Source organism: Shewanella sp. FJAT-52076 (genome assembly GCF_019457455.1).
Lineage (GTDB): Bacteria > Pseudomonadota > Gammaproteobacteria > Enterobacterales > Shewanellaceae > Shewanella > Shewanella zhangzhouensis.
The window spans coordinates 1,854,286-2,084,971 of record NZ_CP080415.1 but is presented as its reverse complement, the minus strand read 5'-3'; the positions used below and the strand labels follow the sequence as shown (position 1 = coordinate 2,084,971).

Annotated in this window: 179 protein-coding genes and 9 tRNA genes (1 of these 188 cut by a window edge); 90 read left to right on the top strand and 98 right to left on the bottom strand. The window is 53.0% G+C overall.

The window, feature by feature from the left end; all coding sequences use genetic code 11:
• Nucleotides 1–2,612: the 5' portion of a DNA topoisomerase (ATP-hydrolyzing) subunit A gene (gene gyrA, locus K0H79_RS08925; RefSeq protein ID WP_220078000.1), read on the bottom strand. Its footprint begins 94 nt before the window's first position; the window shows 2,612 of its 2,706 coding nt (coding positions 1–2,612); its start codon is at nucleotides 2,610–2,612; its stop codon lies beyond the left edge, outside the window.
• Nucleotides 2,613–3,067: 455 nt separating this feature from the next.
• On the opposite strand from gyrA, the gene ubiG reads away from it, so the two are divergent.
• The 5 genes from ubiG (at nucleotide 3,068) to yfaE (ending at nucleotide 8,665) form a co-directional block, all read left to right on the top strand.
• Nucleotides 3,068–3,781, top strand: coding sequence for a bifunctional 2-polyprenyl-6-hydroxyphenol methylase/3-demethylubiquinol 3-O-methyltransferase UbiG (gene ubiG, locus K0H79_RS08920; RefSeq protein ID WP_220067690.1), 714 nt, complete (start codon nucleotides 3,068–3,070; stop codon nucleotides 3,779–3,781).
• Nucleotides 3,782–3,803: 22 nt separating this feature from the next.
• Nucleotides 3,804–4,433: an HAD family hydrolase gene (locus K0H79_RS08915; protein ID WP_408733377.1), complete on the top strand. Its 630-nt coding sequence runs from the start codon at nucleotides 3,804–3,806 to the stop codon at nucleotides 4,431–4,433.
• A 415-nt stretch (nucleotides 4,434–4,848) separates the two neighbouring features.
• Nucleotides 4,849–7,137 carry a class 1a ribonucleoside-diphosphate reductase subunit alpha gene (nrdA, locus tag K0H79_RS08910; RefSeq protein WP_220077999.1) on the top strand — a complete coding sequence of 763 codons (2,289 nt, stop codon included), beginning with the start codon at nucleotides 4,849–4,851 and terminating at the stop codon, nucleotides 7,135–7,137.
• Between the two features lie 69 nt (nucleotides 7,138–7,206).
• Nucleotides 7,207–8,337 carry a class Ia ribonucleoside-diphosphate reductase subunit beta gene (gene nrdB, locus K0H79_RS08905; protein ID WP_220067688.1) on the top strand — a complete coding sequence of 377 codons (1,131 nt, stop codon included), beginning with the start codon at nucleotides 7,207–7,209 and terminating at the stop codon, nucleotides 8,335–8,337.
• On the top strand, nucleotides 8,306–8,665 hold the full coding sequence (gene yfaE, locus K0H79_RS08900; RefSeq protein WP_408733376.1) for a class I ribonucleotide reductase maintenance protein YfaE: 360 nt from the start codon (nucleotides 8,306–8,308) through the stop codon (nucleotides 8,663–8,665). Before nrdB ends, yfaE begins: the two co-directional genes overlap by 32 nt.
• Before the next feature lies 1 nt (nucleotide 8,666).
• On the opposite strand, the gene K0H79_RS08895 is transcribed toward yfaE, so the two are convergent.
• Nucleotides 8,667–9,155 carry a YciI family protein gene (locus K0H79_RS08895; RefSeq protein ID WP_220077997.1) on the bottom strand — a complete coding sequence of 163 codons (489 nt, stop codon included), beginning with the start codon at nucleotides 9,153–9,155 and terminating at the stop codon, nucleotides 8,667–8,669.
• 268 nt (nucleotides 9,156–9,423) lie between these two features.
• Nucleotides 9,424–11,439, bottom strand: coding sequence for an NADPH-dependent 2,4-dienoyl-CoA reductase (locus K0H79_RS08890; RefSeq protein ID WP_220077996.1), 2,016 nt, complete (start codon nucleotides 11,437–11,439; stop codon nucleotides 9,424–9,426).
• A gap of 162 nt (nucleotides 11,440–11,601) precedes the next feature.
• Between K0H79_RS08890 and sppA the strand changes: the two genes are divergently transcribed.
• Complete coding sequence (sppA, locus tag K0H79_RS08885) at nucleotides 11,602–13,455, top strand: signal peptide peptidase SppA (RefSeq protein WP_220077995.1); 1,854 nt, start codon at nucleotides 11,602–11,604, stop codon at nucleotides 13,453–13,455.
• Between the two features lie 167 nt (nucleotides 13,456–13,622).
• Nucleotides 13,623–14,636: an asparaginase gene (ansA, locus tag K0H79_RS08880; protein ID WP_220077994.1), complete on the top strand. Its 1,014-nt coding sequence runs from the start codon at nucleotides 13,623–13,625 to the stop codon at nucleotides 14,634–14,636.
• Nucleotides 14,637–14,694: 58 nt separating this feature from the next.
• Here the strand turns inward: ansA and K0H79_RS08875 are convergent, their stop codons facing one another.
• The 5 genes from K0H79_RS08875 to K0H79_RS08855 form a co-directional block, all read right to left on the bottom strand.
• Complete coding sequence (locus tag K0H79_RS08875) at nucleotides 14,695–14,988, bottom strand: YeaC family protein (RefSeq protein WP_011759834.1); 294 nt, start codon at nucleotides 14,986–14,988, stop codon at nucleotides 14,695–14,697.
• Complete coding sequence (locus K0H79_RS08870; protein WP_220077993.1) at nucleotides 14,985–15,302, bottom strand: zinc ribbon domain-containing protein; 318 nt, start codon at nucleotides 15,300–15,302, stop codon at nucleotides 14,985–14,987. The genes K0H79_RS08875 and K0H79_RS08870 overlap by 4 nt, the downstream gene beginning before the upstream one ends.
• Nucleotides 15,303–15,307: 5 nt before the next feature.
• Complete coding sequence (locus K0H79_RS08865) at nucleotides 15,308–16,435, bottom strand: M14-type cytosolic carboxypeptidase (RefSeq protein WP_220077992.1); 1,128 nt, start codon at nucleotides 16,433–16,435, stop codon at nucleotides 15,308–15,310.
• 112 nt (nucleotides 16,436–16,547) lie between these two features.
• On the bottom strand, nucleotides 16,548–17,222 hold the full coding sequence (locus K0H79_RS08860) for a response regulator transcription factor (protein WP_220067680.1): 675 nt from the start codon (nucleotides 17,220–17,222) through the stop codon (nucleotides 16,548–16,550).
• 179 nt (nucleotides 17,223–17,401) lie between these two features.
• On the bottom strand, nucleotides 17,402–19,201 hold the full coding sequence (locus K0H79_RS08855; RefSeq protein ID WP_220077991.1) for a DUF885 domain-containing protein: 1,800 nt from the start codon (nucleotides 19,199–19,201) through the stop codon (nucleotides 17,402–17,404).
• Nucleotides 19,202–19,550: 349 nt separating this feature from the next.
• Between K0H79_RS08855 and K0H79_RS08850 the strand changes: the two genes are divergently transcribed.
• Together K0H79_RS08850 and K0H79_RS08845 are read left to right on the top strand one after the other, a co-directional pair.
• Nucleotides 19,551–20,153, top strand: a complete 603-nt coding sequence (locus K0H79_RS08850) for a hypothetical protein (protein WP_220077990.1) — start codon at nucleotides 19,551–19,553, stop codon at nucleotides 20,151–20,153.
• A 2-nt stretch (nucleotides 20,154–20,155) separates the two neighbouring features.
• Complete coding sequence (locus K0H79_RS08845; protein ID WP_220077989.1) at nucleotides 20,156–22,609, top strand: hypothetical protein; 2,454 nt, start codon at nucleotides 20,156–20,158, stop codon at nucleotides 22,607–22,609.
• A gap of 369 nt (nucleotides 22,610–22,978) precedes the next feature.
• Here the strand turns inward: K0H79_RS08845 and K0H79_RS08840 are convergent.
• The 7 genes from K0H79_RS08840 to astE all read right to left on the bottom strand — a co-directional run bounded on the left by K0H79_RS08840 (nucleotide 22,979) and on the right by astE (nucleotide 31,777).
• Nucleotides 22,979–23,066 (bottom strand) — tRNA-Ser (locus tag K0H79_RS08840).
• 364 nt (nucleotides 23,067–23,430) lie between these two features.
• The gene (locus K0H79_RS08835; protein WP_220077988.1) at nucleotides 23,431–25,431 is read right to left on the bottom strand and encodes a methyl-accepting chemotaxis protein; all 2,001 of its coding nucleotides are present in this window, start codon (nucleotides 25,429–25,431) and stop codon (nucleotides 23,431–23,433) included.
• Between the two features lie 167 nt (nucleotides 25,432–25,598).
• On the bottom strand, nucleotides 25,599–26,666 hold the full coding sequence (gene nadA, locus K0H79_RS08830) for a quinolinate synthase NadA (protein ID WP_220077987.1): 1,068 nt from the start codon (nucleotides 26,664–26,666) through the stop codon (nucleotides 25,599–25,601).
• 153 nt (nucleotides 26,667–26,819) lie between these two features.
• Entirely contained in the window at nucleotides 26,820–28,409 is a 1,590-nt protein-coding gene (locus K0H79_RS08825; protein ID WP_220077986.1) for a dihydrolipoyllysine-residue acetyltransferase, read from the bottom strand.
• 9 nt (nucleotides 28,410–28,418) lie between these two features.
• Entirely contained in the window at nucleotides 28,419–29,396 is a 978-nt protein-coding gene (locus tag K0H79_RS08820; protein ID WP_220077985.1) for an alpha-ketoacid dehydrogenase subunit beta, read from the bottom strand.
• 3 nt (nucleotides 29,397–29,399) lie between these two features.
• Nucleotides 29,400–30,578: a thiamine pyrophosphate-dependent dehydrogenase E1 component subunit alpha gene (locus K0H79_RS08815; protein ID WP_220067674.1), complete on the bottom strand. Its 1,179-nt coding sequence runs from the start codon at nucleotides 30,576–30,578 to the stop codon at nucleotides 29,400–29,402.
• A 152-nt stretch (nucleotides 30,579–30,730) separates the two neighbouring features.
• Nucleotides 30,731–31,777, bottom strand: a complete 1,047-nt coding sequence (gene astE / locus K0H79_RS08810) for a succinylglutamate desuccinylase (RefSeq protein ID WP_220077984.1) — start codon at nucleotides 31,775–31,777, stop codon at nucleotides 30,731–30,733.
• Nucleotides 31,778–32,031: 254 nt separating this feature from the next.
• Here astE and msrA point away from each other — a divergent pair, with 254 nt between their 5' ends.
• Nucleotides 32,032–32,526, top strand: coding sequence for a peptide-methionine (S)-S-oxide reductase MsrA (msrA, locus tag K0H79_RS08805; RefSeq protein WP_220077983.1), 495 nt, complete (start codon nucleotides 32,032–32,034; stop codon nucleotides 32,524–32,526).
• Between the two features lie 79 nt (nucleotides 32,527–32,605).
• Here the strand turns inward: msrA and pgm are convergent, their stop codons facing one another.
• Complete coding sequence (pgm, locus tag K0H79_RS08800) at nucleotides 32,606–34,267, bottom strand: phosphoglucomutase (alpha-D-glucose-1,6-bisphosphate-dependent) (protein WP_220077982.1); 1,662 nt, start codon at nucleotides 34,265–34,267, stop codon at nucleotides 32,606–32,608.
• Nucleotides 34,268–34,305: 38 nt separating this feature from the next.
• Nucleotides 34,306–34,869 carry a replication initiation negative regulator SeqA gene (gene seqA / locus K0H79_RS08795; RefSeq protein ID WP_220067867.1) on the bottom strand — a complete coding sequence of 188 codons (564 nt, stop codon included), beginning with the start codon at nucleotides 34,867–34,869 and terminating at the stop codon, nucleotides 34,306–34,308.
• A gap of 266 nt (nucleotides 34,870–35,135) precedes the next feature.
• Between seqA and K0H79_RS08790 the strand changes: the two genes are divergently transcribed.
• From K0H79_RS08790 to efp, 6 genes are all read left to right on the top strand, one after another.
• A complete protein-coding gene (locus K0H79_RS08790; protein WP_220077981.1) occupies nucleotides 35,136–35,924 on the top strand; it encodes an alpha/beta fold hydrolase in 789 nt (262 codons plus the stop codon).
• A 96-nt stretch (nucleotides 35,925–36,020) separates the two neighbouring features.
• Nucleotides 36,021–36,242: a DUF2788 domain-containing protein gene (locus tag K0H79_RS08785; protein ID WP_011759817.1), complete on the top strand. Its 222-nt coding sequence runs from the start codon at nucleotides 36,021–36,023 to the stop codon at nucleotides 36,240–36,242.
• Nucleotides 36,243–36,249: 7 nt separating this feature from the next.
• Nucleotides 36,250–36,522, top strand: coding sequence for a LexA regulated protein (gene ybfE, locus K0H79_RS08780; protein WP_011759816.1), 273 nt, complete (start codon nucleotides 36,250–36,252; stop codon nucleotides 36,520–36,522).
• 53 nt (nucleotides 36,523–36,575) lie between these two features.
• Complete coding sequence (gene fldA / locus K0H79_RS08775; RefSeq protein ID WP_203326954.1) at nucleotides 36,576–37,103, top strand: flavodoxin FldA; 528 nt, start codon at nucleotides 36,576–36,578, stop codon at nucleotides 37,101–37,103.
• Nucleotides 37,104–37,181: 78 nt separating this feature from the next.
• Nucleotides 37,182–38,348, top strand: coding sequence for an elongation factor P maturation arginine rhamnosyltransferase EarP (earP, locus tag K0H79_RS08770; protein ID WP_220077980.1), 1,167 nt, complete (start codon nucleotides 37,182–37,184; stop codon nucleotides 38,346–38,348).
• A 40-nt stretch (nucleotides 38,349–38,388) separates the two neighbouring features.
• A complete protein-coding gene (gene efp / locus K0H79_RS08765) occupies nucleotides 38,389–38,955 on the top strand; it encodes an elongation factor P (protein ID WP_203326952.1) in 567 nt (188 codons plus the stop codon).
• A 380-nt stretch (nucleotides 38,956–39,335) separates the two neighbouring features.
• Here efp and K0H79_RS08760 read toward each other — a convergent pair whose 3' ends face one another.
• Nucleotides 39,336–40,718, bottom strand: a complete 1,383-nt coding sequence (locus tag K0H79_RS08760) for a Na+/H+ antiporter NhaC family protein (RefSeq protein ID WP_220067668.1) — start codon at nucleotides 40,716–40,718, stop codon at nucleotides 39,336–39,338.
• A gap of 644 nt (nucleotides 40,719–41,362) precedes the next feature.
• Here K0H79_RS08760 and K0H79_RS08755 point away from each other — a divergent pair.
• The 3 genes from K0H79_RS08755 (at nucleotide 41,363) to K0H79_RS08745 (ending at nucleotide 44,682) form a co-directional block, all read left to right on the top strand.
• Nucleotides 41,363–42,577: a pyridoxal phosphate-dependent aminotransferase gene (locus K0H79_RS08755; RefSeq protein ID WP_220077979.1), complete on the top strand. Its 1,215-nt coding sequence runs from the start codon at nucleotides 41,363–41,365 to the stop codon at nucleotides 42,575–42,577.
• A gap of 176 nt (nucleotides 42,578–42,753) precedes the next feature.
• Nucleotides 42,754–43,341 (top strand): 5'-deoxynucleotidase, encoded by a 588-nt coding sequence (yfbR, locus tag K0H79_RS08750; RefSeq protein WP_220067666.1) that lies wholly within the window; start codon nucleotides 42,754–42,756, stop codon nucleotides 43,339–43,341.
• A 9-nt stretch (nucleotides 43,342–43,350) separates the two neighbouring features.
• Nucleotides 43,351–44,682 carry an anti-phage deoxyguanosine triphosphatase gene (locus tag K0H79_RS08745; protein WP_220077978.1) on the top strand — a complete coding sequence of 444 codons (1,332 nt, stop codon included), beginning with the start codon at nucleotides 43,351–43,353 and terminating at the stop codon, nucleotides 44,680–44,682.
• A 111-nt stretch (nucleotides 44,683–44,793) separates the two neighbouring features.
• Here the strand turns inward: K0H79_RS08745 and K0H79_RS08740 are convergent, their stop codons facing one another.
• A complete protein-coding gene (locus K0H79_RS08740) occupies nucleotides 44,794–45,426 on the bottom strand; it encodes a YchE family NAAT transporter (RefSeq protein WP_011759808.1) in 633 nt (210 codons plus the stop codon).
• 335 nt (nucleotides 45,427–45,761) lie between these two features.
• Here K0H79_RS08740 and adhE point away from each other — a divergent pair, with 335 nt between their 5' ends.
• On the top strand, nucleotides 45,762–48,365 hold the full coding sequence (gene adhE / locus K0H79_RS08735) for a bifunctional acetaldehyde-CoA/alcohol dehydrogenase (protein WP_220077977.1): 2,604 nt from the start codon (nucleotides 45,762–45,764) through the stop codon (nucleotides 48,363–48,365).
• Nucleotides 48,366–48,448: 83 nt separating this feature from the next.
• On the opposite strand, the gene mdoH is transcribed toward adhE, so the two are convergent.
• The 5 genes from mdoH to K0H79_RS08710 form a co-directional block, all read right to left on the bottom strand.
• Nucleotides 48,449–50,626, bottom strand: a complete 2,178-nt coding sequence (gene mdoH / locus K0H79_RS08730; protein WP_220077976.1) for a glucans biosynthesis glucosyltransferase MdoH — start codon at nucleotides 50,624–50,626, stop codon at nucleotides 48,449–48,451.
• Between the two features lie 7 nt (nucleotides 50,627–50,633).
• The gene (locus K0H79_RS08725) at nucleotides 50,634–52,256 is read right to left on the bottom strand and encodes a glucan biosynthesis protein G (RefSeq protein WP_220067662.1); all 1,623 of its coding nucleotides are present in this window, start codon (nucleotides 52,254–52,256) and stop codon (nucleotides 50,634–50,636) included.
• Between the two features lie 266 nt (nucleotides 52,257–52,522).
• The gene (locus K0H79_RS08720; protein WP_258405507.1) at nucleotides 52,523–53,176 is read right to left on the bottom strand and encodes a hypothetical protein; all 654 of its coding nucleotides are present in this window, start codon (nucleotides 53,174–53,176) and stop codon (nucleotides 52,523–52,525) included.
• Between the two features lie 117 nt (nucleotides 53,177–53,293).
• Nucleotides 53,294–55,348 carry a S9 family peptidase gene (locus K0H79_RS08715; RefSeq protein ID WP_220077974.1) on the bottom strand — a complete coding sequence of 685 codons (2,055 nt, stop codon included), beginning with the start codon at nucleotides 55,346–55,348 and terminating at the stop codon, nucleotides 53,294–53,296.
• A 152-nt stretch (nucleotides 55,349–55,500) separates the two neighbouring features.
• Entirely contained in the window at nucleotides 55,501–57,036 is a 1,536-nt protein-coding gene (locus K0H79_RS08710; protein ID WP_220077973.1) for a fumarate hydratase, read from the bottom strand.
• 161 nt (nucleotides 57,037–57,197) lie between these two features.
• Here K0H79_RS08710 and pabB point away from each other — a divergent pair, with 161 nt between their 5' ends.
• Nucleotides 57,198–58,613, top strand: a complete 1,416-nt coding sequence (pabB, locus tag K0H79_RS08705) for an aminodeoxychorismate synthase component I (RefSeq protein WP_220077972.1) — start codon at nucleotides 57,198–57,200, stop codon at nucleotides 58,611–58,613.
• A gap of 30 nt (nucleotides 58,614–58,643) precedes the next feature.
• Nucleotides 58,644–59,228, top strand: coding sequence for a CoA pyrophosphatase (locus K0H79_RS08700; RefSeq protein WP_220078131.1), 585 nt, complete (start codon nucleotides 58,644–58,646; stop codon nucleotides 59,226–59,228).
• An 88-nt stretch (nucleotides 59,229–59,316) separates the two neighbouring features.
• Here K0H79_RS08700 and K0H79_RS08695 read toward each other — a convergent pair whose 3' ends face one another.
• Nucleotides 59,317–59,652 carry a hypothetical protein gene (locus K0H79_RS08695; protein ID WP_011759799.1) on the bottom strand — a complete coding sequence of 112 codons (336 nt, stop codon included), beginning with the start codon at nucleotides 59,650–59,652 and terminating at the stop codon, nucleotides 59,317–59,319.
• 150 nt (nucleotides 59,653–59,802) lie between these two features.
• On the opposite strand from K0H79_RS08695, the gene asnS reads away from it, so the two are divergent.
• On the top strand, nucleotides 59,803–61,203 hold the full coding sequence (gene asnS, locus K0H79_RS08690; RefSeq protein ID WP_220077971.1) for an asparagine--tRNA ligase: 1,401 nt from the start codon (nucleotides 59,803–59,805) through the stop codon (nucleotides 61,201–61,203).
• 120 nt (nucleotides 61,204–61,323) lie between these two features.
• Here asnS and K0H79_RS08685 read toward each other — a convergent pair whose 3' ends face one another.
• The 4 genes from K0H79_RS08685 to K0H79_RS08670 are packed head-to-tail and all read right to left on the bottom strand — an operon-like array spanning nucleotide 61,324 to nucleotide 64,404.
• Entirely contained in the window at nucleotides 61,324–62,235 is a 912-nt protein-coding gene (locus K0H79_RS08685) for an FAD:protein FMN transferase (protein WP_258405506.1), read from the bottom strand.
• A 5-nt stretch (nucleotides 62,236–62,240) separates the two neighbouring features.
• Entirely contained in the window at nucleotides 62,241–63,662 is a 1,422-nt protein-coding gene (locus K0H79_RS08680) for a DUF3570 domain-containing protein (protein ID WP_220077970.1), read from the bottom strand.
• The gene (locus tag K0H79_RS08675; protein ID WP_220078129.1) at nucleotides 63,653–63,841 is read right to left on the bottom strand and encodes a DUF4266 domain-containing protein; all 189 of its coding nucleotides are present in this window, start codon (nucleotides 63,839–63,841) and stop codon (nucleotides 63,653–63,655) included. Before K0H79_RS08675 ends, K0H79_RS08680 begins: the two co-directional genes overlap by 10 nt.
• A 41-nt stretch (nucleotides 63,842–63,882) precedes the next feature.
• Entirely contained in the window at nucleotides 63,883–64,404 is a 522-nt protein-coding gene (locus K0H79_RS08670; protein WP_220077969.1) for a TlpA disulfide reductase family protein, read from the bottom strand.
• Between the two features lie 331 nt (nucleotides 64,405–64,735).
• Between K0H79_RS08670 and hyaA the strand changes: the two genes are divergently transcribed.
• The 12 genes from hyaA (at nucleotide 64,736) to K0H79_RS08610 (ending at nucleotide 78,131) form a co-directional block, all read left to right on the top strand.
• Nucleotides 64,736–65,872, top strand: a complete 1,137-nt coding sequence (hyaA, locus tag K0H79_RS08665) for a nickel-dependent hydrogenase small subunit (protein WP_220077968.1) — start codon at nucleotides 64,736–64,738, stop codon at nucleotides 65,870–65,872.
• 3 nt (nucleotides 65,873–65,875) lie between these two features.
• Nucleotides 65,876–67,579, top strand: coding sequence for a nickel-dependent hydrogenase large subunit (gene hyaB / locus K0H79_RS08660; protein WP_220067652.1), 1,704 nt, complete (start codon nucleotides 65,876–65,878; stop codon nucleotides 67,577–67,579).
• A 9-nt stretch (nucleotides 67,580–67,588) separates the two neighbouring features.
• Nucleotides 67,589–68,305 (top strand): Ni/Fe-hydrogenase, b-type cytochrome subunit, encoded by a 717-nt coding sequence (gene cybH, locus K0H79_RS08655; protein WP_258405505.1) that lies wholly within the window; start codon nucleotides 67,589–67,591, stop codon nucleotides 68,303–68,305.
• 152 nt (nucleotides 68,306–68,457) lie between these two features.
• Nucleotides 68,458–69,015 (top strand): HyaD/HybD family hydrogenase maturation endopeptidase, encoded by a 558-nt coding sequence (locus tag K0H79_RS08650; protein ID WP_220077967.1) that lies wholly within the window; start codon nucleotides 68,458–68,460, stop codon nucleotides 69,013–69,015.
• Nucleotides 69,002–70,825 carry a NiFe hydrogenase gene (locus K0H79_RS08645; RefSeq protein WP_220077966.1) on the top strand — a complete coding sequence of 608 codons (1,824 nt, stop codon included), beginning with the start codon at nucleotides 69,002–69,004 and terminating at the stop codon, nucleotides 70,823–70,825. Before K0H79_RS08650 ends, K0H79_RS08645 begins: the two co-directional genes overlap by 14 nt.
• Nucleotides 70,826–70,854: 29 nt before the next feature.
• On the top strand, nucleotides 70,855–73,170 hold the full coding sequence (gene hypF / locus K0H79_RS08640) for a carbamoyltransferase HypF (RefSeq protein ID WP_220077965.1): 2,316 nt from the start codon (nucleotides 70,855–70,857) through the stop codon (nucleotides 73,168–73,170).
• A 103-nt stretch (nucleotides 73,171–73,273) separates the two neighbouring features.
• Nucleotides 73,274–74,050 carry a hydrogenase nickel incorporation protein HypB gene (gene hypB, locus K0H79_RS08635; protein ID WP_220077964.1) on the top strand — a complete coding sequence of 259 codons (777 nt, stop codon included), beginning with the start codon at nucleotides 73,274–73,276 and terminating at the stop codon, nucleotides 74,048–74,050.
• A gap of 3 nt (nucleotides 74,051–74,053) precedes the next feature.
• Nucleotides 74,054–74,314 carry a HypC/HybG/HupF family hydrogenase formation chaperone gene (locus K0H79_RS08630; RefSeq protein ID WP_220067647.1) on the top strand — a complete coding sequence of 87 codons (261 nt, stop codon included), beginning with the start codon at nucleotides 74,054–74,056 and terminating at the stop codon, nucleotides 74,312–74,314.
• Nucleotides 74,292–75,452 (top strand): hydrogenase formation protein HypD, encoded by a 1,161-nt coding sequence (gene hypD, locus K0H79_RS08625; protein ID WP_220077963.1) that lies wholly within the window; start codon nucleotides 74,292–74,294, stop codon nucleotides 75,450–75,452. Before K0H79_RS08630 ends, hypD begins: the two co-directional genes overlap by 23 nt.
• Nucleotides 75,442–76,446, top strand: a complete 1,005-nt coding sequence (gene hypE / locus K0H79_RS08620; RefSeq protein WP_258405504.1) for a hydrogenase expression/formation protein HypE — start codon at nucleotides 75,442–75,444, stop codon at nucleotides 76,444–76,446. The genes hypD and hypE overlap by 11 nt, the downstream gene beginning before the upstream one ends.
• Entirely contained in the window at nucleotides 76,446–76,841 is a 396-nt protein-coding gene (locus K0H79_RS08615) for a hydrogenase maturation nickel metallochaperone HypA (protein WP_220077962.1), read from the top strand. Before hypE ends, K0H79_RS08615 begins: the two co-directional genes overlap by 1 nt.
• Nucleotides 76,842–77,060: 219 nt before the next feature.
• Nucleotides 77,061–78,131, top strand: a complete 1,071-nt coding sequence (locus K0H79_RS08610; RefSeq protein ID WP_220077961.1) for a GGDEF domain-containing protein — start codon at nucleotides 77,061–77,063, stop codon at nucleotides 78,129–78,131.
• Nucleotides 78,132–78,179: 48 nt separating this feature from the next.
• On the opposite strand, the gene K0H79_RS08605 is transcribed toward K0H79_RS08610, so the two are convergent.
• Together K0H79_RS08605 and K0H79_RS08600 are read right to left on the bottom strand one after the other, a co-directional pair.
• On the bottom strand, nucleotides 78,180–79,967 hold the full coding sequence (locus K0H79_RS08605) for a VRR-NUC domain-containing protein (RefSeq protein WP_220077960.1): 1,788 nt from the start codon (nucleotides 79,965–79,967) through the stop codon (nucleotides 78,180–78,182).
• A 2-nt stretch (nucleotides 79,968–79,969) separates the two neighbouring features.
• A complete protein-coding gene (locus K0H79_RS08600; protein WP_011759780.1) occupies nucleotides 79,970–80,248 on the bottom strand; it encodes a peptidylprolyl isomerase in 279 nt (92 codons plus the stop codon).
• Nucleotides 80,249–80,364: 116 nt separating this feature from the next.
• On the opposite strand from K0H79_RS08600, the gene K0H79_RS08595 reads away from it, so the two are divergent.
• Nucleotides 80,365–80,784, top strand: coding sequence for a secondary thiamine-phosphate synthase enzyme YjbQ (locus tag K0H79_RS08595; RefSeq protein WP_220077959.1), 420 nt, complete (start codon nucleotides 80,365–80,367; stop codon nucleotides 80,782–80,784).
• Between the two features lie 41 nt (nucleotides 80,785–80,825).
• Here K0H79_RS08595 and K0H79_RS08590 read toward each other — a convergent pair whose 3' ends face one another.
• The 5 genes from K0H79_RS08590 to K0H79_RS08570 all read right to left on the bottom strand — a co-directional run bounded on the left by K0H79_RS08590 (nucleotide 80,826) and on the right by K0H79_RS08570 (nucleotide 88,106).
• Nucleotides 80,826–83,003, bottom strand: a complete 2,178-nt coding sequence (locus K0H79_RS08590) for an EAL domain-containing protein (protein ID WP_220077958.1) — start codon at nucleotides 83,001–83,003, stop codon at nucleotides 80,826–80,828.
• A gap of 106 nt (nucleotides 83,004–83,109) precedes the next feature.
• Nucleotides 83,110–84,324, bottom strand: a complete 1,215-nt coding sequence (locus tag K0H79_RS08585) for an RsmB/NOP family class I SAM-dependent RNA methyltransferase (protein ID WP_220067862.1) — start codon at nucleotides 84,322–84,324, stop codon at nucleotides 83,110–83,112.
• Between the two features lie 341 nt (nucleotides 84,325–84,665).
• Complete coding sequence (locus K0H79_RS08580; RefSeq protein ID WP_220077957.1) at nucleotides 84,666–85,913, bottom strand: sugar MFS transporter; 1,248 nt, start codon at nucleotides 85,911–85,913, stop codon at nucleotides 84,666–84,668.
• 277 nt (nucleotides 85,914–86,190) lie between these two features.
• Nucleotides 86,191–87,825, bottom strand: coding sequence for an alpha-glucosidase family protein (locus tag K0H79_RS08575; RefSeq protein WP_220077956.1), 1,635 nt, complete (start codon nucleotides 87,823–87,825; stop codon nucleotides 86,191–86,193).
• Nucleotides 87,826–87,848: 23 nt separating this feature from the next.
• A complete protein-coding gene (locus K0H79_RS08570; RefSeq protein ID WP_220077955.1) occupies nucleotides 87,849–88,106 on the bottom strand; it encodes a hypothetical protein in 258 nt (85 codons plus the stop codon).
• A 224-nt stretch (nucleotides 88,107–88,330) separates the two neighbouring features.
• On the opposite strand from K0H79_RS08570, the gene K0H79_RS08565 reads away from it, so the two are divergent.
• The 3 genes from K0H79_RS08565 (at nucleotide 88,331) to K0H79_RS08555 (ending at nucleotide 95,222) form a co-directional block, all read left to right on the top strand.
• Entirely contained in the window at nucleotides 88,331–91,153 is a 2,823-nt protein-coding gene (locus tag K0H79_RS08565) for a TonB-dependent receptor (protein WP_220077954.1), read from the top strand.
• An 83-nt stretch (nucleotides 91,154–91,236) separates the two neighbouring features.
• Nucleotides 91,237–93,330, top strand: a complete 2,094-nt coding sequence (locus tag K0H79_RS08560; RefSeq protein ID WP_220077953.1) for a glycoside hydrolase family 13 protein — start codon at nucleotides 91,237–91,239, stop codon at nucleotides 93,328–93,330.
• Nucleotides 93,331–93,335: 5 nt separating this feature from the next.
• A complete protein-coding gene (locus K0H79_RS08555) occupies nucleotides 93,336–95,222 on the top strand; it encodes an alpha-amylase family protein (RefSeq protein WP_220077952.1) in 1,887 nt (628 codons plus the stop codon).
• 137 nt (nucleotides 95,223–95,359) lie between these two features.
• On the opposite strand, the gene K0H79_RS08550 is transcribed toward K0H79_RS08555, so the two are convergent.
• The gene (locus K0H79_RS08550) at nucleotides 95,360–96,004 is read right to left on the bottom strand and encodes an FMN-binding negative transcriptional regulator (RefSeq protein ID WP_220077951.1); all 645 of its coding nucleotides are present in this window, start codon (nucleotides 96,002–96,004) and stop codon (nucleotides 95,360–95,362) included.
• Nucleotides 96,005–96,415: 411 nt separating this feature from the next.
• Here K0H79_RS08550 and K0H79_RS08545 point away from each other — a divergent pair, with 411 nt between their 5' ends.
• The gene (locus tag K0H79_RS08545; protein ID WP_220077950.1) at nucleotides 96,416–97,972 is read left to right on the top strand and encodes an MFS transporter; all 1,557 of its coding nucleotides are present in this window, start codon (nucleotides 96,416–96,418) and stop codon (nucleotides 97,970–97,972) included.
• A complete protein-coding gene (locus K0H79_RS08540; protein WP_220077949.1) occupies nucleotides 97,953–100,445 on the top strand; it encodes a glycoside hydrolase family 15 protein in 2,493 nt (830 codons plus the stop codon). Before K0H79_RS08545 ends, K0H79_RS08540 begins: the two co-directional genes overlap by 20 nt.
• A 169-nt stretch (nucleotides 100,446–100,614) precedes the next feature.
• On the opposite strand, the gene K0H79_RS08535 is transcribed toward K0H79_RS08540, so the two are convergent.
• Together K0H79_RS08535 and K0H79_RS08530 are read right to left on the bottom strand one after the other, a co-directional pair.
• The gene (locus K0H79_RS08535; RefSeq protein ID WP_220067632.1) at nucleotides 100,615–101,649 is read right to left on the bottom strand and encodes a LacI family DNA-binding transcriptional regulator; all 1,035 of its coding nucleotides are present in this window, start codon (nucleotides 101,647–101,649) and stop codon (nucleotides 100,615–100,617) included.
• 103 nt (nucleotides 101,650–101,752) lie between these two features.
• On the bottom strand, nucleotides 101,753–102,439 hold the full coding sequence (locus K0H79_RS08530; RefSeq protein ID WP_220067631.1) for a DUF3334 family protein: 687 nt from the start codon (nucleotides 102,437–102,439) through the stop codon (nucleotides 101,753–101,755).
• A 302-nt stretch (nucleotides 102,440–102,741) separates the two neighbouring features.
• Here K0H79_RS08530 and K0H79_RS08525 point away from each other — a divergent pair, with 302 nt between their 5' ends.
• The 16 genes from K0H79_RS08525 to K0H79_RS08450 all read left to right on the top strand — a co-directional run bounded on the left by K0H79_RS08525 (nucleotide 102,742) and on the right by K0H79_RS08450 (nucleotide 116,643).
• Nucleotides 102,742–104,358 (top strand): methyl-accepting chemotaxis protein, encoded by a 1,617-nt coding sequence (locus K0H79_RS08525; RefSeq protein ID WP_220077948.1) that lies wholly within the window; start codon nucleotides 102,742–102,744, stop codon nucleotides 104,356–104,358.
• 144 nt (nucleotides 104,359–104,502) lie between these two features.
• The gene (locus tag K0H79_RS08520) at nucleotides 104,503–104,901 is read left to right on the top strand and encodes an ACT domain-containing protein (protein WP_220077947.1); all 399 of its coding nucleotides are present in this window, start codon (nucleotides 104,503–104,505) and stop codon (nucleotides 104,899–104,901) included.
• A gap of 64 nt (nucleotides 104,902–104,965) precedes the next feature.
• Complete coding sequence (locus tag K0H79_RS08515) at nucleotides 104,966–105,223, top strand: HPr family phosphocarrier protein (RefSeq protein ID WP_011759765.1); 258 nt, start codon at nucleotides 104,966–104,968, stop codon at nucleotides 105,221–105,223.
• A gap of 14 nt (nucleotides 105,224–105,237) precedes the next feature.
• Nucleotides 105,238–106,941 carry a phosphoenolpyruvate--protein phosphotransferase gene (gene ptsP / locus K0H79_RS08510; protein WP_220077946.1) on the top strand — a complete coding sequence of 568 codons (1,704 nt, stop codon included), beginning with the start codon at nucleotides 105,238–105,240 and terminating at the stop codon, nucleotides 106,939–106,941.
• A 71-nt stretch (nucleotides 106,942–107,012) separates the two neighbouring features.
• Entirely contained in the window at nucleotides 107,013–107,522 is a 510-nt protein-coding gene (gene crr / locus K0H79_RS08505; RefSeq protein ID WP_220067627.1) for a PTS glucose transporter subunit IIA, read from the top strand.
• Nucleotides 107,523–107,611: 89 nt separating this feature from the next.
• Nucleotides 107,612–107,956, top strand: coding sequence for an ArsC family reductase (locus K0H79_RS08500; RefSeq protein ID WP_220067626.1), 345 nt, complete (start codon nucleotides 107,612–107,614; stop codon nucleotides 107,954–107,956).
• Nucleotides 107,953–109,101: a succinyl-diaminopimelate desuccinylase gene (dapE, locus tag K0H79_RS08495; RefSeq protein ID WP_220077945.1), complete on the top strand. Its 1,149-nt coding sequence runs from the start codon at nucleotides 107,953–107,955 to the stop codon at nucleotides 109,099–109,101. The genes K0H79_RS08500 and dapE overlap by 4 nt, the downstream gene beginning before the upstream one ends.
• A complete protein-coding gene (locus K0H79_RS08490) occupies nucleotides 109,092–109,793 on the top strand; it encodes a M15 family metallopeptidase (protein ID WP_258405502.1) in 702 nt (233 codons plus the stop codon). Before dapE ends, K0H79_RS08490 begins: the two co-directional genes overlap by 10 nt.
• The gene (locus tag K0H79_RS08485) at nucleotides 109,786–110,613 is read left to right on the top strand and encodes an alpha/beta fold hydrolase (protein ID WP_220077944.1); all 828 of its coding nucleotides are present in this window, start codon (nucleotides 109,786–109,788) and stop codon (nucleotides 110,611–110,613) included. The genes K0H79_RS08490 and K0H79_RS08485 overlap by 8 nt, the downstream gene beginning before the upstream one ends.
• 137 nt (nucleotides 110,614–110,750) lie before the next feature.
• Complete coding sequence (locus K0H79_RS08480) at nucleotides 110,751–111,932, top strand: porin (protein ID WP_220077943.1); 1,182 nt, start codon at nucleotides 110,751–110,753, stop codon at nucleotides 111,930–111,932.
• 12 nt (nucleotides 111,933–111,944) lie between these two features.
• Nucleotides 111,945–112,358 (top strand): phosphate ABC transporter substrate-binding protein, encoded by a 414-nt coding sequence (locus K0H79_RS08475; protein ID WP_220067622.1) that lies wholly within the window; start codon nucleotides 111,945–111,947, stop codon nucleotides 112,356–112,358.
• A gap of 159 nt (nucleotides 112,359–112,517) precedes the next feature.
• Nucleotides 112,518–113,135, top strand: a complete 618-nt coding sequence (gene can, locus K0H79_RS08470) for a carbonate dehydratase (RefSeq protein ID WP_220067621.1) — start codon at nucleotides 112,518–112,520, stop codon at nucleotides 113,133–113,135.
• Nucleotides 113,136–113,279: 144 nt separating this feature from the next.
• Nucleotides 113,280–114,467, top strand: coding sequence for an 8-amino-3,8-dideoxy-alpha-D-manno-octulosonate transaminase KdnA (gene kdnA, locus K0H79_RS08465; RefSeq protein WP_220077942.1), 1,188 nt, complete (start codon nucleotides 113,280–113,282; stop codon nucleotides 114,465–114,467).
• 19 nt (nucleotides 114,468–114,486) lie between these two features.
• Nucleotides 114,487–115,557, top strand: a complete 1,071-nt coding sequence (kdnB, locus tag K0H79_RS08460) for a 3-deoxy-alpha-D-manno-octulosonate 8-oxidase KdnB (RefSeq protein ID WP_011759754.1) — start codon at nucleotides 114,487–114,489, stop codon at nucleotides 115,555–115,557.
• Between the two features lie 55 nt (nucleotides 115,558–115,612).
• Nucleotides 115,613–116,350, top strand: a complete 738-nt coding sequence (kdsB, locus tag K0H79_RS08455; RefSeq protein ID WP_220067619.1) for an 8-amino-3,8-dideoxy-manno-octulosonate cytidylyltransferase KdsB — start codon at nucleotides 115,613–115,615, stop codon at nucleotides 116,348–116,350.
• Between the two features lie 14 nt (nucleotides 116,351–116,364).
• Nucleotides 116,365–116,643 (top strand): DUF2897 family protein, encoded by a 279-nt coding sequence (locus tag K0H79_RS08450; protein ID WP_220078126.1) that lies wholly within the window; start codon nucleotides 116,365–116,367, stop codon nucleotides 116,641–116,643.
• Nucleotides 116,644–117,076: 433 nt separating this feature from the next.
• Here K0H79_RS08450 and K0H79_RS08445 read toward each other — a convergent pair whose 3' ends face one another.
• The 5 genes from K0H79_RS08445 to hutH all read right to left on the bottom strand — a co-directional run bounded on the left by K0H79_RS08445 (nucleotide 117,077) and on the right by hutH (nucleotide 122,572).
• Nucleotides 117,077–117,424 carry a 4-oxalocrotonate tautomerase family protein gene (locus tag K0H79_RS08445; RefSeq protein ID WP_220077941.1) on the bottom strand — a complete coding sequence of 116 codons (348 nt, stop codon included), beginning with the start codon at nucleotides 117,422–117,424 and terminating at the stop codon, nucleotides 117,077–117,079.
• A 164-nt stretch (nucleotides 117,425–117,588) separates the two neighbouring features.
• Complete coding sequence (locus K0H79_RS08440) at nucleotides 117,589–118,434, bottom strand: trypsin-like serine protease (protein ID WP_220077940.1); 846 nt, start codon at nucleotides 118,432–118,434, stop codon at nucleotides 117,589–117,591.
• A 56-nt stretch (nucleotides 118,435–118,490) separates the two neighbouring features.
• On the bottom strand, nucleotides 118,491–118,661 hold the full coding sequence (locus K0H79_RS08435) for a hypothetical protein (RefSeq protein WP_220077939.1): 171 nt from the start codon (nucleotides 118,659–118,661) through the stop codon (nucleotides 118,491–118,493).
• Nucleotides 118,662–119,050: 389 nt separating this feature from the next.
• A complete protein-coding gene (locus K0H79_RS08430) occupies nucleotides 119,051–121,063 on the bottom strand; it encodes a urocanate hydratase (protein WP_220077938.1) in 2,013 nt (670 codons plus the stop codon).
• Between the two features lie 15 nt (nucleotides 121,064–121,078).
• Nucleotides 121,079–122,572 carry a histidine ammonia-lyase gene (gene hutH, locus K0H79_RS08425; protein ID WP_220077937.1) on the bottom strand — a complete coding sequence of 498 codons (1,494 nt, stop codon included), beginning with the start codon at nucleotides 122,570–122,572 and terminating at the stop codon, nucleotides 121,079–121,081.
• Nucleotides 122,573–122,782: 210 nt separating this feature from the next.
• Between hutH and K0H79_RS08420 the strand changes: the two genes are divergently transcribed.
• Nucleotides 122,783–123,673, top strand: a complete 891-nt coding sequence (locus tag K0H79_RS08420) for a LysR family transcriptional regulator (protein WP_203326890.1) — start codon at nucleotides 122,783–122,785, stop codon at nucleotides 123,671–123,673.
• A 76-nt stretch (nucleotides 123,674–123,749) separates the two neighbouring features.
• On the opposite strand, the gene K0H79_RS08415 is transcribed toward K0H79_RS08420, so the two are convergent.
• Complete coding sequence (locus K0H79_RS08415) at nucleotides 123,750–124,178, bottom strand: Lrp/AsnC family transcriptional regulator (protein WP_203326889.1); 429 nt, start codon at nucleotides 124,176–124,178, stop codon at nucleotides 123,750–123,752.
• A 153-nt stretch (nucleotides 124,179–124,331) separates the two neighbouring features.
• On the opposite strand from K0H79_RS08415, the gene K0H79_RS08410 reads away from it, so the two are divergent.
• The 4 genes from K0H79_RS08410 (at nucleotide 124,332) to K0H79_RS08395 (ending at nucleotide 128,990) form a co-directional block, all read left to right on the top strand.
• Nucleotides 124,332–125,549, top strand: coding sequence for an aspartate aminotransferase family protein (locus K0H79_RS08410; RefSeq protein WP_220077936.1), 1,218 nt, complete (start codon nucleotides 124,332–124,334; stop codon nucleotides 125,547–125,549).
• Nucleotides 125,550–125,626: 77 nt separating this feature from the next.
• The gene (gene astA, locus K0H79_RS08405; protein WP_203326887.1) at nucleotides 125,627–126,673 is read left to right on the top strand and encodes an arginine N-succinyltransferase; all 1,047 of its coding nucleotides are present in this window, start codon (nucleotides 125,627–125,629) and stop codon (nucleotides 126,671–126,673) included.
• Between the two features lie 8 nt (nucleotides 126,674–126,681).
• A complete protein-coding gene (gene astD, locus K0H79_RS08400; RefSeq protein WP_258405501.1) occupies nucleotides 126,682–128,157 on the top strand; it encodes a succinylglutamate-semialdehyde dehydrogenase in 1,476 nt (491 codons plus the stop codon).
• Nucleotides 128,158–128,186: 29 nt separating this feature from the next.
• A complete protein-coding gene (locus tag K0H79_RS08395; RefSeq protein ID WP_203326886.1) occupies nucleotides 128,187–128,990 on the top strand; it encodes a DUF1338 domain-containing protein in 804 nt (267 codons plus the stop codon).
• Nucleotides 128,991–129,119: 129 nt separating this feature from the next.
• Here K0H79_RS08395 and K0H79_RS08390 read toward each other — a convergent pair whose 3' ends face one another.
• From K0H79_RS08390 to K0H79_RS08355, 8 genes are all read right to left on the bottom strand, one after another.
• Nucleotides 129,120–129,707, bottom strand: a complete 588-nt coding sequence (locus K0H79_RS08390; RefSeq protein ID WP_220077935.1) for a cytochrome c3 family protein — start codon at nucleotides 129,705–129,707, stop codon at nucleotides 129,120–129,122.
• An 8-nt stretch (nucleotides 129,708–129,715) separates the two neighbouring features.
• The gene (locus tag K0H79_RS08385) at nucleotides 129,716–130,189 is read right to left on the bottom strand and encodes a nitrate reductase cytochrome c-type subunit (protein ID WP_220067595.1); all 474 of its coding nucleotides are present in this window, start codon (nucleotides 130,187–130,189) and stop codon (nucleotides 129,716–129,718) included.
• An 11-nt stretch (nucleotides 130,190–130,200) separates the two neighbouring features.
• A complete protein-coding gene (gene napA / locus K0H79_RS08380; protein ID WP_220078124.1) occupies nucleotides 130,201–132,690 on the bottom strand; it encodes a nitrate reductase catalytic subunit NapA in 2,490 nt (829 codons plus the stop codon).
• A gap of 2 nt (nucleotides 132,691–132,692) precedes the next feature.
• Nucleotides 132,693–132,950 carry a chaperone NapD gene (locus K0H79_RS08375; protein ID WP_220067594.1) on the bottom strand — a complete coding sequence of 86 codons (258 nt, stop codon included), beginning with the start codon at nucleotides 132,948–132,950 and terminating at the stop codon, nucleotides 132,693–132,695.
• 43 nt (nucleotides 132,951–132,993) lie between these two features.
• On the bottom strand, nucleotides 132,994–133,155 hold the full coding sequence (locus K0H79_RS08370) for a periplasmic nitrate reductase, NapE protein (protein ID WP_220067593.1): 162 nt from the start codon (nucleotides 133,153–133,155) through the stop codon (nucleotides 132,994–132,996).
• Nucleotides 133,156–133,608: 453 nt separating this feature from the next.
• Entirely contained in the window at nucleotides 133,609–137,478 is a 3,870-nt protein-coding gene (gene hrpA, locus K0H79_RS08365) for an ATP-dependent RNA helicase HrpA (protein WP_220077934.1), read from the bottom strand.
• A 113-nt stretch (nucleotides 137,479–137,591) separates the two neighbouring features.
• Complete coding sequence (locus tag K0H79_RS08360; protein ID WP_220067591.1) at nucleotides 137,592–138,008, bottom strand: CBS domain-containing protein; 417 nt, start codon at nucleotides 138,006–138,008, stop codon at nucleotides 137,592–137,594.
• An 86-nt stretch (nucleotides 138,009–138,094) separates the two neighbouring features.
• Entirely contained in the window at nucleotides 138,095–139,078 is a 984-nt protein-coding gene (locus K0H79_RS08355; protein ID WP_258405500.1) for an isoaspartyl peptidase/L-asparaginase family protein, read from the bottom strand.
• A gap of 157 nt (nucleotides 139,079–139,235) precedes the next feature.
• Between K0H79_RS08355 and K0H79_RS08350 the strand changes: the two genes are divergently transcribed.
• Both K0H79_RS08350 and K0H79_RS08345 read left to right on the top strand, forming a co-directional pair.
• The gene (locus K0H79_RS08350; RefSeq protein ID WP_408733375.1) at nucleotides 139,236–141,110 is read left to right on the top strand and encodes an autotransporter assembly complex protein TamA; all 1,875 of its coding nucleotides are present in this window, start codon (nucleotides 139,236–139,238) and stop codon (nucleotides 141,108–141,110) included.
• Nucleotides 141,107–145,000: a translocation/assembly module TamB domain-containing protein gene (locus K0H79_RS08345; protein ID WP_220077932.1), complete on the top strand. Its 3,894-nt coding sequence runs from the start codon at nucleotides 141,107–141,109 to the stop codon at nucleotides 144,998–145,000. The genes K0H79_RS08350 and K0H79_RS08345 overlap by 4 nt, the downstream gene beginning before the upstream one ends.
• Before the next feature lie 196 nt (nucleotides 145,001–145,196).
• Here the strand turns inward: K0H79_RS08345 and rplY are convergent, their stop codons facing one another.
• The 3 genes from rplY to K0H79_RS08330 all read right to left on the bottom strand — a co-directional run bounded on the left by rplY (nucleotide 145,197) and on the right by K0H79_RS08330 (nucleotide 148,243).
• Nucleotides 145,197–145,484, bottom strand: a complete 288-nt coding sequence (rplY, locus tag K0H79_RS08340) for a 50S ribosomal protein L25 (protein WP_011759729.1) — start codon at nucleotides 145,482–145,484, stop codon at nucleotides 145,197–145,199.
• 646 nt (nucleotides 145,485–146,130) lie between these two features.
• Nucleotides 146,131–146,679: a DUF882 domain-containing protein gene (locus K0H79_RS08335; protein WP_220067587.1), complete on the bottom strand. Its 549-nt coding sequence runs from the start codon at nucleotides 146,677–146,679 to the stop codon at nucleotides 146,131–146,133.
• Between the two features lie 145 nt (nucleotides 146,680–146,824).
• Nucleotides 146,825–148,243, bottom strand: coding sequence for a murein L,D-transpeptidase (locus K0H79_RS08330; RefSeq protein WP_220077931.1), 1,419 nt, complete (start codon nucleotides 148,241–148,243; stop codon nucleotides 146,825–146,827).
• 204 nt (nucleotides 148,244–148,447) lie between these two features.
• Here K0H79_RS08330 and K0H79_RS08325 point away from each other — a divergent pair, with 204 nt between their 5' ends.
• Nucleotides 148,448–148,723 carry an HU family DNA-binding protein gene (locus K0H79_RS08325; RefSeq protein WP_220077930.1) on the top strand — a complete coding sequence of 92 codons (276 nt, stop codon included), beginning with the start codon at nucleotides 148,448–148,450 and terminating at the stop codon, nucleotides 148,721–148,723.
• Here K0H79_RS08325 and K0H79_RS08320 read toward each other — a convergent pair.
• The 3 genes from K0H79_RS08320 to K0H79_RS08310 form a co-directional block, all read right to left on the bottom strand.
• Complete coding sequence (locus K0H79_RS08320; RefSeq protein WP_220077929.1) at nucleotides 148,709–149,875, bottom strand: nuclease-related domain-containing protein; 1,167 nt, start codon at nucleotides 149,873–149,875, stop codon at nucleotides 148,709–148,711. The two genes, K0H79_RS08325 and K0H79_RS08320, sit on opposite strands and share 15 nt — an antisense overlap.
• Nucleotides 149,876–150,470: 595 nt before the next feature.
• Nucleotides 150,471–153,293, bottom strand: a complete 2,823-nt coding sequence (locus tag K0H79_RS08315) for a serine/threonine-protein kinase (protein ID WP_220077928.1) — start codon at nucleotides 153,291–153,293, stop codon at nucleotides 150,471–150,473.
• 16 nt (nucleotides 153,294–153,309) lie between these two features.
• Nucleotides 153,310–153,900 (bottom strand): sigma-70 family RNA polymerase sigma factor, encoded by a 591-nt coding sequence (locus tag K0H79_RS08310; protein ID WP_258405499.1) that lies wholly within the window; start codon nucleotides 153,898–153,900, stop codon nucleotides 153,310–153,312.
• Between the two features lie 413 nt (nucleotides 153,901–154,313).
• Here K0H79_RS08310 and K0H79_RS08305 point away from each other — a divergent pair, with 413 nt between their 5' ends.
• From K0H79_RS08305 to K0H79_RS08295, 3 genes are all read left to right on the top strand, one after another.
• The gene (locus K0H79_RS08305) at nucleotides 154,314–155,168 is read left to right on the top strand and encodes a hypothetical protein (protein ID WP_220077927.1); all 855 of its coding nucleotides are present in this window, start codon (nucleotides 154,314–154,316) and stop codon (nucleotides 155,166–155,168) included.
• A 357-nt stretch (nucleotides 155,169–155,525) separates the two neighbouring features.
• On the top strand, nucleotides 155,526–157,385 hold the full coding sequence (locus K0H79_RS08300) for a hypothetical protein (RefSeq protein ID WP_220077926.1): 1,860 nt from the start codon (nucleotides 155,526–155,528) through the stop codon (nucleotides 157,383–157,385).
• Nucleotides 157,386–157,409: 24 nt separating this feature from the next.
• Nucleotides 157,410–159,401: a S8 family serine peptidase gene (locus tag K0H79_RS08295; RefSeq protein ID WP_220077925.1), complete on the top strand. Its 1,992-nt coding sequence runs from the start codon at nucleotides 157,410–157,412 to the stop codon at nucleotides 159,399–159,401.
• 563 nt (nucleotides 159,402–159,964) lie between these two features.
• Here the strand turns inward: K0H79_RS08295 and K0H79_RS08290 are convergent.
• The 8 genes from K0H79_RS08290 to K0H79_RS08255 form a co-directional block, all read right to left on the bottom strand.
• A tRNA-Leu gene (locus tag K0H79_RS08290) sits at nucleotides 159,965–160,051 on the bottom strand.
• A gap of 38 nt (nucleotides 160,052–160,089) precedes the next feature.
• Nucleotides 160,090–160,163, bottom strand: a tRNA-Cys gene (locus K0H79_RS08285).
• Nucleotides 160,164–160,193: 30 nt separating this feature from the next.
• Nucleotides 160,194–160,269, bottom strand: a tRNA-Gly gene (locus tag K0H79_RS08280).
• A 187-nt stretch (nucleotides 160,270–160,456) separates the two neighbouring features.
• Nucleotides 160,457–161,005 carry a CDP-diacylglycerol--glycerol-3-phosphate 3-phosphatidyltransferase gene (pgsA, locus tag K0H79_RS08275; protein ID WP_220067583.1) on the bottom strand — a complete coding sequence of 183 codons (549 nt, stop codon included), beginning with the start codon at nucleotides 161,003–161,005 and terminating at the stop codon, nucleotides 160,457–160,459.
• A gap of 48 nt (nucleotides 161,006–161,053) precedes the next feature.
• Nucleotides 161,054–162,817: an excinuclease ABC subunit UvrC gene (uvrC, locus tag K0H79_RS08270; protein ID WP_258405531.1), complete on the bottom strand. Its 1,764-nt coding sequence runs from the start codon at nucleotides 162,815–162,817 to the stop codon at nucleotides 161,054–161,056.
• Nucleotides 162,818–162,876: 59 nt separating this feature from the next.
• Nucleotides 162,877–163,521 (bottom strand): UvrY/SirA/GacA family response regulator transcription factor, encoded by a 645-nt coding sequence (uvrY, locus tag K0H79_RS08265; RefSeq protein ID WP_011759722.1) that lies wholly within the window; start codon nucleotides 163,519–163,521, stop codon nucleotides 162,877–162,879.
• Between the two features lie 301 nt (nucleotides 163,522–163,822).
• Nucleotides 163,823–163,913, bottom strand: a tRNA-Ser gene (locus tag K0H79_RS08260).
• Between the two features lie 443 nt (nucleotides 163,914–164,356).
• Nucleotides 164,357–164,447 (bottom strand) — tRNA-Ser (locus tag K0H79_RS08255).
• A 203-nt stretch (nucleotides 164,448–164,650) separates the two neighbouring features.
• On the opposite strand from K0H79_RS08255, the gene K0H79_RS08250 reads away from it, so the two are divergent.
• Nucleotides 164,651–166,381, top strand: coding sequence for a S16 family serine protease (locus tag K0H79_RS08250; RefSeq protein ID WP_220078121.1), 1,731 nt, complete (start codon nucleotides 164,651–164,653; stop codon nucleotides 166,379–166,381).
• A 78-nt stretch (nucleotides 166,382–166,459) separates the two neighbouring features.
• On the top strand, nucleotides 166,460–166,975 hold the full coding sequence (gene fabA / locus K0H79_RS08245; protein ID WP_203326869.1) for a bifunctional 3-hydroxydecanoyl-ACP dehydratase/trans-2-decenoyl-ACP isomerase: 516 nt from the start codon (nucleotides 166,460–166,462) through the stop codon (nucleotides 166,973–166,975).
• 191 nt (nucleotides 166,976–167,166) lie between these two features.
• Here the strand turns inward: fabA and rmf are convergent, their stop codons facing one another.
• From rmf to rlmKL, 5 genes are all read right to left on the bottom strand, one after another.
• A complete protein-coding gene (gene rmf, locus K0H79_RS08240) occupies nucleotides 167,167–167,343 on the bottom strand; it encodes a ribosome modulation factor (protein ID WP_011759719.1) in 177 nt (58 codons plus the stop codon).
• 175 nt (nucleotides 167,344–167,518) lie between these two features.
• Nucleotides 167,519–169,396: a DUF3466 family protein gene (locus K0H79_RS08235; protein ID WP_220077923.1), complete on the bottom strand. Its 1,878-nt coding sequence runs from the start codon at nucleotides 169,394–169,396 to the stop codon at nucleotides 167,519–167,521.
• Nucleotides 169,397–169,423: 27 nt separating this feature from the next.
• Nucleotides 169,424–171,340, bottom strand: a complete 1,917-nt coding sequence (locus K0H79_RS08230; protein WP_220077922.1) for an ABC transporter ATP-binding protein — start codon at nucleotides 171,338–171,340, stop codon at nucleotides 169,424–169,426.
• A gap of 1 nt (nucleotide 171,341) precedes the next feature.
• On the bottom strand, nucleotides 171,342–171,569 hold the full coding sequence (locus K0H79_RS08225) for a glutaredoxin family protein (RefSeq protein WP_220067577.1): 228 nt from the start codon (nucleotides 171,567–171,569) through the stop codon (nucleotides 171,342–171,344).
• Nucleotides 171,562–173,688, bottom strand: a complete 2,127-nt coding sequence (gene rlmKL, locus K0H79_RS08220; protein WP_220067576.1) for a bifunctional 23S rRNA (guanine(2069)-N(7))-methyltransferase RlmK/23S rRNA (guanine(2445)-N(2))-methyltransferase RlmL — start codon at nucleotides 173,686–173,688, stop codon at nucleotides 171,562–171,564. Before rlmKL ends, K0H79_RS08225 begins: the two co-directional genes overlap by 8 nt.
• A 281-nt stretch (nucleotides 173,689–173,969) precedes the next feature.
• On the opposite strand from rlmKL, the gene K0H79_RS08215 reads away from it, so the two are divergent.
• The 3 genes from K0H79_RS08215 to K0H79_RS08205 all read left to right on the top strand — a co-directional run bounded on the left by K0H79_RS08215 (nucleotide 173,970) and on the right by K0H79_RS08205 (nucleotide 174,289).
• A tRNA-Met gene (locus K0H79_RS08215) sits at nucleotides 173,970–174,046 on the top strand.
• Nucleotides 174,047–174,094: 48 nt separating this feature from the next.
• Nucleotides 174,095–174,171: transfer RNA gene (locus K0H79_RS08210), tRNA-Met, on the top strand.
• Nucleotides 174,172–174,212: 41 nt separating this feature from the next.
• Nucleotides 174,213–174,289 (top strand) — tRNA-Met (locus K0H79_RS08205).
• 772 nt (nucleotides 174,290–175,061) lie between these two features.
• On the opposite strand, the gene K0H79_RS08200 is transcribed toward K0H79_RS08205, so the two are convergent.
• From K0H79_RS08200 to K0H79_RS08115, 18 genes are all read right to left on the bottom strand, one after another.
• The gene (locus K0H79_RS08200) at nucleotides 175,062–175,634 is read right to left on the bottom strand and encodes a DsrE family protein (RefSeq protein ID WP_220077921.1); all 573 of its coding nucleotides are present in this window, start codon (nucleotides 175,632–175,634) and stop codon (nucleotides 175,062–175,064) included.
• A 107-nt stretch (nucleotides 175,635–175,741) separates the two neighbouring features.
• A complete protein-coding gene (locus tag K0H79_RS08195; RefSeq protein ID WP_220077920.1) occupies nucleotides 175,742–176,431 on the bottom strand; it encodes an SDR family oxidoreductase in 690 nt (229 codons plus the stop codon).
• The gene (locus tag K0H79_RS08190; RefSeq protein WP_220077919.1) at nucleotides 176,428–179,556 is read right to left on the bottom strand and encodes a DUF3857 domain-containing transglutaminase family protein; all 3,129 of its coding nucleotides are present in this window, start codon (nucleotides 179,554–179,556) and stop codon (nucleotides 176,428–176,430) included. Before K0H79_RS08190 ends, K0H79_RS08195 begins: the two co-directional genes overlap by 4 nt.
• 151 nt (nucleotides 179,557–179,707) lie before the next feature.
• Nucleotides 179,708–180,589: a CLCA_X family protein gene (locus tag K0H79_RS08185; RefSeq protein WP_408733388.1), complete on the bottom strand. Its 882-nt coding sequence runs from the start codon at nucleotides 180,587–180,589 to the stop codon at nucleotides 179,708–179,710.
• A 42-nt stretch (nucleotides 180,590–180,631) separates the two neighbouring features.
• Nucleotides 180,632–180,871, bottom strand: coding sequence for a hypothetical protein (locus tag K0H79_RS08180; RefSeq protein ID WP_220067572.1), 240 nt, complete (start codon nucleotides 180,869–180,871; stop codon nucleotides 180,632–180,634).
• Nucleotides 180,872–181,047: 176 nt separating this feature from the next.
• Nucleotides 181,048–181,581 carry a cell division protein ZapC gene (locus tag K0H79_RS08175; RefSeq protein ID WP_220067571.1) on the bottom strand — a complete coding sequence of 178 codons (534 nt, stop codon included), beginning with the start codon at nucleotides 181,579–181,581 and terminating at the stop codon, nucleotides 181,048–181,050.
• 180 nt (nucleotides 181,582–181,761) lie between these two features.
• The gene (gene pyrD / locus K0H79_RS08170) at nucleotides 181,762–182,781 is read right to left on the bottom strand and encodes a quinone-dependent dihydroorotate dehydrogenase (protein WP_220067570.1); all 1,020 of its coding nucleotides are present in this window, start codon (nucleotides 182,779–182,781) and stop codon (nucleotides 181,762–181,764) included.
• 139 nt (nucleotides 182,782–182,920) lie between these two features.
• Nucleotides 182,921–187,762, bottom strand: coding sequence for an NAD-glutamate dehydrogenase (locus K0H79_RS08165; RefSeq protein WP_220077917.1), 4,842 nt, complete (start codon nucleotides 187,760–187,762; stop codon nucleotides 182,921–182,923).
• Nucleotides 187,763–188,038: 276 nt separating this feature from the next.
• Nucleotides 188,039–190,345 (bottom strand): RND family transporter, encoded by a 2,307-nt coding sequence (locus tag K0H79_RS08160; RefSeq protein WP_220077916.1) that lies wholly within the window; start codon nucleotides 190,343–190,345, stop codon nucleotides 188,039–188,041.
• Between the two features lie 37 nt (nucleotides 190,346–190,382).
• Nucleotides 190,383–191,393 carry a YCF48-related protein gene (locus K0H79_RS08155; RefSeq protein WP_220077915.1) on the bottom strand — a complete coding sequence of 337 codons (1,011 nt, stop codon included), beginning with the start codon at nucleotides 191,391–191,393 and terminating at the stop codon, nucleotides 190,383–190,385.
• Nucleotides 191,394–191,457: 64 nt separating this feature from the next.
• Complete coding sequence (locus tag K0H79_RS08150) at nucleotides 191,458–192,822, bottom strand: DUF1329 domain-containing protein (protein ID WP_220067566.1); 1,365 nt, start codon at nucleotides 192,820–192,822, stop codon at nucleotides 191,458–191,460.
• Nucleotides 192,823–192,834: 12 nt separating this feature from the next.
• Complete coding sequence (locus tag K0H79_RS08145) at nucleotides 192,835–194,910, bottom strand: DUF1302 domain-containing protein (RefSeq protein ID WP_220067565.1); 2,076 nt, start codon at nucleotides 194,908–194,910, stop codon at nucleotides 192,835–192,837.
• A gap of 310 nt (nucleotides 194,911–195,220) precedes the next feature.
• The gene (locus tag K0H79_RS08140) at nucleotides 195,221–195,439 is read right to left on the bottom strand and encodes a DUF2835 domain-containing protein (RefSeq protein WP_041409737.1); all 219 of its coding nucleotides are present in this window, start codon (nucleotides 195,437–195,439) and stop codon (nucleotides 195,221–195,223) included.
• A 138-nt stretch (nucleotides 195,440–195,577) separates the two neighbouring features.
• Nucleotides 195,578–198,136 (bottom strand): aminopeptidase N, encoded by a 2,559-nt coding sequence (pepN, locus tag K0H79_RS08135; protein WP_220077914.1) that lies wholly within the window; start codon nucleotides 198,134–198,136, stop codon nucleotides 195,578–195,580.
• Between the two features lie 105 nt (nucleotides 198,137–198,241).
• The gene (gene prc / locus K0H79_RS08130; RefSeq protein ID WP_220077913.1) at nucleotides 198,242–200,287 is read right to left on the bottom strand and encodes a carboxy terminal-processing peptidase; all 2,046 of its coding nucleotides are present in this window, start codon (nucleotides 200,285–200,287) and stop codon (nucleotides 198,242–198,244) included.
• 29 nt (nucleotides 200,288–200,316) lie between these two features.
• Entirely contained in the window at nucleotides 200,317–200,976 is a 660-nt protein-coding gene (proQ, locus tag K0H79_RS08125; protein WP_220077912.1) for an RNA chaperone ProQ, read from the bottom strand.
• A 253-nt stretch (nucleotides 200,977–201,229) separates the two neighbouring features.
• Nucleotides 201,230–201,691: a GAF domain-containing protein gene (locus K0H79_RS08120; protein WP_220077911.1), complete on the bottom strand. Its 462-nt coding sequence runs from the start codon at nucleotides 201,689–201,691 to the stop codon at nucleotides 201,230–201,232.
• Between the two features lie 18 nt (nucleotides 201,692–201,709).
• Nucleotides 201,710–201,997: a YebG family protein gene (locus tag K0H79_RS08115; RefSeq protein ID WP_220067559.1), complete on the bottom strand. Its 288-nt coding sequence runs from the start codon at nucleotides 201,995–201,997 to the stop codon at nucleotides 201,710–201,712.
• A 157-nt stretch (nucleotides 201,998–202,154) separates the two neighbouring features.
• Between K0H79_RS08115 and K0H79_RS08110 the strand changes: the two genes are divergently transcribed.
• The 3 genes from K0H79_RS08110 to K0H79_RS08100 are packed head-to-tail and all read left to right on the top strand — an operon-like array spanning nucleotide 202,155 to nucleotide 206,026.
• A complete protein-coding gene (locus K0H79_RS08110; protein ID WP_408733374.1) occupies nucleotides 202,155–202,802 on the top strand; it encodes a paraquat-inducible protein A in 648 nt (215 codons plus the stop codon).
• The gene (locus K0H79_RS08105) at nucleotides 202,795–203,424 is read left to right on the top strand and encodes a paraquat-inducible protein A (protein WP_220067558.1); all 630 of its coding nucleotides are present in this window, start codon (nucleotides 202,795–202,797) and stop codon (nucleotides 203,422–203,424) included. Before K0H79_RS08110 ends, K0H79_RS08105 begins: the two co-directional genes overlap by 8 nt.
• Nucleotides 203,411–206,026, top strand: coding sequence for a PqiB family protein (locus tag K0H79_RS08100; protein ID WP_220077910.1), 2,616 nt, complete (start codon nucleotides 203,411–203,413; stop codon nucleotides 206,024–206,026). Before K0H79_RS08105 ends, K0H79_RS08100 begins: the two co-directional genes overlap by 14 nt.
• A 157-nt stretch (nucleotides 206,027–206,183) precedes the next feature.
• On the opposite strand, the gene K0H79_RS08095 is transcribed toward K0H79_RS08100, so the two are convergent.
• The gene (locus K0H79_RS08095) at nucleotides 206,184–207,788 is read right to left on the bottom strand and encodes a mechanosensitive ion channel family protein (RefSeq protein WP_220077909.1); all 1,605 of its coding nucleotides are present in this window, start codon (nucleotides 207,786–207,788) and stop codon (nucleotides 206,184–206,186) included.
• Nucleotides 207,789–208,160: 372 nt separating this feature from the next.
• On the opposite strand from K0H79_RS08095, the gene K0H79_RS08090 reads away from it, so the two are divergent.
• The gene (locus tag K0H79_RS08090; protein ID WP_086015245.1) at nucleotides 208,161–208,334 is read left to right on the top strand and encodes a hypothetical protein; all 174 of its coding nucleotides are present in this window, start codon (nucleotides 208,161–208,163) and stop codon (nucleotides 208,332–208,334) included.
• 109 nt (nucleotides 208,335–208,443) lie between these two features.
• On the opposite strand, the gene K0H79_RS08085 is transcribed toward K0H79_RS08090, so the two are convergent.
• On the bottom strand, nucleotides 208,444–209,355 hold the full coding sequence (locus tag K0H79_RS08085) for a pyridoxal-phosphate dependent enzyme (protein ID WP_220077908.1): 912 nt from the start codon (nucleotides 209,353–209,355) through the stop codon (nucleotides 208,444–208,446).
• A 233-nt stretch (nucleotides 209,356–209,588) separates the two neighbouring features.
• Here K0H79_RS08085 and K0H79_RS08080 point away from each other — a divergent pair, with 233 nt between their 5' ends.
• Nucleotides 209,589–209,996 (top strand): YccF domain-containing protein, encoded by a 408-nt coding sequence (locus tag K0H79_RS08080; protein WP_220067554.1) that lies wholly within the window; start codon nucleotides 209,589–209,591, stop codon nucleotides 209,994–209,996.
• An 8-nt stretch (nucleotides 209,997–210,004) separates the two neighbouring features.
• On the opposite strand, the gene K0H79_RS08075 is transcribed toward K0H79_RS08080, so the two are convergent.
• Nucleotides 210,005–210,784 carry an ABC transporter substrate-binding protein gene (locus tag K0H79_RS08075; protein WP_220077907.1) on the bottom strand — a complete coding sequence of 260 codons (780 nt, stop codon included), beginning with the start codon at nucleotides 210,782–210,784 and terminating at the stop codon, nucleotides 210,005–210,007.
• 199 nt (nucleotides 210,785–210,983) lie between these two features.
• On the opposite strand from K0H79_RS08075, the gene K0H79_RS08070 reads away from it, so the two are divergent.
• Together K0H79_RS08070 and K0H79_RS08065 are read left to right on the top strand one after the other, a co-directional pair.
• Nucleotides 210,984–211,454, top strand: coding sequence for an EVE domain-containing protein (locus K0H79_RS08070; protein WP_220067552.1), 471 nt, complete (start codon nucleotides 210,984–210,986; stop codon nucleotides 211,452–211,454).
• Nucleotides 211,455–211,486: 32 nt separating this feature from the next.
• Nucleotides 211,487–211,846: a hypothetical protein gene (locus K0H79_RS08065; protein WP_126166733.1), complete on the top strand. Its 360-nt coding sequence runs from the start codon at nucleotides 211,487–211,489 to the stop codon at nucleotides 211,844–211,846.
• A gap of 76 nt (nucleotides 211,847–211,922) precedes the next feature.
• Here K0H79_RS08065 and K0H79_RS08060 read toward each other — a convergent pair whose 3' ends face one another.
• Both K0H79_RS08060 and K0H79_RS08055 read right to left on the bottom strand, forming a co-directional pair.
• The gene (locus K0H79_RS08060; RefSeq protein WP_126166732.1) at nucleotides 211,923–212,717 is read right to left on the bottom strand and encodes a TIGR00266 family protein; all 795 of its coding nucleotides are present in this window, start codon (nucleotides 212,715–212,717) and stop codon (nucleotides 211,923–211,925) included.
• 106 nt (nucleotides 212,718–212,823) lie between these two features.
• Nucleotides 212,824–213,738, bottom strand: coding sequence for a LysR family transcriptional regulator (locus tag K0H79_RS08055; RefSeq protein WP_011759685.1), 915 nt, complete (start codon nucleotides 213,736–213,738; stop codon nucleotides 212,824–212,826).
• Between the two features lie 190 nt (nucleotides 213,739–213,928).
• Between K0H79_RS08055 and K0H79_RS08050 the strand changes: the two genes are divergently transcribed.
• From K0H79_RS08050 to ggt, 5 genes are all read left to right on the top strand, one after another.
• On the top strand, nucleotides 213,929–215,089 hold the full coding sequence (locus tag K0H79_RS08050) for a homogentisate 1,2-dioxygenase (protein ID WP_126166730.1): 1,161 nt from the start codon (nucleotides 213,929–213,931) through the stop codon (nucleotides 215,087–215,089).
• Between the two features lie 44 nt (nucleotides 215,090–215,133).
• Nucleotides 215,134–216,171: a 4-hydroxyphenylpyruvate dioxygenase gene (hppD, locus tag K0H79_RS08045; RefSeq protein ID WP_220067549.1), complete on the top strand. Its 1,038-nt coding sequence runs from the start codon at nucleotides 215,134–215,136 to the stop codon at nucleotides 216,169–216,171.
• A gap of 246 nt (nucleotides 216,172–216,417) precedes the next feature.
• Nucleotides 216,418–217,290 (top strand): DUF4010 domain-containing protein, encoded by an 873-nt coding sequence (locus tag K0H79_RS08040; protein WP_220077906.1) that lies wholly within the window; start codon nucleotides 216,418–216,420, stop codon nucleotides 217,288–217,290.
• Nucleotides 217,291–217,475: 185 nt separating this feature from the next.
• Complete coding sequence (locus tag K0H79_RS08035; protein ID WP_220067547.1) at nucleotides 217,476–218,096, top strand: LysE family translocator; 621 nt, start codon at nucleotides 217,476–217,478, stop codon at nucleotides 218,094–218,096.
• A 125-nt stretch (nucleotides 218,097–218,221) separates the two neighbouring features.
• The gene (ggt, locus tag K0H79_RS08030; RefSeq protein ID WP_220077905.1) at nucleotides 218,222–219,994 is read left to right on the top strand and encodes a gamma-glutamyltransferase; all 1,773 of its coding nucleotides are present in this window, start codon (nucleotides 218,222–218,224) and stop codon (nucleotides 219,992–219,994) included.
• Between the two features lie 94 nt (nucleotides 219,995–220,088).
• Here the strand turns inward: ggt and K0H79_RS08025 are convergent, their stop codons facing one another.
• Nucleotides 220,089–221,651 (bottom strand): dipeptidase, encoded by a 1,563-nt coding sequence (locus K0H79_RS08025; RefSeq protein ID WP_258405498.1) that lies wholly within the window; start codon nucleotides 221,649–221,651, stop codon nucleotides 220,089–220,091.
• Nucleotides 221,652–221,975: 324 nt separating this feature from the next.
• Between K0H79_RS08025 and K0H79_RS08020 the strand changes: the two genes are divergently transcribed.
• The 5 genes from K0H79_RS08020 (at nucleotide 221,976) to K0H79_RS08000 (ending at nucleotide 228,592) form a co-directional block, all read left to right on the top strand.
• Complete coding sequence (locus K0H79_RS08020; protein ID WP_220077903.1) at nucleotides 221,976–224,171, top strand: M3 family metallopeptidase; 2,196 nt, start codon at nucleotides 221,976–221,978, stop codon at nucleotides 224,169–224,171.
• A 268-nt stretch (nucleotides 224,172–224,439) separates the two neighbouring features.
• Nucleotides 224,440–226,494, top strand: coding sequence for a bifunctional 2',3'-cyclic-nucleotide 2'-phosphodiesterase/3'-nucleotidase (locus K0H79_RS08015; protein WP_220077902.1), 2,055 nt, complete (start codon nucleotides 224,440–224,442; stop codon nucleotides 226,492–226,494).
• Nucleotides 226,495–226,975: 481 nt separating this feature from the next.
• Nucleotides 226,976–227,521, top strand: coding sequence for a GNAT family N-acetyltransferase (locus tag K0H79_RS08010; RefSeq protein WP_220077901.1), 546 nt, complete (start codon nucleotides 226,976–226,978; stop codon nucleotides 227,519–227,521).
• 49 nt (nucleotides 227,522–227,570) lie between these two features.
• The gene (locus K0H79_RS08005; RefSeq protein ID WP_220077900.1) at nucleotides 227,571–227,975 is read left to right on the top strand and encodes a GFA family protein; all 405 of its coding nucleotides are present in this window, start codon (nucleotides 227,571–227,573) and stop codon (nucleotides 227,973–227,975) included.
• A 215-nt stretch (nucleotides 227,976–228,190) separates the two neighbouring features.
• Entirely contained in the window at nucleotides 228,191–228,592 is a 402-nt protein-coding gene (locus K0H79_RS08000) for a GNAT family N-acetyltransferase (RefSeq protein WP_258405497.1), read from the top strand.
• 89 nt (nucleotides 228,593–228,681) lie between these two features.
• Here K0H79_RS08000 and K0H79_RS07995 read toward each other — a convergent pair whose 3' ends face one another.
• Nucleotides 228,682–229,479, bottom strand: a complete 798-nt coding sequence (locus K0H79_RS07995; protein WP_408733387.1) for a M23 family metallopeptidase — start codon at nucleotides 229,477–229,479, stop codon at nucleotides 228,682–228,684.
• 81 nt (nucleotides 229,480–229,560) lie between these two features.
• On the bottom strand, nucleotides 229,561–230,445 hold the full coding sequence (locus tag K0H79_RS07990) for a 6-carboxytetrahydropterin synthase (RefSeq protein ID WP_220067538.1): 885 nt from the start codon (nucleotides 230,443–230,445) through the stop codon (nucleotides 229,561–229,563).
• Between the last annotated feature and the right edge of the window lie 241 nt (nucleotides 230,446–230,686).

Sequence of the window (230,686 nt, the reverse complement as noted above, 5' to 3'; positions counted from 1 at the left end):
CTGCCGTCATCCTGTATTTCATCGATACGCTGCAGACCAACAACCTGCTCGTCATCCGCGGTACGGATGATGGTCACGCCCTGGGTGTTACGGCCGATGATAGACACGCCGTTGGCAGGGGTACGCACCAGGGTACCCTTGTCACTGATGAGCATGATTTCATCGTTTTCGCCCACCTGCACGGCGCCAACCACAGGGCCGTTACGCTCGGTGACCTTGATGGATACCACACCCTTGGTGGCGCGGCTCTTGGCTGGGTATTCAGCAAGCTCGGTACGCTTACCAAAGCCGTTGGCTGTCACAGTCAGAATGGCACTGTCGTCTTTCGGTACAATCAGCGACACCACACGTTGACCATCTTCCAGGGCAATACCACGCACACCTGTGGCACCACGGCCCATGGGGCGCACGCCCTTGAAGTTGATTTGCGGCTTGCCTTCTTCATCCAGCAAAGGGTTGCCGTTTTCATCAACTACTGCAACTTCTTCGCCTTCTTTGAAGCGCACAACTTTACCGGCGTCAGAGAACAGCATGATTTCGCTGCTGCCGTCAGTAATATCCACGCCAATCAGCTGATCGCCGTCTTTGAGGTTCACAGCAATAATACCGTTGGAACGTGGACGGCTGTACTCGGTCAGGGCAGTCTTCTTCACGGTACCGTGAGAAGTGGCCATCAGGATGTACTTGCCTTCTTCGTATTCACGCACCGGCAGAATCGCGGTAATGCGCTCACCTTCCTGCAATGGCAGCAGGTTAACGATTGGGCGACCACGGGCCTGACGGCTTGCCAGAGGCAACTGGTATACCTTAAGCCAGTAGAGCTTACCGAAGTCAGAGAAGCACAAAATGGTATCGTGGGTGTTGGCAACGAGCAGTTTTTCAACGAAATCTTCGTCTTTCACCTTGGTCGCGGCCTTACCCTTACCACCACGGCGCTGGGCCTGGTAGTCGGTCAGCGGCTGATACTTGGCGTAGCCGAGGTGCGACAGGGTCACTACCACGTCTTCTTCGTTAATCAGATCTTCAAGGCTGATGTCCACGGCAGAGGCGTTGATTTCAGTGCGGCGGTTATCGCCAAACTGCTCAAGAATAAGCTCAAGCTCTTCTTTGATGACTTCCATCAGACGCTCTGGGCTTCTGAGGATGTGGAGCAAACCGGCAATGATTTCCAGCAGCTCTTCGTATTCCTGCAGGATCTTCTCGTGCTCAAGACCAGTCAGCTTGTGCAGACGCAGGTCCAGAATCGCCTGGGCCTGTGGCTCGGTCATAAAGTAGAGACCGTCGCGAATACCAAACTCTGGCTCCAGCCACTCTGGACGGGCGGCGTCGTCACCGGCCTTCTCCAGCATGGCTTTTACTGTGCCGAGCTCCCAACCCTTGGCAATCAGGCCTGCCTTGGCGTCGGATGGACTGGCAGAGGCCTTGATAAGGGCAATGATGGGGTCGATATTGGCAAGGGCAACCGCCAGCGCTTCCAGAATGTGGGCGCGGTCGCGGGCCTTACGCAGTTCATACACGGTGCGGCGGGTAACCACTTCACGGCGGTGCAGAATAAAGGCTTCCAGCATCTCCTTGAGGTTAAACAGCTTTGGCTGACCATTGGCCAGTGCCACCATGTTGATGCCGAAGGAAGACTGCATCTGGGTTTGGGCGTAGAGGTTATTCAGAACCACTTCGCCTACTTCACCGCGTTTGATTTCAATCACGATACGCATGCCGTCCTTGTCGGACTCGTCACGCAGACCACTGATGCCTTCAATCTTCTTGTCTTTTACCAGCTCGGCGATTTTTTCAATCAGACGGGCCTTGTTCACCTGATACGGGATCTCGGTGACAATAATACGCTCGCGGCCGTTGTCTTCGGTTTCGACTTCGGCGCGGGCACGCATGATGGCCTTGCCGCGACCGGTACGATAGGCTTCTTCTATGCCTTTTTTGCCATTGATAATGGCGGCAGTCGGGAAGTCTGGGCCCGGGATGTACTCCATCAACTGCTCGATGGATAGTTCAGGCTCTTCAATCAGCGCGAGACAACCTTTAACCACTTCGGTCAGGTTGTGGGGCGGAATATTGGTGGCCATACCCACGGCGATACCGGATGAACCGTTCACCAGAAGGTTAGGAATCTTGGTAGGCAATACCGCAGGGATTTGTTCTGTGCCGTCGTAGTTGGGCACAAAATCTACCGTTTCTTTATCCAGATCAGCCAGCAGCTCATGGGCCAGCTTTTCCATGCGGATTTCGGTGTAACGCATTGCTGCTGCGGCGTCGCCGTCGATAGAACCGAAGTTACCCTGACCGTCTACCAGGGTGTAACGCAACGAGAACGGCTGGGCCATACGAACTATGGTGTCGTACACAGCGCTATCACCATGAGGGTGGTATTTACCGATAACGTCACCGACCACACGTGCCGACTTCTTATAAGGCTTGTTCCAGTCGTTTTTAAGTTCGTTCATCGCGAACAGCACACGGCGATGCACAGGCTTAAGGCCGTCACGCACATCCGGCAGTGCCCGTCCTACGATCACGCTCATGGCGTAATCCAGGTACGAATTCTTGAGTTCGTCTTCGATGTTAATTGGCGAAATAGATGAAGCCAAATCAGTCATAAACTGCTCGATCCCCTGAAAATTAGCTGACAAGTCGTTTTCCGTGTCATTGTCGAGCCTTCAAACGTGATTTGGCATTCTAACACAGTAATTTAATGTCGAAACCCCCTCGTCCAAATCTCCTTAAGACTGTGATCAATGCAGTTCTGCCGCCGAGACATTTCATCCGTATATTTCGCTATTTTTCATTGAGATAGAGGGTTTATACCTTCAAACTGATTGGTCAGTAGTTAGACAAGATCAGCACAAGGCCTTTGGCCCTATTCCATGATTGGCTAATTTTTGGACCAAATGCAGCAACAAGGGTGCGAAAACTCAAAAATTTGCACGAAAACCCTGCTCGATTTTGCTTGCTACTTCGTTTACTGCCCGGAATAGATATAATGGCGCTACCTAATTGATTTATTCCGCCCAAACGCCTTTTGGTGGGTTGAGCTAAGGTTACCGGGGACGCTATGTCAGAAGCCTTAAACGTCGATATTCAGGAAATCGCCAAATTTGAAAAGATGGCCGCCAGTTGGTGGGATCCCGATGGCGAATTTAAACCCCTTCATCAACTTAACCCGCTGCGACTGAATTACATCGATCAAACTTCAGGCGGACTCTTCGGCAAAAAAGTGCTGGATGTAGGCTGCGGCGGAGGCATTCTCTCTGAAAGCATGGCCCGCCTCGGTGCAACGGTTACCGGCATCGATATGGGCAATGAACCGCTGGAAGTGGCGAGATTACATGCCCTCGAGACTGGTGTATCCCTCAATTATGAGCGCTGCACTGCAGAAGAGCACAGAGAGTCCAATAAAGAAGCCTATGATGTGGTCACTTGTATGGAAATGCTCGAGCACGTTCCGGATCCCCTGTCGGTGATAGCCGCCTGCTGTGACATGGTCAAACCGGGTGGGTATGTGTTCTTCTCCACCATTAACCGCAACTTGCGCTCTTATGTGGAAACCATTCTCGGTGCCGAATACCTGCTGAAAATGCTACCTGTGGGAACACACGATCACGGCAAATTCATTCGCCCTTCTGAGCTTATCGCCATGGTCGACCAAACCGAACTTCTCTGTAAAGACGCCACCGGTGTGACCTACAACCCGATCACCGGCACTTTCCGCTATACCAACAGTGTTGAAGTCAATTACATGATTGCAACGGTAAAACCCCTTGAGTGAGCGTCTATCAGTGGGGGGAGTGTTGTTTGACCTTGATGGCACTCTGGTAGATACAGCGCCGGATTTGGTGGCAGCACTCAACCTTGCTCTGGATGACTTTGGTTTTTCCAAAGCGGAGCAGGACCGAATGCGCCACATAGCATCCCACGGCAGCCTTGCCTTGGTAAAAGCCGCGCAGCCTGGCCTTGAAGATGCTGTAGCCACACAGGTACAGCAGGCGCTTTTAGCGCACTACGCTAAGGTGAACGGCACTGAAGCCAAGCTGTTTCCCGGAATGACGCTGTTGCTTGACCATTTAAACAGTCGGCAAATTCCCTGGGGCATTGTCACCAATAAAGCTGCCCGCTACGCAAGACCGTTGTTGGACAGACTCGGTCTTGCTCAGCAATGCACCACGCTTATCAGTGGCGATACTGTCACCCGGGGGAAACCCGATGCAGCCCCCATGTTACTTGGCGCATCATATCTGGGACGAAAAGCCGGACACCTCTTATATCTTGGGGATGCAAAACGCGACATGGAAGCGGCGCGCAAGGCCGGCATGGTTTCAGTACTGGCTTCCTGGGGTTATCTGTCATCACTCGATGAAGCCGATGATTGGCCAATCGATATACATTTGAAGCAACCTCAGGATTTGATTGCTCACCTTTAAGGCGGGTTTGAAGCTCGTTACGCCGGCAGTGTGACTGTCAAGGGATCATGAATCGATCGCTTGCAAGATAAGCGATCGATTCGTTTCACTGACAGGGTCAAAAAAGTGTCATATTAACGACATGGCACACGGAAATTGAGCTGGGAAGTTAGTCGACACTAACGTTGGTTTTTTTCCTCAAGATATCCACAAGTTCTTCATCGAATTCTTACTTGCAAATGCCCTCTTACCTCACTATCTTGTATCTTAACTTTTAATAAGCACCATATCTTGTGTATTGGTAGCAATCAGACACACTAGAAGTGTCCACCCCGAAACGCTTGTTGTGCCAGTATAAAGCGCTGGTTCGGGGCGCATGGCACGATTGTTTACATGGATATGTAGGGCAATACCAATCTATAAAGGCCTATCTTCAATGAATAGCAACATGACAGTCACAAAACGCAGTGGCGAACGCGAGCAGATCGATCTCGACAAAATCCACCGCGTGGTTACCTGGGCAGCCAAGGGCTTAAAAAATGTTTCCGTTTCTGAAGTAGAACTGCGTTCACACCTGCAGTTTTTTGAAGGCATCCCTACCGAAGCCATCCACGAAACAATTATTAAAGCTGCTGCGGATCTGATCTCTCCCGAGTCTCCGGACTATCAGTTTCTGGCCGCCCGCTTGGCTGTATTCCATCTTCGCAAAAAAGCGTTCGGCCAGTTCGAGCCGCCAAAGCTGTATGACCATGTGGTCAAACTGGTTGAGATGGGCAAGTACGACCGCCACATCCTCGAAGACTACACCAAAGAAGAACTGGACGTTTTAGACAGCTACATCGACCACTGGCGTGATATGAACTTCTCATACGCCGCCGTGAAGCAGCTGGAAGGCAAATACCTGGTTCAAAACCGCGTCACCCACGAAGTGTACGAGAGCGCCCAGTTCCTCTACATCCTGGTTGCGGCCTGCCTGTTTGCCGGTTATCCAAAAGAGACCCGCCTGAAGTACGTAAAAGACTTCTATGATGCGGTATCTACTTTCAAGATTTCCCTGCCTACACCCATCATGTCCGGTGTACGTACCCCTACCCGTCAGTTCAGCTCTTGCGTACTGATTGAGTGCGGTGACAGTCTGGATTCTATCAACGCCACCGCGTCCTCCATCGTGAAGTACGTGAGCCAGCGCGCCGGTATCGGCGTGAATGCAGGCCGTATCCGTGCCCTGGGTAGCCCAATCCGTGGCGGTGAGGCCTTCCACACCGGCTGCCTGCCCTTCTACAAATATTTCCAGACTGCGGTGAAGTCCTGCTCCCAGGGCGGTGTACGCGGCGGCGCGGCAACGCTGTTCTACCCAATCTGGCACCTGGAAGTGGAGTCGCTGCTGGTACTGAAGAATAACCGCGGCGTGGAAGACAACCGTATCCGTCATCTGGACTATGGTGTGCAGCTCAACAAACTCATGTATCAGCGCCTGATCAAGGGTGAGAACATCACGCTGTTCAGTCCATCAGACGTGCCTGGTATGTACGATGCCTTCTTTGAAGATCAGGACGAATTCGAGCGCCTGTACACCAAGTACGAGCAAGACCCGAGCATCCGTAAGAAGTCGCTCAAGGCCGTTGAACTGTTTTCACTGATGATGCAGGAGCGTGCTTCTACCGGTCGTATCTATGTGCAGAACGTGGATCACTGCAACACCCACAGCCCATTTGACTCAAGCGTTGCGCCTATCCGCCAGTCAAACCTGTGTCTGGAAATTGCGCTGCCAACCAAACCACTGGACAGCGTCGATGATACCAATGGTGAAATTGCCCTGTGTACCCTGTCGGCACTGAACCTGGGCGCCATCGAGAACCTTGAAGAGCTGGAAGGTTTGTCAGACTTGGCGGTACGTGCCCTCGATAGCCTGCTGGACTATCAGGACTACCCTATCAAGGCAGCCAAGCTCGGCTCCATGAATCGTCGTACTCTGGGTATCGGTGTGATTAACTTTGCCAACTACCTGGCCAAGAACGGCAAAAAATACTCAGATGGCAGTGCCAACAACCTGACCCACAAGACCTTTGAAGCCATTCAGTTTAACCTGCTGAAAGCCTCTATGAATCTGGCCAAGGAAAAAGGTGCCTGCCCGGCGTTCCATGAGACCACTTATTCTCAGGGTATTCTGCCAATCGACACCTATAAGCGCGATCTGGACAAGATTTGCAATGAGCCGCTGCATCTGGATTGGGAAGGACTGCGCGCCGATATCAAGCACTACGGCCTGCGTAACTCTACCCTGTCAGCGCTGATGCCATCAGAGACCTCTTCGCAGATCTCCAACGCCACCAATGGTATCGAGCCACCCCGTGGTCTGATTTCGGTGAAAGCCAGTAAAGATGGTCAGCTTAAGCAGGTCGTGCCTGACTTTGATGAACTGCGCAACGAATACGAGCTGCTGTGGCAAATGCCGTCCAACGACGGTTATCTGCAACTGGTTGGCATTATGCAGAAGTTTGTGGATCAGGCCATTTCTGCCAACACCAACTATGACCCCGCCAAGTTTGAGGGGCGTAAGGTGCCTATGCAGCTGCTGCTGAAAGATCTGCTCACCGCCTACAAACTGGGCCTCAAGACCCTTTACTACCATAACACCCGTGATGGTGCGACCGATCAGCATGACGATATTGCTGTGGTTGAAAAAGAGGACGACGGCTGCGCCGGTGGTGCCTGTAAGATTTAACACAGGCAAATACAAGGAAATTAGGTGTTAACAGGGGGCTTTGCCCCCTTTTACCGGAATAAAGAAATCATGGCTTACACTACTTTTTGTCAAACTCCCAACGATGCAACCCGCGAACCTATGTTTTTCGGCCAGTCCGTTAACGTTGCCCGTTACGATCAACAGCGCTATGAAGTATTTGAAAAGCTGATTGAAAAACAGCTGTCATTCTTCTGGCGACCGGAGGAAGTAGACGTAAGCCGTGACAAAATTGATTTTGGAAAGCTGCCGGATCACGAAAGGCACATCTTTATTTCCAACCTAAAGTACCAGACCTTGCTGGACTCTATTCAGGGCCGCAGTCCAAACGTTGCCTTCCTGCCTTTGGTGTCGCTGCCAGAGCTGGAAACCTGGATTGAAACCTGGTCTTTCTCTGAAACCATCCACTCACGCTCATACACCCACATCATTCGCAACATTGTGAACGACCCTTCTGCGGTGTTTGACGACATTGTGGTAAATGAAGAGATCCTCAAGCGCGCAGGCGATATTTCGGCCTACTACGATGAGCTCATAAAGCTGACTCAGATTTACCATCTGCACGGTGAAGGCACCCACACTGTGGATGGCCATATAGTCGATGTGACTGTACGCACACTGAAAAAGGCTCTGTATCTGTGCATGATGTCGGTGAACGCCCTGGAAGCCATTCGCTTCTACGTCAGCTTTGCCTGTTCGTTCGCCTTCGCTGAGCGTAAGCTCATGGAGGGCAACGCCAAAATCATCCGCCTTATCGCCCGTGATGAAGCGCTGCACCTTAACTCGACCCAGCATATCCTCAATATCATGCAGGGTGGCAAGGACGATCCGGAAATGGCAGAAATCGCCATCGAGTGTCAGCAGGAAGCCTACGATCTCTTCCTGCGGGCTGCCGAGCAGGAAAAAGAATGGGCCAAATACCTCTTTAAAGATGGCTCCATGATTGGCCTGAACGAGCAGATTCTGTGTCAGTACGTTGAATACATCACCAATCAGCGCATGAAGTCAGTCAACCTGGCTCTGCCCTACCCAGAGTCTACCAACCCGCTGCCGTGGATGAAAAACTGGCTGGAGAGCGATGCCGTTCAGGTTGCACCTCAGGAAGTGGAAGTCTCCTCTTATCTGGTCGGTCAGATTGATGCCTCGGTCGATGAAAATGAGTTCTCCGACTTTGATCTTTAAAAAGGCGCCTATCGTCAGCCTTCAGGGACAACCCGTGCTGCTGTTCAATGGACAGCAGCAGTCTCTGCTGGAGGCTCTCGAAATCAAAAAAGTCCGTGTCTTCTCTGAATGTCGAAGCGGATTTTGTGGTGCCTGTAAGACCAAGGTTCTCAGCGGATCTGTAACCTATTTTACCGAGCCACTGGCAGCGCTTTCTGCAGACGAATGCCTGCCCTGCTGCTGCGTACCTGAGTCTGATTTAAATTTGGCGCTCAGTCCCAAGGGCGCCGACACAGTTGTGCATACCCAGGCACTCAATGCCAGAGCCAAGGCGGTTTTGGTAGACTGAATCAGATTGTTTTTTTGGCAAACTTCTCATGTAATTCAGGCAGCTGAGTAATGGCGGCCGAACCATACCAAGGCACCAGCTCCATCACCAGGCTACCCGCTTTTATGGCCGGGTCGCTTTCTGTAAGCGCCCTGGCCTCTTCCACAGTCTTCACATCAAAAAGATAGATACCGCGCAGCTCACCATCGTTTAAAAATGGGCCGGCCAGAACCAGCTTTCCTTCTTTGGCCAAGCGGCCGATATTATCCAGATGTGCCCGTTGCAGCCTTGCCCGCTCTTCGTCGGTACCGCTGCGGTTCGGACCTTTCTTTAAAAACGCCATCACATAAGATTTCATGCCGTATTCATCGGCGCCCACTTTAGCGGCGAGTGCTTCATCGTATTCCGCCTGCGAAGCCAGCGGTGTCGCCAGATTCAGCGCACTTGCTACTGCCGCAGCAGATAAAAGGTATACGCTCGATTTTACAAGGCGTGTCTTTTGCAATCCCATGGGAAACTTCCTGTTTTGGTTGGATGATATGTACGTATCTTGGTAAAGCTAGCACCGACCGAAAAAGGCGCCACATTTTGCAGCGTATCAGATCACATAGCTCACCTTGTTCGCCTAGTTCATTTAATTCGCCTCGTTCATAAAAGGAAAGCCCGCGTAATGCGGGCTTTCATGACTTAAACATCAAGTGCAGGCATATTGATGATCGGAGATTAAAAATTAACCCACCTTAATAAGGCGTTCAGACCAATTCTCAATGCCGATGAGTTTACATTCGCATCGCAAGCTCTGCGCCCTGGCGTATGGCCCGTTTGGCATCGAGCTCTGCCGCAACATCCACGCCACCAATCAAATGCACAGGCTTACCTGTGGCTTCCATTTCGGCCACCAGACACCGATTGGACTCCTGACCGGCGCAGAGTACGACTGTATCCACATCGAGCACCTTGGCCTCGTCATTCACACGGATATGCAAGCCCTGCTCATCGAAGGACTCATAGCTTACGCCGTTCATCTGAATAACCCCATGCATCTTGGCCACGGTGCGGTGGATCCAGCCCGTGGTTTTTCCAAGCCCCTTGCCCATGGGCGTAGTCTTGCGCTGGAGCAAGTAAATGGTACGCTCGGCGTGCTCTTTGACCGGCGCCTTAAGGCCACCGCGGGCTGTGTAGGCATCATCTATGCCCCATTGATCACGCCAACGTTTGGGATCGAGCGTACTGGAGTCCTTCTCACCAAGGTAATGGGCCATATCAAAGCCAATACCGCCGGCGCCAATCAAGGCCACCTTTTGTCCCACGCTTACTTCACCATTCAGCACCTGCTGATAGTTGACCACCCGGGGGGAATCAAACCCAGGCAGTTTCACTGCGCGGGGAACAACCCCTGATGCAATCACCACTTCATCGAAGTGTTCATCATTGAGCACTGAGGCATCGAGGCGGGTGTTAAGCCTGAGTTCAACACCGGTTTGCTGCATCTGGTTATTAAAATAGCGGATGGTTTCGTCGAACTCTTCCTTACCGGGAATTTTGCGGGCAAGGTTGAATTGACCACCCACTTCCCCTTTGGCTTCAAACAACACCACATTATGTCCGCGACTGGCTGCATAAATGGAAAATGCCATTCCCGCAGGCCCGGCACCCATCACGGCTATCTTTTTGGGCTGCGACGATTTGGGGAAATTAATCTCGGTTTCGTAACAGGCCCTTGGGTTAACCAAACAGGTTGCACGCTTCATCTTGAAAGTATGATCGAGACAGGCCTGATTACAGCCGATGCAGGTATTAATTAGCTCACTATGCCCTGCAGCCGCTTTATTGACAAAGTCAGGGTCCGCCAGGAAAGGCCTTGCCATAGACACCATATCTGCCTGGCCGGATGCCAGAATGTGCTCGGCAATTTCCGGGGTGTTAATCCTGTTGGTCGCAATAAGCGGAATTCGCACTTCTTGCTTCAAACGCTCAGTCACCCAGGCAAAGGCGCCTCTGGGGACACTGGTTGCAATGGTTGGGATCCGGGCTTCATGCCAGCCGATGCCGGTATTGATAATGGAGACTCCCGCTTCTTCCAGCCCTTTGGCAAGCGCCACCACTTCATCCCAGCTGGAGCCTTCTTCCACCAAATCCAACATCGACAGTCTGAAAATAATAATAAAATCATTTCCTACTGCAGCGCGAATGGCACGCACTATCTCCAACGGGAAACGGCTGCGGTTTTCAAAACTGCCACCCCATTCGTCCTGACGCTTGTTGGTACGTGAGCAAATAAACTGATTGATGAGGTACCCTTCAGAGCCCATGACTTCCACACCATCGTAGCCGGCCTTACGTGCCAGTTTGGCACTGGTGGCGTAATCCTTGATGGTGCCGCGAACTTGCCGGGCCGACATGGCGCTCGGCTTAAAAGGCGTAATGGGGGCTTTGAGGGCACTGGGTGCCAGGGAAAACGGATGATAACCGTAGCGGCCCGCGTGCAAAATTTGCATACAGATTTTGCCACCCGCGCCATGTACGGCGTCTGTAACGATACGGTGGCGTTTCACCTGCCAGGGAAAACTGAGCGAAGAGGCATGGGGCGCTAATCTGCCACGTAAATTCGGGGAAATTCCCCCGGTCACTATCAGACCTACGCCACCGGCAGCACGCTCCCGATAAAATGCAGCCAGTTTTTCAAAGCCGCCCTTTTCTTCTTCGAGCCCCGTGTGCATAGAGCCCATGAGTACGCGGTTTTTAAGCTGGGTAAAGCCTAAATCCAATGGCTTCAACAAATGCGGAAACGACATTCAAACACCCTTTTAAAACATGTGATCTAAGTCAGCATATCCTGTGTCGAGTATAAGCTCAACCTTCCAGCTACCTGAATGTTAAAAACCTTTACAATTGCATTTCGCCGCAATGAGTTATTTGCGGTAGCATATGTCCAGCGTCAACTATAGGAGTGCTGAATGGCCAAAAAACCCCTGACAACAAAAAACACCCTGCTTCTTATCTGGAATACGATAAATTTCATCCGTAAACTAATAATTAATATCGTATTTTTTCCAATACTCATTCTGGTGTTGATTGTTGGTATCGTCGCTTTAAGCACGGAAGATGAGCTGCGTATTGAATCCGGCAGCGCCCTGGTGTTGGACTTATCCGGCAATCTGGTCGATCAGGCTAGACGTGTAGATCCCTTTACCCAACTTATGCGTCAGGGCAATCAAAACAGTGAAGATACTGAAGTCCTGCTTTCAGACGTGCTTTATGTTATCGAAAACGCGACCCACGACGAGCGCATCGGCGCTATCGTGCTCGACCTTGGCAACATGCGCGCAGGAATAAGTAAGCTCACCGCCGTCGGCGAGGCCCTGAAAGGTTTTCGTGAGTCCGGTAAAAAGGTGGTGGCTATCGGCGATTGGTACGGCCGCAGTCAGTATTTCCTCGCAAGTTATGCCGATGAGATTTACCTCAATCCCCGTGGTGAAGTCTTTATCGACGGTTACGCCGCCTATAACCTCTATTTCAAGTCGGCTTTGGAAAAACTCAAGGTTAACACCCACGTTTTCCGTGTAGGTACCTACAAGTCGGCGGTTGAACCTTATATTCGCGACGATATGTCACCGGCGGCCAGAGAAGCCACCCAACTCTTGATTGACGATCTCTGGGGTAGCTATGCCGATACGGTTGCGAAAAACCGCGGTATCGAAACCAGTGAGCTGGTATTGGATGCAGACACTTATCTTGCGCGACTGGATGCCAACGACGGTGACAGTGCCGCACTTGCGGTAAAGCAGCGTTGGGTAGATGCCCTGATGAGTGACGAGGCGTTTCGCTCCGCCATGGTTGAACTTGTAGGGGAAGACAAAGAAGAGCACAGCTTCCGTCAGGTGGGTTTCCACGAATATCACAAGCTGGTGAAACCTCAGCCACAGTTTATGCCGGTAGACAGCGTGGGCGTTATCGTTGCTAAAGGCACCATACTCAACGGTTTCCAGGCGCCCGGCGATATCGGCGGCAAGAGTACGTCCCAGTTAATTCGTGATGCCCGTTTTGATGATTCCATCAAGGCCCTGGTTTTGCGTGTAGACAGCCCAGGCGGCAGTGCTTTTGCCTCAGAAGAAATACGCCAGGAGCTTCTGGCACTCAAGGCTGCGGGTAAACCTGTGGTCGTGAGCATGGGCAGTATGGCGGCCTCCGGAGGTTACTGGATTTCAGCCAGTGCCGATTACATTTACGCGACGCCCACGACACTTACAGGCTCCATTGGCATCTTTGGCCTGATGACCACTTTTGAAGACTCATTGGCAGCCATTGGTGTGCATGCCGACGGCGTCGCCACCAGTGAATGGGCCGCACACTCACCCTTCCGCCCCTTGTCACCCAAGCTCGAATCCGCCATTCAGCGCAATATCGAGCGTGGTTACAAGGAATTTATCACTCTGGTCGCCAATGAACGCGACATGACCCTGGAGCAGGTCGATGCCATCGCTCAGGGTCGCGTATGGAGCGGAAAGAAGGCACTGGATCTGGGCCTGGTAGACGAAATTGGTGATATGCCACAGGCACTGGCCAAAGCCGCCGAACTTGCCGGCATGGCGACCTTTGATATTCAGTTGATTGAGCAGCAGATGTCCCCTGAAGAGCTGTTTATACAGGAGATGTTTGCCTCTGCCTCGGCCTGGCTGCCACAGCAGACACAACAGAGTGATGTGGTGCAATCCCTGCTGCGTGTTTGGACCAGGACCTTGCAGGAAATCGCCCGCTTTGACGACCCCAAAGGGGTCTACCTCTACTGCGAATATTGCCAACTGCAATAAGTCAGCGCTGAACAGTAAAAACCCGGCTCATGCCGGGTTTTTCTTTGGTCGTCTTGTGTTACCACTGAATTTGTAACTGAATCTCTCACTGAATGTGCCCGCGAGGTTTCGTTTAGGCGCCGGGATCCTTATAATTCGGTCAAAATCAAACAGCAGTCACCTCACCCATGAAAAAGCCCTCCATCTATGTCGCCTATACCGGCGGTACCATCGGCATGCAGAAAACCGCCAATGGCTTTGCGCCAGTAGCCGGCTTTCTCACCCAGTGTGTTCAATCCATGCCGGAGTTTTATCACGAAGAAATGCCGGAGTTCGTGATCCACGAGTATGACCCGCTGATTGATTCATCCAACATGTCGCCGGCCCACTGGCAGATGATTGCCGATGATATCCGCGATAACTATGACAAGTACGATGGCTTTGTCATCCTCCATGGCACAGACACCATGGCCTACACGGCGTCGGCGCTGTCCTTTATGCTGCAGGGACTGAGTAAGCCAGTGATAGTGACAGGCTCGCAAATCCCCCTCGCCCAGCTTCGCTCCGACGGGCAAACCAATCTGCTGAATGCCCTGTATATTGCCGCCCGTTACCCGGTGGCCGAAGTATGTTTATTTTTCAATAACAAGCTGTTTCGCGGCAATCGCACCACCAAGGCACACGCCGATGGTTTTGATGCCTTTGCCTCGCCAAACTTCCCCTTGCTGCTTGAAGCCGGAATAACCATTAACCTGAAGGCTGGTAAAATCACCCGTGAAACCACAGGACAATTGGAAGTAGCCTGTATTTCTCCGCAGCCTGTGGGTGTGGTTACTCTGTACCCCGGCATCTCCACCGATATTTTCATCAACGTACTGCGGCAGCCGGTAAAGGCGCTGATTTTACTGACCTTTGGCGTAGGCAACGCGCCTCAGGATCCGGCACTGCTTAATACACTCAAAGAAGCGGACGAACGGGGTGTGGTACTGGTGAACCTGACACAGTGTTTCCAGGGCAAAGTGAATATGGGCGGCTATGCAACCGGTAACGCCCTCGCCCGCGCCGGTGTTATCAGTGGCGCCGACATGACCATCGAGGCCTGCCTCGCCAAATTGCATTTCCTGCTGTCTAAAAATCTGCCTCCGGCAGACATAAAAGCGGCCATGCAAACCAATCTTGTGGGTGAACTCACCAGCGATTGAACAAAATAAAAAGCCGGTCTGAGACCGGCTTTCTTATCTTTACCGCATACTGAGCAGATCAGATTTCATCGTTACTGAAGGTGGCGATGGTCTCACCACCGAAGTCCGAGGCCATACGACGTTTCAGCTCGCTTTTGGACAGCTCATTGATGCTGCCACCGCGGGCAATGGTGAAATGTTCGTCCTGGTCCAGCATGCGGGCCTGATACAGCATCACGACCTGCATAGCATTTTCGCGCTGGGCTTCGGTCAGCACGCTGCCGTCTTCCCACTTGCCAAGCTCTACGGCCGAACGCATGCGCTCGTACACTTCCAATGGCATCTCATCAATCAGCTGATTCAAGTCTTTCATACGCTTTTCCGCTTATTTATTACCATCTGGACCCGGGTAAACAGATACCCCACAAACCCCAGGGTCAGGAGCACTGCACCGGCAGTCAGCCGCACACCTTCAGGCTCTTCGCCGCCCCAAAACAGCACCACAACACCACCGATAAACAGGGTCATGGTGATGAAACTCTGATTCATGAGGCGCTGTGACTTTTTAATCTGCGCAATTCTCAGCGCCGAATCATTATCGCCTGCTGATGAGGTGTTGCAGTGTGGACACTGGGGCGCCTTACTGGAAATCCGCTTGTTGCAGATGGGACATTGCACTAACGCCATAGTGATTATCTCAGCTTGTCTACAACGGACAACATGGCAATGAGTGACGCCTCACCCAATTGCTGGCTGCGCTCTGGCGACCAACCCACAAAGGGGTCTTGCAGATTGGCGTTATCTTTAAACGGCATTTCCAGGGTGTTGGACAGACAATTAAATGTCTGGGCGACCCAGTTGGACGCCACCGTCAGGTTGGCTTTGCCCGGCTCGTCTTTGGCATAACCAAATTCAGTTTGGAAATCGGCACTGGCAAGGCACAGCACATCAGTGAATTCCTTTTGCAAATCGGCGAGGCGGGCATCCCAGCAAGGTACGCCTTCGGCGCCAGCCACAAAGACATAGGGCAGCCCTTCATCACCGTGGACGTCATAGAAAAGATCAACACCGGTTTCTTTCATGCGATTAACGACATAAAAGACTTCAGGGCTGCGCTCAAGGGATGGGGTCTGCCATTCACGGTTGAGGTTGACCCCTTTGGCATTGGTACGCAGATGGCCACGTACGCTGCCGTCCGGGTTCATGTTGGGCACAATGTAGAAATTGGCTTTGTCCAGCAGCGCCTTGGCGGTGGCATTTTCACGGTCGAGCAAGCGGTTGAGCAAGCCTTCTACCAACCACTCCGCCATGGTTTCGCCGGGGTGCTGACGGGCTGTTATCCAGATATTGCGCTTGTTGCTATCGCCGTCACCCACTTTGACCAGGGTCATGTCCCGGCCATCCAGGGTGAGCCCCAGATGTTCAAGGTCGACCAAAGGATGCATTTGCACCGCGGCGAGCAAATCTAAATGACGCTCGTAGCTGTATGGGGCGAAATAGGCTATTTGGATACTGCTGCAATCCAGGGTGACATCGATGGAGAGCTTGCCGTCCTGAAACTGGGTGGGTAAACGAAACCAATTCTGGCGATCGTAGCTGCCCACTGCCTGATACTCGTCCCAACCTTTCGGGTAGGACGCCGCAGCGGCGTTAATGATATTCAGGCGAAAATGGTTTCCAACTTCCCCTTCCATACGAAAGTTAAACCACTGAAAGAACTCGCCACCTTCGTCTGGTCGAATCGCCAGTTGAATGTCGTTGTGATCGTCAAGGCTGACAACCTGAATGTTGCCGCCGTCAAAATTGGCGCTGATCCGCATCTGCTGTTCCTGCTCTGTGTGTAGGATACATGCCCGGCGATACCGGGCCTGAAAAGATGCCCTAGAATACCCTAAAAGCAGTCGTTCTTGAATGCGTTGCGGCCAATTCTTATTAACAACAGGCGAAGCTGTAACCCTGACCGCGAACCGTATTTATCATGCTCCGTGGCAGCTTGGTTTGCGCAAGCTTACGGCGGGTATTGCTGATATGCATATCGAGGTTACGGTCAAAACGGCCAAACTCTTTTTGCAACACACTGCGTTGCAGCTCGGCCTTGGTCACGACCTGGCCCTTTCGCTCAAACAAATAACGAAACAATTTGAACTCGGTTTGGGTAAGCATAACTTGCCTGTCGCCAATACCAATTGTGTAGCGTGTTTCATCAAAATGAATTTGTGTGTCTGCTTCATCGTGTGCCGGTACATCTTGGCGTTTGAGCCTTCTGGCCAGCGCCTGGATACGTACCAGCAGCTCTTTTACGCTGAATGGTTTGGTCAGAAAATCATCGGCGCCCAGCTGATAGCCACGAATACGCTCCTCTTCACTGTCGAGTGCGGAAATCACAATCACGGGTAACTGGTTTTTACGTTGCATCAACATGGAAAAACCGTCCATTCCCGGCATCATCAGGTCCAGGAGGATAAGTTCCGGCACATCCTTTTCCATCAGAGTGAGGGCTTCAAAGCCATCGGTGGCAGCAGATACACACAAACCTTCCCGCTCGAGAGCCTCGGTAAGCAGCTCTCGAAATCCATTATCGTCTTCGACCAAGAGTATTTTCTTCACGACTCATATCTAAATGCGAACGGTTGTTATTTACATTAACATGATATGAAGGGCCAGCCAAGTAGATTTGGTTCTGTTATGTGACATTGGTTCGTTAAGTTAATAGTTTGTTATCTATTGATTTTTCTTTAAAACAAAAAGGACCGCAATGCGGCCCTTCACCATGAAACCTATGCTGGTTAGTTCACCATTAGCTCTCGAATATATTTGACCGGAGCACTGCCAAAGCTCAGGAACCGCTCATGGAATGCCTTCAAATCAAAGCTCTCGGGGGCTTTGGCTTTGAGCTCTTCACGGAAATCGTAGATTTCCCGATAGCCAGCATAATAGCTGGTCAGCTGCACCTGGCTTAATGTCGCGCGGCGCCATTTGCCGGCCGCTTCTGCCTCTTGCTGGAAAGCCTCTTCCGTCATCAACTGCATGGCCTCTTCCTGTGTCATACCCTTGACCTGAATGCTGTAATCCAAAATGGTGTTGGCAATCACCCGCAGGTTCCATTTGTAGTACATCAGCCACATTTCCGGCTCAAAGTTGCCATAGCCTTCTTCCAGCATCATCCGCTCGGTGTAAACCGCCCAGCCTTCTACCATGGCGCCATTGCCAAACAGGCTCTTAATCAGACTTGGTGACTCGTTCGAATACACCAATTGGGTGTAGTGGCCAGGAATGGCCTCGTGGATATTCAGTACCTGCAAAATCCAGTGGTTATATTCACGCAGATAAGATTCGGCCGATTCATCGGACATGCCGTCCAGCGGGGTTACGTTGTAATAAGTGTTGCCGCCTTTATCGTAAGGGCCAGGGGCACTGATGGAGGCGCCTGCATAGCCGCGCATGTATTCCGGGGTCTCGCGCACTACAAGGGGTTTATTGGGATCGAGCGTAATAAGCTGTTTATCATTAACGAATTTAACCAGCTCTGGGATCTGCGCCCTCACCTCATCCACAAAGTCTTCACGCTTAACGTGCTTGGCCGACAGCTTATCAATCAGCATTCGCGTCGCGACCTTGGAGTCGTCAGGCATGGCCTCGGTGAAATACTTACCCCAAATCTCTTTGGTGATCCGGGCCATTTCTGCATGAACCCGTATCATGTCGGCGCTGGCTTTATCGTAAAGCGCCTTGGCAGTCATACCCGACTGTATATCCAGTGCAAATTTTTCTTCGTAGAGCGCTTCGCCAATACGAAAATCACGGGCACCATTGGCTTTAAGGTTATTGCTCAGTGTTTCGAGCCAAGTGATATGCTCATTAATTGCGGCAATTGCGGCATCAAAACGCTGTTTGAACAGAGTTTTTTCGGCATCCGTCAGGCCGGAACCCTCCACCTTGGCGACAAGCTCATCGTTAAAGACAGAGAACGCCCCCTGATTCTGCAGCAATGCAAGCTCGGTGTGTTCCAGCGTTGGATTGTCGATATTTTTTCTCGCCGCTTCATAGTAGGCAGGGACATTCTCAAGGCGAGACACCACAGACCGCAAACGTTCATCCAGCGGCGCAAACTCTTCATTAATGATTTGTGCAAAACCGCCGGCCACATTGTAACCGGAAGGATCCCACTGCCAGGCACGAAAGCGGGTTTGTTCCCACTCGACGCTATTGAGAAGATTTTCAATCAGCCGGTAGTCAATCAACTCACTGGTAGAGAGTTTTGTTGTATCGAAGGCCTGTAGCATCTCACGCTGGGTATTTACAAACGCGAGGGTTTTGGCACGCTGTGCCTCGTCGGCCACGTCTAAAATACCGTCGTATTTGTGATAACCGCTGTAGAGTGCCCAGGTGGGCGCCACTTGCCACAGGTTTTCAATAAACTGGCCGCTGAAGGTGGCAAAATCCTGCGCTTGGGCGGTCTGCGTGCCGGAGGCTTCAACCTGAGGCTTGGCATTGGCACTGGCGGATGATGAATTGGTGGCATCGTTGCAGCCACCCAGAACGAGCCCGGCAAGGGACAAGGCGATGGCTAGAGTAGACTTCTTCATGGTTCTTCCTGTAACGCGTTTTGACGTCGTAAGCCGACGCTTTGTTGTTTGAATTGCCCAAGTAAACCATTAATGGCGAAGTTTTTTAAGTGGCAACACCTTTTGTTACCAATTATCAATCAGCTAAGGCGATATAACAGGCCTGCTAGGCTGGTCCGATTAGTTTTTAAGCAAGTCAGCGACGTCTCTTTTGTATTAGCAAAGTACAAAATGCTACGACTTTTCTCGTGCCAAACCCCACCCGCATGTGGTGTTTTAAAACGCATCTGTTAATGCAATGTTATGCCCTTTGTAGCGCGTTAACAGCTAAACGGAATAAAACTCTTACAACAACTTTGGAGGATTTGGAATGAGACATGGTCACATGCTCAGGACAATGGTGCTGTCAGCTGCCATCGCAGGCTCCCTGGCGCTTGCCCCGCAAGCCCTGGCGCAAAAACACCTTAAACAAAATCTGCAGGACATGGTCAGCGCATCAGCCAACATCATCGCCGGCCAGGTGCTGTCGGTAACCGATGGCTTCGATAACAAAAACCGCCCTTACACCGAAATCACCATCAAGGTGGGTCAGGATGTGAAAGGCAAGTATGCCGAAGGTGCCAACTACAGCTTCCGTCAGTTCGGTCTGCTCAAGCCCAAGTCTATGGGTAACGGCAAGGTCTATCTGGGCGTATCACCTGAAGGCTTTGCCAAGTGGCAGGTGGGTGAGCAGGTTATCGCCTTTATGAATCCTTCTCTTGGCGGCGGTTTAAACTCTACCGTGGGCCTGGAGCAGGGCAAGTTTGTGGTAAGCAACGGCAAGGTACAAAACCAGCTGGGTAACCTTGGTCTGTTTGAAGACATGACCGCGCAGGGTCTGAGCCCTGAAGAAGCGAATTTGCTGACCACCAATGGCGCCGTTGACTCGGCCACATTTATGGGCCTTGTGGGCAAACTGGCCGGAGGACAATAACAATGAAATCGACCAAAATCGCCACCGCCGTGTCTTTGGCCATGCTGGCTAGCAGCGCCTTCGCCGGCGGCCCGCTGTACATCCATGATAAGACCATGCAGCCCTACAAGTGGGATACCACCAAGGGTGCTATCCCGGTGTATACCGATGGTGGCCCGGTTGTGCCCACCAAAGACGGTGGCACTGCCCAGGCCTTCACCATCGACTATGATGGCACTGCCTTTTTGACTATTGAGCAGGCCAACAAGGTCACAGCCGACGCGGTGGCCGAGTGGACCAACGTGGCCACTTCTACCTTCGCCATGACAGTTCAGGGCACCATTGCCGAGAAAACCGGCATTGCCGACGTAAACGAAACCAACGTCGACCAAATCTACAACGCCGAAAACGGTTACGGCTTTTGGGTGAACTACGACACCGATGGTCAAATTCTCGAGCAATATTTCGGGATCCCCCGCAATCAGGTACTGGGTATCGCCTTTCCTGAGTGGGCCAATGAAGAAACGGGAGAAATCACCGAAGCGACCGCGCTGATGAACGGCTGGTTTGTGGATGTTAGCGATACCGAAGGCAAGCAAGTGGGCGGCGTATTCACCCACGAGTTTGGCCACGCCATCAACATGTCGCACTCACAGGCCAACGGCCAACTGACTTATATGTCAGCCGCCTACAGCCCACAGTACGACGGCGTGCCAGGTTGTGCCGGTGTGAACACCTATACCAGCGCCAGCCAAATTGCCCCGGACACGATTGAAACTATGTTCCCCTTCATTAACGTGCGCGGCGCTCAGGGTGCCAACCAGCACACGGTGAACATCAAAGACGATATCGTGAATATCTCGGATCTGTACCCTACCCCTGATTACAAAACGTCCTACGGCAGCATCAGCGGTACCCTGTACACCAAGGAAGGCATTGAGTATTCAGGCGTGAACATGGTTGCCCGTAACCTGGACAACCCACTGTATGACGTGATCACCCAGCAGTCAGGTAACCTGACTCAGGGCAAAGTGGGCCCCGATGGCAAATTTGTTATCAACGGTCTGACCCCGGGCGGCCGCTACGTGCTGTATACCGAATCCATCAAGGCTGGTGGTTACCCCACCAGACAAACCGCCATCGTTTCAGAAGCCGAATATTGGAACGAAGGTGAAAGCGCCAATCCTGCACTGGATGACGCCTGCGCAGTGACCCCAATCGTGGTTGCAGGCGGCGAAACCAAGGAAGTGAGCCTGTATTTCAACGGTTATACCGATGGTATTCAGTACACCCCGCTGGTGCAGGCCTTTGTGATGGATCACGCCAAAAACGGTAAGCAGGCCATGGGGATCACAGGCTCAGTGCCTTTCCTGTACGACAGTACCAAGAAAGCCGTGTTCCAGCTGCATCCGGCAGGCCCTGCGGTTAAGGCCGGTACTGCTGCCATGAACAAGAACGCCACCAAGGCCACTGTCATGGCCGATTTCACGGGTAACGGCATTGGCGAAGCGGCCATTTGGGATCTCAGCAGTAACAAGCTGACCCCGATTGGCGATCTTAACGGCAATACCTGCGGCGGCGGTGGTACTTCAGGCACCAACGCCTCCTACCCATGGGATATGGACGATACCGGTAACACAGTCGTTGGTACCGCATACCGCGACATGGATGGCAACGGCAACTGCCAAACTTCAGGCAAGCACGAAGTCGTACCATTCAAGTGGACCAAAAAGCAAGGTATGGTCCAGCTGCCTTACGATCTGCCAGGCACAGTGCAGTGGGTACGTGCTGACCGAGTTTCTGGTAACGGCGAAACCATTACCGGCACCAACTCAGGCTACAAGCAGGTGGCATGGGTGAACGGCCAGTTTGTTGACACCTACAGTCGCTTCGGCGCCCGCGACATCTCTGTTATGTCAGCAGATGGCAAGCGCATCGGCTTTGGCAGCGCCCAGGGCCTGAAGATTTGGGACACAACCACCGACACAGTGACCGAACTTGGCACACTGCGCTGGTGTGAGCAGGTGCCATTCAACCACTTCTTCCTCGGTAACCTCTGCGCCCAGGGCTATACCCACGAGACATTGGTGCCGCTGGTCGGCTTGCCACCTATGGTTGCACTCGATGCCACTGAAGATCTGTCGATGATCTCTGTGCGTGCCGGCGGCCTCTTCAGCGGTATCGTTGGCGGCCTCTACATCGATGGCATGGGTTGGATTAACCTTAAGCAATTCTTCGGCAAACAAGGCGTTGTAGAAGCCTCACAAAGCACCATGGATAACCCCTTTGGTCTCAGTGCCAACGGCTCCGAAATGATGGGCGGCCTTGCCGGTGCCACCATCAGCTTTGCGGTGGATCAGAACAAAGCCTTCGTATGCGATAACGGCACAGATCGCGAACTGTCGTTCCCCAAACAAGTGGTTCAGGCCGTTCAGGCCGGCGCCGAGTTTGGCCGCTGTGCCCACATCAATGACTAGCGGCTAACGCTGTCACAGATACACGCCCACTTGAACGACATACACTGCAGCTTGGGTAATCAACCCAACGCCCAAGCGGCTTGTAGAAGTGAACAATGCAGTGAGTAAACCCAAGCAAAAAGCCCGGCTAACCCCGGGCTTTTTTATTTGAGCATTCTTATGGTTTTTTGATTTTGGACTTTTTAAGGTCGACTTTTAGAGACCTAAGGATAAAGTAAAATAGAGGAAGGCTGATAAGATTTCGGCCATGCTGGGCTTTGAGGCGGACAGAAGCGGACAGAAGCGGACTGGGAAACGCGAATTTTGCCACACATTTGCCACAAAGCAAAAACGGGAACCAGTAAGTTACTGATTCCCGTTCTTTAAATGTGGCGGTGAGGGAGGGAGTCGAACCCTCGATACGTTTCCGTATACACACTTTCCAGGCGTGCTCCTTCGGCCACTCGGACACCTCACCAAATTGTTATCGGCAGTCAGCGTTTCGCTTTCCCCTGTCGACGGAGCGGTACTTTACGCAAATGCCCTTAAAGGGTCAAGCAAAAAGCCAATAAATTTTATCGTTTGCATACTTGCTGAGCAAAGCGGTGAGATAACGATCATTTTGGTTATTTATCAAAGTATCAAAGGCTTTTTACGGGCGATAAAATCTGTTTGGGTCTGTGTGCCATATCCCCTTTCTTTGGTCCATTTCGGGGGAGCGGCTTATCATCAAATACACTCGCACCAGCAGGCGTAAACTCAAGACAACAAAAAAGCGGGCTTAAGTCCGCTTTTTACCAATAGAAACAACGGCATTTTTTTACGTCTTGCGAATGAATCAATCAGCCGCGACTTAAAGAAAATTTGCTGACTTCCTTACCCATGGCATCCACGGCACTCAGCAAATCATCATTGATGCGGCCAAGTTCGTCGGCGACCTGGTGGGTATTCTGATAAATTTCACTAATCCTGAGCGCATTCCGATTCACTTCTTCAGCGACCGCGCTTTGCTCGTGGGTCGCCGCTGCGATCTGCTCATTCATGCTGTCAATCACACTCACATAATCCACGATGCGTCTTAGCTCTTCACCGGCATGATTGACTTCCTGGACACTCGCCTGCGCCTGGGTCTGGCCGCGTGACATAGCGTCCACCGCAACCCTGGCACCTTCTTTTAGCCGCTCTGTCATGGTGCGAATATCCGTGGTGGAAGATTGAGCTCGCTGTGCAAGCGATCGTACTTCATCGGCTACCACAGCGAAACCGCGGCCCATTTCCCCTGCCCTTGCCGCTTCAATAGCAGCGTTAAGTGCCAGCAGATTGGTTTGCTCGGCGATCCCGCTTATCACCTCGAGCACACTCACAATACCCTGAATATCGGTATCAAGCTTCGTAATGGCGACCGCCGCGGCATCAATTTCCGATGCGAGTGCACTGATGGTTTTACCGGTGTTACCAACTTCTTTATTGCCGGTACGGGCTTCCTGACTGGCTTGGCCGGACGCGGATGCGGCTTCCACTGCGTTGGATGCAATCTGGCTCACAGTTGCGCTCATTTCGGTCATGGCCGATGCAACCTGCTCTGCTTCGGAATGTCCCTGAGCCACATCATGGCGCATCTGATTGGAGTGGGTTTCCATGCGTTTGACGGCATCGGTTACTTTCAGGCTGTTGGTTTTAACCTGATGTATAACAGCCTCAAAATCGGTCATCATGCCGTTAAATGCATCGCCAAGGCGGCCTAATTCATCGGCGCTGTCTACCTTGATGCGGGTTGCCAAATCAAATTCTTCACGGGCACGGCGCATCTGACTTTCAATATGTACCACCGCGCGATTGAGATATCCCATTACTGACAGTCCGGTCAGGGCGACCAAAGCGAGCACAGCTACCAACGAGATCATCATCAGCGTCATTTGCCAATTGGCGGCTTGTAAACGGGCATCTGTCAGGTCATCCAGACTCTTTGCCAGGACGTTTTCAAAACTGTAAAGCAAGTTAATCCGCGCGGTGGATGCCTTAAACCAGTCCTCGGGAGACGTTTTGGCGATGGCCTGATTATCCTGGCTTAAGGCCAGCTCCCGGTAACGGCTTACTTCTGCAATTTCAGGGCTTTGTAACGTGCGCTGCCAATCGCGGCGCCAATCGTCGGTTGCGAGCGCATCGAAACGCTCCGCATAGGTATCCTGCTCCGACATCAACCTTACTGCCCGGGTATATACACCGGGCTTAAAACCGTCATTGCCGAACGTGGAGGAAAGCACGGCTCTCTCTATACCAGCGCGCTCCTTCATTTGCAGATAAGCACTGAAGGCAGCAGAAGCCACGGCGATTCTCTTATCACCGCCTTCATGCACTATGTCATCGACTATGCCAAGCAGGCGTTTGTTAAGGCCCGTGTAATAAGCGACCTCGTCTGCAACTGAAATGCTCAGGCCTTCCACCTGACCACGTATGCTTGCCAGTCTGCCAAGTTCAGCCGCGGCCCCCTGCACTTCTTCCTGCACATGGCTGGCAAACTGCTTTCCCTTCACGTATTGGGTGAATGTACGCAGTTTCTCATCGGTCAAACTGCGTTGTGAAGGCAATTGAGCCTTGAAATTCTGCCCCCTGGAGCCCAAAAAACCTGCGCTCATGCCGCGCTCTTTTTGCAGCTCATGCACCAGGGCACTGTTGATGACAGCAAGTTCTGTTAATTGCTGTACTTTTTGGAGAGAGTTGGACTCGTCAATTTTATCGTTGAGAAGAATGCCACCAAAAATGACAAAGCCCAACAAAGGTGGCATGAACACCAACATAAGTTTGAGTTTCATACTGAGATTGGCAATCCATGGCATGTTCATATAGGTTCCCTTTAAACTAATAAAGACGCACCTGAAATAGGGGCATTATGGATTCTAGAAGGCTAAGTGTAGTCGGCATATACCCAATTGGTCTTGGTATGCTTATAAAAAAACCGCCGAAGCGGTTTTTGTGGAGTAGATCATATTTCAGGCTGACGCTGCGAGTATCAGGCGTTGCCCTTCACCTGCATATTGAGGGTTTTGGCAAAGTCCAGCATACGATCAAGCGGCAGTTTCGCCCTTTCGCGCAGTGCATCATCAACAAAAATCTCGTGGGCACTGGCATCCTTGGCGCTGAGCGCTGCCTCAATGGCTTTAAGACCATTCATCGCCATCCAGGGACAGTGGGCACAGCTCTTACAGGTGGCGCCATTGCCGCCGGTTGGGGCTTCAATCAATGTCTTACCGGGCGCGGCCTGCTGCATCTTGTAGAAGATGCCCTTGTCGGTGGCCACGATAAAGGTGTCGTTTGGCAAGGTTTGCGCCGCTTTAATCAGCTGGCTGGTTGAGCCCACCGCATCGGCCATCTCCACCACACTGGCGGGTGACTCAGGGTGCACCAGTACGGCAGCATCTGGGTACTGGATTTTAAGCTCTCGCAGCGCCTTGGCTTTGAACTCATCGTGAACAATACACTCGCCCTGCCACAGGAGCATCTCGGCGCCGGTTTGTTTGGCGATGTAGCTGCCAAGGTGTCTGTCCGGGCCCCAGATGATTTTCTTGCCTTCGCTGTCCAGGTGCTCAACGATTTCGAGGGCAATGCTTGAGGTTACTACCCAGTCTGCACGGGCTTTTACCGCCGCCGAGGTGTTGGCGTACACCACCACAGTGTGGTCGGGGTGCGCATCACAGAACGCACTGAAGGTCTCGATGGGGCAACCCACATCCAACGAACAGGTGGCTTCCAGCGTCGGCATCAGCACGGTTTTTTCCGGGCTTAAGATTTTGGCGGTTTCACCCATGAACTTCACACCGGCGACGATAAGCGTCTTGGCGGGGTGATCGCGGCCAAAGCGTGCCATTTCCAGAGAATCAGATACACAGCCGCCGGTTTCTTCTGCGAGAGCCTGGATTTCGGGATCTGTGTAATAGTGCGCTACCAGCACGGCATCCCGAGCTTTCAAAAGCGCCTTGATTTTTTCTTTGTATTCCAGCTTTTGCACATCCGAAAGCGGAATCGGCTTGGCAGGAAATGGATACTGAATGGGTTCCAGAATAGGGGCTTGCTGACTCATGGTAATTCCAACATCACACAACTTGGGCGCATTATACGAAAACCCGACCAAAAGATTAAGGTGTTTTCTCCGGGGGAGTTGAGTACGGGCCCATCAACCATACGAAAAAACAAAGGACGCCTGCGGCGTCCTTTGATGAAGCGTACGCAATTATCAGCGCATGGCCAACAGCATATCTTCCGGTTGCTCCAGATACTGCTTCCACAGGTTGCAGAAACGGGCAATGGTGCCACCATCGATAACGCGGTGATCGCCGCTCCAGCTCACCTGCATTATCTTGCGTGCCTGCACGCTGCCATCGGCGGCAAAGCGCGGCAGTGTCTGCAACTTACCGAGCGCCACAATGGCCACCTCAGGCTTATTGATGATAGGCGTCGCCACAGTGCCACCCAGGGCGCCAATGTTGGAGATAGAGATGGTACCGCCTTTGAGGTCCGCCGGACTCACACGACCACTGCGGGCAGCGTCAGTGAGACGGGTTATTTCGCGTGCCACATCCAGTATCGACTTGCTCTGCACATCCTTCACGTTAGGCACCAGCAGGCCCACTTTGGAGTCCACCGCCATGCCTATGTTGTGGCTTGCCTTGAAGGTCAGCTCAGTGCAATCGGCATTCACCTGACTGTTCACCACCGGAAACTCGGTGAGTGCCAGTGACAACGACTTCATGAAGAAAGGCATCATGGTCAGCTTCACATCGTCACTGCTGTACTTGGCCTTCATGCGCTCGCGCAGAGCAACGAGATCTGTAAGGTCAATTTCTTCACAGTAGGTAAAGTGCGGGATGCTGGACACAGAGTCCATCATCTGACGCGCCATCGCGGCTTTTACGCCGCGAATGGGTTCAACCCTGTCACCTGCCGCAGGTTGTACAGGGGCCGCCACTGCGGCTGCCTGAGGAGCAGCTGCTTGAACTGCCGGCGCTGCGCCGCCCTTCAGATACTGCTCAATATCTTCTTTATAGACTCGGCCATGCTTACCACTGCCGGGCACCTGCGACAAATCCACATCCAGGCTGCGGGCCATGCGGCGCACCGCAGGGCTTGCCAGAGCCTTGCCATTGCCGTTAACAGCAGCGGTGGCCGGAGCAACATGCTCGAGGTGGCTGGTTACTGCAGCGGCAGCTGACACGGCAGTCGCTTCGGCAGCTGTGGCTACCGGATGCTCAGCGTCCACCTCGATGGCGTAAAGCGGCGCATGCACCTTGGCAAGTTGGCCCTTGCGATAATGCAGGGTGACAATTTTACCGGCCTTGAGGGCGGGAATTTGCACCAGCGCCTTATCGGTCATCACGTCAGCAATGGGCTGATCTTCTTCTACCATATCGCCTTCGTTTACCAGCCACTCGACCAGCTCACATTCCACAATGCCTTCACCAATATCGGGCAGCAGGAAATCTTCCACCTGCTTACCGGCACTCGCTGCAACGGCCGTGGCAACGGGCGCAGCCGGTGTGGCTTCAGCAATGGTTTCAACCGGAGCCGCTGGCGCATCGGCGCCTTCGCCTTCGATTTCCACCGCATACAAGGGTGCATGCACCTTGGCGATTTCACCCTTGGCGTAATAAAGCTTGCTGACAACACCAGCAAACGGCGCCGGAATTTGCACCAGGGCCTTGTCGGTCATCACGTCGCAAATGGGCTGATCTTCGGCAATGTGGTCGCCTTCTTTCACCAGCCATTCAACCAGCTCACACTCGACCACACCTTCACCGATGTCCGGCAAAATAAAATCTCTAATCATACCGGGCTCCTAGAAGTTGACGCAGGCCTTGATGGCTTCAAAGGTCTTGAGCGCATCCGGCATGTATTCTTTTTCGTGGATAAGCGGATACGGGGTATCCAAACCACACACCCGGGCGATGGGCGACTCCAGATACAGGAAGCACTCTTCCTGAATGGTCGCGGCGATTTCGCCGGCAAAGCCACCAGTAAGCGGCGCTTCGTGGTTAATGAGCAAACGGCCGGTCTTTTTTACCGACTCGGCCACTGTGTCCACATCCCAGGGTGACAGGGTGCGAAGGTCGATGATTTCACAGGAAATGCCTTCTTTTTCCGCCATTTCGGCGGCTTTTTCGACGATTTCCATCTGCGCGCCCCAGGCGAGGAGCGTAATGTCTTTACCTTCTTTCACCACTTCTGCCTTGCCCAGTGGCAGCTCATAATCACCTTCAGGCACTTCGCCAACGCTGGCACGGTACAGGCGCTTGGGCTCGAAGAACACCACAGGGTTTTTGTCGCGGATAGACGCCAGCAGCAAACCCTTGGCCTGATGGGCGTTACGGGGCACAACCACCTTCAGACCCGGGGTCTGGGTGAAATAGGCCTCAGGCGACTGAGAGTGATAATGACCACCGGCAATACCGCCGCCGTAGGGAGTGCGATACACCAGGCCGCCCACATTGAACTCATTGCCTGAGCGATAACGGAACTTGGCGCTCTCGTTCACAATCTGATCGAATGCCGGGAAGATGTAATCGGCGAACTGGATTTCAGCCACGGCAGTGGTGCCATTTGAAGCCAGACCATTGGCAAAACCGGCAATACCCTGCTCGGTCAGCGGCGTGTTAAAGCAACGGCCTCTGCCAAAGGTATCCTGCAGCCCTGAGGTCGCGCGAAACACGCCGCCAAAGTGGCCCACGTCTTCCCCGAATACCAACATGGTCGGGTCTTTTTCCATCGCAATGCGCAGGGCACTGTTGATGGCTTGCAACATATTCATTTCAGCCACGGCTTAGAGTCTCCCTGCAGTTTTTGGATAAGCTTGCGGATACTTCTTCACGTGAGCCTTCAGTGACTCCAGCTGCTTTTTCAGCAGTGGCGTGGGCTCATCGTAAACATCCTCAATGATCTCATCGATGCGGGGCGCCGGGATCTTCTCGGCCACTTTCACTGCAGCCAGCACTTCTTCGCGGTAACGCTCGTACATGGCTTCATCATCGGCTTCTGCGAGCCAACCTTTGTTAATCATCCACAGCTTGAAGCGTTTAACCGGATCGTGCTCACGCCACTTGGCTTCTTCTTCCTTGGAGCGATAACCGGAAGGGTCATCCGAAGTTGAGTGAGCGCCAAGACGGTAAGTCATGGCTTCAATCAGCACAGGGGCATTGTGCTCGAGCGCATAAGCTCTCGCCTGCTGGGTGGCGGCAAGCACCGCCAGCATGTCGTTGCCGTCTACGCGGATGGTATGCATGCCGTAGCCCACACCGCGGCTGGCAATACCGTTACCGGCAAATTGCTCTTCGGTGGGGGTGGAAATGGCATAGCCATTGTTGCGGCAGAAGAAAATCACCGGAGACTTGAGCACGGCAGCCATGTTCATGCCTGCGTGGAAATCGCCTTCAGACGCTGCGCCTTCACCAAAGTAGCAAATAGCCACATTGCGCTCGCCTTTCATCTTAAGGCTGTAACCCACACCGGTCGCCTGTGGGATTTGGGTACCCAGTGGCGATGAAATGGTTTGATAATGCAGCGCGGCCGTGCCGTAGTGGATGGGCATCTGGCGGCCTTTACCGAGGTCTTTTTCGTTGCTGAACATCTGGTTCATAAACTGCTCGGTGGTAAAACCGCGATAACGCAGGGCGGCGTGCTCACGGTATTGGGCCAGGATAACGTCTTTGTCATCCAGGGCCGCGGCGCTGCCGAGAATGGCCGCTTCTTCACCGGTACAGGTCATGTAAAAACTGATACGGCCCTGGCGCTGCGCACCCAGCATGCGCTCATCCAGCACACGGGTAAACACGCAGGCGTCGTAAATGCGCTTGGCGAGGGCTTCATCGATTTGCGGCAGAACGGCTTCCTCGTAGGGAGTACCGTCCGCCTGAAGGATCTTGAGAATGGGGATGTGCAGCGACTCCCTGTCGAGGAAGGAGACTTTGTGCACTGTCTCTTGGTTTGTTGATGCGTTGCTCATATTCTGCTCTTGTTATCATTGAGGCCCACCCACGGCAGACCTGTATGTAAAACGCGGGATGAACATTACGTTAACGTAAACTACCTGACAATCATTACACTATGACGGGGGACAAGTTTCCCCCGTTTGCATGTATTAATTGCTTTACAGCCTTATTCCACGTGAGGGTTTACCGCGGGAACCAGCATGATCACGGTGCGCTGACCAACGGGCACCTGGGCGTTGGGGAACACCACCGCCTCGGATTCCTGCTCGACAAAAATATCCTTGCCACCCTGACGTGCAATTACGTGCCCGCGTGGGAAGGAAGTAAAGTTCTCCACATCGGTGCTGAAGGTAAATTCAAAGTCATCGGCTTCCTTATTAATGACCCGGCAGACCTGATAGAGGTTCACCTGAGCTTCATCAAAAGGTGCAAGCTCCAGTGGCTGTGCACAAATCAGGCGCTTAAACATTTCCCGGGTATTGGCGAACTTGCTCATGTCGTTCTGCCCCATGGGATATACCTTGCCCAGTTCAATGGTAAAGGCATCGGCGCGGAACAACTCGGATGAGAAATAACTGAAGGTGGTGGTCGGTTCGTGGTGGAAGAGCACGGTATCCACGCCACTCGCCGCCAGGAACATGATTTGCTCACCGCTGAAGGCCCGGCCAGGGCGGTAGGGGTAGATGGCAAACTTTTCATGCCTGGAGCCACGAATGGCGGTGTGCAAATCGTAATGAATACGCTGCCTGCCCTCACCCTTTGCTGCACCTTCTTTAAAGAAACGGGTGACATAGGCCTCAAGCTTTTTAGCACGTATCCGCTCGGGGTTACTGAGTCCAGGCCCACGGCTGTGTTCACCGCTAAAAAGCCGGTTCATGTTTTCATCTACGATACGGGTGCCATTGTTGATGGCAGCGGGGTTACCAATGAGGAACAATACCCGCTCTTTTACCTGCAGCCGCCCTTCCAGCAGGTCCTGAATAAGGCTGCTGCAAAGCTCTATGGGCGCCGTTTCGTTGCCGTGCACCCCACTTGAAAGCACTATGTCTTTTTGACTGTTGCCATCGGCAGGCTCAAACACCAGCGCACCTGTATCCCAGAGACTGACCTGGGTATGTCCATACATAAGCTGTGGGGGAATGGGGTCTAAGTGTTCAGGATTGGACAGGGTAAGATGCAAAAAGTCTTTGCAGCCTTGCAGTAGGTTAAGCACTTGGGTCTCCTTTCTCTGAGGCTTTCTTGCGTTGGGCTATTGCGATGAACTGCCTGTGGGCCTGAGCCACGCCTTTGGCAGGCATTCCTTTAGCCTCGCAGCGTTTTGTACCAATACTATCACAGCTGTTTGCGCTCATTCTCAACCATTTACTCATGGAGTTGCCGATGGAGCAGACAAAGGTGTAAGACCCTATTGCTTTTCTGAACCAATTTCATCAAAATTTAGCCGTCCAGACATCCATTGAGGTTTCCATGTCACAATTCAATTCATCATTTGCCACCTTTGGCGCCGGCTGTTTTTGGGGTGTAGAGTATTTTTTCCGGCAGATCCCGGGCGTGATCAACGCCACCTGCGGTTACATGGGCGGTAACGACAAATATTCCCGCTATGAAGAGGTAAAAAAAGGCATCACAGGCCATGCCGAAGTCGTGCAGGTGGAATTTGACCCAAGTCAGGTAAGCTTTGACGATTTGCTGCAGGTGTTTTGGAAAAACCATAACCCTACCAGTCTTAACCAACAGGGTGGCGACATAGGGACCCAGTACCGCAGTACCATCTTTTTCCACGACAAGGTGCAAAAAGAACAGGCCGAAGCCTCCAAACTCGCCCTCGCCCGCTCAGGTCGCTGGGGTACCCGCCATATAGTGACCGAGATAGTACCGCTGCAAACCTTCCATGTGGCGGAAGAGTATCACCAGAATTATCTGGATAAAAACAACCTGCCAAGCTGCCATATCGAGTATTGATACCGCAAACGACAGAATACTTATCCAACAAAAAACGCGCCCAAAGGCGCGTTTTTTAATATGGCTTAGCGGTGGTCTTTTACAGCTTGATGGCCTTGAGTGCCGTTCCCAGCAAATTCTGGGCGTCACTAATCAGCTCGCCAAGATGCGCGTCGCTGACAAAGCTTTCGGCATAGAGCTTAAACAAGGGCTCAGTACCGGACGGACGCGCGGCGAACCAGCCTTTATCTGTGCACACCTTGATGCCACCAATAGCGGCCCCATTGCCGGGTGCCTTGGTGAGCACGGCGGTAATTGTATCGCCTGCGACAGAGCTCGCGCCCAGGGTTTCAGCATTCAGAGCCCCAAACTTGGCTTTCATTTTGGGGTTAAGCGGGCTGTCGATACGCTTATAGAAGCTGCGGCCATGTTCGGCGACCAGCTCTTCATAGCGCTCAGCCGGCGTTTTACCGGTAACAGCCAGGATCTCAGCCGCCAGCAACGCCAAAATAAAGCCGTCTTTGTCGGTACACCAGGTGCTGCCATCCAGTTTAAGGAAAGCCGCCCCGGCACTTTCTTCACCGCCAAAACACACACTGCCATCGGCAAGGCCATCAACAAACCACTTAAAGCCCACGGGCACTTCCATCAGAGGCACCCCATGAGCCGTGCAGACCTTGTCTATCAAGGCGCTGGAGACCAGGGTTTTACCCACCGACAGGGTCTTGGCCCACTGTGGCCTGTGGCCCAGCAGATAATCGATAGCCACCGCCAGATAATGGTTCGGATCCATCAGGCCAGAGCCCGGGCAGACAATACCGTGGCGGTCATAATCCGGGTCGTTACCCACGCAGATATCAAACTTATCCTTGTGCACCAGAAGCCCTGCCATGGCATAGGGTGATGAGCAGTCCATGCGGATTTTGCCGTCTTTATCCAGTGGCATAAAACCGAAGGTTGGATCTATTGCTTCATTTACCACTGTGATATCAAGGCCATAGTGCTCTGCGATGGGGCGCCAGTAATGGATGCCGCTGCCGCCCAGAGGGTCAACACCTATACGTACACCGGCTTTGGCAATTGCGGCCATGTCAATCACCTCAGCAAGGCTTTCAACATAGGGCGCAATCAGGTCGACGTGGCTGAGCAGCGAAAGACCCGAAGCGATACCGTAATTGACCCGGCGAACACCATCCAGGCCGTGGGCCAGATAGTGGTTGGCACGGGTTTCAATCCAGGAAGTGATATCCCCTTCCGCCGGTCCACCGTGGGGTGGATTGTACTTGATGCCGCCGTCCTGGGGTGGGTTGTGTGACGGTGTGATAATGATGCCGTCACTGAGCACTGCGCCTTCACCCGTTTGATGGCGATTAGCGGCCACAATGGCCTGACTGACCACAGGGGTTGGCGTGTATGCATCATCACGCTGCGCCAACACCTGAACCTTGTTGGCAATCAGCACTTCAATAACAGACAAATAAGCCGCCTGAGACAACGCATGGGTGTCGATGCCGAGATACAGGGGGCCGGTGATGTCAGCCTGGGCACGCCAGTCGACCACCGCCTGGGCAATGGCAAGAATATGCTGCTCGTTAAAACTTCGATGAAAAGCACAGCCGCGATGGCCGGAAGTACCGAAACTCACCTTCTGAGCGGGATCGCTCGCATCCGGCAAGAGTCGATAATAGTGGCTCATGAGTTTGGGAATATTAACCAAATCCCCTTGCTGTGCTTGCTTGCCTGCGCGGTCATGGATGGCCAAGGCTGAATTCCTTATCGTGGATGGCTAATGGTGTCGTTTCAGGCGAGCGCCAGCTCACCCAGGGATTTGGCACGAACCGGATCGCAACCCAACTGCACCAGGGCTTCTTCAAGTATGGTGCGTTTTTTAGCGGTATTGTTGTTTGTGGTTACCCAAAAACCGCTTGTACCGATTTCTTTGGGGTTGGCCGATTGGCTTGCCTTGAGCAGGGCTTCTTTGGATGTGGCAAAGTAGAGACGATCGCGTCCCTGAATTTGCAACACCTGTTCAAAACGCGAAGGTGCGGCCTGGTGCAAACATTCCAGCGCATAAAGAAAACGGCCTACGGCGCCTTTTTGCGCTGACAGACCCGCTTCACTGAGCAAGTCTGAAAAATCAATCTCGGTCTGGGCGGCAACGTCCGGCTCAGGCTCGACCTCAGGCACATGCACGGGCTCTTGTTCCATGCCAGGCTCACTGATATCGACAGGTGCCACTTCTGAGACTTCGGCGACAGAGAGTCCCAGCAAACGCCGTAAAATATCCGACGCACTCTCACCGATACGTTCAGTCTTGCCGGCTATGTAACGATAGAGCTCTTCGTCCACTTCGATATATTTCATCACCAATGCTTTCCTTTTGTCTTATCAGGCATGCAAGGCATGCCGCTTCGCCGAAGAAAGCCCAGTGTAAGCCAGTCCAAGAGATTGATAAAGCGCTCTAAAATGAAAACCGTGGCCGAGATGATGATTACCAAGCCAGGGAGCGAACAAGCGGGCATTTTTTAATCGCACATCAATGGTTCAAGCCACTTTTCTTGCCTGCGCCCGTGCTTGAGGGCAAAATTGCCGCCTTTAAGTGTTAATCCCAATCAACAGGCAGGATTTACATGTCAGTGCAGCTTAACTATCAGACTCAAGGCTCCGGGGAAGATGTCATTCTGGTTCATGGCCTTTTCGGTGATCTGGATAACCTCAAGACACTGGCGCAGACCCTGGAAACCGACTATCGCGTTACTCGCATCGATGTGCCCAATCACGGCCAAAGCCCCCACTGGGATATGATGGACTACCACAGTCTGGCCCAGAGTCTGGTGTCATTACTGGATGAACTGGGCGCAACCAAAGCACATCTGATTGGTCATTCCATGGGCGGTAAAATCGTGTTGGCAACGGCGCTTCTATATCCTGAACGAGTCGCTTCCGTGGTTGCAGCCGATATCGCCCCCGTGCCTTATGCCCCCCGCCATCAACGAGTGTTTGCGGCGCTTACCTCTCTGCCCCTGGATGGCAGCGTCGACAGGAAAGAGGCCTTGAATCACCTGCTGGCGAGGGGTGTGGATGACGCGACAGCACAGTTTTTGCTGAAAAGCTTTCGCCGGGCGGAGTCTGGTTTCAGTTGGCGGATGAATCTCGACGGGCTGATAGCCTCCTATGACGGCATTATCGGTTGGCCGTTCAGTAATGACTCTTACCATGGTCCGACACTCTTTATTCGCGGTGATGAGTCAGACTATGTTACCGCTGAACATAAAGATGCCATCCTCACCCAGTTTCCCAAGGTGCAGCTCAAGTCCATTGGGGGTGCCGGTCACTGGTTACACGCACAGAAGCCCAGCATCTTTAACCGACTGGTGAAAAATTTTCTGGACAGCCAACGCCCTGAGTTACACGGGTAAAGGCTATAGCAGACGCTAATATGATGTGATATATTCGCGCCTCTTTTTCAAGGCCGGGTTTTACCCCTACGCCAAGCAACGCCGGAGTCAGCGCTGATGTTAGCCGAGTATATGCAGCAAATAGAAACCCTGGGATTAAACCTGTTTTTCGCTGCCATATTCTTCTTCATTGGCATGGCAATCCATGACGTGCTGAAACAGGGCAATGTGCCCAAGTTTGGCCGTTATATTGTGTGGTTGGTGCTGTTTTTAGGGTGTGCAGGCTTTATCGCCAAGGGCATTATTCAAATGACTTGGGAAGGCGCCGGTATAGGCTAATGACAAAATGGCAAAAGAAGCAGCAGACAGAACAACAATCGATCTCTTTGCCGATGAAAAACGCCGTGGACGTCCCAGAAGCAATCCCCTTCCCCGGGAAACGCAACTGAGGGTTAACAAGCGTAACCAGATCCAACGGGATAAGGCAAAGGGCCTCAAGCGGATAGAGTTAAAGGTGTCACAAGATTTGTACGACGCCTTGAACGAAAAGGCGCTGGCCAGTAACATCAGCCGCAGCCAATTAATCGAATGCATACTTAAGCAATCGTTTGACGACTGAGTCAAACTTTTGTGGATGCCGCGTAAACGCAACTGATATTTAAAGGAAAGACAATGGCTACTGTAGGTCTTTTTTTCGGCAGTGACACAGGCAACACCGAAGCTGTCGCCAAGATGATCCAGAAAAAACTGGGTAAGCAGATGGTGGATGTCAAAGACATCGCCAAGAGCACCAAGGAGCAGATCGCCGAATTTGACCTGCTGCTGTTCGGGATCCCAACCTGGTACTACGGTGAAGCGCAGTGCGATTGGGACGACTTTTTCCCTGAGCTTGAGCAAATCGACTTTACCGACAAGCTGGTAGCCATTTTCGGTTGCGGCGATCAGGAAGATTATGCCGAATACTTCCTCGATGCCATGGGCATGGTACGCGATATCGTCGAAACCCGTGGTGGCATTATCGTCGGTCACTGGCCTACTGCCGGTTATAACTTCGAAGCCTCCAAGGCGCTGGTGGATGACGATCACTTCGTGGGTCTGGGTATCGATGAAGACCGTCAGCCAGAACTCACCGAAGAGCGCGTTGATCAGTGGGTAAAACAGATTTACGAAGAAATGTGCCTGGCCGAGTTGGCCGACTGATTTCTTTAACTTTGCAAAAGGCGGCGTTTACGCCGCTTTTTCATTTCAGCGCCAATTGAATTCGGGTCTCTCGCTTCTATGACCAGCCCTCATTCCAACCACTGGGACATCTTTTGTGCCGTCGTCGATAACTACGGCGATATCGGCGTTACCTGGCGTCTGTCAAAACAACTGGCATTGGAATATCAGCTTCCCATTGTGCTTTGGGTGGATGACCTCAAAAGCTTTGCCCATATATTGCCAACGCTTGACCCAAAGCTCAGCTCGCAGACTCTGGAAGGCGTCACTATTAATCAGTGGAATACGCCGCTGAATATCGATTACACGCCCGGCACCGTGCTGATTGAAGCCTTTGCCTGTGAATTGCCTGAACCGGTCAAGACCACAGCTAAATCTGCGCCTACACCCCCGCTTTGGCTCAATCTTGAATACCTGAGCGCAGAAGACTGGGTTGACGGTTGCCATGGATTGCCCTCCTTTCAGGGCGGCGGCATCAACAAGTACTTTTATATGCCCGGGTTTTCTGCCGCCAGTGGTGGCCTTATCTGCGAACGGACACTCTTTGATGAAAGGGATGCCTGGCAGGCCGACTGTGCCAACAAGCTCAATCTTTTTAAAAGCCTGGGGCTGAGTGGCATCGAACAGGATGATAAGGTCGTCAGTCTCTTCAGCTATGAAACCCTGGCACTTGAGGGCCTCTGTGCCCTTTGGTCGGCTTCATCCAGTCCTGTGCACCTGATGGTGCCTAAGGGACGCAGCCTCAGCAGTTTGGCGTCTTATCTGCCCAAGTCCCCGGCCGATGTCACACCAGGCGAGCGGTTTTGTCACGGCGCTCTAAGCATCCATATACTGCCAATGACCGATCAGGCCGGCTACGATCGCCTGCTTTGGAGCGCCGATTTTAATATCGTACGGGGCGAAGACTCCTTTTTACGGGCACAATGGGCAGGCCGACCTTTTATTTGGCACATTTACCAGCAGGAAGAAGACTACCACCTGGTAAAATTAGAAGCTTTTATGCGCCTTTACTGCGATAATCTGGCTCCTGAGATTGCAGATTGCTGGAAAAACTTGAACCTTGCGTTCAATCAGCAGCAGGCGGATGCCGTGCAGCAGCACTGGCAAAATATCGAATCTTTCGCTTCGCCTTTGTTGGCACACGCCAAACAATGGCCAATCGATGCACTTAAGACGACAGATCTGGCAACCAGGCTAGTGCAATTCGTCAAAAAATCGTTAAGATAGCGCCTTAAAGTTAAACGTCCAAGATATAGGAAATTTAGTAATGAAAACTGCTCATGAAATCCGTCCCGGTAACGTGATCATGTTTAACGACAGCCCATGGGTTGTTCAGAAGACTGAAACCACCCGTTCAGGCCGTAACGCTGCCATCGTTAAGATGAAGCTGAAAAACCTGCTAATCGACTCTTCTACCGAGACCACCTTCAAGGGTGAAGACAAGATGGACGTTATCGTTCTGGAGCGTCTGGATTGCACCTACTCTTACTTCGCTGACCCAATGTACGTATTCATGGATGCCGAGTACAACCAGTACGACGTTGAAGCCGAGAACGTAGGCGACGCTGCAAAGTACATCGTTGATGGCATGGAAGAAACCTGTCAGGTAACCTTCTACGAAGGCAAGGCCATTTCTGTTGAAATGCCAACCACCATCATCCGTGAAGTTGGCTACACCGAGCCAGCTGCCCGTGGTGACACCTCCGGTAAAGTAATGAAGCCTGCCAAACTGGTTGGCAGCGATATCGAGCTGATGGTTGCTGACTTCGTTAAAGAAGGCGACAAAATCGAAATCGACACCCGTACCGGTGAATTCAAGAAGCGCGTAAACTAATCGCCCTTCTATGAGTTAAAAGCCAGCCCAGTGCTGGCTTTTTTGTTGCCTGATATCCAGGTTATTGGACATTCTCGATGAACCCAGGGTCTTCACCTGACCCCCTATGCATCAACGCGCCTGCACAGCAGTCGCCGAGGTGAAGCGGATACCTCTCCCATTTACTCATGTGTACTCCCCTTAAGCGAGCTTATCCTGCAAAGCTGACTGGTAAGCCGCTGAACAGGTTAATAGCGCCTACTGCAGTGCTTCAAGACACTCGACTGACAACGCATCCAATGTATGGTGGCAGCAGTCCGCAAGCCGGATATCAAGTCAGATAGTCAGGCATAAAAAAACACCCGGCAAGCCGGGTGTTTTTATGTGGATAGCAGCTGCAATCAGGCCAGCAGGATAAAGCCCACAAAGGCCAAGGCAGCTGCAATCAGCGCATAGGGAAGCTGAGTAACCGCGTGGCTGACCAGATTACAGCCTGAGCCCTGAGCGGCCAGCACGGTGGAATCTGAGTAGAAGCACGCCTGGCTACCGAATGAAGACGCTGACAGGAGCGCACCAATCACCAGCGCGGTATCGGCACCAACGGCATTGGCCAGTGGCATCACAATCGGAATGGTCACCGCAAAGATACCCCAGCTCGAGCCGGTTGCAAACGCCAGCACCGCCATTGCCAGGAACACAATCGCCGGCAGCATCTTGGCTGTCATATAAGGACTCAAGGTATCAATCACGTACTGAGGCAGCAGCAATTGATCGCACACATCCTTAAAGATAAAGGCGGCAACCACTGTACCAATGGCAGGCAACATGCTCTTAAAGCCGTCAATCATCTGATCCATCATCTCAGACATTGGCATCAGCTTTTGTACGGCATAGTAAGGCAGAGTCACGGCCAGAGTGGCAAGCAAGCCCTTCCAGACATCGATATCGAAATACACGGTAAAGGCAACCAGAAGACCCAGCGGCACCAAAAAGTTATGCAGCTTACCGTGCTGGTCGGCGTGTTCAAACTCGTCTTCGATAGCTTTTACGGCGTATTCGTCGGAGGTGTGCACTTCTTCCCAGTCTACCTGCGCTTTGGCAGGCTCACCCTGAGCAGCAGCCAGCTCGGCCTTTTTCATTGGGCCGATGGCAGGCACCACACCTACCACAACCAAAAGCACCATGATGACCGCAAGCCAGGCATACAGCATATAGGGAATGGCCGACATATAGACGCTGATGGCTTCACCGTCAGCAGCCACACCGTTGTCTACCAGAAGGCCTCCGAAGAACACTGCCCAGGTCGACAGCGGCACCAGCACACACACAGGGGCGGCGGTGGAATCAACAACGTAGGCCAGCATCTCGCGGGATACTTTAAATTTGTCGGTCACACGCTTCATGGTTTCACCCACGGTAAGCGCATTCAGGTAATCGTCGATAAAGATCACCAGACCCAGCACAAAGGTCATAAACAGTGAAGACTTGCGGCCTTTTGCCATCAAAATTGCTTTACGACCAAATGCGAGAGCACCGCCGGTGCGAACCAGAAGCGCAATCAGGGCGCCGAAGCTGCCACACACCAGAATAAGCCAGCCAATGGTTTCATCCTGCATCACCTTCAAAGATGCATCGGCAAAGTTACCGAGCACGGAAGAAGGGTCCAGCAGGAGCAAACCGGCAACGGCGCCGATGATCAGGGCAAGGATTGGACGACGCAGCCAAATGGCCAACGCCAGCACCACAAAGGGTGGGATCAGACTTATCGCTGTCGGCTCAGACATGCAAACAGGTCCTCTATCAGGGCCCAACGAGGGCAAAAGTTTCTGGGTGCCGGCACCCTGAGGACCTCATTCTCTCCAGGGCACCGATTTTTCTGCTTTATTATGGGCATACCGCCAGTCGGTCAGGTTACAGCTGCCGCTATTGTTCGTGCCTGGGTAAAAACATCGGGCAGAAAATAATGTGCATCGTCCGACCAGTCAACCAGAAATTCCATTCAAAGCGGTTCTTTTTTGACCACACACTTTTTATTGGATTTTATTAATTAATTATCAGTAAGTTAAATTGGATCAGATCCACGCATTTTCGCCCTGAATTATCGAATAGACATGCGTATTTTTTGCAGGCTTTTTTGATTTCTGCGTAAGACTTTATCAATCAGCCGCCGAGTCCTGCCAAATGGCCACACGCTGGCAGTGTCTGCGCTGCGATACCTATACTCAGGTATGCAACACTTACAAACACGATCGGCGCAGCATGTTATTCTTTTCACGCTAATTTAAAGATGGCTTTTTCAGTGTTTATTACTGAATTTATTTTATATTTTTGATGTTTGTTCTCTTTTATGTTGTCTTGAACTTGGTTATTGTGAGCTTCTGGCGAGCACGCCATATTTTTCCAACAGACCAGGGTCCAGAGGTACAGGATGCGTCCCATCATTAAGTCCAATAAATTAGACACCGTTTGCTACGACATTCGTGGTCCGGTGCACAAGGAGGCCCGTCGTCTGGAAGACGAAGGCCACAGGATCCTCAAACTGAATATTGGCAACCCGGCCCCCTTTGGTTTTGAAGCACCGGAAGAAATCGTCCGTGATGTCATTTTGAATCTCCCCAGCGCCCAGGGCTATTGTGAATCCAAGGGGCTGTTTTCTGCCCGAAAAGCCATAGTGCAGCATTATCAATCCCAAGGCATTTTTGGTGTTGATATTGAAGACGTTTATATAGGGAACGGGGTTTCAGAGTTGATTGTGATGGCGCTGCAGGGGTTGCTGAACAGTGACGATGAAGTACTTATCCCCTCCCCCGATTACCCACTTTGGACAGCGGCAGCCAATCTGGCCGGTGGCAAGGCCGTACATTATCGCTGTGATGAAGAATCAGACTGGTTTCCGGACCTTGAAGATATCAAAGCAAAAGTCAGCCCCCGAACCCGTGCGATTGTGATAATCAATCCCAACAATCCAACCGGCGCCGTATACAGCCGTGAGCTGCTACTGGAGATCATTGAGCTTTGTCGCCAGCATTCCCTTATTCTGTTTGCTGATGAGATTTACGATAAAATCCTCTATGACGACGCTGTGCACATACCGGCCGCCGGTTTGTCCGATGACATTCTTACCGTGACCTTTAACGGCCTGTCCAAAGCCTATCGCGCAGCTGGATTCCGAGTCGGTTGGATGATGCTTTCTGGCAATCTCAAGGCCGCGAAGAGTTACATCGAAGGCCTGGATATGCTTGCCTCTATGCGTCTGTGTGCCAACGTACCCAATCAGCATGCGGTGCAAACTGCGCTCGGTGGCTACCAGAGTATTAATGAGCTTATTCTGCCCACCGGCCGGTTAAGCGTGCAGCGCGACACCTGCTATGAGTACCTGAATGCCATCCCCGGGGTGAGCTGTAAAAAGCCCAAGGGTGCCCTGTATGCCTTCCCCAAATTAGATCCCAAGCGATTTAATCTGCGTGACGACGAGCGATTGGTGCTGGATTTGTTAAAGGAAAAGAAAATTCTGCTGGTCCAGGGCAGTGCCTTTAACTGGCCGGAACCTGATCATCTGCGGGTGGTATTTTTGCCCCATAAGGAAGATCTGGAAAAGGCGCTCAGCGCCTTTGGAGAGTTTTTGGAAAACTATCGACAGTAACCAAGACAATCTATATTCCCCGGACAGAAAACAGACGCCGACAGCAATGTCGGCGTCTGTGTTTATGCAGTTCGCTAGTTCATGTGACATTCTTCATTAAGTTGCTGTAAAGTGAGCTTATCCCAGTTCATTTCGCGCATCCTCCGCGCCACCGTTTGCACAGCAGGGAAACTATTATGAGTCATCTTTTTGCCCATCTTGCTCGCCTCAAGCTTATTCAGCGCTGGCCACTCATGTTTAATGTTCGCTCCGAAAATGTGCAAGAGCACTCGTTGCAGGTGGCCATGGTGGCCCATGGCCTGGCTGTCATTGCCAATCGCCAGTTTGGTATGCAGGTGGATGCTTACAAGGCCGCTACGCTGGCTATATTTCACGATGCCTCAGAAGTGTTGACGGGCGATTTGCCCACACCGGTCAAGTACTTCAATAAAGACATCGAGTTTGAGTACAAAAAAATCGAGGCCATTGCCGAGGAAAGGCTGCTCGAGATGGTTCCGGAAGAGTTTAAAGACGACTATCGCCCTCTGCTGATAGCCGATGATGCGGATGATGAGATAAAACAGCTGGTGAAATCCGCCGACACCCTGTGTGCTTATCTTAAGTGTCTGGAGGAGCTCAAAGCCGGTAACCGTGAGTTCAACACAGCCCGCAGCCGATTGGAAGCCATGCTCCAGGCCAATCCCAATCCGGCGGTGAAGTATTTTATCGATTGTTATGTGCCCAGCTTCAAACTGGATCTGGACGAGATAAACCGTATGCTCTGAGGAGCCAAGATGTACAATCCATGGCATGAACGCCGCCACGGCGAAGAAAAACACAGACGCAACGACCACAGAAGTCCATTTCAGCGTGACCGCGCCCGCGTGCTGCACAGCGCCGCCTTCAGGCGCTTGCAGGCCAAAACCCAGGTACTTGGCGTGGGAATGAACGACTTTTACCGCACCCGCCTCACCCACTCGTTGGAAGTGTCGCAAATCGGCACCGGCATTGCAGCCCAGCTAAAGCGAAAACATCCTGATAAGGAGTCCCTGATTGACTCCATGAGCCTGATTGAATCCCTGTGCCTCGCCCACGATATCGGCCATCCACCCTTCGGCCACGGCGGTGAGGTCGCGCTCAATTATATGATGCGTGACCATGGGGGCTTTGAAGGCAATGGTCAGACTTTTCGCATCCTCACCAAGCTTGAGCCCTACACCCCCGGCTTTGGCATGAACCTGTGCCGCCGCACTCTGCTTGGCATTTTAAAGTATCCACAGCTTGCAGCCGAACTTAAATCCAGCGCGCCCCATGTGGAAGTCGCCCATTATCGCCAGCTGCGCCCCGCCGACTGGCCGCCGGTAAAAGCAGTATTTGGCGAAGACGCTGATATGCTCAATTGGGTGCTTTCGCCCCTGTCGCAATCAGACAGTGCGCTGTTCTGCCAGTTTACTCCGCCAGAAGGACGTCGACACGGTCGCACACTTTTCAAATCACTGGACGCCACCATTATGGAGCTCGCAGACGATATCGCCTATGCGGTACACGATCTGGAAGATGCCATAGTAATGGGCATCGTCAGCCGGGAGCAGTGGCTCGATGGCGTTGCGCCGCTGCTTAAAGAGAGCGGTGACAGCTGGATAAAGAGTGAACTCGGCGCCATCGATGAGCACCTTTTCTCCCCTGAGCACCATCTTCGTAAAGATGCCATTGGCACCCTGGTTAATGGCTTCGTCACCGCCATCACCATAGTGGAAGATGCGCGTTTTGATGAGCCGCTGCTTCGACATAACGCGGTGCTGGAAGAGGAGTTCGCCCTGGCCCTCAACGCACTTAAGCGGTTTGTCTGGCGTTATGTGGTAAGAAAACCCGAAGTACAAATGCTGGAATACAAGGGGCAGCAAATGGTGATGCAACTGTTTGAAGCCTTTGCGTCGGATCCAGAGCGGCTGCTGCCACTCAATACTCAGGGGCGCTGGCGCGAAACGGCCGACAAGGGTGAAAATGCCATGCGGGTGATTGCCGACTATATCTCAGGGATGACAGACGAATTCGCCATTCGCATGCACCATCAACTTTTCAGCCCCCGCCTTGGCGGCCTGAGCGATCTGGGTCAGGATTTCTAATCATCCAGATATCGCCAGGTTAAACCCAAAGCACAAAAAAGCCCCGCACGTGATGCGGGGCTTTTCACTACCGAATTTTCAGCATTTTAATTTTGGTGATCGGGTTATTTATTAACCTAATAAGTTGGGAAACAATCCCTTGAAGCCTGCCGCCATCACCTCGATACCGATAGAAAGCATCAAAAGCCCCATTAGACGGGTGATAACGTTAATGCCGGTTTTACCCAATACCCGGTAGATGGCAGATGCCATGCGAAACAGGCCAAAGCTGAGCGCGCCAAAAATCAACACTGTGACAAACATACCAGCCAAATCAATCAGGCTATTGTGCTCAGCGGCAAACACTATCACCGAGCTGATAGCGCCCGGGCCTGCCATCAAGGGCAATGCCAGTGGTACCACGGCTACCGATTCCATCGCGGATGACTCTCTGTCTTCCTCCTGGTTACGCTTCACCTCACCCAGCTTACCCTGGAGCATCGACAAGGCGATGATGGCAATCAGGGTGCCACCGGCAATGCGAAACGCTGACAGCGAGATAGAAAACATATTGAGGATGTGCTGCCCCGCGACTATGGTCACCAGCAGAATAATCACAACCGCCAGGTTGGCGATTTTACCCGTGTGGTTACGCTCGGCCTCGGTCTGATGGCTTGTGAGGCTCACAAACACAGGCAGCAGACCTATGGGGTTGATGATGGCCACCAATCCCAGAAAAAATTTTATATAAACCGTTACGTCCACCCAGGGTTCTCCGCGGCCGGTGAGGCCATTTGCTGATAATTAACGCCATATTGAAGCAGTTGATTACTCTACCCTAACCCGCAAATACCGAAAAATGAGATTTTCTGCGTATTGTCACAAGTTCGCATAAAAATGGTTTATGAATATCCCTTAATTTCAATTCGTGCAATTTGTCATCAAAGTGTAGCCATTTCTGTTGTTTTATTTCAGATTAGCCCGGCTTTGTGTAACAGATCACGGTGGCTATACCTATATAGGTGTAATTTTCAGTCACAGGCAAGAGTCTTTAGCTAAATTCAGTTTTTGCTAAACATTCTTTTTACGGGAACTTCATCATGACAGTCACCAACACCCAGGAACTCAACGCGCTGGTAGAGCGCGTCGCCAAGGCCCAGGCACAGTTTGCCTGTTACAGTCAGGAGCAAGTGGACAAGATTTTCCGCGCCGCCGCTCTCGCGGCCGCCGATGCGCGCATTCGTCTTGCCAAAATGGCCGCAGAAGAAACCCGCATGGGGGTTATTGAAGATAAGGTCATTAAAAACCATTTCGCCTCCGAGTACATTTACAACAAATACAAAGACGAAAAGACCTGCGGCATTCTCGCCGAAGACGCCACTTTCGGCACCATCACCATTGCCGAGCCCGTTGGTATCATCTGCGGCATTGTGCCCACCACCAACCCAACCTCCACTGCCATCTTTAAAGCGCTGATAAGCTTAAAAACACGCAACGGCATTATCTTCTCGCCTCACCCAAGGGCTAAGGTGTCCACGACCACCGCCGCCCGCATCGTCTTGGATGCAGCAATAGCCGCAGGGGCCCCCAAAGACATTATCGGCTGGATTGACCAGCCGTCGGTGGCGCTGTCCAACCAGCTGATGACCCACGAGAAGGTAAACCTTATTCTTGCCACCGGCGGCCCCGGCATGGTGAAAGCCGCCTACTCCTCCGGTAAACCAGCCATTGGCGTTGGCGCAGGCAACACCCCCATCGTGATTGATGAAACCGCCGACATCAAACGCGCAGTCAGCTCGATTTTAATGTCCAAGACCTTCGATAACGGTGTGGTATGTGCCTCAGAGCAAGCGGTTGTTGTGGTAGACGCGGTATATGATGCAGTGAAGGAGCGCTTCGCCAGCCACGGCGGCTACCTGCTTAGCAAAAAAGAAAACGCCGCGCTGCAGAAAGTTATTCTCAAAGACGGTGGCCTTAATGCCGACATCGTCGGCCAAAACGCCGCCACCATTGCGGCCATGGCCAATATCAAGGTGCCTGCCCACACCAAGGTGCTGATTGGTGAAGTCAGTGACATCGATGAGAAAGAGGCTTTTGCCCACGAGAAACTGTCGCCGCTGCTTGGCATGTACCGCGCCGCCAACTTTGAAGAGGCGCTGGACAAGGCCGAAGCTTTGGTTGCCCTCGGCGGCATTGGCCATACATCCGGGCTCTATACCGATCAGGACACCCAGGATGAGCGGGTGAAAACCTTCGGTTACCGGATGAAGACTGCCCGTATTTTGATTAACACCCCAGCCTCTCAGGGCGGCATTGGTGACTTGTATAACTTCAAGCTCGCGCCTTCGTTAACCCTGGGCTGCGGCTCCTGGGGCGGTAACTCCATTTCCGAAAACGTGGGTCCAAGCCATCTTATTAACAAGAAAACCGTCGCCAAGAGGGCCGAGAACATGCTGTGGCACAAGCTTCCATCGTCCATCTATTTCCGCCGTGGCAGCCTGCCGATTGCCCTGGAAGAACTGAGCGGCAAGAAGCGTGCGCTGATAGTGACCGACAAGTTTCTGTTCAATAACGGTTATTGCGACGAAACCATCCGCATTCTCAAGTCTCAGGGGCTGGAAACCGAAGTCTTTTACGAAGTCGAAGCCGACCCAACCCTGGCCGTGGTGCGCGCCGGTGCCAAAGTGGCGACCAGCTTCCAACCCGATGTGATAGTGGCTCTGGGCGGTGGTTCTCCTATGGATGCGGCCAAAATCATTTGGGTGATGTACGAGCATCCCGACGTGGACTTTGCCGATCTCGCGCTGCGCTTTATGGATATCCGTAAGCGTATCTACAAGTTCCCCAAACTCGGCGCCAAGACGATGATGGTGGCGATTCCAACCACCTCAGGTACCGGCTCCGAAGTCACACCTTTTGCGGTGGTGACCGACGAGCAAACCGGCGCAAAATACCCTATTGCCGACTATGAGCTGACCCCCAACATGGCCATTGTCGATCCCAATCTGGTGATGGACATGCCCAAGTCGCTCACCGCTTTCGGCGGTATTGATGCCATTACCCACGCGCTGGAAGCCTATGTCAGCGTGATGGCCAACGAATACAGTGACGGCCAGGCACTGCAGGCGCTGGACTTGCTCTTCAAGTACCTGCCGGACAGCTACGCCAGGGGCGCTCAGGCTCCACTGGCGCGTGAGAAAGTGCATAATGGCGCCACCATTGCCGGTATCGCCTTTGCCAACGCCTTTCTGGGGATTTGTCACTCCATGGCCCACAAACTGGGCGCCGAGTTCCACCTGCCCCATGGCCTTGCCAATGCGCTGCTTATCAGCAACGTTATTCGCTTCAATGCCACTGACTTGCCTACCAAGCAGGCGGCATTCAGCCAGTACGACAGACCCAAAGCCCTGTGCCGTTATGCCGCCATAGCAAGCCACTTGGGTCTTGCCGGCAAAAATGATGAAGCCAAGGTTGAGGCGCTTATCGCCAAGATTGAGGAGCTTAAAGCCACTATCGGCATTCCGGCGTCCATCAAGGATGCCGGGGTAAATGAAGCCGACTTCATGGCCAAACTCGATGAACTGGCCGAAGATGCCTTTGACGATCAGTGCACCGGCGCCAATCCGCGCTACCCACTGATTAGCGAGCTGAAACAGTTACTTATTGACAGCTTCCACGGGCGTGCCTATCAGGACCGCATCTGATTGGTAGGGATTAAAACCTCCCCGTTATCAGCAACAAAAAAGCCCGGCAATCCGCCGGGCTTTTTCATTTGGCCATTCACTTCTCAGCAGATAGTCACCAGATCGTCATCGGCATAGGCTTCAGGCAACTGCTGCATGTGCTTCATCAGCAAGGGATTACCAAGCACATAACCCAGCTCCTGGCGGCTTAAGAGCGCCAGGAGACTCGTTTGACACTGGGCTTCGTGTACCTTAACCCGGGCAATAGCCTCTAGAGGCTCGATGGGGCTACCGGGCACATGGGTCGGCAACTTATCCATAATGCTCATGTGCAGCGCCATCATGTCGGCATTAGCCAGCAGCATGGGCACGTTCCAGCTCTCACCCAGGGCCTCGGCATAGTATTCACGCCTTGCCGATGCCGCCGCCACTATGGCCGGTTCATTCACCTCTTCCGGCGTGGCCAAAATTTTTCTGTCCTTAAACCATTGCCCGATGGGGCCGGACGCCGTGATGGCAGATAAGGGTACGGCAAGCCAGAGTCCAACCAGGGCCGGTGACATCCATGCCAGCAGGGTCAGGGAATCCAGAATGGCTGCATAACCCAGGAGCAAACCTGCAATCATGTGCCAGCGGTGGCGGTAGATCAGATCTTTCCACGGCAGACTGCCATCGTCACGACGCTGTGGCGACCATCCACTGTCGCGGCCAAAGAGGATAGAGAGCACGGCGCCACAATGAATAAACATCATAATGGGCGCGATCATGGCCGAGAGTATCACTTCGGTGATGGTGCTCAGCGCTATTCTCAGTCTGCCGCCCAATGCCTTACAGGTTTTGTTGTCAAACACCAACAGCAACAACCCAAAGATCTTGGGACCAAACAGTACCCCCATGGTGATGTAGAAAAGGCGCAATGCCCTGTCGGAGTCCATCACGGGCCAGGTGGGATAAAGTGAGAACTGATCCGAGAAGTACTCAGGGCGTATGTAGTGCGCCTGCAGGGCCAGCAGCAAACCCGAGAGGATGAGCATCAGCCAGAAAGGCGATGACAGATAAGACATGATCCCCGTGACGAGATGCATACGGCTAACCCAGTGCAGGCCTTTGGCGGGCAGAACACGGGTATGTTGCAGGTTACCCTGACACCAGCGACGATCGCGTACCGCCATGTCGATAATCGATGGCGGGCATTCCTCGTACGAACCATAGAGATCGGCAGCAATTTTCACGCTCCAACCGGCGCGGCGGATAAGCGCCGCTTCCACAAAATCATGGCTGAGGATGTGACCGCCAAAGGGAGGTTTACCGGACAAATGGGGCAAACCTGCCGCCTTCATAAAGGCTTCGGTGCGGATAATGGCATTGTGACCCCAGAAGTTACCTTCTTTTTGCACCCACCACGCCAGACCCGTACCAATCACAGGGCCATAGAAACGTGCCGCAAACTGCTGCACCCGCGCCATCAGGGTCGTGCCCTTGATAAGGGCGGGAATGGTCTGGATCAGGCCTGCGTCAGGATCGGCCTGCATCCGTCTTGCCAGCGACACTATGGTGGAGGTTTCCATCACACTGTCGGCATCCAGCACCAACAGATGGTCGTAACTGCTGCCCCAGCGTCGACAAAAATCTGCCACGTTACCGGCCTTACGGGCAACGTTTTTACGGCGGCGACGATAATACACCCGTGCCTTGCCTGCGGTGGCTTCACGAAGCAGCCAAAAGGCGTGTTCTTCGGCGAGAGCCACTTCAGGATCTGTGGTATCACTCAAGATAAACCAATCAAAGGCATGACCATCCGGCGTATCGGCAAGAGCCAGCGCCATGGTTTCCACCGCGGCGAACACCCTGTCTGGGGATTCGTTGTAGGTGGGCATCAGGATGGCGGTGCGGGTAGTGAGCTCCACCTCATCCACCGCGGATTTTTTACCGCGAATGATAGAAATCATTCCGGCAATGCCCGCACAAAAAGCCAGGGCAATCCAACAGAAGTTGATGGCAAAGAGTACCAGCACCAGGTATTCCAACGGCGTCAGGCCACCAAGCAAAAACACCCCGCGCATTTCATAAATGGCAAATGCAGACAACAGGAGTGAAGAGCCCACCACTGACCAACGTCTCAGCGCACTGGACTTAACACCGGCGGGTGATACAGGTGTTCGGGGAAAGCCTTCGCTCAGGGACTTAAGCGACTGGGTGGGCATGTCCGCCGGACGCTCCGGCGGCATGGCTGTGTCTCCGGCCAGCGCCGGAGACGGAGTTTCAAGCAACTTGTGTGTCATACCTGTCTCAGAGCGTCCAACGGTACAGCCAGGTTTCTACGCTGCGGGGTTCGTCAAACTTAAGCTCGGCACGGAACTCGGCCAGTCTGGTTTCACCCGGGTCAAACTCAAAGGACAAACGATAGCCATTGGATTTGGGGTTTTCGCGGATAACGACATTACTGACAACACCCGCAGAGGTTTCCACCTTGGGCGTGGGCAACTTGCCGGGCTTTTCGCCTTTCACCTCGTAGTCCACCACGAACAAACGTTTTGGCGTTGGCTTGGCGATGTCGGCACGGCCACTGGCACTGCGGCTTACGATAATGCTGTTATCCACCGGCACAGGGTTGGCACCCCATGACAGGTGATAGGAAAAGCGGTATTCGCTGCCGGCAGCGAGTGGCTGACGAGGTTTCCAGAAGGCCACAATGTTGTCGTGAATTTCAGACTGAGTTGGGATTTCAGTCAGTACCACGGCACCTGCGCCCCAGTTACCCACGGGTTCAACCCAGAGGCTTGGACGACGCTCATAGTTGGCTTCCAAATCCTGATAGTTCACGTAGTTGCGCTCGCGCTGCAGCAAACCAAAGCCCTGTGGGGAGTTGTCCATAAAGGCACTCACCTGCAGATCTTTTGGATTTGCCAGCGGACGCCACAGGCGCTCACCACGGCCATTGATCATCAAAAGACCGTCGGAGTCATGCACTGCAGGACGAAAATCGTCTGTCAGATGGCGACCATTGGGAGAATGCATGTACATGCTGGTGCTGGGCGCAAGACCCACCTTGGCAAGCTCTACCCGTGGGAAGAGCACGGCTTCCACATCCATACGGGTGTTGTCACCGGGACGGATGGAGAAACGGTAAGCACCGGCCACGCTGGGGCTGTCCAGCAGTGCATGGACCACAATGAGGTTGGTCTCGTTATTGGGCTTTTCTATCCAGAACGCGCGAAAAACCGGGAATTCTTCACCGGCCGGATCCGCAGTTTTTATGGCAAGGCCCCGGGCAGACAGGCCATAGGCGTTGCCTTTACCGAGGGCGCGGAAGTAACTGGCGCCCTGGAACACAAAGAGCTCGTCAAAATATTCACTGCTGTTCAACGGATAATGTACCCGCAAACCGCTGTAACCAATGTCTTCGTTGGGCAGCTTTTCACGAATAACTTCACCGGCACTGAACAGTGAGGGGTCATAAGACAGGTGAGTCGACTTTTTGCCTTCAACAATGGCAATTTCAATCAAATCCTGGAAATAAAAGCCGCGGTGGAACAGTTGCATCTGATACGGCAACCCGTCCTGCTTCCAGATGGCCTGTTCTGGCTTGAAGCGAATATCGCGATATTCATCGTAGCTGATGTTAGCCAGACCCGGCGGGAGCGGATCGCTCAAAGCGACATAGGGTTTGGCTGCAAGCTGTCTTGCGATGCGCACAACGGTGTCCGCATCAAAATTACCGGTTTTGGCAAAACGCACCTGAGTTGGCTTGGTTGGCTTTGGCGGCATTTCCGCTTTAACGGCAGGTTTTACCGTTTGCAGCTGCTCTGGCTCAGCGCCAAAGAGATGCAAGGGGGAAAGAGCAGACATGCCAAGCAGCAAGGCTGCCACGGCCTTGGGTTTGATACTGGCGGTGCGAGGAGAACGAACCATAGGGAGAATGACCCGAAAAGTGTTGAAAACAAGAGTGTTTATAGCTTAGGCGACGATGTGTTTTATGCCAAAATTAATGGCAAAAATATCGTGGCCCGCTAAGCGCGAAAGATATCAGAACGGCAAAAAAAAGCACAAACAATGTTGAGCTTACCCTATTACCGCGAAGACTTTGTAATTATATGTTTATAACTTTTTGAAATAAACGATTCGACGCAGGATTTCATGGCTAATCCTGCGCCCCTGTTCGGCTAAAGCCTTGTCAGCTAAGCGCAGTTCCACTCTGAGGGACAACTGCTGTTAAAGCGGGAAATCTCGGGCTCGCCTTCCCCTTTGAGCAGATAATAGTTGTCGCTATAAATTCGCCAGCGGCACAAATCAATGGGTGTTACTTCACTGGCATTTACGCTAACGGAAAGCCCCGCCTCTTCGAATGCCGCAGCTACCAGTTCTGAGCAAAAGAAACGACTGTAGTCACGCTCGTTGTAGCCAGGCCCCTTAATGCTGTCAAACATGTCGAAAGCCGACATCAGTGCCTGCGACAAATCGAACTGCTTGCGGGCCTTCGCCTGATTAAACAGAAAGTCATAAAAGCGGGTTTGATTGAACCGGGATGCCCTTAGCTCGGGACACAATGGCAGCCACCAAATATCTCCTTCGTAACTCAAACGGTCGCTGAACCGGTTGATTTGCACCCCGGTAAATCCGTTCAATTCGGTGGATTCGATGATTTGATTGAAGAAACGCCCGGAATCATCCTCTACCACCCGGGTTTGCAAAATAACCCCAACGTGGGACACGCTGGAGCGGGTTACAAACTTGGTCAAAATAGAAAAAGGCGCCCGGCCGCCAAAAGCAATGACGTCTCCGGGTTGCATCAGGGCTCTGGCGTCCTGATAGTTGATTGTCTTCATGGCCATAATGGCGCTCCTGGCTAAATCCATTTAAAAGAAGAGAAGCGACACTATACTGAAGTTTTCTCAAAATAAAAGCCGGGCGATTGCCCGGCTTCTTCTTTGTATTACAAGGAGTTTGGATTACTTAGCGGTCCAACGGTCCATCCAGCCCAGCACCTTGGCATACCACTGCTGAAGGTTGTCAGGGTTCAGGATCCAGTGATTCTCCTCAGGGAAAATCAGCAGCTCCGATGGAATATCGTTGCGCTGCATGTAACTGAACGCTGCCAGGCCCTGATCGTAGGGTACGCGGAAGTCTTTTTCACCGTGGATAACCAGCATGGGGGTTTTCCAGTTTTCAACATAGTTGACCGGGTTGAACTTCTCGTACAGCTCACGGTTCTTCTGGTAAGTGCCACCAAATTCGTACTCTGGGAACCACAGCTCTTCGGTCACATGGTACATGGAGCGCATGTCGAACAAACCTGCGTGGTTCACCAGACACTTGAAGCCGTCGTTCCAGTTACCCTGGATCCAGTTCATCATGTAGCCACCATAGGAGCCGCCAAGGGCACAGGCGTTGTTTACATCCAGCCACTTCTGCTGACTGCCAACGGCTGCGAGACCTTTTTGCAGATCTTCCAGCGGCTTGCCACCCCAATCCTGGGAAATGGAATCGGTAAAGGCCTGGCCATAACCGGTAGAGCCATGGAAGTCCACCATCACCACACCGTAACCGGCGCCGGCCCACAGCTGGGCATTCCAACGGTGGCTGAAGCTGTTACCAAAGGAGCCCTGAGGACCGCCGTGCACCAGATAGGCCACAGGGTACTTTTTGCCTTCTTTGTAGTTAGCAGGCTTAATCCAGTAACCATGAACGGTTTCGTTGTTCCAGCCCTTGAAGGAGAACTGCTGGAACTCACCGAATTTGATTTTGGCCAGCTTGTCTTTATTTACTTCGGTCAGACGGGTCAGACGATCGCCATCTTTGCCGATAGTGTAGAGATCGCCGGGCTCAACCAAACTGCGGTGAATAAGCACCAGTTTGTCACCGGTAATACCAACGAGGCTGTTGCTGCCATCGTTATAGATGGAACGCACATCGCCAAACTGGGTGTTCACTTCGAAAACCGACACCTGACCCACGTCCTGCGCGGTTACATACAGGGTGCGATTATCATCGGCAAACTGAATGGAAGATGGGCTTCTGTCCCACAGAGGGGCCACTTCTTTTTCCTGACCGGTTTTCAGATCACGCAGCATGATGGCGTAGCGATCGGCTTCAAAACCGGGACGCTTCATGGCGAGATAAGCCATGTAGGCACCGTCACTGCTGAACACAGGCTGGGCATCCCAGGCGATGTTGCTCTCGGTCAGGTTTTCAGGCTTGCCACCCTTCACGCTCACTTTCCACAAGTCGTAGTTGGTGGTCCAGGCCTGATCTTTGGAAGGCGCCTTGGCGCTGTATACCAGATGCTGGCTGTCAGCGGTGAAGGCGACTTCTTCCATGCCGGAAAATGGCTTGGGCGGCACTTCTGTATCCAGGCCCTGGGTCACATTCACCGGCGTACCCAGTGTATTGCCATTGATATCGGCCACGAACAGGTGATTGCGGGCATGGTCATGCCAGGTATCCCAGTGACGCACCATCAGCTGGCTGTACTCGCGGCCATTACTCTTGCGCTTGGCTTCGGCGTCAAACTTGTCTTTTGAACACTCCAGGGTGTCACACTCAGGGAACACCCTTAAGGTCATGGCCAGCTTATTGCCGTCTGGCGACAGCTTGATGCCATTAATATCCAGTGGCAAATCAGATACTTTTACCGCTTCGCCGCCGTTTAACGGCAGACGGTAAAGCTGACTGGTGCCATCGCGGCTTGCCAGAAACAGGATTGACTTGCCATCGGCGGCAAATACCACGTCATGCTCAGTGCCCTTGGCGCTGGTCAGCTGCAGTGGTGCCGCTTTGGGGTTGGTCAAATCCAGCAGGAACAGGTTGGACTCGCTGCTGCCATCTTCATTGATTTCTTTGAGGCCATACACCAGTTTGCTGCCATCGGGTGACAGGGTTTCTGAATGCATTTTATTGAGTTTCACCAGATGCTGAACCGAAAACGGCTCGGCGCCCGAGGCGAACGCGGCACCGGATACACCGGCCAGTGCCAGCGACAGGGCGATAGCGCTTAATTTCTTCATGGATGTTGTCCGCAATACTGTTTGTTATTGTTAGTGGCCATGGGCCAGATATGCCATCCCGGCAAAAAACACACCTTAATCCAAAGACAAGGGCCCGGACAAGTGTGTCTGGGCCCTTTTCAATTATGGATTTGTATCAAAATCCAACGCTATTACGCCTTGGCGTTCTGGATGTTCACTTTCCAGATGGCCGGGCCTGTCTCGTGGGCGTTTACACCCTGAGTGTCCACCGCCACGGTCACAGGCATATCCTGCACATCGAACTCATAGATGGCTTCCATACCCAGATCTTCAAAGGCAACCACACGTGCGTGTTTGATGGCTTTGGATACCAGATACGCGGCGCCGCCAACGGCCATCAGGTAAACCGCCTTGTGCTGCTTGATAGACTCGACGGTGGCAGGACCACGCTCGGCCTTACCAATCATGCCCATCAGGCCGGTCTTATCCAGCATCAGATCGGTAAACTTATCCATGCGGGTGGCTGTGGTTGGGCCGGCAGGACCCACGACTTCGTCACCAACCGGATCAACCGGGCCCACGTAGTAGATAAACTTGCCGGTGAAATCCACGCCTTCCGGCAGACCTTCACCCGACTCAATCAGGGTTTGGATGCGCTTGTGGGCCGCGTCACGGCCGGTGAGCATCTTACCGGACAGCAGCAGGGTGTCGCCGCTCTTCCAGGTTTCGATGTCGGCCTGAGTTACTGTGTCCAAATTCACGCGGCGCACGCTCTCGCCCACTTCCCAGGTGATTTCAGGCCAGTCACTGAGGCTTGGCGGCGCCAGATCGGCAGGACCTGTGCCATCCAGGTGGAAGTGCACGTGACGGGTCGCGGCGCAGTTGGGGATCATCACCACAGGCTTGGAGGCAGCGTGGGTTGGCGCAGATTTGATTTTTACATCCAGCACTGTGGTCAAACCGCCGAGGCCCTGGGCACCAATACCCAGACCGTTGGCGCGCTCGAAAATATCCAGACGCAGTTTTTCTTCTGCGGTTTCGGCGCCTTTGGCCATCAGCTCATGGATATCGATGCTTTCCATCAGGGCTTCTTTGGCCATCACAGCGGCTTTCTCGGCGGTGCCGCCGATACCTATGCCCAGCATGCCGGGAGGACACCAGCCAGCGCCCATGGTTGGCAGGGTCTTTTCAACCCAGGCGGCGATATCGTCGGATGGGTTAAGCATCACCATCTTTGATTTGTTCTCGCTGCCGCCGCCCTTGGCGGCAATGGCCACTTCCACATGGTTACCTGGCACCATGTCGATATGCACCACCGAAGGCGTGTTGTCTTTGGTATTTTTACGGCCACCGGCAGGGTCGGCCACGATGGATGCGCGCAGTGGGTTATCCGGGTTGGTGTAAGCGCGGCGAACGCCTTCATCCACCATCTGCTGCACTGTCATGTCGGTTTTATCCCACTGTACACCCATGCCCACTTTCACAAAGCAGGTCACGATGCCGGTGTCCTGGCACAGAGGACGCTTGCCCTCAGCCGACATGCGGGAGTTAATCAGAATTTGAGCGATGGCGTCTTTGGCGGCGGCGCTCTGTTCGCGCTCGTAGGCCTCAGCCATGGCATCGATAAAATCTTTAGGGTGGTAGTAGGAGATGTATTGCAGTGCATCCGCAACACTTTCAATAAAATCGGCCTGCTTGATCACGACCGGCGAGTGATTCTCTGACACGTTATGCTCCGACTCTCTCAGCTTTGTTGACAGCTCTATTTATAGGGAAGACCACAGACCCTGTGGGACCAGGCCTTTTGTTTTGGTTAATCCTTTTTCGGCCAATATGATACTCTGTTGCAAATCTTTGGGCTACATCACAAGTTGAATAAGGTTAATCGATGTTTCCACCCCTGCCCACTCGTATAAATCATGCACAGCTCGCCATTAAAACCCTCGATTGGACCGCATCCAGCAACGACGTTTTTGCCCCATTGTCCAATCTACCCTGGTCCATGCTGCTTGACTCGGCCGATGCGCCGCACATGGACGCCCACTGTGATATTTTGGTGGCAGCCCCTGTTGCTACGTTGAAAGTGTACGAGAGCCACTCCGAACTCACCTATGGGGGCAATACACAGAGACTCGACACCTCTGAGTGCCCTTTTTCGCAGCTGCAGGCGGTGCAGCATGCGCTTTTCAGCGTTCAAAAAAATGCATCGCTACCTTTTGTCGGTGGTGCATTAGGCAGTTTTAGCTACGATTTAGGCAGGCGTATTGAGCGGCTACCTAACACGGCTCAGGACGACATCAAACTGCCATTGGCCTGTGTTGGCTTTTATGACTGGGCGCTTATTCGAAGCTATCAATCCAATTCATGGCAACTGGTGCATTATCTGGGGGAGGACGCATTAAACGACACACTGGCATGGCTTGAACAGCGGCTTCTCTCTGCCCAAACCGTGGTAGAGTCCAACGCCAGTTTCTCGCTGCTAACCAAGTTTACCCCCCAAATCACCCGTGACCAATATCAGCAGAAATTCAATCGGGTGCAGTCGTATTTAACGAGTGGTGACTGCTACCAGATAAACCTGACCCAAAGGTTCAGCGCCGATTATCAGGGCAGCGAGTGGCAGGCCTACCTTAAGTTGCGCTCGTCCAATGGGGCGCCCTTCTCTGCCTTTATACGGCTTGAAGAAGGTGCCATTTTGTCCATTTCGCCGGAGCGGTTTATCAAACTCGACGGCAGACAGGTGGAAACCAAGCCTATCAAGGGCACCTTGCCACGACTGGCCGACCCAGATGCTGATAAAGCCAATGCCATCGCGCTGAAAGCCTCGCCCAAAGACAGGGCCGAAAACCTGATGATTGTGGATTTGCTGCGAAACGATATCGGCCGGGTAGCAAGCCCGGGCAGCGTGCGGGTGCCCAAGCTCTTTGATGTGGAAAGTTTCCCGGCGGTGCACCACCTGGTCAGCACAGTGACCGCTGAGCTTGCCACAAACAAAGATGCCTTTGATTTATTGAGAGCAGCCTTCCCCGGCGGCTCTATTACAGGCGCCCCCAAAATCCGCGCCATGGAAATTATTGAAGAGCTTGAGCCATCCCGGCGCAGCATTTACTGTGGCTCCATCGGTTATATCAGCCAGCACGGTAATATGGACACCAGCATTACCATTCGCACCCTGGCGGCTGTCGATGGCAAACTTCACTGCTGGGCCGGTGGCGGCGTGGTGGCCGACTCGAATGTCGACAGTGAGTATCAGGAAACCTTCGACAAGGTCAGTCGTATTTTGCCGATACTGGAACAGGAATAATTGTTTATGCGTTTTACAGGTGCGGACACCATGACTGTTGACGAACTGAGGTTGCACTTTTCGTTGCAGCCACTTCGTCATGCCATAGTGTCGGCCCCCCTGAAAAACAGAGTAAGGGAAGCGGCCGTGCTGATGGCGCTTGAGGAGTTGAACGGTGAGCTTCAGCTCATACTCACCACCCGCCCCACCCACCTTAAGGCCCACCCCGGCCAGGTGAGTTTTCCCGGTGGCAAGGTCGAGTCGAGCGATCTTAGCCCAACCCACACCGCGTTCAGGGAAGCCGAAGAAGAAATCGGCCTGCGAAGTGAGAATTTAGAGCTCCTGGGCCAGTTTCCCACCCACAGAACCTTCACCGGCTTTGAAATCACCCCTGTGCTGGCACTGGTGAAAAATCCATTTGAGACAAGAATCGACCCCGGTGAGGTGGCTGAGTGTTTTCGGGTGCCTCTGCACTTTTTTATGCAGGACAAACACAGGCATATCCGGCAATTCCAACGCCAGGGACATAGTTATCATGTGGTATTTATTCCATGGGAAGGACGCCTAATCTGGGGCGCCACTGCAGCCATGATAGATTTGCTGTGCCGCCACCTTAAGGATGGCGGCGCTATCTAGCATCGTTATCGTGTAATTAGGTGGAAGACGGAGATTGGCGTAAATCAGCTTGATAGCGTAATTAATCAGTGCCGGGCATGAAAAAGCCCTACACCCAAAAGCTCATATAGAGGCCGGCGGCCAGCGAAGAGAGCAATAACAAGGGAATGTTAAACCAGTACCCCATACGGCTGTGCTGCGCCACATAGACGTTAAACAACAGACTCACCAGACTCACACCGCACACTATCCAGATGACCTGCTCCAATCGCAGGGTGAGTGAAGGCTCCCAGAATAACCTTACGGTTGCACCTTTTGACAGGAAATAACCCACCGCTCGATCGGGCCTCGCTTCGTGAAACAGCATCAAAGCCCATATCGCCAGCGCCCATCCCAAAATGGACAAACCTGCCAGCAGTAACTGGAAAATACGCAGTTTACTCATGGCTCACCTCCATTTGTGCAACCCGGCTCCACAAGATTGTGAATATATTCCGCAGCATACCTTTTTCAGCTTGAGAAAAGCCACCGGAAAGGTAATATAAACCTCCTTTTTGATTTTATATTACATGTTTCGTTGGAGATAAGCGCAGCAATGAGCATTGCATCTATCGCATCCGTATTTAAGGGTGATTTCGCCCCCGGTACCGAGATCACGGTACGCGGTTGGGTTCGTACCCGTCGGGATTCCAAGGCAGGGATCTCCTTCCTCGCCGTCTATGACGGCTCCTGTTTCGATGCCATTCAGGGCGTAGTGCCCAATGCTCTGTCTAATTACAATGACGAAGTGCTGAAGCTGACCGCTGGCTGCTCTGTGGAAATGACCGGTAATCTGGTGGAATCTCCTGGCACAGGTCAGGCGTTCGAACTGCAGGCGACTGCAGTGAAAGTTACCGGCTGGGTAGACGATCCGGACACTTACCCTATGGCTGCCAAGCGCCACTCTATCGAGCACCTGCGCGAAGTGGCTCACCTGCGTCCCCGTACCAACATCATTGGTGCCGTGGCCCGTGTACGTAACTGTCTGTCTCAGGCTATCCACCGTTTCTACCACGAGAACGGCTTTATTTGGGTTTCTACCCCCATCATCACCGCCTCTGACTGTGAAGGCGCCGGTGAAATGTTCCGCGTCTCCACTCTGGATATGGAAAACCTGCCACGTACCGACGCTGGCAAGGTAGATTACGACCAGGACTTTTTCGGCAAAGAAGCCTTCCTGACCGTATCGGGTCAGCTGAACGGCGAAACCTACGCCTGTGCCCTGTCTAAAATCTACACCTTCGGCCCCACATTCCGCGCCGAAAACTCCAACACCAGCCGTCACCTGGCGGAATTCTGGATGGTTGAGCCGGAAGTGGCCTTTGCCGATCTGAACGATATCGCCGGTCTGGCGGAATCCATGCTCAAGTACTGCTTCAACGCCGTACTCGAAGAGCGTATGGATGACATGAAGTTCTTCGCCGAGCGTGTAGACAGCAGTGTTATCGATCGTCTGCAAAACTTTGTGAGCAGCGACTTTGCCCAGGTCGATTACACCGACGCCGTTGAGATTCTGCAAAACTGTGGCAAGACCTTCGAATACCCTGTTGAGTGGGGTATCGATCTGCAGTCTGAACACGAGCGTTATCTGGCCGAAGAGCACTTCAAAGCCCCTGTGGTAGTGAAGAACTATCCGAAAGATATCAAAGCCTTCTACATGCGCCTCAACGAAGACGGCAAGACTGTAGCGGCCATGGACGTACTGGCGCCCGGCATCGGTGAAATCATCGGTGGCTCCCAGCGTGAAGAGCGTCTGGACGTACTGGATGCCCGTCTCGAAGAAATGAACCTGTCAAAAGAAGACTACTGGTGGTACCGCGACCTGCGCCGTTATGGCACAGTGCCACACGCCGGTTTCGGTTTGGGCTTCGAGCGTCTGGTCTCTTACGTGACCGGTGTGGGCAACATCCGCGATGTGATCCCATTCCCACGTGCACCACGCAGCGCGAACTTCTAATTGAGAGAAGCGCCAAGGTCTAATCGTGTAAAAGCTATCACGCGATAACGAAAAAGCCGCCTTATGGGCGGCTTTTCTATTTTTGATTACTTTTAGATTTCAGTGCGATTTACGCAATGCTCAGCGCTGCACCAAATGCACCAAACCTTCACCGCGAAGAAAGGCCTCTGCGCCCTCGCCCTTTAGCATGGCCATGGTCGACAGCATTCCCGCTGCAGAGGCGCTGGGGGCAAGAACTGTGACTGAGCGCGGCGCATCCGGCACCGGATAACCGGTTTTGGGTGACAGGATATGCCCAACGCGCTTACCGTCCTCCAGCACAAAGCGTTTGGTATCACCGCTGGTTGCAAGACCGCCGCCGGGAAATTCAACAAGACCCGATGCTTCCGCCTGCAACATCTCAAAGTCACTTTCAGCATGGACACCTTCAACCCCAATCCGCCAGGGATAGCGACTCGCGGCTATGTCACCGCCAAGGTTTACCAGCACAGCAACGTCAAGCCCAAGGGCCCTGACTTGCCGCTCTATCAAAACGAGCGCCCGGTCGGCGGCATATTCTTTGGCTATGCCACCAAAATCGAGACTCATACCTGCGGGTAAAAAGAGTCGCCAACTGCCTTGGTCTTTGTAAAAGCGCAGCCTGTCAAAGCCGATGTGTTCAAGGGTAGCTTGAACGTCGGCATTTGTGGGGAGCCACTTTTCATTCAGGCCAAAGCCCCACAGGCGTTGTAGTGGCGCCACAGTAATGTCAAAAAGCCCACCTGATAGCCGGTAACAGTCGGCAGCAAACTGAAGCAGCCCCGCGGTTTCGGCATCGATACTGAGGTCAACGCCAGCACTGGCATTGATGCGGCTAAGCTCACTCTCTGGCAAAAAGCGGCTGAACTTGGCTTCAATACGCCTCACTTCGGCGATGGCGAGCTTCGCAAGAGTGTTAGCCTGTGGGTCACTTGCACCGATAAACAGCAGTTCACAGTCACTCGCCATGGCGCTGAAGCGTATCCGCCCTGCACTCAGCTTGGTGCCTGTCATCGGACTTAATTCCACGAGTAGTTGACCTGCAACATGGCGGCATTAAGCTCTGGGTAGAGCTCCAGCCCCTTAAGGCCGTCGAGACTGGAGGCCTCCCCCCGGGGTTGCTGACAGTAATACTCTAGCCGCAGCGCAATCTCATCGCCATCTTTAAGGCGCCAGCCGGTTTTAAGGCCTATCGTCAAAGTGTCCATATCACCGATGCGGTAATCGGCGCTGATATGCTCAGCGACGGGCTCGCCACTGAGCAAATAGGGGGTGAAAAAATCCACGCCGTACTGCCGATACGCCCGCAGATGGAACTGGAGATAGGGCCCAGTCCTGGTGCTGAAATAATGGCGATAGCGGCCTTCCAGGGTATGGGAGCCAAGGCCCCAATCATCAATGGTAAAGCGGTAGGAGTACTCAGCCACACCACGCTTGAATGCCGTCTTTCCGAGCACAAATGCGCTTTGCTTTAATCGGCTGTCAGGCCGGGATTCATAGAGGTAATGGCTGGCAGTGCCGCTGGTATCCAACACAGACACCAGCTTATAGGGGTCATTCAAATAGCCGCTGGAATAGCCAAGGCCGTAGTTGAGCTGTACCAGGGTGGATTTGCTGAGGATTTGGGTCACGCCCAACATCAGCTCGCCTATACGTTTATCACCGACACCGCGCTCACGGCTTGAATCAAATGCCTGCCAGAAAGCCTCTTCGTTGGCAAAGTCTTTACGGATGGCCATGGTGCTTAAGGGTACGGGTCTGCCACCCACGGCATCAATCAAATCGTAACCCAGGGCGCCGGATAAACTTAAGGTAGTGTTGTCTTTAAAAAAGCCCCACTCTATGCCGCCATTCACCCCGAGAGAGAGATAATCAAACTCTTTTGAACCATAAACACCGGCGTTGACCCTGGTGTCGGTATCCAGCGTTTTCTGCCAGCCACCGGTCAGCGACAGCCGGGTATCCTGAAAGGTGTCATCCAGCGGGGTTTCGCCTGCTGCAACCTGATATTCGCCCTTGCCTGAAGGGCGGGTAAAGGTCTGAGCGCGCTCCTGCGCTGCAGCACCTGAGGCCGATGCACCGGACAGGCTGTCGAGTACAATTTTAGTGTTAATGGATTCGCTGTCGGATAAGGCTTTTACGCCAGACAGCACACCTTCGATGGCCTGCACCCGTGAATCTTCACGGTACCACAAGAGCGCTGCATCGATTTCCCAGCCGTCGATTAACCGGGTAAGCAGGCTGTCATTTTCGCTTTGCGGCAGCTGTTTTACCGTATCAGCCGCGTCAACCGCCGGTGTTTCGGTCGCTGCCGCATCAAAGCCTATCATGGCAAGGCTTGAGAGGCAGACGGCGGCCGCAATGCCGGGTTGACGAAGGCGCGTCTGTCCCGTTGGCTCAGTCACTGAGCCATCAACTGGCGACGCCGACATTAATTGCATCCGCAGCCGCCTCCGCCAAAGCTTCTGCCACCACTGGCACCTTCTTTACTGAAATACACATGGTCATCCAAAGACAAATCCAGTGCCTCGGCGCCCAGCTGCATATCCTCGCGGGCAAATTCGCCCTTCTCCCAGGGCTGCAGTGTGGTGCAGCCGCCAAGTACCATTAAAGGAAGCATCAAAGGCAGCGCAGCCGCGAAAGAGATTCTTGTTTTGAACTTCATTTTGGCTGCTCCAGTAAGGTCACGAGTTCGGCTTCATATTCAACCGACTTCTCGGTGAAAAAGCCCACGTGGGTCGAGACGAGTTTACCCGACCGGTCAAAGACAAAACTTGAAGGCATCCCCAGTAAGTCAAACTGTCTGGCGACCTCGCCTTGGCTGTCATAGCCGATGATGAACTGAGGCTTAAGGTCATCCAGAAATGGGTTGGCATCCCCACTGTCGGTGTCCAGATTGATGGCTATCACGGCGAGCCCCTTATCCTGGTAGCGACTGTGCATCTCATTCATCCAGGGGAAAGACTTGCGGCATGGCCCGCACCAGGACGCCCAAAAATCCACGTACACGACCTTGCCGCGATAATCACTCAGGCTAAATGCCTTGCCACTCCCATCCACAATGCTGTGATCAAGAGTTGGCGTGGCATAGCTGCTAAACGGCAGGCCAAGAAACAAAACAGCGGCGCAGAGAAATGGACTCAGCTTGGTTGGCAATCGGATTGAAAACTTTACAAAGTTCATAAACGGCTCGGATGTAGACGGCTGTGGGTAGGTAATTGTGTTTTCATTAGCTTAAGGATTTCGTGAGCATCCGGGAAGTCCCAGATGCTCACGAAATCCCGAGACATGGCGCGGCAAAATTCGGCCAAAGTGGGACATTTTGTCTCACCGAAAAATCAAAAGCATGACACACCTCATGTTACCAAGATGTCAAAGCCATGTGTAAGCACACGTTACGTAAAAGCTTGACGTGTATCAATATGATGACCAAGCCCCCTTCCTACACTTTTCCTGAAATGTCGTGCATGCCAAAAGCATGTTTACAACTTAAAAACAAAAAAAGGTCGTCACCATGGATACACATGCAGCCCTCTACGAGCAAGGAAAGCAGCGACTTGAAACGCTGCGCTCCCTGCCAAGGCGCCATGACGAGACCATCTTTGACAAGATGGCTCAACATGGCATTACCCGTCGTGATTTTATGAAGTGGAGCGCCTCGGTTACCGCCATGCTGGCGCTGCCGTTGCCCTTCTCTAAATTGGTGGCAGAAGCGGCCGAACTGGCTGACCGCGTGCCACTGATTTGGTTGCACATGGCCGAATGTACCGGCTGCTCAGAGTCGCTGGTACGGGCCGACACGCCAAATCTCGACTCCCTTATCTTCGACCATATCAGCCTCGAATACCACGAGACTCTGATGGCCGCTGCCGGTTGGCAAGCGGAGGAAAACCTCGAACACGCCCTGGAAACTTATAAAGGCAACTACCTGCTTGCAGTGGAAGGTGCCGTACCCACCGCCAATAACGGTGCGTTCCTGACCGTGGGTTGTAAAGGTCACACTGGCCTTGAAATCATCAAGCATGCGGCCGAAGGCGCGGCAGCCATTGTATCTGTGGGCACCTGCGCCTCCTTCGGTGGTGTTCAGGCCGCTTACCCCAACCCCACCGGGGCCAAAGGGGTACACGAAGTGGTCAGCAAGCCTGTGATTAACCTGGGCGGCTGCCCACCGAGTGAGAAAAATATCGTTGGCACCCTGATGTATTTCATCATGTTTGGCAAACTGCCTGCGCTGGATATGTTCAATCGTCCCAAATGGGCCTATGGCGCCCGGGTACACGATAACTGTGAACGTCGCGGCCGCTTCGATGCCGGTGAGTTTGTTGAAGAGTTTGGCGATCATGGCGCCAAAGAAGGCTACTGCCTCTACAAAGTCGGCTGTAAAGGCCCTTACACCTACAACAACTGCCCCACAGAACGCTTCAATCATCATACCAGCTGGCCGGTGCTCGCGGGCCACGGCTGTATGGGCTGCTCTGAGCCAAACTTCTGGGACGACATGGCCGACTTTGAGAAGCCACTTGGCCGGCAACTGCTGCATGGGCTTGATGCCACGGCCGACACCATAGGCGCCGTTATTCTCGGTGCCACCGTTGTCGGTATCGGCGCCCATGCCGTTGCCAGTGTATTTGCGCAAGCCAAAGAGGACTAAATCATGAGCCAACGTGTTGTTATCGATCCCATCACCCGCATCGAGGGCCATTTGCGCGTCGAGGTCGAGGTAGATGAGAACAATGTGATTCAGAACGCCTGGTCCTCTTCCACCCTGTGGCGCGGCATTGAGGTTATCCTCAAGGGCCGTACGCCCATGGACGTGGGCCTGATTGTGCAGCGTATTTGCGGTGTGTGTACCTATTCCCACTACCGCTGTGGTACTGAAGCGGTGGAAAACGCCCTCGGGGTAAAAATTCCACTTAACGCCAAGTACCTGCGTTCACTGATGCAAACTTCGCTCTATATGCACGACCATATAGTGCACTTCTATCACCTCCATGGTCTCGATTGGGTGGATGTCGTGTCTGCACTCAGTGCCGACCCAGCCAAGGCCGCTCAGGTGGCGCTCAAGTATACCGACAAGCCTATCGCGGCCGGAGAAGGTGAACTTCGCGCTGTTCAAGAGCGGGTAAAAGGCTTTGTGGAAAAAGGTCAGCTCGGCCCCTTTGCCAATGCCTACTGGGGCAATGGCACTTATAAGTTTACCCCCGAGCAAAACCTGATTGCCCTGTCCCATTACCTCAAAGCGCTGGAAGTGCAGCGTGTGGCTGCCGAAATGCTGGCCATCTTTGGTGGTAAGCAACCTCACCCTCAATCTCTGGTGGTGGGCGGTGTGACCTCGGTACGTGACATGTTAAGCCCAGCCCGTCTGCAGGAATGGAAACAGAAACACGCCTATGTAACCGACTTTATCAAACGTGCCTATCAGGCCGATATTGTTATGGCTGCTGAAGCCTTCGGTACTGAGCCTTCAGTGCTTGGCGGCGTGAACGTGAAAAACTTCCTGGCCACAGACGACTTTGTACTGGCCGATGGCGAGTACATGTTCAACGGCGGCGTGATCATGAACGGCGATCTGGCCGGTGTCAGCGACATCAATCCAGATTTGATTGCCGAAGACGTGACCCATGCCTGGTACAGTGCCGACAACGCCCAGCACCCCTATGATGGCACCACAGTGCCTAACTATACGGGCTTTGTTGAGCGCGACACTGTGTACGGCAAACTGCCTACCCTCGATGGTGACGGCAAGTACTCCTGGGTGAAATCGCCACGCTATAACGGTGAGCCTGTGGAAGTGGGCCCGCTCTCCAGCCTGCTGGTCAGTTACGCCCGTGGCAATAAGGTAGTCGTGGATGCCGTTAATGCTCTGCTCGCCCGCACCGGTCTGCCGGTGGAGGCGCTCTTTACCACCCTGGGCCGCACCGCTGCACGTATGTTGCAAACCGTGATAGTGGCCGACGAAGGTCTGCGTACCTTCGATGCCCTGTTGACCAACATTCAGTCAGATGAAGCCACCTATGTGAAGCCTGAAATCGATGCCAACAAAGAGTACGTTGGTCACGCCATGATTGAAGCGCCTCGCGGTATGCTGAGTCACTGGATCCGTATCAAGGGCGGTAAAGTCGAAAACTATCAGGCTGTGGTGCCCACCACCTGGAACGCGGGTCCGAAGGATGCCAACGGCAAGATTGGTCCTTACGAGGCTTCTCTGATTGGGTTAAAGCTTGAGGATCCTACCAAACCGCTGGAGGTCATCCGTATCATCCACTCCTTCGACCCCTGCATGGCTTGCTCGGTACACGTAATGGACTTCAAGGGCGCGAGCCTGTCTGAGTTCAAGGTGTCACCAAACGGGCTCTAAGGAGGCAGTATGAACACCCAAGTTAATACGCCGCCTGCGGGCGGCAAGCATGACGCAAAGCACGAGGTGCATACCGGAGAGTACCAGCGGGAGTTTATCTTCACTGCCGCTATCCGACTCTTCCACTGGCTGAGGGCACTGGCGATTCTGGTCCTGGTTATTACAGGTTTCTATCTCGCCTGGCCATTTTTGGTCGCGCCCGACTCCAGCGATGTGTTGGTTCAGGGCTGGGTGCGGTTCGGTCATCTGGTGTTCGGCTTTATGCTGTGCGCCGTGACGCTCGCCCGTGCGTATCTGTTCTTTTTCAGTAAGCACGATATCGAGCGGCGATCCATCCGCGACGTCCTCAGCATCAACAGCTGGATTACCCAACTTAAGTCCTACCTCTGGATGGGTAAGCTGAACAAAGCAGGTGTGTATGGGCCACTGCAATTTGTGACCTACTTTGCGATTTCGGTGATTGCCGGCGCAATCTGTGTCACAGGGCTGATACTGTATGCCAATGTTTATCATGAAGGCATGGGTGGCATGCTCTGGGGCATGGTGAGCACCCTGACCGCCTGGATGGGTGGCCTTGCCGAAGTGCGGCTGTGGCATCATTACTTTACCTGGGTATTTATTGTATTCGTGGTAATCCACGTTTACATGGCTGTGTGGACTGGCATTCGCTTTAAGCACAACTCGGTAGACTCCATCGTCTCCGGATATGACTACCACAAGCATTAATCCGCGTAATGATGACAGTGCGCCATACCACAAGGGAAACCGGTGGTATGGCGCTACTTACACCCCGCAGGCATTGCTATCCCGACTATTACCCGGCGCCTTGGTAACGATTTCGGCGCTGCCCTCGTTGCGAGGCAATTGGAGGACAAAGGATGAAAGTCCTGCTACTCGGCATTGGCAATATACTCTTCGCCGACGAAGGCGTAGGCGTACACTTTGTCAATTATATATCTGAAAATTATCGTTTTACCCATCCGCTACACTCCCTTGATATTCTCGATGGTGGCACTCTGGCCCAGGGCCTGACTCCCATCATTGCCAAATACGACCATCTGATTGTGTGTGATACGGTCAACGCCCCCGGGGTACTGCCCGGCGAAGTGTATTTCTTTGATTTTGATGCAGCGCCCGCTGAAATTGACTGGCAAGGCAGCGCCCACGAAGTCGAAATGCTGCAAACCCTCACCATGATGGAGATGCTGGGTGACAGGCCAAAAACCTTTGTGCTGGGTGTCACCCCTACCGTGCTGGAGCCCATGCACCTGGGGCTTACTGAGGCACTTGGCAGCGCCATTCCTGTGATGGAGCAGGCGCTGTTAAACCACCTGAAGCAATTGGGGTTTCAGTCTGACCGTATTGCCGATAAACCCATTACCAGTTTTTACCAGGACGGGATCACCCGCGAGGTACCAGTGGATGAAAACCATTAGTTTTGAATTTGTCACATCCCGGGCCGTGCCCTTCTATCATCAAACTCTGGTTGCTCTGGTAAACCAGGGGGCGCCCCATGTTGAGCTTCGCGCACAGATCAGGGAGCCAGAGTCAACGCCCGGCCAAGGTGAGGCTGACCACTGGTGTTATCAGTTGTTGGCAAGCGGCCAGCAGTCCCACCTCGAAGCCTTTGCCGATGAACTTGCCGCCAAGTTTCCCCTGTCATGCTTTTTGCTGGACGCAAAGGTGAAGGCCTTAACACAAGAAGACATTGACTCGCTGTCTGAGTCCGATTCAGTGGGGAATGAAGCGCGATGTGACGACGCTGACTACGAATACAGTCTGCCATTTTGTGGCCACTGTTTTCCAAGACTCGGCGACAACCAAAGCCCGGAGTTTGGCTTGGTTACATTAAGCTGTCCCCATTGCCACGGAGAGCAGCAACTGCCAGCGGGCGCACCAACACTGGATGAACTCAAACAGCTTGCCGCCAGCCTGATAGCCGATGGCAGCCTGGCCCTTGATGGCAAAACCTATCAGCTGTCGGGCTATACCGCCGCCAGCAGTTTGTTATTCACCAATCCCAATACCCTGAGCAGCCATTTGGCGGTTTCCGATGCCGACGTTCTGGCACTGTCCAGCATCGAAAAGCCCCGATTACGGCTACTGCCCACCAGTGAGCATCCACGCCTTAAAGCCCCAAGTTACAGAGTCAGGTTTGCACAGAGTCGAGTGGAACTGCTGCTGTGTGAGCTTTTGCGGGTTAAAGGCATAGAGTGGCTCTATGTGAATAAAGACAATGCCACGGATATCTGCGCCGTGGATGGGCGCTGGCAGGTTATCAGCGAGTCTGGGGCTCGAACCCTGCGACTGTCCAACCCGCCGCTGCACCATCCGCCGTTGCACAATCAGGCCAGCGCTGCCGGTTATCAGGCCCATACCCATAAGGGCACAATTCGCCTGACTCCCACGGGTTTTGCCAGTGTGAAGTCACCTGCTCTACTCGCCTTGCGAGGTCAGCTGCAAGCCACTGACAAGCGCCTCGCCCATCACGCCAGTTTGTATCTGGGGGGGAAAGGCGCACTGGAAATTGCCACTGTTGACGGTAACGGAAAAGAGGAAATCTTCTTTACCCAAACGCCGCTGCCGGAAAATGGCTACGAGATTTACCGCCTGCTCATGGAAAGCCCACAGCGCCAGGTGCTGGAAAAATTCAAGAGCCTCTTTCCCCAGGAATGCCTGTGCATGCTTGACCTTATCCTGTCCCCCACCGCCGAGCGCGGTAACTTGCAGGGGATCTGGGCATTGGGCGCCTGCATACTGGGTCTGGGGCTCAATAAAGAAAAGCCCTCGGTGGAATACCTTGCCGATGCCCTGGTGGCCGAAGCACAAAAGTTTCGTGGTCAAAGCGCGCCCCGCATCGATTATCCGCTGATCCGGGGTGAGGCCGTTCGCTCCTTCAATTGGTGCAAAACCCTTGGAACCCTGATGAGCTTCCGCCTCGCAGGTGATACCGATGCGCCCAAGCTGGCGTTTGCCATGATGGACTCCCTTGCCGACTATCTGGCCAATTGGATTGAACATCTGGACTTGAATGTGGGGGTAAAGCAGGTTTATCTCAGTGGCAGTGAGCTTGCCAATCCTGTGCTTGCCAAACGTATCTGGTTAAGGCTTGGGAAAAACTTCCCCTTGCTTACTGCACCGGAGCTGGATTTGGATGGCAGTATTTTTGCCCTTGGCAGCCTCTATACTGAAACCCCAAGGCGCTTTGGCGCCCTTGGCCGGGAAGCGCATTCGGTTAAAGACTGACATAGAAAAACAAGGCAATACAGTAACCCATGAGTGTAAAGATAAGCCTTCACATCACAGGTATAGTTCAGGGGGTTGGTTTTCGGCCCCACGTGTTTCGCCTGGCCCATGAGCTCGGGCTTGGCGGCAGTATCCGCAACGATGCTGAAGGCGTCTTTATCCGATTGACTGGCCCGCAGTACAAGGTCGATGACTTTATTGAAACGCTGCGAAGTGACCCGCCGCCACTGGCGCGGATAGACGGTTTCACCCTGATAGCCGATGACGGCCCTGACCTTGACGAAACCCGCTTTGTCATTGAAGAAAGCCAGGCAGGCGGTGAAGCTCAGGTCGTTGTATCCCCGGATAAAAGCATGTGTCCGGACTGCCTGGCGGATATCCGCAACCCCAACGACAGGCACTATCGCTATCCCTTTACCAACTGCACCAACTGCGGCCCCCGCTACACCCTGATAAAAGCCTTGCCCTACGACAGAAAGCATACCTCCATGGCGCACTTTGCCATGTGCCCGGAGTGCGAGGCCGAATATAAAAACCCGCTGGACAGGCGCTACCACGCCCAGCCGGTCAGTTGCCCAAATTGCGGGCCACAACTCAGCCTCACCGGGCCGGACGGCAGCCTTATCAGCAGCAATGCTGAATTCTGTCTGGATGAGTGCGCGCGATTGTTAAAACAGGGCGCCATCTTCGCCATCAAGGGTCTTGGCGGCTTTCATCTGGTGTGTGATGCCACCAACGAGGAGGCCGTGAGCAGCCTGCGGGCACGTAAGGTGCGTCCGGCAAAGCCCCTCGCCGTGATGGTCAAAGACCTTGCCGCGGCCAAACACCTTGCCGATGGCGCAGAAGAAGAATGGCAATTGCTGTGCTCCCGGGAACGCCCCATCGTCATCTTAAAAAAAACCTCAGCCCGGCCCGGCAGCTCCCAAGCTCCTGTTCCGTGCAGTGAGCTTGCCGCTTCCGTGGCGCCCGGCATCGACCGCATAGGGCTTTTTTTACCCTACACGCCGCTGCATGCCTTGCTGCTGGACAGCGTTGACCGCCCGCTGGTTGCCACCAGCGCCAACCGCAGTGGTGAGCCCATCATCATAGATGCTGCGGATATTCACCAAAAACTCGCAGGCGTAGTGGACTATATTCTCAACCACGATCGCCCCATAGTATCCGGCTGTGACGACAGCGTGGTCCAATGGTGTGCCGGACAGCTGCAGGTTATCCGTCTCGCCAGGGGATATGCGCCGCTGGCAATGCTCAGCCCCAAACCCAGCCAATCCCATCTGATGGCCGTTGGGCCTCAGCAAAAAAACACCCTGGGCTTTGGCCTTGGCCATAACCTCTTTTTAAGCCCCCATATAGGCGATCTCTTCAGTATTGAGGCCGAAGATTACTTTATTCGAACTCTGGAGAGTTTTAAGCGCCTCTATCAGGTAGATCCCGGCTGCGTGGTAGCTGATCATCACCCGGATTATGCCCCAAGTCGTTTTGCCCGACGTTATGCACAAAACAGTGAACGCAGCATTGAACTCCTCACAGTTCAGCACCACTTTGCCCACATATTGTCGGTCATGGCGGCCAACTCCCGCAGCGAGCCTGTGCTGGGATTCAGCTTTGATGGCACCGGCCTCGGTGATGATATGAGCCTGTGGGGCGGCGAAGTGCTGCTGTGCAGCGCAACCCATTTCGAGCGCCTCGGTGGACTCAGGCCCTTTGCCCTGCCCGGCGGCGACAAAGCCAGCAGCGAACCCTGGCGGGTGCTCTTGAGTCTGCTCTTAGGTCGTCTGCCTGTGTCACAGCTTCAGGGACTGCCTTGCTTTGCCCATTTGAGTCAGCCCATGCTGAACAATCACCTCAAAGTCATCAATCGTCCCGGCACCTTGCAGAGCTCATCCATGGGACGCCTCTTTGATGCGGCGGCAGCCTTGCTGGGTATTTGTCAACGAGTCGAGTTTGAAGGCCAGGCTGGCATGTTACTGGAAGCCTTTGCAGCCCGGGCAACCGGCCCCATCCCCACCCTGGTGCTGGAAGAAAAAGGCGGCCAATGGGACGGCGCAGCGCTGCTGGTGTCCATGTTGGAGCAAATGGACACACTCGATACCTCACCTGAATGCCTGGCTAAGGCCTTTATCAATGCCATCGCCGATGCCATCGCCGAGAAAGCCCGTCATTATCCCAATCTACCCGTGGCACTGAGTGGCGGCGTATTCCAAAGCCGTACTCTCGCCAATGCCACTGCCAAGAAGCTTTCACAGCAAGGGCTTAAGCTTCTGCCTTGGGGTCAGGTCCCGGTAAACGATGGCGGTATCGCCCTTGGCCAACTTTGGTACGCAGTTCACAGTTTTGGCCAATAAGTGCGCCAGATTGTCCCGTCATTCCCAAATGCTGACCCATATCAAATCTTTCGTTAATCAGCTGTATCAGAATTGTGCCAAATAGCCCAAGGAGACTCCCTACATGTGCCAGGACTGTGGCTGCTCATTACCGCGATTCGGGATGCAAGACACCCATCAACACGCTCATGAACACCATGAGCTCACCACCAATCCCCAACTGAACGACGCCAAAACACTGTCGGTTATCCATAAGATTCTGGATAAGAATGATGTGGAAGCGACCCACAACCGCAGCCACTTCGAAGCCCGTCAGATAAGTGCCTATAACCTGATGAGCAGTCCCGGCAGCGGCAAAACGACCTTGCTGGAATGCTTGCATGAATATCTGGGACTCACCTACGGCGTGATTGAGGGGGATCTGGAAACCTCAAAAGATGCCGATCGCCTGCTGGCGAAAGGTATCCAGGCAGTGCAAATTCAAACCGGCAGCGCCTGCCATCTGGATGCCTTTATGGTCCATGGTGCCCTGCACCGCCTTACCCTGGATGAAGGCAGCATTGCCTTTATCGAAAACGTGGGCAATCTGGTGTGCCCTGCGAGCTATGATGTGGGAACCCATCGCAATATTGTGCTCTTATCCGTGCCGGAGGGTGACGATAAAATTGCCAAATACCCGGTGATGTTCCGCCGGGCGGATCTGGTGCTAATTACCAAGTCCGATCTCACTCCTTACTTTGATTTCAGTATGGAGAGTGCCAAAGAGAGCCTGAGGGCGCTCAATCCCCAGTGCGAAGTGATTGAATTGTCCATCAAGGATGGTCGTGGCATGGACAGGCTCGCAGCCTGGCTCAAGCAGGATCACAGCGCCCGTTATCATGCCGATGTCGGGGGAAACTGAGCTATGTGCCTTTCTGTCCCTTCTGAAGTAGTAGCCTTGCATGACGATGAGCAGGCCATTACCGTCGATACCCTGGGGGTTCGGCGAAAAGTCAGTCGCCATTTGCTCAGCGACGAAATCCAAATCGGTGACTACGTGTTGATCCACATCGGCTTTGCAATGAATAAAATTGACAAAGAAGATGCACTGGAAAGCCTTAAGCTGTATCGCGAAATCGCAGAAAAGCTGGAGGCAGAAAGCCATGCCCAATCAAGCTATCAATGAACCTGATTCATCGCTGAAGTTAAAGTCCCTTTACGAAGGCTTTCGTGATGCAGGGACCATTCGGGCACTGGCCGCCCGGATAAGCAGCGCGGCCATAAATCTCTCTGAGCCCCTGTACATCATGGAGGTGTGTGGTGGCCATACCCACACCATCATGAAGTACGGTCTGCTGGGGCTCATACCGGACAATGTGAAATTTATCCATGGTCCCGGCTGCCCCGTGTGTGTGATGCCCAAAGAACGTATCGATCAGGCCATTGCCCTGGCAAAAATGGATGACGTGATACTGCTGACGCTCGGCGACATGATTAGAGTTCCCGGCTCAAAAGGCAGCCTGGCACAGGCCAGGGCCAGTGGCGCCGATGTTCGCCCCCTGTACGATCCCCTGGATGCGCTTGCCATCGCCAGAGACAATCCCGACAAGACAGTGGTGTTTTTTGCCATTGGCTTTGAGACCTCCACTCCCATGACTGCAGTGCTGCTGCAGCAATCCGAGCGCGCCGCCCTGCCCAACCTGCTGTTTCATATCAATCATGTGCTGGTGCCGCCCGCCATCGATGCGGTGATGGCCGAGCCTGCCACCAAGGTGAATGCCTTTATCGGCCCTGCCCATGTGAGCGTGATAAGTGGCGCCAAAATCTATCGCCGGGCGGCAGAAGTGCACCATACCCCTGTGGTGGTCAGCGGTTTTGAACCCGTGGATGTGATGGAGTCCATTTTGCGATTGGTGGAGCTTAAAAATCACGCCGAATCCGTGGTTGAGGTGCAGTACAGCCGCGCAGTGTCTGAAGAAGGTAACCTGACAGCCCAGGCGCTGGTGGATGAATACTTTGAAGTGCGTGACAGCTTCCGCTGGCGTGGATTGGGGCCCATTCCTCAGTCCGCCCTGAAACTCAAAGACAAGTATGCCCACAGGGATGCCGAAATCCATTTTGGCGGTCGTTTACCCGTAGCGGAAATCGACGATCACAAGGCCTGCCAGTGTGGAGACATTCTGCGTGGTCTTGCCAACCCCATGGACTGCAAAGTCTTTGGCCGTGGCTGCACCCCCCAAACGCCCCTTGGCAGTTGCATGGTCAGCTCCGAAGGCGCCTGCAATGCCTATTACCGCTACCATGGAGTCCAGCATGTCGACTAACAGTATTCAGCTCGCCCACGGTGGCGGCGGCCTGGAAATGAATAAGCTCATTCGTAACCTGTTTTTCAAGGCCTTTGATAATTGCATCCTCAGAAATGAAGAAGATGCCGCGCTTCTGAACCTGCAGGGCCCCACCGCCTTTACCACAGACTCCTTCACCGTATCACCACTGTTTTTTGCCGGGGGTGACATAGGCAAGCTGGCCATTGCCGGTACGGTCAATGACTTGGCCATGATGGGCGCCGAGCCCCAATATTTAAGCCTTGGGGTCATCATCGAAGAAGGCTTCCCCATGGCCTCCCTCGAAACCATAGTGGCTTCCATGGCCAGCGAGCTGAAAAAGTGCGGCGCCAAAATCGTCTGCGGCGACACCAAGGTGGTTCCCAAAGGCTGTGCCGATGGACTTTTTTTAAACACCACAGGGGTGGGCCGTATTGTGAAACCGGGCTTGTCAGCCAAACACCTGGTACCCGGTGATGCGATTCTGGTGTCCGGTGACATAGGACGCCACGGCGCGGCCATCCTGATGGCCCGGGAAGGACTGGAGCTGGAATCCGGCCTTGTGAGCGACTGCGCCACCCTGTGGGGCGCGGTTGAGCAGCTTTTGGTGCATCCTTTCGATATCCACGCCATGCGCGACGCCACCCGGGGCGGTCTTTCCGCCGTACTTAATGAGTGGGCCGCGGCCTCTGATGTGATGATAGAAGTCGATGAGGCTGCCGTCCCTGTGAGCGATGAGGTGAAGGGCCTGTGTGAACTCTACGGCTTTGAGGCCACAGATCTCGCCAACGAAGGCACCTTCGTCATGGCGTTGCCAGCCGGGCAGGCTGAAGGCGCACTGGAAGTGCTCAAGCGTTTTGGCCATTGTGAGAATGCAGCCATCATAGGCCGCGTAGGTGAGAGCCCTGCCGGGCGTGTGATACTTCACACCCCATGGGGCAGTAACAGATACCTCGACCTGCCAGCCGGTGAATTACTGCCAAGGATTTGCTGATGCATGAATTTTCCATCGTCCAGGCGCTGCTCGACAGCTGCGAGCAACATGCCCGCAGCGTCGGGGCTAATGGTATCAGTCGGGTCAGCATTCGCATTGGTGCCTTGAGTGGTGTCGAGCCTGCCCTGCTGGCCACCGCTTTTGATACCTTTAAGTTGGATGGACGCTGCGCCAACGCCACTCTGGACATGGAAATTGAGCCCCTGAGGCTCGATTGCAATGAATGCGGTTATCAGGGCGAGGCCGATGGCCACAGGGTGCTGTGTCCAGAGTGTCAGAGTCCCTTCACCCGGGTAACCGGCGGTGAGGATATGTTGCTGTTGCAGCTTGAGCTCACAGACACAGCCAGTACAAATACCGACAGCCCAGAATCCAATGGCTCCGCCATCCAATAATGTGTGCGGGTAAGTGTATCTGCTTTATGGGGCGACATTCGATGCGTTTCGTCGTTCGGCCGCCCTATTTTCACTACCCCCTTACTAGGAGGCAGGGCATATCGCTGAAATACTCACATCCTTCAGCGTAATACTCTGCAGAATCAGGAAAATCAGAAGCAATTTAGGTAACGCTTTTGTATAGTATCCCGAATCAAGACGTCATTCGGGTAACTCAAGGTGCAACTGGTCTGGCAGGTTCCCAAACGTGCAGCGCTGCTGTTTCATCTCGTGGCCATGGCGACCCTGGTGCTTTACTGCGCCTACCGCCTATCCCTTGGTCACTGGCCCATGGTGTTTATTTACAGCCTGTCACTCATCCCGCTCACCCTGTCGTTTGTTAAAGAACTCCGTGGTCAGTCAAGCCCGGTGAATCGCATGATCACCCTGCTATTGGTGTCCATTGGTATCGCAGCCACCTGCCTTGAAATTGGCTACGCCGGGATGATTTTTATCTTCCCTGCCATCTTCATTTATTTTTTTCTGTTTAATATCCGCGCTGCACTGATGCTCTCGAGTCTATTTACCGCCCTTTGCCTCATCTGCGGCGCGCAGGTGGAGGCCAGCGATGTGATAGCCCGCTTCGGGGTGGCGTCGGTGAATTGCATCATTTTTGGTGCGGTATTCGCCTTTATCCTTGCAAAGCAGCACGACTCTTTGGTGCAAATTGCCCAGCGCGATCCCCTTACGGGGTTGTTTAATCGAAGCAAGCTGGAGTTGGATCTGGCTGCCATCGCCCCGGCAACGCCCGCCGTACTCATGCTGCTGGATGTAGACCACTTTAAAAGGATCAATGACGTACATGGTCATCAAACGGGCGATAAGGTGCTGACTTCGTTGGGAAAGCTATTGGATGCCCTCATGCCGGATGTGGCGACCGCTTACCGTTTTGGTGGGGAAGAGTTTCTGGTGCTGTTTAACCCGGCCGAACCCTCTGCTCATAATGAGGCTGCGCTCAATCTTGCCAAGACAACCGCGGCCCGGTTTCAGGCGGCGCTGCGCTGTGTCGATGCGGTGCCCGGCAGCACCATTACCTGCTCCATCGGTATTGCCCAGCGGCACACGGGCGAACATCAGCAGCCCTGGTTTGCCCGGGCAGATGCTGCCCTCTATCGCGCCAAGCGTTCAGGAAGAGACCGGGTGTGTATATTCGAAGAGGCTTTTGACGGCGAACACATATCCTTAAAAGACACTGTGACCAACACAGAAACCGCTATGGAAGACATGGATACGGGTATGGGAAACAGATAATGCATAAGCGGTAGTCCTGCTGCGCCACGAAGCCTTTCGCAAGGTGGATTAAGGAAGTGTTTCTCCAATGCCATCAGTCGCATCTCCCGTTCGCCATGTCACCCACAAAACCTCACTCACCATCTCTTTCCTGCCAAGCCAGCTCAGCCAATCCTTTTGATGATCGGCGAGGCGATCGCCGGGTCCTTTCACTTCGACAAAGGCAAGCTGCCCATCCCGAATCAACACCAAATCCGGAAAGCCGCTGCGTCTGGCACGAAGATCCGGCAATAATCTCTCCACCAGCGACGCTACAAAAGGGCCTGTGAGATGAGGCAGCAAAGAGGCAAAAAGGGTTTCGCTCCACAGCGTCCAATTCACCCAGTCATTGGCAATGCCGTGCTTACTGTGAAAATGACGGCTAAGCATGGAGATATCCCCCTGATTAAGCGCAAGCATGCGCTCATCAAGCATGGCCTGACGCCGCGTACTGAACTCCGGCTGATACATGTCCGATGGCGCAGTTTGAAACGGATGATCAAAAGCCCCTTTTACCGGCGCAAACAGGATATCCCACAGTGCCAGCCCAAAGAGGCCACAGCTGAAGCTGTTTTCCAGGTGCCAACCCGCTATACCCTGAGCCTCAAAGTGTTTGATAACGGCATACTCAGGCCCAACCTCCTCGGCCAACTCCAGTTTGAGTTCACACAGCTTCAAGGGGGCAGTGTTGCGCCATGATAAACCTGCTTTTTTGGCGAGTCTTGGCAACATACGCAGGCTGGCATGGTACTCCTCATCGGCCAGCGGCGATTCAAAGAGTGTCATCGCCCCGTCAAAGGCTTCTTGGTATCGGCCAAGGGCTTCCAGACAGCGCACCCGCCGCTCACGGGCAGGCACGAGTTCCAGGCCTTGATACAGTCCCAAAGCCTGCTCGGTTAAGTCCCTGCGTTCATATTCTCTGGCGATCCGGCTTAGCAGATGACGTAGTTTGCGCCCTTGCCTGCCGGTATCGCTGACAAACTCAGCCTTTGGTTCAGGTGGAAATCCATGGCTTAAAGATGAAGAAAGCTGGGTTTTGAGCAGCTCAACCAAGTCTTCCAGTACAGCCAGGGGAAGATGTCTTGTGTCTTCCAACGCTCTGGCAACATCAGCACACAGCAAGGCGAGTTCGACTTCATGGCGACTATCAAATCGTCGGTTGGCCTCATCCAGCCCATAGTTTTCGTAGCGGCGATAACCGAGTTCGGTGACAACAAACTCGTCCGATTGCTGCCAGGCATTGCCAAAATACAAAAGCCTTAAGGTGTCATGGGCAGAAGCAACATCGAGCCTTAGGACATCCTCTGTGAATTGCGCCGCTATACCTGGCCAAAGCCCCGTTCCATCCCCGTGGACGGCATCATCAGCAAAGGCAATAAGCTGCTGTTTGGTTGCAGTTTTTTGAGGTCGTGAGCCACGAGATTGTTCAGCGTTCGCCCTTGAATCCGCCCCCTTTTCTATACCGACACTCAGGAGCTTCGAAATGGCCGCAGCAAGCTCATCACGGGTAATAAGGGATGGAAGAATATCCTGCCCGGGTAAGGCCCCAAGGGTGACGAATCCGTGCTGCTTAAGCTCATGACAGGCCTGGGCCAAGTCAGGAATGTCTGGGTAACTCAGCTTACTGATACGAAAATAATCACCGCGACGACTCAGTAGCCGTACAAGGAGTCTGAGCGCACCTTCTGACAGGGTGTCAGCGCAATTCAGGAGTTTAAGCTCGTCTTCGGACAAAAGATCCCGATAGCGTCCGAGGCCACTTAGCAAAAGTCTGAAGTGCCTGAGGTAATAATCGGGATCCTCGAGGGTGTTAGCCAAGTTCAGTTGCGGTAGATGGTTTGGATAAGATGGAAACCAAAACGGGTTTTAACCGGGCCATGGACTTCCAGTATCGGCTTTTTAAACACCACATCGTCAAAGGCTTTAACCATCTGCCCCGGACCAAACTCACCCAGATCGCCGCTGCGGCGCTTGGAGGGGCAAAGGGAATACTGCTTGGCCAGTTTGCCAAAGTCTTCTCCCTTGTCGATACGGGCTTTCAGTTTTTCTGCTTCTTCGCGGGTTTTGACCAAAATATGTCTGGCACAGGCTCTGGCCATGGGACTCTCCTCAATCTTGCAATGTGTCTATTCTACCCCAAAGCGCTTCCCAAGGCAGCGCTTGCATGACTCAGAGGGCTTTCATACACTGCGGGTTCAAAAATGGGAGATGCCTAATGTGGTTTCAAAAAAGCTTCAGCCTTGGCCCAAAGCGCCGCGGGTTTCATTTGGTCACAGAGGAAATAATCGCTCAATTGCCAGAGCTTGCCGATGTAACCGTGGGATTACTGCATTTGCAGCTACTGCATACCTCTGCCTCGCTCAGCCTGAACGAAAATGCCGACCCCACGGTAAGGCAGGATTTTGAAAGCTTCTTCAATCGGACAGTAAGGGAAAATGAGCCCTGGTATCGCCACGACTACGAAGGCCCTGACGATATGCCGGCACACCTGAAATCCAGTTTGCTGGGGACCAGTCTTATCCTGCCCATCAGCAAAGGACGACTGGCACTTGGCACCTGGCAGGGTATTTACCTTGGCGAGCACCGTAACAGTGGCGCAGAGCGGCGTATTATCGCCACCTTGCAGGGGGAATAACGGCGCAGGGAGAATAGCAGCGCCGGGGGAATAGTCGCGGCTTAGTTTTGGGCGCGGAGCAGCGCCATCAGCGCCGCTTCATCCATGGGGCGATGCAGTAAAAAGCCCTGAGCCTTTAACACCTGATGGCGGCACAAAAATTCAAGCTGCTGTGGGTGTTCCACCCCTTCTGCCACCACACACAAGTCCATGGCGTGGCTCATTTTGATAATGGCCTCAGTAAGTGCCTCGCCTTTGCCGGGCTGGCCCACGGTCGCCATAAATGACTTATCAAGCTTGATGCAATCCATCGGAAAACTCATCAGATACGCCAGCGACGAATAGCCGGTGCCAAAGTCATCGATAGCAATCCAAATCCCCTGTTGCCGAAGCTGTTCGAGGGTCTTGATAAGACCCGAATTGGTTTCAAGCAGCAGCGACTCGGTAATTTCAAGGATAAGCCAGGAGAGATGCGTTGACTCTATGCTGTGCTTAAGCAGTGAGCCCAGAAAGCAGGCTTGCTGAGCATCTGACCAGAGCTCAAAACTCGATACATTCACCGACAGTTTAATCGGTGTATTGGCCCGGCAAAGCGTATCTATGAGCTTCAGGGCTCGGTGACGAACCAGCTCTCCAATGGCCGGAATTAGCCCGGCGCTCTCGGCCAAGGGAATAAATTCGACGGGCGAGATATCTTCCCCTTCATACCGCCAGCGCAGCAAAGCTTCGGCCGCAATAATTCGCTGGCTGCTAATATCCACTATGGGCTGATACACCAAGGTCAGCTCATCAGCGGCTATGGCTTCCTTCAGCGCCGATGTTAAGGTCGCCGTTCTTGCAGCGCTTTCCCGCATCTGGGGGGCGAAGTGACGCCAGGTACTGCGACCTGCACTCTTGGCACAGTACATCGCCTGATCCGCCGCCTGAAACAAGTTATCGGGAGTGAGACCATCGTCGGGATATCGTGCAATTCCCAGACTGATGCCACTGTGCAGGCGCCTGCCTTCAATATCAAAGGGGTGCGACATGGATATCACCAACTGCTTGGCCAGCGCATCAGGTTCAGCTCCATCGGCAGTCAAAAACAGGGCAAACTCATCTCCTCCGACCCGGGATAACAGGGCCGATAACCGGGCATTATCAGGCAATAACGACTGCAGCCGATTGGCAGCCATGCGTAAAAGTTCATCCCCCACATGGTGACCAAAGCTGTCGTTGATATATTTGAAGCGGTCTAAATCCATGACAAACAACCAAAATGGCTGGCTTTGAGCACAGGCACTGGCCATGGAGGACGATAGCAAAAAACGGTTGGCAAGACCGGTAAGCGAATCATAATTTGCTTGATACTCAATCAGTTTGGCCGCCTTTTGTCTTTCAGTGATGTCACTCATCAACCAACCGTACATGGCGCCATCACCCTGGGGATCGGCAATTGGCGTCACCAGGACTTCCACGCGCCTTTCCTGAACGTCATTCCCCCCAAGAGTGAACTCCCCACTGAAACTGTTGCCATTTTGCAATTGCTGCGCTAACTGACAAAGCATCTCAGCCGAGCATGCATCAAACATTTTTTCAGGCTCGAAAGCCTGTAACGTGGGATTAAACCAGTTTTTAAACGGAGGATTTTTATACAGCAGCTGCCACTTATCATCGGTAATGGCGAGTGCCATAGGCATTTTATTGAAGATCCGCGCCACCAATTGCTGATATCGCTGATCGCGACTGCGTTCAATGGCAAGGGCTGCCAGCTTACCGCCCTCGGCGATAAACGTCAGCTCGCCGGTTGTGGGCGACTTGATAGTGTCATGATACAGCGCGAAGGTGCCAATCACCTTGCCGTGGCTGTCTTTGATTGGTTCTGACCAGCAGGATTTAAGCCCGGCCGCCAAAGGTAAGCTGTTATAAGGCTGCCAGTATTCGTGGGTGGCGATATCACTTACCACCACCCTTTCACCCAAAAAGGCGGCACTGCCACAAGAGCCGACGCCGAGGCCGATTTCAGCGCCATGGACAATCCGATTGAATTCTTCCGGCAGCCCGGGCGCGGCGCCGGTGAGCAACCGACTGCCGTCTTCACTGAGTAGCAGGACAGAGGCCACAGTACCGCTGGTCTGAGACTCTATCAGCGCGGTCAGGGCGTGGAGGATCTCAGACAGGGGCCTATGTTCAAGCACCATAGCCAAAATGCCGCCATATCCGCGCACACCAAATTCTTGTGATTGTACATCCCTGCCCATGAAGGCCCCCGTCGGTAACCTCGTACATCTTGTATATTATTGGCCAAAGGCAAACACAAGGAGACTTTTGTCTTAACACTATGCCAGTACAGACTGGTAACTTGTGTTATTCGGCTATCCGCTCCAATTTTGCGAGGTAAAAACCATCGAAGCCCGATGTGGCCGGGGTAATATTTTCATCTTCCAGCAAACGGAAGTTGGGATTGGCCGCCAAAAACGCATCAACCTGGCCACGGTTTTCACAGGGCATGATTGAGCAGGTGGCATACACCAGAATGCCGCCCACCTTGACCATTCGGCTGTAGCTGCCAAGAATATGAGCCTGCAGCTCCATCAGCACCGGCAAACGCTCCTCGGTATCGCGCCACTTGGCATCGGGATTACGCTTGAGCACCCCAAGACCGGAGCAAGGCACGTCCAGCAGCAATCTGTCGGCGGACAGTTTCAAACGTTTAATGGTTTTACTGCCGGCAATAATGCGGGTCTCCACGTTGTGGGCACCGGCGCGGCGCGCCCGCTCTTTGAGGTTATCCAGCTTCCACTGTTCAACATCCATGGCAAGCAGCCTGCCCTTACCCGCCATGGCAGCGGCCAGATGCAGTGTTTTACCGCCGGCACCGGCACAGGCATCAATCACACGCATCCCGGGTTTCACATCCAGCGCTGCGGCAACCAACTGTGAACCGGCATCCTGCTGCTCAAACCAACCATCGGCAAAGGCCTTGGTACGAAAGAGTGCGGCATTGGAGGTCACTTCGAGTGCTGAATCGACATTATCGACAGGGATTGTCTGCACCCCTTCAGCGGCAAGGCGCTGCGCCAGTTCATCCCGGGTACACTTAAGGCCATTGGTGCGCAAATAGCGCTTGGGAGCCAAAGACAGGGCCGCACGCTCTGCCGCCCAGCTATCACCCAGCTCGGCCTGTCCGAGTTTATCCAGCCAGTCAGGACATCCGTCCCACAAGAGTGGCGCGGCCTTGGCACGCTCGAGGCGCTCTGCAAAAACCGCATCTTCAATATCCAGGGTGTATCTGAGACGCGGAATGGCCAAACCATGGAACCTGTGCCAGGCATTCAGTACCCTGCTGCCTTCGCGCTCGATGCGCTCCGGTGTGGTATCTGCGAGGAAACAGAAAAGATTCAAACGCCGGATAAGCTCCCCGGTTACCGTGGCAATTCTGGCCTGCTCTTCACTTTCCAGCTTAAGGCCCGAAAAATGGCGTGAGTAGGCCCTGTCCAGGGGCGAGCCTTCTATCAAAACCTGATTGAGGATCCCAAGGACCAATTCGGCAGAAGAAGGCGATAAAGGCGATGCGAGCATGGTGGCTATCCGGCATTGAAAAAACAGCGGGATCATAGGAGGTATTGAGTCCCTTCGCAAGGAAGAACACAAAGGCAATCGCGGTTTATGCAGGCTGGCTTTGACGTTGGGCAAGGGATCGACAGCCTGTTGTGCCCTTTTCGTGTCCTCGGCGGGCTCTTTCACTCGCCCCTTGAAAACCCAATCAGTGACATCTTTATTGCGCCTGCTCACGCCTTCAGCTTATTCAAACAGAAAACTTGCGTTTACCCCTCTGGCTCCAGTCAATAAAAAAGCGCCTTTACGGCGCCTTTTTCTCGAGTCCTCTGCCCAGAACCTTTTATTGAAATCCTGCCAATGGCTCAGGCCCTGGCGGCCACAGGCTTACAGCCCTTCAGACCATAGAAAAGGATGTAGCCGTAGCACAGCACCGGCAGGATAAAGGAGGCAGACAAGCCAACAGAATCGGCCAGGAGCCCCTGCAGCAAAGGCACCAATGCGCCACCTACAATCGCCAGGCATAGAATACCTGAGCCCTGAGCGGTCGCCGGACCCAGGTTTTTCAGTGCCAGACTGAAGATGGTCGGGAACATGATGGAGTTAAACAGCCCCACTGCCAGAATCGCCCACATAGCCAGGGCGCCACTGCTGTTCATGGCTACCAGTACCAGCAGGGCCGCCATGGTGGCATTGAAGCCCAGCACCTTGCCGGCATCCACTTTTTGCATCACGGCCGCACCGATAAAGCGGCCCACCATGGCGCCGCCCCAGTAGAAGGCGATGTAATGGGCCGCATCGGCCTCGGCCATGCCCGCCACATGGGATTCACCCAAAAAGTTCACCAAAAAGCTGCCAATGGCCACTTCACCGCCCACGTAAACGAATATCCCGATGGCGCCGAGCACCAGATGGCGATGGCTCAGGGCACTGTGACCGCTGCTTGTGACTTCATCTTCCTGGTCATGGATGTGGGGTAACTTCAGCAGCGCAAACACCACTGCCAGCACTATCAGCATGCCGCACAGCAAAAGGTAAGGCAGCTTGACCGCATCGGCTTCTGCCTCGGCAGAGGCGCCGACTGCCACCGACAGGATAAGCACCGAGCCAAAGGCCGGGGCTATGGTGGTGCCAAGGGAGTTAAATGCCTGGGTCAGGGTCAAACGACTCGAAGCGGTTTGCACAGGTCCCAGCGCCGTAACATAGGGATTGGCCGCCACCTGCAGCACAGTAATGCCGCTGGCAAGCACAAACAGCGCCCCCAGGAATACGCCGTAAGTGGCCGATACCGCCGCCGGATAAAACAGACCGCAGCCCAGCGCCGCAGTTAACAAGCCAACTACTATGCCCTTTTGGTAGCCGAGGCGTTTTACCAGGGCTCCGGCCGGTACCGATACCAGAAAATAGGCGCCGAAGAAGCAAAACTGGATCAACATCGCCTGGGCATAGTTCAGGCTGAATACCGCTTTCAAATGCGGAATAAGGATGTCGTTAAGACAGGTGATAAAGCCCCACATAAAAAACAGTGTGGTGAGTGAGGTCAGCGCAAAACCGTAACGCCCTCCCTCGGATGCGCCTTCATGCCGGGCAGTAACAGGTACGCCAGAAGCCATAGTCTTCTCCTTGATTATTATCGTTATTTCAATCTTTTTTGGTCGAGGTCTACAGCTAAGCTTACCCCATGTATTTCATGTCGGGCGCAATTTGCAAAGCGCGGCTGGCCTTTACCTTTGGTATCGGCCGCACTTACCTGGCCCTGGGAGCGGTGACACAGCTTATCAGCTATTCCCTGCCCCAATGTACTGAAATCGGTTTGACTTAAAGCGACGTTGAACTCACTCAAATGAGACCGAATCCCATGCTTTGCAGGCCAAATCCGCTCCCCGGGATTTAATTACCCAATAGCAGAGCCCCGTGGGGCGCAAGCTGAATACTGTCGGCGCCATCCAGGCTGCCGCCTTCAAGGCCATGGCCTTCAAGCAGCTCCCAGGACTCACTTCCAGGAATAGCCATTACCTGCGGCTTATCAGATAAATTGAACACACAAAGCACTTTTTTATCGCCGCTCACGCGTTCGAACGCCAGAACGAGCTCTTTGCTATCAATAAATTTAATCTCACCACTCACCAAGGCGGGCTGAGTGCGACGCCACGCCATAAAGCGGCTGAACTGATTCAAAATGGAATCCGGGTCGGCGCTCTGGGCAGCGACGTTCAGCACCCGGTGTTCTTCCGGCAGTGGTAACCAGGGCTTGGTGCCGGAGGTCATCTCACCAAATCCCATAAAGTCGCCTTCTGCTTGCCAGGGCATGGGGGTGCGACAACCGTCGCGGCCTTTAAAGTTGGGCCAGAACGCGATACCGAAGGGGTCCTGCAGCGCATCAAAGGGAATATCGGCTTCGGTAAGCCCCAACTCTTCCCCCTGGTACACGCACAGACTGCCACGCAGACATCCCAGCATGGCCGACAGCATCTTGGCCATTCGAGGGGTGCCCTTGCCCTGTCCCCAGCGACTGATAACCCGTTCCACATCGTGGTTGCCTATGGCCCAGCACGGCCAGCCATCACCAATGGCGCCTTCGAGAGCTTCCACTGTGCTGCGGATATAATCGGCGCTGTAGTCTTTGGTGAGAAGCTCAAAGCTGTAGGCCATATGCAGGCGATTATCACCCTTGGTGTATTCGGCCATGGTGGCAAGAGAGTCTTCGCTTGAGACTTCGCCCAGGGTCACAGCCCCCGGATAGCGGTCAATCAATGAACGCAAATCTTCAATGAAACCAAGGGTTTCAGGACGCTCATTGTTGTACCAGTGATACTGATAGGCGTAAGGATTGTCTTCAGAGAAACCACGGCCCTGACGCTTATCGGCCGGTTTGGCTGGGTTATCACGAAGCGCTTTATCGTGGAAACAAAAGGTAATGGCATCGAGGCGGAAACCATCCACGCCCTTTTTCAGCCAGAACTCAACGTTATCCAGCACGGCGCGGCGTACGGCTTCACAATGGAAATTCAGATCCGGCTGACTCTTCAGGAAATTGTGCAGGTAATACTGCTGGCGTCTTGGCTCCCATTCCCAGGCGCATCCCCCGAATATGGCCAGCCAGTTGTTGGGGGGCGTACCGTCTTCACGGGGATCGGCCCATACATACCAATCGGCCTTGGGATTGTCACGGCTCTGGCGGCTCTCGGCAAACCAGGCATGTTCGTCTGAGGTGTGGCTGAGTACCTGATCGATAACCACCTTCAGTCCCAGCGCATGGGCTTTGGCGATAAGCTCGTCAAAGTCATCCATGGTGCCAAACATGGGATCCACATCCAGGTAGTCACTGATATCGTAACCAAAGTCCTTCATCGGCGAACGGAAGAAGGGCGAGATCCAAATCGCATCCACATTGAGGCTGGCAATGTAGTCCAGACGCTCGATGATCCCTTGCAGATCGCCAATACCATCGCCGTTACTGTCTTTAAGACTGCGCGGGTAAATCTGGTAAATGGCAGCGCCGCGCCACCAGGGATGAATGCTCATTGTTGTCCCTCAATTCAGATCATTTAGGCCGGATTTTCCGGCTTTATAACGCCCATGGCTGTTGGCGTTTTGTTGCCAATGCGTAAGCGCAGCCAAGAAGCTGGATGTTGCATGGAGGATACGTGACAAGCAAAAGGGCCTTCAATAGAGCTGCATACGTATGCACAAAATGAGACACCGCCGCTTGCGCGCGCCTCATCCATATACTTATATTCTTTCATACACTTAAGCATCAAAAAATGGTCAACAATAGCCGCAACCCCCTCCTCATTGGTGGTCATTTTCCTCCCTGACACGGCTTTGAATACGTATGCACTTGGTTGAGCAGGAAGAAAGGGCGGGAGTAGTATCGTCACCGTTGTGCAACATGTTGGTCATAAAAGCAGCCTTATGCAGTAATTTAAGTGCATGAATGCCCAATAACATTAATAAGCAATGACTGTTGTCCCAACATCCAAGCAAGCTCGCGGGCATGACATGGGCCGCGACCAAAGGGGAAAGATGAATGATGCAATTTAAACCAAACCTGCTGACCGTGGCGTTACTCGCTGCCGGTTTCAGTATGCAGGTACTGGCAGCCGAGCCTTCTGAAGAAAAAGATGTAAACAAAGAAGAAGCTGCCAATATCGAAGTGATCACCGTAAAGGGTTTTCGCACCAGCGTGATCAAGTCGCTCAACGAAAAACGTTTTGGCGACACCGTCTCTGAATCCATCTCTGCAGACGATTTGGGCGCCCTGCCCGATCAGTCCATCGCCGACGCCCTCACCCGCTTGCCCGGCATCACTGCCGTGCGTACCGGCGGCCAGGCCAGCGGCCTGAACATCCGTGGCTTGGATGGCGACTTTGTGTTTGCCACCTTGAATGGCCGCGAGCAGGTCACCACCGGCAGTAAGCGTGCCATCGAGTTTGACCAGTATCCTTCCGAGCTCATCAGCCAGGCCGCCGTTTACAAGTCACCCAAAGCCTCTTTGATTGAAGGTGGCGTAGCCGGTACCGTTGAGCTGAAAACCGCTGACCCACTGCGCGCGGCAAAAGAGCAAAACTTCACCTTTAACGCCCGCGGTGCCTTTAACGATCGCGCCGATGAAGTTGCCGATGCCAACGAGTATGGCAATCGCTTGAGCTTCTCATATCAGGGCAAGTTCCTCGAAGAAACCCTGGGGGTTGCCCTAGGTTACGCGCACCTGTACCAGCCTTTTGTTGCCAGCCAGTTTATTGGCCTGCGTTTCAACGATGCCAAGAAAGATGTCAACGGTGATGGCGTAGTTGAGTCCATCAGCGAAGGCTTTGAAATGCAACAAAAAGGTGGCGAAGACACCCGTGACGGTTACATGGCTGCCATTCACTGGCGCCCCAATGACAACTGGTCTTTCAAGGGTGATTTGTTCCACTCACAGTTCGATTCAGAAAACTTTGCCCGTGGTTTCCGGGTGAAGTCGCTGCAAAACGGCACCATCACCAACGCCAACATTAAAAATGGCTCCATGATTGGCGGCACCGTGAGCACAGACGGCACAGACAACTTTGCCCTTTTTGTGGTGAACGATAACGACTCCAAGTATTCAGAGCTGACCTCAGGCTCTTTCAACGTAGAGTGGAACAACGGCGATGCCCTGACCGTTTCAGCCGACATCAGCTACTCCAAGGCCGATGGCGAGTTTGTGAACGGTGGTACCCGTGCAGTGGTGTATCAGGATATCGACAACGAAATCCGCGCTGCCGAGTCCATCAGCTATCAGCTGAACGACCTGAACCCTGCCTCCATCTCGGTCACCAATGACTACACAGATCTGAGTACTCTGGGTCTGAAAGAAGTGGGCATGTGGCCCTACAACCAGCAAAACGACCTGATAGCGTACAAGCTGGACTTCAACTATCAGCTGGATACCGCTTTTGTCTCATCAGTCGAGTTTGGCGTGCGTTACTCTGAGCGTGAATTCAACGCCCAGCGTTCTCAGGCAGGTTACGGTTTCGAGTTTGGCCACAACCCGGACAACCAACCCGTACTGCGTCTGACCGAAGACATGACCAGCGTGGTTAACTTTGGCGGCGAGCTCGCCGGTTACCCAAGCTTCCTTGCCATCGACTTCGACAAGGCCGTTGATCTGGTGAATGCCCAGCTCGCTGCCACAGGTCAGGATCCTTTCGCCCCTACCGCCAACTGGTCCAATAACTGGACCATGATCCAAAGCGGTGCGGTAAACGAAGATGTGTTGGCCGGTTATGTTCAGGCCAACCTGGAGTTTGATCTTGCCGACGTGAAGGTAACAGGTAACCTGGGTCTGCGCGTGGTGCATACCGATCAGTCCAGTACCGGTCTGCAGCAGGTTGGCTTTGGTCTGGGTGAAGCCATCACCGACGAAAAAGGCGTGGTAAGCACAGATTATATTCGCAACGAAGTGGGTAAAACTTACACCGATTACCTGCCCTCGCTGAACCTGAACTTCCATCTGACCGATAACGATCAGCTGCGTTTTGCTGCCGCCTCCGTGATGGCGCGTCCGCCCATCGACAAGCTGAAGTCAGGCATGGGCAGCTGGTATGACGATGCCTCCACTCCCGGCTACAAGAAGTACAACGCATGGGGCAACACCAGCCCGCTGCTGGATCCCTTCTACGCCGATCAGTTTGACCTGTCTTACGAGCACTACTTCGAAGACAGTGAAGGCGCCGTGGTCGTAGCTCTGTTCTACAAAGACATCAAGTCTTTCATCAACAACTTCACCATCCAGCCATTCGATTTCGAAGCAGCCGGTTTCCTGGTGCCCGATACCATTATCGACAACGGTGTTGAGTTCCCGGTGGTGAAAGACGAAGGCCAATACCAAACCGCCATCAACAACGACAAGGGTGGCTACATCCGCGGCGTTGAGCTGGCCTACACCCAGGTGTTTGACTTCCTGCCCGATCCTTTGAGTGGCCTGGGCTTCACCGGCAGCTACTCTTACTCCGACAGTGAAGTACAGTTCACCACCGACCTGAGCGGCTCTTCTCTGGATATTCCGCTGCCTGGTTTGTCTGAGCACGTGGTTAACACCACCCTGTTCTACACCCTGGATGGCTTCGATACCCGTTTGAGCATGCGTTATCGCAGTGGTTATGTGTCTGAGCAGGTTGCGGTTGAAACCCAACTGGCCTTCTTCGATGCCGAAACCATCTTCGACTATCAGGCGTCTTACGCGCTGGATAACGGTCTTAAGTTCCTGTTCCAGATCAATAACCTGACAGACGAGCCCAACAAGACCTACTTCGGTGAGGAGTATCAGACAGGGACCATCCAGTCCTTCGGTCGCCAGTACTTCCTGGGTCTGAGCTACTCAATGTAAGCGGCTTTTTGAAAGCGGCACCCTGAAAAGACCTGCCCCAGGGCAGGTCTTTTTATTTGTTTACCAGTCAACAGGAGGTTGCAATGGGGCAACTCACATTAAGCGCGCAGTGCGCTGCCATCCACAATCGCGTCGCCCGGCGCCTGTGCCTGACGGTGTTTTTCGGCTTAAGTGCGGCCACATCCACTGCCACCCTCTGCGCGCCCATGCAGGGACACGAAAGCGCCTTAAAAAGCAATACACTCAATCCCATCAGCCTCAGTCAGGTGCAGCATCCCGGCCATACGGTTACGGCGAATTCAGTGCAAGTCGAGCCAGTGACAGTCGAACCAGTGAAACTCGAACCAGTGAAAGTCGAGCCCCTGAATTGGTGGATTGGGATGCAAAACCCCCAGCTTGAATTGATGCTCACCGGCAAGAACATAGCCAGCGGGCAACTGCGTCTGGAAAATGCCCTTGGCGCAAAACTGCTGGAAACCATCCCCGGTGACAGCCCCAATTACCTGTTTGTGACACTCGATCTATCGAGCGCCAGGTCCGGCACCCTCACCCTGGTACTTAGCCTCCCCAAAAGCGCACAAAATCCGGCAACTGAGCTGAGAATCCCGTACGAGCTTAAAGAAAGAGCACCCGGCAGCAGCGAGCGTCAGGGTTACAGCAACATGGACGTGATGTACCTCATCACCCCCGACCGTTTTGCCAATGGCGATACGGCAAACGATGACCTGCCCGGTTTTGATGACAAGCCCAATAATCCGGTTTACAGCGAGCCTGGCAACAGCCATGACAACGCCCGCCACGGCGGCGATCTGGCCGGCATAGAGCACAGGCTCTATTATCTTAACGACCTTGGGGTCACCCAGCTTTGGATTAACCCGCTGCTTGAAAATCGTCAGCCGGCCTATTCCTATCACGGCTACGCCATCACAGATTTCTACCAAATCGATGCCCGCTTTGGCAGCAACAGCCAATATCAGGCACTGGTCAGCAAAGCGGCCAATAAGGGCCTTGGCGTCATCATGGACGTGGTGCTTAACCATATGGGGTCAGGCCACCCCTGGATGCAGGATTTACCCTTTAACGACTGGGTCAATCCCAAGGGGCAGCACACCAGCCACAGGCGTACGGCGGTTCAGGATCCTTACGCTGCACCCAAAGATGCCGCCGCCTTTACCGACGGCTGGTTTGTAGACAGCATGCCAGACCTCAATCAGCGTAATCCCCACCTCGCCACCTACCTAATTCAAAATAACCTCTGGTGGATTGAATACGCCGGGCTGTCGGGCCTGAGAATCGACACCTGGTCTTACTCAGACAAGGCGTTTCTCAAGACGTTTTCCGAGGCCATCATGGCGGAATACCCCCATTTCAACATGGTGGGCGAAGAGTGGAGCGGCAATCCTGCGGTAGTGTCTTACTGGCAAAACGGTAAACAAAACCCCGATGGCTATCAAACCTCGCTGCCGGGACTTATGGACTTTCCCCTCTATGACGTGCTGCTGCAAGCCGTCAATGAAGAGGAGCGCTGGGGCACAGGCTTTATCCGTCTCTATGAGGCGCTGGCCAACGACCTCCTCTATCCCAACGCCCAAAATTTGGTGCTGTTTGAAGGCAACCACGATACCAATCGCCTCTACAGCCTGCTTGGGCGCGATATGAATAAGTTCAAGCTGGCCCTCGCCTATGTGCTGCTGTCCAATCGGATACCACAGATTTTCTATGGCACCGAGTTTGCCATGCAAAGTCCGGTAGAGGGTCGCAACGACGGCGCCGTGCGTGCGGATATGCCGGGCTTTGGCAAGGTTGCATTTGGTCAATCAGACATAGACGCCATGGCGGGCGACTCAAAAGAAGCCTTTGAGTTTATCCGTACCCTGCTGCATTTTCGTAAAACCTGTGATGCGGTGCACCGGGGTAAACTGGTGCATTTTGTACCGCAATTCGAACAACAACCGGGCGTCTATGTGCAGCTGCGTTTGGCGCCAGTTGATAATCCTAACGCCAAAAACCTGATGATTATCTTTAATAAAAATACGGTTCCTGTGATTCTGGATATGGGGCGCTTCACCGATTTCCTTCCCCTGAACACGAACGTGAAGAGTGTGCTAGATAACAGGCGTTTTTCATTGCCGGGCACACTCAATCTGTCTTCCCCCGTTACCCTGCTGGAGTTTTAATCCCGATGGCATTTGTTTCTTTTCGCCGCGCTCCCCTGCTGGCCCTGACCAGCCTGACCGCCCTGCTCGGCTGCAGCCCGGTGCAAAACACTAAAACCGATACAGAGGCACTGCAGCTTAAATCCGCAGACGCAGTAACGCTAAATCAAAAGGTAGCCGCGCCGTCGCCTCTGGTGTATCAGCTTTTGCCCCGTGTCTTTGGTAATCAAAACCTCACCAACACCCCCTGGGGCAGTATCGAAGAAAACGGCAGCGGTAAATTTGCCGATATCGATGAGGTGGTACTGGCCGACCTTAAACACATGGGGGTAACTCATGTGTGGTACACGGGCGTGTTGCATCATGCCTCTGTTACCGACTACAGCGCCTATGGTATCAGTCGGGACGATGCCGATGTGGTCAAGGGGCTTGCGGGCTCCCCCTACGCCATCCGCGATTATTACAATGTGGATCCCGACTTGGCGCTCGCCCCGGAAAACCGACTGGCGGAATTCAAAGAACTGATAGCGCGCACCCACAAAGCCGGGCTTAAGGTCATTATCGATATAGTGCCCAACCATGTGGCGCGCCATTACCAATCCCTGTCGGCGCCAGAGGGCGTACAAAGCCTGGGGGCAGGGGACGATACCCGTCAGGCCTACGCCAGAAACAACAATTTTTACTATGTGCCCGGCGCCGACTTTGAGGTGCCCGACGAGACAAACCGGCCTCCTGCCGCGAGTCTTAATAAGCTGAACGCGACACAGGACGGCCATTTTCACGAATCCCCGGCCAAATGGACCGGCAATGGTGCCACCAGCCCCAAACCCGATGCCTCTGACTGGTATGAAACCGTGAAGCTTAACTACGGGGTTACACCCGATGGCAAACATGATTTCCCCGAGGTACCGGCGGCGCTGGCCTTTGCCCCCATAGAGCAGCATCAGGGCTTTTGGTCCACCCAGAAAAGCCTGCCCGATACCTGGTACAAACTGCGGGATATCAGCCGTTTTTGGTTAAGCCTTGGCGTCGACGGCTTTCGCTTTGATATGGCCGAGATGGTACCCGTTTCCTTCTGGAGTTTTCTTGCAAGCGATATCAAGGCCATCAATCCGGAAGCATTGCTGATTGCCGAGGTCTACGAGCCCGCACGTTACCGGGACTTTATCGGCCGTGGCAAACTGGACTTGCTCTACGACAAGGTGGGGCTTTACGACACGCTGAAAGCCATCAGCCAGCAAGGCATAGCCAATCCAGATGCTGTGGATACGGCCCAAATCGGAAAGCGGTTAACCGAAATCCGCGACATCGCCCCTCAGATGCTGCACTTTTTGGAAAACCACGACGAGCAGCGTATCGCCAGCCCCGAGTTTTTGGGCAGTGCCAAGCGTGCCTTGCCGTCACTGGCGGTATCCCTCTATGCCACCGAAGGGCCTTTCCTGCTCTACTTCGGCCAGAGCCTCGGTGAGGATGGCAGCGAAACCGGCGGCTTTGGCAAACCCAGCCGCACCAGCATATTCGACTATGTAGCCGCACCTGCCATGGCCCGCTATCTGAAAAGGCCGGACACGAAAGAAGCCAGTAAAGGGGCAGCCAGCATGGAAGCAGCCGGACAGGGGCAACTACTGGGCGTTGCCAGTTTGCCCGAAGAGCTTGAACTCAGGCAGGCCTACAGTGACATGTTGGCACTTGCCGACACCATCAAGTCGGCCGGAGAACTTAAGATTTTGCCATCCAGTGGCCCCGTGTTCGCTTTTCGCCGGGGGCCGTATCTGGTCACGGTAAACTTCTCCGATAAAGCCGCTGTCATTGAGACATTTAACGGGAAAGCGCCGAAGCCCATCCTCAGTATTCCGGCAAGTCAGCAAACTGAACTCGCCCCCTGGGGCGTGCGCGTCAGTCTTGTCCCATAACCGGGCAATCTGATGCTGCTGTGGCGATCATGCCTCACAAACATCGGGGCCCGGGAGCTGACTGCCCCCGGGCCCGGACTTAAGCATATTGGGCAGACAATTCAAGGTTCAGTTGGCATAACCGTTCTGCTCCGGGCTTACTGGTCGGGCGCTGTGTCCGGCTCGATACCAAGTCCCAGTCCCATTCGCTTCATTTCACGGTACAAAGCCATGTCATCAAGCCGTTCGGAGGACTTGAGCGCCGCTGAAACGCCCTCTTGATCGCCCATCTTACGATGCTGACCCAGTTTGGCCTTGGCCTCGATGCGTTCTACCACAATCTCAAAGGCGACTATGGCCTTGCTCAATTTGCCGACATAATCTTTTGGCATCAGGGTCTCGTCCTGCCATAAGTCGGGTTCAAATCGGGCTATGGTGTGTTTAAGCACCGCCGCAACACTTCCGTCATCTTCTTTATCATCAAGCAACTTAAAGGTGCCATACACATGGGCCGCACTGTAGTTCCAGGTAGGTACAGCGGGTTTTGCCTGATACCAACGGGGGCTGATGTAGGCGTGGGGGCCTGAAAACACCGCCAGCACCGCCTGACCATCCAGAGCTCGCCACTGGCCGTTGGCCCTCGCCATATGCCCAATAATCCTGCGCCTGTCACTGTCAAACAGCAGCGGCAAATGACTTGCCACCAGACCATCCTGGTTGGAGATAAGTAAGGCAAAGGGATGGTTATCAATTAAACTCACAGCCTCAGCATCGGTGAGACTCATGGCGGCGGGAATGTACAATTCGGGCTCCTTCAATCAACGCTAACAGCAGCTTAACACCCAGAGATTTGCGCACAAGCCCAATAACAAAAATGGCAACTATTTCAGTCAGTAATGCATATTCGCCAAGGCAACAGCATGTTGCGCGCAGGTTATTCAACGGGGATGAATACGTATGTAAGTAGTTGTCACTTATCCTGTACGCCGTTTAGGATGAATGCGCTGATTATGAGCCCCTTCGGGGGCTGGGTCGTTACGGAAGAATGGACCTTCCGGCTTTGGAGTACCTCGCCCGACTTCGCTTCCACGAAGTGGGAACAGGTCTTGGGCGGCGAGCGTCTGAGGGAGGCTCTCGCCGCTGATTTTTTGTATCCGATAATAAAAGGGCTGCCGTGACTTCACTGCGGTAAAAGCACCCACAACAGGACACCTATGACTTCCCACACATCCCCACTCAGAGACAAGCCGCCACTGTCATTCTGGCAAATTTTCAACATGTGTTTCGGCTTCCTCGGTATCCAGTTTGGCTTTGCACTGCAAAACGCCAACGTCAGCCGTATTTTCCAGACCCTGGGTGCCAGCATCGATGATATCCCCATTCTGTGGATAGCGGGCCCCCTCACCGGCCTTCTGGTTCAGCCCATAGTGGGTTATCTGTCCGACAACACCTGGAACCGCTTTGGGCGTCGTCGCCCCTATTTCCTGATTGGCGCTGTGCTGACCACACTGGCGCTGTTCATCATGCCCCACTCGCCCTATCTGTGGGTAGCGGCCGGCATGCTGTGGATCATGGATGCCTCTATCAATATCGCCATGGAGCCGTTTCGCGCCTTCGTGGGGGATAAGCTGCCGGAATCACAGCGGGCCAAGGGCTTTGCCATGCAAAGCTTTTTTATCGGCGTAGGCGCCGTAGTGGCATCCGCACTTCCTTATTTGCTGTCTAACTTTGCCGGCGTATCCAATATCGCGCCCGAAGGACAGATTGCCGACACTGTGCGTTACTCCTTTTATCTTGGCGGTGTTGTGCTGCTCGCTGCCGTAGGCTGGACCATTGTCAGCAGCCGCGAATACAGCCCGGAAGAACTCAGCCGCTTTAAGGGACACGAGCAAACCGGATTTGAACGCGAACATGGCCGTACGCCTGAGGCATATCGAAAAGGCGCCCTGGTATGGAGCACCCTGGGCCTTGCTATCACAGTCGCCACCTTTGTCGCCAATCTCGATAAGCAGCTGTATCTGCTTGGTCTTGGCGTGTTCGCCTTTGGCCCGCTGCAATGGTACTGCGCTCAGCGTTTAACCGCGGCAGGCAAGCGCAGCGGAAAGCTTGGAATGGTATTTGAAGTGGTAGATGACCTCTTCCACATGCCCCATGCCATGAAGCGTCTGGCGCTGGTGCAGTTTTTCTCCTGGTTTGCCCTGTTTGCCATGTGGATCTACACCACGGCAGCGGTGACCTCCTACCACTATCACAGCAGTGACGTGCTCTCCAAAGCCTACAACGACGGCGCGGACTGGGTAGGAGTGCTCTTTGCCTCTTACAACGGTTTTGCGGCACTGGCCGCCATGGTGATCCCGCTGCAGTGCATGCTGCTGGGCCTTAAGGGCGCTCACATCATGAATTTGTGCCTCGGCGGCCTTGGGCTGATGAGCTTTTACCTGATTGCCGACCCGGCCATGTTGTGGATACCCATGATAGGCGTTGGCTTTGCATGGGCTTCTATCCTGTCTGTGCCCTATGCCATGCTTTCCACCAGCCTGCCGGGCAACAAGCTTGGTGTATACATGGGGATCTTCAACTTTTTCATCGTCATCCCCCAGCTGGTGGCCGCCACTGTGCTTGGTTTTATTCTCAAGAGCCTGTTTGGCAATGAACCCATCTACGCTCTTATCCTCGGTGGCAGCGCCATGGTGCTGGCCGCCCTGTCAGTGCTTTTTGTCCCTGCCAGAGAGCAGGAACCCGGGCGCGGCAATGCCGCTGCCCAGGTCTAATTATCAGGGAGACGCTTTCGTGCCAGTGACCCATTCTTCTTCGCTTCGAGCCCTCAGCCTTGCCATTGCGGCAGCACTGGGTGTTTCTGCCTGCCAACAGGCCCCCGCCCCCCAGGAAACCATTCAGGATAAGGCGGTTGTGAAAGTTGCCCCGGGCGCCCCCGGCACTACGCCCTTGTGGGCCTTCGCGGGTAAAACCGGGATCGGTACCAGTTATGAGCCCTATGTGGACGGCGCTTATGTGAGTACCGCCGAAAACCCGGTGAGCCGGGTGTGGTTTTCGGTGGCCAATGGCGTGCTGACCGAAACCATGTATGGCCTTATTCACAATGCCCAGTTGCGTGAACTGTCCTTTATTATTAAGGGCAAGGATTTTGTCGATTTTGAAGCCAAGGATGCCAACCACCAGCAGGACTATCTGCACCTGGATGACAAAGGGCTTCCGGAGTCCCTCGCACTGCGGCTAACCAGTACGGATAAGGAGCAGAAATACCGTATCAAGAAGGAGATAGTCACAGATCCCCATCGGGATTCTCTTGTCATGCGGGTCACCATTGAGGCTCTTGAAGACGGCATCACCCCATTCCTGTATGCCGATCCGCACATCGACAATGGTGGCGCCGACGACATGGCATACCTGTCTAACACGGGGTTTGTGATAACCGACAAGACGCAGGACTCCAGCGCCTTAAGCCTGGAAATCAGCGCAGATTTCGTGCGCCGACAGGTGGGTTTTGAAGGGGTATCCAGTGGCGTTGAGGCCATCATGGCGGGCACTCCCCTGACCGGTTACAGCCAGACCTTTACCGATGCCGCCGCGCCCCAGGTGGGTAACGTGGCCCTCACCGGCGAGCTGAAAACCCTCGCCAGGGGCGAAACCCTCAGCTTTGATGTGGTACTGGGCTTTGGTCTGGGCGCTGATGCGGCCACAGCCAACGCAAAGGCGTCGCTCACAGCAGGCTTTGATGCGCTGGCACAGGACTTCAGAGGTAACGACACAACACCTGGCTGGCGACAGTATTTGGCGTCCCTGCCTGCCCTCAGTGCCATGGGCAGTGCCACGGCAGATAATGGCCGTCTCCTTAACCTGAGTGCCATGGTGCTCAAGGCGCAGGAAGACAAAACCCATGCGGGGGCCCTGATTGCGTCTCTCTCCAACCCCTGGGGCGATACCATTCCAGCGGTTACGCCAAGCACAGGCTACAAGGCCGTTTGGCCAAGGGATTTCTATCAGTGCGCCATGGCGTTTTTGGCCATGGGTGATACCCAAACCCCCAAGGTCGCTTTTGAGTACCTCAAACAGATTCAGGCAGGCCCTGCCCTCAAAGGCTACGAAGGGGCGCCCGGTTGGTTCCTGCAAAAGACCCATGTGGATGGACAAATTGAATGGGTTGCCGTGCAGCTGGACCAAACCGCCATGCCCATCATGCTCGGCTGGAAGCTGTGGCAAGCAGGTGAACTCAGCGATGATGAGGCGCGTCAGTGGTATCAGGATATGCTCAGAAGCGCAGCCGACTTTTTGGTGAGCGGCGGTGACATCAAACTCGACTGGAATGCGCGCACCATCACTCCACCGAGCACCCAACAGGAACGCTGGGAAGAGCAAGCGGGCTTTTCACCCTCCACCATGGCGGCAGTGATAACAGGATTGCAGGCAGCTGCTGCCCTTGCCGAGCATGCGGGCGACAGCGAAGGGGCGCAGAAATACCTCGCAGCCGCTACGCGCTACAGTGAGCAGCTCGAAGTGCGTACAGTAACAAACAAAGGGCTGCTGTCGGATAAACCCTATATTCTGCGGATTTCACCGGAGGGTGCGCCCGATACCGACGCCAAGCTCGCCGACAATAACGGTCGTCCCGGGCTGGATCAGCGTCAAATTCTCGATGGCGGCTTCCTGGAGTTGGTACGTTATGGTGTACGCGGCGCCGACAACCCACTGGTTGTGAATACCCTGGCTCTGGTGGATGACAAGACCCTGGAAGACAATCTGCGCATCCGCTACGACTTCTCCACGGCGCAGGGACAGGCTTTTCCGGGCTTCAGACGTTATGGTAACGACGGTTACGGTGAAGATACCGTTACCGGCGCCAACTATGCCGAAAATGGCAGCAACAGTGCCAATCAGCGTGGACGGGTATGGCCCTTTTTTACCGGTGAACGGGGTCATTACGAGCTTGCCAAGGCCACGCTGGGAGGCAAGCCCCTCAGTGATGCCGATAAGCAGCGGTTAATCGGCACCTACGTTGCGGGGATGGAAAGCCTTGCCAACGGCGGTGGTATGTTGCCGGAACAGGTGTGGGACGGTGTGGGCGATGCCACCCGCTTTGGCTATCGTCTGGGTGATGGTACCAACTCGGCTACGCCCCTCGCCTGGACCCACGCCGAATACGTGAAACTGGTACGCTCTGTCCATGATGCAAAGGTGTGGGATAACTACCCCTTCGGCAAGCAGACAGCCCCTGAGACAAAGTAAGTCCTGAGGCAAAGCAGCACCTGCTGCACTTGCCGCTGAGAATAAAAAAGGAGCCATCGTGCTCCTTTTTTATTGCTCAAGTTTATTGCTGCGATCTATCGCTGTAATTTTTGCCTTGCATCAGGCGGCGCCAGTGACCGGGTTCATCTGCCCCGATAGTTGAGCGCTGTTAACTGTTAAGGTCAATGCCGCAGGATTTCCTCACCACCAGACTGGTTGGGATTAACCTTGGGGGCACGGTCTCGCCGTGAATGAGCTTCAGAAGGCTTTCCACCAGCATTTCGCCTGCCAGTTGGGTGTTTTGCTTAATGGTGGTCAGTGGTGGATTGGCAAAGCTTGCCACGGGAATATCATCGTAGCCCACCACAGCCACGTCTTCGGGTACCCGCAGTCCTGCCTCTTTCAATGCCCTGATGGCCCCGATGGCAATCAAGTCACTGGCGGCAAAGATGGCGTCAAACTGGGCACCCTTGCGAATAAGCTTGTTGGCGGCATCAAAGCCGGCACTTTCAGTGCTGATGGCATCCACCTGGCAGCGCTTATCGACCACAAGGCCGGCATCTTTGAGTGCCCGTACATGGCCAAGGTAGCGATCGCGAAATTCTGGGCTGTGGCTTGATGCATCCCCCAAAAATGCCACCGACTTGCGGCCAAGGGACAACAAGTGCTCGGTGGCTATCAAACCGCCCTGCTGATTGTCACAGCCCACAGAAGCGACCGTCGACTTGTTGTGCTCAGCACCCCAAATCACAAAATGGGTATTTTGCGCCAGCAAGCGCTCCAGCTTGTGCTCGTAGTCAACAAAGTCACCGTAGCCCAGCAGAATAATGCCATCGGCTTTGTTACTGTCTTCATAGTCGGCGTGCCAGTCGCTGGAAAGCTGCTGGAAAGACACCAACAAATCATAGCCCTGCTTGGCAGTAGCCCGGGTAATCGAGCCCAGCATCGACAAAAAGAACGGATTAATCAACGAGTCGTCGTTGGTGGGGTCTTCGCAAAGGAGCAGCGCCAGGGTATGGCTGTTTTGGGTGCGCAGGTTACTGGCGTTTTTATCGACCTTGTAGTTGAGTTCGCGGGCAATGGCACGGATTTTTTCCTTGGTTTCCGGACTCACCAAGGGGCTGTCCCTCAGGGCACGGGACACCGTGGACTGGGACACACCCGCCCGATAGGCAATATCAATAGAGGTCGCTTTACTCGCCATAACAGGACTCTTGTTATATTTGCTCGGGCCACAGGCCACCGCCCCGACACAGAGCGGCAAGCCCATGGTAAATCAAGTGCAATTCCTTGTATAGCAAGCGACTTTAGATCCCCAGCTCATCGAGCAAATCATCAGCATCATCGGCGACTATGCCCTTGCCGGCCATCTGAGACCAGGGGGACTTGGCATTGCCGTGTTGCTCAATCAGGAAATCCGGATCGAACTCCTCGTCCAACTCGAACTCCCGGGTTTTGACAAACTCTGTCTTGTCCATGGCAAATTCAAGATAAAAGATGTGATTGCTTTCGGTCATAAAAGACACGCGGCGGATCACAGGTTCATCCAGATTGGCATCGATGGAGATGGTGATTTCCTTGTTGATGGTCAGCATCTTCGGCTGACTTTGACTGATGGAGGTTTGCAGCTCCTTGGACACCTTACCGATAAAGTCTCCCAGGATCTGGTTCATCAGCTCACCCATCACGTTACCCACTTCATCGGAGTTGTGGGAAAACGCCAGCTCGCTTTCAGGCATGCCCATGTTGAGCATATAACGGCGATAGATTTCCACGGCGGAAGCGGCCGAGAAGTTAATCACCACCAATCCCGAAAACCCACCATCAAAAATGGAAAAACAGCCCAGATCCGGCTTTAAACGGGTGCTGGAGATATTCTGCACCATGGCCGCATGGGTGACCCTGCTGCCACTGGTGTGGGACAGCACATGGGACACCGAATGACAGAGTTTCAGTAATATGTCTTCTGAGGTAACTATCTGAGTAACACTCATCTTTATCCGCCTTTTGATTGAATTAGTTAATCTTGCGCATAAAATCACTTGAAATCAAAGTCAAAACAAACGATTAACCTGATAAGCGTCTATTTTATCGGCAACGGGTGCGTGCGCTGTTTATCTCCCACTATACACCTTCGTCCCGCGATGATGCCCGGTCTCTTTGAAACAGGGCAGTAACAGAGTCGGGCAAGGATCACGGATTTACACTTTTACCCTGGGATTTACACCAAGGTCGCACAGATTGACCATAGCTATCTGATAGACTCTTGCCTGCCCTACAGCTTACGGAGACGGCCATGATTGCCTTCCTCAGAAAATTCACCATCTTACAGCGTCTGATCATGATGTTGGCGCTGGCAGCCCTTGGCACCTTCTGCTTCGCGGCCTTTAATATCCAGGAACAGTACAACAACCTTGAGCAGCAAAAATGGCTTCAAAATGATGGCCAGCTGGATACTGTGCTGTCTTTGTTAGAGGTGCACAAACAGCAGGTGCAGCAGGGGCAAATCAGCGAAGCAGATGCCAAGGCTGAAGTGGCGAGTCTTATCAATGCCGCGCACTATGGCAATGGTGGCTACTTTATCGTGGTGGATGCTGAGGGTCAGATCCTCGCCGCCGGTGGTCAGTCGCAGAAAATTGGCACCCGGGTGAACGACAAATCCATCCAAAACCTGGTCAGCGATGCCCGCAGCAAGGGCAAGGCCATTGCCGAAATAGAAACCCTGAATCCGGACACGGGTAAAACCGGCACCCAGCTGGCCGAGGCCCGTCAATTTGCCCCCTGGCAGTGGACTGTTATCACCGGGGCCTTTGTGTCCGATGTCAATGCCGCCATGGAAACCGCCATCTGGAATACGCTCATCATTATGATGCTGATTTCCACGCCGCTGTTTGCCCTCTTTATGGCGCTCAATCATTCCATCACCTCGCCCCTCACCCGCGCCATTGAGGCGCTGGAAGACATCGCCGACGGCGAAGGGGATCTGGGCGCCAGACTGAACACCGAGGGCAAAGATGAGGTGGCTCACCTCGCCAAGGCCTTTAATCGCTTTGCCGAAAAAATCGGTAAGTTAATTAAAGACATCAAGCCAATGGGCGATGAACTCACTGAAGATGCCCAGGCCTTGAGCCAGGCGGTGGAAACGGCCAATCGCAGCAGTGAACAAATCCATCGTGAAACCGAGAGCGTCGCCGCCGCCATTCATCAGATGCTCGCCACCAGCCAGGAAATGGCTCACAACACCCAGCAGGCAGCCGATTCAGCGGCACAGGTGAAGGGGCAGGCCCAGGAAAGCCAGTCGCTGATGACCAGCACATTAAAACAGACAGAATCCCTGGTGGAAAAACTGAAGGCCGCAGAGCTGACCACGTCGCGACTTGGCGCCGCCTCCGGCCAGATTGGCAGCATTCTCGATGTTATCCGCGCCATTGCCGAACAAACCAACCTGCTGGCGCTCAACGCCGCAATCGAAGCCGCCCGTGCCGGCGCCCATGGTCGAGGATTCGCGGTTGTGGCCGATGAGGTGCGTGCCCTTGCGAACCGCACCCAGCAGTCCACCAATGAAATTCAGAAAATCATCAGTGAAATTCAGGCCGGTATCGGCGATGTCACCGCCTCCAACAGTGCCAACCAGACACTGTCGGAATCGCTGCAGGGTCAGGCCCGTCAGGCAGGTGCCTCCATGGATGCCATCCTGTCGCTGGTGGCCCACATTAACGACATCAATACCCAGCTTGCCAGTGCGACTGAAGAGCAGTCACTGGTCACCGAAGAAATCAATCGCAATATCAGCAATATTTCAGAGCAAATGCAGCTCGCGGTCGAGTCCAACGAAGGCAATCGACATGCCGCAGGCTCGCTGCAATCCATCAGCCGGGCACTGGCCAAGGCCCTCGGGCACTTCAAGGTTTGATGGTATTGACTCCATGAAAAAGTAAAAAGGGGGACCACAGTGTCCCCCTTTTTATGCGTCCGAATTGTGCTAGGCTAGGCGTTAACCCATGCACAAAAGCTTGCACAAATTCTGCCGTTTCAGGCTCCTTCAGGAGGACCATTAGTGCGTTTAACCCTTGCCTTGCACGCCAGGCTATACAGCATTCACAGCTTCAGCCCGGAGACTCCGGTGCCTGCCGAGGTGTTCGCGCAGCAGATGTTCTTCATCGGCAAAACCCGGGAAGAGCTCTCTGTGGTGGTGCCCTCAGAGCTGGAGCTGGACAGCCTGGAAGCCGAAACCAATTGGATATGCCTCGAAGTGCTTGGGCCACTGGGGTTTTCCATGACAGGGATTTTGTCGCGCATCTCGGCCATTCTGGCCGAAAACCACATCAGCATTTTTGCCATTTCAACCTTTGATACCGACTACATTCTGGTCAAAAAGGAGAAACGGGAGCTGGCGGTGGCGGCACTGAAAAAAAACGGGTATCAGATCATCGACCATCCCCAAACTGCCGACTGAGTGCCTTGCTCCTTTCGCCACCTTGTTGGACAATAGCGCCATTCTTTGGAAGACAATTGAAGCCATGTACGAAAAAACTGTCACCATCACTGCGCCCCATGGGATCCACACCCGCCCCGCCGCCCTCTTGGTCAAAGAGGCCAAATCCTTTGAATGTGACGTGATAGTCGAATGTAATGGCAAGCAAGCCAGTGCCAAGAGCCTGTTTAAGTTACAGACCCTGGGCCTTTATCAGGGGGTTAATGTCCGGGTCTTTGCCCAGGGCCCCCAAGCCGAAGACGCCGTTGAAAGAGTCTCGGCGCTACTGGTCACATTAAGCTGAAAGCCGGAGGCATGATGCAGGTTAACGGAATAGCCATCAAACCCGGTGTCACCTTCGGTGAAGCCCTTCATTTCAATACCGGGCACAAGCCGCTTGACTACCGCATTCTGCCCATCAAGCGTATTCCCCAGCAGCTGAGCCGCCTCGACGGTGGCTTGGCCAGACTCAAGCAGCAGTTGACTGCCAGCCTGCAGGCGCTGGACAGCCAAAGCGATGCCTATGCACTGGTGGAAGCAGACCTTCTTTACCTGGACGACCCGGATCTTCGCACGCACATTGCCGACACTATCACCCAACTGCAATTTTCGGCCTGTGTATCCATCGAACGTGTCTTTGCCCACCAGGCGAGCGAACTGGAAGCACTGGACGACCCTTACCTGGCCCAGCGCGCCGAAGATGTACGAAGCCTGGGCAAACGCCTTATCCAAGCCGTTTTCGGTCAGCCGGGGCAAGAGCCCGGCAAGCTCAAGGTGCCTACCATACTGCTGGCGGACGATATCAGCCCGGCGGAGTTTGCCGTGCTGCCGCTGGAAAATGTTGCCGGTATCGTGCTCAAGTCCGGTGGCTTAACCAGCCACACAGCCATTCTGGCCCGGGCTGCGGGCATTCCGGCACTCCTTAGCTGCCCCTACAGCGAGCTGGGAATTAACAACGGTGACAAGCTTGCCATCGACGGTGATGCCGGCGCCCTCTATCGCAACCCTGAGGGTGAAGAACTCGAACTGCTGCGCCAGCACGAAGCATCGGCACGCGTAGCAAGGGAGCAGCTCGACCAATATCGTGACAAACCCGCCATGACGCTGGATGGTCATGAGATAAGTCTGCTCGCCAACGTCGGGAACCTGAACGACGTGCTCAAGGTGTCTGGCCTTGGCGCCGACGGCATAGGGCTGCTTCGTACCGAATTTATGTTGATGCACTCGGCCACCCTCCCCGACGAACGCGCCCAGTACCAGCTGTACTCCGATGCCATTCATGCACTTGAGGGACGGGTGTTGACCATACGTACCCTGGATATAGGTGCCGACAAAGAGTTGCCCTGCCTGTGTCAGGTCAAAGAAGAAAATCCCGCGCTGGGCCTCAGAGGCATTCGCTACACACTCGCCAATCCGCAACTCCTCAAAACCCAGTTAAGAGCCGTGCTCAGAGCCGCGAATCACGGCCATGTGCGCCTGATGTTCCCCATGGTCAATCAGGTGGAAGAGCTGGATGCGGTGCTGGCGCTGCTGGAAACCTGTCGCCGAGAGCTGGACGATGAAGAAAAAGGTTTTGGCGATATCAGCCTTGGCATAGTGGTGGAAACGCCCGCCGCCGTGCTCAACCTGCCAGCCATGTTACCCGTGCTGGACTTTGTCAGCATAGGCACCAACGACCTTACCCAATACGCCATGGCGGCTGACAGGGGCAACCCTTGTCTTGCCAGGGATTATCCTGCGCTCTCGCCCGCCGTGCTGAGGCTTATCAGCATGACGCTGCAGAGTGCCCGCAGTCAGGATGTGAAGGTGTCGCTGTGCGGTGAAATGGGCAGCGATCCGCGCCTTGTTCCACTGTTAATCGGCCTTGGCTTCGATGAGCTCAGTGTTAACGTGGGCGCCATGCTCGAAGTCAAAGCCGCCATTTGCCGTCAGGAGTTCAGCCGCTGTACCCAGCTTGCCGGGCGCGCCCTGATGGCAGACCGATTATCCGAGCTCGATGCCTGTATAAGTAGCTATAAATAAGCTAAATGTTTCAGTATGATGTCTTTTTCGCTGACGCCAAGATCAGCCTATAAACCAAGGGGTACGCAGTCATGGGATTTTTCAGCCGAATTCGGCGACTGATTTCCGGGGCGCCAACCATTGAAGGTGGCATTGCCATACTCGCGCCGGTTTCCGGCGAGATTTATCCCATAGAGAAGGTGCCCGACGTGGTGTTTGCCGAGAAAATCGTCGGTGACGGCATAGCCATCGCCCCCGAGGGTGACACCATTTATGCCCCCATTGATGGCACCATAGGCAAAATTTTCGAGACCAACCATGCCTTCAGTATCGAGTCCCCACAGGGGCTGGAACTGTTTGTGCACTTTGGTGTGGGCACCGTTGAACTCAGGGGCAACGGCTTTAAACGCCTCGCCGAAGAAGGCCAACAAGTGAAAGCCGGCGATCCCATACTGGCGTTTGATCTGGCATACCTTCGCGAACACGCCGATAGCCTGCTTACCCCAGTGGTACTGGCAAACATGGAAGACATCAAGTACCTGGAAAAATCCCAGGGCCGGGTCGAAGCCGGCAAAGACGTGATATTTACCGTCGAAATCTGAAATTCATTCACAGGGGTCGCGAGGCACTTGAGGGGCGTAATCCCCCATGCCACAATGCGGCCCTTTCCTTTTGCAGATGGAGCGCCCCAGTGACACTCTTTGGCATTAAAAATTGCGATACCGTGAAAAAGGCCCGCAAATGGCTCGAAGCCAATGGCCATAACGTCCCTTTCCATGATTTTCGTGTCGATGGTCTGGCTGCCGAGCAGTTGAATGACTGGGTTGCGCGCATCGGATTTGAGCCGCTGCTCAATAAAAAATCCACCAGTTTTCGCGCGCTTACCGACGAGCAAAAGCAAGATATAGACACCGACAAGGCCATTGCGCTGATGCTGGAATACCCTACGCTCATCAAAAGGCCGGTACTGGTAAAAGGCGACGCTGTTTACACCGGATTTAATGACAAGCTGTACAGCGAGGTATTTGGCCAATGAGCAGCCCAGACACCCACAGTGATGTGATTGAACTGACCCGCGAGCTCATCTCACGCCCGTCTGTCACCCCACTCGATGAAGGCTGTCAGGACCTGATGGCCAGACGCCTTGCCGCCATCGGCTTTACCCTAGAGCCCATGGTATTTGAAGACACCACTAACCTGTGGGCCCGCCGTGGCACCGAGGGGCCGGTGTTCTGCTTTGCCGGCCATACCGATGTGGTGCCGGTGGGCGATCTGAATCGCTGGCACACGCCCCCGTTTGATCCTGTGGTGATTGACGGTTATATCCATGGCCGCGGCGCCGCCGACATGAAAGGCTCCCTCGCCTCCATGGTGGTGGCCGCCGAGCGATTTGTGGCCGAGCACCCTGATCATCAGGGCTCCATCGCCTTTCTGATTACCTCCGATGAAGAAGGTCCTTTTATCAACGGCACTGTGCGGGTGGTAGAAACCCTCGAAGCACGCAATGAGAAAATAACCTGGGCACTGGTGGGCGAGCCATCCAGCACCCACTTGCTTGGGGACGTGGTGAAAAACGGCCGCAGGGGCAGCCTCACGGGTAACCTCATCGTCAAAGGCATTCAGGGCCATGTGGCCTACCCCCATTTGGCCGATAACCCCATCCACAAAGCGGCACCGGCCCTGGCTGAGCTGTCCCGTATCGAGTGGGACAAGGGTAATGAGTTCTTCCCGCCCACCAGTTTTCAGATTGCCAACATCAACGGCGGCACGGGCGCATCCAATGTCATCCCCGGTGAACTCAAGGTGATGTTCAACTTCCGTTACTCCACCGAAGTGACCGCCGAGACCCTGATTGCCCGCGTACTGGGTATTCTCGATGCCCATGGGCTCGATTACGACATCGACTGGGTGTTCAACGGTCTGCCCTTCCTCACCGGCGAAGGCCCGCTGCTGGATGCCACCCGTGAGGCCATTTTCGAAGTCACCGGCACCCATACTGACCCGCAAACCACCGGCGGCACCTCCGATGGCCGTTTTATCGCGCCCACCGGAGCGCAGGTCATTGAGCTTGGCCCGGTCAACGCCACCATCCACAAGGTGAATGAGTGCGTGAAGGCAAGCGATCTTGAGCTGCTCACCGGCTGCTACCAGCGCATTCTGGAAAAGCTGCTGTGCAACTGAGCTGGATTTACGGCGCCGCCGAGCCAAGGCTGGTAAGCCATGACGGGGTGATGATGCACCCCGCCGCGGCAGCGGCCTTTGCCGCCATGCAGCGGCAAGCCGCCAAGGCCGGCATTCAGCTTGCCGTGACCTCGGGTTATCGCAGCTTCGAACGCCAACTGGCTATCTGGAATGCCAAGGCCAGCGGTAAGCGCCCCTTACTGGATATCAATGGTCAGCCCGTTGATGCAACCGGGCTGGATGCAGACACCCTGATAGACACCATCTTGCTCTGGTCAGCGCTGCCGGGCTGCTCACGCCATCACTGGGGTAGCGATTTGGATGTATTTGATGCCACCCGGATAGACAGGGATGCGCTCAAACTGGAAGCCTGGGAATATGCCCAGGATGGCCCCTGCCACGCTATGGCCAACTGGCTGGGGGATCACTGTCAGGAGTTTGGATTTTTCCTGCCCTATCAGGCAGGTAAGAGTGGCGTCAGCCCCGAACCCTGGCATATCAGCTTCGCCCCGGCGGCCCAATTTGCTATCAATCAGTTTGATGTTAATCAGCTTAGGTCTGTGATTACCGCCAGTGACATGGCGCTCAAAGACACTGTACTGCTGCGACTGGACGCCCTGGTATCGCGCTATGTAAAGCACTTTGCCCCACCTTCTTTTCCCTTTGACGAGCTGGATTTACGTCATGAATGAATTTGAACAATATCGTAAAACCTTCACCTTGCCGGACACGGTTTTAAGTTATCTCGACATGGGCACAGGCCCCGTGCTGCTGCTCGGTCACAGCTATTTGTGGGACAGCATGATGTGGCAGGAGCAACTGGCGCTGCTGGCCAAAGATTTCCGGGTGATCGCGGTCGACCTGCATGGCCACGGACAATCGGGTCCTGTGCCATCAAGACTCAACAGCCTCACCGGCGTTGCCGAAGATATGCTGGCGCTGATGGACAGCCTCAATGTGGACACCTTCTCCATTGTCGGCCTCAGTGTAGGCGCCATGTGGGGGGCCGAATTGGTGCTGATTGCCCCGGCGCGGGTTCAGGCATTTGTCATGATGGACAGCTTTATCGGCTTTGAACCGGAAGTCACCCGTGCCAAGTACTTTGGCATGTTGGATGTCATCAAGGCGGCCGGTAGCGTTCCCGCGCCCATGATAGCGGCCATAGTGCCGCTGTTTTTCTCACACAATCCGGATCCGCGCCTCACGGCCACTTTTGCCGCCCACCTTGCAACACTCAAAGGTGAGCGTATCGCCGACATCGAACGCATGGGCCGTCTGGTGTTCGGGCGCCGCGATACCATGGATGATGTTGAACAGCTGACTCTGCCCGTGCTGGTGATGGTGGGCGTGGAAGACAAGGCCCGCAGTGTGCTTGAAAGCTACCTGATGCACGAAGCCATAGATGGCAGCACCCTGGTACACATTCCAGCTGCCGGGCACATCTCCTGCCTCGAAAACCCACAGTTTGTGAACGAAAAACTGTTGAGTTTTTTAACGACTCAACTGAAGTGATTTTCTCGTTGAATTGATCTTCAGCAAACTTGCTGACAAATCAGGGCCTTCGGGGCCCTTTTTTGTTACGAATTCGTGAATTCTCATACTTATCTACTAGCTTTAATACTGTCTTTCCCTCATAAGGACCCCAAGTCATGAGAATAAGTACAGTCGCAGCGACCATTGCTGCCCTGATGGCAACCCCGGCCGCATGGGCAGAGATTCAAATCAATGGATTTGCCTCCATCGTTGCCGGCAGCAGCCTGGACGATGACGAATCCCTCTACGGGTATGACAGCGAAATCGACTTCAACCAAAATACCAAGTTCGCCGTTCAGGTGGCCGCCGATCTGGGTGGCGGCCTGCGGGCTACAGCACAACTGTTGTCCCGTGGCCGGGATGATTATGATGTCGAATTTGAATGGGCCTACCTGTCCTACGACCTCACAGATAACCTGATGTTGATGGCCGGCAGACAGCGCTTCAACCTCTATAAGTATTCGGACTACATCGATGTGGGCTTCGCCTATCACTGGATAATGCCGCCACAGGGGGTGTATTCACTGCCCTTCAGCAGCGGTGAGGGTGTTGGTTTGGTCTACTCCACCCTCTGGGGTGATACAGACGTGGGGGTTACCTACAAATACATCACCTCTTCCATTGATGACTACGTTCCATCGGGCACCAGTGTCGACGCAGCGCCTTATTCCGCTAAAGGGCACATACTTAACCTCAACTTTACCACCGGAAATTTTGAGTACGGCCTGAATCTCGGGTATGTGTCTGAACTCAGCTACGAGTACCCCGACCTGATTGCCCTTGCTGCGGCAGTGGATGCGACAGGTCTGTTTCCGGCACAGGCAGTGGACGACATATTACCCATCGATGACTCCGCCACCATCATTGGTGTCCACGGCAAATACGATCCCGGAAACTGGTTTATTCTCGCCGAGTACACCAGCATTGACCTAGACCCCAGCGCCTTTGCCCTGCAGGATTCCGCCTTCGTATCCGGTGGTATTCGCTTTGGCACTGTAACGCTGCACGCCACCTATGGCTGGGATGAAAACAAGCCCCAGTACGAAGCGCTTGACGCCATGCTGCCTGTGTATAACGCGCTGCCCCCAGCGGCACAGGCACAGGTGGCGCCCCTCATCGGTCTTACAAAAATGGCGCTCGAAACCCAACAGCAGGACAGCTACTACTACACCCTCGGCATGCGATGGGATTTTCACAGCTCAGCAGCCTTTAAGGTGGAATACACGGACTTTACCAACGATAAAGGCCCGGCCACCGATGGGCAGGTACTGTTAATGGGCGTAGACCTGGTCTTTTAAGGAGGCTCTATCATGAAAATACTCTCTGCATTATGCGCCTGTGCCAGCCTGATGTTGTCTGTTGGTGCCATGGCCGAGGTGGTGGTTGTGGTGCATCCCAGTAATGGCGTCACCATGGACTCCGGCGATATCTCACGGATTTACCTCGGTAAACTCAAGTCCTTCCCCGGCGGCGGCCCCGTAGTTCCCCTGGATTTGAAAGAAGGCAGCAGCACCAGAACAGCCTTTGTGGACAAGGTGCTTGGCAAATCTGAAAGCCAGCTCAAAGCCTATTGGTCCAAACTGGTATTTTCCGGTCAGGGCCAGCCACCAAAGTCCGTTGACGATGCCGAAATGCTGAGTCTGGTGGCGTCCAATCCCAACATGATTGGCTTCGTGGATGCCGCCAACGTCAACGACACAGTTAAGGTAATCGCCCGTTTCTGAGGTAAACGCGTGTCTAAAAAGCAGGCTCCGGATGGGGCCTGTTTTTTATCGGATGATCAGTATTTTCGTTTGGATCACAGCTTTTTAAGATGGATTGACCAGCCACGGGAAATTTTCCTGATACACTAGCGCCGAATTTCGCCAAATTACGACGACAAGATGAAACTACTCAAACCCTTGTTCGACAATAACCGTCGATGGGCACAACGCATCCAGCAGGAAAATCCGGGCTTTTTCGAAACCCTGGCCAAGCAGCAAAACCCCGAATACCTGTGGATTGGTTGCTCCGATAGCCGGGTCCCCTCCAATCAAATCATTGACTTGCTGCCGGGCGAAGTATTTGTTCACCGTAATATCGCCAATATGGTCATCCACACCGACCTCAACTGCCTGTCGGTGCTTCAATACGCTGTGGACGTACTGCAGGTGAAACACATTATGGTGGTGGGCCATTACGGCTGCGGCGGCGTGCGTGCCGCCATGGGCAGCGCACGCCTTGGCCTTATCGACAACTGGCTCGGTCACCTTCGCGATATTCATCGCCTGCATAACGACGAGCTGGCAAATCTTGATGATCAGGCTCGCTTTGACCGCCTGTGCGAACTCAACGTGATTGAGCAGGTGGCCAATGTCAGCGAGTCCAACATAGTTCAGGAAGCCTGGGCCCGGGGGCAGGAAGTCGCCATCCACGGTTGGATATACGGCATCACCAACGGCCTGCTCACCGACCTGGATGTCACCGTCGACCGAGAGACCTTTCTTGGCCTGAAAGGCTAACTAAATCAACAGGCAGCCAGCGCGCTGCCTTTTTTGATTTTTTTCGCCCTCCCCATCGCTATCACCTTGCCAACACAGGTATAATCTTCGGGTTTTTTCATTGCGCCAAAGGCGCCATGTGTAGAATTTAGGAGAATCACTTCCATGCCCGGTTTTGAAATTTTTGGTCCTGAAGAAAAGCAGGAAGTCGCAGATGTTATGGAGCACGGCTTTACCTTCCGTTACAACTTCGATGGCATGCGCAATGACCGTTGGAAAAGCCGCGACTTCGAAGCGCTCTTATGTGAGAAGCTGAATGTCAAACACGCTCACCTGCTCTCCAGCGGTACCTGTGCCCTCACCACCGCGCTGATGGCGGCTGGCATTGGTGCCGGTGATGAAGTGATTGTGCCTCCCTTTACCTTTGTGGCCTCAGTTGAAGCCATCATGATGGCGGGCGCCGTGCCAGTATTCGCCGAAATCGACGAGACCCTGTGTCTGTCACCCGAAGGCATCCGCGCCGCCATTACCCCTCGCACCAAGGCCGTTAACTTTGTGCACATGTGTGGTTCTATGGGCCACATGGCTGAAATCAAGGCCATCTGTGACGAACACGGCATTGTGCTGCTGGAAGATGCCTGTCAGGCCATCGGCGGCAGCTATCATGGCCAGGCACTGGGTACCATCGGTCAGGTGGGTTGTTATTCTTTCGACTCAGTGAAAACCATTTCCTGTGGTGAAGGCGGCGCCGTGGTAACCAACGACGAAACCATCTACAACCACAGCCACATGTTCTCTGATCACGGCCACGACCATATCGGTAACGACAGAGGCGCAGAGAAGCACCCAATCATGGGCCTGAACTTCCGCATCAGCGAAATGAACGCCGCCCTGGGCCTGGCGCAGCTGCGTAAACTCGACACCATCCTCGACATTCAGCGTAAAAACAAAAAGCTGATTAAAGATGCCATGGCCGAGATTGCCGACGTCAGCTTCCGCGTCATTCCTGATCCAGAGGGCGACAACGCGGGCTTCCTGTCGTTTCTGCTGCCCACTGAAGCGCGCGCGCAGGAAATCAGCAAGGCCCTGGCGGCCAACGGCGTTGATGGCTGCTTCTACTGGTATGTGAACAACTGGCACTACCTGAAGAACTGGGACCACATTCAAAACCTGAGTGCCCCGGCTGCCCTGCCCATCACCCTGGTGGCCGACAAGCCTGACTACACCCAGATTTCGGTACCCAAATCTGACGCTATTATGAGCCGCACCATTTCCATGCTCATCAAGCTCAGCTGGACTGAAGAACAGATCCAGGAACGTATTGCCAACATCAAGAAGGCCTTTGCCCAATAATAGACGGGAGTCTTTTGCAATGAAGTTCAGAAATTTCAAAGCTGTACCTAAGATGATCTTCGGTCGCGGTGCATTTAACCAGCTCGACGAAGTACTGGCCGCCGAGCGTAAGAACGATGACGATTTCGTGGTGTTTCTGGTGGACGATGTGCACCAGGGCAAACCATTGGAAAGCCGTATCCCAGTCAAGCCACAAGACAAGCTGATTTGGGTAAACGTTGATGACGAGCCTTCTACCGAGCAGGTAGATGCCCTCACCGAAGAAGTACAGGCCTTCAACAGCAAGCTGCCTGTGAGCGTCGTGGGCCTGGGCGGCGGTTCTACCATGGATTTGGCCAAGGCCGTATCCCTGATGCTGACCAACCCAGGTGGCTCTGCCATGTATCAGGGTTGGGATCTGATTAAGGTGGCTGCCGTACATCATATCGGTATTCCAACCATTTCCGGTACTGGCGCCGAGGCCTCCCGCACCGCCGTGCTGTGTGGCCCTGAGCGTAAGCTGGGTCTGAACTCAGACTTCACCGTATTCGACCAGATCATTATGGATCCTGAGCTTATCGCCGGTGTGCCTGTTGATCAGTGGTTCTACACAGGTATGGACTGCTACATCCACTGCATCGAGTCGCTGGAAGGCACTTACCTGAACGAATACTCCAAGGCCTTCGGTGAGAAATCACTGGAGCTGTGCCGTCAGGTGTACCTGGACGACCACCCGGAAAAAGACGACAAGCTGATGATGGCCTCTTACATGGGCGGCATGTCCATCGCTTACAGCCAGGTGGGTGCCTGTCACGCCCTGTCTTATGGCCTCGGTTACGTGCTGGGCTACCATCACGGTATCGGCAACTGTATCGCCTTTAACGTGCTGGAAGAGTTCTACCCAGAGGGCGTTGCCGAATTCCGCACCATGATGGAAAAGCACAACATCACCTTGCCAAAAGACATCTGCAAAGATTTGCCAGATGAAACCATTGCTCGTATGGTTAAAGTGGCCAAGAGCCTCGGCCCACTGTGGCACAACGTGTACGGCGACGGTTGGGAAGAAAAAGTGACCGACGAGATGCTGACCAAGCTGTACCGTCGCATCTAGTCTTGTTTCCGGGCTCCTTCGGGAGCCCGCTTTGTTAGAGTCCAGGAATTTTTCGATGAACGTGACCCTGCTGATCCCTGCCCGCTACGGCTCCAGCCGTTTTCCCGGCAAGCCATTGGCTCCCATCAATGGTAAACCCATGATCCAGCACGTCTATGAGCGTGCGGCACTGGCGAAGGGATTGAATGCCATCTACGTGGCCACGGACGATGAACGTATTAAAGCTGCCGTTGAATCCTTTGGCGGCAAAGTGGTAATGACGGGTGCCGATGCTGCATCGGGTACCGACCGTATCGAAGACGCCATCACCCAGCTGGGTTTGGCCGACGATGATTTGGTGATTAACCTTCAGGGCGATCAGCCCCTGATTGACCCTATCTCCATCGAGCAGATTGTTGAGCTGTTCCGCCGCCATCCCGGCGAGTTTGAAATGGCCACCCTGGGTTACCAGATAAGCGACAAGGCCGAGCTTGACGATCCCAAGCACGTGAAGATGGTGTTCGACAACGACATGTATGCGCTCTACTTCTCCCGTGCCCGCATTCCTTTCGGCCGTGACGTAAGCGAATACCCTGTGTACAAGCATTTGGGTGTGTATGCTTACACCCGCCGTTTTGTCCACACCTTCAACAGCCTGCCCCTGGGACGCCTGGAAGATCTTGAAAAGCTCGAGCAGCTGCGTGCCCTCGAATACGGGCACCGGATTAAAGTCGCCATCAGCGCCTTCGACTCACCGGAAGTGGATACCCCAGAGGACATCCGCCGCTGTGAAAATCGTCTGAAGGTAGACTGATGAACGCGTCCGGCATGTCAAATCTGGAAGTCTGGCTCATCATCCTGCTGGTGATTGGGGTGATTTTTTCAAACATCGCCGTACTCAAGTACAGCGCCAAGTTTAAAATGCCCCAGTTTGGCGCCCCCAAAAAGCCGATGGATAACAAATCCAAGGTTACTGCAGATAGCACGGGTGACGATTCAGCCGCATCTGGGGCTGATACCAAATCCGCCAACGCTTCGGCCAATGCTGCAGCCAAAAGTACGCCAAAAGCCGACAGCCAAACGCCGCCAGAGAGCAAACCCGATTAAGCTGGGGTTGCTTTGCCATGCCAATATAAGGCCAATAAAAAACGCCCCGTTCATGGGGCGTTTTTGTTCTCTCTTACTCCAACCAGTCTCACCTACACCGCTGCTTGTTGCGCCGGGAGATAACTGCACGGTAGAACAAACGCCCTGCCAGATAAGCTGATAGAACCAAACATGGAAACGGGGCAAAGGCTGTTGCCAGCCTCATCACAAATACATGCACAGGGCCCGGAAGACAGTAATGGGCACCACCAGGATCACAGCCAGTAAAGCGGGAAATACACCGATGACTAAGCCAAATGCTGGACTGGTGTCATCCCCTTGTGCGTTAACGCCTTCTACAACGCCGAGGAAAACGAGAGAAACAGCAACAGGCTGCCCAGCGCTATTGAAAAAGTGCCTTCCAGAACGCCTTTTCAGACGATTGAAGTCAGCTTCAAAACCCCACATAACGGCTTTCACCAAGACTAGTGCGCCTATACCGTGTGTTGATAATGACTAAGGTCCATCGAGGCTGAAAAGACGTAAAGCGGCTGAGGTTTAACGCGGCTGATGTATAGAGCAAGCTTAGGCGCAGTAATGATTCAGTCTGCTGTTTCTTCCACTCGTCAGTGAGCATTCCCGAAAAGCCCCAATTTTCTTCTTCAATCTCCTGGATCACGATATGTGTGTGCTCAGGCTTTTTACCCAGCACGCGAACCAGAGAATCAGTTACCTCTTTAACCAGTTCAACCTTCTGCTGCCGGGTGGCGCCTTTGGTGATTTGAATATTAACGTAGGGCATCTTAGCTCCAGAGATTGAATATAACTATGATCGACTGCGGATGTAGATGATAAAGTATCAGCTAACACCTTATTCATAGCCGAAAGCGCGTTAACTTAAATGGGGAACGGATGAGCGAAAATCAGGGGGCACGTCTTTGAACGTGCTTATTTGAGCAATACATATCATTGCACTTCTAATGAGGCGCATAGTTCGTCCATGTTTTTTGACTTCATGCTGTCCTGAAGAAAAGGACTTTGAGTGGTAATACTTTTTCGTGCCGAATCGTCATTTGCTGAAAACACTTGATGTATCCAATCTCGATAAGAAGTAACACGGGTGTAAAGCTCAGTAACGCCATATTCACCAACGTCATAAAACCATGAGTCTACCCGTGAGCTAATGCCGAGTAACACATACTTATCTCCGTCTCTAATATATGCTGGCCCTCCACTATCTCCATTACCAGAAACACCTTCCAGTGATTCTCCTTTAGAGCCTTTTTCGAACTTGAAAACAAGGTCCGTATCTGTAGTGCCAATAATCTTATTCTGAGCCTTTCTTAGTTTGCCATTATTTTCTTTATAGCTAACTGTCTGTCCTTTTAAACCTGTTCCTGTTCCACCGACTCCGATGAACCAGGTCACAGCACCTTTTTCAGTATTTCCATCATATAATTCAGCGGGCTCAATACCTTTAATCTCAGAATCCAGTTTAATCAGAGCTATATCGTGCTCACCTCCCAACTGATAATCAGGGTGACTATATCGATTAGCCACGGACACTATCTCGTCTCCGATTTTAATTTTCTGGCCGGGATTCATGCAAAAAACAGCATGAGCAGCCGTTAAAACCCATTCGGGATGGATAAGAGTCCCGTGAACACCTATATTATATAGCGTCGCCAGTGGCGGAAAGTCAGATGGTGCAGCGTAATAATTGTCGTCGGGAACATCATGGCGAATGACAATTGCATTGGCCATCGGTGTAGCAAGACCCATTGATAAAATTATAAATTTAAAAAAATTCAAGTGATTTCCTTTCCTAGGTTGCTATGCCGTTTTACTATGGGCGCAGGACTGGCTTGTTATGTTTTTTTACACTCAAAACCCTCAGAGTCAACGTTGGCAATTTTATCTTTAGAGCCGCATTCAGCTAAGGCCATTTCCATGTGACGACTTTCATTATAACTTCCTGCAATTGTCCCAAGCCCTACTAACACAGCAAAGACGATAAGAACTTTTTTAAAGTTAGACATAAACATTTCCTTAATATTAATTACCTTATGCCGGTCAGCAGTAAAAAATGAGTTAACCCTTACGGGATGAAACAATGAAATGGCATGGCTACCGCAGGGGCGAAGTGAGTACATCGTCCATAATTACCCTCTGAGACATCCTGTTAAACCGCATCTTCTCAGAATCGACTCATGTTATGCAAGTGTTATAAATCAAGTCGTTAACCATCCATCTATGCTCAAACTGCCTACACACCCAGATGGTGTTTGGTGTTATCCGATGTTTTACGTTCAGTGCACGGCCCAATAAAAAACGCCCCGCAGGGCGTTTTTTATTCGCTGTGAGCGTGAGCTTGCCGGGTAACCACTCAGCGCTCACTGTCGCGTGTGTGCTACAGCCTCAACCGGGCTTAAAACTCAAGCCCATTGATGATGTCGTCGTCTACCAGATTGGCCAGGGTCACCTTAAGCTTGGGCGTACGGGCCATTTCGCGTTTGATGGCAAAATTGGCTTCTTCGTTGCGGGCCCAGCTGCGACGGGCAATGCCGTTATTCACATCGAACAGCAGCATCGATTTTAAGCGGCGCTCGGCGGCCTCGCTGCCATCGAGCAGCATGCCGAAGCCACCGTTGATCACTTCGCCCCAACCTACCCCGCCGCCGTTATGGATGGATACCCAGGTGGCGCCGCGGAAGCTGTCGCCAATCACGTTATGAATGGCCATATCGGCAGTAAAGCGGCTGCCATCGTAGATGTTGGAGGTTTCGCGGAATGGCGAATCGGTACCGCTCACGTCGTGGTGGTCACGGCCGAGCACCACAGGGCCGATTTCGCCGCGATTGATGGCATCGTTAAAGGCCTTGGCGATTTCCATCCGGCCTTCGGCGTCGGCATAGAGAATACGCGCCTGTGAACCGACCACCAGCTTGTTTTCTTTGGCGTCTTTAATCCAGGTGATGTTGTCCTGCATCTGCTGCTGAATTTCTTCAGGTGACTGGGCCATCAGGCGCTCCAGCACCTCGGCGGCAATGGCGTCGGTACGGTCGAGATCGGCACTGTTGCCCGAAGTGCACACCCAGCGGAACGGGCCAAAGCCATAGTCGAAACACATGGGGCCCAGAATGTCCTGCACGTAGGATGGGTATTTGAAGTCGATGCCATTGGCTGCCATCACATCACCACCGGCGCGGGAAGCTTCAAGCAGGAAGGCGTTGCCATAATCGAAGAAGTAGGTGCCTTTGGCGGTATGGCGGTTAATGGCCTCGGCGTGGCGCTTGAGAGTGGCCTGCACCTTGGCTTTAAACAGCTCAGGCTCTTCCCGGATGAGGCGGTTGGACTCATCGAAGCTTACATCCACCGGATAGTAGCCGCCGGACCAGGGATTGTGCAGAGATGTTTGATCTGAGCCAAGGTGAACAAAAATATCATGCTCGTCAAAGGCTTCCCATACGTTTACCACGTTGCCGATAAAGGCAATGGATACCACTTCTTCATTGGCCTGAGCCTGTTTTACCCGCTCAACCAGCGCTGGCATGTTGTCGATAAGCTCATCCACCCAGCCTTGCTCGTGGCGCTTGGTGGCGGCCTTGGAATTCACCTCGGCACATACGGTGATACAGCCGGCAATGTTCCCCGCCTTGGGCTGAGCACCGCTCATGCCACCAAGACCGGCGGTCAGGAAAATCTTGCCCTTGGGGCTATCGCCCTTTTCCAGCACCTTGCGGAAACCGTTCATTACCGTGATGGTGGTGCCGTGCACAATGCCCTGGGGGCCGATGTACATAAAGGAGCCAGCGGTCATCTGGCCGTATTGGGTCACACCCAGCGCGTTGAAGCGCTCCCAGTCGTCAGGCTTGGAGTAATTGGGGATCATCATGCCGTTGGTTACCACTACCCGCGGCGCATCGACCGAGGATGGGAACAGCCCCATGGGGTGGCCCGAGTAGAGGTGCAGGGTCTGATCCGCTTCCATCTCGCTTAAGTACTTCATGGTCAGACGATACTGGGCCCAGTTCTGGAACACAGCACCGTTGCCGCCGTAGGTAATCAGCTCTTCAGGGTGCTGGGCCACGGCCGGATCCAGGTTGTTGTCAACCATCAGCATGATGGCGGCCGCCTGCTCGCATTTGGCCGGATAATCGGAAATGGCGCGGGCCTTCATGGCGTATTCAGGCTTGAAGCGGTACATGTAGATACGGCCAAAGTCATTGAGTTCTTTGGCAAACTCTACCGCCAGCTCCTGGTGCCACTCGGCGGGAAAATAACGCAGCGCGTTACGCACCGCCAGCTGTTTTTCGGCCGGGGTGAGAATGTCTTTGCGCTTGGGCGCACGGTTGGCCCCTTCCGGATAGGGCTTTGGCGCAGGCAGCTCGCTTGGGATCCCCTGCTGGATTTGTGCCTGGAAAGTCATCTGAGTATCCATTCTGTGGTGCCTCCCTCAGTTCACAATAAAGGCCTGGGCTTTCACCAGGGCGATGATGGCGTCGATATCGGGCTTGAGCAATCTGTCTTCTTCAAGCTTGGCCACTTTAGCGCGAATAAGAGCATGGTTTTGCTCAATAATGTCAGAGCAGCGGTTGGGGCGGCGGAAATCAATGGCCTGCGCGGCATACATAAGCTCAATGGCGAAGATTTTCTCAAGGTTACCCAAGATCTGATTGAGCTTACGGCCGGAGATACTGCCCATGGACACATGGTCTTCCTGGCCCATGGAGGTAGGCACGCTGTCGGCCGATGGCGGGAAGCACAGGGATTTGTTTTCGGTAACCAGCGCTGCGGTCACGTACTGGGGGATCATCATGCCGGAGTTAAGGCCACCGGAGGTGGTCAAAAGGCGCGGTAGACCGTGCAGGCCTTCCAGCAGCAAATAGCAGCGTCGATCGGCAATGTTACCGAGCTCAGCCGCGGCAATGGAGGTGTAATCCAGCACCATGGCCAGAGGCTGGCCGTGGAAACCGCCACCGGAAATGGCTTCTTCGCTGCTGATGACAATCGGGTTGTCGGTCACCGAGTTCATCTCGATTTCGGCCAGTTCCTTCAAATGATTGAAGGCATTGCGTGAGGCGCCGTGTACCTGAGGAATACAGCGCAGTGAATATGGGTCCTGCACCCGATCGCAATCTTCGTGGGAGGCCATGTTCTCGGAGCCCTCGAAGAACTTGCGCATACGGGCGGCCACTTCGATATTGCCGGCAAAGGGGCGGATTTCGTGCAGCTCGGCGCGAAACGGCGACTGACTGCCCTGCATGCCTTCAATGCTCATGGCACCGGCCATATCCGCCAAATCAAGCAGATACGCCATCTTGGTCAGCGCGGTAATGGCGTGGGACAAAATAAACTGGGTGCCGTTAATGAGCGCCAGGCCTTCTTTGGCATGCAGCTCAAGCGGTGCAAGGCCATTGGCCTTCAGGGCTTCGGCGGCAGAAATGGCGCCATCGCCATGCCAGAACTCACCTTCGCCAATCAGCGGCAAAAAGAGGTGCGATAAAGGGGCGAGATCGCCTGAGGCGCCCACAGAGCCCTGCTCCGGCACCACAGGAATGAGGTCGAGGGCGAGAAAGGCCAACATGCGCTCAACTACTTCCAGGCGAATACCGGAGAAGCCCTGGCTCAGGGCGTGCACCTTGGTGATGAGCATCAGCCTGGAGATGGACTTGGCAATCGGTTCGCCCACGCCCACCGCATGGGTGATCAGCAGGTTTTTCTGCAGAAGATGGGTTTCGGCGGGTGAAATTTGGGTGTCGCACAGGGGGCCAAAGCCCGTGTTAATGCCGTAAATGGCCTTGTCGGATGCGGCCATCACATCCACGTTATGACGGCTGGCGTTGATCTTGTCGATGGCTTGCTGACACAGCTCGGCCTGGATACTGCCGTTGGCAATGCCGTTTACGATTTCGAGAGTGAGATGGTCGACACCATATCTAAAACGCATCTTAGGCTCCTAACAATTTGTTTTATATTTTTATTTGTGGGTAAAACCCGTGGTTTACCCCTATTGCCCCCATGCTAGCTTGCCGATGAAGTTTTATAAATGCACAATAACCGTAACTCATTCCGGAATTATCGAACTATTATGTGGGGTGTTTGTTACCATTCAAACCACTACATGGGTTCGATACACAGCCACCACAGGAAAGCATAAGTGCAGGTTCATGACGTCGATTTAAAGCTGCTGAGGATATTTGTGGCCATTGTGGAGTGCGGCGGCCTGTCGGCGGCTGAGTCGCGGCTCAATATTGGCCGCTCCACCATCAGCGCTCACCTGTCGGATTTGGAAGTGCGTCTGGGCATTAAGCTGTGTAAGCGTGGCCGCAGCGGCTTTGAGCTCACTGAGTCTGGCCGGGTAACCTATCAGGCGTCGTTGGAGCTGCTGCAGCACTGCGACGCCTTCGCATCCACTGTGGCCAGTGCCAAGCAGGAGCTGGCGGGCCGGGCCAGCATTGCGGTGATTGACACCCTGGTGAGCGATCCCCGCTGTGACATTGCCGGTGTGATTGCGGCGCTCAAGGCCAAGAGCAGCCATATCCAGTTTGATATCAACGTGTGTGAGGCGCGGGAGGTGGAAACCTCGGTGGTCAATGGCCGCTCTTTGGTGGGGATTGGGGTAAGCCGTCATCATTTGCGCGGGCTCGACTATCACCCGCTCCATAACGAGACCAACTACTTATATTGCGGTGTGGGTCATCCACTGTTTGATTGCCACCCAGACAAGGTGCCTGCACTGCTGCAAAACGCCGAGGTTATCACCAGTAACTATATGCGCGACAAAGAAATGCGTAACGATGACCTTAACTATCAAAACACCGCCACCGCCTACCACGATGAAGGCATTGCCCATCTTATTCTGTCGGGCAAATTTATCGGCTACCTGCCGGAGCACTACGCCAGCCACTGGGTGGACAAGGGGCTGTTCAAAGCCATTTTGCCGGAGAAATACTCCTACCAAATCCCTGTGGTGCTTATCACCTCAAAAAGCATCGCCACGACTCCGCTGGCAACGGCGCTGATTGATGAGATAAAACGCCGCCATTAATCGATGGCCAAAATAGCCAGCCGAATCAGAGTACTCAGTAGCTAAACAACTCAATCGTCCAGGTAGAGAACCGCCATCAACGCTTGAACTTGGTTTCCAGAATAACCGACGAGGTGGTGCGCTCTACCCCATCAAGATTACCAATATCATCCAGCAGGTGACTGAGCTGCTCTGTGGTTTGCGCCTGCACCACGGCAATCAGGTCGTACTCACCGCTGATAGCGTACAACTCACTTATCATGTGCATCTTCTTTAATTCCACATTGGTCTTGGTGGTGAATTTCTGCTTCACCTTAATCGCCACATGGGCCGACACCAGATGGCTGGTATAAGCCTCACCCAGCTCTACGCCGTAGCCTTTTATCACGCCGGTTTGCTCCAGCCGGGCGATGCGGGTCTGCACGGTCGAGCGGGATAAATCCAGCGCACGGGCCAAGTCCGATACGCTGATGCGGGCATTGTTTTTCAGCAGCGCCAACAGACGCTCGTCCTCTTTGCTTATCATTTTGATAAATCATTCCGTTATTTTGCAAATTTAGCCGGACATATTGTTAATAACGCTGCTGCAAATTGCAACTTCTGCTCAATATAATACAGGGATAACTAAAGAAAGGGCCTTGAGTCCTACTATAAAACAATACAAAAACAGAGGCTTTGCATGCATATCAACAGAAGTTTATTCGATGAAGTGATGGTTCCCAACTACGCGCCATCTCCTATCATTCCGGTAAAGGGCCTTGGGTCACGCCTGTGGGATCAGGATGGTCGTGAGTTTATTGATTTCGCCGGTGGCATTGCCGTTAACTGCCTGGGCCATTGCCATCCTGCGCTGGTCTCTGCCCTGACTGAACAGGCACAAAAAGTGTGGCACCTGTCCAACACCATGACCAACGAGCCTGCACTGATGCTGGCCAAAAAACTCGTCGATAACACCTTCGCCGAGAAGGTGTACTTTGCCAACTCAGGCGCCGAAGCCAACGAAGCCGCCCTTAAACTGGTACGCCGCGTGGCACTGAACAGGTTTGGTGCGGAAAAATCACAAATAATCGCCTTCAAACAAGGCTTCCACGGCCGCACCCTGTTTACCGTATCCGTGGGTGGTCAGCCTGCCTACTCCGATGGCTTTGGCCCCAAGCCTGCCGATATCGACCATGCCGAATACAATAACCTTGAAAGCTTGAAGGCGCTGATTTCCGACCGCACCTGCGCCGTGGTACTTGAGCCACTGCAGGGTGAAGGCGGCATCATTAATCCAACCCCGGAATTCATCAAGGGCGTGCGCGAACTCTGTGACCAGCACAATGCCCTGCTGGTATTCGATGAAGTACAAACCGGCGTGGGCCGTACCGGGGAGCTCTATGCCTATATGGGCCTGGGCGTAACCCCGGATGTGCTGACCACAGCCAAAGCCCTTGGCGGCGGTTTCCCCATTGGCGCCATGCTGACCACCACTGAACTGGCCAAGCATCTGGTGGTGGGCACCCACGGCAGCACTTACGGCGGTAACCCGCTGGCCTGTGCCGTCGGTCTGGCGGCCTTCAACACGGTGAACACGCCTGAAGTACTCAATGGCGTGAAAGCCCGCGAGCAGCTGTTCCGTGATGGCCTCAATGCCATCAACGACAAGTACAAGGTCTTCACCGAAGTACGTGGCAAGGGCTTGCTTCTGGGCGCTGCGCTCAATGCCGACTATGCCGGCAAAGCCCGCGACTTTATGCTGGCCGCCGCCGAAGAAGGTGTGCTCTTGCTGATGGCCGGTCAAAACGTGGTGCGTTTCGCCCCTTCTCTTATCATCCCTGAGGCAGACGTTCGGGAAGGCCTGGCGCGTTTCGACGCCGCCATCGCCAAATTGGTAGCCAGGCTTAACGCCGGTTAAGCCCCTGAGGCACTTGTGCGAACAGGCGATGGGCACTGAGTCCCTTCGCCTTCCACACTGACCAAGAGAACCGAATTATGTTACTTATCCGTCCTATACAGGCTTCGGACTTCCCTGCGCTGATGACCATGGCGCGGGAATCCGGTGCAGGCTTTACCTCCCTGCCCCTGTGCGAACGAAAACTGACCCAAAAAATCGCCCATTCTGAAGCAAGTTTTAACGCTGATATCGATGAGCCCGGCGAGCAGGGTTACCTGTTTGTACTGGAAGACACAGACACAGGCGAAATCCTTGGCGCCTCGGGCATCGAGGCCTCGGTCGGCCTTGGCAGCCCGCTGTACCATTTCCATAAAAGCACTGTGGTGCACCAGTGTAAGGAGCTGGATATTTTCAATCCGGTGGAAGTCCTGACCCTGGGGAACGATTACACCGGCGTGACCGAAATCTGCACCCTGTTTTTGCGCGAGCCTTACCGGGTGGGCCTTAATGGCCGCTTCCTGTCCAAGGTGCGCTTTATGTACATGGCCGAGCACCCCAGGCGGTTTGCCAAGCTGGTGATTGCCGAAATGCGCGGGGCCGCCGATGAAAACGGTCAGCCACCCTTCTGGGGCTGGCTGCGGGAAACCTTCTTTAATATGGAGTTTTCCAAGGCCGATTACCTGATTGGCGTGGGCAACAAGGGCTTTATTGCCGACCTGATGCCCCGCTACCCCATCTATGTGGATCTGTTGCCAAAAGCCGCCCGGGATACCATAGGCCAGGTGCATGAAAACACAGTTCCTGCCCTTAAGCTTTTGGAAAACGAAGGCTTTATGCATCGCGGCTACGTTGACCTGTTCGATGCCGGCCCCACGGTGGAAGCCCAGCTTAAGCAAATCAAGTCGGTGCGCCAGAGCCACAGGGTCAAGGTGGTGATAAGCCAAAACCCTGCCGAGCATAAAGGCGAGTTTCACCTGGCGGTGTGCAACTGCGACAGCAAGGAATTCCGCGCCACCGTCAGCGACGAATGTCGTCTGGATACAGAAACACACAGCATATTGATGAGCCCGGCTATGGCCGATGTGCTCAATGTCGCCGAGGGCGATTTGGTGCGGTACCTGAATCTCGACAAGGGGGCCAAATGAGCTCAGTTATGAAAAATCCATCAAGCTGCCAGTTTATTGGTGGGCAGTGGCAGACAGGCCACGGCAAGGGCTTCGAGTCCATTAATCCGGCCAATGGTGAGGTTATCTGGTGTGGTAATGGCGCAAATGCCGAGCAGGTCGATGCCGCCGTTAAGGCTGCCCGCAGTGCATTTTACAACTGGTCAGCCATGCCACTGGCAGAACGCCTGGCCATAGTGGAAGCCTTTGGCGCACAGCTTGGTGAAAACAGCGAAGCCATGGCGCGCCTTATCGCTGAAGAAACCGGCAAGGCCCTGTGGGAGAGCCGCACCGAAGTGGCTGCCATGACAGGCAAAATTGCCATTTCCATTAAGGCTCATGCTGAGCGCACCGGCACAGTGGAAAACCCCATGCCGGGTGCCCGCGCTTTTATCCGCCACAAACCACACGGCGTGGTGGCGGTATTTGGCCCCTATAACTTCCCGGGCCACCTGCCCAACGGCCATATAGTGCCTGCTCTCATTGCCGGAAATGCAGTGCTGTTCAAGCCGTCAGAACTGACCCCAAAAGTGGCACAGTTCACGGTAGCGCTGTGGCAAAAGGCAGGCTTGCCCGCCGGTGTGATTAACCTGTTGCAGGGTGAAGTGGAAACCGGCAAGGCGCTGGCGGGTCATCCTGGTATCGACGGTCTCTTCTTTACCGGCAGCTCCAATACAGGCCACCTGCTGCATCAGCAGTACGCCGGCCAGCCGGGGAAAATTCTGGCATTGGAAATGGGCGGCAATAACCCGCTTATCGTCAAAGATGTCGTCAATGTGGATGCTGCGGTACACGACATCATCCAATCGGCCTTTATCTCCAGCGGTCAGCGCTGCACCTGCGCCAGACGTCTTTTCATCAAGAAAGACGCCAACGGCGATGCCATTCTGGCCAAGCTGATTGAGGCCAGTCGTCAAATCCGCGTAGACGAGCCCTTTGCCGACAACCAGCCCTTTTACGGTGCCATGATAAGCGCTAAAGCGGCAGCGGCCATGGTGAAGGCGCAGGCCGACATCCAGTCTCTGGGCGGCATCTCACTGCTTGAGCTAAAGCAACCTGATCCGGCGCTGGGTTTCGTTACACCCGGTATTATTGATGTCACCCACGCCAGGGCGCTGCCGGACGAAGAGCACTTTGGCCCCCTGCTTAAAGTCTATCGCTACGATAACTTCGATGCCGCCATCGAGGAAGCCAACAACACCGCCTTTGGCCTGTCGGCCGGGCTGCTGGCCGATAACGAAACGGATTATGCGCACTTTTTCAGCCGTATCCGTGCGGGCATCGTCAACTGGAACAAGCCCATCACGGGCGCGTCCAGTGCCGCACCTTTTGGCGGTATTGGCGCCAGCGGTAACCACAGGGCCAGCGCCTACTACGCGGCCGATTACTGCGCCTACCCTGTCTCCTCAGTGGAAGCCAGCAGCGTCAGCCTGCCAGCCAATCTGAGCCCAGGTCTCAGTATTTAACACCCTACTTTTTTATCAGGACTAGTAATATGCACACCCAGATTAATGAACTCTTCTCCAACCTTTGGCAGGACTATGTGTCGGTTACGCCCTCTGCACAGAAAATTCATGCCCTGCTTGGCTCGACCCAGCAGGATGATGTGCAAAACGACCATATCGCCCTGCGCACCTTCAATATCGAGAAGATTAACCTGGAAAAACTGGCTGCTCACTTTCTGGCACTGGGCTATGTGGAGTGCGGCGAGTACCACTTCGAAACCAAGAAGCTTTATGCCAAGCACTTCGAGCATCCGGATGCCACTCAGCCCAAGGTGTTTATCTCTGAGCTGCTTTTGGAAAAATGCTCCCCTGAGTTGCAGGCCATAGTGCACAAGCTGGTCGAGCAAATCGATGTGGCCGCCGTCACTGCCGATAACTTCCTGTATTCAGGTCGTCACTGGAGCATCGACCAGGCCACCTACGAAACCCTGCTCAAAGAAAGCGAGTACGCCGCCTGGGTTTCTGTGTGGGGTTTCCGTGCAAACCACTTCACCGTCTCGGTGAACGCCCTGAAAAACTACGAAACCCTGGCCTCTGTCAACGAAGCCCTTAAAGCCGCCGGTTTTGTGCTCAATACCTCTGGTGGCGAAATCAAAGGCAGCGAAGAAGTGAAGCTCAAGCAGTCTTCAACCCTCGCCGATGAAGCTGTGGTGGAATTCACCGATGGCAAGCGCATGGTGCCAAGCTGCTTTTATGAGTTTGCCCGCCGCTTCCCACTGGAAGATGGCCGCCTGTATCCAGGCTTTGTTGCCGCCTCGGCTGACAAGATTTTTGAGAGCACCAACGCTCGCTAAGCCCTGGTCTGTTTGAAAAAAGCCCGGTCAATTGGCCGGGCTTTTTACTGTTGACGCTGTCGATGGCGCTTTCAAAAGGGATAAAAAAAACCGTGGCAAGCCACGGTTTTTTGGTTTACTGAGAGACTGTTACCAGCCTTTGACTCCGGACATATCGGGCAGGTGGTGTGCAATCCCTTTGTGACAGTCGATACAGGTCTTTTCGCCGCTGGCCAGTGAGGTGGAGTGCATTTGCGCTGCCCTCGGCGACTGGCGGGTAAAGTCCATGTAGTCGAAGTTGTGGCAGTTACGGCACTCCAGCGAATCGTTAGCCTTCAAACGTGCCCACTCGTGCTCTGCCAGCTCACGGCGCTTGGCCTCGAACTTCTCACGGGTGTTGATGGTCCCAAACACCTTACCCCACACCTCTTTCGATGCCTGCATCTTACGGGCAATCTTATCGGTCCAGTTGTGGGGCACGTGGCAATCTGGACAGGTTGCACGCACACCGCTTCGGTTGGTGAAGTGGATGGTCGTCTTGAGCTCTTCATAGACGTTGTTTTCCATTTCGTGACAACCGATACAGAAGGCTTCCTGGTTGGTGGCTTCAAGGGCGGTGTTAAAGCCACCCCAGAAGATAATACCGGCCACAAAGCCCCCGAGGGTCAGGAAACCAAGGCTGTAATGCACACTGGGCTTCCTGAGGGTTTGCCATACTTTTTTAAGCTTTTCCCACATAGTGACTCCTAGTGTTTAGCCTTGACCTGATCCGCCTTGAGCAGGTGATCAATGTCAATAAACTCGTTGTCAACCAGTGGCTTGGCATCCAGCTGAGGCACATGGCACTGCACGCAGAAGTAACGGCGTGGTGACAGATCCGCCAGGAAGTTGTTATCCCTGTCCATGTAGTGAGTCACGCTGACCATGGGCGCCTGAGACTCACCGGTACGGGTACGGGCGTGGCACGACATACACTTGTTCACTTTCAGATCCAGCTGATAGCCATCAATCTTGTGGGGAATGACGGGTGGCTGCATCGGATAGTTACGGGCCTGCTTTACGTCTTTGTTCATCACCTGCTGCATGGCTGGCGGTGTCACTTCCACATCCAGCGGCGCCTGACGCAGAGTAGCGATTTTCTCATCTGTGACTGTGCTGGCGTTGGCCAGACAGGCGAAGGCGACCAGAGCAAGCGCAGAGAGTGTTTTCATTGTTTTCATGGTTTGTCTCCTCAAGCCTTCAACACTTTGACAGCACACTTCTTGAAGTCGGTCTGTTTGGACAGGGGATCTGTCGCATCCAGGGTGACCTTGTTGATGAGCTGACTGGCATCGAACCAGGGAACAAACACCAGGCCTTTTGGCGGCTTGTTACGGCCACGGGTCTCAACCCGGGTGAGAATTTCACCGCGACGGGACACGACCTTGACCTCATCGCCGCGGCGCAAGCCACGGGCCTTGGCATCGTCGGGGTGCATAAAGCACACCGCATCCGGGAAGGCACGATAGAGCTCGGGTACACGCTGGGTCATGGAGCCTGAGTGCCAGTGTTCAAGCACACGGCCGGTTGAGAGCCACATGTCGTATTCGGCATCGGGGGACTCTGCAGGCGGCTCGTATGGCAGCGCAAAAATCACCGCTTTGCCATCTGGCTTACCGTAGAACTCAAAGCCCTTGCCTGGTTTGACATATGGATCTGAGCCTTCGCGGTAGCGCCACAGGGTTTCTTTGCCGTCCACCACAGGCCAGCGCAGACCATGGGCTTCGTGGTACATATCAAAGGGCGCCAAATCGTGTCCGTGACCACGGCCAAACTCGGCATACTCTTCAAACAGGCCCTTCTGCACGTAGAAACCAAAGTACTCGGCTTCATCGTTGGCGTACTTGGCATCGCGATCCGCCAGCGGGAACTTGTCTACGTTGCCATTTTTGTACAGCACGTCATACAGGGTCTTGCCCTTGTAGGCGGGGTTGGCATCCAGCACCTCTTTTGGCCAGACTTCGTCGGTGGTAAAGCGCTTGGAGAACTCCATCAGCTGCCACAAATCTGAACGTGATTCGCCCGGTGCTTTCACCAACTGATGCCAGAACTGGGTACGACGCTCGGCGTTACCGTAGGCACCCTCTTTTTCAACCCACATGGCGGTAGGCAGAATAAGGTCAGCCGCCTGGGTGGTCACGGTTGGGTAGGCATCCGACACCACGATGAAGTTGGCAGGGTTACGGTAACCGGGCAACGTCTCTTCCATCATGTTGGGCGCAGCCTGCATGTTGTTGTTTACCTGTACCCAATAGACGTTGATGTCACCATCTTTGAGGCGGCGGTTTTGCTCAACCGCGTGGTAGCCGGGCTTGGGTGGAATAATGCCCGCAGGGATTTTCCAGATGCCCTCGGCAATGGCGCGGTGCTTGGGATTGGCAACCACCATGTCGGCAGGCAGGCGGTGGGCAAAGGTACCCACTTCACGGGCTGTACCGCAGGCTGAGGGCTGGCCGGTCAGCGAGAATGGGCTGTTACCGGGAGTAGAGATCTTGCCCGTGAGCAGGTGGATGTTGTAAATCAGGTTGTTACACCACACGCCGCGGGTATGCTGGTTGACACCCATGGTCCAGAAGGAGGTGACCTTGGTGTTGGGATCGGCATACAACTTGGCAAGTTCCACCAGTTTGTCTTCGGCAACGCCGGACATCTGGGCCGTTTTCTCCAGTGTGTACTCAGACACAAAGGCCTTGAAGGCATCGAAATCGATGGGGGTCGAATCCCCTGCCGTGGCAACGTTTTTCGCCTTTTGCTGCAATGGATGGGTCGGACGCAGACCGTAACCAATGTCAGTCACACCCTGACGGAAGTTCACATGCTTCTTGATGAAGTCATGGTTCACCATGTCGTTTTGGATGATGTAGTTGGCGATAAAGTTGAGAATGGCCAGATCGGTTTGTGGTGTGAAGACCACAGGCAAGTCGGCAAGTTCAAAGGAGCGGTGCTCAAAGGTAGACAGCACGGCAACTTTAACGTGGGGCGCGCTCAGGCGACGGTCGGTCACGCGGCTCCACAGAATGGGGTGCATTTCGGCCATGTTGGAGCCCCACAGCACGAAGGCGTCGGCGGCTTCCATATCGTTGTAACAGCCCATGGGCTCATCCATGCCGAAGGTGCGCATAAAGCCCACTACGGCAGAGGCCATACAGTGACGGGCATTGGGGTCGATGTTGTTGGAGCCGAAGCCGGCTTTCATCAGCTTGGAGGCGGCATAGCCTTCCCATACTGTCCACTGGCCCGAACCGAACATACCAATGGCAGTTGGGCCCTTGGCTTTGATGGTGGCTTTCCACTTTTCGGCCATCACATCGAAGGCTTTATCCCAGCTGATGGGGGTGAATTCGCCATGTTTGTCGTATTGGCCATTGGTCATGCGCAGCATCGGCGTTTGCAGGCGGTCTTTACCGTACATGATTTTGGAAAGGAAGTAGCCCTTGATGCAGTTGAGGCCACGGTTTACTTCGCTGTTGGCATCGCCGTGGGTTGCCACTACGCGACCTTCACGGGTAGCTACCATCACTGAGCAGCCGGTACCGCAGAAGCGGCAAGGCGCCTTATTCCAGTCCAGCTTGGTTTGCTCTGAGCTGGTGATGAGATTACTTGCCGAAGTCGGCAAGGCCAGCCCGGCCACACCGGCCGCTGCCAGCGCGGCATTGGCCTTCATAAATTCACGTCTGTTCATTTTCATTGCTCATCCTCTTCCAGCACTTCGCTCTGGTGATAAACCATGGTGGCCGACATCACACCCGGGAGGGCGTTAATGGCTTCAATTCCGGCCAGCAATTCTTTCTGGGAGTTGCCCTCCAGTACCACCACCAACTTGACCTCGTTATTCACCGACAACTCGGCACCGGGCATTTGCAGAATTTGCCCGCGGACTTCGGCCATTTTTTCCGGTAGCACCTGAACAATCAGGCTCGAAACGTGGAGTTCATTGCTCATAGGACATTCCAGTAATATTGAAAAATTCTGTTTGGACCCGGGTTCAACCCGCCCCCGGTGGGCCGGTGAATATCTGGCTTAACCAAATGGCGAACCCCAGAGCAGACACCAGGCCTACTGCCAGGAGCGGCGCCAAAAATACGGTCAGAAAGACAAAGATCTTCAGCTCCAGACGCTTTTCATCTTGTTTGGGATCGGAACTCATGTTTCCTCCATCGGCCTCGGGCATTGCCCAATGTTGGCTGCATCGTTAATTCAACTTCAGTCAGTTAGCGCAGCTTCTCTTTCGTTTTTGATCATACGCGTTCAATGTTAACGAGCTGTATACCCCGAAATCGGTAAACAGAATGCCACTTGATCCAGATCATCTATTTCCGTGTATTTTTAGGGGTGTCATGGTTTTCAAGCGCTTAGTTCGATTGTTTTTCATCTGATAAGCAGGATAACGCTATTCAGCCTTTGCTAAACCTAGGTCAAAAAAACGCCAGATGACCACCGTGAAATGGCTGATTTTTGAAAAATATTTACAAAGAGGTAGACAGATAAAAAAACAGGCCGTGATAAAGATCACAGCCTGTTATTACTATGGGGGAAGTATAGCAACGGACACTGACTTTGACCGCCGACGGCGGTGCAGCCAAAACCTGTGCGTCAATGGCTATTGCTGAATGTGCAGCAGCACCCGTTTTTCTGAAATTGGCACCGAGGTACCCAGCACCTGAGCGAACAAAGACACCCTGAGCTCTTCAATCAGCCAGCGTGCCTCCAACAGATGTTCAGGTACGGGTTGGCTTTTAGGCACCTTGGCAAGCTGAGCCTCCAGCGCCTGCTCCACCTTGTGGATTGAAAGCAGCTGCAGTTTGTCACGCACCGGATCGACCGGCAGCTTCTCCAATCGATGCTCGATGGCCTTTAAAAAGCGGATAATGTCGCTCAGCCTGACATGACCACAGTCGGCAACAAAACCCTTGTATACCAATCGGTCGAGCTGGGTTTGGATGTCGCTCATGGCAAAGGCAATATCGAGGCTTATCTTGCCCTTGAGGCGCTTTTTGATTTGATTGTGCAGAGTGAGAATCTGCTCCACCTTGAGGGAGATTTGCTCTGCCACACTGTTTAAGTCGGCGCGCACCGCATCCCTTGCACTGTCAAACCCGGCCCTGGTGCGTACTTCAAGCTGCTGCTCATCGAGAATTTGCGCCACCGCGGCATCTATAATGTCGTCAATCAACAGCTGCACCTGCCCAAAGGGGTTAAAGTACATGGCCAGTTTGGCCTTGTTGGGCAGCGCCTGCTGGAGATGCTTAACCGGCGAAGGGATATTGATAAGCAACAAACGACGCACGCCCCGGGCATGGGCCTTTTGCGCCTGGTGCTCATCATCAAACAGCTTAACAGCCACCGAGTCTTTTTCATCCACCAGCGCGGGGAAGGCTTTGACTTCATAATTGCCCTTTTTGCGCTGAAACTGCGCGGGTAAATCTTCGATGCTCCACTCTGTCAGCCCGGCTTGCTCAATGCCTGACTTGGCCACCTGACGGATGGCCTTGGCCACAACGCCCTGCAAACTTGCCTTGAGGGCATCGAGATCCCGCCCCTCACCCACCAACTTGCCGTGGTCATCTTCAATTTTAAAGTGCATCAACAGGTGTTTGGGCAGCTCGGTCAACACGAAGTCTTCAGCGCTTACACGGGTGCCGGTCATACGCAGCAACTGTTTGGCAAGGGATTCCAGGAGCGGCAAATCCAGTGACATAGCCTGCACTGCGGCACGGGCGTAATCCGGCGCCGGCACAAAGTTACGCCTCAGTGACTTGGGCAGTGACTTAATCAGTGCGATGCATTTTTCTTCCCGAAGGCCGGGTACCAAAAAGTCAAAACCGCTGTCTTCGACCTGATTGAGCAGCGCCACCGGAATATGGACACTGACACCATCATCCTCTGCGCCCGGTTCAAAATGGTAACTCAGGGCAAAGCTTAAGTTGCCCTGATGCCACACATCGGGAAAGTCCAGTTTGGAGACGTGCCCAGTTTGACGGGCATAGAGCATCTCTTCATCGAAGTTCAAAAGCTCTGGTTGCTTACGTCTGGCTTCTTTCCACCAGCTGAATAGCTTGGGCGCGTTGTAAATGCCTTCCGGCAGTCGCTCATTGTAAAAGTCGAACAGCACCTGTTCGTCCACCAGAATGTCGCGGCGACGGGATTTATGTTCGAGCGACTCCACTTCTTCCAGAAGCTTCTGGTTATGGAGAAAAAAGGCTTCGCGGGTTTTGAGCTGACCTTCTGCCAGGGCGCTGCGGATAAAGATTTCCCGCGCTTCGATGGCATTGATGGGGCCGTACTGTACCTTACGGCGATTCACCACGGTAAGGCCGTAGAGCACCTGGTTCTCAAACGCCACCACGGCGCCCTGATTGGCCTCGAAATGTGGCTCGTTGTGCTGCTTCTTGATGAGGTGCGATGCAAGTTCTTCCAGCCACTCGGGCTCGATTTTGGCACAGCCACGGGCAAAGAGTCGGCTGGTTTCGGTAAGCTCCGCCGCCACAATCCATTTGGGGCCCTTTTTCGCCAGCGGCGAGCCCGGGAACACGTAAAAACGGCGATTGCGGGCGCCCAGATACTCGTTGTTATTGTCTTTAAAGCCAATATGGCTCAAAAGACCCGACAAGAGGGCCCGGTGCAGGCTGTCGTAATCCGCCGGTACGCTGTTTAATTTGAGTTTGAGCTCATGGACGCTCTGGCGCACCTGGGTGTAGAGATCTTGCCATTCCCGCACCCTCAGATACGCGAGGTATTCCTGCTTGCACAATTTACGGAACTGACTGGCGGAGAGCGCCTTTTGCTGCTCCTTGATGTAGTTCCACAAATTCAGCAAAGAAACAAAGTCAGAGTCTTTGTCCGCAAAGCGGCCATGGGCCTCATCGGCGGCCTGCTTTTTCTCAAGTGGGCGCTCCCGTGGGTCCTGAATGGACAGCGCCGAGGTAACCACCAGGGCTTCGTGCAGAGCGCCCCTGTCTGCCGACTCAATCACCATGCGGGCAAGACGGGGGTCTAGGGGCACATGGGCAAGCTTGCGCCCAAGGGGCGTCATCTGTGGCAAGCCCTTCTTGAGATTGATGGCCTGCAGCTCTTCCAGCAGCAAAAAGCCGTCTTTGATATGGCGCTCATCGGGGGGCTGAATAAAGGGGAAGCCCTTGATGTCACCCAGGCCGATAGCAAGCATCTGCAGGATAACGGACGCCAGATTGGTGCGCAGAATTTCCGGATCGGTAAATTCCGGCCGCGACAGAAAATCCGTCTCTTCATACAGACGGATACAGATACCCGGCCCTACCCGGCCACAGCGGCCCTGACGCTGGTTTGCACTGGCCTGACTGATGGGTTCAATGGGCAGGCGCTGCACCTTGGTGCGATAGCTGTAACGGCTGATGCGGGCCGTACCCGGGTCAATCACATAACGAATACCGGGCACGGTAAGCGAGGTTTCGGCCACGTTGGTGGCCAGCACGATTCGCCTGCCGGTGTGGGACTTGAACACCTTGGATTGCTCGCCATAGGACAGACGTGCGTATAGCGGCAACACCTCAGTGTCGCGGTACTGCCTGCGGGAGAGCTGCTCGGCGGTGTCACGGATTTCCCGCTCACCGTTCATAAAAATCAGGATATCGCCCGGGCCTTCGGCCATCAGCTCATCGACGGCCTCGAAAATCCCGTCCATCAAATCCAGATCCGGCTCATCGTCCTTCACCAATGGCCGGTAACGGGTTTCCACCGGGTAGGTGCGCCCCGAGACTTCAATCACAGGAGCATTGTCAAAATGGCTTGAAAACCTGTCCACATCGATGGTGGCGGAGGTGATGATAACCTTGAGATCCGGGCGCCTCGGCAGCAGCTGCTTTAAGTACCCCAGGATAAAGTCGATGTTGAGACTGCGCTCGTGGGCCTCGTCGATGATAAGGGTATCGTATTGATTCAGATATTTATCTGACGACAGCTCCGCCAGCAGGATACCGTCGGTCATCAGCTTGATATAGCTGTTTTCATTAATGGCATCGGCAAAGCGCACCTTAAAGCCCACCGCTTCTCCGAGAGGGCTTTGCAGCTCTTCCGCAACCCGGGTCGCCACACTGCGGGCGGCCAGACGTCGGGGCTGGGTGTGGCCAATCAGGCCACGGCTGCCGCGGCCAAGCTCGAGGCAGATTTTCGGCAGCTGAGTTGTTTTACCCGAGCCGGTTTCACCGGCAACGATCACCACCTGATGGTTGGCTATGGCCTCGGCGATGTCATCGCGCTTTTGCGAGACCGGCAGATTATCGGGATAGTGAATGCGTGGACGCGCGCTTAGCCTGGCATCCACCTTGGCTTTGGCCGCCTCGGCACGCTCGGCCAAGCGTTCGAATGCGGCGGCCTTGGCGGCTTCGTCTTCGAGACGTTCTAGGTCTCTGAGTTCACGGCGAATACGGGCCACATCCGATTGATAACATTGTTGTAAATATGCACGGGAGAGAGAGTGTCTTGCAGCGCTCAAAACCGGTTTCCATTGCCTGAAACAAAGACCAGGGATCCTAACAAGAAGCGCGGCATTTGGGTATGAAAAAAGCCCTGGCAGGCAGGGCTTTTTGTGCGGATCACATCCGACTGTCAGGCCGGTGCCAGGTAGCACTGCTGCATATAGACGTTCATGGCAGCCAGCACGTGGGTCCGGTTGATAATACCAATCACCTTGCCGTTATCCACCACGGGATAGATTTTGGGTTTGGCACCTGTCATTTGCTCGGCCAGTCGCAGCACACTGTCATCGGGCGATACCTGCAGCACATCGGTGCGCATTACATCCGCCACGATTGCCGTTAAATCACAGTGATAGCTGCTTTTGAGCATAGTGGCCAAACAATCCTGCTGGGATAAAAAACCCACCAGATGCTTGTCACTGTCTACCACGGGTGCGCCATTTTTTTTGTTTTCCAACAACAGCTCAACGGCCGTGGCAAGCGTCATCTCAGGTTTGAGCAATACGGCTTGCCTGTCCATATGCTCCCTGACTTTAATTGAATCCATTGCATTCCCCTGTCAGTTGTTACACTCCCAAGTGTAGGAAAAAACTGCGGTGATTGCCTGCCGATGGTTTCGATTGCATCAATCTGTTATTTATCACGCCAAATCATGATTAATGGCGCGTCTTTATTGACCCTGCTGGCACGGTACATACCTTCAGTATTGAAAGGAGTGGCCACATTACCCTGGGCATCGATGGCGATAATGCCGCCACTGCCACCGGCCTCCACCAGACGCTGGTTAATCACCTCATCAGATGCCTGGATGACATTCTTTTGCTGATACTTCATCCGCGCACAAATGTCGGCGGCCACATGGTAGCGAATGAAGTATTCGCCATGCCCGGTGGCAGACACTGCGCACACGCCATTCTCGGCATAGGTACCAGCCCCAATAACCGGCGAGTCACCAATACGGCCAAACCGCTTCGCGGTCATTCCGCCTGTAGAGGTCCCTGCTGCCAGGTTGCCGTTTTTATCCAGGGCGACGGCGCCGACGGTGCCAAATTTGTAATCCAGATCGAGACTCGTGGCAGAGGCATGAAAATCTTTGGCGGCGCTTTCGGCGGCATTGATTTTGGCTTTGGCGTCCAGGAGCTGCTTGTAGCGGCTGTCGGTATCGAAGGTGTTGGCCGGCACCAATGGCATCCCCTGGGTCAGGGCAAATTCTTCGGCGCCAACACCGGACAGCATTACGTGATCAGATTTATTCATCACCATTAATGCCAAATCGATAGGATTTTTAATGTGCTTAACACCGGCCACGGCGCCGGCATTCATGGTGTTGCCATCCATGATGGAGGCATCCAGTTCATGGGTGCCGTCGAAGGTGTACACGGCCCCCATGCCCGCATTAAACAGGGGGCTGTCTTCAAGAATATTGATGGCAGCCTTGACCGCGTCCAGACTGTCGCCCCCCTTGGCCAGAATTTTGTGACCGGCGTTTACGGCTTCTTCCAGTTTGTCGCGATACGCCTGCTCCTGCTCATCGGTCAGCTTGGCCTTGGAAATGGTACCGGCTCCGCCATGAATGGCGATGCCAAAGGGATTCTCTTGTGCTGACGCCGGGGACATGGCTACTCCAAGACTAAAAAGGGCTGTGAATATCGCGGGATACTTGTTCATCTTATTCTGCTTTAGTGTGACAACTGTGTGTTCTTTTTAACGATTTCGCGCACCAAACACAATCCCGCCTTGCCGGGCATGCAGGATACAGCGACAATAAAACCCAATGGAGCAACAACTGCAATCCGGGACTTTTGCGCCTTTGAAAGTGAAATTTTTATATCCACTGACAGCCGCCACCCTGTTCGGCGCCCTGCCTGTCAGCGCAGCCAGCGATCCTTTACTGCGGATTAACGTCAGCGGCGTGGATGAAGCGCTCGAAAAAAATATCCGTGCTCACCTGGGTTCCTTACCGGAATCTGAGGTACAAAGGCGCGCCTTTCTGTTTAATGTGCAGGACAGCGTCGAGGCTGCACTGCAATCGGTGGGCTATTACCACGGTGAACTCAACCAAAACCTCATTCGCCATGATAAAGGTCCGTGGGAACTCTCGCTGACTGTCGCTCCCGGCGAGCCTACCCGTATCGATTGGGTGGACATCCGCTTTGCCGGTGAAATGCTTAATGATGCCGCCTTTGACACCTGGCTGGATGACGTCAGCCTGAAGCCGGGTCAGGTGCTCAATCACGGCAGCTATGAAAATCTTAAAGCCGAGCTTGGCGCCATCGCCCTGTCCCGTGGCTATTTTGATGGCAAGTACACCAAAGCTGAAATTCGGGTAAACCGCGATGAAAACCGCGCCACCATCAGCCTGCACTTTGATTCCAGCGCCCGTTACCGCCTGGGAGATGTCAGCTTTGAGGGTGACACCCTGGATGAAGGCTTTCTTGACAGACTCATTCCCTTTGAGCACCAGAGCCCCTATGCAACCCGGCGACTGTCAGCGCTGAACAGCCTCCTGCAGGAGACCGGCTATTTTCGCTCAACCAAGGTATTGCCACAGCTCGATAAGGCCGAGAATGGGGAAATTCCCATTAAAGTTGAACTGGACAATCGTCCGGATCATTCCATCGAGCTGGGTTTGGGTGGCGATATTGGCTCAAGCAGCGACAGCACCTTTGAGCCCAGAGTCAGGGTGACCTGGCGAACGCCACAAATCAACAGCCACGGCCATTCTCAGGAAACCAGTATCGAGTGGTCGCCAGACAGGCCCAAATTTTTAACCACCTATACCATTCCCCTTACCCATCCGCTGGACGATCAGTTAAAACTGCGATTCGGTCTGCTGCGGGATAAGTACGGCGTGACCCAGATATACGAACCCGAGGATCTGGATTTCAGAAACACAGGTCAGTTGGAGTCCAGCAAGCAATTGCTGGGGGTGCTCAGGCAGCAGTCTCTTGGTGATGGCTGGTTGATGGGGTACTCGCTGGATCTTATCCACGAGAGCTACACCCAGTTTGATACCGATTATTCACCATCGTTCCTGCTGGCAGGTTTTAGTCTGTCCAATACCATCAGGGGGGATGCGACTCTCGACCCCAAGTGGGGTTACCGTCAGTCTTATAATGTGGATTATGCCGATCCCAGTCTGGGCTCTGCCACACGTCTGACCCGCTTTCAAGCCAAATTCAAATGGATAGACACTTTCTTTACCAAGCATCGCCTGGTAGCCAGAGCCGATTTTGGCCTGAACCTGGTGAGCGATGGCGACCTGGCACTGGTGCCTCCGTCGCTGAGGTATTTCACCGGCGGCGATCAGAGTATTCGCGGCTATGCATTCCAGGAAATTGGTCCCTATATCGAATTCACCAATGATGATGGCGAACTCGCCCGGGAAGTCATTGGTGGTCGTTACCTCGCAGTAGGCAGCCTGGAATATCAATATTATCTGACGCCATCCTGGCGTTTGGGCTCTTTTGTCGATGCCGGTAACGCGTTTGATAAGGACCAGTTTGAACCCGTGGTATCCGTTGGCGGGGGCGTACACTGGATTTCCCCCATAGGCCCAATCAAACTCGATTTGGGCGTAGGTCTTACTGAGACAGATACCCTGGAGCGCTCGTGGCGTATTCACCTGACTATGGGAAGTGAACTATGAGTCAGGAGATGAATCAAACCACGCCGCCAATGGGCTCTGACTCACCAAATACCCCCAAACAGGCAACAACGGCAATGCCCTGGTATTACCCCTGGCGGCTCTTCAAGCTTATTACCCGACTGGTCGTTTATGTCCCGCTGCTACTCCTTGTGCTGCTGGCCTTGTTGCTGGGCACGCCATTTGGTGCCCGTATCGCCGTAGATATTGCCACAAGTGTGGTGCCCAATTTCAGTGCCAGCTATGCAAGCGGCAGTATCAACCGTGATCTGGCTCTGAGCGATATCCATTGGTCCATGGATGGGATTTCCGTTGAAGGCAAATCGCTGCTGCTGGAATGGCAGCCTTCCTGCCTGCTTGCCAAAGGCCTGTGTGTGCAAAACCTGTCGCTCGAAGGCCTGGCTCTGGTAATAGAAACAGACAAACTCCCTAAAAGCGACAGCGAGCCCACTCCCGCGCCTGAAAAGCTGGTATTGCCCTTCACTATCTCCCTGGATAAGGCGCAATTAACCGCTGTCGATGTGCGCGTCGATACCATGGAATTTGGGGCCGATTACCTGATGGCCGCCGCAAGCTGGCAGGCAGATGGGTTAAAAGTCAACGAGTTACAAAGCCGTGGCTTACAGGTGCTCATACCCAAACCGGACGAAGCCGATTCCGGGGTTAAAGGCAGTCCCACCACATCCGACGGCACAGCCACAGACAGCGCAGCGCCAACAGACAAAAACTGGCCCCTTGCCAGCTTGCCGACCATCGCCCTGCCCATGAACCTGCAATTATTGAAAGCCGAACTGACCGATACTCACCTTGCCATTCTTGGTGAAGAAGAAGTAATAAGTCGCCTGCAGCTGGGAGCGGATTTCGAAGGCAGTGCTCTTACGGTGCAAGAGCTTAAGCTCGAACACCCCGAAGCCGAATTGGAATTGAAAGGCACAGTGGATTTGTCTGCGGACTATCCCATGGCACTGAAACTCAATGCCAACACCCACTCGCCGTCTCGTTTTCCTGATATCGGCGAGCAACAATTACAACTCGACCTCAACGGCAGCCTGTCACAGCTGGTCCTGAAGATACAGGCTAACGGTACCCTCGGTTTTGAGCTGGATGCCGAGGCCGCCCTGTCAAACCCCGAGATACCCTTTACGCTCACCCTGAGTAAGGCAAATGTGGGATGGCCCCTGCAGACGCCCGATTACCAGGCTCAGGAACTTACAGTGGCGGCAAGCGGTAACCTGAAGGCCCAACAGGCAAGTATCAATGGCAATATCATTACCCCGTTTCACAATCCGCTTTTGCTCAACGCCGAACTCAGTCATCAGGGGCAGTCCCTTGAAATAACTGAAGCCGCAGTGTCTGGTGAGCCGGGGAATATTCATCTCAGTGGTACGCTGAATTATGCCGACGGCCTTGTCTGGCAGGCGGGTGTAAGCTTTGACAAGCTCACGCCCTCTGCTCTTACGCTGCAGGAAGGCGTGACCTTACCCCAGGGCAGCCTTGATGGCGCTTTTGAAACCAGTGGCGCTTTTGAAACAAGCGCTACCGTTAAAAACCAGTGGCAAATCAGCCTTTCACAAGCCGATATTCACGGCGAGCTGGAGGGGTTCCCAGTCACCCTGACGGGCGATGTGACAGTTAACGACAAACTGCACCTCAGTGCACAAGACTTTTTATTGACCGCTATGGGCGCCAAGCTGACCCTTAACGGCAATGTTGAAGATGACTGGGATCTGCAAGGCCTTATCCAGGCTCCCGATTTATCGCTTCTGGCTGAAGGCCTGAGCGGCAAGTTGATGGCCAATCTTGATGTGAGCGGCAGCAACAAAGATCCTTTGGTCAACCTTCACGCCCAGGGCGAAGAGATAAAATTTGGTACAACCCAATTGGCGTCGTTATCGATAAAGGGTTTGTACCAGCCATTCGCCAAACATGAATTTGCCCTGTCGGTAAAAGGGAATGCCTTACACCTGGGCAGTCGCAAACTCGAGTCGGTTACACTGGGCGCCAAGGGCGATATCAACAAACAAAAACTGCGGGCGGAAAGCTTTGGCGATATCCGCCTCGATGCTGTGGTGGAAAGCCAGTTCGATGAAAAAGCGCAGCAGGTCGCAGCGAGCATCACGCGCTTTGATCTCGGCAGCGAATTTGGTGACTGGGGCTTATCCCAGGATTTGCAGCTGAACTGGAAACTCGCCAGTAGCAGCGGGACCCTGAGCGAGGCCTGTTTTACCCAGGGTGACAACGCGCTTTGCCTGCCGCGACCTGCCACACTGGGGAGTAGCGGTGATGTGGCCATCAGTTTCCGGGGAGAGCCCGGCGCCATCATAGACAAGCTGCTGCCAACAAACATGGACTGGAAAGGCAAAGCCAGCCTCGACGCCGCGGTAGACTGGAGCCCCAAACGCAAGCCGGCAGGCGAATTGAGCCTGGTGTTCGAGCCCGGCTCAGTCACACTGTTAAGACCCAAGGGCAAAATAGTCGAAGTGGGCTTTGAAGCGCTGTCAGCCAAAGCCAGTCTCAGCCCCGACACTTTGACCGCAGATTTGAACCTGCGCTCCACCCGACTCGCAACGCTGGATAGCCGCGTCGAAATTGCGGTGACACCCGACCGGACGCTGGGCGGATATATTCATCTCGACCGGATACAGCTCGAAGCGCTGAGAGAGTTTTTACCCCAGCTGGATACCCTGGAAGGTGAGATAAGCAGCGAGCTCACCCTTGCCGGTACCCTTATGTCGCCAGAGGTCAGTGGCAACCTTGCGCTGGCCAAGGGGGCATTTTCCGCCAGTGCCAACCCCACTCTGATTAGCGATGTTGAGATGCTGCTGGCTTTTGCGGGCCAACAGGCCAGGCTTAATGGCAGCTGGGTGATGGGTGAAGGTAAAGGGGGCATCGAGGGTACACTCGCCTGGCCCGATGGCCAATTCAGCGGTGAATTGGCCGTGAAAGGCGACAAACTGGCGGTCATAGTGCCGCCCATGGCTTTACTCGACGTATCCCCCGATGTGACTCTTACCTTTAATGCGGCCATGTTGGATCTCAAGGGCAGCGTCAATATTCCCACCGGCAACATCAAGATAGTGCAGCTTGCCGAAGGCGGGGTCGCCGTATCCTCTGATGTGGTATTTGATGACTCCATTGCCAAAGCCGAACAAAAGACCAGTCCTTATGGTGTGACGGCCGATCTCAATATTCGGGTGGGCGATCAGGTGAAAATTGAAGGCATGGGCCTTCAAGGCCGACTTGACGGTACCCTGCGATTGCAGCAACAAGCCTTCAAGCCGCCTTTACTGTTTGGTGACGTAAAGGTGCTCAGTGGCAGCTACAAATTTATGGGACAAACACTGAAGATCCCCAAGGGCGAAGTTCAGTTTGTCGGCCCGCCGCAGCTGCCTAACCTCAACATTGAGGCCATCCGTGAAATAAAAGACGAAGACTTGATTGCCGGTGTCAGGATCACGGGAACCGGTATGGCGCCCGAAGTGACCCTGTTTTCCAATCCATCAAAAGAACAGGCAGAGATCCTGTCTTACATTCTCAAAGGCAAAGGCTTCGCCAGCAATGGCAGCGGCGACAACAACGCATTGATGATGGGCGCGGCACTGTCACTGAGTTCATCGCTGTCGGGGGGCGCTATTGGCAGCATTGGCAGCACGGCGACGTCCCTGGTCGAAAAATTTGGCTTCTCCAACGTACAACTGGATACCAATGATGAAGGCCGGGTTGCCATCAGTGGCTACATAGGAGAAAACCTGATGGTGAAGTATGGCGTGGGTGTGTTTAACCCGGGCTACGAGATGACGGTCAGATACTACCTGCTGTCGCAGCTGTACCTGGAAACTGTGTCTGGTACCGTTGGCCAGTCGCTGGATATCTACTACAGCTTCGACCTCTAGCATTAGCCTGCGTGCATTGGCCAAAAGGTGGCAACCGGAATGTTGCCAACTGGACTTCTCTGTTGCCAACACTGAGGTTTTCGCTACCCTCGACGGATAACCATCACACAGTGCGATACCGACTGATAGCCTAACGCATCAGCAGCGGGCACAAAAAAAGCGCCCATAGGGCGCTTTTTCCGGCAAAGCTTAATGATTAAGCGTAAACGAAGTCTACGTGGTCAATCATTGGCTTGAATACGTGGCGCTGCATAGCCTGAGCGCGTACGTTTACTTCTTTGCCGTCCAGAACGATGGTCAGAACGCTGGTGTAAAAATCATCGTTGGCCTGGATGTTGATGATGTCCTTGTGGTCAAAAACGATGGATACTGGCTCTTTGCCAACACCGTAGATAACAGCAGGAACTTTACCCTCACGACGCAGGCGGCGGCTCGAACCTTTCCCGATCTCAGTGCGGGTTTGTGCAGGAATAGTGTAAGACATGTTTTTATCACTCATATCAGAAAGTTACAGAGTAAATTGATTTTCGACCAACCAAATCACACTGGCTTCGTCAAACACGAAGCGCGCGCATACTAACACAGCCACCCACACCGGGCAAGGCAAGACTGTACTTTGGCGCCACAGCAGACAAATTGCTAAACAAAGTTTGCAATTGTAACTGCATGGAAAATCTTATGGTTACCAAGAGTTGGGCTGTGATCTTGCTCACATTTCATCCATGACACCGCTGTTACGCTGCAACGGATTGGCTTCTGGAGACTCACCATGGTCACAAATAATACTGGCGTCAACGATTTAATGCGTCAGTGGCAAGGCAGCTTTTATTTGTTGGATGCCTTAATGAATCGATTGGAGTGCAAGTTCGATACTCTGGTGATAACCAATGACACCATGGACCTGCTGTTGGCAGAAGCCATCGCCTGCACAAGTGAATTGGACAGCCTGACCCGCCGTTTAGCGGGCAGAAACAGGCCCTCTTCGCTGCGCCAATTTTACTGCAGATTGGCGGCTACCTTATCCGACTGGCAAATGAACAGAGAGCAATCAGGCCTCAGGACCGGATGTTGCTCTCTCTTATCTGACTATGGCGTACTGCTGACTGAATTGGATGCCTGGTGTAAAACCGTTACCAGCTGCGTACACGCCCCACATCCACATGCACAAACCCCGACTGTGGATAGTAACCAACCCCACCCAGCTTAAGCTCTTTGGCGGCGTCTCTCAGCCTGTCCAGGCGTATCCCGGGTATGGCGATGTCGATAGCCTTGCCTTCCATGTGCAGGCTTTTCTTGGCAACCCCACCACTTTTCTTCGCCAGCATGGCATTGGTTTGCGGTGAACGATAACCGGAAATAATGTGGATTGTATCCTTTGTTTTTAGGTTTTCCTGCAAATGAAATAGCAGGTCATACAATCGCTTATCCATTGGTGCTGCAATATTTGCTCGATGATCACGCAAAAGATGATCAAAGTCGGTCAAAATCTCTTTTTGATATTTACCATCAACCCAGTAAGCTCCCTTACCTTCTTCCTGGGTGTGGCGGTTAAACATACTCAGCATCCTGCTGCCTTGGGTAGAACGACTGGCCATCGCCGGCGATGAAATTACAGAAAACATTGCCATGCTTCCCAGCCCAAGCATTAACTGCCTGCGAGCAGGAGAGAATTTTGTCACTCAGTCACCTTTGTATTATTTTTGGTCAAAACAGCCAGAAAATATAACGAAAGGCTTATATGATCAAGCTTTCTGACGCATAAACCATGACGGGGATCAAAATCCAATCCAATTGAAAACGGCAGCTGTTTATTGGGGGTTGTGGCTATTTGGCGGCAAGAATTTGATTATTTTGCGCAAATCCGTAGATGTCTTCCCTGAATTGGGCCCTTCCTTCGGCATCGACCCAACTGGTCCAGTAGACAAAATGAACCGGTAGCCGTTCTTTGAGGGTAAACCAGCGGGTGGTCTGTGGTGTTTGCAGGGTTTGTTGCCAGCGACGTGGGTCAGCAAGGCGTTCATTGGCAAGCCATGCGGACAATTCATTGATTTTTTCAACCCTGACACAACCCGACGACAATGCCCGCATCGGTTCATCAAACAAGTGCTTATCCGGGGTGTCGTGCAAATAGACATTATCGTCGTTGGCAAAGTGGAGCTTAAACCGTCCCAACGCGTTGTCCGGACCAGGACGTTGTTCCAACAAGTACGGGAACTTTCCTGCTGCCGCACTTTGGAAAAAGTCGTCCGTTTCCTTCACTTCTTCACCTTCCCTGCTCCAGACGATAAAGCCCTTTCGGGAAAGATAACTGCCATCTTTACGTACCTTTGGCAGCACATCCAACCGCATCAACCGGCGGGGAACCCGCCAAGAGGGATTCACCACCACTGCGCTTATTTCACTCTGAATAAAGGGCGTTTTACGGGTGGGTTTACCAACTATTACCCGCGAGTGCATCAGTGCCTCACCATCATCGACCAGCTCCAAATCAAAGGCGGGAATATTGACCAACACATAGGTTGACGGCAGCGTTTGCCGCTCGCGGCTCTGAACCAGATAGTCCTTGGCTAACCGTGTCGCTCGCGTCTCGGGTGCAAGGTTCAACCAATAGAGGGTTTTGGGGCCAATCACCGCATCCTGTTTGAGCCCATGACGATGCTGAAATGCCTTCACCCCCCTTGCCAATTCATCATCATAGCGGGAAAGAGCATAACCAGACTCAACCTCCATATCCCCAAGCAACCATAGCCGCTTTGCAATTGCCGCGACCTCAGTATGCGAATCACCGGGCCTGAGCAAACCATTCAGCACTATGGGTGGCCAGGGCTGTTCGGCCAACCAGAGCAAGTGCCGCAATCGATTCATGGTATTGAGGAATCTGTCGTTTGGTTCGAGAGCAATCAATCTTGAGTTGAGATCCGATGCAGCAGCTTGATGATGAGCCCATTCGGCGGTCTCACTGCTGTTGTCAATCGTATTGCCACTCCGGTCCAGATACCCCGGGTTTGACTGCATACCTAGCTGGCGCCAGGCATTTTTCAGCTTAAGATAATCCAGCTCCAGAGACTTGGTGTCCGTGTCGAAATTGCGAAGCAACGGGCTTAGCTCAACCTCCAGTGAGGGCTCAGCCAAAATAAGCAAGCTGGCCTGGTCACGCATTAACTGACGGCTATAAGCGTCCTCCGCGCCCAGTGCGGCCAAGTTAACCAGACACAGTAAACAAATCCAATAGACTCTTGCCATGATGACTCCTGCAGGCGTATTCCTTCATGCCTTGCCTTAATGATGGCATCTGGATTAGCCCCTGTCATACCACTGCTGACTGACTTCTCGCACAGAAACCCAGCAACCGGCCAAGGATCAAGGATTTGCACTTGAAGATCATTTTCAAGCTGTTATAACTGGCCGCTTTTTTACAGGCCATTTTTTGAGGTCCATGGAGCGCTCATGAACAAAGCCACACTGACCAAGTTCATCGCCAACACCACAGGCGTCAGCCAACCCGAAGCCAAACGCCAGCTTGAGCAAATTCTGGCATCGATTCGTCAGGCACTGGAAGAAGGAGAGACTCTCTATCTGCCGCAATTTGGTACCTTCGAGCTGCGTTATCACCTGCCACGCCAGGTACGCAACCCCAAGACAGGGGAATTGATGGAAGTGTCCGGATTTAACCAACCCAGTTTTAAACCTGCGCCAGCCCTCAAGCAGCTAGTCGCGGGCTGACTGGCCCATTTGCGATTTGTTACTGTCCAACGGCGCCCCATACACTGAGCGAACATAATCAATATGAGCACGCTGAGCGGCTTCGCCGGAGGTCTGCATAAGTTCTTCAGCAACGACAAAACAGCGTGCAACATCAGCCTGTGCAAGCGATGCTGGCTCAGCATCCAACATATCCAGGTATGCCAACATGCCCGATAGCAAGATAACCCCGTGCGGCAAGGACGTTTTGAAGCTGGCATCTGCCCCAAACACCACCAGGGAGTGAACCTTATCAAGCTGCATTACCTTTTTCAGTGCTTCACAGTGACCGAAATTTTGATGTATTGGATTTGGAAATGAATAGTGCTTGCCATGCAATACCTGTCGCCAGCTGCGCGCCCGGCTACTGCCAAATATCCAACCACGATAGTGTTTACTTTCTAGCGCCAAAACATGAGTTTGGGTGATTAACACTAAATCCACTTCAGTGGAACCTCCGTCAGCTAATGGCACTAACAGATTGGTAAACAGGCCATAACGCTCCCCGCGGTAATGCGACTTGATAAGCGCAGCGATGGCCTGTTCGCCTGCAGCTCCCCTCACCCTGGCACTGTCTTTGGGAAAACGTGGCAAGACATGTGCTATCAGCAGCACTGGCAATACCAGTAACAGCCACAAATATACCTGCGTCCCTGACGCCTGGTAGGCTTCCCTAAGCTGCGTTCCCAAGGTTTGATGGGCTACCAGCGACGACTGAGGTTTATCAGGAACGCGGGGCTGGATGAGCGTCATGGCATCCCGCACCTGCCTGGAAGAATGCACCGATGTATCGTTTGTACCGAGCGCTTGAATACCGCTGCCGGGAGGAACAGGCGGGTGCTTTGGCGGGACTGAACTAAGGTGTGACGGCTGCACTGTTGCGCTGGGTAATCCTTGCTTTCTGGGCAGTTCAACAGTTAACTGACAGTGCCGATGGAAACTGTCGTCAAGCTCAAGATATCTTTGACTTGCGGGTGCGAGACTATCCCGTTCACTGACAATCAGGATACAGGTTTCCTGCGTATATTGTTCGGCCGAAAACTCAGAAGGAGAAGCTAAAGTAAGCTCAAGGCTCCATCCTGGCCGCGTGAGCAACAGGCAAACACCCACCAAGCGCCAATGAAATATCCGCATCCGGTTAAAATTCCTTTTACACTCTGAATTGCCAAACTAAAACAAGCGTCTGCCGCTTTCAGCTTGCTCCCATGTAGGGAAGCGGTATTACTATACTTCCATTTCATGGTGCTATGCGGAATATACCTTATGAAGTTGAGATAGAGGCAGGATAAAACAAGAGAGTATGGATGCCAGTCAGCACAAAAACAGTCAACAAACCCGTGCGCTATAACAGAAGAATGAAAGAAGTGCCGGTGGTTGTGGTTAGCGGCGACAATAACTGAATAATGATGCAGATCCACACAAAATAACTCAGGAGAAGATATTAGGCTAAGAGGATTTTCGTAATAAGCTGGGAGTGTAACTTCTTGATTTGAAAGGTACCGAGGACGGACTTGAACCGTCACGACGTTACCGTCGAGGATTTTAAATCCCTTGAATAAATTTTATACTTCAAAGGCTTGTGCAAATATTCCGAACATAATCCGTAATTTCTTACTCTTTAACCCGTTGTTATTAAAGAATATTAAAAACCATCTTCGGAAAGATTTTTGCCGTTGACTGAACTTTTTAACCCATAAAAGTCAACGGCAATAAACGCCGTTTAACACCGTCAGAGGTACGGAATAAACGCCTCGGCGGAACTGTAGATTTTGAGTGCTTCATCCTCGGATTTAACAATATCATCCCACTTCAGCGAGCCAGGGCAGAGATCCATTGCGTCAAACTCTCCATCGCTGGTGTACTTCTTAAACCGGTACAACTGATCCTTTGTAAGCCCATCACAGTTCAACGCACCAACATTACCGATTTCAGTTTTCAGATCAAAACTATCACCAGCGGACTGTAGACGCTCAAGCTTTACCAACAGCAAATCATAAGTACTGACATTACTAAGACCTGCCAGCTGGCTTATCAACCTATCTGCGACGTCCCATTCCCCCAAGGCCAAATGTGCCAACGTCATGATTTTAAGATAGCTCACCTGAGTTGCCGGATAGGCAAAACCTGACTTTCTATCCAACTCTTCGGTAAGCTGCCGCACTTTATCCATATCACCAAGTTTCATGTGATTATGGAGCTTGGAAAGCAGCGACAGAACATAAAAATTGCTGGTTTCACCGTAGTGCTTTTTATAAAACTCAATCGCGTCATCACATGCCGCTACCCCAGTCTGTATGTCCTGTTCATTCGGGGCGAATTGTTTGGCTGAGCTGCTACACAGAGAGTAGGAGAAGTAACCGGCATGCCCGATATTACCTTTAGCCTTATAATGCTCTCTCAATAGTTGCAGCTGCGCCAAATATAGACCTTGCTTGTCGAATGCATTCGCGAACACCGAAAACTGCAAATAGTAATTCAGCGCGTTTTCACCGTAACTTGATAATTCCGGAGACACGGTTGCCATTACCTGATAGGCATCGGCGAACCTTCTCTCGTTGATTGCATTTGTCAGCTCGATGATGAAGTAGTTGGTCCGATACACAGCCGGTAGCGAATCGGGATCGACGCTCGTGTAAATTTCATCAATGATATCGCCGAGCTTAAATCGATTAACAGAAGCGGATTGCTTGGCCAAAATCGCCAGCACATAGACCGATGGGTGTTTGTTATCGTATAGCGAGTTTAACAGCCCAGTATTGCTGACGATGCGATTATTTAGGCTTTCAACAGACTGTTTTCCTTGAAGATTGGACATAATATACCAATCGTGCAACACACTTGCCCAGCGTTTGGCCGACACTGACGCGATATCGCTTTCACTCTTGTCGAGCAGTGCCTCCATCTGTTGTAACTTATCCTGGTCAAGTACATCAGATGCAGAGATGATTTTAACCTGCTGCAACAGCATGGCCTGATTTATATCATTCGGCTCCAGATGAGGTATCACTGATGCAAACAGCTGATGGTACTTATGGTTCGATAAAGGAGCCGTCCCAATCTCCCAATCCACTAACGCAAATAATCTGGCATCTCGGGCATCAGGCAGCGCCGAAGCCATTTCGATTAACGCTGTCAGCCGCTTATCTGTGTCATTGTGATGATTGTCCAGAATATCCAACTCCAATGCGAATTTGGATGCAATCAAATGCTCAATGGCATACTCGGGCAGACCAGATGTAAGCTCAAGAAGCTTTTCATTCTCTACCCTGGCATTGGTGTAATCACCAATTACTTTGTTAGCTTCCATCAAGGACTGCGTGAAACGAACGGCTTGCGCCTTAGGAAGCAGCTCAAGCTGCACCTGACTTGCTGACGCCACCAATGCACGTTGTCGCTCAATTTCACTCACTACTTTCACGTCTACCTGAGCAAGCATAGCCTCAGCCAACTTCAAGTTACTGTCAGCCAGCTGCGCCTGTTGCATCGACTCCAACTTAACCCCGTAGTAATGGTAGCCGGTAACAGAAGCGGCGATACCGAGCCCAATAGTCATGGCCACAGCAAACCGATGCCGTTTAAACCATAAACCGGCATTGTAGGACCGGCTGGGATTTGCAAGAATTGGACGGCAATTAAGATAGTTGAACAGTTCTGTCTTGAGCTCTGCCACCGTTTGATACCTGTCTTCAACACGATCGGCAGACGCTTTGGCGGCAATCAAGCTGATTATCGCATCACCGGGCAGTAATACCTTAAGCACCTTGCCCAAACTATAGATATCGGATGCAACGGTAATTCTCTCGCCGGATTTTTGTTCGGGAGAAGCATAATCAAGTGACATCGCATTGAGATAAGACTGGCTGAGGCTACCCTGCCCACCCATCAGCTTCGAGATGCCAAAATCAATCACATGCACCCGCCCTTCAGCGTCGACCAAAAGATTGTCGGGCTTGATGTCTCGATGTAGCACCTGATGGGCATGAGAGTGCACAATGCCATCCAGTACTTGAATAAACACCCTGACTCTTTCAGATGCTGAATCCAGCTTGTTGCAGTATTCGGTGATGGACTCACCATTGATGTAGGGCATCACCACATAGGCAATACCGCGACTATCCTGACCGGCATCGAGTATAGTCACCACATTGGGATGATTAAGAGAAGCCAAGGCCTGAGCTTCATAATTGAATAGCGAGCCAGCCTCTGACGACATTAGAGACAGGGACACCGCCTTAATGGCCACCACTTGGGAATAGGTGCCATCCTGACGTTCGCCAAGATAAACATACCCCATACCACCTCGGGCTATCCCGCGGATGACTTGGTACTTACCGATTATATCCCCTTCACTGAGCACATCAGCCATTCCCTGTGAAGCCTGTTCAAGACCATCCTTAAACAATTGAGTTACATTAACTTCGGGTATATCAATCATAATCCGAAGACGCTGATACAAGTCGTTGTCATCTTGCTTCAGTGTTTGCAGGTAGCTCTCTTGTTCAGTAGAAGTAAGTTCCAGCAGCCGTGAATAATGCTCGTAAAGAGAAGACATCCAGGTTCCATCCCGTTTAATCGTTAAGGTGTACAGATAAGCATTTCTTGATGAAAGAGAGGTCCTTGTCGACCGAAGATTCCGAAATGCCCAACATGCTGGAAATCTCTTTCAATGAACTCAAACAAACATATTTATATATAAAAACAGACACTTGTCTTGGATACTCAAGCGACAACTTCTTTAGCACGTGCTCAATTTCAAACAATTGTTGGAAAACAGAGGAGGTTTGTGGCTCACCAGCAGTTTCAACTTGCCGCTTTTTCGCCTGAGACTTGCGCAAATGATCAATCAGTATCGAGTAGATGACCTGTGAGAACAGCGTGAACAGCTCTCTACTGTTTTCAACTGTAACGTCTCTGCTTTGCGCTACTCGAATAAAGGCATCATGGACAAGTGACGTCGTGTTGCACGATATCCTTAGCCAGGTATTGTCATCAAACTCAGCCAAAGACTTGGTCCGGACCTCAGACGCGATACTTCGAAATTTCTGGTAGGCGAAGCGATACAACTGATCTTCAACTTGTTTGGGGTCCTGCTCCCAGCGGATCACTATATCAGTCAACAGCTGCAAATCATCTGTGCTGTGCATAGCCAATTGGTTCAAAATTTAGACATCCGCGACTGATTAACCTACTAAAATGTAACAATAAACCCTGCTTTTAACAATCAGATTTAAATCAGAAAATTGGTCGTTTAACAAGTTCCATTCTGTAGAGTGATCTCATTCACAGTTATCTTGGCTCTGCTGTTCTGCTGTTCTGCTGTTCTGCTGTTCACCTATGAGGATATGTGGCCCGGTAATCATCCCGTAAATCAACCGCCGATCTTACCTTACCCTCGCCCAGCTAAGGCATCCATTCCCCTACCGTTAAAACCCTACCCCCTCCCCCTCAACCTAATCTGAGCACCGTCGCTGTGAGCAGTTACGAATTTCTACTTAAAATACGTATCTTTATAAAGTGACAAGGGCTTTTTATTGTGCACCGATAACAATGCTCAATTAGCAAGGTGAGTGATATGCAAGGAAAAATACTAAATATTAGCGGTGTATTCGCCCTGATCCGTGCAGAAAATCAGGACAAATTTGAGGTGCCACTCTCAGAGATAAAATCTGAGCTTTCGCCGCGTGTTGGCGATGATGTTGACTTTGATCTGGTGGAAGGAAAGGTAACGTCTGTTTATATACTCAGACAGTCCGCCTCTATTGACGAGCACCTTTCTGCCGCCAAAGATACCGCCAATCACCTTTATCAAAAAGTTAAAAGCAACATCAATGAAGAAAACCTGGATAGAGCCAAAGAACTCGCCGCAAAGGCAACAGGCAAAGCCAAAGAAAAGCTGCAAGCTATAGACTTGTCTAAAGCAAAAGAGACATTGACCTCGGTCGAGATGCCAACGTTAAGTTCTGTATCCGGACTCACGGTTCACAACAAATTTGCGCTCTTCAGCCTGACATGTCTGTTTATTTCAATGCTACTGCCAGCAGTTAACCTTGAATACCTGGGATTCGATACACCCGCCAGCTACTTCGATTTGGTCGACAGCGTAACACTGCAAGTCATATTCATACTGGCATCGGCTGTCAGTTTGGCAATTGGCGCCCCACGCTTTATCAGCAAAGCGTTGTGCGTTATCTGTCTGGTTACAGTTGTAGCGCCACTTTATGAGGCCTATGACTCAATTTCGGGACTTGTTGACGCAGGGCGAGAGTTCGGTATCAAAGAAAAAAGTATTTCCAAACAGTTAACTAAAGCTATAGAGATTGGTTTGCCTATACTGGTCATCTCGATTCTACTCTTCTTCGTCACTACCCTGTTGCCTCGCTACAAAACGTCGTCCATGTTTTTATCCTCAACAAATCAACCGCAGTAACAATACGCCGCGATTGCTTTCAGTCTGCCTTGGCAATGGCCAGGGCAATTCCACCGCATATACCTATTGACTCTAGTTAGCCAGTAACTGCCCATTTCCCCGTCGATTAATGTCGGAACTCCTCTCAATTTCAGATCTTTGTTTTACGCTTTTTGGGGCAAATTTCGTAACTGGAAAATGACAACCACCTAATCCATGTTAGGCAGATTATGCCACGTAAGTCACTGCATCTATTGATTAAAAGGTACAAAATCCCTTATGAAAAATGCTTGCTAGGCAAGCATGGTTAACGCATTTGTCCCACTGTGGCGACTAAGTGTGAAATAAAAACCTGCAACATACCTGAGAGTACAATCTATGAAGCGTAAAGATGTTCCCTTATCCATAGTATTGGCACTCGCCCTCACTGCCTGTGGCGGCGGTGGCGATGATGCTTCCGGCAATAACGGGGGTAGTACTACACCTCCTCCTTCGAATACTGCACCTGTCATAAACGGTCTGTCAGCCGCTTATCAAATGCCCGAAAACACGCGATTAACAGTCCCTTTTACAGTGACAGATGCCGAAAGTGACGCTATCACCCTTTCCGTTTCATCCTCAAACACAGCGGTGACTGTCAGCCAGACAGGTAGCGAACTGCTATTGGTCGCGGCTGAAATAAGTCAGAACATCTCAGCCACTATCACACTAACGGCGAATGATGGTAAAGCCACAACCAGTAAATCATTTACGCTGGATGTGACCGATAACCGCCCCCCTGTCATCAGCGGTCTTTCCAGCATCTATCAAATGGACGAAAATACACAATTGTCCATTCCGTATACTGTGACTGATGCTGAGGGCGACCCTATCTCAGTTTCTGTGTCATCTTCTGATCCAGTCGTCACGGTAAGTCACAGCGGTAATGAGCTATTGCTGATTACCGGAGAAGTCGTTCAGGACATGGCAACCACTGTCTCTCTCATCGCGAGTGACGGTAAATCCAGCGCCACCACACTATTTACGCTGAATGTCGTCGACAAACCAGAACCAACCAAAGCGCCGGTCATCTCGTGGGCAGCAGACTATGGCGACTCCCCCCGTTTTGCCGTTAATGAAAAGACCTTAGAGGACTTTGTATTTACCTTGTCCGATGAAGACAGTGACATCAAAAACATTACTGTTACCGGCACGGTCACCGTCCTCAACGCAGCGAGCGAATACGAAAAACAGCGTATCGCAGACAACTTTTCATTACTGCTTGATAAAGTAACCGGTGTCGCCAGAGCCACTATTCCCAACGTTGATGGCAGCGCATCCGTTGCAATTGTGCTCACCGCAACCGATGAAAAAGGCAATGCTGCCGCCACAAGCGAGATGACGTTACACTTCAACCAAAGAGACAGTATCAGCTACCTAGATGATTACACCGGCAAGTATCCCTCTGTTGGTGTCAGTTCTACTGTGTCACTTTTCTTTATCTCATCTAACGAGACCAACCAGACCAGCCTCGCCTCGGTTGAGTACGCAAACCCGGATTATGTGCTCTCCGACCCGCTTAACATCACCGCAATTGCGAAAAACAGCTTCACCATAACGCCATCTGAGGCTGTAGCAGGCGAGTTGGTGGTTCTGAAAGCAACGTTCTTTATGGGCGAGGCTAATGGTGTATCAAGCTACTCGGAGCAAGACATAAAAATAAAAACGCTACTTGCAGGATCGCTGGAAGAATCCTGGAGTCAACAGATTGCAGAGATGAACAAAAAACTTAAATACGCATTTGAATATCACCAAATAGCACATTATTTAAACGATGAACTGCTATTCTCCGGTAAAATCGGAAGCTCAGAATACACAGCGAATGAAAGGAAAATTAAATTCGCCGACTACGAGAATATTTATAAGTCCGCCCAATACACTAATGCAAGATACGAGAACGCGATAAACAAATTTATGCAGCAGGGGGACGGGATGATCGCTGAGATAGACAGCTTCATCCAAAGCCAGCTAGCCATATTTAATACTGGTGTCGACTCACCTTATCAATCGACATCACTGGTTAATGAAATGTTCAACGTCCTTGGTGCCAATGAGCACCAGTTTGAAGAGTTGCCACTGATAAAACTCGAAGACGGCAGCTACTCACGCTTTATTGGCAACACGCTTTATGGCGAATATGTCAATGGTAGTTGGCAGTTCAGCGCTAAGTACGACTTTTTAAATCGTATTTTAATGTAACCACTTACATAACCGGATCATAGCATGAAAAAAAACAGTGTATTTCAAGGCGTAATGGGTTTGCCGCTGCTACTCTTGGCAACCTCTGCGTTAGCCAACAGTCAAGTAATCGTTAAGTGGAACGACATTAGTGAACTTAACAGCGTAGAAGACAATAGTCTCGTTAACGGGGTTTTAGTTAAAAAATTCGAAAAGTCCACATTCGGCGGCTATTCTGTATTGGTTTCAGATGATAGTGAAATTGATGTAAATGCTATCATCAAACTATTACAGGAAAGCGGTCTCTTCTCCTATGTTGTGGAAGATAAAAAGATATCGATTGAAAAACCTCAGTCGACAAACTTGGTTACTGGCACACCAACGAAGAGCTCAAAAAAAAGTAAAACGCCAATTACTTATTCGATTGATCTTAACAAATATAAAGATCCGCTTGTTGAGAAAGAGTTTTACCATGATGTGCAAAAGGCGTTTGCCAATGGTGCAACATCAGCATTTGATGCAATGACGGTTTTTGAAAATAATTTAGGTAGAAAAGCCAGAGTTGCCATTATTGACTCAGGTTACTTCCCACATGAAGATATGGTTACTCCTGGTGAACAAGCACGATTTGTAAGAGCAGTATCATATTATGTTTCAAGTGGAAACTACACTTACAAAAATGCGGTAGATTGCAAGACCAATGATCCTGATAACAGAGGTCTTGACTCAGCATGCTCTGCATCCAATATTGTTGAAATTGCTGAACAAAACAATAACGCGCTTGACAAGTCATGGAAACCATCAAAATTTGAGTACGATGCTGAAAAAGGTGAAAACGTTCCAGTTGAATATGAAGTTTGTGTTGACGGTCATGGTTTAAGTGTTGCAGGTACAATTGCAGCAATTCAAAACAATGGCAAAGGTATTTCTTCTGCCATCGGATCTGATTATGTTGAAATTGTTCCAGTAAAAGTTATTGACTCATGCAGCAATGATGCGTGGAGTTCAGATCTTATCAAAGCAATTTATTGGGCATCTGAAAGTGATGATGTTTTTGAAGGTGTAACCAAAATTTCAAGTGCTGTTGATGTGATTAATTTAAGTTTGGGTTCATCAAAGCCAGAAATTTGTGAGTCAGGATATAATCTTTTGGCAGATGCTGTAAAATATGCAAATGAAAAAGGTATTGTTGTTGTGGGTGCATTGGGTAACGAAGGTATTGCAGGTGAAACATTTACTCCTGCGACATGTCACGGAATTATCCCTGTTGCAGCAAATGATTCTTTCGGCCAGTTGACAGACTTCTCAAACTTCTTAAGTGAGCAACAAACGGTATCCACCGTAGGTCAACAAGTTGTAACGCCAACAATTAACACCCACATCTACAAAGATCCAGAAAGCTACAGTATATATTGCCAAGGTGAAACTACCAGTTGTTATGCTGAAAAACAAGGTACAAGTATTGCTGCGCCAATAGTATCTGGTTTGGTGGCTTTGGTTAAGATGCAAAACCCCAGTTTGAATCCTGATGAAATTTTTGAAGTGATTTATAATTCTGGTAACGAATTTCATGAAAGTGAAGTCGGTAGTGTGACCTCAATGTTCAGAAAGGCACCAGACAATAGAATTGTTAACTTTAAAAATACACTCATCGCTGCAAATTATAAATTGCATGTTGGTGAAACATCAGTGACTCAGTTAATGGGTAATGTTACTGCTAATTATGCAAATGACATGATTAGTAAGTACGGTAAAGAAAAGGTCTGCTCAACATATAAGCTTGATTGGAGCGATATCTATCGGTCGAATTCCTACGATGTAACGTTTGAAGTGTATGGAAACAATATTGCTGGTTCCATGACTGATGCCAACTCCACACTGATAGAAACTGAGGATATGTCACCACGGACTGAAAACAGCATGGTAATTACCAAGCAGTATGCCAACTACGGTGTAAGAGTTTGCAAAGGCAACAATTGCTCTGCGATAGAACCTTTCAATTTTAGTTCTGCCGAAGTGAACTCTTCCTGTTTATAAGACACATGCAGCCCATTTTGGGCTGCCTCCCCTCAATTGGTCTGACAACGTTCCTGGACCGAATGTTACTGGCATGGTTGGTTGCAAAAATGCACAGTTTCTTTATTGACAGAAATCTGTCGAAACTTGCCGAAGAAACCTTAACATCCACCTAGCAGTTTAATTCCTTCACGCAAGAGTCTATTGAGCTTGTCAACGAAACTCCTGCTGCCAGATGCAAGTCTGGCGTTCAGATTTAGATAGGCACAGCTTGAGCGGCCCTGATTATAGGGGTAACCCAACACGTTGCCTGTTACATTCTCCGAGCAAAGCCCTGATAGACTTTACCCTTTACGACCTCAAGGCTAAGGGTATATCTGACCTGTCAGGCAACCTGCAGGACAAGCAAGCTATTGCAGGCCACAAAACAGCCAGACAGACAGTGCGCTATGACAGAAAAGTGAAGCGGGTTTCAAGCGTCGACAGCACCAGAAAATAGCGTTTATCTTCTGAAGGCATGTTCTGAAAATGTTCTGAAACTGAAATGTATGATTTTTTGGTGCGGCGTAACTGCTTGATTTGAATGGTACCCGAGGACGGACTTGAACCGTCACGGCGTTACCGCCGAGGGATTTTAAATCCCTTGTGTCTACCGATTCCACCACTCGGGCAAAGTGTCGATGCTTCGCTTATGGAAGTTATCGAAAAGTGGAGGCGCGACCCGGAGTCGAACCGAGATCGACGGATTTGCAATCCGCAGCATAGCCATTCTGCCATCGCGCCATCTTGTACCAAGCTTCCGGGGAGGAAGTTTGGAGCGACATATCGGGTTCGAACCGATGACCTATACCTTGGCAAGGTATCGCTCTACCAACTGAGCTAATGTCGCATTGTTGCTTTTAAGTTTCCGTGCGTCGCACTGAAGTTTTAAGCATCTGCATCCAAAGTTTCCCCTGACTGCGGATTGGCATTCTACCGATTTCACCCTCACTGTCAAATGCTTATTTTCAGTGAAGATATCGTATGCGCACTAAATAAACGACCTGTATTAAACACGCACAATCATGGCCGATTCTTTACTCAGAAGTCAGATCTTTCCAGGCTGCCAGGATATAACTCATCATTGACCAGAAGGTCAAAATGGCGGCGAGGTAGAAAAGTCCAAAGGCCAAATCCACCAAAAATTCATTGGGTTTCCATATAAGGCCAATGATTGCCACCATTTGCGCTGCCGTTTTGTACTTACCAATCCAGGAGACAGCAACAGCACCACGCTTGCCAATTTCGGCCATCCATTCACGCAGCGCTGAAATAACGATTTCCCGACCAATCATAAAAAGCGCCGGCAAGGTCATCCAGGGGCTATTGTAGTCGGCGACGAGGAGCACCAGTGCTGTCACCACCATTACCTTGTCAGCAACAGGGTCCAGGAAGGCGCCAAAACGCGTCAATTGTCCCAGTTTACGGGCCGCATAGCCATCAAGGGCATCAGTGATGGCCGCGAGCCAAAAGACGAAGGCTGCAGCAAAGGGTGTCCAGGAATAAGGAAGGTAAAAAATCACCACAAAGACCGGTAGCAAAAACAGTCGGAATAAGGTCAAGGCAATGGGTAAATTAAACGGCATGGGTAACCCTGGGAGTTCGAAAGCAGCGCCAATCTTGCCTGATTTTTGTCACCCCCGCAATGCGTCGTGGATAGTTTGCGCCATTTCTGCGCTGATCCCGGGCACCTTGGCAAGCTCGGCGACACTGGCATTTTTAACTTGCTGTAATCCGCCGAGATATTGCAGCAGTGCCTTGCGACGTTTGGGACCAATCCCGGGAATTGACTCGAGGGACGAGGTATTTCTGGTTTGCTGCCTTTTCGCCCTGTGGCCAGTAATAGCAAAACGGTGGGACTCATCTCGAATATGCTGAATGAGGTGCAGCGCCGGATTATCGGACTCCAGAGAAAATTCGGCTTCACTGCCACCAAAAATGAGGGTTTCGAGCCCGGGTTTGCGGCTTTCCCCTTTGGCTACCCCAACAAGCAGAGGCTGCCGGTCAAGCTCGGCAAACTTGTCGTTGACTATCGCCATCGCAGCTCGCAGTTGCCCCAGGCCACCGTCGATAAAGAGTACATCAGGCACCTTCCCGGTTCGTTCAATCTTATCAAACCGACGGGAAAGCGCCTGAGCCATGGCCGCGTAGTCGTCACCACCAGTGATGCCGCTGATGTTGTAGCGACGGTATTCGCCCTTATTGGGGCCTTCACGGTTAAAAACCACGCAGGAAGCAACGGTGCTTTCTCCCATGGTGTGGCTGATATCAAAACACTCCATGCGTTGTATGGGCGCGCCAAGGCCCAGCACTTCCTCCAGGAGCTCCATACGTTGCTCAACAGTGCTCTTGTGGGCCAGCTTGGTCACAACGGCATTGGCAGCATTGGTATTGGCCAGGCGCAAAAACGCAGCCCGCTCCGCCCTCACCTTGGTTTTGATTTCAAGCCGGTGACCCAGTGAATCCTGCATGGCGGCTTCGAGCTCATGCAGGTCTTCAAACTCTTCGCCGAGCAGGACTTCCTTTGGAATGCTGCGATGCGCCTCATTGCCCAAATAGAATTGCAGCATAAAGGCACGCAACACTTCGCCAAGCTCAGTGGCATCAGGCACCGCAGGAAAATAACTGCGACTGCCAAAAATCTTGCCTTCACGGATAAACAGGATATGGAAACAGGCAATACCCGAGGCGTAATTCACCCCGATCACATCCATATCACCCTGCTGTCCTGAGACATTTTGCTGCTCGGCAACCTTGCGCAGCGCCTGAATTTGGTCGCGATAGCGCGCTGCTGCCTCGTATTCCATGGCCAGTGCCGAAGCTTCCATTTTGCTGACCAAACTGGCGATAACCTGTTGGTCTTTGCCTCTGAGGAACAGGGTTGCCAGCCTTACCTGCTCGTCGTAGTCTTCATCGGAAATTTTGCCGACACATGGCGCCGAGCAGCGGCCAATCTGATACTGCAGGCAGGGACGAGAGCGGGCGCGGTAGTAAGCATCTTCACACTGGCGGATGGGAAACAGCTTTTGCATCAGATTTAGGCTTTCACGCACCGCGCCGCCATTGGGGTACGGGCCAAAGTACTCGCCTTTCTCCCGCTGGGCACCTCTGTGGTAGGCCAGTCTGGGGTGTTTATGGCCACTGAGCAAAATATAGGGGTAGGATTTATCGTCGCGAAGCAGCACATTGTATTTGGGCATGTACTGCTTGATGTAATCATTTTCCAGGATTAGCGCTTCGGTCTCACTGTGGGTAAGGGTGACATCGATGTTGGCGATGTTGGATACCAAAGCCTGGGTCTTGATATTGGGCAGATTCGTCCTGAAATAGGACGACAGCCGCTTTTTCAGATCTTTTGCCTTTCCTACATAGATAACCTCTGCCGAGGCGTCATACATGCGGTAGACGCCACTGGCACTGGAAACCGATTTTAAAAAGGCTTTATGGTCAAACACGCTTAAAACTTGCCGGGATCGATAATCTTGTGTCGGATAGCCAGACGGGTAAGTTCAACGTCACTGCTGATGCCTAATTTGGCAAATAAACGATAGCGGTAGCTGTTCACCGTCTTAGGACTCAAATTCAATTGCTCTGCGATATCGTTCACCTTCATGCTGTTGATAATCATCATGGCGATTTGAAGTTCGCGCTCCGATACCTGTTTGAATGGATTTTCGTCCGTTTGAGTCAGTTGACTCAGGGCCATCTGCTGAGCAATTTCCGGAGAGAGATAACGCTGCCCGCAGGCGACCTGACGAATAGCTTGCAGCACTTCCGGCGGCTTGGCTCCCTTGGTGAGATAACCAAATGCGCCAGCCTGCATAACCTTGGTCGGGAAAGGGTCTTCGGTGTGCATGGATAACACAATAATGCGTGCATGGGGCTGATAACGCAGAATTTTGCGGGTCGCTTCGATACCGCCGATACCGGGCATATTCATGTCCATCAGTACGACGTCAGCTTCATTCTGTTTGGACCAGCTGACAGCGGTTTCGCCATCCGGGGCCTCACCCACAACCTTGATACCCCGCTCATCTTCCAGGATCCTGCGGATCCCGGTACGAACCAACTCGTGATCGTCGACCAAATATACAGAAATCAAGTTGCACCACCCTGTTTATTTTTGTTTTTACGTAGCTGGCCACGCTCCTTGCGCCCAGCAGCGTTAATTTATCCCAAAGTATAGGTGGCTGGCAAAGCATTCCGGTGCATTTAATACAGGGAAATGACAGGATTATTGTGCAATAAATCAGATGCTTTGCCATAAGACTCAATACACTGATAACGACATTGAAATCCAGTTGTTTATAACGCTGCTGCAGACAGGATTGCAGCTGGGCATTAGGGCCCCGGATCGCCAAAAGCAAAAAGGCGCTGTCCTGAGACAGCGCCTTTTCTTAATATGGCGGAGGAGCAGGGATTTGAACCCTGGGTGGGCTATAAACCCACGCCGGTTTTCAAGACCGGTGCATTAAACCACTCTGCCACCCCTCCGAACGAGACGCATAATATCCATGAGTCCCTGGGCTGTAAACCCCAATTTTGCAAATTTGTGTCGATTGCTCATTTCAGCAGCAAGAACAAGTGATTATGGTAAAGATTTCGCCAATAAGTTCATAAAGATACACATTTGGCAGAAAAGCTTACAAGGCAATGCAGGCTGAAAATTCCCAAATAATACTGCCCCTGAAAAGCCATCAATGAGCAAGTCATGAAAACGGTGAACGCAGCATTTGTACGACAAGGCGAGCCATGGAGATAATGCGAACTCATGGACGATAGGGCGAACTCATGGAGATAGGGCGAACTCATTGACGGTCAGGCGAACAGTCAGCATGTACAGGATCAATGCTTGAGGCGCGACCGCTAACGCGACCACTAAGTGGGAACTGTAAAAGCGAAAAGGCGCTGTCCTGAGACAGCGCCTTTTCTTAATATGGCGGAGGAGCAGGGATTTGAACCCTGGGTGGGCTATAAACCCACGCCGGTTTTCAAGACCGGTGCATTAAACCACTCTGCCACCCCTCCGAACGAGACGCATAATAGCCCTGAGACCGCGAGCTGTAAACCTCTTTTATCAAAAAAACAATCGATTGCTTATGCTTTACCCAAATGGATCTGTTTTTGTACAGCAAAGCAGAAATAACCCTCGTTTCGGGCTCACAAGAGACTGATAACAAGGGGCAAGGATATGCTAAAATCCGCCCAACGATGATTTTTCAATGACTTTTATGCACCCATCCTTAATTGCCGCTGAGCGGCTGAGCCCTGCCTTTCATCTTCCAAGTGGTCTGTCAGACAATCCCGGTATCGGACATTTGCTGCTGTGTCAGGACAGACTCCTCGATGCTTTTACCCTGGCAAGTCAAATTCCAGCGCAGCACTTATTTTTGGCTGATTTCCCCGGCGTGCACCGGGAGTCATTGTTCAGAGCGTTGGCACAATCCGCACCTGTCCCGCCAAGAGAGCTGGTTGTGCGTCGTAATGACGCCGGCACTCAACTGGTTTGGGAGACGGCCCGCCAAGGAGAGCATGGTTCACTCGCCCGCGAGCTAGGACTTTTCACTGTGCTGGGACACCAGATAAAGCGCACTGATTTATTGGGTGCCATGGTTGAAGACAGCAGCGGCAAGGCGCAATACCGCCCCGGTGTCCTCGCAAGTTACCCCTACATTTTCATCTGCGTAGAGGCTCTCTATCGCCGGGAAGGCCTGTGGCAAGTCTTGTTGGACGTGCTCGACAAAGGCAGCTACCGCGTCGGCAAAGAGATGAACATTCCACTGCAATCGACCATCATCCTGGTTGGCAGTGCCTTGCAGTATTCCGAATTGCGCGCCCATGACAGCAGCTTCAGCCGCCATTTCCCGCTTCTGGGAGAAATGGCCCACGAGCTCAATCTGACAGTGAAGTCCGAACAGGAGTATGGTCTTTGGTTAAAAGCCCTCGCACACGAAGGTGGCTACCAGCTTGACGACTCAGCCATGGCTCCCCTCTTCAACTTCGCAGCAAGAGAATGTGAACATCAACAGCGTTTGTCACTGTCTGGCCAGGACCTGGTACAGCTGTTCGCCCAGGCCGCAGTATATGGTCGCTCTGACAGACTGGATGCCAATGCCATCGACAAGGCCATTAAACAACTTACCCGGCGCCACAACAGCTCTGAACGCTTCTCTGCCCAGAGTTTCGATGACAGTTTTATCAACCTGCCCACCAGCGGGGAAATGATTGGCCAGATTAATGGCCTCACTGTTATCGACAGTGTTGATTATGCCTACGGTGAACCTGCCCGAATTACCGCAACCGTGCACTATGGTGATGGTGAAGTCGCCGATATCGAACGTAAATCTGAACTGGGTGGCAATATCCATGCGAAAGGCATGATGATCCTCTCAGCTTGCCTATATCGCATTTTTGGCCGCGATGCACCGCTTCATCTCAATGCCAACATAGTGTTCGAGCAGTCATATCAGGAGATTGATGGCGATAGCGCCTCACTTGCCGAGTATTGCTGCTTGATGTCTGCTATTGCAGAGCAGCCGATAAAACAATCACTTGCCATAACAGGTGCGCTGGATCAGTTTGGCAATGTGCAGGCAATTGGTGGCGTTAACGAAAAAATCGAAGGCTTTTTCAATCTGTGTGAACGTCGCGGTCTGACGGGCGAGCAAGGGGTCATCATCCCAAAAGCCAACATGCTGCAGCTGAACCTAGATAGAAAAGTGATAGATGCCGCCTCCAAGGGACTGTTTCACATCTATCAGGTCGCACACATGGACGAAGCTGTGGAACTGCTGATGGCGCTGCCGGCTGGCAAGGCAGATGAAGAACATAACTTCCCTGAGAATACGCTCTATGGCCTGGTACAGGCCAGGCTGGATAAACTGGCAGGAGATGAACCACTCGATGAGCCCCAGGGGATCTTTGCATCTCTGCTCGCAAAATGGCCATTTTCCAGAGCTTAAAGCGGTGGTTGGACTTGTTTGGCGTACAGGTGTTCGCTAATCTTTGGCACTCTTAATGATGGAGTGGTAACTATTACAATGACTAAAGCAAACAGCTACACCAAAGAAGAACTGATCGCCTGTGGCCATGGCGAGCTTCTTGGCAAAAATTCTCCCCGTCTGCCCGTAGACAACATGCTGATGATCGATCGTGTCGTAACCATTAACGACAATGGCGGCGCCTTCGGAAAAGGAGAAATCGTAGCAGAGCTGGATATCAATCCGGACCTCTGGTTCTTTGGTTGCCACTTCGTTGAAGATCCCGTGATGCCAGGTTGCCTTGGCCTCGATGCCATGTGGCAGCTGGTTGGCTTCTTCCTTGCGTGGGAAGGTGCTCAGGGCAAAGGTCGTGCACTGGGTGTAGGTGAAGTGAAATTTACCGGTCAGGTACTGCCAGGTGCCAAGAAAGTCACCTACAAGCTCAACATCAAGCGCACCATTCACCGCAAGCTGGTGATGGGTATTGCCGATGCAACCCTGGAAGTGGACGGCCGTGAAATCTATTCCGCCACCGATCTGAAAGTGGGTGTGTTTACCGACACCTCTACCTTCTGATAAACCCCATAATCTAAAACACCGGCTAAGGCCGGTGTTTTTGTTTATATCTGCACGGTATCCGCGTTAATCGGTTAAACACGTCTCTCGCGTCTTAAACAATATTGCAAACCGCCTGAAGCACTCAGCCCCTGCCTGACGGGCACAAAAATGCCCTCTTTTCAGGGAGGGCAAGTAGCTGCATTAGGTGATTACTTGGTAAAGAGTCCGGTTATTCGGCCATCTACCCCCTCGCGCCAGCCTCCCAGCCATTGTGAGCGCGAATCAAGATTGGAATAGGGGCACATTTCCTTTGAACGACCACCCACTCCGGCCTGAAAGCCCTTAGCAAAAGCTCTGTCCAAGCGATCTCTTTTTTGTCTCTTCATGCAAGCGTCCTCTGTTCTACATAAACAAGAAGCAACAGCTTCACCTGTAGAAATAGAACTTTTCAGAGACGAGATCAATCAAAAAAACACTCGATTTTACCGAGTAAATATTAAGCTATTGAGACAGTGAAGAAAAAAAAGGGGCCTGGCGGCCCCTGATTTTTGATTAGTGGTTTTAGCGTACCCGGCGACGGAACCAAACCAATGGCAGCAACAGCAAAGCGAACAGACTGGCCGCTCCCTGACGCTCATATTTCTCACCACCGGTGTTTTCGTCAATTTCCGTACAAGCTACGGCACCAGTCCCTGCTGGCTCAAGCACCACAGCACGCGGCAAGTAAGACGTCACGGGATTACCGTTACCGTCGAGTTCAAATACAAACTTGCCATTTTCAACCACGGGCAGACCGTTTTCGTCGACCTTATAAACCGGCTTGCGCACAAAGGCAGTACCGACAATCACACCGGCTTCATTGATGCTGTTGGCTTCAACAACCTGAATATCGGCATTGTAGGTCAGGGTTTTGCCGCTGCCATCTACCACTTCAACCTGATGACGTTGCCAGTTGCCATCCGAGCCCTGTTCAAAACCTTTGGACTCACAGGTCAGCAGGTTGTTGAGATTGGAGAACTCACCGCCCTCTTTGGCATTCATATCAAACAGGAAACCGGCCTTGGGACGTGGCTTTTCTTTCTCGTGGGTAGTTTCTATGTAACCAACCACCTGGCCCTTGTTGTTGATGCTCTTGGCGCGGCTGGAAAGATCCGACAAGGTGCTGTAAAAATCGTTCGGCACAACCGGCTTGGCATCTGTCGCCTTGGTATCCAGATAAAAGAACTTGTCACGCAGATAACCCTGAATGTAACTGCGATATGAGCCCACCAAAAGACCGTTATCGTTGATATCGTAGGCCAGAGAGCTGTGCACGTCGTCTACGTTGATTACGGGTACCCAGTGGTAGTCATAAGTGCCGTCCTGGTTACGAGTCCAGTAGGCGGCGTCCATGCGGAAATAATCTTCATCGCCGTTACGGTTCACATGGGAGCGACCCACCACAGTTCCGTCGGCGTTGACGCCAAGGCCCTGTGCTGTGTAAGTAAAGGTTGAGTCAGCAGCGGGAGTTAGCCCCAGTGGCAGGGCAGTACCTGTCACAGTGTCATTATCCAGCTGCCACACATAGGCGCGGGTCTGATACTGGACATTACGGGTACCGGTGGAGTTGGGGTACTGCTCAATCTGAACACATACATCAACCGGCAGTGCGCCTTCGGTGCTGGCATTGTCCAGACAGGCCTGAACACGCTCACCGCCGTATCGACTGATATCGGTACTGGCATAGCCGGCAATCAGATTTCCCGATATAGCTGTGGCGGCAGACGATCCACCCACGTATACCTTTTTGTCAGACTCGCCTTCTTTGGTACTGGTGTATTCCACATAAGGCGGCGGCAGAGCCACATCGCCACTGGTCGTTTTGGCAACACCACGCAGCTCGAAGTCACGATAGTACCAAAACTCCTGATCTTCGATGCTGCCGGAATATTCGAGGGTCTTCTGAGGGGCTGTGGTGGCACCCACTTTCACGCCTTCATCTGAAATACCGTAGTAGAAGGTGTCAATGGAGTTGATGGTTTCAGGAACACTGGTGTCAGTATCTTTGGGGTCTGTGGTGCCATTGATGCTTTCAAAGGTTGGCACCCAGGCGCCGGCGGCACCATTTGCCGCTGCGCTGAAGGTAAAGTTGTTGGCAACGATGGGCAGCAGTACTGAATAGGTGATCTGCTCTTCATCGGCAATCCCATCGTCACTGTCGATGATGCCACCTTCCACGTCGTCGGTGGTCAGCTTTTTACGGCCCTTGGAGATCCCCACTAATTCGTTATTTTCGTTGACTCCCATGGCGTAACCGTTGCGGGTTCCTTCCAGGGTGCCTCGAAGATCGTAGCTTTCGAGGTTTTTAATTTCGTAAACCGGCGCGGCCTGAGCACTTCCAAGTACCCCGAGCACACCAACAGCCACCAGGGACAATGCCTTTTCCAACTGTAACTTCATTAATAACTTCCCATAATTATCATTGGTTTACTTCATTGACTCGAGTTCTTCCCAACGCTCGAAGTAAACGTCCAATTGCTGTTCTTTTTCGCCCAGCAATGCCAGCCGCGCGTTAACCATATCCTGTGCCTGAGCATAAAACTCCGGCTGATTCACTTCCTGTTGCAGTGCCGCGATCTCGACCTCAAGGGCTTCCATCAGTTCTGGCAGGCTGTCCAGCTCCCGCTGCAACTTATAAGAGAGTTTCTTTTGTGCTTTTACATCAGCTTGCTGTTTTACCACAGGCGCCTGAGCTTGGACACTCTTTTGCCCTTCAGGTTCCGCCGCACCGGTATAGAATCGTGCGCCCTGGTCGACCGCGTCCTGATAACCGCCCACATATTCGGCCCAGCGGCCATTGCCGGTAAACCACCAGCTGCTGGTGACGGTATTGTCGATAAACGCCCTGTCGTGGCTGACGATAAGCAGAGTGCCATCGTATTCGGTCAACATGGACTCAAGCAGCTCCAGGGTTTCGATGTCCAGGTCGTTGGTGGGCTCATCGAGAATGATGAGGTTGGCAGGACGCAGCAGCAGCCTGGCCAGCAGCAGGCGGTTTTTCTCGCCACCGGAGAGGGCTTTCACCGGGGTACGGGCCCGCGCGGGTGAAAACAAAAAGTCCTGCAGGTAGCTCAGTATATGGCGATCGCGGCCATTGACGGTTACCGTCTGCTTGCCATCCCCCACGTTTTCCTCAACGGTTTTCTCTTCGTCGAGGTTCTCGCGGTATTGGTCAAAATACGCAACTTCCAGTTTGGTACCGGTTTTGATGTTACCGGACTGAGGCTCGAGTTGGCCTATCAGCAGCTTGATGAGAGTCGACTTACCACAGCCGTTCGGACCAATCAGTGCAATACGGTCGCCGCGCATCACGCTCACCGAAAAATTCCGCACCAGATCTTTATCCGCCAGGTTGTAATTCAGCTCGCTGACATCAAACACCAGCTTGCCGCTGCGCTCGCCCTCGGCCACGTTCATGCGCACGTTCCCCTGCCGATTGAGTCGCTCTGAGCGCTCCATTCGCAGCGCCTTGAGTGCCCTCACCCTGCCTTCGTTACGGGTGCGCCGCGCCTTAACACCCTGACGTATCCACACTTCTTCCTCTGCCAGTTTCTTATCAAACTGGGCATTGGCTTCGGCTTCGTGTCTAAGCCATTCGGCCTTGCCTTCAAGATACGCCTGATAAGTGCCGGGCCAGGAAGTCACGACGCCACGATCCAAATCCAGTATTCGGGTAGCCATGCGATTGATAAAGCCACGGTCGTGACTGATAAAGACGATGGCGCCCTTGTAGCTCAGCAAGAACTGCTCGAGCCACTCGATGGTGTCGATATCCAAATGGTTAGTTGGCTCATCGAGCAGCAAGAGTTCCGGCTCACTCACCAGGGCTCTGGCCAGGGCAACTTTGCGCTGCCAGCCGCCGGAAAGTTCACTGAGCGGCTTATCAGGGTCCAGGCCAAGGCGTACACAGTGAGCCTGAATTCGGGTATCCAGCTGCCAGCCATTCAAATGGTCAAGCTTCGCCTGCAAGGTTTCCATTTCCTTGAGCATACGCGCTTGCATTGTGGCATCGGCGGTGGCGAGGTCGTGGGACAACTGATGGTAGCGCTCAAGCACTTCGCCGGCTTCTTTCAAGCCCTGGGAGATGTAGCTGTAGACACTGCCCGACTCCGCCTTTGGCGGGTCTTGCTGCAAACGGCTGATACGCACATCTGTTGCCAGGTTCAGCTCGCCATCGTCAAGATGCACTTCACCGTCGAGGATCTTAAGCAAGCTGGACTTACCGGCGCCATTACGGCCCACAATACACACACGCTCGCCGGCTTCGATGCTGAGATCGGCGTTTTTCAATAATGGAACATAGCCATAGGCCAAAGAGCCATTGGTGATACGAACAAGACTCACATCAGACTCCTGTAAAAGAGATTACATCGACAAGTTCAAACGGCCAGCCGAGCTCGGCGCCATCCCGCTTACGTAACAGTACGGGGATACGCACCCCATAACGCTCAGCAAGCGACTCATCATCACAAATATCCACCATCACGCAGGTCACGCCGGCCTCTTGCAGCAGCGCCTCGGCCAAATGGCAAAGATGACAACCATCGGTGTGGTACAACACAAACTCAGCCATGGGTCACAACCCAGCAGTTATGGATTTGCGGATTACGGGCGTAGTCCATTGGCAACACCTTATCGTCAATGTTTACCGCTTTAAGGCCAGCCGCCGCGAGGGCTTCCATATCCATTTTGAATTTGCGTTTATTGTTGGAGAACACAATCTCGCCGCCAGGCCGCAACAGCTTTTTCAGGGATGCCAACAAATCCACGTGGTCACGCTGGACATCAAAAGAGTCTTCCATCCGTTTTGAGTTTGAGAAGGTGGGCGGGTCGATAAAAATCAGGTCAAATTGCCTTTCGCAATCGCGGATCCACTGCAGGCAGTCGGCCTGTTCAAACTGATACTGACGTCCAATCAGGCCGTTCAACATAAAGTTGTCTTTGGCCCAGTTGAGATAGGTATTTGACATATCCACCGTGGTGACAGACTTGGCACCGCCTTTTCCGGCGTGCACAGAGGCGCTGCCCGTATAGGCAAAGAGGTTGAGCACGTCTCTGTTTTTGGCCTTTTCACCCACCAATTTACGGGTCAGTCGGTGGTCGAGGAACAGCCCGGTGTCCAGATAGTCTGTGAGGTTCAGCTTGAAGCTGCAGCCATACTCTGTGGTCACCAGCTCAAGCTTTTCACCATCCAGCTTTTGGTACTGATTGGTGCCCTTCTGACGTTCACGGGTTTTAAGTACTATCTTGTCCGGGTCTATACCAAGGGCACGTGGCAAGGCGAGCAGCACATCGGTGAGGCGTCTTTTGGTTACGGCTTCAGGAATGGCTGAAGGCGCCGCATATTCCTGCACCACCACATAATCCAGGTATCGGTCGACAGCGACGTTGTATTCGGGGATATCGGCGTCGTACAAACGGTAGCTGTCGATGCCTTCGCGCTTGGCCCATTTCTCCAACTGCTTGAGATTTTTCTTCAAGCGGTTGGCAAAAGGCGCGGCTATCTCGCCGCCCTGCCCCGTGGTATCCACAGGAATATCACGACGGGTACTGGTGGCATGCAGGGTATACAGATTAAAGGCGCATTCCAGAGCCCCGTTGTACATCTTCATCTGTTTGTCGGCTTTGAGTTTGAGCGAGGATACCAACTCCATATCGCTGCAAAGCAAACCGAGCTTCCAGCCGCCGTAGCTCTGCTTGAACTTTTCACCAAGCTGGAAGTAGAGCTGCAGCAAGCTGGTGACATTACCCAGACGCTCACCATAAGGGGGGTTGGTCAGTACCATACCCTCTGCCACCGGCGGCTCCATGTTAAGGGCATTGGCCACTTTAAAGTCGATAAAATCGAACACACCGGCGCTGTTGGCATTGCGTTTGGCAAGTGCAACGACCCGCGAGTCGATATCCGAGCCATAAAACTTAAGCTGACAACGGGTTTTACCGAGAGAAGCACGGGCCTTGGCTTCGTCCAGCACCTGTTGCCAAACGGCCTGGTCGTGTCTGCGCCAGTGTTCAAAGCCAAATCGTTCACGCATCAGGCCCGGCGCTATATCGCAGGCCATCAACGCAGCCTCGATAAGCACAGTGCCACTGCCACAGAAAGGATCCAGCAGGGTAACGGGATTGTCGGCCCAACCACTGCGATACAGCATGTTGGCGGCGAGGTTTTCTTTCAACGGTGCTTCACCGGTATTGCCGCGATAACCACGCTGGTGCAGCGCCGCGCCGGAAAAGTTAATCCCTATGGTGATCTTGCCACGACCATAATGGGCATCGATACGCATGTCCGGATGGCCTTTTACCACATCCGGGCGACTCAACTCATCATCACGGAATCTGTCGACCACGGCATCTTTGATTTTCAGTGCACCAAACTGGCTGTTATTGATAAAGCCGCCGGTACCGTGGAAATCGATACTGAAGGTACTGCGATTGCTGAAGTGCGATGGCCAATCAATGGTGTAGGCCGCATTGTAGAGTTGCTCAGCGCTCTGGCACTCACCAGTAAAAAGGATCAGTACGATACGGCTGGCCAAACGTGTCCACAGGGTAATCTGGTAGCCTTGCGCCAACGAGGCACTGAAATACACGCCGGCGACGCTTTCGCGCACGTTCTCTGCGCCAAGGGTTTCCAATTCTTTGGCAAGTGCATATTCAAAGCCCTTTGGGGCGGCTGCAAAAAAGTTAAACATGGGGAGTTACGCCTGCAGAAAAATCAAAGGGCATATTATACCCGCTCGATACTTTAAAAGATAAGCAATCTTGGGTTTGCGCCGCCTTTTTGACCATACGGCAACCGTTATTCCTCTTCAGAGCAAACATTGGGTCAATTTAACCCCACATCGCAGGATATTTGGGCAGTCAAACACAAAACCGGGAATTTCCCTTGTAATTGGATTACAGGATAGTTATAGTTCGCCCCGCTTCGACGCAGAGGGCTGAAACAGCCTTTCAATTGAAGTGAAAAATCGGACGCGGGATGGAGCAGCATGGTAGCTCGTCGGGCTCATAACCCGAAGGTCGTCGGTTCAAATCCGGCTCCCGCAACCAACTTTCTGGCTGACAGAAAGACTCAAAACAAACAGCATACAAATCGGACGCGGGATGGAGCAGCATGGTAGCTCGTCGGGCTCATAACCCGAAGGTCGTCGGTTCAAATCCGGCTCCCGCAACCAATTCCTCAATTACGAATTAAAACTGATTGCATCAAATCGGACGCGGGATGGAGCAGCATGGTAGCTCGTCGGGCTCATAACCCGAAGGTCGTCGGTTCAAATCCGGCTCCCGCAACCAATTTCTCAGTGAATACTCAATTCCAATTTCCCTTCGCTTAGTACGCCAGACAAACCAGCATGACAGCTCGTCAGGCTCACACTTAATAAAAGTATCGAAGGTCGTCGGCGGATGCCGCCAAGTACTAATCCGGCTCCCACAACCAATTTTCTCAACGACAAATCAAAACTGATTGCACCGAATCGGATGCAAGATGTTAGCTCGTCGGGCTCACTTTTTAAAACAAGACTCGAAGGTCGTCGGTTCAAATCCGGCTCCCGCAACCAATTTCTCAGTTAATAATCAATGCCAATCTTCCTTCGCTTAGTACGTCAGACAGACCAGCATGACAGCTCGTCAGGCTCACACTTAATAAACGCATCGAAGGTCGTCTGCGGATGCCGCCAAGTACTAATCCGGCTCCCACAACCAATTTCCTCAACGACAAATCAAAACTGATTGCACCGAATCGAATGCAAGATGTTAGCTCATCAGGCTCACTATCTAAAAAGAGTCGAAGGCCGTCGACGGATTCCGCCCAGCACTAATCCGGCGCCCACAACCGGTGTTTATATACCTTCTTTTTCTCCCCTGAAACTCAATCGACTAATCTGCCCTCCAACGATTGACCTCATTGAAAATGCCTCAAATTCAGTGCGGTTTCCTATTGTTACCCCTAAATAAGCGTTGCGATTCCTTTTTTGACGCCTTAGACGGTCCCGTATACGCCGTTTTTTCATTGCGACAAAATAAAACACCGGCAAAAGCCGGTGTTCTTTAATTTGGTCAATCCTCAGAATGGATTCTGGCTATAACCCTGCTGCGCGAGTATTGCATGGGCCGACATGGCAGACAGGGACATTTCAACCCCCGGGAGCAGCATGTTGTTGTCTACGCCCAAATAGGCAGCGGTTTGACCACAAACCATAACCCGAACACCGTTATCCATGAGCGCCTTGAGCAGCTTTGCCTGGGCATTGCCCCGGGCAAGCTTTTTGAAATGTGCGTCGTCAGAGAGGACGTCGAAAACCGCCTTGCCATGGACCACAAGAGCGAGCTGAATATTGTTGGGATCAACCCCTGCTGCAGCATGCATGTTGATAAAACGTGCCAGGCTATCAATGGTACGGTTTATCTTGCCCTCTTCACTTTGAGCCGCCAGGTCGAAGACCACTTTAAAATGTTGATCCTTGGGTATAGGGTAGGTTTGCTTAACCCGGTTGGCCACCTCGCCGTAGCCTTGAATAACCGGGCCACTGCGAAATTCATTGGCATTGGCACTCGGCAAAGCGAGCCCCAATACTGCGGCGAGCGTAAGTGATGTTATCCATGATGATCCCGTCATCACCTTAGACACAGGCGTCATGTTGCCTCCCTATTCATGTTATGCATTTGTGAATCAAATTTGAGTCTGACACAGGCAAAGGGAGGACTCAAGTTTATAACATGATTAACATCAATGAGATGGACTGATTACCATGGAATAATGTTTCCCTGATAATCAAAAAATCCCCCACTTTGGGCAGAGGTCAGCCCTTCAATCACCCTGTATAAGCCCGCCGCAGAGGTGTAAGTATCAATCAGGGCATTTGCCCCACCCATGGCGGTTTTGACCCATCCCGGATGCAAGGCCACCGCTTTTACACCGTAAGGCGCCAAATCAATGGCAAGGGACTTGGTGACGGCGTTTTGGGCTGCTTTGACCGAGCGATACAGATAAGCGCCGCCACTGCTGTTGTCTGCCATACTGCCCATTTTTGAACTCAGATTGGCGATAATACCCTGCCCTTGGCATAACCCCTCGGTTAAGGATTCAACCAACTTGAGCGGTCCGATGCAGTTGATGGAAAACATCGCCTGCCATTCATCCTCCGGTGTATTACCGAGGCTGACGCCTTTGGGGCCATAATAACCGGCATTATTGATTAATCGGTGGATGGGACGACCTGCCAGCGCCTCGCCGAAGGATACAATCGCATCAATAGAAGCGATGTCGAGCTCAAACAGCTCCAATCCTTCATAGGTTTCCAGCAAGGTATGAAGCGCCGCGGATTCATCCGGGTGTCGACAGCATGCCGCCACATCACAGCCTGCATCCAAATAGAGTTGGGTCAGCGCAAGCCCAATGCCGCGATTTGCCCCTGTGATGACGACCTGAGTCATTGTTCCTGCTCTCCGTTGTTATCTGAACTTTGGGGCCTTACTCTGCGCCAACGTTCCAGAAGTTCACGTACAAACTGCCTATCCTTTCTGGCCTCCTTGGCCGCAAACAGTAAAAAGTGACTGCCGTCATCCCGGTATACAGTGATGGTAGTCGTTAATTCATCACCTTTGGCAAAACTCACTTCGATATTTTTTACCGCGTCAAATGGCACTGTTTCCTGATAAAACACGCCGTCTTCAAGCCAGTAAGAGAATATCCGGGCATCGGTAAAGCCGTTACCATCACTCTGGTTACTGAGCCAGTCATCTGAATAGAAGAGAACCGGGTTTTCGTTGGCGGCGATGATGGCTTTGCGCTTCATAAATTTGATATCGCGCTGCCATAAATCGCTGCCTGCAATAACCCTGTCAGAGGCGGTAAACCCTGCATCCTGTGCCAACACGAACAACAAAACGGGCAGAGTTGCCACCATTAGCAGCCAATGGCGCCAGCGCCAGCGACTATTGTAAACATAGGCCTCGTTATGGCCGTTGAGCCGATTGATATAAGTGACCAGCGGTAAAATGACCAGTGCCGGAACCAGCAGTGCCAGCACTGTCATGCCATGAAGCTTTTTGGTCGCAGAAACACCTATATAAAGCACCATCAAAAGCGCCGCTAACCAGCCAGGAATGAGCCAGCGTCGTTTATCTTCATCACCGTTATTCGCCAACGACAGGTACAGGTGGTAATACCAAAGTGGCGCAAAGATAGCCCTTGCCATGGGCCAGATCCCCGGCTCAATCTGTTTCTGCACATATTCCCAGTTTTTGTAGGCCCAATAGCAGGGATACAGGCCAAAGGTAAGCAGCGACAGCAGCAGGGCTTTGAGTGGCGATACCGGATAGTAACGACTGCTTTCTTTATGGCCATCGTCAATCAGCCAACTCGCCATGGCAAAACCGATGGCACAGAGCACCACAAAGCCCGCACCCAGGAAAATCGCAGCCATATTCACATCGGCATCGGTTGCATCAGTTTCCTGAGTCGCCGAATCATTTGCTTCGCCGTTATAATCGATGATGCCGTAACTGTCGGTATCGGCGACTTTTTTCAGAGCAGCAATGTACTCATCAACTTTGTCGGCAGGTACCCGGTCGGTTTTGCTTTGATAGCGATAGCCCAGGATCAGAAGGTTGGCATTTTTATCAAAGGCCACACTGTAGTGGTAGTCAAAGAAGGGATTCGTCTCTTCCCTCACCGCAGCATCAAACTGCCATTCATTGGCCCGAAACTTAAGCCGGATTGTCCCTTCAATTTGCAGCGGATGTTTCAGGGCCAACTCTCGGCCTCCATGTCCCTGAGGTAAGGTCAGATAGGGTGAGATTTGCGATTCATACACATAGACCGTATAGCCGCCATCGTCATCGGCCTGCCAGGGTGCAGGCAAATGGTAGGCCTCCTCAAGACGCACCTCGCCGGTGGTCTTGTCGTCCACCACCTCGAGAGGCTTTGCCGCTTCGAGTCCCTTAAATTGCTTGCCATAGTAGCCCGCATATTGTTCAGTCAGTGCCTTTAATCCGTCTGAAGCAATGCGACCACGCATCCGCCGCGCTTCGTCCCCCTGATACAAGGTACTGATGTTGGCCTTCCCCACCCCGCTTATGCCTTCAGAAAAATCGTACTCTTCAGTAAAACGGATGCGGCTGCCACTGGCGGCAGACGCCATGGAAACCAGCTCCTGGCTGCCTTCGCTCAGCACCAGAGCAAAACCATAATCCGGCTGATATAAATGTTCCAGCGCATCGCCCTGATCCATCAATGTCGGATCCAGCCAATAGGTATTGCCATTGAGATTGGCACGCACTATGGCGTGGTTAAAGCGGTCTGCTGATGGCAACATGGCAGGCAACATTTTGCCTGTGTCGGTATTCACCAGCGCAGGAGATGCCTCAACACCGAGCTCTCCAAGCAGAGTGACCAGCAGCACTGCCTTATCTTTACAGTCGCCATAACGGCGGCTGAGGGTGTCACCGGCGGCCGAAGGGAAGTGGCTGTTGCTACCCATCTCCAGTCCCAGATAGCGCACATTTTCTTGCACCAGGGACAGCGCAGCGACCAGTTGCTCTGCTTTCGAGTCGTGCTTGACCGCTATCTCCCCGGCCAGATGCACTATGTCTTCATTTACTCGCTGCTGACGACTAAAAAGAGGCAAGGCCCAGTCAACCACCAGTTCCCAGGAATCCGTTTCAGAAAAATAGGCTTTGGCGAAGGGGTTATACCAGGGGGCGGCATCACTCGACCTTGTGATGGTCGGCATGTGCTCCACTTGTAAGCGGTAGTCTGTCTGAGTGCCAAGCCGCGTACTTGAAAACTGCAGTTCGCTGTTTTCTACCTTAATGTTCAGCGGCTTAGGTTTGCCCCACAATATGCGCAGTTGCTGGCGGGCAACAGGTACACTCCATTGTAAATTGCGGGCACCAAAAAAGCGCCCTTCAAACACGGGGTTGCTGCCGTGCCGACTGTAGCTGTATTCCAGTATGTCGCCGACCCGAATGTCTTTAAGAACCCAGGTCGCAACCATACTGCCGTCGTACATCAGATCGTCTGCGTTTTGACTTCGGGCAAGCTGAAAGTCGGCATCCAGAGTCTTATCAATAAGCTCACCAGCCCTGTGAACCCAGATAGAGTGCAGTTGTAGCTGCTGATAGTTGGGGTCAAATTCAATCTGAATTTGCGATACTGACTCGAGTCCCTTGGGCGCAGTCACCATGTCGGCATAATGGCTGAACTGCACTTTCTTACCGGCGGCATCCACCTTGTATTGGTTATCGACCACCAGATTATAGAGGCCGTCACGGATTTGGTCGTCAGGCAGGGCCGCAGGAACCATCAGCTCCAGGGGATCAACCCAGGATGCGGCGGGCGCGTAATCCACGCCCTGGCTTTGATAGGCGCCGCTGCGCCATTCGCTGTCGAGACTTATCCGCGCCAGTGACGGGCGGATTTCTTCTGCCTGTATGGCGCCGACATAACAACTTTGCAGCGCAATCAGGTAAAGGATGCCTGGCAATAAAATGATGTTGAGCTGACGCTTCACTGATGCCAACTGTGGGCATAGCGTCATGAAAATGGGGAGTGACATTAGCGCAATCCTTTGTCTTTTATTATTTTTGAGAAAACCTTGCCACTATCGGCGGTGGCTTGGCTTATCACAGCGCACTTTAACACGGCTTTGATAATGGCTGTCAAAGTCCTTTTCAGAGGGCTTTATATAACCCTCATCTGAGCGCGGTTCAGCGGAGCTTTTTGGCAAGGGCCTGGCCCAGCGGCCGGAAGTAGCCCGCCATCGCCTTCATAATGGCTTGCCTGTGTATTGGCGTGGGGAAGGCTCCCTGCGGCATAGCGCCCCAGGTGCCAAATTTGGTAGAAAATGCCCTCTTACTTTCGGTGTGAATGTCCTCAAGGGTTCCGGTGACCAGATAAGGATTAATCAGGGGCAGAAGATGAATTTCACCGCTGTCGGTATCTACCTGCTCAAAGTAGCCCTCCGACTCGATGGTCGCCTCAAAGGCACGCGCCATTAATTCTGACGGATGGGCAAAATAGAGGCGGCCATAGTTTTTATCCAATTGAATGGCCTGGCGTACATAGTCGCTCGGCCGCTCACCATCGCCACTCAGGAGCACACACTGGAGCAGGGTCTCCAATCTGTCATTCAGCGGGTGGCAAAGGAGCGGTACATCCTTAAGCCAAAGCTCACTGGCAAAACGTGCCTTTTGATTGCGACCAACGTCCATGGCCGTATCGGATAAATGATGGTCAAAGGCATGCCAGAATTCGTGGGCAACAGCGCCGGCACCTGCGTGTTTGGCAAGTGCCAGAGTGCGCTCCGAGGGCGAATAATGGGCCATTACCCCCTGCTGACCACCATGACCAAACGCAAGATTCAACCTCTCCCTGAGTCCCATGGCTGCCGGGGGGAGTCCCAGCACCTGCGCCAGATCGGCCAGGGCATCAAACACCATATTGGCAGCAATCAGTGACTCTTCCGACGAAACCCAACTGCCGACCCTAACATGACCCAGCCCGAAAAACTGCTTAACATCAAGGAAAGTGACTTGCTCACCGTCGCGGTGGTCCGGCCCCTGACGAGTTTTCGTCTGGGCATGCCCCATTCGCTTAAGCTGCATTAGCGGTCCTGGATACTGAGTTGAATACTATTTGCCTTTCATACGGTTAATTTCGCGGCCAAGATCAAACCCCTCATCTGTTACCAACTGCTCCAGCACTTCAATCCGGCTTTTAAGCTGATTGATTTCACCGTGAAGTATGGCAAGTTCGGCCTTGTGTTCGCTGCCCAAGAGCTGCTGCCTTTCCCGCAACCGCATAAATTGCAGAACAAATCCGCAGGTAATGGCCAATATCGGGATAAATAACGCCAGCATAGGAATAGACATAGGATTCTCCTTGATGCATTTGCCCTATTATGGCGATAGCAACTTAAGGATACCAGTGACAAAGGTCATGTGATTTAAATATGGAATAAGCTGACATGAAAAAGGACGCCCATGGCGTCCTTTATCGATTTGGATGTGTCGGTACAGATTTGCGCGGCTGGCTTTTGACCGCACTATTACGCCGCGACGGTTTGCCGATTAATTCTTGGTTCATGCAAGCGATTGTGCATCACTTTTATGGTGTCAAATTGGCCAAGACGTTTACCATCCCCCAAATCACACTCTTTACCCAGCAGCATCACCAATGCGGCCTGTAGGCCATTTTCAACCACCATCACTAAATGGCGTTCACCGGCACATCTTAATTCAAAGATCTTACCCATGTCCGCGTATACGCATACATCACTGGCTTCAAAAAACCAGGATTTGGGCATCTGCGGCTTGAGCATAAAATGTGCGGCAGTAGCATTGAGCGTTATTTGCACTGCAGCAGCATCAGTTATTTTCAGGCGCTTTTGCACACGGTCGAGCAGGTCAATATAGAACTTGGCGTGTTCAACGCTAAATTCCATATTTCCCAATGCGTCCGGAATAAGGAGCTTGGCTTTGTAAGGAGTCAGAAATTCCATTTCCGAACCTAACGAAACGCTTAAAACACCGTAAGCATCGTTATATCTCCATTGCCAATCCGTATGTGGCATTAATAACATAACGTATACCTGTAAATAAGTTTATCAAGCGCATCATAGATGATTATTTACGCAATATCAAAAACTTTTTTTATTGATATGACTTACTTAACAACACGTTAGTTAGATCACTCAGATCAATTATCGATCGCTTTAGATCTAATAAAAGAAAAAAGGATCGCTTTCGCGATCCTTTTGTTGTTATTTTGCGCTATAAGAAGCCACTATGTCTTTTATTAACTTTGGCCCCTGATAGATAAAGCCTGAATATATTTGAACAAGTGTGGCACCTGCATCAAATTTAGCCAGTGCATCCTGGGATGAATTGATCCCGCCCACACCAATAATTGGGATCTCACCTTTTAATTCGGTGGCTAATTTTTTGATCACCTTGGTCGATAATTCAGTTAATGGCTTACCGGATAGGCCGCCGGTCTCATTTGCATTGGCCAATCCAGAAACACCATCACGGCTCAAGGTTGTATTGGTGGCAATTGCCGCATCAAATTTGTTTTTAATTAAGGATTCCGCAATGCTGGCAATTTCTTCATCGGTCAGATCCGGGGCAATTTTAAGTGCGATGGGCACATATTTGCCATGCAGCTGAGCCAGCTCAGTTTGCTTGGCTTTCAGTGACGACAGGAGATCATCCAATAGATCGCCATACTGCAGGGTACGCAAACCCGGCGTGTTGGGAGAGGATATATTCACGGCAATATAGGCCGCATGGGGATACACCTTATCCATACAGATAAGATAATCGTTTTTACCTTCTTCCACCGGCGTATCTTTGTTTTTCCCAATATTCACACCCACCAGAATATCGGTTTTCTTGGCTTTAAGGTTCGCGACCAGATTGTCCACGCCCTTATTGTTAAAGCCCATGCGGTTGATGATGCCCTTGGCCGGCTTTAACCGGAACAAACGCGGCAGATCGTTGCCAGGCTGTGGACGAGGTGTCACTGTCCCTACTTCCACATGTCCAAAACCCATGGCGTGGAAGGCGTCAATGGCCTCACCGTCTTTATCCAGACCTGCGGCAAGCCCAACAGGGTTTGGAAAGGTGATCCCCATGCAAGTCACTGGTTTATGTGCAATGCACTGGGCATAAAACGCCGTCATAGGTGTGTTAGCGGTTCGCTTGAGGCTGCCAATGGCCAGGTTGTGGGCTCGCTCAGGATCCATTTGGAACATGATAGACTGCGCGATTTTGTAAAACATTGGATCTCCTTGGATTTTAATGTTTGTTTGTTCTAAGGCCAGGCTGCCTGCAGGGTAAGGCGCACAGTGTACAGCAGCACCGTGTTTTTGGCCAAAAAAAGCCCCGGCGTTTGCCAGGGCTTGATGAGGCGTTCAGCGTTTAGCTGTGACCTTCGCAATGGAGGATCAACAGGTTCAGCTCACGCAGTGCCACCGAGAACTTGGCAAATTCATGGCTTTGCGTTGTCTTGAAGTCCGCAAGCATGTGGAACCAACGCTCCAGCAATACTCGGTTCGCTTCAATCCAGCCTTCGATAATGGCATCGGCGCTGCAAGTGTCAGTGCATGTGCGCAGTACAGCCGAGCTCAGGGCACGTTGCTGCCAATCCAGTTCTTCACGGAAGGCGGCCCGGGCCAGAGCCTGCCAGTGGTTGGCCACAGGCTGCGCGCTGATCTGCTCGAGGAACCAGTGCAGTTCTACCTTGGCACCCAACTTGAAGTAAGTCTCTGCCACAAGTGCTACCGGCTTATTCTCGTTCTGGGCAATCTGGGCAATATCCAGTGCCGAGAACAGCGTGCTCATGTTGGCAATAACGTTGGCCACTTCGCTGGATACCTGCTCTTTTTCAAGGGCATGGATTTCAGCATTGATGGCTTCAACCTCTTCGGCAACCATGTATTGGTTCACATTGGCCTTGAGCTCTTCGAATACCGGCTTGTAGAAGGCAACGGTTTGCTCGATGCCTACGGTACGGTTGCGATGACGCAGGAACCAACGACAGGCACGGCGAACGTTACGACGCAGCTGATGCAGCATTTCCATTTGCACTACCGCAGGCACTACCACGTTTTGAGAGGTAATGGCCTTGGTAAGCTCTGCCAAACCAAAGACTTCGCGAGCCATAGTGTAGCAAATGGCAACTTCGGCCACTGTGGCGCCAGTCTCATCCTGCATACGCTGCACGAAGTTAAGACCCATGTCGTTCACCAGCTCGTTGGCCAGTGACGTCGCGATGATTTCACCACGCAGCGGGTGAGTATTCATCTTGTCTGCATACAGTTCCTGCAGTTTCTGCGGGAAGTAGCTCACCAGCAGTTTGGACAGGAAGCTGTCTTCGGTGATTTCCGGTTTGAGCAGCTGCTCCTTGAGCACCATCTTGGCATAGGCAACCAGGACTGACAGCTCTGGGCGGGTCAGTGGCTTGCCCGCGGCCAAACGCTCTGCCAGTTCATCGTCGGTTGGCAGGAATTCCAGCGCGCGATCGAGCTTGCCTTCTTTTTCAAGATAATGGATGAAGCGAATTTGCTCTTTGAGCTGCTCGGCACCACGAACCTGAGTCACAGAAATGGTACGGGTTTGGTCTTTACAGTCCTGCAGAACGATTTCGCTCACTTCGTCAGTCATCTCCTCCAGCAAACGGTTACGCTGCTTGAGGGTCATTTCGCCTTCCGCCACCATGGCATTCAGCAAAATCTTGATGTTGACTTCGTTGTCCGAGCAATCCACGCCGCCCACGTTATCCACGAAGTCGGTGTTCATGCGGCCACCGTTCATGGCGTATTCGATACGACCAAGCTGGGTACAACCCAGGTTACCGCCTTCACCGATGATTTTGGCGCGTACATCACGACCGTTTACACGCAGGCCGTCGTTGGCGCGATCGCCCACTTCAGCATTGGTCTCGCGGGAAGACTTGACGTAGGTACCGATACCGCCGTTCCAAATCAGGTCCACTTCCATCTTGAGCAGCTCTTTAAGCAGCTCAGTTGGGTTCATGGAGGCCTTGTCTGTCCCCAGCATCTGCTTCATTTCAGGGCTGAGGGTAATGGACTTGGCGCTGCGCAGGAAAATACCGCCACCCTTGGAGATGAGCTCACGGTTGTAGTCTTCCCAGCTGGAACGCGGCAGGTTGAACAGCCGCTCACGCTCTTTGAAAGAGGCAGCGGCGTCCGGAGTCGGGTCGATAAAGATGTGCATGTGGTTAAATGCAGCCACCAGACAGGTGTGCTCAGACAACAGCATGCCGTTACCGAATACGTCACCGGCCATGTCACCAATACCCAAACAGGTAAAGTCGGTGGTCTGGCAATCAATACCGATTTCACGGAAGTGACGCTTAACCGATTCCCAGCCACCCTTGGCGGTGATACCCATCTTCTTGTGGTCGTAACCGTTTGAACCGCCTGAGGCAAAGGCATCACCCAACCAGTGATTGTACTCGATGGAGATGGCGTTGGCGATGTCAGAGAAGGTGGCAGTACCCTTGTCGGCAGCCACTACCAGGTAGGCATCGTCTTCATCGTGGCGTACCACATCAGCCGGCGGAACAATTTCACCGTTGATGATATTGTCAGTCACATCCAGCAGACCGCGGATAAAGATGCGATAACATTCCTGACCTTCGGTGAAGATGGCTTCACGGCCGCCGTCAACCGGGGACTGTTTACAAACGAAACCACCCTTCGCACCCACAGGTACGATTACCGTGTTTTTCACGTTTTGAGCTTTTACCAAACCCAGCACTTCAGTACGGAAGTCTTCACGTCTGTCTGACCAACGCAGACCACCACGGGCAACTTTGCCGCCACGCAGGTGAACACCTTCCACCCGTGGGCTGTACACGAAGATTTCAAACGCCGGCAGCGGCTTTGGCATCTCCGGGATCATCTTGGGGATGAACTTGAAGGACACATAGTCCTTATTCTCACCATCGGTCTTGGTCTGATAGAAGTTGGTACGCACTGTAGCGTTAATCAGATCCAGGTAACGGCGGATGATACGGTCATCGTCCAGGCTCGCCACATCTTCCAGACGCAGGTTCAGTTGTTCCTTGAACTTGGTGAGGGTACGGGTCTTGAGTTTTGGATTGAACTTGCGGATGAACATCTTCACCAGCAAATCGGCAATCTCTGGATAACGGGCAAAGGTTTGCTCGATATAGGCCTGGCTGAAGGTGGCGTCAATCTGGCGCATGTACTTGGCATAGGCACGCAGGATAGACACTTCACGGCCAGCCAGACCGGTGGACAGCACCAGGCGGTTAAAGCCATCGTCTTCCAGTTTCTTGTTCCACACCTGAGACAGAGCCGTCTGGAATCTGTCCTGACTATCGGCGAGGTTTTCGGTATTGCCACCGGTGACCATCATCAGGAAGTCGAGGATCCAGAAAGTGGCACCGTCCGGGGTCTTTACTTCGTATGGGCGTTCATTAATCACGCGCAGGCCGAAGTTTTCCAGCATTGGCAGCACATCAGACAGGTGGATGGGCTCATCCTTGTGGAACAGCTTCAGGCGCACCTTGTTGCTGTTTAGCGCAGCTTCCTGTGGTTGATAGAACAGCATGCCAAGCTTGTGCTCTTCATCCAGGGCTTCGAGCTGCTGGATATCCACCACGGCGGCGTTTGGCAGCACGTCTTCTTTATATGAGCGTGAGAACGCAGTCAGGTAACGCTTGGACAGACGGTTACCCTGCTCTTCACCCATGGCATGGTTCAGTGAGTTGTACAGCTTGTCTTCCCAGCTGCGGGCGGCTTCAATCAGGTTGTTTTCAATGGCGGCCACATCTACATCCATATTGTTGTTATCGACTTTTACTATGTAGTGGGTTCTGGCGAGCGTTGACTCAGAGAAATAGGTGGTAAATTCCACCTCTTCTTTACTTTGGAAGTGTTGCGCCAGAATACGCTGCGTGTCCTGACGCAGCTTGGTGTTGTATCTGTCTTTTGATACATACACCAGACAAGACAGGAAGCGACCGAAACCGTCTTTACGGACAAAGAGTTTCAGCTTATCGCGGTCCTGCATTTCAAGCACACCATGGGCCACCTGAGACAGCTCCTGCTCGTTGGCCTGAATAATCTCGTCACGGGGCAGGTTTTCGAGGATGTTCACCAGCGCCTTGTAGTCGTGTGAGCGAGGCACCAGACCTGAATTATCCAGCACGCGCTGTACCTTTTGGGCCAGCAGTGGGATTTCACGTGGGCTGCGGTTATACAGGTTCGATGCGTACAGACCGATGAATCTGTCTTCGCCAACCACGTTGCCTTTTTTGTCGAAACGCTTGATACCAATGTAATCAACATAGGCCGGACGGTGTACACGGCTCTTGGTGCTGCTCTTGGTCAGGATGAGCAGGGACTCATCCAGCGCTTCTTTACGGGCTGAGTTTGACAGAGTGGACAGCATCAGCGCATCGGGCTTGTGCTTACCTGGCTTATTCATCAGGCCCAGACCTGACTCCAGGTTTGGCACCAGCTCCATATCACCTTCCACGCGCTTAAGGTCGTACTGGCGGTAACCCAGCAGGGTGAAATGGTGGTTATTCAGGTAAGTGAGGAAGGCAACCGCTTCGTCCAGTTCTTCCTTGGTACCGGGGAAAGGTTGCTTTGGCAGTTCGGCGATGGTGGCGGTCAGCTTGTCTGACATGGCCTGCCAATCTTTCACGGCTGCGTGTACGTCAGTCAGCACCGACTGAACTTCACCCAGCAGGTTTTTCAAGTCAGCCTCTGAGCTCTGACGGTCAATTTCAATCAGGAATACGGCAACCTTGTCGGCACTCTCCGGGCTGTCTTTCACAAAACCCACACTGTCGATGCCCTTATCGCTGCGGCCAATGGCCAGCGGTGTATGCAGCATCATATGGGTAGTCACACCCAGACGGTTCAACGCCATACCGAGTGAATCGGTCAAAAATGGCATATCGGGCTGGATCACTTCGATGATGGTGTGAGAAGACTGCCAACCGTGCTTGGACTGGGTTGGATTGAATACGCGAACGTGGGTCTCACCGACCGGGGTCTTGCCAAGGGCGTTCCAGAGGCTTAATACGGCACCGTAGAGGTCGCTGTCGGTGCGGGCCTGCAGATCGTCCTTCGACATATGGGCGTAGAGGCAGGTGGCGAACTGTTCAACTTGCTTTGCTTGTGAATTGGGGACTTTGGAATGGATCAAACTGACTACGTTTTCGAGCAGTACTGAAGGCATTGCATCTTTCAAGGCCATGTTGCTGTTTCCTTAAGCGTCTATGGCAGCGCTTTATTCATTTTATGGATGCTTCCGACGTATGACCCCGGGCGGAATTTTGTGACCAAGGTCATGGCGCGCAGTTTATTACTAAAGCGGGCGATTTTCGAGGAAAATTTTAGTGGTAGATCCTGTGGAAATCCAGTAACGGCGGGACTTTAACGGAATGTTAAGAACAAGGATTCAGATAACCAGAGTAAGTATGCAGTTCAGTGTTTAAAACAATCGGGGAGCCAGGCTCCCCGAATTCAATGCTCATCGACGATTGGGCCAGAACACAGCCGTCAGCGCCGGTAAAATAATTATGGCGCCGAGCATATTTACTAGGAACATAAAGGTCAGCAAGATTCCCATGTCCATCTGGAACTTAAGTGCGGAGAAAAACCAGGTGCTCACCCCAATGGCCAGGGTCAGACCGGTAAAGATGACCGCACTGCCCCGCTCCTGTAATGCTTCAAGGTAAGCCTGCTGTACCGCCATGCCATCACGCAGTTTTACGGCCATGGTCGACAGAATATAAATGCCATAATCCACACCTATACCCACACCGAGCGCAATCACAGGCAGGGTACTGACCGCAAGGCCTATCTCCAGCTTGGTCATCAGGGCCTGTGCGAGGGTCGATACCACATACAGTGGCAAAATCACTGCGATAGTTGCCCTCAACGAGCGGAAACTCGCGAGACACAGCACAAATACGGCGCCGTAGACATACAGCATCATGGGCGTTTGTGCCTCGGCAACGGCCTCGTTGGTGGCGGCCATCACCCCCACCGGACCCGATGCCAGTTTAAACTGGATTTTATCGGTATTCAGCTCGGCCGAGACCGCCTTTACCTTGGCGACAACGGCTTCAATGGTTTCGGCTTTGTGGTCTTTTAAGAACAGATACACGGGCATCACAGAGCAGTCGCCATTGAGCAAGCCGGAGGTCGTTGGGATTTGCCCCACCGCCTGTACAAGGCTTGAAGTGTTACGGGGCAACACTTCCCACTTGGGGTTACCTTCGTTGAAACCGGCATTCACCTTACGGGCGATGGAAGCAAGGCTGGCAGTGGATTCCACCCCCGGCGTATTGCCCACCTGCCACTCGAACTCGCCGATGCGCTCCAGGGCATCGTGGTAGGTACAGGCCTCGGGATAGGCCTCGGTGATAATGGTCATCACGTCAGTGGTAATACTGAAATGGTCGGTAATGAAAAAGGTATCCTGGTTGTAGCGGCTATCGGCATGGAGCGCTGGCGCCCCGCCCTGCAAGTCACCTATTTTCATCTCACTGGCACCCTTCAGTCCCAGTGCATAAACACCAGCAGTGACCAGCAGGACCACTGCGGCTACCCGAATGTCGGCAAAACGTGAGAATGGCTGCCAAAAAGCCTTGCTGCGCTCGGCCCGACCGTTATCTTCTTTGGTTTTGATATCAAAGAAGGAAATGACTATTGGCAGCAAAATCAGATTGGTGAAAATGATAACTGCAACACCAAGCGACGCCGAAATGGCCAGCTCACGGATAATGCCGATATCGATGGCAAGCAGGGTAATAAAGCCGACAGTGTCAGACAGCAGCGCCACACCGCCCGGTACCAGCAGGCTACGAAATGCCGATGCTGCGGCGGCCTTGGTTTGCTGCCCGTCCAGCACCCGCTGACGCACTGCGTTGATGATTTGCACTCCGTGGCTGACACCGATTGCAAAGACCAAAAACGGCACCAGAATCGACATGGGATCAAGCCCAAAGCCCACAACGGTTAACAGTCCCAGCTGCCACACTACGGCTATTAAGCTGCAACTTAAGGGCAGCAACGTGAGCACCAGAGAGCGGCTGAACAGGAACACCATCACCGCGGTAATCGCGATGGCTATCAAAAAGAACAGCAGTACACCCTTGGCACCGTCGGCCACATCACCCGCCATTTTGGCAAAACCGATAATGTGCACCTTGAGGGTGTCGGTTTCATATTTACCACGGAGTTCGTTTTCAAGCTTTGCTGCAAGGGCAATGGTATCCAGCGGCTCACCGGTTTGCGGGTCGAAGTCCATCAACTGGGCCGACACCATGGCCGCGCTGTAATCCTCGGCGATAAGACGGCCAACAATACCCGCCTTCTCAATGTTATCGCGTACCACCGCGAGACCCATGTCGTCGTTGACATAATCCGCCGGGATCACGGGACCACCGGCAAAACCGTCTTCCACTACTTCGGTAAAACGGGTCGACGGAGAAAACAGGGATTTCACCTGGGAGCGTTCGATACCTGGGATAAAAAACAGCTGATCGTGCACATTTTTCAGTGCATCAAAAAAGACCGGATTGAAGATATTCCCACTGGTATCCTCAACCGCCACCATAATCGAGTTGGCACCGCCAAAATCCTTTTGGTGCTTGAGATAGGTTTGCATGTAACTGTGGTTGAGGGGAATGTTTTTGACAAAGGCCGCATCCATCTTCAGCTGGCTTGCCTGATAGCCCAAAAAGGCTGTCAGTAATACAAAGATACTGATTACCCAACCACGATGGCGAAAGAGGAAACTTTCAAACCCATTGACCAGTTTTTCCAACATCACTTAGGTCCTGTTGTTATCGTTATAGACACATTGATTAATGTTTCTGGGCATCTTCGAGCGCAAATACGCCCTTGGCCCCAACAAGCCACACTTTACCGCGGCTGTCTTTGGCCGCTGCCACGAGGTTCTCCCCCTGACGACGTGCCACCAGAGAGACCTCTTCACCATCCGGCTTACTTAGTATGACACCGGCGTTACCGACAAAGTAAATCGTGCCTTTGTCATCCGCAAGGGCGCCATTGATACTGGACTCGACAGGTAATTCGAGCTGCTGCCAGTCATCCAATGCCAATCCGGCCTCAAACACATGGCCTCTGAGGCCCATTACATAAACACTTTCTCCCTGCTGAATGGCAGAGAACATTGAACCTTCATAGTCAAATGGCAGGCGGGTAAAGCTGTCGCCGTTATTGTCTGATACAGCGACCAGCCCCAGCTCACCCACCATCAGCAAGCGGCCGTCGTCGAGACGCAGCAAACGGTTAAAATGCGGCAGCAGAGAAGCCCGTTCAATGGCATAGGCCTCGGGATCTGTGTCCTTAAGTTCGTTCAAATAAGCCAGATCTTCTTCAAACAGGAGCTCCTGGTGGAAAACTTCCTGCCACTGCTTTCCGCCATCGTAGGTGGTAAAGAAAAGACCGTAAGCGCCTACCGCGAAGCCGCGCTTTTCATCCACGAACAACACATCCATAAAGGGACGTTCGCGCTCGGGGGCAGAGAATTGTTTGCTCCAGCTCTTTCCGCCATCCTGGGTATGAATAATAGTAGCATCGTGCCCTACTGCCCAACCCAACTGATTGTTAAGGAAAAAAGCCTTGGTGAGCTGCGCATCCGTGGGAGTTTCAACCTGCTGCCAGCTGCCGTTGCCCAGCAAAACATGGCCTCGCTCACCCACAGCGACCAAATATTCACCGGCATTCACAACGTCCAGTAACAGACTCTTGACCGCATTGGGTTGAAGCTGGTGCCCCGGACTATCTGCCGCCTGGGCAGACATCACGGCGAGGGAGAGTAAAGAGAGTGGCAACAAGGCTCGCAGCAACATAAAAACATCCTAATGCTGAAAATTAGGGGCGCAGAACGCGCCCCGGTTTACTGGCTGATAAAAATTAACGCACGCCTTCACGACGCAGTGCGTCTGGTGTGAAGTCGGACGCAGACAGCTTGGCATCGAAGTCGTACATGCTGCCTTCATTATCCAAACCAATGGCCAGATAACGGCGTGATTGCAGGTCGTGGAACACTTCCAGCGTACTCCAGTGCGCGGGCACTTCGTAATAGTTCAAGCCATGGGCAAAGGCCACACGGTAGAGCTCATCACGGTTGTCGTACATGTCGGTGGCTGACACCTGCCAAGAATCTTCATCCAGGAAGAACACGCGGGTTTTGTAAATGTGGCGCATGCCGTCTTTCAGGGTCGCTTTCACTTCCCACACGCGGTGCTTCTCCCAACGCACCAGATCAGGGTTGATGTGACCCGGAGTCAGGATATCGTCGTACTTAACCTTATCTGAGTGCAACTTGTAGTCGTTGTACGGGATCAGGATTTCTTTCTTGCCGACCAGTTCCCAGTTATAGCGGCTTGGAGAGCCGTTAAACATATCGTAGTCGTCAGTGGTGCGCAGACCGTCGGATACAGTACCCGGGGTGTCAAAGGCCACGTTGGGCGCCTTGCGCACCCGGCGCTGCCCGGTGTTATAGGTCCATGCCTGACGAGGAAGAGCTTCCTGATCCAGAGTTTCTTTTACCAAAAGCGCGGTACCGGCCAAACGGGCTGGCTGGGTCACAACCTGCTTAAAGAGCGCAAGCGTGTTGTTTTCTTTAAGCTTTTCAGGTGTCATGTCTGGCTGTGAATATTCAAAGCGCAGCTGCTCAGACAATTCAACCAGGGTATAACCGCCGCCCTTGGCAGGTGCAGCCTGGTTACGCTGGGTTTCAATGTCAACGCCACGGAAACGCAGGATATGGTTCCAAATAGCCTCGAGACCATTTTGTGGAATGGGGAATGGAATACCGACAGCGGCACCCAAAACACCGTTACCACCCTGAACCAGTTCGGCGCGGGACGCGTTGGCCTTGGTGGCATCGTAAACCCACTGAGGTGCTGAAGCACTGCGCTGGGTTTTGTAGACGTTCATTTTGAAGGTATCGGGATACAGCTCAAACAGCTTGATTTGACCGGGGGTCAGCAAACTCTTGTACTGCTCCAGATTAGCCTTGGTCACAGTGTATTCAATCTTGTCGGCTGAATAAGGATCTGGATGGTGGTCGCCCTTTTTATAACCGGCAGGTGCGGCTGTGATGCCACCATTCCACGCTGGGATGGAGCCATCGGCATTGGCAGCCATTTCACCACCCATGGGAGTCAGGCTGGTGCCCAACTTAGCCGCGTCGGCCTCGGAGACTTTCGCCACTGCAGCGCCGCCACTCAAGGCAAACATTACCGCTGCAGACAATATCGCAAGTTTCTTCATTGTTATTGTCCTTTAGATAGAATACTTGATATTGAACGACACATAATCGCGATCGCTCATGGCGTTGGTGGTACCTACACCACCGAAGAAGCTGTTGTAAGACAGATCGGCGCCCCAACGGCTCTGGTAATCGAAGTTGATACCCACAGCCACTGACTTGCGTCCCTCGGTGAACAGGAACAATGGGTCTGGCGTGATACCGTCAACATCGTGTGACCAGATAACCCGTGGCGACACGTTGATACCGGCGAACAGGTTGTTATAGTCGGCCTTGGCCACAATACGGTAACCCCAGGCAAAATCTGTTGGGAAGGGGTTGGTTTCAGGGCCATTGTGCAACACCTGAATAATGGCTTCGTACCCTTCTTTACCGCCGCTGCGGGCAGTGCCAGGACCATTGAGACGAAGCTCGTCAGGTGATGGCATGTCATGGATCCAGATGCCGCCCACTTCCGCAAGCATGGTCAGGTTGTCAGTACCCAGAGTTGGGCCAAAGAGGTGTGTCAGGGTGAACTGAGCCTGAGTGGTATCCACTCGGATAAAGCCTTCGGCATAATCACCTGGATTCACGTCTTTATTGAAGTAAGAGGTGTACTGAGACAGACCATCAAGGTAGCTGTAATCACCGCCGACCACGTTGGAGTTCGCCAGCTGCTGCGGCATGGCGGCAAACAGGAGTTCCACGTCATCGATTTGCAGTGGCTCGTCCTGACGGTGAGCAATTTCACCGGCAACCGAGGTATCGCCAATCAGGGTGTTAAAGCTGAACCCGTAGAGCTGGATGTCTTCTGGATACACAATCTGAGCCTTGGAGAAACTTTCGAGTCCGAGGATGAGGTTGCGATCGATATTACCGGCATTCATGCCCACAGTGGTCATGTCGGTGAGCAGAGGGACCAGGTCAAAGTTAGCCGCGGTACCACTGATAAGCGGACGACGACTGTGGTAGTTCATGTAGTAAAGACCAAACTCGGTCTCACCCAGCTCAGGGGCGTAGTACCCAAGCTTAAGTCCATATTGACCATCATCGCTCGCCTCGGCTTCGTCCTGAATCAGGGTCACCTTGGTGGGATAGGCCAGCGCAGCACGAATGAGGCTTTGTGTGCCTTCAGGAGATGAAAACGCACCGGCTACAATCATTTGTGCCAGCTTTTCATACTCGGCCTGAATAAAGTCCAGGTTGATATCCGGGTTGGCGTTAAAGCCAAGCTGGGCGTTTTGCTGATACCCGCCATAGCCTGCAAAGTCGTTGGTGGCAAAAATTGAACCCGGTGTTGGGACCCAAATTGGCTGCCAGTCATACTGATAAAAGGCTTCCAGACTGAGGTTTTCTGTTACCCCCAGAGACGCCCACACCATACCCTGTGGACGGAAAGCTTCTTTGAGCTCCGCACCGGGGGCGTTAAGGATGTTCAGGTCAACCGGGTTAATTACACCTATACCATGGGCAATCAGCGTACTTTCGCCCCATGAAACCACCTGATTACCGACGCGAACGGTCAGCGGATTTTGGCCATCATTAAAGTCAAAGTTGGCATAGACGAAGGCATCCAGCAGACGGATGTCCTTACACTGCAATTCCTTGGCGCGTTTATCTGCACAGGGATCAAACTCTTGGCCTGTGATGGGATCGGAAAAACCGAAGTCACCGTCGTTGAGCTTACGGTCATAGAAATACATGCCACGGGCGAAGAGACCGAAGTTTTCGTATTTCAGCGACAGCTCATGCAAACCTTTGAAAATTTCAGAAGTGGTGTCGCCCTGGGAATAGAGTAAGTTGCTCAAGTCGTTGTTACTTGAGTATGAACCGGGTTGAGCCCAGATTTCTGCCGAGGTGTACTTGGTGTTGCCAAATGCAGAATAGTTGGACCAATCGAATCTGGGGTGATTTACCTTACCGATTTGGCCGTCCCAGTCGCGTTTTTCCACGCGCCAGCTGGCACCCAGGGTGAAGGTCGAGTCGAAAGACCCTTGCACTTCGCCCCAATCGAACGATACGGCCTGAGCAGGAATACTTCCCAGACTCAGGGCTGACGCAACCCCCAAAGAAAGCGCCGTCTTGTTAAAACCCTTTTTAACACTTTTCATGTTAGCTTCTCTCCGTAACCTGCTGGATTCTTTTTTATAGGTATTGCAACCAACATGTGGTTAGCCTACAGGTAACACCATTGTTACAGCAATTGCCCGTTCACGGCAAGGCGAGTATGGAGAAAATTTTCTAAAGAATTGAGCACTTAGGTGCTATTGGCAGCCAAACTGAAAGGTGTGAATTTGAATTTTTTTTAGTTGTCTGAAATGTATGTCACAACTGGTAGGATTAGTCAGTTTTTTTCAATAGCTTAGGCGCTTGCGGACGAGCTAATTCGCCAAAGACGAATAAATCAAACGTTTTAAGTTATTACTCTAATTTTTGTAACAACTGTAATTCACCCTGTTTATCGAGCTCCATGCGGAAAAGTCCCTGTATCCCGTCGCGGGTAACGTAGGGACGAAAATGCCTGGCGTTGATCCAAAGTACCCTGCCCTCAATGTCTTTAACTTCAACCATGGTTGCATCACCTTGATAGTATTTTAAAAAATCATTAAAGCCGACATTAAGCCGAAAAAAGAGTTCCAATTTCGCACTCCGAAAATGCAGGGGCGACACCACATCGGCACCACGCCCCAATCAACGCCAATGCCTTTATCCGGCGCACCTGTGCATCACATCCATAAGAGGTAATAACACAGGCTCTGACCGTAGAAAGGTTTACAATTACTGCGACAATGCCCGCGATACCTTTTCGTACAAGTCACGGGACAACTCGGGCAAGGCAATCAGCTGCTCAAGACAGGCTTTCATGTTCTGCTTGCGGCCCTCATCAAACTTGCCGAACTGAATGAGTGGCGTAATGATCCGCGCCGCCACCTGTGGGTTTACACCGTTGAGCTGCTTCAAGTAACGGGTCAAAAGACGATATCCCTCGCCGTCTTCGCGGTGGAATTGCACCGGATTGTTGGCGGCAAAGCAGCCAATCAACGAACGCACACGGTTGGGGTTATTGAGACTGAATGCCTTATGGCTAACCAGTGCATCGATACGTCCAAGAACAGCATCATCCTGGCGACTGGCTTGTAGCATAAACCACTTATCCATCACCAGAGGCGTATCGACCCAGCGCTGCTCGAACCGCTCGAGCAGGGTATCCAGGCAGTCGTGCTCACCGAACATGGCTGCGCCAAGGGCTGCGAGTGAATCTGTCATGTTGCGGCTTTCATTGAACTGCTTTTCGACCAACTCTTCCGGGCACAAACCGCCCCGGGCAAGCATTGCAAGGCAGGCATTCTTGAGGGAGCGCGCTGGCGCTGAGTCGACGTTATAAAGTTCTCTGTAGCGGACCAACAGCTCGTCTTCCAGATTGGCCGACAACTCTTCCAGCACAAAGGCCCGGGCCGAGACCAGCGCATCGAAGTTGACGCTGTCGACCTGCTCTATCAAGGCGTTGATAGAAGGAATATTGAGAATTTCGGCGGCAAGTTGAGTGTCGAGTTCCTCATCCAGCAGCACGGCGCGGAAAGCATCGGCCACACGGGTATCCAGCGCCATACCACCCCCGGCAATGAGGGTGTTCACATTACCCCAAATGGCTCGGCTGATTAGGCTCACCGAGGCTTCCCAGCGGGCGACTTCCGAGCTCGCATGACGCATCAAACTGATAAGTTGCGCTGTGGTAAAGTCGTACTCCAACTTTACCGGCGCCGAAAAGTTTTGCAGCAGTGACGGCACCGGCCTGGCGCTGAGCCCCTCGAACACAAACTCGTTACGAGCTTCTTTAACGTCAAGCACCTTGTTTACTAGCGACTTGCCATCTTCACCGATAAGCTCCAGATCAAAAGGAATGTGCATGGGCTTGGCATCGTCTCCCGCCTGTGGCGGCAACTGCTGCAGAACGACCAGGCGGTATTCTCCGCTGTTGACATCAAAGCTGTCAGAGACCTTGAGCGTTGGGGTGCCGGCCTGGTGATACCACAGACGGAACTGACTCAAATCCACGCCGCTTGCATCTTCCATGGCCGCGACAAAATCATCGCAGGTGACAGCCTGACCATCGTGGCGCTGGAAATAGAGTTTCATCCCAGCCTGAAAACCAGCCTCCCCCAGCAGGGTATGCATCATACGAATGACTTCGGCGCCCTTGTTGTACACGGTCACCGTGTAGAAGTTATTCATCTCAATCACACTTTGCGGGCGAATAGGATGCGCCATTGGGCCAGAGTCCTCAGCAAACTGCTGATTTTTAATAACCTTAATTGCCTGAATACGGTTTACCGCCCGGGAACCAACATCGGAGCTGAACTCCTGATCGCGAAACACCGTCAACCCTTCTTTCAGGCTCAACTGAAACCAGTCACGACAGGTCACCCGGTTACCGGTCCAGTTGTGAAAGTATTCATGCCCCACCACAGACTCAATACCGTGGAAGTCATCGTCGGTGGCGCTTTCGGTATCGGCAAGAACATATTTGGTGTTAAATATGTTGAGGCCCTTGTTTTCCATGGCACCCATGTTGAAAAAGTCAACCGCAACAATCATGTAGATATCGAGATCGTACTCAAGACCGAAGCGGCTTTCATCCCAGGCCATGGATTTTTTAAGGCTTTCCATCGCATGATGGGCCTTACGCAAGTTACCTTTATCGACGAAAACTTCGAGTGCCACATCACGGCCACTCTGGGTAACGAAGCTGTCTTGCAGCAAGTCAAAGTCACCGGCAACCAGGGCAAACAAATAGCTTGGTTTCGGGAATGGGTCTTCCCACACCACATAGTGGCGGTCGCCATCGAGCTCTCCTGCTTCGACCTTGTTACCGTTACTCAAAAGGTAAGGGAACCCCTTCCTGGGTGCTTCAATTCGCATCCGGTATTTGGCAAGCACATCGGGGCGGTCGAGGAAATAGGTAATACGACGAAAACCTTCGGCCTCGCACTGGGTGCAGTAAGCCCCATCTGACATGTACAGCCCCTCGAGGCTGGTATTGCCCACAGGGTCTAGCTGGGTTTCAATCTCGAGCTCGAAGTTTGCTGGCAGCCCTTCCAGACGTAACCGACCCGCGACAATCTGATAGGGATGTGCTTCGTTGTTTACCTTGACTGATTTGAGTTCCAGCCCTTCTCCATCAAGCAACAGAGCTTCATTTTCGCGGCAACGGATAACCTGGCTGCGGGCTATCACCCGTGTCTTGGATGGGTACAAATCCACCAACATATCCAGTTCAGATATAGTGAAAGCGGGAGACTGATAATCTTTTAAATGCTTGGCCTGTAATTCTGACATGTCAGGTCCTTTAAGAGTGTGTTCAACGAATTCTATGGGTAAGAGGATACGGCTTATCCTGAAAAAAAACGCGCCGGAGCGCGTTTTTTATATCAAAGCCTGAAATCAGTGCTTACTGGTTGCTGCAAGTTTGCCCGCATCGACCAAATCCAGCGTGATATAGGCAGTTTCATCCAGCAGTGGATCCGGTGCTTCGATATCTTTCTCGATATCATCGAGGCTCGCGACCTTATCCAGGCCAGCGCGGGTACGACGCTCATTGGTACGATCGAGCTGTTTCTTATCATCAGCTTCACGCTCAGCGATGCGTTCACTTTCCACCAGCGATACAGACTTTTCATCGTGGTGCTTTTTATATTCAGCAATATCCTGATAAATATAGCCAAATTCCACATCTGACTTGATGCGTCCCTGATGCCTGGCATCCAGTTCAGCGATGAGGGGGGCACTGATAGCATCCACCGTGCTGTACTGGGCCACAGGTACCTTATCCCAAGGCAGTGCGTTATCTTCTTCAGCCTCACCGTATTCCCCGGGCTCGAGGGCACTTGGGAATGGGATATCCGGTGTCACACCCTTAAGCTGGGTGCTGCCACCGTTAATACGGTAAAACTTCTGAATGGTGTATTGCACGTGGCCAACGGGCTTCTCGTACAGATCGTATATGCGTGCCAGGCCCTTGTGCTGCTGAACTGTGCCCTTACCGAAGGTTGACTCACCAACAATCAGCGCACGTTGGTAGTCTTGCAAGGCGGCCGCAAAAATTTCAGACGCAGAAGCACTGTAACGGTCCACCATCACTGTCAGAGGACCTGAATAAGTGACCTTGCCATCGTTGTCCCTATGCTGGGAAACACGGCCGTTGGCATCCCGTACCTGCACCACTGGCCCCATATCGATAAAGAGTCCGGTCAGCAATACAGCTTCGGTCAAGGCACCACCACCATTGCCCCGCAGGTCAATAATCACCCCTTCAACTTTCGCCTCTTTCAGGGTTTGCAGCTCTTTAGCCACATCCTGAGACAGGTTCATGTAGAAGCCCGGGATCTGAATGACGCCTACCTTACGGTTGGCATACTGACCTTCGCTGGGCTCAATCACTTTGGAGGTGGCAGCGCGATCTTCAAGGCGTATCTTATCCCTGACCAGGGTCACTTCGACCGGTTTGGCGTTGGAACCACCTTTCTTGGGTAGAATTTGCAGTGTGACCTTGCTGCCTTTGGGGCCCTTGATAAGGTCGACCACATCATCGAGACGCCAACCAATCACGTCCACCACGGCACCACCTTCCTGACCCACACCTATGATGCGGTCATCCGGTGACAGTTTTTCACTGCTGGCGGCAGGACCACCTGCGACCATGCTCTTGATAACGGTGTAATCGTCATCCATTTGCAACACAGCGCCAATGCCTTCAAGGCTGAGGTTCATTTCCATTTGGAAACGCTCGGCATTGCGTGGGGAAAGATAGCTGGTGTGAGGCTCGATGCTGCGTGAAAACGCGTTCATCACGGTCTGGAAGACATCTTCGCTCTGGGTCTGGCCCAGGCGTTTGATGGCGTTGTTGTAGCGCTTTTGCAGCACATCAACGATTTCAGTCCAGTTTTTACCGGTAAGCTTGAGGTTCAGCGCATCATACTTAACGCGCTGACGCCATAACTCCTGAATTTCGGCTTCGTCCTTGGCCCATGGAGCGTCTTCACGATCGTACTGGTACTTATCACCCGCCTGGGAAAAATCCATTTCTTTATCAAGCAGACTCAGTGCGTAGACAAAACCTTCATACCGGCGCTTTTGCGCCAGGTCGAACATGTCGTAGGCGCCTGTGATATCGCCGTTTTTCAGCATGTCATCAAACTGATGGCGATACTTTTCGAAGTTCTGCACATCGGCTTGAGTCAGCACATTACGACGGTAATCCAACTGCTTAAGGTAACGGTCGAAAATCTGCTCGGAGAAGGCATCATCCAGGCTGAACCTGTGGTAGTGCGAGCGGGTAAAAAGATCCGCTACCCGCTTAGAGGCCACCTTGTGCTGAGGCTCCTGCACCAGTTGGGGCAGCTCATCGATTTGAATGGCAGGCGCTATGGCCCACGCAGAAGATCCTACCAGGATCCCGGCAATGGATACCGCCAGAGATAATTTTCGCATCAACAAGCTACTCCTTAAACTTCAATGAATTACAGCAGTATATACTCGGCGCGGACTTTCACTGTCAAGCCTGAATCCAGCTGTACATGCACATCGCCCTTATTGATGTCCACGATTGAACCTGCCACGGGTGACATGCCCAGTTTCACGTTAACACGCTGGGCCACCTTGAGCTCTTCAAGCTTGGCAGGCACCAGATTGACGGGTACCGCTGGCGCTTTAGGCGCGGCTTTGGGCTTGTCTTTGGCAGCGGGCTTGGCGTCACGACGTGCTTGAGGCTGGGGCTTACGCTTAGGCTTACGCGGCGCTTTATCGGCGGCGTCACCCTCATCCTTGCTGCGCTCGGCACGTTTGGCCTTTGCCTTGTCCTGACTTTCTTTCAGTGTAGCCTGTGCGTGGTCAATGTGTTCCTGCTCCAGCTCACCGCATGGGTTGCCGTCCAGATCAACACGGACCGCACCGGCTTTGATGCACTTCAGATAGCGCCAGCTGCTGGTGTAGCGGCGCAGGGCAACACGCAATTGTGTTTTACTGACCTTAGAATCATCAGCCAACCTTTCAGCCAAATCTTGAAACAATCCAATTTTCAGTGGCTTGGTTTCACCCTCGGCCACAAAGCACAAAGGAAAGGTTTCATATAAATACGCGAGAATCGCATTGGTGTCGGTCAACTTTTCTGTTGATTCCATCTTTACTTCCACAGTTACTAGGTATGTATGCCCGGTTTATTGCAAGCGATTGCGGGACATAGGTTATTCTCTATACGTTAGCCCGAGGGCCAACACACAAATTAGCATCTTCCGGGCGCTTGCCAAAGCGTTAATAACTATTGTTAACAATTTTTACTATTCGCCGGGAAATGATCCCGAGGCAGACGCACAAGCAGCCTATTATAGTGACCGCTTGGGCGAATGCGACTGGGATTTGACGAAAACTGGCGACTTATTGACCGAACAAGGCCTTTTCCAGGGTTCTCACCAAGGTCTCGAGCCCTGCCTGATCTGTCTCATCGAAGCGGGAAAAACTGGGACTGTCGATATCGAGCACGGCAATTACCCTGCCCTGATGCCTTACCGGCACCACAATTTCGGAGTTAGACGCGGAGTCGCAGGCGATGTGACCGTCAAACTGATGTACATCGGCGACTCGCTGCGTTGTATCCGTTGCAGCAGCCGTACCACAGACGCCCTTGCCCCATGGAATACGGGTACAGGCAACCTTGCCCTGGAAGGGACCCAGCACCAAAGTGTCTTCACGGCGAATATAGAAACCGACCCAATTCAGGTCGTCCATATGTTCATTCAATAGCGCCGAGAAATTGGCCATGGCGGCGACCATGTCGTCTTCGCCTGAGAGCAATGCCTCAGCCTGGCGGTTTAAGGTGTCGTAAAACGCGTGTCTCATGCAATGTCCTGCCGATATTCAGTCATTCTCTGCAGCCTTGCGGGCTGCTTTTTTTACCGGTGCCGTCGCCACGTTGGGAGACGCGCCCTTCAGCAGGGATGATAAATCATCTTTGTGGGTGGCAAAATAGAAGGCCAACTTTTCAGTTGTCGCCTCATCGAGTCCACATTCTGCATTGTCGATAAATGGGATCAGGCTGTCAGCGATATCCAGCATCTTGTCGTAGGCATCCGCCTCCTTTTTCGATGTAAATGTCATCTTCTCAACCCCATCTCTGACCACCACAAATTGAGTGATTACCGCCATGATAGCCCTCACACTGTTTATTTATACAGTGACAGAGTGTCACAGTTTTTTTCAGGGGATGCAAGTGTTTAACATGATCTGATACACTCGTACGCTGAAACCGCCTCCAGAGGAGGCAGAATCAGGCATCACCCCAGCTGGGGAACCTGTGTCATCCATGGATCTGCTATACGCTTCTATGCATCATGACGATATCGACAATTCGGTGATCCTCTGCCGTGCCTGTGATTTGGCCGTGCGACGCCGCGCCTTGCCCAGTGGCGTCAGGGCACTATGCCCCCGTTGCCATACGGCACTGTATGACACCCCCTTCTGCTCTATCAACGGCATGTTGGCGCTTTGCGTATCTGCACTGGCACTTTTTTTACCTGCCAACCTGTTTCCCGTTCTCGAATTGCATTTTTTAGGCTCGGTGCGCACCGCAACCGTTATCCAGGGCGCCATGGCTGTTATGGACCTGGGCTACTGGGTGGTGGGCATCGCCGTGCTTGTTGCCGCTGTCATAGGCCCGGGGTTATTGCTGCTGTCAATCTTGTCACAAGTCCTGCTGGTCAAAATAGGGCTTAATTACGGGTGGCAAAGGGACCTGTATAAATGGTTATTGCGTCGCCATGGATTATTCAGCCAGCTCACCATGCTGGAAATTTATGTGATTAGTTTTTTGGTTTCAGCATTTCAATTATCCGACTTCTCGGATATTTACTTTGGTGTGGGTACGTTTTCCTTCACCATGCTGTTCCTGGTGACCCTGTTTTTGCAGCGGGAATACAATATCGAGCACATGTGGGGCCGCCTGAATGACTGACAATGTCCAGACCACCGGCAAACAAATGGGCCTGTGTCTTTGCCCGGTATGTAAGAAAACCAATCCGCAAAATGCACAGACTTGCAGCCGCTGCGGAGCAAATAATCAGGCCAGGGATTACGCCAGTGTGCAAAAAAGCTGGGCACTGCTTATCACAGCCGCCATTTTGCTTATTCCTGCCAACGTGTATCCCATTACTACCCTGGTGAATCAGGGCAAGGTGACCCACGACACCATATTCAGCGGTATCAAGCATTTGGTGCATTCAGATATGTTGCCTATCGCCATCATTGTCTTTACCGCGAGTATTCTGGTGCCCTGGCTGAAAATCATAGGGCTTGCCATCTACCTCACCGCCATCAGTTTTTCCTTGCCGGTGTCAAAACGCAGACTGATGGCGGGCTTTCACATTATTGAGTGGATCGGACGCTGGTCCATGCTGGATTTATTTGTAATTTCATTAACGGTTGCCCTGGTGAACATGGGGCAATTGCTGGATGCCAAACCCGCACCGGCAGCAACGGCTTTTGCCCTGGTGATTCTGCTGACACAGCTTGCGGCCAAGGTATTGGATACGCGTTTACTCTGGGATCGACTGGACTTAGAAGATGACAAATATTGAAGCACCCAAGGTAGTCAAAAAGAAACTGTTCTCGCCGGTGTGGCTGCTGCCTTTGGTCGCACTTGCCCTTGCAGCCTGGCTTGGTATCAAGAGTATTCGCGAGTCCGGCGTCGAAATTTTTGTTCATTTCCCCAGTGCTTCCGGAATCGATGTAGGCAAAACCCTGGTCAAATATCAGGGACTGACTGTCGGTAAGGTGACCGATATAGCCATGGACGAAGACCTAAAAGGCGTCAACGTCACCGTGATGATGGACTATCGCTCAACACCGTATCTTAAAGAAAACACCCAGTTCTGGCTTGTGTCACCCAAGGCCTCCATTACCGGGGTGTCCGGCCTCGATGCCCTCTTCTCCGGAAACTATATCGCGGTGCAGCCGGGCGACGGCGACAGCGTTACCCGTTTCGACGCCCTGAGAGAGGCACCGCCATTGGCCCCCGGCAACGAAGGCATATTGGTGGAACTCAGTACCGACAGACTCGGTTCACTGGATGTGGGCTCGGGTGTGTATTTCCGGCAAATTCCTGTGGGCAACGTGGTGAGTTATCGCCTCGAAGGCAATCAGAGAATCATCATAGGGGCCTTCATTCAGGACCAATACGCACATCTGGTGAAAAAAGACAGCCGTTTCTGGAATGTCTCCGGCATGAGCATCGATGCGTCGTTAAAAGGTATCAAGGTTGAAAGCGAAAGCCTCGCGACGCTGCTTGCAGGGGGGATCAGTTTCAGCAGCTCCGATGCCGGAATGAGCGCCAGCCACGGTGACAGCTTTGTGCTGCACAGCACAGAGGCTGATGCGCTTGGCGGACACTCACTGGAACTGACAACAACCAATGCCGATGGCCTCAATGTGGGCAGCGTGGTCGTGTATCGCGGCCTTGAAGTCGGCAAGGTTACCGACACCAGGCTCACTGATACGGGCGTCACTCTGACTGTTTTTATCAATAACGCCCGCGGCGATTTAATCGGTCAGGACAGCCGCTTCTGGCGCGAAGGCGCTGAGGTGTCTCTTGGCGGAATAAAGCACGCGGCCAGGCTGATTACCGGCGATGTGATTGCCCTAATGCCCGGTGAAGGCAACATGCAGGGCAGCTATGTCCTCGAGGACAAGGCACCCGACTTTATGTATGCCGACAAGGCCCATCTCCTTATTCGCAGCGACAAAGGCCAGGGAGCGCAGGTTGGCGCCGAAATACGCTACCGCAATCTACCCATTGGTGAGGTAATCCAGGTAAAACTCGCTGAGGATTTGGGTTCTGTGGAGTATCAGGCCGAAATACAGCCTGAATTCAAACGTTTGCTGACCCGTGGCAGTTACCTGGTCACAGAGTCCCCGGTAAGCCTCGATGCATCCCTCAAAGGGGTGAAGTTTGCCGTGGGAGATACCTCCACCTTACTCAATGGCGCACTCAGACTGGTAAGTGGCAGCGGTGGTACCCTCTCAGATAAGGATGAACTGCGCCTCTACGCATCAGATGACGAAGCGCTGGCCGCCAAGGCGCCAACACAGCGAATCAAGGTAAAGCTGCAAAGTATTGAAGGCGCCGGTATTGAGGTCGCAAGCCCGGTTTATTACAAGAAGATGCACATAGGGGAAGTGACCCAGGTTAAGTGGCAGCCCGATGCGGATGTATTCAATATTGAGCTTGCCATCGACAGTACCTTTAACCGTCTGATTGGCCCCAATACGCTTTACTGGAAACACAGTGCCATTTCTGTGGATGCCAGTCTCAAGGGCCTGAAAGTAGACGTGGCTACCCTGCCCGGTCTTATCAGTGGCGGCATCGCCATTGGCCTGCTGCAACAGGGTGAGGCAAAAAATCCAGGCCATCTTTATGAGTCTGAGACGCTTGCACTGGCGCAGGCGAACCCGGTCGAACTGGTGATGAGCGCTGACTCCCGCTTGGCGGCCGGCGCACCTATCCGTTATCAGGGGCATCAGATAGGCGAAGTCACCGAAGTTAAGCTGTCGTCGGATTTACGTGAGCTCATTGCACACGCCTACCTCTACGGCGAATACGCCGATAACTTTAGCCGTGAAGACAGCCGTTATCTGCTGGAAGATGTGCAGCTTTCATTGCAGGGCATCAAGGCTCCGGAAGCCATACTCACCGGGCCCTTTATCTCCGTTTTGCCCGGTAACGCTGCGACCCGCCTGCAGCGCTTTAAGGTCACCACCCGAGCACCCCACTACGCCAATGTGGCAGAAGATGCGCTCAAGCTAACACTTGAGCGGCCATCCCTGGGTTCACTGAAAGCAGGCAGTCAAATCTTCTATCGCGGTGTTGCCATCGGCGCTATCGACGGCTATGCCCTCAACAGCAGTGGCAGCCAGGTTGAGCTTTTTGCCCACATCGACGCCGAGTACCGACATCTGGTCAACGCCAGCAGCGTGTTTTTCGATCTCTCTGGGGTGAGCGTTGAGTTCGGCCTCTTTTCCGGCGCCAAGGTGCAAACCGGCTCACTCGAAACCATTCTGGCCGGTGGAATAGGTGTCGCCACCCGCGCTGCGACTGCCGGCAGTAACCAGCTTGGTAATGGCAGCCGCTTTGTGCTTTATCCCGAGGCCCACGAAGATTGGCTGTCATGGGCGCCTCAATAAGCCAGAGGTCAAATGAAATAGTATCTTCATTAATAAAAAGGTCGCCAATGGCGACCTTTTTATTAATGCTACCTGCTAACTGACACCGCTGCTATCTGTGCTCAAAGCCACCACATAGCAGCGATAATGATTCAGGACGTCTTATGGAAACGCCAGCTTAAGGCGCTACCGGAGCCAAGGCTGGCACCACCTTGGAGCCATGTTTGGCCACGATTTCCATAATGCCGAGATTCAGCTCGTGTGCCACCTGTTGGTAGGTGGGCAAACTCGTGGTGCCCACATAGGCAAACACATTGATTTCAAGACCGTGCAAGCCAAAACCGCTGAAGGTGACCCGCAGGGGCTTTTCGTTAACCTTATCGGTAGTCTCAAGCAAGGCTTTGATATCTTCCGTGATTTTTTTGATTTGCTCGGCACTGGTGTTGTAATCCAGGCGGATATCGGTTTTAAACCGGATTTTTTCCCGCTCTGAGATGTTTTCAATTTCCATTTCGGCGAGCTTGGCATTGGGAATATGGATCACAGACCGGTCGAGAGTGCGAATACGGGTACAACGAAGGCCAATTTCTTCCACTGTGCCCCGCAAACTGCCAAGTTTACACAGGTTACCTACTTTGAGCGGTGCAGAGGAATACAGGGTCACAGTACCGATAAAGTTTTCGATGGACTGTTTGGATGCCAGTGCCAGCGCGATACCGCCAATGCCCATACCCGCCAGAATCGCCCCCACATTGAAACCCAGGTGTTGCAACCAAATCAGCGACACCATTGCCAACATAAAAATGCGGAAAAAATTGGTCAATGGCCGCAGCAGGGAGGCAGCCTGCTTGCTGCCCTTTTCCGTCCAGCGTGCCTTGAGTACACTTTGCATGAGCCCCATCAGCGACCAGAGCAGCCACACCAATGTCAGCACTAAAAACACCCCGGTGTCGATAAGCTCTTTGGTCATTACCGGCAAGGTCGTTTGCAGAATTGCTGCCTTATTCAGTACCACTGCCACAAAAAAGCACAGTGGCCCAGTGACTATCCGGGCCGTTTCCTCACGGTGCTGCCATTGGGTCCTTAGCAGCAGCCATTTCACTATCCAGGCAACCGGGATCACCAACAGCAATGATGCCGCCAGGAATGTCAGCATAAAAGCCCATTCCCAAAGGTTAAGCCTGAATAGTCGCCCCTCTGGCACGTGAGCAATAAACCATTCAACCCAGGGGCCATACCCCAGCTTTTCGTAGAGTGTTGGCACCTGAGCTATGGTGGCATTGGAGATCTTCCAGATACTGCCGATGTCGGCATCAGGCACTCTCTGCAGAAAAAACACTGCATCCTTGTTACCCACCTGAATACGGGCAAATACATCGCGGTAGGCAGGCAGATTATCCCGCTCATTGCCCTGCGGGGTGTCATTCACCGTATCCAGGTCAATCCAGATGTTACGGTCCAGGATGGCTTGCAGATCCCGGGCATACTTTTCCCCTTGGACAGGGCTCATTCGCCCCGGTAAAAATCGCAAGTCCAAATACTCCGAAGCCCGGGCGTAATCCTGGTCCCACGCAGCCTTCAAGAACCCCTGTAATGCACCTCTGGGGGTATCCCTCCACAGCAGATCGCGGTATGGGTATTGCTCGGGCGTCGGGGCTTGCACCTCCTCAATCTCATTGGACTTATCCAATGCCTGCATCAAGGTCAAGGATGAATTGGCCGCGCTCAAATTGGTGAACAAGCCAATACAAAACAGGATAAAAACCTGATAAATCCGTTTCATAGTACGATTCCATCACTCGGGTAACCTCTGGATATTATCACCGGCACAACATTTTCACAGTGTTGTAACCACAGGTTTTACGTCGGCAATTGCAGCCACAGGCACCCGAAGTGGCAGCGGGTGGCGATTCTGTGGATTAAGTTTCTTGTCATTGTCATCCCAGCGTCATCTGACTCTGCTCAAATGCACTGAATCGCCCCAAGCCAGGCGTTGTCGATTAACGTCATCGGGGCGGCTAACTTGCAAACCTGGCATCAATACGCTAGTCTCGGTGGTCCTCACAACCGTCTTTTGCATATTTTTGCTAAGGATATTTTATAGTTAGATTAATTTCGCCCTTAAATGGCGACAAAGAAACAAGGAGTGTGGCTTATGTCATACAAATTAGATGGCCATGAAATCAGCGTGGCATTTCCGGTAGATTCCATCTCCCTCAATAAAAGCTCAATCGCCTTTACCGACAAGCACGGTAAAAACAGGCGGACCTTCTCGAAGCGCACCGAAGCGCTGAGATTTATGAAGTGGCTGCTGAGCAGCAATAAGTAATCAATAGCCGTTCGCTGGGAATTTCCCTTTTCCTCTCACTTTCCCACGCGATACCCAACGCCTGCGCAGAGAGCACGATTTCACAGGTGCTTTCCGCTCAGGCGACATCTTATTCGAATAGCTGTGCAAACTTGCGCCGGTAGCGGGGCAACATGGACACATTCCCCCTGAGCCCTCCCTGGTGCAGGTACAGCCAGTTTCCCTCAGCATTGGCATCCAGCAATGACTTCAATACCAGCAACCCGCAAGGGTCGTACAAAAGCTCAAATTCCAGCCCCTGGCGACGCATCGTCATCCATATCTCCAGCTCTTCACGCTTGAGTTTGGCGTAATGATGGGCGTCTCCAACCACCTCGGGGTAAACGTGATTGTCGGTACTTAATTCAGCGAACTGGGCAATAAGATAATTGCCATCCCCCACCACAGGACAAGTCACCACCCTGATATCGCTGTGCTGCTGATAAAAATACTCGCTCAGGTAAAGTGCCGTGGTGCCAGTGCCGGACGGTAGAAACACCTTGAGGTCAGCCGTGCCCCGGGCGGCTGCCCAATCGGCAATTTCTCGACCCAGAGCATGTACACCCGCGCGTGCGAGGGCACATCGGCCACCTTCCGGCACATAAAGACAAGCGTCAGCGTCCACCTGCTTTAAGCGAATTGACTCAATGTATTCACGGGGGGACATGTTTGGCTCTGGCACTGTAATTATCTGGGCGCCCAGGGCCAGTGCACCGCCGTAGTTGCCCTCTTCACCCTGATAGATTCTGGCGGCAATGTGATCCACATAGAACTCCAGTTGCCAAGCACGCCTGCTTGCCAATGCCGCCAGCGAATAAAGCGAATTGGACTGCGCCGAACCATAACCAATCAGGGTTTGCACACCATCAAAGCGGTCGGTCAGCAAGCTGGCAAATTTACGTCCCTTATTGCCGCTGAAGGGTTCTGGCAACACATCGTCCCGCTTGAGCCACAAATTGTGGCCAAAAAACGAAAATGGCTCGACTGGGCTTGGGCTGGGCATGGGTAAGCGCTTCTCAGACAGGAATATGGTGACAAACAGACGCCAAGTCTAACGCGACTTGCGCCGACTTTCAGCTTACAGCTGGTCATTTATGCCAACCGGATGGTGAAACACACCAACTCCCCAGCAAGTAAAAACCATATAGCTTTGATATTATTACAATTAAACAGATGGCCTTGATTTTGCTTAGCATCTATCAATCGAAGATAGACGCATATTTTAGAGGAGAACCTATGGCCCTGCTCAGGCTTATATTTAATATCGCGTGGTTTGTACTTGGTGGCTTTGTTATGGGGCTGGCTTGGTGGCTTGCGGGTCTGCTGTGCTTTATCAGCATTATCGGTATTCCCTTTGGACGGGCCTGTTTCGTGATTGGCGAAATGGCATTCTGGCCCTTTGGACAGGACCATGTGTCCCGCCGCGAGCTTACCGGGCTGGAAGATTTGGGGACAGGCCCCCTTGGCATGGTGGGCAACGTTATTTGGTTTTTGCTGTTTGGGATCTGGCTTGCCATTGGTCACATCGGTCACGCACTGGCCTGTTTTATCACCATTATTGGTATTCCATTCGGCATCCAGCACCTTAAACTGGCGCTGCTCAGCCTGACCCCGATTGGGCGCACTGTCGTTGCTCGCGCGTGATGTGTTTCTTATTCAGGCAAGTGCTCTGCCATCACTTCTGCCGCATCAATTCGCTGCAGGCCTTCATTGAAAATGGCCTGCCAGCGAAGTCCTTCCGGCGTATTCTTAAAGGCTATATATAGGTTCTTGTTTGCCAATAATTGGCTGTTAATTTGCACTTTATCGGCCACGCCCTGCAGCCTGCTCTGTTTGAGCAAATAGCGCATGACGTAAACATCTATCACGGCCGCATCGATACGACCCGCTGCGACCTTTTTGATGTTGAACTCATCTGATGTCACCTGCTCAGCCGGCTGAAGATCGTCGGCAATGGCCCTGTCGAGCTCTTCAGTATTCACATAATCCTGTACAACCCCCAGCCGGTAGTTGCGAAGATCCTTTACCGACACCCAACTGATCGGGTGACTCTTGTGCTCAAGCAGTCCCAACGGACTCATGCCCATGGGGTGGGAAAACACAAATTGCACTGTGTCGAAATAGTACTCGGGAAAATAGCCCACATAGGGAGTATTGCTTTGGTGGGCCAGCTTCACGGCACGGCTCCAGGGATAAAAGTCCACCTCGAGTTGATAACCCATGGCGGCAAAAGCGGCCTTTGCCACAGCCACAGCGGCGCCTTCGGATGGCAAACCTTGTCCCGAATAGGGTGGCCAGTGCAGTGATGTGAGCCTGACTACGGTGGCGTTTACCCTGTTGGCAACGCAAAATCCAGTAAGTAACAGGATCAACACCAGCCACATTGGCCTGAAGAAGTGCATTGGACTCGATAGCAGTCGTCTTGGCAGCATAACCTTAGTCTTGGCGATATGGCCGGCCTCTGAATAAACTCAGAATCAAGTATAGCAATCTCGCCAGCCGGAGCTTCAGACTGATAGCCGAGGCGTGGGAAAGCTTGCCCACTTTGTATTCGGGGAGTTGCTGCCGCCCTTTGCAGCGCGCCCGGTAGGCCTTACACTGGCAACACTTGCAAATAAAAGTGGAAATGCAATGAACTACTGGTTGATGAAATCGGAACCTGATGAATTCAGCATCCGAGATCTGGCCGCCAGGCCACAGCAAACCGAAGGCTGGCATGGGATCCGCAATTATCAGGCCCGCAACTTTATGCGGGATGCGATGAAAGTTGGTGATAAGGTATTTTTCTACCATTCCAGCTGCAAGGTTCCCGCCGTTGTCGGCGTCGCCGAAGTAGCCAGTGAAGTCTACCCTGATAGCAGTGCCTGGGATCCTGAGTCGGATTATTTCGATCCCAAATCCAGTCCTGATGCGCCCCGCTGGCTTCAGCTGGATATACGGTTTGTGAAAGAATTTGCAAAACCTGTGACCCTGACAGCCATCAAGAGTCACCCAGGTCTGGCCGATATGTTTCTGGTACAAAAAGGCTCAAGGTTAAGCATACAGCCAGTGGATGAAATCCATTGGCAACTCATCCACCAGATGGCTGGTGAATCCCTTTAAAGCGTACCTCGAATGAGGTTCAGGAGAGTCCGATGAAAAACAAATGGATGTTTTTGATGCTGGCGACAGCACTCAGTACAGGTGCGATGGCCAAAAACGACAAGGACCATAAAGAGCACAAGGACCATAAAGATAAGTCCTACAATGAGTACCGCTCAGATGGAAAAGACTTGCCTCCCGGTCTGCAAAAGAAGGTTGCCAAGGGCGAGCCACTGCCTCCCGGCTGGCAGAAAAAGTATAGCCGCGGCGATATTCTGGATCTGGACATCTACGACCGTGGCGTGCGGGTGGGCCCAATCGGTATCGATGGCGCCGTGACTATCCGCATCGACGATTCGCTGTTTAAGATCCACGACAAAACCCGCAAAATTATCGATATCATCAACGAGTAATATCAATAGCTTGCCTATCACGCCCATGTAAAAAGGGAGCCTTCCGGCTCCCTTTTTATTTCTTCGCTCCAGCGTATCAATCACCATCCAGCATACGGCCAAGACCGCCAAGCACAGAGCCTTCGCCGCGGCTTGACCCACCCGCCGAGGGCGCATGGGCAATAATGCGGTCGGCCATGCGCGAAAACGGCAGGCTTTGCAGCCATACAGTGCCATGACCTTGCAGCGTGGCCAGAAACAGACCTTCACCGCCAAACACCATGGATTTAAGAGAGCCTGCGCGCTGAATGTCATAATCGATGCCGGGGGTAAAGCCCACCAAACAGCCGGTATCCACCCGCAGTGTCTCGCCTCTGAGTTCCTTCTTGATAAGGGTGCCACCGGCGTGCACAAAGGCCATGCCATCGCCCTTGAGCTTTTGCATGATGAAGCCTTCACCGCCAAAGAAGCCGGTACCCAGGCGCTTGTTAAAGGTCATGGTGATTTGGGTGCCAAGGGCCGCTGCCAGAAAGCTGTCTTTTTGCAGAATAAGCTCACCGCCAAGCTCGGCCATATCCAGCGCCAGCAAGGTACCGGGGTATGGCGCTGAAAACGCCACCCGACGCTTGCCGTGCCCCTGGTTGGTAAAGTGGGTCATAAACAGGCTCTCACCGGTGAGCATGCGCTTGCCCGCCCCCATCAGAGCGCCGAAAAAGCCGGACTCAGGCTGCGAGCCATCGCCCATGCGTGCCTCAAACTGAATGCCCTCTTCCATGTAGGTCATAGCGCCCGCTTCGGCAATCACGGTTTCACCGGGATCCAGCTCCACTTCCACCAGCTGCATGCTTTCGCCGCGAATTTCATAGTCCACTTCGTGACAACGTCTCATCATCCTATTCCCCATCTGACGTTTAACGGATGTGGCTCAACATACGACATAATATGTCACTTGTCAGAGCCGAAATGTAAACAACTGTGTCAACAGCTTAAGTAAGGTATTAACCCAAACCCTCAGGGATCCCCATGGGCTCCTTGGCAAATTCTTCCAAAATCAGCTCGGTAAAGAGCCTGCCGGCGCGGCCCAGGGGGCGCTCGAGGGTCGACACCAACTGCGGCACGAAGGTGTAACGGCTGCCGCCAACAAAATCAATTTCAGTAAGCAGTCCCGCTTTAAGCTCATCACGCACCAAAAAGTCCGGCATCCAACCAAAACCCAGGCCTTTTAACAGCGCGTTCTTTTTCATAATAAAACCAGACAGATAAAAGACTTTATCGCCACCAAACTGCAGCTCGTCACGGTAGGTTTTCACCGGCGATGAGTCTTCGATGGTCAGCTCTACGTGTTGCTGCAGCTCGGTGAGGGTCAGCGCTTTACGCCCTGCCAGCGGATGATGGGGCGCCGCCAGCAACACGCTGGTGATGGCTGGCAGGGGTTTGGCGTAATAATAGGGGCCGGTGCGATAGTCTTTAACCAGCATCAAATCGGCATTGTCGCGCTCAAACCTGTGCTGCACCCCGCCAAGGAACTCCATATTGAGCTGAATTTTGGTGGGAATTTGATGCTCTGCCATGCGCTTTAATGCCGTCATAATCGGCTCCATCGGCAAGGCGCCATCAATCACCAGCTCAAGCTTGGGCTCCCAGCCCTCACTGAAACGGCTCGCGAGATGCTCAATATTGGCAAGGTGCGACAACAACCGCTGGCCTTCGGCCAAAATCACCCGCCCCTCGGCGGTCAGCTCGGCGCGGTATTGTTCGCGGGATAACAGACTCACGCCCAGGTGCTGCTCAAGCTTTTTAATCTGGTAACTCACCGCCGACTGGGCCTTGTGCAGCCGCTCCGCCGCCTTGGCAAAGCTGCCCTCTTCCACCAGTACTTCCAATACCTTAAAGGCATCCACATCGATGCGCATCGGCCCTCTCCCGGGTCAGACAATGAACAAAAGCGTAACGTCAGATTTACCATCTAATTTTTAGATGGTGATTACCGATTAATTATTCTTTTTTTTGCACAAGTCGGCAACTAAATTGATACCCAGATCACATATAGCGCCAATTCGGCGGGTAAATGGGCCACAGGAGCCCAATAGAGGATAAAAACAAATGCCATTTTATGTGAAGCAAGGTCAGATCCCGCACAAGCGCCATATTGCGTTTGCCAAGGAAAATGGAGAGCTTTACCGCGAAGAGTTGTTCTCTACCCACGGGTTTTCGAACATCTATTCCAACAAGTACCACCACAATATGCCCACCAAGGCGCTGGAAGTGGCCCCCATGTCACTGACTCACGGCGACACCTGGGTCGATTCACTGGTACAAAACTATAAGCTGGACTCACGTCTGGCCGATGGTGAAGGCAATTTCTTCTCTGCCCGCAACAAGATTTTCTTTAACTCAGACGTGGCGCTCTATACCGCCAAGGTGACCGCCGATACGGATGAGTTTTACCGTAACGCCTATGCCGATGAGGTGGTGTTTGTCCATGAAGGCGACGGCGTGCTGCTGTCGGAATATGGCGAGCTTGAAGTCAAGAAGTGGGATTATCTGGTCATACCGCGCGGCACAACTTATCAGCTGAAGTTCAACGATTACAGCAATGTACGCCTGTTCGTGATTGAATCTTTCACCATGGTGGAAATTCCCAAGCATTTCCGTAACGAATACGGTCAGCTGCTGGAATCTGCCCCTTACTGCGAGCGCGATATCCGTGTGCCCGAGCTTAAGGACGCCGTGGTTGAGCGCGGAAACTTCCCGCTGGTTTGCAAGTTTGGCGACAAATATCAGCTGACGCAGCTGGAGTGGCACCCCTTTGATCTGGTGGGCTGGGACGGTTTTGTGTATCCCTGGGCCTTCAACATCACCGAATACGCGCCCAAGGTGGGCAAAATCCACCTGCCGCCATCGGATCACCTGCTGTTTGTGGCCAGAAACTTCGTTATCTGCAACTTTGTGCCGCGCCCCTACGATTTCCACCCGCAGGCAATTCCGGCCCCTTACTACCATAACAACATCGACAGCGACGAAGTGCTCTACTACGTCGACGGTGATTTTATGAGCCGCACCGGCATTGAAGCCGGTTACATCACCCTGCACCAGAAAGGCGTGGCCCACGGCCCGCAGCCTGGCCGCACCGAGGCGTCCATCGGTAAGAAGGACACCTACGAGTACGCCGTGATGGTAGACACCTTTGCGCCTCTGCAGCTGACCGAACACGTGAAAAACTGCATGGCACCCGATTACAACCGCTCCTGGCTCGAAGACTAATCAGAACAATTCCAGGCAGCAATCCATTGAAAGAGGACAAAACAATGGCAAGCGAAACCAATCCACTGGGCCTGCTCGGCATCGAATTTACCGAGTTTGCAACGCCCGATAACGATTTCATGCACAAGGTGTTTCTGGACTTTGGTTTTTCCATGTTGAAAAAGCACAAGGAAAAAGACATCTACTATTACCAGCAAAACGACATCAACTTTTTGATGAACCGTGACCGCGCCGGTTTCTCAGCCGGTTTTGCCAAGTCACACGGCCCGGCCATCACCTCTATGGGCTGGCGTGTGGAAGATGCCGAGTACGCTTACAAGCACGCGGTTGAGCGTGGCGCCAAGGCCGCCCCGGATGAAGTGAAAGATCTGCCCTACCCAGCCATTTACGGCATTGGTGACAGCCTGATTTATTTCATCGACCGTTTCGGTGATGACAACATCTACGCCACCGACTTTGTCGATTTGGATGAGCCTGTGATTGTTCAGGAAAAAGGCTTTATGGAAGTCGACCACCTGACCAACAACGTCTACAAGGGCACCATGGAGCAGTGGTCAAACTTCTACAAAGACGTATTTGGCTTTACCGAAGTGCGCTACTTCGACATCAAGGGCTCGCAGACTGCACTGATTTCTTACGCCCTGCGCTCACCTGACGGCAGCTTCTGCATCCCCATCAACGAAGGTAAAGGCGACGATCGTAACCAGATTGACGAATACCTGCGTGAATACAATGGCCCGGGCGTACAGCACCTGGCGTTCCGAAGCCGCGATATCGTGGCGTCGCTGGATGCAATGGAAGGCTCGTCCATTGCAACACTGGACATCATCCCTGAATACTACGACACCATCTTTGAAAAGCTGCCCCAGGTAACCGAAGACCGTGAGCGCATCAAGCATCACCAAATTCTGGTGGATGGCGATGAAAACGGCTACCTGCTGCAGATTTTCACCAAGAACCTGTTTGGCCCTATCTTTATCGAAATCATCCAGCGCAAGAACAACCTGGGCTTCGGTGAAGGTAACTTCAAGGCGCTGTTCGAGTCTATTGAGCGCGATCAGGTCCGCCGCGGCGTGCTCTAAGCCGCTTAAGCGCGAATTTGTGACAGGAAAAACGCCGCATATTGCGGCGTTTTTTATATCTTTCAAACCCGAGTGACCACCACACTTAACTGACTTTACAGCGACTGAGTACGGTAGGCTGCTTTTGCATGTTCTTGTTTTATTGCGACGCAAATTCAACCTGATTTAGTGCTCTATTTCAGCACTATCTCACTGATAAAATTGGACTATGATTTAAATTGGCTAAATTATGGCTTGCATTATGACATGAGACACAGGACACCGCTTGCCACCCACTTTCGCGATAAGCATATCTGGCTGGATATGGGCCTGCTGGCGCTCTTGTGTGTGGTAGCCAGCTATATCCCGGTTTTAAAAATCGTGCCTCTGGTGGCTGGGCTGGAACTCTTCAGCTTCTTTTGTTTTCATCTGGTGCCGGTTCGCGGCCGTTTCCAACTGCAGGGCTTTTTAGGGGGCTTTATTTCCAGCACGGCGGTGTACTTACAGGTGCTGAATGACAAAAAATTTGCCGCCACCCGGGAGCGGGATATACAACTGACGCTGCTGTTTGCGCTCTGTGCCATGCTGATTGAATGCCTGATGATCGTCTGGTTTCTGTCGGGCACTCTGGCCTGGACATACTACCTGCCTTTTTTGATTCAGCTGCTGCTGATTATCTGTGTCATTGTCTTTCTCTCTGGCCAAAAAGAGCAGAGTCCGCAGATTGAGGAACATGGCAACACCGGGATGGCGGAAATTGAACTGCTGAACGACCATCCGATACTGTGGAAAAATGTCATCAAGCTGTCGATGCTGATTTTCATCCTGGTGTATGGCATGCATGTTATTGGCAGCGAACTGCCCCTGTCCCGCAATGCCAGCATCTTGCTGATTTCCCTGTTTGAAGCCCACGCGGTGCTGGCCTCGGTAATGACGGAGCAGTCGCTGTATGTTAAGCAAACAGATCTGCTGACGCAGTTTTACCTGATCCTCTTTGGCAATGCCCTGAGCAAATCTTTTCTGATGTGTAAGGGTCGCAATCTCCGGAACAAAGCCTGGCTGATAGCCGTGCTGCTGATGAGTTTCGTGGTGAGTCTCGCAGCCAGTTTCGCCATCGGCGCCGCAGTGGGAAGCTGGTAGTTTGTCCAAGCGTGCTCTAAGCCATGCTTCCATTCTGAAATCGCGGCCAATGGCCATTTTGATGACCTGAGAATTGAAGTCCATGCCTTACAAGCCCCGGCCCTTATTGCGACTTGTGTCTTACACTTGGCTTCAATTACACTGCTTAGCCCGGTCATTTTTGCCTGAAACCAGAATCCGAATCCATGCCAGACTTCACCCTGTTAGCCGTATTTATTCCCACCTTTTTATTTGTTTCCATCACCCCCGGCATGTGTATGACCCTGGCCATGACTCTGGGCATGAGCATTGGCGTGCGCAAAAGCCTGTGGATGATGGCCGGGGAGCTGGTCGGAGTGGGCCTGGTGGCACTGGCGGCCGTCCTCGGGGTTGCCGCCATCATGCTCAACTACCCGTCGCTGTTTGCCGCACTCAAATACGTTGGCGGCGCTTATCTGGTCTACCTCGGTATTAACCTGTGGCGCTCTCGCGGCAAATTTGCCCTAACGAGTGAACCCGGCCCCAGTCCACATCCGATGGCGCTTATCAGTCAGGGGTTTTTGACCGCCGTGGCCAACCCAAAAGGCTGGGCCTTTATGGTATCGCTGCTGCCCCCCTTTATCAGTGTAGAGCGCCCAATGGCACCGCAGTTAATGGCGCTGCTGTCTATTATTCTTGTCACCGAATTTGCCTGTTTAATGCTGTATGCCAGCGGAGGCAAGAGTCTTAAAGCCCTACTGAGTCGCGGCGACAACTTAACACTGCTTAACCGAATTGCCGGCAGTCTGATGGCGTTTGTTGGTATTTGGCTTGCCTTTGGCGACTGATTGGACCGCATGCGCCACGGGAAAGGTGCCAAAACCGTTGCAAAGCCAAACCGCAGCAGGCACAGTGACAACTTCATAAAATGTAAAAAATACAACACAAAGAACACGTTTTTGGGGGAACCAACATGAAACCACGGCCCGGTGCCTTTACCTTAAAGGGGCTGACTCTCGCCCTTGCCATCGCCCTGCCCTTTGCGGCCACATTTACTGCGCAAGCCAAACTGCCCACCAAGCCGGCACTGGATGACAGTGCCATCTTCAGTGAAATGGCCACTGCCCAGCCTATTTTCGGTAAGTACGGCATGGTCTCAAGCCAGGAAGCGCTGGCCACCCGCATCGGCGTGGATATCCTTAAAAAAGGCGGTAACGCCGTGGATGCGGCCGTTGCCGTCGGTTTTGCCCTGGCGGTTACCCTGCCCCGCGCCGGAAACCTCGGCGGAGGCGGTTTTATGTTGGTGCATCTTGCCAAAGACAATAAAACCATCGCCATCGACTATCGCGAGACAGCCCCTAAAGCATCCAGGCGCGATATGTTCCTGGATGAAGCCGGCAATGCCGTGGATGAACTGAGCCGCAGCCATGGGCTCGCCGTGGGCGTACCCGGCACAGTAATGGGGATGGAACTGGCGCTGGAAAAATACGGCACCATGAGCCTCTCAGAGGTCATTGCCCCGGCGATAGAGCTCGCCGAAGACGGTGTGGAAGTGACCGCCGAGCTGGCAAGCTCCCTCGCCGGGCTGCATAACTGGATTGCCAGGTGGCCCACTTCTGCCGAGATTTTTTACCCCAACGAGGGGCAAAACCTCACCGTGGGCCAGCGTATGGTGCAAAAGGATCTGGCCGAGAGCCTAAAGCGCATCAGCAAGGCCGGCAGCAAAGGCTTTTATGAAGGCGAAACCGCCGAGAAATTGGTGGCTGCGGTACAGGAAGCCGGCGGCATCATGACCCTGGCCGACCTTAAAGCATACAAGGTAATGGAGCGCGAGCCGGTACGCGGCAATTATCGAGGGCTGGAGGTCGTTTCCATGCCGCCGCCAAGCTCAGGTGGCATTCACATCATTCAAATGCTCAATGTGCTTGAGCACTTCCCCATGGGCGAACTTGGCCACAACAGTGCCCAAAGCATTCACTTTATGGCCGAAACCATGAAGCGCGCCTATGCCGATCGCAGTGAGTATCTGGGCGACCCTGATTTTGTGACAGTGCCGGTAAAGGCACTGACCAGCAAGGCCTATGGCGATGCGATTGCCAAAACCATCGCGGCCAATAAGGCGACCCCCTCCGATGACATCAAACCCGGTAAACTGGCGCCCTACGAGAGCGACCAGACCACCCACTATTCGGTGGTCGATAAATGGGGCAATGCGGTGTCCAATACCTATACCCTGAACTTCAGTTACGGCTCCGGCATGGTGGCCAAGGGCACCGGTATCCTGCTCAATAACGAGATGGACGACTTCGCCGCCAAACCCGGCAGCCCCAACGGTTACGGTTTGCTCGGCGGTGATGCCAATGCAGTTGAGCCGCAAAAGCGGCCGCTGTCGTCCATGAGCCCCACCATAGTGATGAAGGACGGCAAGCCCTTTATTGTTACCGGCAGCCCCGGTGGTTCGCGCATCATCAATACTGTACTGCAAATCATCATGAACGTGGTGGATCACGACTTGAACATTGCCGAGGCCAGTATTGCGCCGCGCATTCATCATCAGTGGTATCCCGATGAAATCCGCACCGAACGCAGCCTGAATGTGGATACCCGCCGTTTGCTGGAGTCCATGGGCCACAAGGTCAACGTCAAGCATGCCATGGGCTCGACCCAATCCATTGTGGTGACTGAAGAAGGCATCTACGGCGCATCCGATCCACGCCAAAGCGCCAGCGAAACCCAGGGTTACTGAAGGACGTTAAAACACGCAGAGGCGCGTTGATGCGCACCTATCGTAAAAAAGCGCCTCAAAGGCGCTTTTTTGTTTCCTCAAAACCCTGGCTGCATTACTCGCGCATCGCCAGTTCCACCAGCGCGGCTGTGTACATTTCCAGATTCAGCTTAAGCTGGTCTCTGGTGATAAATTCATATTCGCTGTGGCCTGTGTACTCCACCCCGGGCATGGCCGGGCCAAAGCTTAAGGCGTTGGGGAAGAGTTTGGCATTGGTTGAGCCACCAATGGCGATGGGCTTGGGGTCCGCTGTGTTGGTGTAGTGGCCAAACACCCCAAGCAGCGTCTCCAGATGGGGCGCATCGTCAATCAACATGGGAGTGCCCCAGTAAGTCTCTATATCAGCCACCTGGGTCCCTCTGGCTTGCTGCCAGCCTTGAATGGCATCCAAGGCAAGCTTATCCAGCGCTTCAGGAGTACGCCCCACCGGGCGGCGCAGATTGAGGGTCACGTCTGCGCCCGCCTTACCCTCGGCAATAAGGGTCGGCGCCAATGTCATTGGCCCCATAAACTCGTCGCTGTAGCCAAGCTTGCCAAAACGCTCACCATAAAGCCCAGTGCCCACCAACGAATGTAAAAAGTCTACAGTGACGGCTGCCGTGGTCATGGGCCAGTCAGGAATGCTGCCATCGGCTGTGGGCGAGAGCAGCTCAGCCAGATAGGCCAGCGCATTGATACCATCTTCCGGTGTGGACGAATGGGCCGCCTTGCCTGTGACATGGATTGTGAGCCCGTGCGGCTCATCAATGAAGTCTGTCTTGACTGGCAAGGCCTCTGCACGGGCTTTCAGAGCGGCTACCAATTCTGGGTTGGCGTTTTGAATCACAGCCCTCGCCTGTTGGGGTATTTGACTGGCAAAACTGCCACCGGTGAAATGTGTTAACACCGGCGTATCTGCACCCACTTTCACCATGACGCGGGGCAGACTGAGCTTGATTTGGCTCCAGCCCTTCTCGCCGGTCACCACGGGATATTCAGCATCCAGAGTGATATTGATATCGGCGCTCTGGTAAGTTTTCAAAAACTCCTTCAAGGGCTCCCAGTCCGACTCTTCAGCCATATAAACCAGAAGCTCAATGCGCCGATTAAGCACAATGCCGCTGTCTTTGATGGCTTTCATGGCATAAAGCGCAGTGGCGATGGGCCCTTTGTCATCTTCGGCGCCTCGGCCTACCAGCTTGCCATCGGCCGTTTCGGTCAATTCATAGGGGCTTTGGGGCCACAGGCTGGGGTCGGCAGGTTGCACATCGCCATGGGTGATAACCCCAACCTTTTTTACATCCGTCCCGGCCCCTTCGGGGGACAGGCTTATCAGCATCACGTAGCCGTTGTCCTCCACATCGAGCCCCAGCATCCGGGCTTTAACCCCGAGAGCCCGTTTGAAATCGGCAAACACAGGGTCGGTGTCCGGGGTCAGGCCCTCCCGGGCGCGGGTATCGTAGCCGACCAGGATTTTCAGGGTATCGATTTGGGCCTGCTGGAAATTCGACGCCGCATAGGAGGCCACCTTTTGGGCATCCGGTGAAGGCGCTGCGGCCAAGCCGGGCATGGCAATCATCAAGGGGATAAGGGCGGACAGGCGGCTCAGGGTAAAGGGGTTCGCAGGTTTCTTTGTCATGTTCTTTGTCATGTTCTTTGTCGGCATTGGTGGTTTTGGGTTTTTGTTTTGGTTTGGGGTTTTACAAAAGCAACCGCGCGGCTTGTTCCGTCAACGGTGTTGATGGTTCAGTGTGCCACACCCAAGGCACAGGAATTAACCACTTACTCATGGTTTGTTACAACAAAATTGCCGAGGATCTTGGCGACCAGTGGCTGACATGTTACACAAGGGGCTGACGCCCGATGGCGGCCGCCTGGGAAGATAATTTGTTACTGCTTGGGCGCAAAATTCAAACATACATCACGCCGCCGTCTCACACACACTCGATACAGGAAACGAACCATGAAGGGACAAACCCTCAAGCCGCTTGTTGTCGCCATGACACTGTCACTGGGCCTCACGGCCTGCGGCAACGACGAAAACAAACAGACCAAGGTCGCCAATACGCCAGCTACCGCCGTTGAAACAGCTTCCGCCGGGATTTCTGAACAGGCCGCCGTTACCGCTGTAAACCCCTTCTTCGATCCCTACAATACGTATCAGGACATCCCGGCCTTCGACAAAATCGAAGAAGCCCACTATCTGCCTGCCTATAGAGAGGGCATCACGCGTCAACAGGCTGAAATTCAGGCAATTATCGACAATGCCGACGCGCCCTCTTTCGCCAACACCATCGAAGCCATGGAGCAAAGCGGCAAGCTTATCAAGCGCGTATCTGCGGTGTTTTATAACCTGACCTCCGCCGACACCACCCCTGGCCTGCAGGCGATTTCCAAGGAAGTCTCGCCCATGCTATCGACCGCCAGGGACGATATCTTCCTCAATGACAAGCTGTTTGCCCGGGTAAAGGCTGTGTATGAGCAGCGCGACAGTCTGGGGCTGAATACAGCCCAAAGCCGCCTTTTGGAAGACACCTACAAAGCCTTCAGCCGCGGCGGTGCCAACCTGGATGAGGCCGGCAAAGCCAAGCTGCGTGAGCTAAACGAAAAAATTGGCAAGTTGAGCCTGGAGTTTGGTGACAATGTGCTCGCCGAAACCAATGGTTTCGAACTGGTGGTGGAAAACAAAGACGATTTGTCCGGTCTGCCCCAAAGCGTGATTGATGTGGCCGCCGCTACCGCCAAGAGCCGCGGCAAAGAAGGCAAATGGGTGTTCACCACCTCCCGCCCGTCCATCACCCCATTTTTGACCTACGCCGACAACCGTGAACTGCGCCAGCAGCTGTACACAGCCTATGTTGAGCGTGCCAATCACAACGATGCCCGCGATAACAAGAAGGCGCTGGCCGAAATCGCCGCCCTGCGCGCCGAGCGCGCACAGCTTCTGGGCTATAAAACCCACGCCCACTATGTGCTGGAAGAAAACACGGCGAAAAACCCTGACAACGTATACACCCTGCTGGACAAGGTATGGCCTGCTGCCATTAATCAGGCCAAGTCTGAAGTGGCCGAGATGCAGAAGCTGATTGATGCCGAAGGTGGCAACTTCAAGCTGGCGCCATGGGACTGGGATTACTACGCCGACAAAATCCGCGTCGCCAAGTACAGCTTTAACGAACAGGACACCCGTCCCTACTTCTCGCTGGATGCTACCATCGAAGGCGTGTTTTACACCGCCAACCGCTTGTTTGGCCTGACCTTTAAAGAACGTAATGATCTGCCCAAGTACCATGAAGATGTGCGTACCTGGGAAGTGTTCGATAAAGACGGCAAGCTGCTGGCGATCTTTTTAGGCGACTACTACGTCCGCGACTCAAAGCGTGGCGGCGCCTGGATGAACGCTTACCGCTCACAGAGCGGCCTGGGTGATGAGCGTGTCGTGCCCATTATCGTCAATGTGCTCAACTATCCGCGCCCAACCGCGACTGAGCCTTCGCTGCTGACCTTCGATGAAGCCAGTACCCTGTTCCACGAGTTTGGTCATGCCCTGCACGGTATGCTGTCGAACGTTGAGTACGAGGCCCAGTCAGGCACCTCAGTACCACGAGACTACGTTGAGTTCCCATCCCAGGTCACCGAAAACTGGATGACTCAGCCAGAAGTGCTGTCGCAGTTTGCCAAGCACTACAAAACCGGTGAAGTCATTCCAGAAGAGCTGGTCAAGAAAATCCAGGCCGCCAGCAAGTTCAATCAGGGCTTTGCCACGGTTGAATACCTTGCCGCCACCAAGCTGGATCTCGACTGGCACACCCTTGAGACCAGCGAAGTGCAGGATGCCGCTGCCTTTGAGGCCGCCAGCCTCAAGAAAATGGGCCTGATTGACGAGATTGCGCCGCGTTACCGCTCAACCTATTTCAGCCATATCTTCTCCGGTGGTTACTCAGCCGGTTACTATGGCTACATCTGGGCCGATATCCTCGGCGCCGATGCCTTTGAAGCCTTCCGCGAAAAAGGCATCTTCAACCAGGATACCGCCAAGGCGTTTCGTGCCACTGTGCTGTCTCAGGGTGGCAGCGAAGATCCGATGAAACTGTACCGCGAGTTCCGTGGTAAAGAAGCCAGCATCGAGCCACTGCTCAAGAGCCGCGGTCTGCTGTAATGAAGGTTGTTTGAATTGCATCCTAAAGGCGCCCTCCGGGGCGCTTTTTTATTAGCCGCTGATAGCGCCAACCCCCATCGTTACATGTTCAGAAAACCAGCACCCGTGAGACAAGACACAATTTGATACGCCCTTTCTACGCTTCGGTCACATTTTTGCAAGCTCTGGAGCTGATACTCTTCCCGACCCCAACGCCGTCGCGCTGGGTTGGATGATGGAGCGTGCCCACAGAGGCGCGCCCGGGGTTAACATTTCAAGAGATATGGATATGAATCAAAAACATCTGTTGGCGGTAACCATTGCCGCTGCACTGGGCGTCAGCGCCTGCGGCTCTGATAATAACGACGTGGAAAAAGAGGTTCTGGTGGATCTGCGGGTGATGGAGACCACGGATCTTCACACCAACATCATGGACTTCAACTACTACAGCGGCAAAGAAGATCCAACCATAGGTCTGGCCCGCACCGCCAGCCTTATCAAGGCTGCCGCCAATGAAGCCCCCAACCATGTACTGGTGGATAACGGCGACCTGCTGCAGGGCAGCCCCATGGGCGACTATATGGCTAAAATCGGCATCGCCGATGGCGCCGTACACCCCGCCTACAAGGCCATGAATTTGCTGGGTTACAGTGTAGGCAACATAGGTAACCACGAATTCAACTATGGCCTTGAGTTCCTCGAAAAATCCCTGGCCGGTGCCGAGTTTCCTTACATCAACGCCAACGTCTACTGCGCCGACGATAATGGTTGCTGGAAAGGCATCAAAAAGGGCGAGCATTTGTTCACGCCTTACGTGATTGAAGACAAAGAGGTTATCGACCAAAACGGCGATAAGCATGTCCTCAAAATTGGCTATATCGGCTTTGTACCACCGCAAATTATGCTGTGGGACAAACAAAACCTGACCGGCAAGGTTGAGCCAGCAGACATCCTCGAAACCGCCCAAAAGTACGTGCCTGAAATGAAAGCCAAGGGCGCCGATATCATTATCGCTATTCCACACTCTGGCATTGGCTCGGTGGAAAACCCAGGCGATGCCATGGCTGAAAACGCTACCTATGCCCTCACCCGGGTTGAAGGCATCGATGCCATCATGTTTGGCCACAGCCATTCCATCTTCCCGGACGCGCGCTACAGCGACCTGCCAAATACCGATGTGGAAAAAGGCCTGTTGAACGGCGTTGCAGCCGTGATGCCCGGCCGCTGGGGTGACAACCTGGGCGTGGTTGACTTTACGCTGGCCCGCAAGGACGGAAAGTGGACAGTGCTCGATGTTAAAACCGAAGCACGCCCCATCTACGATGGCGCCAACAAAGCGCCACTGGTGGAAGCCGACAAAGACATTCACGATGCCGTGGAGCTTGAACATCAGGGCACCCTCGCCTTTGTGGACGAACCCATAGGTGTGGCAGCAGCCGACATGTACAGCTTCCTCACCCTGGTGCAGGACGACCCCACGGTGCAGATCGTCTCTGATGCGCAAATCGCCAACGTGAAGGCCAAACTGCCGGCATCGCTTGCCCACCTGCCGGTTATTTCGGCTTCTGCACCCTTCAAGGCCGGTGGCCGCCACGGCACCACCTCAGATGCCGACCAGTACGTGCAGGTGGACAAGGGCGCACTGACCTTTAAAAACGCCGCCGATCTTTACCTCTACCCCAACACCATGGTGGCGGTAAAAGCCACGGGCGCAGAGCTGCAAGACTGGCTCGAATGCTCGGCCAACCAGTTCAACCAGATTGACCCCGCCAAGACCGAACCTCAGTTCCTCATCAACTGGGCTGGACATCCAACCTACAACTTCGATGTGCTCGACGGCATGACCTACAAGATTGACGTAACCCAGCCAAGCAAGTTCGACCGCGACTGTAAGGTTGTGAATGAAAACGCCAACCGTATTGTGGATCTGGCCTTTAAAGACAGCGACGGTAAGGTTTACAGCGGCGAAGAGCTGCTGACCAAAGAGTTTATTGTCGCCTCCAACAACTACCGCGCCTTCGGTGGCAAGTTTGCCGGCACCGGCAGCGACCATGTGGTGCTGGAGCTACCGGACACCAACCGTGAAGCGCTGGCGGCTTACATCACCGCCGAGTCGAAGTACAACGACACCACTGGCCAGTACGAGGGCATGGTAAACCCCACCGCCGACTACAACTGGGACTTTGTGACCATCAATAGCGCCGTGGCGCTGGATGTGCGCTTCGAAACCCAGGACAGCGCCAAGGCCGATGCTTTTATCGAGCAAAACAAACAGCGCGCCATGACCAAGGTCGGCAAAGACGAGCTGGGTTATGCCGTGTATCGCATCGATTTGACCAAATAATCATTGTCTGCAAATTTCAGTGACCGATTAAAAAGGCGCCCCCGGGCGCCTTTTTATTACCCTTCATCGGGTGTGCTGCAGATAAACCTGCGTTTTACCAGAGAGTACAATCCCCTGATGCAACGCGGGTTTGCTTCTGTCATCCCACTTCCACTTAATGGGGTGAATAAGCTGCATTTTCAGGAACCACGCCAAATCCACAGGCTGCATCAAAGTGATTATTTTTTGAGAAATTTTCAGTAAAAAACGCTGTAGTCAGGTACTCTGGCTCCGCACCTTATTTCCCCGCTGAGCCAAACCCGGCCCAGAACTCTGGCATGACACAGTACTCTTCACCAGTACCGGTACAGGTGCCCTGGCGGGAACCGATCCAAGACGATGAAAGCCAGCGTAACCCAATCAGAATCAGTCATACTAGGTCACAATCGATTCTCAGCCGGTTTTTACAGGGTGATTATCTTTATCCAATCAGGTAGTTAACATGACAATAGCGTTTGAGACTCAAAGACTGAGCGTGGTCGAAATAGTGGATGGCGTTGCTTTGTCTGAACACTCTGACTTACTTGAGCGTGTGCCCGCGATGTTAACCCCGGCAGTAGTTGAACATCTTCCCCCCTACTTTCACGGCGTTAACTCCCGCGGTGCGGCAGACATGTGGCTTGAACGCATGTTGCGAGAAAGCCGGTTACTTCAGGTCAAATCAAAAACACACGAAATCATGGGTTTTCTGTTTATCTACGTAGAAAACGAGCACCATGCCCACATCGGTTATTTGCTTGCACAAGCGTATTGGGGCAAGGGCCTGGCCACTGAATTACTGCAGGGATTCATTGGCGCAGCTGCCAACACTGAGTCATGGTTAACCCTTGTTGGCGGCGTTGACCAGGCCTATACAGCATCAACTAAACTGCTTGAAAAGTTGGGCTTTACAGCCCAAAAACAGGATGGAAACAGCCCGGTGTTTTATGAGTATCGGCTCTCTCGAGCGATACCGGAACAAGTCAGTCAGAAGGGGGCTGTGCCTTAGCCCAGCGTTTAATGCATAGTAAAGGTGTCAAACCAGTGGAGAGCAGATTATGAGTAAAAAGCATTCTGGTTCTTGCCTTTGCGGCGAAGTGCGTTATGAGATTGATGGCGACTTTGAGCGTTTTTTTCTGTGCCACTGCCATTATTGTCAGAAAGATACCGGCTCTGCCCACGGGGCGAATCTTTTCAGCACCTCAGCGACGCTGAACTGGGTCTCAGGCGTTGATAAGGTAACCCTGTTCAACTTGCCTTCAACGCGCCACAGCAAAGCATTTTGTGCCGTTTGCGGCTCACCGGTGCCACAGCAATCGACCGATAATCTACTGGTCGTCCCGGCTGGCAGCCTCGACAGCGACCTCATCATTCCCCCCAACGCGCACCTGTATATGGCCAGCCGCGCCGCCTGGGAGCATGATTTGGAGAATTTGCCGCGTTTTGATGGACTGCCGACATAGCTGGGCCGCCAGTCCACCAAATAGGCCTTTCATGCAGGCACAGACAGGGACGCTTCATCCGAGTCAGCAATTGCCAACCAAATCATCATTTTGGTGAAAGCCAGCGCCCGGAACGGTGCAACTAATTGATACAGCTTCGACAATGTGGAAATAGCATGAGCCAGAGTATAGATACCGATATAGCCCCCGTGACCAAAGCGGATTTGGAGGCTGTTATGCAGCTGGTGCTGGAGGTTGCACAGCAAGATGTGTTACCCCTGTTTAGTCAGGAGGGGCAAGAGACCTTTTTAAATAGGGTACTGCCAGATGTTGAAACAACCTTCGACAGCAGTAAATTCATCGCCTTAAAAGCATGTCAGGGCAGTAAACTTGTCGGCTTTGCTGCACTTCGGGACGGCAACTTCCTTACTCACCTATTTGTCGATAAAAGCGTGCAAGGAAGTGGGCTTGGAAAGACGCTGCTGAGCACCCTGCTTGGCCGCACTGAGGCCAATGAGGTGAACCTGTGCTCCTCTGTCAATGCCGTGGGCTTTTACCAGCACCTGGGCTTTTCCCCCACTGGCCCGCAAGCGCAAAAGAATGGTGTTCGTTTTGTGCCCATGAGAATTAAACGCTGAAAAAAGCATTCACCAGAAACAAAAACACCGCAACTCATCTGCGGCGTTTTTTGTTGGACGCGCCATGACTTGCCAGCGCGGCAATTGGCTTACTGCTTGCTTGCCTTCGTGGCCGCTTTTGTGGCCAAAACCTCTTTCATGGGAGGCACCAGAGTAGCAGGGTCGAGGCGCATCTGATACCAGTTAAGGCGCCAATCCAGATGCGGCCCGTTGGCGCGGCCGGTGGCACCGACTTCGGCTATCTTGTCGCCCTGCTTTACCCTGTCACCCACCTTTAAATAGAGCTTGGATAAGTGCAGGAAGCTTGAGCTGACACCATAGCCATGGTCAATAATCAGGGTGCCGCCGGAGTAGAACATATCCGGCACCGCCAGCGTTACCACGCCATCGGCGGGCGCCACCACCACGGTGCCGGTTTTGGCCGCCACGTCCACACCAAAGTGCGGATTGCCGGGCACCCCGTTGTACACACGCTGACTGCCATACACCCCAGAGATACGGCCTGTTAAGGGCCAGATAAAAGGCTTGGCAAACGCGGTAATATCCGAATCGGTTGCCCTTGCAGCCTTGGTCATTGCGCTGTCTTCGGCGGCACGCTCCTGCGCCGCCGGATCGGGCTTCATGATTTTTTGTGCGATACCATTGACCTCAGAAATGCGGTATTCCCGCTTGGCGAAGGTCAGGGGTTTGAATTCGGTGAGCCCATCGGGGTAGATCACTTCAAGAGTCTGCTCAAGCTCACCTTCTCGCTCCACCCCAAAGGCAAAGTTACCTTCCGGGGTGACCCTCAGTGGCTCGCCATTGAGGCTGACACTGCTGCCTGCAGGCACCTTGCCACGAATAAGCGAGCCCTGCTCCATCTTGCCACTGAGTTCAATCTGCGCCATCGCACCATGGGTGAATGTCAGTAACAGGGCGGCAATCCAGGGCTTTAACATTGGTGGTCTTCCTTAAGCAGCGTGATAGGTTCAGTCGGCAGCGATTTCGGCTGCCGCAATGGCGCCTTTGCCAATGCCTTCATAGGCAATCACTTTAAAGTGGCTGCCGGGCACCTTTTCGGCGAGGGTCTTAGCCATAAAGTCAGCCAGCAGCTCTACCGTGGTGTCGTGGGGGATGATGTCGCAAATGGCCCTGGGCATAGCCAGTTGGAAATCCCCCTGGGGCGCCTGATAACGAAAGCCTATGTGGGAATTGTCATCGATGCGGCATTGGGCCGACAGCTCAAGCTCGGCCACCGGCACCACGTCTTCCTCGGTACCCAGGTAGATATCTTTCCAGCGCTTGGCCCAGTAGGCATCCCAGTCTGGCGCACTCTCACCATTTTCGAATATCTGCACCGGGCTGCGATGGCCATGGGCGATACGCTGGCAGTTGCCATCGTGTTTTTTAAGCCCGTGACTGTAATGGTAAAAGGGGCCACTGAGAGACTCGGTTCTCAACGTCAAATGAATGCCATCGACATTGTCTGGCAGCGCTTCACGCAGGGCCTTACGCAGGAATGCGTTCACGGCTTCAAAATCGACTTGCTCGGCGGGAATAAGGGCAAACGCCTGACTTGGACAAGCCAGATGTATGTTGCCTACGTCACTTTGAAAGTCCATCCACACTCTGTCGCCCTGCTGCTGCCAGCGCACATTGGATGAGGCCGTTGGGATAAGCAGCCTGTGGTCGGCCACTCTGTCGATGGTGTCTTTAATGGTGCGCTTGACCTTGGCAAAATCCAGCACCATGTTTTGACTGTCCAGTCCCCCTTCGAGGACCACATCCACTATCCAGCTCTCTCCCACCATGCCACGCTTGGCGCAAAGGTAGGAAAAATCGAGCACGGTTAAATCTTTAACAAAAAGTTGCATAACACTCCCGGGCAGAGAAACAGTCTGCCGTGATTAGCGGCCGGGCCGCAACACCGTCTGACGGGCAATAGCCGAAAGGCGGTCACTCAGATGTCAATTCTAAACAATTCACTCGCCCCCGGCGAGTCTCAATGGCGTGAACAGGGCTAAATTTACGCCGCTCGCCAACGGCTTGTGCCTCTGCTGCACACTAAGGCTGCAGCTCGCACTATTCACCTATGCCACTTCTGCAAGGGTCGGC

Coding starts and splice junctions, on each gene's coding strand:
- K0H79_RS08845 (WP_220077989.1), top strand. CDS start 20,156: ATGAAATCGACCAAAATCGCCACCGCCGTGTCTTTGGCCATGCTGGCT.
- hutH (WP_220077937.1), bottom strand. CDS start 122,572: ATGCGTTTTAGATATGGTGTCGACCATCTCACTCTCGAAATCGTAAAC.
- K0H79_RS08595 (WP_220077959.1), top strand. CDS start 80,365: ATGTGGTTTCAAAAAAGCTTCAGCCTTGGCCCAAAGCGCCGCGGGTTT.
- K0H79_RS08370 (WP_220067593.1), bottom strand. CDS start 133,155: ATGAGTTCCGATCCCAAACAAGATGAAAAGCGTCTGGAGCTGAAGATC.
- K0H79_RS08110 (WP_408733374.1), top strand. CDS start 202,155: ATGGATCTGCTATACGCTTCTATGCATCATGACGATATCGACAATTCG.
- K0H79_RS08085 (WP_220077908.1), bottom strand. CDS start 209,355: ATGCCCAGCCCAAGCCCAGTCGAGCCATTTTCGTTTTTTGGCCACAAT.
- K0H79_RS08120 (WP_220077911.1), bottom strand. CDS start 201,691: ATGAGACACGCGTTTTACGACACCTTAAACCGCCAGGCTGAGGCATTG.
- nrdB (WP_220067688.1), top strand. CDS start 7,207: ATGGCTTACACTACTTTTTGTCAAACTCCCAACGATGCAACCCGCGAA.
- kdnA (WP_220077942.1), top strand. CDS start 113,280: ATGCCCGGTTTTGAAATTTTTGGTCCTGAAGAAAAGCAGGAAGTCGCA.
- K0H79_RS08575 (WP_220077956.1), bottom strand. CDS start 87,825: ATGAGCATTCATCCCTGGTGGCGCGGCGCTGCCATTTACCAGATTTAC.
- fabA (WP_203326869.1), top strand. CDS start 166,460: ATGACTAAAGCAAACAGCTACACCAAAGAAGAACTGATCGCCTGTGGC.
- hypE (WP_258405504.1), top strand. CDS start 75,442: ATGTCGACTAACAGTATTCAGCTCGCCCACGGTGGCGGCGGCCTGGAA.
- pgsA (WP_220067583.1), bottom strand. CDS start 161,005: ATGCCGTTTAATTTACCCATTGCCTTGACCTTATTCCGACTGTTTTTG.
- K0H79_RS08195 (WP_220077920.1), bottom strand. CDS start 176,431: ATGACTCAGGTCGTCATCACAGGGGCAAATCGCGGCATTGGGCTTGCG.
- K0H79_RS08325 (WP_220077930.1), top strand. CDS start 148,448: ATGAACAAAGCCACACTGACCAAGTTCATCGCCAACACCACAGGCGTC.
- hypB (WP_220077964.1), top strand. CDS start 73,274: ATGTGCCAGGACTGTGGCTGCTCATTACCGCGATTCGGGATGCAAGAC.
- K0H79_RS08225 (WP_220067577.1), bottom strand. CDS start 171,569: ATGGCTGAGTTTGTGTTGTACCACACCGATGGTTGTCATCTTTGCCAT.
- K0H79_RS08320 (WP_220077929.1), bottom strand. CDS start 149,875: ATGCGGATATTTCATTGGCGCTTGGTGGGTGTTTGCCTGTTGCTCACG.
- K0H79_RS08835 (WP_220077988.1), bottom strand. CDS start 25,431: ATGAACATGCCATGGATTGCCAATCTCAGTATGAAACTCAAACTTATG.
- K0H79_RS08235 (WP_220077923.1), bottom strand. CDS start 169,396: ATGAAGTTACAGTTGGAAAAGGCATTGTCCCTGGTGGCTGTTGGTGTG.
- K0H79_RS08650 (WP_220077967.1), top strand. CDS start 68,458: ATGAAAGTCCTGCTACTCGGCATTGGCAATATACTCTTCGCCGACGAA.
- K0H79_RS08000 (WP_258405497.1), top strand. CDS start 228,191: ATGCAGCTGGTGCTGGAGGTTGCACAGCAAGATGTGTTACCCCTGTTT.
- K0H79_RS08295 (WP_220077925.1), top strand. CDS start 157,410: ATGAAAAAAAACAGTGTATTTCAAGGCGTAATGGGTTTGCCGCTGCTA.
- K0H79_RS07990 (WP_220067538.1), bottom strand. CDS start 230,445: ATGCAACTTTTTGTTAAAGATTTAACCGTGCTCGATTTTTCCTACCTT.
- K0H79_RS08565 (WP_220077954.1), top strand. CDS start 88,331: ATGATGCAATTTAAACCAAACCTGCTGACCGTGGCGTTACTCGCTGCC.
- K0H79_RS08560 (WP_220077953.1), top strand. CDS start 91,237: ATGGGGCAACTCACATTAAGCGCGCAGTGCGCTGCCATCCACAATCGC.
- K0H79_RS07995 (WP_408733387.1), bottom strand. CDS start 229,479: ATGGCGCAGATTGAACTCAGTGGCAAGATGGAGCAGGGCTCGCTTATT.
- sppA (WP_220077995.1), top strand. CDS start 11,602: ATGGCCAAAAAACCCCTGACAACAAAAAACACCCTGCTTCTTATCTGG.
- ansA (WP_220077994.1), top strand. CDS start 13,623: ATGAAAAAGCCCTCCATCTATGTCGCCTATACCGGCGGTACCATCGGC.
- K0H79_RS08360 (WP_220067591.1), bottom strand. CDS start 138,008: ATGGATTCAATTAAAGTCAGGGAGCATATGGACAGGCAAGCCGTATTG.
- K0H79_RS08330 (WP_220077931.1), bottom strand. CDS start 148,243: ATGGCAAGAGTCTATTGGATTTGTTTACTGTGTCTGGTTAACTTGGCC.
- K0H79_RS08615 (WP_220077962.1), top strand. CDS start 76,446: ATGCATGAATTTTCCATCGTCCAGGCGCTGCTCGACAGCTGCGAGCAA.
- K0H79_RS08890 (WP_220077996.1), bottom strand. CDS start 11,439: ATGTCGTTTCCGCATTTGTTGAAGCCATTGGATTTAGGCTTTACCCAG.
- K0H79_RS08035 (WP_220067547.1), top strand. CDS start 217,476: ATGCCAGACTTCACCCTGTTAGCCGTATTTATTCCCACCTTTTTATTT.
- K0H79_RS08555 (WP_220077952.1), top strand. CDS start 93,336: ATGGCATTTGTTTCTTTTCGCCGCGCTCCCCTGCTGGCCCTGACCAGC.
- K0H79_RS08055 (WP_011759685.1), bottom strand. CDS start 213,738: ATGCGCATCGATGTGGATGCCTTTAAGGTATTGGAAGTACTGGTGGAA.
- uvrC (WP_258405531.1), bottom strand. CDS start 162,817: ATGTATGACGCCTCGGCAGAGGTTATCTATGTAGGAAAGGCAAAAGAT.
- can (WP_220067621.1), top strand. CDS start 112,518: ATGAAACTACTCAAACCCTTGTTCGACAATAACCGTCGATGGGCACAA.
- K0H79_RS08855 (WP_220077991.1), bottom strand. CDS start 19,201: ATGAAGAAGTCTACTCTAGCCATCGCCTTGTCCCTTGCCGGGCTCGTT.
- hppD (WP_220067549.1), top strand. CDS start 215,134: ATGGCAAGCGAAACCAATCCACTGGGCCTGCTCGGCATCGAATTTACC.
- K0H79_RS08060 (WP_126166732.1), bottom strand. CDS start 212,717: ATGATGAGACGTTGTCACGAAGTGGACTATGAAATTCGCGGCGAAAGC.
- pepN (WP_220077914.1), bottom strand. CDS start 198,136: ATGTCAGAATTACAGGCCAAGCATTTAAAAGATTATCAGTCTCCCGCT.
- hyaB (WP_220067652.1), top strand. CDS start 65,876: ATGAGCCAACGTGTTGTTATCGATCCCATCACCCGCATCGAGGGCCAT.
- K0H79_RS08190 (WP_220077919.1), bottom strand. CDS start 179,556: ATGTCACTCCCCATTTTCATGACGCTATGCCCACAGTTGGCATCAGTG.
- K0H79_RS08480 (WP_220077943.1), top strand. CDS start 110,751: ATGAGAATAAGTACAGTCGCAGCGACCATTGCTGCCCTGATGGCAACC.
- efp (WP_203326952.1), top strand. CDS start 38,389: ATGAAAACTGCTCATGAAATCCGTCCCGGTAACGTGATCATGTTTAAC.
- K0H79_RS08090 (WP_086015245.1), top strand. CDS start 208,161: ATGTCATACAAATTAGATGGCCATGAAATCAGCGTGGCATTTCCGGTA.
- nadA (WP_220077987.1), bottom strand. CDS start 26,666: ATGAGTCAGCAAGCCCCTATTCTGGAACCCATTCAGTATCCATTTCCT.
- K0H79_RS08630 (WP_220067647.1), top strand. CDS start 74,054: ATGTGCCTTTCTGTCCCTTCTGAAGTAGTAGCCTTGCATGACGATGAG.
- K0H79_RS08300 (WP_220077926.1), top strand. CDS start 155,526: ATGAAGCGTAAAGATGTTCCCTTATCCATAGTATTGGCACTCGCCCTC.
- K0H79_RS08825 (WP_220077986.1), bottom strand. CDS start 28,409: ATGATTAGAGATTTTATTTTGCCGGACATCGGTGAAGGTGTGGTCGAG.
- kdsB (WP_220067619.1), top strand. CDS start 115,613: ATGAACGTGACCCTGCTGATCCCTGCCCGCTACGGCTCCAGCCGTTTT.
- dapE (WP_220077945.1), top strand. CDS start 107,953: ATGAGCAGCCCAGACACCCACAGTGATGTGATTGAACTGACCCGCGAG.
- K0H79_RS08165 (WP_220077917.1), bottom strand. CDS start 187,762: ATGGCCTTGAAAGATGCAATGCCTTCAGTACTGCTCGAAAACGTAGTC.
- K0H79_RS08760 (WP_220067668.1), bottom strand. CDS start 40,718: ATGTCTGAGCCGACAGCGATAAGTCTGATCCCACCCTTTGTGGTGCTG.
- K0H79_RS08025 (WP_258405498.1), bottom strand. CDS start 221,651: ATGACAAAGAAACCTGCGAACCCCTTTACCCTGAGCCGCCTGTCCGCC.
- K0H79_RS08005 (WP_220077900.1), top strand. CDS start 227,571: ATGAGTAAAAAGCATTCTGGTTCTTGCCTTTGCGGCGAAGTGCGTTAT.
- K0H79_RS08065 (WP_126166733.1), top strand. CDS start 211,487: ATGAAAAACAAATGGATGTTTTTGATGCTGGCGACAGCACTCAGTACA.
- hyaA (WP_220077968.1), top strand. CDS start 64,736: ATGGATACACATGCAGCCCTCTACGAGCAAGGAAAGCAGCGACTTGAA.
- rplY (WP_011759729.1), bottom strand. CDS start 145,484: ATGTCTTACACTATTCCTGCACAAACCCGCACTGAGATCGGGAAAGGT.
- K0H79_RS08875 (WP_011759834.1), bottom strand. CDS start 14,988: ATGAAAGACTTGAATCAGCTGATTGATGAGATGCCATTGGAAGTGTAC.
- rlmKL (WP_220067576.1), bottom strand. CDS start 173,688: ATGTTTAACTTTTTTGCAGCCGCCCCAAAGGGCTTTGAATATGCACTT.
- K0H79_RS08535 (WP_220067632.1), bottom strand. CDS start 101,649: ATGGCGAGTAAAGCGACCTCTATTGATATTGCCTATCGGGCGGGTGTG.
- napA (WP_220078124.1), bottom strand. CDS start 132,690: ATGAACAGACGTGAATTTATGAAGGCCAATGCCGCGCTGGCAGCGGCC.
- K0H79_RS08725 (WP_220067662.1), bottom strand. CDS start 52,256: ATGGTTCGTTCTCCTCGCACCGCCAGTATCAAACCCAAGGCCGTGGCA.
- K0H79_RS08680 (WP_220077970.1), bottom strand. CDS start 63,662: ATGCAATTAATGTCGGCGTCGCCAGTTGATGGCTCAGTGACTGAGCCA.
- K0H79_RS08390 (WP_220077935.1), bottom strand. CDS start 129,707: ATGTGGGAAAAGCTTAAAAAAGTATGGCAAACCCTCAGGAAGCCCAGT.
- K0H79_RS08355 (WP_258405500.1), bottom strand. CDS start 139,078: ATGTCCCCGGCGTCAGCACAAGAGAATCCCTTTGGCATCGCCATTCAT.
- nrdA (WP_220077999.1), top strand. CDS start 4,849: ATGAATAGCAACATGACAGTCACAAAACGCAGTGGCGAACGCGAGCAG.
- K0H79_RS08185 (WP_408733388.1), bottom strand. CDS start 180,589: ATGGGGCATGCCCAGACGAAAACTCGTCAGGGGCCGGACCACCGCGAC.
- K0H79_RS08345 (WP_220077932.1), top strand. CDS start 141,107: ATGAGTCAGGAGATGAATCAAACCACGCCGCCAATGGGCTCTGACTCA.
- cybH (WP_258405505.1), top strand. CDS start 67,589: ATGAACACCCAAGTTAATACGCCGCCTGCGGGCGGCAAGCATGACGCA.
- K0H79_RS08545 (WP_220077950.1), top strand. CDS start 96,416: ATGACTTCCCACACATCCCCACTCAGAGACAAGCCGCCACTGTCATTC.
- K0H79_RS08050 (WP_126166730.1), top strand. CDS start 213,929: ATGCCATTTTATGTGAAGCAAGGTCAGATCCCGCACAAGCGCCATATT.
- astD (WP_258405501.1), top strand. CDS start 126,682: ATGAAAAATCCATCAAGCTGCCAGTTTATTGGTGGGCAGTGGCAGACA.
- crr (WP_220067627.1), top strand. CDS start 107,013: ATGGGATTTTTCAGCCGAATTCGGCGACTGATTTCCGGGGCGCCAACC.
- K0H79_RS08485 (WP_220077944.1), top strand. CDS start 109,786: ATGAATGAATTTGAACAATATCGTAAAACCTTCACCTTGCCGGACACG.
- K0H79_RS08445 (WP_220077941.1), bottom strand. CDS start 117,424: ATGCCCTACGTTAATATTCAAATCACCAAAGGCGCCACCCGGCAGCAG.
- K0H79_RS08600 (WP_011759780.1), bottom strand. CDS start 80,248: ATGGCCAGAGCCTGTGCCAGACATATTTTGGTCAAAACCCGCGAAGAA.
- rmf (WP_011759719.1), bottom strand. CDS start 167,343: ATGAAGAGACAAAAAAGAGATCGCTTGGACAGAGCTTTTGCTAAGGGC.
- K0H79_RS08095 (WP_220077909.1), bottom strand. CDS start 207,788: ATGAAACGGATTTATCAGGTTTTTATCCTGTTTTGTATTGGCTTGTTC.
- K0H79_RS08385 (WP_220067595.1), bottom strand. CDS start 130,189: ATGAAAACAATGAAAACACTCTCTGCGCTTGCTCTGGTCGCCTTCGCC.
- K0H79_RS08570 (WP_220077955.1), bottom strand. CDS start 88,106: ATGACCACCAATGAGGAGGGGGTTGCGGCTATTGTTGACCATTTTTTG.
- proQ (WP_220077912.1), bottom strand. CDS start 200,976: ATGGAATCAACAGAAAAGTTGACCGACACCAATGCGATTCTCGCGTAT.
- K0H79_RS08865 (WP_220077992.1), bottom strand. CDS start 16,435: ATGCGGATCAGCGCCAATTTTGACGGCGGCAACATTCAGGTTGTCAGC.
- K0H79_RS08145 (WP_220067565.1), bottom strand. CDS start 194,910: ATGAAAAGTGTTAAAAAGGGTTTTAACAAGACGGCGCTTTCTTTGGGG.
- K0H79_RS08790 (WP_220077981.1), top strand. CDS start 35,136: ATGTCAGTGCAGCTTAACTATCAGACTCAAGGCTCCGGGGAAGATGTC.
- K0H79_RS08685 (WP_258405506.1), bottom strand. CDS start 62,235: ATGACAGGCACCAAGCTGAGTGCAGGGCGGATACGCTTCAGCGCCATG.
- yfaE (WP_408733376.1), top strand. CDS start 8,306: ATGAAAATGAGTTCTCCGACTTTGATCTTTAAAAAGGCGCCTATCGTC.
- K0H79_RS08020 (WP_220077903.1), top strand. CDS start 221,976: ATGAAGGGACAAACCCTCAAGCCGCTTGTTGTCGCCATGACACTGTCA.
- yfbR (WP_220067666.1), top strand. CDS start 42,754: ATGAGTCATCTTTTTGCCCATCTTGCTCGCCTCAAGCTTATTCAGCGC.
- K0H79_RS08160 (WP_220077916.1), bottom strand. CDS start 190,345: ATGTTGGAAAAACTGGTCAATGGGTTTGAAAGTTTCCTCTTTCGCCAT.
- K0H79_RS08530 (WP_220067631.1), bottom strand. CDS start 102,439: ATGAGTGTTACTCAGATAGTTACCTCAGAAGACATATTACTGAAACTC.
- K0H79_RS08395 (WP_203326886.1), top strand. CDS start 128,187: ATGCACACCCAGATTAATGAACTCTTCTCCAACCTTTGGCAGGACTAT.
- K0H79_RS08850 (WP_220077990.1), top strand. CDS start 19,551: ATGAGACATGGTCACATGCTCAGGACAATGGTGCTGTCAGCTGCCATC.
- K0H79_RS08075 (WP_220077907.1), bottom strand. CDS start 210,784: ATGCTGCCAAGACGACTGCTATCGAGTCCAATGCACTTCTTCAGGCCA.
- K0H79_RS08150 (WP_220067566.1), bottom strand. CDS start 192,822: ATGAAGAAACTTGCGATATTGTCTGCAGCGGTAATGTTTGCCTTGAGT.
- K0H79_RS08675 (WP_220078129.1), bottom strand. CDS start 63,841: ATGCTTCCTTTAATGGTACTTGGCGGCTGCACCACACTGCAGCCCTGG.
- ggt (WP_220077905.1), top strand. CDS start 218,222: ATGAAACCACGGCCCGGTGCCTTTACCTTAAAGGGGCTGACTCTCGCC.
- ubiG (WP_220067690.1), top strand. CDS start 3,068: ATGTCAGAAGCCTTAAACGTCGATATTCAGGAAATCGCCAAATTTGAA.
- K0H79_RS08100 (WP_220077910.1), top strand. CDS start 203,411: ATGACAAATATTGAAGCACCCAAGGTAGTCAAAAAGAAACTGTTCTCG.
- K0H79_RS08350 (WP_408733375.1), top strand. CDS start 139,236: ATGGAGCAACAACTGCAATCCGGGACTTTTGCGCCTTTGAAAGTGAAA.
- K0H79_RS08200 (WP_220077921.1), bottom strand. CDS start 175,634: ATGACGCCTGTGTCTAAGGTGATGACGGGATCATCATGGATAACATCA.
- hypF (WP_220077965.1), top strand. CDS start 70,855: ATGAGTGTAAAGATAAGCCTTCACATCACAGGTATAGTTCAGGGGGTT.
- K0H79_RS08525 (WP_220077948.1), top strand. CDS start 102,742: ATGATTGCCTTCCTCAGAAAATTCACCATCTTACAGCGTCTGATCATG.
- K0H79_RS08695 (WP_011759799.1), bottom strand. CDS start 59,652: ATGAGTAAACTGCGTATTTTCCAGTTACTGCTGGCAGGTTTGTCCATT.
- K0H79_RS08815 (WP_220067674.1), bottom strand. CDS start 30,578: ATGAGCAACGCATCAACAAACCAAGAGACAGTGCACAAAGTCTCCTTC.
- K0H79_RS08715 (WP_220077974.1), bottom strand. CDS start 55,348: ATGAAGAAATTAAGCGCTATCGCCCTGTCGCTGGCACTGGCCGGTGTA.
- ybfE (WP_011759816.1), top strand. CDS start 36,250: ATGGCAAAAGAAGCAGCAGACAGAACAACAATCGATCTCTTTGCCGAT.
- K0H79_RS08450 (WP_220078126.1), top strand. CDS start 116,365: ATGTCAAATCTGGAAGTCTGGCTCATCATCCTGCTGGTGATTGGGGTG.
- K0H79_RS08315 (WP_220077928.1), bottom strand. CDS start 153,293: ATGTCTTCTCTTTACGAGCATTATTCACGGCTGCTGGAACTTACTTCT.
- ptsP (WP_220077946.1), top strand. CDS start 105,238: ATGCAGGTTAACGGAATAGCCATCAAACCCGGTGTCACCTTCGGTGAA.
- K0H79_RS08580 (WP_220077957.1), bottom strand. CDS start 85,913: ATGGCTTCTGGCGTACCTGTTACTGCCCGGCATGAAGGCGCATCCGAG.
- K0H79_RS08720 (WP_258405507.1), bottom strand. CDS start 53,176: ATGGCCATGAAGACAATCAACTATCAGGACGCCAGAGCCCTGATGCAA.
- msrA (WP_220077983.1), top strand. CDS start 32,032: ATGTCACAATTCAATTCATCATTTGCCACCTTTGGCGCCGGCTGTTTT.
- K0H79_RS08115 (WP_220067559.1), bottom strand. CDS start 201,997: ATGGCGGTAATCACTCAATTTGTGGTGGTCAGAGATGGGGTTGAGAAG.
- K0H79_RS08105 (WP_220067558.1), top strand. CDS start 202,795: ATGACTGACAATGTCCAGACCACCGGCAAACAAATGGGCCTGTGTCTT.
- K0H79_RS08785 (WP_011759817.1), top strand. CDS start 36,021: ATGTTAGCCGAGTATATGCAGCAAATAGAAACCCTGGGATTAAACCTG.
- K0H79_RS08015 (WP_220077902.1), top strand. CDS start 224,440: ATGAATCAAAAACATCTGTTGGCGGTAACCATTGCCGCTGCACTGGGC.
- K0H79_RS08645 (WP_220077966.1), top strand. CDS start 69,002: ATGAAAACCATTAGTTTTGAATTTGTCACATCCCGGGCCGTGCCCTTC.
- K0H79_RS08375 (WP_220067594.1), bottom strand. CDS start 132,950: ATGAGCAATGAACTCCACGTTTCGAGCCTGATTGTTCAGGTGCTACCG.
- K0H79_RS08080 (WP_220067554.1), top strand. CDS start 209,589: ATGGCCCTGCTCAGGCTTATATTTAATATCGCGTGGTTTGTACTTGGT.
- K0H79_RS08175 (WP_220067571.1), bottom strand. CDS start 181,581: ATGTTATTAATGCCACATACGGATTGGCAATGGAGATATAACGATGCT.
- K0H79_RS08010 (WP_220077901.1), top strand. CDS start 226,976: ATGACAATAGCGTTTGAGACTCAAAGACTGAGCGTGGTCGAAATAGTG.
- hypD (WP_220077963.1), top strand. CDS start 74,292: ATGCCCAATCAAGCTATCAATGAACCTGATTCATCGCTGAAGTTAAAG.
- K0H79_RS08700 (WP_220078131.1), top strand. CDS start 58,644: ATGACTGTTGACGAACTGAGGTTGCACTTTTCGTTGCAGCCACTTCGT.
- pabB (WP_220077972.1), top strand. CDS start 57,198: ATGTTTCCACCCCTGCCCACTCGTATAAATCATGCACAGCTCGCCATT.
- K0H79_RS08415 (WP_203326889.1), bottom strand. CDS start 124,178: ATGATAAGCAAAGAGGACGAGCGTCTGTTGGCGCTGCTGAAAAACAAT.
- K0H79_RS08070 (WP_220067552.1), top strand. CDS start 210,984: ATGAACTACTGGTTGATGAAATCGGAACCTGATGAATTCAGCATCCGA.
- K0H79_RS08515 (WP_011759765.1), top strand. CDS start 104,966: ATGTACGAAAAAACTGTCACCATCACTGCGCCCCATGGGATCCACACC.
- adhE (WP_220077977.1), top strand. CDS start 45,762: ATGACAGTCACCAACACCCAGGAACTCAACGCGCTGGTAGAGCGCGTC.
- prc (WP_220077913.1), bottom strand. CDS start 200,287: ATGCGAAAATTATCTCTGGCGGTATCCATTGCCGGGATCCTGGTAGGA.
- K0H79_RS08435 (WP_220077939.1), bottom strand. CDS start 118,661: ATGTCTAACTTTAAAAAAGTTCTTATCGTCTTTGCTGTGTTAGTAGGG.
- mdoH (WP_220077976.1), bottom strand. CDS start 50,626: ATGACACACAAGTTGCTTGAAACTCCGTCTCCGGCGCTGGCCGGAGAC.
- K0H79_RS08475 (WP_220067622.1), top strand. CDS start 111,945: ATGAAAATACTCTCTGCATTATGCGCCTGTGCCAGCCTGATGTTGTCT.
- K0H79_RS08040 (WP_220077906.1), top strand. CDS start 216,418: ATGAGACACAGGACACCGCTTGCCACCCACTTTCGCGATAAGCATATC.
- earP (WP_220077980.1), top strand. CDS start 37,182: ATGACCAGCCCTCATTCCAACCACTGGGACATCTTTTGTGCCGTCGTC.
- K0H79_RS08250 (WP_220078121.1), top strand. CDS start 164,651: ATGCACCCATCCTTAATTGCCGCTGAGCGGCTGAGCCCTGCCTTTCAT.
- K0H79_RS08590 (WP_220077958.1), bottom strand. CDS start 83,003: ATGGGCAGGGATGTACAATCACAAGAATTTGGTGTGCGCGGATATGGC.
- K0H79_RS08745 (WP_220077978.1), top strand. CDS start 43,351: ATGTACAATCCATGGCATGAACGCCGCCACGGCGAAGAAAAACACAGA.
- fldA (WP_203326954.1), top strand. CDS start 36,576: ATGGCTACTGTAGGTCTTTTTTTCGGCAGTGACACAGGCAACACCGAA.
- K0H79_RS08410 (WP_220077936.1), top strand. CDS start 124,332: ATGCATATCAACAGAAGTTTATTCGATGAAGTGATGGTTCCCAACTAC.
- seqA (WP_220067867.1), bottom strand. CDS start 34,869: ATGAAATATATCGAAGTGGACGAAGAGCTCTATCGTTACATAGCCGGC.
- K0H79_RS08670 (WP_220077969.1), bottom strand. CDS start 64,404: ATGAACTTTGTAAAGTTTTCAATCCGATTGCCAACCAAGCTGAGTCCA.
- K0H79_RS08895 (WP_220077997.1), bottom strand. CDS start 9,155: ATGGGATTGCAAAAGACACGCCTTGTAAAATCGAGCGTATACCTTTTA.
- K0H79_RS08540 (WP_220077949.1), top strand. CDS start 97,953: ATGCCGCTGCCCAGGTCTAATTATCAGGGAGACGCTTTCGTGCCAGTG.
- K0H79_RS08180 (WP_220067572.1), bottom strand. CDS start 180,871: ATGTCTATTCCTATGCTGGCGTTATTTATCCCGATATTGGCCATTACC.
- astA (WP_203326887.1), top strand. CDS start 125,627: ATGTTACTTATCCGTCCTATACAGGCTTCGGACTTCCCTGCGCTGATG.
- K0H79_RS08755 (WP_220077979.1), top strand. CDS start 41,363: ATGCGTCCCATCATTAAGTCCAATAAATTAGACACCGTTTGCTACGAC.
- asnS (WP_220077971.1), top strand. CDS start 59,803: ATGAGCATTGCATCTATCGCATCCGTATTTAAGGGTGATTTCGCCCCC.
- K0H79_RS08870 (WP_220077993.1), bottom strand. CDS start 15,302: ATGGCGTTAGTGCAATGTCCCATCTGCAACAAGCGGATTTCCAGTAAG.
- K0H79_RS08585 (WP_220067862.1), bottom strand. CDS start 84,324: ATGCTCGCATCGCCTTTATCGCCTTCTTCTGCCGAATTGGTCCTTGGG.
- pyrD (WP_220067570.1), bottom strand. CDS start 182,781: ATGTTTTACAAAATCGCGCAGTCTATCATGTTCCAAATGGATCCTGAG.
- K0H79_RS08155 (WP_220077915.1), bottom strand. CDS start 191,393: ATGTTGCTGCGAGCCTTGTTGCCACTCTCTTTACTCTCCCTCGCCGTG.
- K0H79_RS08430 (WP_220077938.1), bottom strand. CDS start 121,063: ATGGATACTCAGATGACTTTCCAGGCACAAATCCAGCAGGGGATCCCA.
- K0H79_RS08305 (WP_220077927.1), top strand. CDS start 154,314: ATGCAAGGAAAAATACTAAATATTAGCGGTGTATTCGCCCTGATCCGT.
- kdnB (WP_011759754.1), top strand. CDS start 114,487: ATGAAGTTCAGAAATTTCAAAGCTGTACCTAAGATGATCTTCGGTCGC.